Source organism: Gordonia aichiensis, from assembly GCF_039946255.1.
In the GTDB taxonomy this organism is placed as follows: domain Bacteria; phylum Actinomycetota; class Actinomycetes; order Mycobacteriales; family Mycobacteriaceae; genus Gordonia; species Gordonia aichiensis_A.
The window spans coordinates 1-227378 of the sequence record NZ_JBCDWL010000002.1; the positions used below are offsets into that span (position 1 = coordinate 1).

Here is a 227378-nt window from a genome sequence, read left to right on the forward strand (position 1 = left end):
CCCAAGACTGCAGCATGATTTCCATCTCGGCGCGCAAGGCGGGGGTGAGCAGGGCGCGGACCTTGCTCATCAGATCCCGCCCCTGCGGCATCAACGCCACCCCGCGGCGCCGGCGGCGGTCCCGATCGTCGGTGAGCTGCCCGTCCGGGTCCAGATGCGCCAACAGGCGCACGCCGGCCATCCGGACACCGTCCGGGGTCAGGTCGCGGGCCACCGCGGCGAGCTGGGCTTCGGCTCGCCCCCGGGTCTGCGGGTCGACGGCGGCGGGGATCTTGTCCATGACCGCGTCGATCTCGCGAACATGGTCGGCGCCGATCGCGCCGTCGGCGACCGCCGCCGCGGTGGCCGGGCACGCCGGCGCCAGGGTTTGGCCCTGTAGGTTGGTGAACCGGCCGATCGCGGCCACCGAGGTGCGGCGGCGTTTGGCCGCACCATCACCCAGGCGCAGACCGGCGGACAGGTAGGCGTGCAGGGACAGGTAGCCGGCCTTGCGGAACGCGGCACGATCGGAGACCTCGGTGAGCACGGCGGCGTCGACGCCGTCGAGACGACGACGCGCCGCCTCCAGAGTGTCGACCACAGCCAGGAGACCGTCTTCGGTGACCGCCGCCATCGGGGCGGCGGCCAACTTGCCGAACACCGCATCAGCGAGGGCGGCGAGCTCGGCCGGATCATCGGGCAGAGCCTGGAACGGGCTGGTCATGCCGGTCACCTCCCTCCGATGTGTGACTATTCACTGTGTGTTCGTTTGTATGTGTGAAGACTAGCGCGAGGGTCTGACAATTCAGTTGTGAGCAGGCGGTTTGGAGTTTCAGCGGATGTCGCGAGGTTTCGACACCGGCTCCGCTTCGCTCCGCCGGGCTCAACCAACCTAAAAAGGGCGTCACGAGGTTTCGGTACCGACATAAGGGCATCGCAGGGTTTCGACGCCGACCTGGGGCGTCGCGAGGTTTCGACACCGTCTTCGCTCCGCCGGGCTCAACCAGACTGGGGTGTCGCGGGGGTCCATCGGTGGCCGGACTGCGCAGCGAGTTCACCGGATGTTCCTCGGGGTGGACCGATCTCGACATCGGCGCGGCAGCGATCGTCGAACAGCGTTCGCCCGGGCGCCGTCGTACGTTCATCCGAGCCTGATGACATGCGGACATGACTCGGAAAACACGCGGGAAGAAGAACATTCGCCGAACGGGCGCCCTGGCCGCCGCGGCCGTGGGGTTGACCACGCTGCTGAGCGCCTGCGGCTCGGACACCGGCGCCGACGGCGACAAGGCTGCCGGGGTGGACATCTCCCGTGCGGCCGTCGGCGACGTCACCGACAACGGCGGCGCTCGGCGCCTCGACGGGGATCAGACGCAGGCGATCGCAGACTCGATCCAGAAGTCCGGCGCCAAGAACGTCATCCTGATTATCGGCGACGGCACTGCCAATCAGGAACTGACCCTCGCCCGCAACTACCAGTGGGGCGCGGGCGGGCAGATCCCCGGCATCGATCAGCTGCCGCTGAGCGGTGACTACACCACGTACGCGCTCAACAAGGACACCGGCAAGCCCGATTTCACCACGGACTCGGCGGCGTCGGGCACCGCGTGGGCGACCGGAACCAAGACCTACAACGGCGCCGTCGGAGTCGACGTCAAGGGCGCCCCGCAGCGCTCGATTCTGGAGATCGCCCGCGCCAACGGTCTCCGGACCGGCAACGTGACGACCACCGAACTGCAGGACGCGACGCCGTCCGTCCAGGTGGCACATGTGTCGCAGCGCAAGTGTTACGGGCCGGTCGAGACCGCCGAGAAGTGCCCGGAGAACGCCTTGGAGAAGGGCGGCGCCGGCTCGATCACCGAGCAACTGCTCGCCGCGCGCGCCGACGTCACCTTCGGTGGCGGTTGGGAGACGTTCGCGCAGACGGCGCGGGCAGGCGAGTTCGAGGGCAAGACTCTCGAAGCGCAGGCCAAGGAACGCGGCTACCAGATCGTCAGGTCGGCCGACGAGATGAAGAAGGTGACCGAGGCGAGCCAGGACAAGCCCGTCCTCGGCGTCTTCGCCGACGGCAACCTGCCGCGCCTGTGGGACAAGGCCACCGCGGTCAAGGACGGCAACAAGCAGGCGCCGGTCACCTGCGCGCCCAACCCGGCGTTCACTCCGGCCACGCCGAAGCTGGGTGAGATGACCGGCAAGGCCATCGACCTGCTGTCCGGCGACCAGGGCTTCTTTCTCCAGGTCGAGTCGGGCTCGGTCGACAAGGCCAACCACGACGCCGACCCCTGCGGCCAGATCGGTGAGACGGTCCAGCTCTCCGACGCCGTCGACACCGCGCTCGACTTCGCCAAGAAGAACAAGGACACCCTCGTCATCGTCACCGGCGACCACGCGCACACCAGCCAGATCGTCGAGGCCGACCCGGAGAAGTCATTGCCCGGGCTCACCAAGGTCCTGATGGGGCACGACGGCGCCCCGCTGGCAGTCAGCTACGGCACGTCGCTCGAACCGGGGGAGGAGGAGCACACCGGCGGCCAGGTGCGGATCGCCGCGTATGGGCCGGGTGCGGCCAACGTCGTCGGGCTCACCGACCAGACCGACCCGTTCTTCTACATCACCGACCAGCTGGGTCTGGATCGGAACAAGAAGTAGCGGTCGACCTCAACGCAGCTTGCGGCGCAGGATCTTTCCAGTCGCACTGCGGGGCAATGCGGGGACGATATCGACCTCGTGAGGGTACTTGTAGGCGGCCAGGCGATGGCGGCAGAAGTCGATGATCTCATCGGCGCTGATCGTTGCATCTGGTTCGGGCACGACGAAAGCCTTCACGGTCTCGCCGCGGTAGCCGTCGGGCACCCCGATGACAGCGGCCTCGGCGAGACCGGGATGACTCTGCAGGCAGCGTTCGACCTCCGACGGCCACACCTTGTAGCCGGCGGCGTTGATGATGTCCTTCTTCCGATCGATGACGTAGAACCACCCGTCGGAATCCATGAAGCCGACATCGCCGGTCCGAAGTGCGCCGCCGGAGAAGGCGTCGGCGGTGGCGCCTGGGTCGTTCCAGTACCCGGGGATCACCTGCGGTCCCATCGTCAGCAGTTCGCCGATCTCTCCGACCGGCAGATCGTTGCCGTCCTCGTCGACCACACGAACGACGGTGTCGAAGACGGGGACGCCGATCGACACCACGTCGAAATCAGCGCTGATCGGGGCATGCCTGTCGGGTGGGATCGCGTGCGACGGCGACGTGGTCTCGGTCTGACCGTAGATGTTTCGGATGTAGCCGCCGAGACGTCGATTGAGTCGGTCGGCGACATCTGGCGTGATCGGCGCGCCACCGGAGTACCGCAGGCGCAGCGAGGCCAGATCGGAGGGATCGACGTCTGGATCGTCGGCGAGCGCGATATACGCGGTGATGACAGCGACGCAGAAGACCGGCCGCCATCGCCGACAGGCGTCGGCGATGACCGTCGGGTGGATGCGATGGGTCAGCACGAGCGGTGAGCGGTTGATCATTGCGGTCGCGACTGCGCCGACCAGACCGGTCACGTGGAAGATCGGCGCAAGGGCCAGGATCGGCTCGGTGGGCTCGATCCCGGTCCAGTCCCGGTAGACCTGCGCGTTGAATGCGAGGTTCGCGTGGGTGATCTGCGCCCCCTTCGGCGGACCCGTGGTGCCGGAGGTGGAGGCCACGACCGCCACGTCGGAGGGGCCGATCGCCCGCGAACCGTGGAGTATGACGTCGGCCGCTGGCGCATCGGCGATCAACGCGGTGAGGTCGACTGTGTCGCCTGGCCTGCGACGACGTGCTCCGGTGAACAGTCGGGGATCGTTCTGCGACTGACCGTCCAGCGCGGAGACCGTCACCACCACGCGGACGGATGTACCGCCGCGCGCGAGCACCGGCCGGGCCCGGTCGAGGTAGAGGTCGTCGAGGATCAGCAGTGCTGTCGGAGTCACGTCGACGACGCTCTGTTCGAACTCGTCCGAAGTGGACATCGGGCTGATCGGTGCGACGACCCCGCCCGCCCGCCAGGCGGCGATCAACCCGATGTAGAACGCGGGGTTGTTCTGTAGGCACAGTCCAAGACGGTCGCCGGGGGCGAATCCGCGGGCGATGAGGAGGGAGGCGAGCACCGTCGCCGCGTGGTCCGCCTCCGCCCAGGTGATGGAGGAGTCGCAGTAGTGGATGGCGACGGCGTCCGGGCAGGCGGCGACCGCCGCGTCGAACATGTCGAGCGCGGTCGCGAAAGCGCGACGAAGATGCGGGCCCCGGCCGGGCGGGTAGGCGGCGAGCCACGGCCGTTGGTCGTAGCCGGTCATGGGTCGAGTCTAGAGCCGCGAGACCGGTCAGGACGGGGAGCTGTCGCGTTAGAGTGTTCAGTATGGCTGAACTTCGGCTCGGAGTCGGGGAGTCGGTGCGTCTGCTGCGGGTTCGGCGCGGGTTCACGCTGCGAAGGCTCGCGGCTGGGATCGGCGTCAGTGCGGGCACGATGAGCGCCATCGAGAACGGGAAGGTCGCAGTCACGTTGGACCGCCTGGCTGCGATTGCGCAGGCGCTCGATGTCGACACCGCCGAGTTGATGGACGCGCGAATCGGGCTGGTCGCAACGCCGGACCAACGGAACGAGTCCGCGGATCTCGGGTGGCGGGAATTCGAACCGCTCGATCTCGATCCAGTTCTGGAAGCAGCGGTGGAGGTCTTCGGCGAAGTGGGCTACCACGGCGCCGCGATGCGCATGATCGCGGCGTCCGCAGGTCTGAGTGTGGCCGGCATATACCGGCACCATCCCAGCAAGAAGCACCTTCTCGCGACGATCGCCGAGGCATTGGAGGACGACCTCGCGTGGCGAGTCGAGGTGGCCGCCAGGCCCTTCTCGAACGATCCGGCGGCGGCCTTCGCGGCAATGACCGAAGCACTGTCACTGTTCCATCTTCGACGTCTTGAACAGGTACTCGTGGTGGAGACGGAGTTGCGACGGCTCGACGAACCCAGCCGTGAACGGGTGACGGCTCGGCGTCGTGAGCTGATGCGCAGTTTCGAGCGGACAGCTCTCGCCGCGGTCGAGTCCGGACGGTTCGCGAGCGAATCGCCGATCAGCACCGTGCGCGCGATCGTGGCGATGTGTCGGGCGTTGCCCCTGCGATTCGGGAATGGCGCGGCGCTGCCGGGGCCCGCCGTTGCGCAGGAGTACGCAGGCCTCGCTCTTCTGATGGTGAAGGCTGAAGTTCAGCAAGACTGAACACCTTGATTATTCGCCGTTTCCCACAAAGTGCCTGGTAAGACGCGTTTCACGCGATGGTTGACATCTCGTAGAGAGTTTGTGATTCTCATCTCACTCACTCGTTGGGCGTTGCCTCGCCCGACCATTGGGAACCAGCCCCTTTCATGAAAGGCACCTGTGATGACGTCTGTACCCGACCTGACCGAGATCCTCGAGAACGCCCCGTCCAACTGGGGCAAGTGGGGTCCGGACGACGAAGTCGGCAGCCTCAACTACCTCACTGCCGATCAGGTGATGCGCGGGGTCGCGCTGATCGAGCGCGGCGAACTCTTCACCCTGCAGCGGCTGATCGGCGATCCGAACGGTGATCCGGTGTGGCCCGGCAGGAGCCCGGCGACGAAGGAGATGGTCTACGACGAATCCGATTGGGACGAAGGCGGTGAGGGGCCTCAGTTCCCCGGCGGCCTGCACTACGCCGACGACAAGCTCGAGGCGTTCCTGCAGGGGTCCACTCAGTACGACGCGCTCGGTCATGTCTGGTACGACGGCAAGATCTGGAACGGCTACGACGCCCGAACGACGATCGGTGGCCTGGCGAAGGCCAGCGTCGAGCCGATCGCGCAGCGCGGTGTGGCCGGCCGCGCGGTGCTGCTGGACCTGGCGCGCTGGCGCGGCGTCGATGCGTTGGGGGCCAAACAGGCCTTCAGCCACGAGGATCTCCAAGCGTGTGCGGCAGCTCAGGGAGTGGAACTCAAACCTCGAGACATCCTGCTGATTCGGACCAACCACCTCGCGTTGTTCTTCCAGGACGCCGAGGCGTTCTACGCGGACTTCGGCGAACCCGGGCTGGCGTACTCGCCGGAACTGGTGCAGTGGTTCGCCGACATGGAGATTCCGAACCTGGTGACCGACACGATCGCCAACGAGGTCACCTACGATCCGGAGAGCGGCGCGGCGCTGGTGCTGCACAACGCGCTCATGCGCAACCTCGGCATCGCGTTCACCGAGATCTGCGATCTGGAGAAGCTCGCCGACGACTGTGCCGCGGATGGGCGGTACGAGTTCTTCTATGTCGCGGCGCCGCTGAAGATCCACAGCGCCAGTGGGTCTCCGGTGAACCCGGTGGTGATCAAGTGAGGTATGCGGACCGACCCTGGCTGGCGCGCTACCCGGCCGGGGTCCCCGCCGACATCCGCGTCGAGCATGCGTCGGCGCTCGCTGTGTTCGACGCGGCGCTCGGCGCCGCCCCTGACTCCCCCATGCTGCAGTACTTCGGCACCTCGCAGACCTTCGCCGACGTCGACCGTGCCTCTCGAGCGCTCGCGGCGTCGCTGGCTGCGCGAGGCTTCGGGACCGGCGACAGGCTCGCGTTGTACCTGCAGAACAACCCGGCGTTCGTCATCGGACTACTCGCCGCCTGGCGCCTGGGCGCGACAGCCGTCGCGATCAACCCGATGAACAAGGCGCGTGAACTGAGTTATCTCCTGCAGGACTCCGGCGCGACGGCTCTGCTTACACTGGACGATCTGTATGCGGACGTCGCCGAATCCGTGCTCGACTCCGGCCTCACGTCGGTCGCAACGACAATCACCTGCTCGGCGTTGGACATGCAGGATCGCGACGACGCCAGACTCTTCGGCGGGCAGGTTCGAATGCGACCCGATCGCACGATCGATCTCCTCGAGGTGATCGCGGGCGGGGGTGGCGCCGACCTCCCCGACCCGGGGCTCGGACCCGACGACCTCGCGGCGCTGGTCTACACCTCCGGGACCACCGGCGACCCCAAGGGCGCGATGAGTACTCACGGCAACTTCGCGTTCAATGCGCAGGTGTACCGCGAGTGGACCGGGCTCCAACCGGGCGAGCCGGTGCTCGGCATCGCCCCGCTCTTTCACATCACCGGGCTGGTCGGGCACATCATGTTCGCCATGCTCGTACGGTCGCCGCTCGTGTTGTCGCATCGGTTCGAACCGTCGGTGATGCTCGATGCGGTCCGTGAGTACCGGCCGGTGTTCACCATCGGCGCCATCACTGCGCTCGGCGCGCTCGCGGCGGCTCCGGGTGCGACCCCCGCCGACCTGTCGTCGTTGCGGATCCTCTACTCCGGCGGCGCCCCGATCGCGCCTGCGGTCGGTGATCGTCTCGAGCAGGTCTATGGGTCGTACATCCACAACATCTACGGGCTCACCGAGACAAACTCGCCATCGCATGCCGTCCCGTTCGGTGTGCGGGCACCGGTCGATCCAGCGTCTGGGGCGCTGTCGGTCGGCGTACCGGTCTTCAACACGGTGGTGCGGGTGGTCGGATCGGACGGGGAAGACGTTCCGGTCGGCGAGGTGGGCGAGTTCGTGACGTCGGGGCCGCAGGTGGTGCCGGGCTACTGGAACAAGCCGGAAGCCACGGCATCGTCGATTCCGGGCGGTGCGCTGTTCACCGGAGACGTCGGTTTCATGGACGTCGACGGCTGGTTCTACGTCGTCGATCGGAAGAAGGACATGATCAACGCGTCCGGTTACAAGGTGTGGCCGCGCGAGGTCGAAGACGTTCTCTACTCGCATCCGGCGGTGCGGGAGGCCGCGGTGGTCGGTGTGCCAGACGAGTACCGCGGTGAAACGGTCAAAGCCTTCGTGTCGCTCCGCCCGGATGAAGTGGCGACCTCGGCCGAGCTCGTCGACTTCTGCCGGTCGCAGATGGCGGCGTACAAGTATCCGAGGACGATTGAGATCCTGGCCGAACTCCCTAAGACGGTCACCGGAAAGATCCTCCGCCGACAGCTGCGCGACGAATCGCTCGCCGGATCTGCATCTAGGGGCGGCGGCCCGCGAAATCAGTGATGACCTGCCGATAGCGGACCATCGACAGGCCCCTCCGCACCTGACATTCGACCTTGCACTCTCGGGGTGTGAGTGCTAAAACGGAACTTGGCACTCGCGGCGTGTGAGTGCCAGGTCGGAACGGTGAGATCGGTCCAACAGACACCCCGGTCGTCCGTCGCGGGCATCGAGTCCGGCCCGAAGACTTTAGTGTCACCCCCTACCGGAGGATCACTTACCAATGGCAAAGCAGATTGCTTTCGACGAAGAGGCCCGTCGCGGCCTCGAGCGCGGCCTGAACAGCCTCGCCGACACCGTCAAGGTCACCCTTGGACCGAAGGGCCGCAACGTCGTTCTGGAGAAGAAGTGGGGCGCCCCCACCATCACCAACGACGGTGTCTCGATCGCCAAGGAGATCGAACTCGAAGACCCGTATGAGAAGATCGGCGCCGAGCTGGTCAAGGAAGTCGCCAAGAAGACTGATGACATCGCGGGCGACGGCACCACCACCGCCACCGTGCTGGCGCAGGCGCTGGTCCGCGAGGGCCTGCGCAACGTCGCGGCCGGCGCGAACCCGCTGGGCCTCAAGCGCGGCATCGAGAAGGCCGTCGCGGCCGTCACCGAGGCGCTGCTGAAGTCGGCCAAGGAGGTCGAGACCAAGGAGCAGATCGCTGCGACCGCTGGCATCTCGGCCGGCGACCAGTCGATCGGCGACCTGATCGCCGAGGCCATGGACAAGGTCGGCAACGAGGGTGTCATCACCGTCGAGGAGTCGAACACCTTCGGCCTGCAGCTGGAGCTCACCGAGGGCATGCGCTTCGACAAGGGCTACATCTCGGGCTACTTCGTCACCGACGCCGACCGCCAGGAAGCCGTCCTCGAGGATCCGTACATCCTGCTCGTCTCGGGCAAGATCGCGACCATCAAGGACCTGCTGCCGCTGCTGGAGAAGGTCATCCAGTCGGGCAAGCCGCTGGTCATCGTCGCTGAGGACGTCGAGGGCGAGGCTCTCTCGACCCTGATCGTCAACAAGCTCAAGGGCACCTTCAAGTCCGTCGCCGTCAAGGCTCCGGGCTTCGGTGACCGCCGCAAGGCCATGCTGGCCGACATCGCCATCCTCACCGGTGGCGAGGTCATCAGCGAAGAGGTCGGCCTCTCGCTCGAGTCCGCCGGTCTGGAACTGCTGGGCACCGCCCGCAAGGTCGTCGTCACCAAGGACGAGACCACCATCGTCGACGGTGCCGGCGACGCCGACGCCATCGCCGGTCGCGTGGCGCAGATCCGCGGCGAGATCGAGAACAGCGACAGCGACTACGACCGCGAGAAGCTGCAGGAGCGCCTGGCCAAGCTGGCCGGCGGCGTCGCAGTCATCAAGGCCGGCGCTGCCACCGAGGTGGAGCTCAAGGAGCGCAAGCACCGCATCGAGGACGCCGTCCGCAACGCCAAGGCTGCTGTGGAAGAGGGCATCGTCGCCGGCGGCGGCGTGGCCCTGCTGCAGTCCGAGTCGGCCATCGAGGGCCTGACCCTCGAGGGTGACGAGGCCACCGGTGCGAACATCGTTCGCGTCGCGCTGGAGGCTCCGGCCAAGCAGATCGCCGTCAACGCGGGCCTGGAGCCCGGCGTCGTCGCCGACAAGGTCCGCAACTCGCCCGTTGGCACCGGCCTGAACGCCGCCACCAACACCTACGAGGACCTGCTGGCCGCCGGCATCAACGACCCGGTGAAGGTCACCCGCTCGGCGCTGCAGAACGCAGCCTCGATCGCGGCGCTGTTCCTCACCACCGAGGCCGTCGTCGCCGACAAGCCCGAGAAGGCTGCTCCGGCCATGCCGGGCGCCGACGAGATGGGCGGCATGGGCTTCTGATCTGGAAGCACCCATGTCTGCGCACGTCGCAGAACCTCTGAAGGCCGGTCACCCGCGAGGGTGGCCGGCCTTCGGTCTGTCAGCTTCGCGCGAGCAGTCCCAGCATCGCGTACGCGGCGATCTTGGTGCCGTAGCCGATCGCCGACAGGTCGACCAGATAGTTGGGATTGTGCGGGGAGAAGGGGGCCTGCAGGCCGCGTGCGGCAGCGGCGGCGAAGACCTCGGGATCGGCGATGCCGACCAGCAGGTAATTGAACGGCATGTCCGGGTACGGACCCTTGAGGATCTGCACGTCTTCGGAGCCGGTGGTGCGCGGCATGTCGGTGATGACGCGGTCGTCGCCGATCACCGCGGCCAACGACGTCGCCATCTGAGCCGACAGCTCCGGACTGTTGATGAGGGGGCTCGAGCCGCCCTTCATGATGATCTCGGGCAGCTTGTCCTCGGGCATCCCGTAGGTGCGCGCGACGCCGTCGGAGACGGCCTCGATCGCCTCGAGCATCACCGTGCGGACCGCCGGGTCGAACCACCGCAGGTTGGCCTTGACCAGCGCCGTCGCCGGAATCACGTTGTTGGTGGAGCCGGCCGCGATGGCACCGACGGTGAGCACCGCGGTCTGCTGCGGATCGACCATCCGCGAGACGATCGTCTGGTACTCGGTGACCGCCAGGGCGCTCATCAGCACCGGATCCTTGGCCAGATGCGGCATCGACCCGTGCCCGCCGACACCGTGGAACAGGATGTCGAGTTGGTCGGTGCCCGCCATCCGGGTCCCGGGCGAGGAGACCACCGTGCCCACGGGCAGGGGAGTGGTGTGCATGCCGATGAAGACGTCGGGCTTCGGGATGAAGTTGTACAGTCCGTCGTCGACCATCGCCGCGGCCCCGGTGATCGGCTCCTCGGCCGGCTGCCCGATCAGGACCAGGGTGCCCGACCAGCGGTCCTTGAGGTTCAACAGCGCGTGCGCCATGCCGAGCATCCATGTCACGTGCGCGTCGTGGCCGCAGACGTGCGCGACGGGGACCTCGGTGCCGTCCTCGAGCCGCACCCGCTTGTCGCTGGCGTAGTCGACGTCGGTCTCCTCCTGGACCGCCAGCGCGTCCATGTCGGCCCGATACATCACCACGGGACCGTCGCCGTTGCGGTAGATCGCGGCGATGCCGGTGGTGCCGATGCCCTTGGTGATGTCGAAGCCGAGGTTCTGCAGGTTCAACTCGACCAGGCGGGCGGTCTGCACCTCCATGAACCCGAGCTCGGGATTGCGGTGGATGTCCTTGAACAGATCGATCAATCGTTCGGTGTCGGCGTCGACCAGCCGGTCGACGTCGGCGACCAACTCGGCGGGCAGCGGACGCGCGGGGGACTCGGGGAGCGTGCTCACAGCGCTCATGTTAACGAGCATGAGGCCACGCGGCTGCGCATAATGAGTCACATGACCGATGCATCGATCACCACGCCGGGCGCGCCGAGCGCATTCCCCGCCCTCCCCAATCTGCGCGACCTCGGCGGCTGGGCCGGCGTCGACGGTCGGCCGGTCCGTCACCGGTTGCTGTACCGCTCCACCGACTTCCGTGCGCTGCACGACGCCGACGCCGCCGATCGGGTGGCGCGCGAGCTGGGCCTGCGCACCGTCTACGACCTCCGCTCGGCCGCCGAGAGCGGAGCCCTGCCCGACCCCGTCTGGGCCGACGTCACCGGCATCCACCTCGACGTGCTCGCCGACGCCGCCGCGTCCGTCCCGGCCAACCTCGTCGCGGTGCTGACCGACCCGTCCGCGGTGATCGAGATGAACAAGTATCTCGAGGGCGGCGCGGGCATCACCCTGATGAGCGGGACCTACCGCGAGATGATCACCCTCGACAGCGCGCGGCGCAGCTACCGGCGCTTCTACGAGGGCCTCCTGGGTCAGGATCGATCGCCCGCCCTGTTCCACTGCACCACTGGAAAGGATCGCACCGGGTGGGCGGCGGCGTCGTTCCTGTCGCTGATGGGAGTGAGCCGCGACGACGTCTTCACCGACTACCTGCTCACCAACGACCGGCTGCTCCCGGCCCTCGCGCCGATCTTCGACGAGTTCACCGCGGCGGGCGGCGACGCCGACGGGCTGCGCGACGTGCTCGGGGTGCGCGCCGAGTATCTGACGGCCGCCTTCGACGAAGTCGATCGCGTGCACGGCTCGGTGGAGGCCTACTTCCGCGACGGTCTCGGCATCGAGGTCAGTGCGCAGCGGGCGCTGCGGGCCCGCTTCCTCGCCGACTGAGCGGTGCGGGCGTGATCGATCCGAATTCGCCGCGCGCGGCGATGATCCGATGCGCGGCCGACCTGATCGCTCGCAACGGCGTCGCGGGCACCTCGATCGGCGACGTCCTCGCCGGCGCGGGCGCCGCCCGAGGTTCGGTGTACTACCACTTCCCGGGCGGGCGCGCCGAACTCATGCGCGAGGCCGTCTACCACGGGGGAGAGGAGTTGGGGGCCGAGCTCAACAGCGCGCGGCGCCTGCCGCTGCGCACCGCGGTGCCCGCCGTCGCCCAGGTGTGGCGGCGACGACTGCTCGCCTCCGACTTCGCGGCCGGCTGCCCGGTCGGAGCCGGTGCGCAGTGCCGCGACACCGATCCGACGGCCGCCGACGCCGCGACCGAGGTCTTCCTGCAGTGGCGGCACCTGCTGGCGGCCCGCTTGCGCGAGGAGGACTTCGACGACCGCCGCGCCGACGAGCTGGCCGACGCGATCCTCACCGCGATCGAGGGCGCGGTCGTCCTGTGCCGGGCTCGGCGCAGCGTGGCGCCGATCGACACCGCCGTCGGACACCTCCTCGAACTCCTCGAGCGCAGGCGATCGACGGCCGCGGAGGAGGCGGAACGGGCGAAAACGGACGACGATTTCGCGCGCCGACCGGCCGCGACGGACCCGCTGGGGTAGGTTGCTCCCATGGCTGTGTCTGCATCAACCGAATTCGACGTCAAAGCACCGCTCTCGCTGGTGATGGAAGTCCTCCTCGACATCGAATCCCTGCCCGAGTGGTCCGGGCCCCACAAGTCGGCGAAGATCGTCACCGAGGACGAGCAGGGCCGTCCCGCCCGCGTCGAAGCGTCGATGAGCGCGGTCGGCATGACCGACAACCAGGTGCTGGACTACTCGTGGACCGACAACACCTGCTCCTGGACGCTCGTGGAGAGCGACCAGCTCAGCGAGCAGCAGGGCACGTACACGCTCACCGAGAACGGTGACACCACGCATGTCCGGTTCGACCTCTCGGTGGAGCTGAAGATCAAGCTGCCCGGGCTGATCGTTAAGCGGGCGCAGAAGATGGCGGTCGACACCGCGAAGAAGGGCCTGACCGACGAGGTCAAGCGTCGCAGCTGAGCCCGCCGCTCCACCCATCCGTTTCAGCCCCGGCGACATCGCGTCGCCGGGGCTGAGTTCTTGTCGCGTTCTCGCCCTCAGCGGCCCCGGTCTGGAGTTCGGGTCGAGACTCGCCGCGGCATCCGGGGGTCGCCGGCAGGGACTTTCGGCCCGATTGCGGCGCACTGGGATTCAGTCCGATCACGATCGCTCGTGGCGCGCCGATCGGCCGTCGACTCGGGGGTAGTCTGGCGCTGCACCGCACGTTCAGTGGGAGGGCGTGCGAGATGCGTTCAATGCTTTCGAGAGGGATGTTCATGCGGATCGGGTCGTGGTTTTTTCGTGTCTTCTTCGGGTTGGTGGCCATCGCCGCGGCGTTCGGTCTGACCTCGCTGCTGGGTGGGGGCGACGCTTCGGCGTCGACCAGCTGCGCCGCGCGCGACAACCAGCGCGTGGAACGGCAGTCTGGCGACAGCCACTGCATCGCCAATGCGGGCCCCGGATCCACCGCCTCCGCTAAGGACACGACGAACAGCGGTGCGGCACTTGCGGTTTCGACCACCGGCGGGTCGGCGACCGCGGAGAACAACGGTGCGCAGTCCTCGGCGCTGGCCAGCGGCATCTACGGCGGCCACGGCTACTCGTACACGATGGGTCCGTACTCGACGGCCGTCGCGCAGGGGCGCCACGGCGGCACGACCATCGCCGTGTCCGGGGCCGCGGGCGGCGCCTTCGCGACCGGCGACGGGGTCGCGTGCCTGGGCAGCATGGCGGCCACCTACGACTCGAGCACCGGCCGCGGCTGCTTCCGTTGGGGATCGGTCTACCTGCGCTGATCCGCGAGGTCGGCCGTCTGCCCGACCCGGCGTCGCCCATCGTGACGATACGGCGATATCGGGATAATCTGGCGGGGTGGATCAACGCCCAAGCCCCGCCCCCGAGCAGCCGGTCGGACCCGACCTGAGCCTGATCTCCGGCCGCGAAGCGCTCCAGCAGCTCGTCGATCTCCGGGACACCACCGGATTCACGGTCGTCGACGACGATGACGACGATCCGATCCTGCTGACGCTGCCCGAACGGAACGTGGTCGACACCTGGCGCGAGGACTACCCGTACGAGGAGCGGATGAGCCGGCGCGAGTACGAGGTCACCAAACGTCGCCTGCAGATCGAACTGCTCAAGCTGCAGAAGTGGACCAAGCAGACCGGCCAGCGACACCTGTTCGTCTTCGAGGGGCGCGACGCCGCGGGCAAGGGCGGAACCATCAAGCGGTTCAACGAGCATCTCAATCCGCGCGGTGCGCGGACCGTCGCGCTGGAGAAGCCGACCGAGCGTGAAGCCACCGAGTGGTACTTCCAGCGGTACGTGCAGCACCTGCCCGCGGCCGGGGAGATGGTCTTCTTCGACCGCTCCTGGTACAACCGGGCCGGCGTCGAGCGGGTGATGAACTTCTGCACCGATCACCAGTACGAGCAGTTCATGCGCCAGGCGCCCGCGTTCGAGAAGATGCTCGTCGACGACGGCGTCCACCTCGTCAAGTTCTGGTTCTCGGTCACCCCGCTGGAGCAGCGGACGAGGTTTGCGATCCGGCAGATCGATCCGGTGCGCCAGTGGAAGCTCTCCCCGATGGATCTGGCGTCGCTGGATCGGTGGGAGGCGTACACCGATGCCAAGGAGCACATGTTCGCCGACACCGACACCGATTACGCGCCGTGGACCGTCGTCAAGAGCAACGACAAGAAGCGCGCCCGCATCAACGCGATGCGCTACGTGCTGAGCCTGCACGACTACGACGGGAAGGATGTCGCGCTGGTCGGCGAACCCGATCCGCTGATCGTGGGACGTGCGCGCGACGTGGTGGGCGAGTGAGCGCCGGGCCGCCGGTCGCCGTGCGGCCTGCGGCGGCTCGACGGGCTTGGCGGCCGCGCCCGGCGAACCGGTAGCCTCGGGATCGTGCGTAGCGTAGCTTCCGGCCTGTTCACCGTGATCGCGATGGTCGCCATGGTCATCGCGGTGCCGAGCGCGTGGTTGTCGCAGCGCGTGGTCTCCACCGACGGATTCGTCGCCTCGGCGTCCGAGGCCGCCAAGACCACCGAGGTGCAGGACTACTTCGCCCAGAAGGTCGCCGACTCCGTCGCGCAGGCCACCGGCTCGCAGATCGCGAGCAGCCTGGTGCTGCCCGCCGCCCGCAACTACTCGCGCAGTGAGGGCTTCGTCGAGGACTTCTCGCAGGTCGCGCGGCAGCAGCACGACTGGCTGTTCAACCCGCCCGCGCCCGGCGTCGACCTGCACCTGATGGAACTCGACATCACCCCGATGATCAACCGGGTCATCGCGTCGGCGCCGATCCCGGTCCCGGTGCGGATCCAGCAGCCGGTCGTCATCACGATCGATCAGGGGCAGATCACCGCGGGCTCGATGGAGGACACCGGCACCCTCGTCAGCGTCGCGGTCTGGGTCTCCCTCGTCACCGCGGCCGTCGGCTCGATCCTCGCCCTGCTTCTGGCCCGTCGTCGCGGAACGGTTCTGGCGTGGCTGGGGGTGGGCGCCGTCCTCGCCGGTGTCGTCGGTGCGATCCTCGCCGCCTTCACCAAGACGATCATCAGCGATCGGCTCGCGAACACCGACGCGGCCGCCCGCGACACCATCGAGGTCGTGGTCCGGGGCGTGGCCGACAATCTGACCACGGTCTCGACGATCGTCGGCGCGGTCGGTGCCGTCGTCGTGGTGGCGGGGATCATCGCCCGGACGGTCGGCGGGCGACGGGTCGCCTGACCGATCACCGGCGACGGGTCGCCTGACCGATCACCGGCGACGGGTCGCCCGACCGATCACCGGCGACGGGTCGCCTGACTGAACACCGGCGACGGGTCGCCTGACCGATCACCGGCGACGGGTCGCCTGACCGAACACTGGCGGCGGAGCGTCGGGCGCGCCTACCGTGAGACGGTGAGCGCGAAGACGGGCCGGCTGCGGTGGACCGCGGCGGCGATCGGCCGATGGATTCGCAGTGCGCCGATCACCTACTCGTGGTTGGTCGTCCTGCTGGTGACGACCGTCGTGCAGCATCGGGTGTCCCCGCGGCGGCTCGAACGCATCCTCGGTCACCGATCGACCAACATCGAGAACCTGCTCCACGACCCGTTGCGCGCGATCTTCGGCAGCCTGTTCTGGCTCGACGGCGCCTACTGGCTGCCCTACCTGATCGGGTTCACCATCTTCCTCGCCACCGCCGAACGGTGGCTCGGCGCATGGCGATTCGTCGCTGTCGGACTGGCCGGGCACCTGCTGGCAACCCTCATCAGCCAGGGGCTCGTCGGTGCGGCGATCGACCGCGGGCGGGCCAATCCGTCGCTGGCCTACGCGGTCGACGTCGGCGTCAGCTACTTCATGGCGGCGATCATCGGCGTGCTCGCCTACCGGCTGTCGGGACGCTGGCGGTGGGGCTACCTCGCCGGGTGCGCGGTGGTGTTCCTGGCGCCGCTGTTCGTGCCGCCGGTGACCTTCACCGACATCGGCCACGCGAGCGCACTGCTGATCGGTGTCGCGATGCACCCGATCGTGCGCGGGCGGCCGACGCTCGACGTCGACGCCGTGATCCGGTCGGCCCGTCAGCGGTTGCGGTCGTCGTTGCCGACCGTCCGCCACAGGAACTCGTAGGCCAGCGCCGACTTGAAGGCGCCCTGCCGATTGTCGGCGGCGCCGCCGTGCCCGCCCTCGATGTTCTCGTAGTAGTGAACCGGGTGTCCCTGTTCCTGCATCCGGGCCACGAACTTGCGGGCGTGACCCGGGTGCACGCGGTCGTCGCGCGTCGAGGTGGTCATCAGCATCTCCGGGACGGGGACGTCGGCGCGCAGCCGCTGATAGGGCGAGTACTTCGAGATGAACTCCCACTCGGCGGGGTCGTCGGGGTCGCCGTACTCGGCCACCCACGAGGCGCCCGCCAGCAGCAGATGGTAGCGGCGCATGTCGAGCAGCGGGACCTGGCACACCAGGGCCCCGAACAGTTCCGGGTAGCTGGTCGCCATCACTCCCATCAGCAGGCCGCCGTTGGAGCCGCCCTGCGCGCCGAGCCGCTCCGGGGTGGTGAACCCGCGGGTCACGAGGTCGCGGGCCACGGCCGCGAAGTCCTCGTAGACCAGGTGCCGACCGGCCTTCTGCGCCTGCGTGTGCCACGTCGGCCCGTACTCGCCGCCGCCGCGGATGTTGGCGATCACGTAGATTCCGCCCCGGCTGATCCAGCTGCGGCCGGCGATGCCGAGGTAGGTGGGCGTCATCGAGTTCTCGAAGCCGCCGTACCCGTACAGCAGGGTGGGGCCGGCGTCGACATCGTCGCGTTTGACGACGAAGTAGGGGATCGCGGTGCCGTCGTCGGATGTGGCGAAGAACTGTCGAGTCGAGACGCCGGAGGCGTCGTAGAACTCGGGTGAGGACTTGATCACCGAGACCCCGTCGGTGCTGGTGCCGTGCAGCAGGCTCGGCGCCCGCGTGAAACTGCTCGCCGACAGCCAGATCTCGTCGCTGGCGTCGGGGTCGGTGTCGAGGACGCCGACGGTCGCCAGTTCCGGGATGCCCGGCACCGCGGCGGGCGCCCAGGTGCCCAGCTCGCGGAACTCGATCTCGGTGGCGACGTCGCGGAGGGTCACCAGCACCAGATGCGAGCGCGTGAACGTGAACTCCTGCAGGCCGGTGTGGGCGTCGGGGGCGAACAGGACCTCGTGGGTGCGGTCGCCGTCGAGGTAGGCGGGATAGTCGAACACCAGCAGGGTGCCCGCCGGGTACTCGCCGTCGCCGACCGCCCACGGCGAGCGGGTCAGCACCATCAGCCAGTCGTGCCGGACGCCGTAGTGCGCGTCGGTGGGAACGTCGATGCGGACCAGCTCGCCCGAGTCGGGCCGCAGTTCGTAGTCGAGGGCGTTGAAGAAGTCTGTCGACCGCGACACGAAATGCCGGACGTGGCCGGGGGTCTTGTCGCACACGGCGCCGACGGCGACGTCGGCGACCTCGCCGGCGAACACGGTCGGCGCGTCGGCCACGTCGGTGCCGCGCGACCAGCGTCGCACGGTGCGCGGATAGCCGGACGAGGTGAGTGCGGGCAGCCCGTCGGGGGTGGTCGCGAAGTCGCTGCCGACGTAGACGGTGTCGCGGTCGATCCAGTCGATCGACGACTTCGCCTCCGGCAACGCGAAGCCGTCGGTGACCCAGGAGCGGGCGACGACGTCGAACTCCCGGACCACGGCGGCGTCGGCGCCTCCGCGCGACAGGGAGATCAGCGCCCGGTCGTACTCGGGGTAGTTCATGGTCGCCCCGGCCCACACCCAGTTCTCGTCCTCGGCGACGGCGAGCGCGTCGACGTCGATCAGCACGTCCCAGTCGGGGGAGTCGGTCCGGTAGCTCTCCAGCCGGGTGCGGCGCCACAGTCCGCGGGGGTGGGCGGCGTCGCGCCAGAAGTTGTAGAGGAACTCGCCGCGTCGTCGGACGTAGGGGATGCGGTCGTCGGTGTCGAGGACCTCCAGCGCGCCGGCCTCGAGGCCGGCGAAGCGCTCCGAGCCGGTGAACTCGGCGATGGTCGGCGCATTGTGTTCGCGCACCCAGGCCAGGGCGTCGTCGCCGGTCACGTCTTCGAGCCAGAGATACCGATCGCCGTTGGTCACGGCCTCCACGGTACCGACCGGCATGTCGCACCACTTTCGCCCGCGTCGCACCGCTTCTGTTCTCCGCACCCGGTCGCGACCGAGTGCGGAGAACAGAAGCGGTGCGATACGAGCAGAGCGGGGTGTCAGGCGGGTGCCGGGATCTTCACGTCGTCTTCGACGGCGGCCCCCGGGATCTGCGTGCCCGCGATGGAGCAGCCCGCGGTCTCGGTGAGGAAACGCAGCGCGACGGCGCCGATCAGGCAGGCGGCCATCATGTACACGGCCGGGAACAGCGTCCAGCCGGTGCCGCCGACGACGGCGTCGTTGACCAGCGGCGCGGTGCCGCCGAAGGCGGCGGTCGACAGGTTGTACGAGATCGCGAACCCCGCGTACCGCACATGGGTGGGGAACATGGCCGGGAACGTGGCCGAGATGGTCGCGAGCTGCGGAATGTAGAGGACACCCAACACCACGAAGCCGATGATCGCCCAGCCGAAACCCTGCCCCATCAGCCAGTACATCGGCAGGGCCAGGACGAACAGGCCGACCAGGGACACCCGCCACATCGGTTTGCGGCCGGTGCGGTCCGACCACATGCCGAACAGGGGGATCAGCGCCATCATGACGACCTGGCCGATCAGGACGACGACCGATCCGGCGTCCTCGCCGAGTCCGATGGTCCCCTTGAGGTATTCGGGCTGATAGGCCAGCAGGGTGTAGTTGGTGATGTTGAGCGCGACCACCATGCCGAACATGATCACGATCGGCTTCCAGTAGTTCACGATCGTCGTCCGCAGCTGCGCGACGAGGCCGCCCGGGTCGGCGACCGTCTCCTCGACGTCGGTGAACACGGGCGGATCGTCGAGCTGCGACCGCAGATACAGGCCCGCCAGACCCAGCGGCAACGCCAGCAGGAACGGGAGGCGCCAGCCCCAGTCGGACATCTGCGCGTCGGACAGGCCGAGGTTCATCAGCAGCACGAGCGCGGTGCCGGAGGCGAAGCCGGCCATGGTGCCGAACTCCAGGAAGCTGCCGTAGCGGCCGCGCTTGTGGTCTGGGGCGTACTCGGCCATGAACGTCGCCGCGCCGCCGTACTCGCCGCCGGTGGAGAAGCCCTGGACCACGCGGAGGACGATCAGCAGGATCGGCGCCCAGACGCCGATGGCGGCGTGCGTCGGCAGGACGCCGATGAGCGCGGTCGCCAGCGAGATCAGCAGGATGGTCAGGGCGAGCACGTGTTTGCGGCCGAGCCGGTCGCCGATCGGACCCCACACGAATCCGCCGAGCGGTCGGAGCAGGAAGGAGACGGCGAAGCCGAGCATGGTGCCCGCCGTGCCGAGGTGGCCGGGGAAGAAGGCCTGGGTGAGGTAAGTGGTGGTGGCCGCGTAGACGCCGTAGTCGTACCATTCGGTCGCATTGCCGATCGCCGAGGCGGCGATCGCTTTGCGGATGGTCGACGGCGGTACTGCGGCCGGGGTGAGAGTCGATTCAGTCATCGAGACCTCCGAGGGCCGATCGTCGTTCGGGCGAGGGACTGGTCTGTTGCCACAGCGGCGAAGGCGAGACGCCGATGACACTGCGGACTTCGGTACCACTCCCCGGATGCCTGTGAAGGACTATCGACTATCGGGAGTCATTCCCCGAACGGACTACTCCTGCCTATCACTTTCCGTTCGGGGTGGCTAACTGGATCGTCGGGGCAAGCCGCGGATCGGTCGGCGTCGTTGCAGGTCGGGACGCCATTCGACGATCAGAAGATCACGGCCTGCATGCCCAGGCCGACGGCGATGGCGAACGCCGAACACAACAGCATCGGGACCAGGAACGAGCCGTTGATCAGGATCGAGCCCTGCTTGGTGGAGCCGGTCTTGTCGGTGAGGATGCACGCCTGGCCCAGGCCGCTCATCGAGGCGAGCAGGTTGTTGCCGCTGGCCGCGCCGAGCATGCCGGTCATCGGACCGATGCCCAGCCCCGCGGCCGAGGCCGCCGGGATCAGGATCGTCAGCGAGGCGACCTGGCTCTGGATCAGGGAGGCGAGCAGGAACAGGATCACCGCGAAGAGCGTCACCGACACCCCGATCGCGCTGTTGACGAAGGAGGCGACCTCGTCGATGTGGGCGTCGAGAATGGTGCCCGCGAGCACCGGCACCGACAGTAGGAGCAGCGCCGCGATGAGGCCGGTGCCGATGATCGACTGGGAGAGCACCTCGGGGGTCTTCACCCGGCAGACGACCATGATCAGTCCGGCGACGGCGAACATGACGATCGGGATCATGAACGACATCGAGACCGTCGACGACAGCAGCGATCCGTCCTCCTGCGCCACCGAGTAGGTGGGCCGGAGTCCTTCGAAGAAGCCGAGCACACAGCCCACGATCACCCCCGCCAGGAAGATCCCGGCACTCCACGCGGCGCGGGGCCGCAGCGGCGCGACCTCCCCGGCATCGCCCGGCGCGGCGTGCGGCGGATCGATCTCGCCGGCCGCCAGTCGGCGCTGGTACTCGGGATCGTCGTCGAGGTTCTTGCCGTAGCGGGACATGACCAGTGAGGCGAGGATCGTGGCGATCAACGAGGCCGGAACCGTCACCGCAAGCATGGTGGCCAAGGTGGTGCCCTGCTTCTCGGTCAGTGTCAGGAAGACGTACGTCATCGCTGCCACCGGACTGGCCATCAGGGCCAGCTGACACACCGCGACCGAGGTGGCCAGGATCCGCTCGGGCCGGATCTTGGCCGAGTACGACACCTCGTACATGATCGGGATCAGCGCGAAGGTGATGTTCCCGGTGCCGGACATGACGGTGAACAACCAGACGAACAGCGGGCCGATCACCGGGATCTGCTTGGGATGCTTGCGCATCGCCTTGCCCGCCAGCCGGACCAGCCAGTCCATCCCGCCCGCGGCGGTCATCGCGGCGGTCGCGCAGATGACGGCCAGGATGATGAAGATCGCCGACAGCGGCGGCGACGACGGTCGCATCCGCATGAACTCGACGAGGATGAACACCGAGACCCCGGACATGCCGATCAGCGCCATGGGGCCGTATTTGGCGCCGAGCGCGAGCGGTATCAGGAACAGCAGGATCTGAATGACGACTTCGAACGCTTCCACCGGTTCCCGGACTCCTCGCGACTGTGGTCGACGCGGTCGATCGGCACGGCCGTCGACGCGTCGGCGACGACGCGACAGTCGTCTGCGAGGGTCAGTCTGTCGCAGAGCTCGTCGGAACAGCCCGAGAAATCACGGTGTGGCGCAGAACGATTCGCCATGCGGCAGAGATCGGGCCCGCCGCACGGGAGCGATCACGGCGTGGTCAGCGGATCGGGGACCTCGCCGGTGCGGATGGGGCACCGGGTCTGCGAGTAGATCGTCGGCATGCACAGATTGCAGTGCACGCACTTGCTGCGGGCGGCCGGATCGGCCTGCAGCAGGTTCGGCAGGTCGGGCTCGCGCAGCAGGGCCCGACCCATCGCGACGAAGTCGAAGCCGGCGTCCATCGCCGTCTGCATCGACGTGCGGTCGGTGATGCCGCCGAGCAGGATCAGCGGCATCGACACCTCCTTGCGGAGCTCGCTCGCCAGCGGCAGCAGATAGGCGTCGGTGTAGGGGTAGTGCCGCAGGAAGATCGGTCCGGCGGCCTTCATTCCGGTGCGCATGACGCCCTTCATCGCGGCGGCGAACGCGGCGCGCGGCGGGGTGCCGTGGAACAGGTACATCGGGTTGAGCAGCGAACTGCCCGCCGTCGGTTCGATGGCGTCCAGATGGCCGTCGGACTCGAAGAGCTTCGCGAACGTGATCGCGTCGTCGAGGTTGACCCCGCTCCACTTGCGGCCGCCGCGGCCGCGGCCCGGCTTGCCGACGCCGTCGAACATGTTGAGCTTGGCCCAGACGGCGGCCTCGCCGTCGACCTCGGTGCGGACCGCTTCGAGCACCTCGCGGGCGAAGCGCGCCCGGTTGGCCGCGGAGCCGCCGTACTCGTCGCGGCGGTGGTTGAGCAGGGGCGACATGAACGAACTGAGCAGATAGTTGTGGCCGCAGTGGATCTCCAAGCCGTCGAAGCCGCTGTCGACGGCCAGTCGGGCCGCGACCGCGAACTGCTTGACCAGTCCCTTGATGTCGTCGGCGCTGACCCGGCTGGTCAGCGACATGCCCATCGGCGCCGGGATCCGGCCCGGGCCGAGGGCCGGCTGCCGGTTCGACACGGAGTTCGCCACCGGCCCGGCGTGGCCGAGTTGAGCGGCGGCCAGGGCGCCCTCGGCGTGGATCGCCGAGGTGAGACGCGTCAGTCCGGCGACGGCTTCCGGGCGCATCCAGATCTGATGACGGTCGGTGCGACCGCCGGGGGCGACGGCGCAGTAGGCCACCGTCGACATCGCGGCGCCGCCCGCGGCGACCTCCCGATGGAAGTCGATCAGCTCGTCGGTCACCAGCGCGTCGGGTGTCATGCCCTCGAATGTGGCGCATTTGATGATCCGGTTGCGCAGGGTCAGCGGGCCCAGCGTGGCCGGGGAGAACGGATCGGTGGCGGCGGGGGCGGTCATCGGGTGCCTTTCGGGGTGGCGGTGGGTGCGGGGTCGGCGGTGGGAGCCGGGCCGGTCAGGCCGGCGGTGAGGAAGTCGGACAGGGCGGCCAGATTCTCGGGTGAGAGCTGCTCGGCGACGGCGAGCTCGGTCATCAGCACGGTGAACGCGAACCGCCAGCGTCGGCGCGCGGTGTCGGCGTCGAGGCCGGGGACGGTGGCGGCCAGCAGCGTCGCCCACTCCTCGAGCCGGAACCAGCGGCCGGTCCACTCGGTCCGCGGCCGGGCGAGGACGAACTGCGCCAGCACGCGGACGGTCGGTGCGGAGGCGGGGTCGCGTTGCAGGGCGACGAATGGATCGAGGACGACGCCGACGATGTCGGCGACGGTCCGCGGGCGGTCGGCGAGGGCGTCGAGCGCCGTCGCCCAGGTCGGTTCGAACCGCTCTTCCAGGAGCACTGCGACCAGCGACTCCTTGGATCCGAAGTGATAGTGCACCGCGGCCGGATTGGCGCCCGCGGCGGTGCAGACCGCGCGGACCGACAGGTCGTCGTAGGGGACCTCGGTCAGCAGCTCGGCGGCGGCGTCGAGCAGCCGTCGGCGGGTGTCTCGGGCGCTCGTCTCGGCTGTCATCGCTCGATCACATCACATTTCAATCGGTGATTCAATCAGTGATTGAAATGTGATGCGGGACCGAGGCCAACCGGACGGCTGCGTCGGGCACAGGCGGGAAGTACCCTGAACTGCGTGGCTGAACATTTTCAAACAGTTGTCCTGGGAGCCGGACCCGGCGGGTACGTGGCCGCGATCCGGTCCGCCCAGTTGGGCATGAAGACCGCCGTCATCGAAGAGAAGTGGTGGGGAGGCGTCTGCCTCAACGTCGGGTGCATCCCGTCGAAGGCGCTGCTGCGCAACGCCGAACTCGCACACGTCTTCAACCACGAGGCCAAGACCTTCGGCATCAGCGGCGAGGTGAGCTTCGACTTCGGGGCCGCCTTCGACCGCAGCCGCAAGGTCTCCGACGGCATCGTCAAGGGCGTTCACTTCCTGATGAAGAAGAACGGCATCACCGAGATCGACGGGTACGGCGTGTTCCGCGACGCCAAGACCCTCGTCGTCGGCGACCGCGAGATCACCTTCGATAACGTCATCATCGACACCGGCTCCACCGTCAAGCTGCTGCCGGGAGTGGCGCTGAGCGAGAACGTCGTCACCTACGAGACCCAGATCCTCACCCGCGACCTGCCGGGCTCGATCGTCATCGTCGGCGCCGGCGCCATCGGCATGGAGTTCGGGTACGTCCTGGCCAACTACGGCGTCGACGTCACCATCATCGAGTTCATGCCGCGCGTGCTGCCGAACGAGGACGCCGACGTCTCCAAGGAGATCGCCAAGGCCTACAAGAAGCTCGGCGTCAAGATCCTCGCCGGCACCGGCGTGCAGACCGTCGACGACAACGGCGACAGCGTCACCGTCACCTACAAGGACGCCAAGGGCAACGACGGCGCGCTCACCGTCGACAAGGTCCTCATGTCGGTCGGCTTCGCCCCGCGCGTGGAGGGCTTCGGCCTGGAGAACACCGGCGTGGCGCTCACCGACCGCGGCGCCATCGCGATCGACGACAACATGCGCACCAACGTGCCCGGCATCTACGCCATCGGCGACGTGACCGCCAAGCTGCAGCTGGCCCATGTGGCCGAGGCGCAGGGCGTGGTGGCCGCCGAGACGATGGCCGGCGCCGAGACCATGCTGCTGGGCGACTACCGGATGATGCCGCGGGCCACCTTCTGTCAGCCGCAGGTGGCCTCCTTCGGTCTCACCGAGGAGCAGGCGAAGGCCGAGGGCTACGAGATCACGGTCACCAAGTTCCCGTTCACCGCCAACGGCAAGGCGCAGGGCCTGGCCGCGACCGCGGGCTTCGTCAAGCTGATCACGAACTCGGCGACCGAGGAACTGCTCGGCGGGCACCTGGTCGGCGACAACGTCTCCGAGATGCTGCCGGAGCTGACCCTGGCGCAGAAGTGGGACCTGACCGCACGCGAGCTGGCCCGCAACGTCCACACTCATCCGACGATGAGCGAGGCGATGCAGGAGACCTTCCACGGCGCGATCGGACACATGATCAACCTGTGATCGAAGGGGACTGCTGAAAAGCGGGAGCCGCGCCGGAGGGCGCGGCTCCCGCTTTCTGTCTGAACGACTCGCCGACTACCTGGCCAGCAGTCCTTCGGGGACGACGGCGGGCAGCACTCTGCCGCGCAGGAGCTCGTCTTTCAGATAGGGCAGGTGAGTCTGCTCGGCCTCGGTGAGACCGAAGCGGTCGGGGTCCTCGCAGACGTCGGCGAACCTGAGGATCCGGGAGTCGAAGTCGCCGCCGGGCAGTTCGGTGTGATGGAGGTAGATCGGCAGCACCCGGAGATTCGCCAGGTACACGGTGCCGTCGCCGCTGTCGCCGCCGTCGTCGTGGCGGACGAGGTCGAATCGGACGGTCAGGGCCAGCGCCGAGTTCCGGCTCTCCGGGTGATAGCTGACGAAGCCGCCGAGGGCGTACACGATCAATCCGTCCGGGCGTCCCTCCCGGACGACGCGTTCCATGGGCTGAGCGACGTGGGCGTGATTTCCGATGATCGTGTCGACGCCGCAGTCGATCACCGCGTGCGCGGCGTCGACGGTGACCTGGTGCGTATAGGTCTCGAACTCCCAGCCCCAGTGGCAGTAGGCGATGATGTAGTCGGCGCCTGCGGCTCGGGCCGCCTCGACCTGTCGGCGCACCAGCGCCAGATCGAGGGCGGGGTCGACGTCGTTGAACCGGACGACGTCGACCAGATACGGCTTGTCGTCGGGCACGGCGTTGTCGTTCACGCCGAAGGTGAACGCCAGCAGGGCCACCTTGATGCCATCGTGCTCGGAGAGCACGACGCGGTCCTGCTCGCAGGCGGTCGCCGCCGTGCCTGCGTGCGCGAGCCCGGCATCGCGCAGCACGTCGAGGGTGGCGAGGACACCGTGTTCGCCCCAGTCCATTGCGTGATCGGTGGCGGTGGAGACGAAGGTGATCCCGCCGCCCTCGACGAATCGCTCGACCATCTCGGGTGAGGTGTTCATCCGCGCGGCTCGGCCCACGGACTCGTAGCGGCCGATCAGCTGCGTTGAATCGACGACCGACTCCAGGTTGGCGCTGACGATGTCGGCGGTGCTGTAGAAGTCGGCGATGCCGTCGAACAAGTGCGTGGTGCTCTCCGGAACGAGGACGTCGACGGCCAAGAGGTCGCCGGCACAGCTGAGACTCAGACTCGGCAGGTCGGCGACGTCCACGGTCGGGAAGTCCAGTCGCTGATCGGCGAAATACTGTTCGAGCCCGGATCCCGGCTCGGCGACGGTCAGTTGGTTGAACCACATGCGGTACACCGCTTTGGTTCGCTCGAGGATGTCGTCACAGTCCCGGTGGCCGCCGGTTCCGGTGTGCGGGAGACGGAAGTCGTCGTAACACAGATAGCTCAGCAGCAGCACGCCCAGGCGTGCTCGAAGGTGCTCGGGTATCTCACGGGGATTCAGCGCCGACCCCACATCCGACGACGCGACGACCATCGGATCCCAGTCGGCGTCGGCGAGTGGTTCGTCGTCGAACACCGCGCTGCGCCCGCTGTCGTTCGATTCGATGAACGACAGCGGGCCCGCCTCGGCGATCACGCCGAGCATGTTGCGCAAGTAGTCGGCTTCTGCCGCAGTGAGCGAGGGCTCCAGCGGAAGCTCTCCCCGGGCGGCCCGGCGGAGGGTGGCCGCGAAGGCCTCCGCATCTATGAACTGCTGCGGCCGATCGATCGACCGCGGGGTGAGAACGTGGTATCGATGTCCTGACTGGGACACCCGTGATGGTAATGCGCGCGGAACGGCCTCGGACTCTCACCGGGCGAGTCCGAGGCCGATGTGACGCGAGATTCTTCTACTCGGCGTCGATGAACTCGGCGAGCACGCGCTGAACCCGCGCCTCGATGCCCAGGACCTGGTCTTCGGCGGTCTTCAGATCGGCCAGTTCTGCGCCGGCCTTCGTGACCACTTCACCGATGAGCTTGGCCTGTTCGATCGAGACGATGTGAAATCTGTGGTGCTTCTTGAACTGCCGGTGCACCTCGCCGGCGATGCCGCCCTCGATGGCGAGCTTGCTGACCAGATCCAGCTTGGTCTCGCCGGATCCCTCGGTGAAGTCGAGATCCTTCAAGTCCACCCAGACGGTGTTGGGGCGGGTGGTCGACTCGAACGCATACCGCAGATTGGTCAGGTCGATCACCACCTGCCACAGCGTCTGCGAGGCGTCGGGCTTGCCCGGCTCCGGGTTGCGGAAGGGCTGCGCCGCGTTGCGGATGATGCTCAGCATCGCCGCCATCGCCTGCACCTGCGAGGTCGGCTGGGGCTGGACGCCGACGTAGTACAGGGCGCGGGCGAAGCGGTCCTGGGCGGCGCAGGTGCCCGGCAGCGGATCGTCGCCGCCGAGGCCCTTGAACTTCTTGACCAGCTCGAGCTGCTGGTCGTACGTCGGGGAATTGGTCATCACGAGGTAGTCGCGGCTGTGATAGATCTCCAGCTCGCCGTCGACGTACTCGAAGATCGCCGAATCGCCGCTGGCGTCCTCGATCGCGAGGTGGAGTGCCGGCTTGCTGCGCCCGGTCGGGTCGGCCATCGGGATCACGTGGGGCTGATGCTTCTCACTCCATGCGACGGCCTCGCCCACGGTGGCGAAGTTGTCCAGGTAGTACTGCAGCCAGACCGACATCGCCAGCTGCGGACGGTCGTCGTCCGGCGTGCCGTAATCGGATTCGGCCAGCCACAAAAGGTGCGCCGCCAAACCCTTCTCATTGACACCGTCGGTCGACAGGATGTCGTAGACGCCGGCGATCACCGAGCCGTACTTGGCGGTCCACTGCAGCTTGCCCTCGACGCGGTCATTGCGTTTGATGCCGCGCGGGAGCTTCCAGAGATTGGTGTGGAGGTCCTGGTGGAAGTCCATGTTCCGGCCGACGATGACGGAGCCGTTGGCATCTGGCCACATGACACGCGTGCACATGAGGGTCTCGCTTTCGTTGGAGTCGCCGCCTGGGCCGCGACTGTGTCGAATTGTGTAGATGATCCCGTTTCGGGAAGTGTAACGGCTGGATGCCGGCGGAGAGGTGCCGAACATGTGTGTGTTGGCCCGGAAGAGCATCAGCGACCGCGTCGATGTCGGAGGAGGAACACCGGTGTCGGTAGGCGAACCGGAGGCGGCTTTCGTGTGACGAACGGTGCCAGCCCGCTCGCGATCATCATCGACGTCGCCATGCTCAACAGCGACAGGGCGGCACCGGTGCCGAGGCTGCCCAACTGATGGTCGGCGGTGATGGCGCCGCTGATGGCGACGAAACCCATCGAGCCGGGGACCATCAGCCAGAACGCGGGCAGGAACATTGCGAAGACGCTCGGACGTCCCGGCGCGTGAGCGTTGATGACCCAGGCGACCAGCAATGCCACCCCGACGGCGATGCCGCCCGCGAATGCGGGCAGCATGACCTTGCCGAGGAAGTGGTTGAGCCAGAACGTGCCGATGGTCAGGGCCAGAACCCAGAGACACAGTCGCTTGGACATGCAGAAATAGAGCATGGCGCCGATGCCGAACACCGGCCCGGCCAACCAGAGAACCCAGGACGGAGCCAGGGCGGTGGTGACGTCCTGCAGGTCGGCGGCGGAGAGGCCGACGAGGTCGATCGCCACCGCCAGCCCGAAGGCCATCGACAGGAGGATCATCAGGGCGTACGCGAGCCGGGCCGTCCCGGTGATCATGTCTCCCGCACTGAGCTCGATCACGGCGGTCGCCAGGGAGGCTCCGGGGATGAGCGTCACCACCGGAATGACCGCGAGGCGTACCGGGGCCGCGAGGTCGCCGTGCACCGCCCACAGCGTGATCGCGAGCGCGGACAGGAAGGTGAGCAGGACCGGCATCAAGGCGACGAGGGTGGTCTTGGTGCTGCCCCACAGCACGATCGCCGACAGCGGGATCGACACGACGACCGCGGCGATGGTCGCCGGCAGACTCATCTGAAAGAAGGGGGCGAAACCCAATGCCATCAGGGCGTACCCGAGGCTTCGGAGGATCGGGGAGACCGGCGGAGGAGAGGCGGCGACGGCGCGCAGTCCGTCGATGGCCCGGCGGACGGGAATGCGACGGTGGCGCACCTCGTGCACCAGGGCTTCGGCGTCGGCGATCTGATCGAATCGGTCCATCGATCCGGTGTTCTCGATCTGAATCCGGTTGGCGTCCTTGTCGAGGACGATGAGATAGTTCGCGAACACCTGGGTGACGATGTCGCTCCTGTGGGAGGCGCAGATGTGCTGAAGGACCTGGGTGATGCGGGGCACCGGATACGACGACCGGTTGAGGGCGGTTCCGACCTCGGTGACGAGGGCGAGCATCTCGCTCTCGTCGGTGTGACCGGCAGGGGGCATGGTCGGTGTCCGGCATTGCTGCTTTCTCGTGGCTGACGCAGGTTCTCATGCGCTGGGGCGGCGCCGGAGTCCTCCCGCCGGCCCGGCCGCAGGAGGACTCCATGCTCGTCAGAGCGCGTACGCGCCGCGGTTGCTGACCGTCTTGCCCTCCTTGAGGACGAGCAGGATGTTGTCGTTGTCGGCGATCGAGTCGATGTCGGCGAGCGGATCGCCCTTGACGATGACGACGTCGGCGAGCTTTCCCTCCTCCAGCGTGCCGAGCTTGTCGTCGACCTGGCACAGCTCGGCGGAGGTGCGGGTGCCCGCGACGATGGCCTGCATGGGCGTCATGCCGCCGAACTTGACCAGGCATCCCAGCTCGCCGAGGTTGGCGCCGTGGTCGGGGACCAGGCCCGCGTCGGTGCCGACGGCCACCTTGATCCCGGCCTCCACCGACGCCTGAATCGACTCGTGCGCCAGCGCGTGCCACTTGGTGCTCTTGGCGATCGCCTGCGGGGTCGCGGTGTCGGGCTTGAGGGTCTCGATCAGCGTCGGAACCAGGAACTGGCCGCGCTCGACCATCTCCGTGCGCAGCTCGTCGGTCAGCGCGTAGCCGTGCTCGATGCTGTGCGCGCCGCCCTGGATGGCGGCCTGGATGCCGAGGAAGCCGATGGCGTGTGCCGCGACCTTGCGGCCGCCGTAGTTCTCGGCCTCTTCGACGAGCGCGGCCACGATCTCGGTGCGTGCGCCGAGCCAGTCGGGATCGTCGCTGGGAGAGGTCACGCCGCCGCTGGAGGCGACCTTGAGGACGTCGACGCCCTGGCGCAGCAGCTCACGTGCCTCGCGCCGGGCCTCGTCGACGGTGTCGACGATGGTGCCGCCGACCAGCCCGGTGCCGTCCAGACCCGAGGGGATGTGGAAGTCGGCGTGCCCGCCGGTCTGGCTGAACATCTTGTCGGCGACCAGCAGTCGGGGGCCTTCGATGAGCCCGTGCGCCACCGCGTCGCGGACGCCGACGTCGACGCCCATCAGGTCGCGGACGGTGGTCACGCCGGCCCCGACGGTCGCCTTCAGGCGGTTGAGCAACTCGAAGTATCGGTACGACGGAGGCACCATCGCCGCCATGATCGGCGAGCCCTTGGTGCCGGGCAGCGACAGATGCACGTGGCAGTCGAAGAATCCGGGGGTGACGGTGTTCCCGCCGACGTCGACGCGAGTGACTTCGGCCGAGTCGTCGATCTGCGGAGCGCCGGCGGCCGGGCCGGCGTAGCCGATCTTTCCGTCGACGATCACCACCACGGCGTCCGCGACGGGGTCGGTGCCGGTGCCGTCGATGAGGCGGGCGTTGTGCAGGATGGTTGTCGTCATATCTCCCCATCTAACCGATCCGTGTCCGATTCCGGCGCCGCGCACGCGGATTTGGCAGTCACGGGTGCCCCTTTGGCACAAGTCGATGGATGGGGTCGCACTCGCCGAACAACGTTGGCGACATCAAGGCCCTGACAGGGCCTCGATGTCGCCAACGTTTTTGAACGAGCGGTGGGGGAGTCAGCGCAACGGATCGAATCCGGCCAGGGCCGGGATGCGGTCGCCGGTCGTGATCTGCTCGGCCAGGAGCTTGCCGGTGATCGGGCCGAGGGTCATGCCCTCCATCGCGTGCCCGCCCGCGACGAACACGCGCGGTGAGGCAGTGGCGCCGACCAGCGGAAGGCCGTCCTCGGTGCACGGCCGCGACCCCACCCATTCATCGTGTCGGCGGTCCAGGTCGACGCCGCTCAGCAGCGGTCGCACCGAGTCGACGATCGCGCCGATCCGCCGCGGGTCCAGGGGCGCCTCGTGCGGGGCGAACTCCATCATTCCGGCGATGCGCATCCGCTCGCCCAGCGGCGTGCACACCACCGACGAGCCGGGGAAGTACACCGGTCCGCGGGGGAGATCGCGGGTGTCGACGGCGAAGCTGTATCCGCGGCCGGCGCGCACCCGGGTTCGAACGCCGAAGGGGTGGGCGAGCCCGCGGAGTGTGACGCCGCTGGCGATGACCGCCGCGGAGAACTCCCGGCCGATCCCGGCGCCCGCGAGGTGGACGGCCGCACCCAGGTCGTCGATGCCGCTGACCTGCGCGGTGACGAGGGTGCCGCCGCGTCGGACGAACGAGTCCGCGAGTGCTTGGACGAAGGCGGGCGGGTCGATGAACCGCTGGCCGTGGAGTCTGAGCGCTCCGACGATCCGGTCCGAGAGCATCGGGGCTTCGGCTCGGGCCGTGTCCGCGGAGATGATCTCCACGTCGACCTGCTGCCCGAGCGCCGAGAGGCGTCGGCCCTCGGCGACCATCGCCTGCGGACCCGCAGCGTCGGTGTAGCCGAACAGGAACTCGTCGGCATCGCTGATGGGGCCGTCGACGCCGCCCGCCGCGAGGTCGTCGAAGGCCTCCAGGGCCCGGCGATTGACGCCGACGAGCTTGCCGACGCCGGCGCGCCACCGCGCCGGCGTGCTGTTGCGGGCCATCCGGGCGAGGAAGGCGTAGAGCGCCGGGTCGAACGTCAGCGGTACATAGAGCGGGGAGGTCGCCTTGAACAACTGACGCAGACCGTGGGTCACCATCGACGGATCGGTGAGCGGGGTGCTGAGCGTGGGGGTGATCCAGCCCGCGTTGCCCCAGGAGGCGCCTGCGGCCGGACCCGCGGCGTCGACGACGGTGACGTCGACGCCGCGGTCCTGCAGGAACCAGGCGGTGGACAGGCCGACCATGCCCGCGCCGACCACCGCCACTGAGCGGGGCTCGGTCACGGCATGCCGACCGAGGTGCCCGCGACCGCCGCATCGGCGCCGACTCGGGGACGGATGATCCACTGGTAGACCGCGTAGCAGATCGGGACGCACGCCAGGCCCAGGATCAGCGACAGGCGCTGGGTGCCGTCGAAGGCCATGGCGACGAAGACCGCGCCGTTCATCGCGATCACGGCGATCGGGGTGAACGGGAACCACGGCGCCGAGTAGGCGAGCTTCTTGACGTCGCCGCCGGCCGCCACGTACTGGCGGCGGAACTTGTACTGGGACAGTGCGATGGTCATCCAGCAGAGGGCGCCGCCGACGCCGCTGACCGAGATCAGGAAGACGAACAGGGTGTCGGCCGCGACGAAGCTGGTCAGCAGCGACAGCAGACCGAACAGGAGGGTGAAGACCAGGGCTGCCATCGGGATGCCGCGCTTGGTGGTCTGTCCGAAGACGCGCGGGGCCGAACGCTCCTGAGCCAGCGACCACAGGATGCGGGTGCACATGTACAGGCCGGTGTTGCCGACCGACAGGATGGCGATCAGGATGACGAAGTTCATGATGCCGGCGGCGTACGGGATGCCGATCGCCTTGAGGACGGTCACGAACGGGCTTTCGTCCAGACCCAGCTGATCCCACGGGATCAGGGCGATCAGGATGAGGATGGCGCCGATGTAGAGGAAGACCAGGCGGAAGACGATGGTCCGGACTGCGCGGGGGATCGCCTTGCGCGGGTTCTCGGTCTCGCCGGCGGCCACACCCATGACCTCCGAGCCCATGAACGTGTAGACGACGGTCATCATGGCCGCGAACACGGCGCCGAGGCCGACGGGGAAGAAGCCGCCGTGCGAGGTGAAGTTCGACAATCCGGGAGCGGACTGACCGTCCATGTCGATGACGCCGAAGACCGCGAGGCCGCCGAGGATGATGAACAGGCCGACGGCCAGGATCTTGATCGCGGCCAGCACGTACTCGGTCTCGGCGAACGAGCGCACGGTGAAGCAGTTGACGGCGAACAGCACGACGATGAAGATCGTCGACCACACCCACGTCGGGGTGTCCGGGAACCAGAACTTCATCACGATGCCCGCGGACAGGAACTCCAGGCCGATGAACGAGGCCCAGCTGACCCAATACACCCAGCCGATCGTGAAGCCGGTGCCCGGGCCGATGAACTTGGTGGCGTGCGCTTGGAAGGAGCCGCTGACGGGCATCACGGCCGACATCTCGCCGAGGCAGACCATCGTCAGGTACAGCAGGGCGCCGCCGATCAGGTAGGCCACGATCGTGCCGCCGGGGCCGGCCTGGCCGATGACGCTGCCGGTGCCGAGGAAGAGGCCGGTGCCGATCACGCCGGCGAGGGTGATCATGAACAGGTGGCGGCTCTTCATCGCTCGCTTGAGCGAGTTGTGGCCCTGCGGCTGGTCGGACGAGTCGTCGGCGGAGAGTTCTGGGATATCCATGGTGGTGGGATTCAGGGAGGCGGTGGTGTGTGCCGGATCGTCGGATCCGGCGGTCGGAACTACGGACACAGTTGGATGCTCCTCGGGTGCGAGCCGGCAGGTGACGCATTCCCCATATGCGCGAATACCAGCCGGCGTTGCTGACTATGTACTCAGTCAGACGACTTCAAGGATGCGGTGCGCGTCACACGCTTGTCAAGGCTTGGCGGTTATCACTCCCATTTGTCGGATACCGGGGGCAGTAGCATGTCTGGCGTGTCACGGAATTCCAAGGATGCCGCCGGGCGGCGAGATGCGATTCTCAACGCGACCCTCGAGATCATCGAGGAGAGCGGGATCGACAAGGTGCGCGGCGCCGACGTCGCCAAGCGCGTCGGGGTGAGCGTCGGGCTGATCTTCTATCACTTCGACAACCTCGGAACGCTGATCGCGTCGGCGGTCGAGTACGCGGCCAATCGTGACGTGAAGGCGCTCGACGAGGTGCTCGCCGGCGCCGATCCCGACCCGGAGACGCGGCTGCGTGCCGTGCTGCGCGAGTACGGGCCCACCGGTTCGGCTTTCGGCTGGCGGTTGTGGGTCGAGTCGTGGTCGGCGAGTCTGCGTGATGACCAGTTGCGGAAGCTGGTCGCCGCGCTCGACTCCGGATGGCGTGAGGCGATCGTCGGCATCATCGAGGACGGCGTCGCTCGCGGTGCGTTCACCTGCGCCGATCCCGCCGGGACCGCATGGCGGCTGACCGCCATGCTCGATGGTCTCGCCGTTCAGCACGTCGTCTTCGACGGTGCGATCTCGATCGCGCAGATCGACGACTGGGTCGCCCTGACGGCCTCGCGCGAGCTGGGTCTGCCGGTGGAGTGATCTCCGTGGAGTGATGCCGATGAAGGCTTGCATACTCTTGTGATCGGTGCCATACTGACTAAGTACTCAGTCAAGCGTTGATTCACAATGAGCCTCGACCTCTGCAGTCGGGCCCCGATCCCGTGAGGAGCTTCCACATGTCTCTGACCCTTCCCAACGCACTCGATGCCACCGCCGGCAACCGCGATGACGAGGCCTTCTTCGAAGTGACCTGGCGCGACACCGAGACCGACGCCACCGGCTACGTCGTCATCGACCGCCTGGTGCGCGGCGTCTCGTCGGGCGGTCTGCGCATGCGCGCCGGCTGCACGATCGACGAGGTGCGCGGCCTGGCGCGCGGCATGACCCTCAAGGAGGGCGTCCACTACGAGCCGGGTGCCGCGTACGTGCCGCTGGGCGGCGCCAAGGGCGGCATCGACTTCGATCCGTACCACCCCGACGCCGACGGCGTCCTGCGCCGATTCCTGCAGGCCACCGCCCCGATCATCGCCACCCGCTGGACCATGGGCGAGGACTTCGGCGTGCAGCAGACGACCATCGACGCCCTGCTCCCCGAGGTCGGCCTGACCAGCTCGATCCAGGCCGCAGACCAGGTGGTCGACGATCCGGCCGCCGCGCAGGCTCGCATGGCCACCGCCTTCGGCAGCGTCGTCGACGGCGTGCGACTCGACGAACTCGTCGGCGGCTTCGGCGTCGCCAAGGCCGCACTGGCCGCGATGGCCCGCCGCGACATGGCGCCCGCCGAGACCACCGCCGTCATCCAGGGCTTCGGCTCGATGGGCGGCGCCACCGCACGCTACCTCGCGCAGGCGGGCGTCCGCGTCGTCGGCATCGTCGACGTCGAAGGCGTCGTCTACAACGAGAACGGACTCGACGTCGAGGACCTGCTCCTGAGCCGCAGCGCCAAGGGCAACGTCGATCGCAGCCACCTGCGTCCGGAAGATCAGCAGCTCGACGGATCCAAGTGGCTCTCCCTCGACGCCGACGTGCTGGTCCCGGCCGCCGTCTCGTACTGCATCAACGACGGCAACCAGGATCAGATCCGCGCCCGCCTGCTGGTGGAGGCCGCGAACATGCCGGTGACGCCCGAGGCCGAGGCTCTGCTGACGGCCCGCGGCATCGAGGTCTCGCCCGACTTCGTCGCCAACTCGGCCACCAACGCCTGGTGGTGGTGGGTCTTCTTCGGCGACGTCGACGGCACCCCCGAGCAGTCGTTCCGCAAGATCGAGGACCGCATCACCGCGCTCAGCGACGAGATGTTCGACATCTCCGAGGCCGAGGGCACCTCGCTGCGCGACGCTGCTTTCGAGATGGCTTCGCGCCGGCTCGACGTCATCTCGAGCGACCTGCCCGTCTACTGATCCCCAGGATCGATCTCTCCTGCTGTACCGGCGTCACCGCCACCCCTGCGAAGAAAGACCAGAAGAAAATGTCACCTGTACTCACCACCGGCGGCCAGGCCGTCGTCGATGCTCTCGTCGGGCACGGTGTCGACACTGTTTTCGGCATCCCCGGCACTCACAACCTCGCGATCTACGCGGCGCTGGAGTCCTCGCCGATCAAGCACGTCACCCCGCGGCACGAGCAGGGCGCCGGCTACGCCGCCGACGGGTACGCCCGGCTGTCGGGTCGGCCGGGAGTCGTGGTGACCACCACCGGACCGGCGATCCTCAACGCGGCGGCCTCCGCCGCGCAGGCCTACTCCGACTCGGTTCCGGTCCTCTTCATCGCACCCGGCATGCCGTCGAATCACCCGAGCGGCTACAACGGCCTGCTCCATGAGGTTCGCAGCCAGATCGACGCGATGTCGGCCGTGGTGGCGCACACCCAGCGCGTCACCAGCGTCGAGGAGATCCCGCATGCGGTGGCCCAGTGCTTCGCCGCGATGACCACCGGTCGGCCGCGTCCGGCCTACCTGGAGATCCCGCTGGATCTGCTCGAAGCGCAGGCCGAGGTGACCCCGGAGGCGCCCGTGACGGTGCCGACGATCGTTCCCGCCGAGTCGGTCGTCGCGGCGGCCGCCGAGGTCGTCGCCTCGGCGCAGCGCCCGCTGATCGTCGCCGGCGGCGGCGCCAGCCGGGCCACCGCGCAGGTGCTGGCACTGGCCGAGAAGCTCGACGCGCCCGTCGTCACCACCGCCAACGGCAAGGCCGTGATCCGCGAGGATCACCCGCTGGCGCTGGGGGCGGGCGTGCAGTTGGAGGCCACGCTCGACCTGGTCCGCGACTGCGACGTGGTCGTCGCCGTCGGCACCGAGCTGGCACCCGCCGACTGGTGGTGGGGACCGATGCCGCAGACCCGCCTGGTCCGCATCGACATCGATCCGCTCGCCGTGGCGACCAACGCGATTCCGGAGGTCGCCGTCGTCGGTGACGCCGCGACCGTCGTCGCCGACCTGACCGGCCGGATCGACGCCGCTTCGGGTCGTGCGGAGTCGGGCGCCGACCGCGCAGCGACGTGGCGGGTGCGGTTGTCGGACGATGCGCGCAAGATGGGCGCCGCCTACCTCGGGCTGGCCGAGTCGCTCGCCGAGGTCCTCGACGACGACGCCGTCATCGTCGCCGATCAGTCGATGTCCTGCTACTACGGTCTGATGGGCAACCTGCCGCGCTTCGCGCCGCGGTCGTTCATGTACCCGGCCGGCCTGGGCACGCTGGGGTACTCGCTGCCCGCGGGCATCGGCGCGATGCTGTCGGAGCCGGGCCGCCAGGTGGTCGCGGTGCTCGGTGACGGCGGCGTGATGTTCTCTCTGGCCGAGCTGGCGACTGCGGCGCAGGCCGGCGTGGCGCTGCCGGTCATCGTGGTCGACAACGGCGGCTACGGCGAGATCCGCAACGAGATGCTCGACCGCGACGAGACCCCGATCTCGGTCGACCTGCCGACCCCGGACTTCGCATCCGTGGCCCGCGCGCTGGGCTGCGAGGGCGTCGACGCCGCCTCCTACGCCGAGGTGGGACCGGCCGTGCGCAAGGCCTTCTCGGCCGATCGCCCGACCCTGATCTACGTCCGCGAACCCGCAGTCTGACGCTGATCTGAACGCACTGTGGCCCCCGACCGAAAGGTCGGGGGCCACAGTGCGTTCGACAGCAGCTCGGCACGGCGCGGGCAACGCAGTCTCGATGCGCTTGGCTCCTGTGCTTACTCGCGGCTTGCAGGGTGGTCGAGTAGCCCGCGAACGGAGTGAGCGAGTGTATCGAGACCCGGGTGCGGATCGTCTCGATGCGCTCCTGCGTTTACTCGACAACCCTGGGGAGGGGGTTTGCGGGCCCGTCAGGGTGGTCGAGTGTATCGAGGCCCGGTGCGGTGCGGATCGTCTCGATGCGCTTCGTCGCTGCGCTCCTGTGCTTACTCGACAATCCTGGGGGCGCTTACTCGACAATCCTGGGGAGGGGGTTTGCGGGCCCGTCAGGGTGGTCGAGTAGCCCGCGAACGGAGTGAGCGAGCGTATCGAGACCCGGTTCGGATCGTCTCGATGCGCTTCGTCGCTTCGCTCCTGCGCTTACTCGACAATCCTGGGGAGGGGGTTTGCGGGCCCGTCAGGGTGGTCGAGTAGCCCGCGAACGGAGTGAGCGAGTGTATCGAGACCCGGGTGGTGGTGTGGATCGTCTCGATGCGCTTCGTCGCTTCGCTCCTGCGCTTACTCGACAACCCTAGGGGTGCGCTTACTCGACAACTCTAGGGGCGCTTACTCGACAACCCTAAGGGGCGCCTACTCGACAACCCTGGGGACGCTCACTCCATAACCCCGCGGCAGGGTCTCGCAACTCGGGGACTTGATCAGGAGGCGGCGCAGATCGAATCGATGTAGCCGTTGAGGCGGGCGTGCATCGCTTCGAGGGGCATGGCGGGGGAGTTCATCAGGTGCTGGATGCTGACGCCGTCGACCAGGGCGACGATGACGTCGGCGAAGGCGGCGGCGTCACCTGCGACGATGACGTCGCGGTGCTGACCGGCGACGATCAACTCGTGGACCAGGGAGCGCCAGCGACCGTAGAGGCGGGCGTTGATCTCCTGCAGGCTCTCATCGCGCATCCCCTCCGACCACAGCTCGGCCCACACCCGCCAGGCCTGCGTGGAACTGCCGCCAGCGGGCAGATAGCCCGCGGCGAGGGTGCGCAGTGCGGCGACGGGGTCGTCGCCGGCCGCGTCGAGGACGTCCAGTCGGCGCTGCAGCGACTCCTCGAAGTTCAACGCGAAGGCAGCGGTCACGACGTCGCGTTTGGTCTCGAAGTAGTAGTGGATGGTGCCCGACGAGACGCCCGCGCAGGCGGCGACGTCGGCCAGGCGCAGTGCGGCGAGACCGCGGTCGGCGATCACCTCGCACGCGGCGGTCAGGATCTGGTCGCGGCGTTCACGCGCTGCGGCGGCACGGGGCATGGCGGGGTTCTCCTTGCAGGATTCTCATCAGACGACTCACCCCGCAACGCCGACGGCGATGCGGGGTGAGTCGGTTTCAGCGGGATCGAACTGTCACCCGGGCGGGCGTCAGTCGAGGTTGCGCGAGATGACCAGCTTCATGATGTCCGAGGTGCCCTCTTCGATCTCCTCGAGCTTCACATCGCGCATCCACTGCTCGACGGGGAACTCGCGCGAGTAGCCCCAGCCGCCGAGCGTCTGGATGGCCGCGTGGGTGACGAACATGGCGGTCTCGGACGCGTGCAGCTTGCACATCGCGGCCAGTCCGGTGGCGCGCTGACCGCTGTCCAGGACGCGGGCGGCGTGGTGCACCATCAGGCGCGAGGCCTCGATGCGGGTGGCCATCTCGGCCAGGCGGAAGGCGACGGCCTGGTGCTCGATGATCGGCTTGCCGAACTGCTTGCGCTCGCGGGCGTAGTCGAGGGCGAACTCGTACGCGGCACGGGCGGCGCCGACGGCGGCCGCGCCCAGCACGACGCGGGAGATGTCGAAGGTGCCCATCAGGCCGTAGAAGCCCTGGCCCTCGTCGCCCAGACGGTCCTCCTCGGGAATGAAGACATCGTCGAAGAAGATCTCGCGGCAGACGATGGCGCGCTGGCCCATCTTCTTCATCGGCTCACCGAAGGTGACGCCGGGGGTGTCCTTCTTGAACAGGAACGCGGTGACGCCGCCGGACCGCTTGGTCTTGTCGGTCTTGGCGAACACGACGTACTGCTCGGCGGCGCCGGCGTTGGAGATCCACGCCTTCTGGCCGTTGATCTTGTAGCCGCCGTCGACCTTGGTCGCCGAGGTGATGATCGAGGCCGCATCCGAACCCGAGCCCGGCTCGGTGGTCGCCAGCGAGGTCATGACGGCGTCGGGGCCGGTGGTGGGGCGCAGCCAGCGCTGCTTCTGCTCCTCGGTGCCGAGCACCATCAGCGGATCGGAGAAGAAGCCGTTGGAGCAGACGAGGTTGCCGATGCCGGGGTCGCCCCAGCACAGCTCCTCCTGCACCAGGCACTGGGTGAAGATGTCGGTCATGCCGCCGCCGCCGTACTCGGTGGGGATCATGAAGTCGGCGATGCCGACCTGCGCGGCCTTGCGGAAGATGTCGACCGGGGTGACGGTGTCGGCCTCGTCGACCTCGCGGCCGCGGGGACGGATCTCCTTCTCGGCGAAGTCGTGGCAGAGTTCGATGATCTGCTTCTGCTCGTCGGTCAGCGGGAACGCGGGGATGTTGACGTTCGTCATGGGAGTGCCTTTCGGGTCGTGCGTGAAGTAGTGGGGGTGCTCGGGAGGGAGCGGGTTACAACTGGATGCTGGTGATCTCGGTGAACTCTTCGAGGCCGACGGGTCCGAGCTCGCGGCCGAGTCCGGACGACTTCCAGCCGCCGAACGGTGCGCGCGGATTGAACTCGCCGCCGTTGACGTCCACCTGACCGGTGTCGAGACGGGAGGCGACGGCGATCGCCCGGTCGGTGTCGCCCGACCACACGGCGCCTGCCAGCCCGTACTCGCTGTGGTTGGCGAGTGCGACGGCGTCGTCGTCTCCGTCGTGCGGGAGCACCACGATCACCGGACCGAAGATCTCCTCGAGGACGGCCGGGTCGTCGGCCGGCAGATCGGCGAGGATCGTCGGCGCCACGTAGTGGCCGGTCTCCAGGCCCTCGGGGGTCTGCGAACCGCCGCACACGACGCGGGCGCCGCGGGCGACGGCCTCGTCGATCATGGTGACGATCGAGTTCTTCTGGTCGGCCGAGACGACCGGACCGAGGTCGGTGTCCTCGTCGCGGGGATCGCCGAGCTTCAGCGCGGCGACGGCGTCGGCCGCTAGGGTGAGCGCGTCCTCGTAGCGGGCGCGCGGCACCAGCAGCCGCGACCACGCGCTGCACGTCTGACCCGAGTTCAGCAGGCCGGCCGCAACGCTGGCCGGGATCGCCTCGGCCAGGTCGGCGTCGTCGAGGACGACGCTGGCCGACTTGCCGCCCAGCTCCAGGCAGGCGCGCTTGATGTTCTGCGCGGCCACGGTGGCGATCGTCTTACCGACCCCGGTCGACCCGGTGAAGGAGATGACGTCGACGCCCGGGTGCTCGGTCAGCGCCGAGCCGATCACGCGGCCCGGGCCCGGAACCAGGGAGAAGACGCCGGCGGGCAGGCCCGCGGCGACGGTCGCGTCGGCGAACAGGTACGTCGACAGCGGCGTCAGTTCGGCAGGCTTGACGACGATCGGGCAGCCGGCGGCCAGCGCCGCGCCCGCCTTGGCGACCAGCTGATACAGCGGATAGTTCCACGGCGTGATGGCGCCGACGACTCCGGCCGCACGACGCAGCAGCGTCGAGTTCCCGAGCTGGGTGCGCCAGGTGAAGGTGCGGGCCAGTTCGGCGAAGTCGGCCATGATCGTGATCGCCAGGTCGACGTGGACTTCGCGGGCCACCGCGATCGGCGCACCGACCTCGGCGACGATCGCGTCGACCAGCTCGTCGCGACGCTCGCGCAGCTGCTCGACGAGGGCGTCGAGCAGATCGGCGCGCTCGGCTGGGGCGGTCTGACTCCAGCCGGGCAGGGCGGCGCGCGCACCGGCGACGGCGGCGTCGACGTCGGCGGCCGTGGCCGAGCCCGACGTGCCGACCTGCGCGAGAGTCGCCGGGTCGAAGACCGGCGAGGTCTGCGCGCACCGCTGCCAGACGCCCGCGATCAGTGCGGAGTCACGCTGCCACGACGCGCCGGCGTGCGCGGGGGTGGATTCGATGAGGGTCATGTCAGTCCACCGTGTAGATCGACTTGCCGAGCCACTGGCCGCCGTCGGTGACCAGCAGGTCGCCGGTGACGTATGCGGAGCGGTCCGACATCAGGAACGCGGCCGACTCGGCGACCTCGTCGGGGGTGGTGAACCGGCCGGCGGGCACCGACGACATCACGCGGGCGCGCGCCTCGTCGGTGGGCCACAGTGCGGCGCCGGCGCCCTCGGTCTCGGTGGGGCCGGGGACGATGCAGTTGATGCGGACGCCGCGGTCGGCCCATTCGACGGCCAGCGTGCGGGTCATCGCGACGATGCCGCCCTTGGCCGCGGCGCTGTGCACGGTGCCGGGGTGGCCGTGCCAGGCGTAGCTGGCGATGACGTTCAGGATGTTGCCGCGGCCCGCAGGCAGCATGTGCCGCGCGGCGGCGCGGGTGCAGTGGAAGGTGCCGTTGAGGACGATGTCGATGACGGCCTTCCAGCCGTTCGCCGACATGTTCTCGGCCGGTGCGACGAAGTTGCCCGCGGCGTTGTTGACCAGTGCGTCGATGCGACCGAAGCGCTCGGCCACACCGTCGATCGCCTCGTCGACGGCGGCGGAGTCACGGACGTCGCACGAGATGGCGATGGCCTTGCCGCCCGCGGCCTCGGCCCGGGCGACCGTCTCGGCGAGCGGCTCGGGGCGACGGCCCACGACGGCCACGGTGCCTCCGGCCTGCGCCCAGCGGACGGCGATCGACCGACCGATGCCCGAACCACCGCCGGTGACGACGGCGACGCGGTCGGTGAACTCGGTGTTCAGGTCGATAAGGGGAAGCGACATCGGGTTGCCTTTCGGGTTGGTGTCTCGGGGGATCGGGATCGAGGGACGGGGGTGGGACGGGGACGTCACGGTGCGACGTCGGTGACGATCAGCGCATCGAGGGCGATCACGCCGGTCGGCGTCACGCGCACCGGATTGAGTTCGACTTCGGTGATGCGGGGGTCGGCGGCGGCCAGACGCGAGACCGCGGCGACCGTCTCGGCGAGGGCGGCGACGTCGGTGGCCGGCTTGCCGCGCCACCCGGCGAGGAGCTTGTGGGCCTTGAGCCGGGAGAGCATCGCGGTGGCCGTCTCGGCGTCCACCGGCGCGGCCTCCATGACGACGTCGGCGTACACCTCGGTGGCGACGCCGCCGGTGCCGACGGTGATCGTGACGCCCAGGTCGGGGTGACGCTGGCAGCCGATCAGCATCTCGACACCGTCGGGTCGGGTGTCCATCTGCTCGAGGACGTAGTCGCCGTCGCCGAGCCGCGCGTGCATCTCGTCGAATGCGGCGACCGCCGCGTCGGCGTCGGCCAGGCCGACCACGACGCCGCCGTGCTCGCTCTTGTGCTCCAACCAGCCGGCCTTCAGGACCAGCGGTCCGGTCAGCTTCGCGGCGGCGGCGACCACGGCGTCGCGGTCGGTGACGAGCGCGCCGTCGGGGAAGGCGACACCCCCGGCGAGCAGGGCGGCGCGGTCGTTCCAGTAACCGGAGCCGGCGAGCTCGGCGGCGGCGTCGGCGACCGTCAGATCGCGGGTGGTCGCGCTGTTGACCGCGGCACCCGAGAGGGCGCGCAGCAGCGGCTCGACGGTCCCGAAGGTCGGCACGCCGGCGGCCCACAGGGCGTCGGCGACCGGTCCGGTGGCGACCATCGAATGCACGTACAGCGGCTTGCCCGCGTCCTTCGCGGCGGCCGCGAGTGCGGCGGCGAGCGCGAGTTCGGTGTCCATCAGGTCCGGGTTGTCGGCGCCGTAGCAGCCGAAGTAGCCGGTCAGAACGGCCGCGTCGACGCCGGGGTCGGCGATCGCCAGGGCCGCGGCGCGCACGTAGTTCTCCAAGTCGGCCTCGCCGGCGCCGGCCAGGTCGACGGGATTGCTGACGGCGGCACCGGCGGGCAGCAGCGCCTCCAGTGCGGCCGCGGCGGCCTCACCCAGCGCCGGGACGGTGAGTCCGTAGTCGGCGGCGCGGTCGGCGGCGATGCCGCACTGTCCGCCGCTGTCGCCGACGACGACGATGTTGCGGCCGGTCGGGACGGCGCCCGCGGTGAGGGTGCGCGCCACGTCGATGACCTCGGCCGGCGAGTCGGCGCGCAGGATGCCCGCGGCGCGGCAGGCGGCGTCGACGACGTCGGTCGGTGCGGTCAGCGAGCCGGTGTGCGAGCGGGCGAGGCGGCTGCCCGCGGCGCTGGATCCGACGGTCAGCAGGATGGTCGGCTTGCCCGCGGCGCGCAGCGCGCGCACCGCGTCGAAGACCGCGTCGCCGCCGTCGAACGACTCCAGGTACAGGACCACGACTTCGGTGGCCTCGTGGTCGATCAGGTCGGCGAGCAGTTCGGCCGCCGAGACGTCGCTCTGGTTGCCGATCGAGACGAACCGGGAGACGCCGATGCCGTTGATCTCGCCGAGGCGGGCCAGTTCGCTGCCGAGCTGACCGCTCTGCGAGACGATCGCCATGGAACCCGGGGTGAAGGTGCCCCAGCTGAGGTCCAGCTCGCCGACGGCGTCGAAGATGCCGAGGCTGTTGCTGCCGACCAGCCGGGCGCCGGCGGCGCGGATGCGGTCGGCGATCGCGTCCTCGTCCTCGATGCCCGCGGTGATGCCGAGGAAGCCGCGCACGCCCATCGCCAGCGCTTCATCGACGACGGCGCCGACCATCGGGCCGGGCACGCACAGTGCGACGAGCTCGGGGGCCTCGTCGAGGTCGGCGAGGGAGGCGACGCAGGCGTGGCCCAGGATGTCGCCGCCGCGGCCGTTGACCAGGTGGACGTCGCGCCGGTGTGCGCCGTTCAGGGCGCCGGCCGCCAGCCAGTATCCCCACTTGGCGCGGTTGGCGGAAGCGCCGACGACGGCTACCGAGCGGGGGTCGCTGAACACCGAGAGCCCGGACTGGACCGACGGGGTGAGGACGGGACTGTTCATGTGACCACCTTCTTCGCTACTGACTGATTACTCAGTTAAGAACTATGACGGCAGTTGGCGCGTGTGTCAAGTCACAAACCCGAACTGCTGTGATCGGGACTCGCAGCGCCCGTGTCACGCAGGCAGAATGGGGCGGTGACGCAGTCTCGGAGGATCGTTGCGGTGGACCCGCGGTCGTTGCGCGCCACGCTGTCGGTGCACCGGCGCGGCAGTGGTGATCCGGCGTATCGCGTCGCGCCCGACGGCTCCGTGTGGCGCGCGGTCCACACCCCCGACGGCCCGGGGACGATCACCGCGGCTCCGCAGGATCGCGCGGTGGCGGTCCGCGCCTGGGGGCCGGGGGCCACCTGGCTGCTCGACGCGGCGCCGGGGATGCTGGGCGCGCTCGACGAGCCGTCGCGCCTGGCGGCGCACGACGAGGTCGTCGAACGGCTGCTCGCCCGCGTCGGACGCCCGCGGATCGGGCGGACCGGCCGTGTCTGGGAGGCGCTGGTGGCCTCGATCATGGAACAGAAGGTGGTGGGCACCGAGGCCTACCGGGCCTGGCGGTATCTGCTGACCCGCTACGGCGACCGCGCGCCCGGGCCGGTGCCCGCCGACATGCGGGTGCCGCCGCCTCGGGGCCGTTGGCGCGACATCACCGAGGCGGACTGGCATCGCAGCGGGCTGGAGCCGGCGCGGGCGCGCACCATCCGCGCCGCGGCGACGGTCGATGTGGAGAGCGCGGTGGAACGACTGGAGGTCCTGCGCGGCGTCGGGCCGTGGACGGCCGCGCACACTCGGATCCGAGCGGTCGGCGATCCCGATGCGGTCCCGGTCGGCGACTACCACACCCCGTCGGTGGTGGGGTCGGCCCTGATCGGTCGGCGCGTCGACGACGACGGCATGCTGGAGCTGCTCGAACCGTACCGGGGACAGCGCTACCGGGTGGTCCGCCTGTGTGAGCTCGGGGCGGGCATGCCCGAGCGCCGCGGGCCGCGGATGTCGGTCCGCGACTACCGCTCGATGTGAAACGGCCCCGCGGCCTGAACGCCGCGGGGCCGAATCATCGGTGGGGAGAGGTCACCGGGTGGTGACGGGCTCGTCCGCCGTCGGCCGATCGAACTCGGTCAGATCCACCTCGGTCACTGCGGCGGCGTCGACCTCGGCGTCGGTCTGCCGGTCGGTCTCGCCGATCTGGCGGGCCACCTCGGGCTTGCGCGCCTTGAGATAGGCGTAGCCGCCGATGATCGCGATGACCGCGACGAAGAAGATGATCGCGACCCAGAACTTGGCACCCTGCGGGAACGGGTTGAAGGAGTTCCAGTAGATCAAGCCCGAGCCGAAGGCGGCGAGCACGGTGGAGACGGCGATGCCGAAGCCCAGGGTGCGGGTCTTCATGGCGTACCAGCCGGCGGCCAGGACAGTCGCGCCGTACGACGCCACCAGCATGTAGCCGGCGAAGGTGCCGAGCAGCGCGTAGGTGGTCGTGGCGCGGGCCAGCAGGGCGCCGAGCACGGCGACGACCACGTAGAGGGTGCCGATGGCGAGCACGGCGGTGCGGGGCGTCTTGTGGACGGGGTCCACGCCGGACAGCGCCTTGGGCAGCATGCCGTCGCGCGCCATCGTGTACACGGTCCGGCTGGTGCCCGCCATGATGCCGAGGGTGGAGCCGAAGAAGCTGATGGCCACGCCCGGGTCGATCAGGTGCGCCAGCCAGCCGACGCCGTAGCGCTGGGCGAGGACGTCGAGGGGTGCGTTGAGCGCGTCCTCGATCGACAGGTCGCGGAAGCCCAGGACGATGATGTACGTGCCGATCAGGTAGAGCAGGCCGCATGCCGACACCGAGCCGATCACGGCGAGGCTGATCGCGCGCTTGGGGTTGCGGGCCTCACGACCGAGGGTGACCGCATGGTCGAAGCCGGCCATCGAGAAGACCGAGAATCCGGCGACGGCGAGCACCGCGGTCAGCGAGAAGCCGCTGAAGTCGAACTGGCGACCGTCGATCGGGCCGCCCGGGACACGGAAGACGATGACGACCATGAGCGCCACGATCACGATCACGGTGAGGAACTCGATCAGCAGCAGCAGCTTGGCCGAGAGCTTCACCTCGCGCAGCGAGAGCGCGGTCACCGCGACGGCGATCAGCGCCGAGCAGCCGGCGAGGATCCACGGGTTGTACGGCACGCCGAGCTTGCGCAGCCAGGCGTCGAGGTAGATCGCCGCACCGAGCACGCACGCCGGACCCGACACGAGCGAGGACGCCAGGTGGGCGAACATCACGAAGAAGCCGGGCCCGCGGCCGGCGGCGCGGGTGGTCAGCCCGTAGATGCCGCCGGTGGTGGTGAATCGTTTGGCCAGCCACGAGATGCCGCCGGCGAAGCCGAGGACCAGCACCGACGTGACCGCCCAGGTGATCCAGCTCAGGGCGCCGACCTGCGACATGATGACGCCGATCGCCAGGGCCAGGGTCGACGCCGGGGCGAGGATGCCCAGCGCGACGCCGAAGACCGCCCACAGCGGGAGGACGCCCTGCGGCAGAGATTCGTCGGTGGTTGCGGCTGCCTGCGGCGCGCCGGGGGATGAGGACATCAAGACTCCTTGCTTCTTAACTGAGTGATCAGTTAAGAAGCGATAGTGAGTCATGCCACGGGCGATGTCAAGCCGTGCTGCGAATCACGAAGTCAGACAGGCGGACCGGCATAACGGACATGCCTGATGGTCAGAATCGCTCGTCGATCGGACGAATGACGTGGCGAACGTGCTCAGAATGTCGGATGTGCCGGGTATGGTGCCGCACGTGCTGCAAGACCAGGAAGGGGATGTCCCCCATGTGCTGACACATCCCATGCAGGAGCCACGGTTCGTGCAGCCGACCCTCGGTCGGATCGCCGTCGGTGTCTTCCTCGGCAACCTGATGACCGGTGTGGTCGGCGGCATCGTGTGGTTCATCGTCGGTGTGATGAGCTGATAGTGGCGTGATATCCCCGTATCCAGCAAGGACAGCGGCCGCGGCCACGACGGCGATCGCAGCCATCGTACATATCGAGCCCGAGCAGAACCGGGCACACTTTCGGGGTCGAGGAAGATTACTCTCGCCGACCTCCGGACTGGATTCACGAATCTCCGAGGCCGCGCGGTCGCTGTGGCCGGCAAGAAGGTTGTTGACGGCTGGCGGGGGTTGACCTTCGAGTTGGTTGAGGCCTCACAATGTTCGGGTGATGGACCCGGAGTTGATGTCGATCGGTGCGTTCGCCAAACGAGTCGGACTGACCGCGAGTGCGTTGCGGTTCTATGACGATGCGGGTCTGCTTCGTCCCGAACGGATCGACCCGCTGACCAACTACCGGTTCTACAGTGAGTCCCAGGTGACGTGCGCTTCGCAGTTGCGGGGGCTGCGAGAGATCGGGATGCCACTGCCCGCGATCGGCCGCTTCTTCGACGCCGGCCCGGCAGAGGCTGCGGGGCTCATCGACGAGCACGTGGCCAAGGTCGCCGCAGATGCCGACGCGGTTCATCAGAGGGCAGCAACACTCAAGGCGTCACTTACTGAGAACGCCCACCTCATCCTCGGCGTCCTGTCAGGTCCGGTCCTTGCGGCTGCTGTCGACCAGGTCTTGGTCACCACCACTCACGACCCCGAGGTTCCGGTCCTGGCAGGGGTCCGGCTGGAAGCAGAACCCGATGCGATCTCATTGACCGCCACCGATCGCTACCGCCTCGCGACGCGGACATTGGTGCCCACCCAGGCGTCGGCTGCTTCGTGGGCAGGCACGCTGGTCGGAGACGACCTCCTCGCCATGATGTCGCGGCTTCGGAGAAGCCCTTCCGTGACGTTGGAGGCAGCCGAGCATGCCTTGGCCTTCGGTTTGGCTGACGGCACCACGGCCTATTGCCGGCTCCTGACCGAGGTGTTCCCGGACTACAGGCTGCTGATCGTCTCGCTCGCGGCGGTGACCCATCGAGTGACGATCCAGGCGCAGCGGTTCCTCAAGGCGCTAGAGCAAGCACCCGCGAGGATCGGATTGCGGATCTCGGCCGGCCGGCCGAGTCTCGTACTGCCTGAGGCCGTCATGGCTCTCGACGGCACCGCGACGGGAACCGATCTGACGCTGTGGTTCGAGCTGACCACGTTGTATCCCGCGGTGAGCCACGCCCTCGGTGCCGACGTGATGCTCGATCTTCGCGGTCCTGACCAGCCGGCCACCGTCCGCTCAGCCAACGACGGCGACCTGACCACGCTCGTCATGCCCTGTCGAGCCGGTCCGTCCTGACGAAGGAACCCCAACAACCTGAACCGACGCCGCGACGCCGCCTCGACGAGCTCGTTCGCTTACCGAAGATGACAAGGACTGCACCGATCTCATGACCGATACTGCCGCGACACCCGACCCGACAATGGAAGCGATCGGCAACGCCGTGGTACTCGGACGCGAAGGAGACCCCGAGCTGGCTCGGCGCGACCTGCTAGCGCTCTGGCGTCAGATCGGAGTCGCGGGCGACCCGTTCCACCGCTGCGCGCTCGCTCACTACGTGGCTGACCTCTACGAGGAACCGGCAGTGGCTCTCATCTGGGACGTCCGCGCACTCGATGCCGCCGACGCCCTCACCGACGAACGCGCCAAGCAACACCACGCCACACTCCAGGTGGCCGGGTTCTACCCAAGCCTCTACCTCAACATCGCCGACAGCCTCCGCCGGTTGGGCGCGTTCGAAGCCGCCGCCGAACACATCAACAACGCCCAGCAGCACATCTCGGCGTTGTCCGATGACGCCTACGGCATCACGATCCGTACGGCGATCGGCGAGGTTCGCGAGGCCATCGAGAACCGCGACATTGCCCGCCGGGCGTCCGCACCCGGCGCAGCCCGGTGACCCACAAGAACGCACCCCTGACTCCTGAAGGTCGCAAACGGCTCATCCAACGGCGTCGCACCCGTCCGATCGCTCACGTCGCGGCCGAGATGCGGATTTCTCGCGCAACCGCCTCGAAGCGGGTCAACCGCTACCGGCGCTACGGCGACATCGGGCTGCTCGACCGCGCGTCCACGCCCCATCGCCAACTCGCACGCCCGCGTTTGGTTCGCCGCCCACGGGATCACCCACATCGAGCGGATCGTCACCGACAACGGAGCCTGCTGTCGAGCTGAAGCATTCGCCCGAGCCCTGTTCGGGTCCCGGCATCAGCGGATCACGCCGTACACGCCTCGCCACGACGGGAAAGTAGAGCGCTACAACCGGATCATCTCCGAGGAGTTCCTCTATCGCCGATCCGCTCAGTTCCCGTGAACGACGATCAGCGTGACGGCCCCGTCGGTGACCGCCTGCAATGAGTGCGGCACCCGTGCGTCGACGCGGATCGCGGTGCCCGGCTCCAGTCGGACGGTGGTGCCCTCGACGGTGAAGTCGATGTCGCCGAACTGCCCCAGGACGACGATCGGATGGGCCGCGATGTGTTCGGCCATCACCTGGCCCGCGCGGAACGACAGCCGGACTACGGTCTCGCTGTCGCTCTTGTGGATCCGCTTGATCGCCGGCTTGGTGCCGCTGTCGGCGGTGTTCGGGGCGTTCAGCCCGGTCAGGTAGCTGAACGTCGCCGGCGTCAGGTCAAGCTGCGTCATCGGGCTTCCTCGCAATCACTTCAATGGCGGCCATCTCGTCGCTGTACTTGGTGAACACGCTACGCATGGCGAGGATCCGTTTGCGCGCGGCGGCGTTTCGCAGCACGTTCAGCACGATCTTCAGGGTGCCGACCACACCCTCGTCGGCGATGACCCGGCGCGTCTCGAGCAGGGCCATCGGTGCGAAGTCGACCTTCTCGACGATGAAGCCCGACTGCTCCAGGATCGCGCGCCACTCGGCTTCGGTGAGCGGACGTGCGTTCACCTTGATCGAGCGCGCCAGCGCCTTGCGGATCTCGGTCTTAGCGTCGTCCGACAGGGTGTCCGGATGCAGCGACAGCTCGTGGATCGCGTACCGGCCGCCGGGACGCAGGACGCGGAAGGCCTCCTCGATGATGGCGGTCTTGCCGCGGTCGGTCTGCATCGTCAGCATGGCCTCGCCGACGACGGCGTCGGCGCTGGCCGCCTCGAGTCCGGTCGCGTCGGCGTCGCCGTGACGGACCTCGCCGCGGCCGGCGACCGCCTGCTCGGTCAGTGCCACCGCCTGGGGGTCGGCCTCGACGCCGACATAGCTGTTCGGCCCGATCGCCAGAATGTCCTTCGCGGTCTTGCCGAGGCCCGGTGCCAGCTCGACGACGTCTGCGCCCGCCAGCGACGCGTCGGCCAGCAGCTTCTCGGTCAGTTCGAGCCCGCCCGGGCGCAGGACCCGCTTGCCCATTCGCGCCAGCAGCCAGTGGCCGGGCAGGTCCTCGTCTTTACGTCCCTGGAAGGGGAGGGTTCCGGCGGTCGTATCGGGCATGGCTACTCCTAATCAACGAATCATGCTGCATTGATTAGGTTAGCCTTGGGTTGGTTCGGTGCCAAGGGGGCGACGGGCGTGCAGATACTGCCCGATTCCGGTGATCGTCTGCTCGACGTGCTCGAGCCCCAGCGACTCCAGTCTCATCAGCAGTTCGTGTCGGCCGAAGATGCGGAGCCCGGACAACCCGGCCATCGCCTCGGCTCCGGGGAGTGCGGCGATCGACGCTCGGACCGAGGTGAAGACGATCAGTTCGCCGCCGGGCTTGAGCACCCGCGCCATCTCGTCGAGCACCGGCAGCGGATCGGGAATCAGATACAGCGCCGCCAGACACATCACGGTGTCGAACGAGCCGTCCGGAAAGGGCAGCCGGTGCGCGTCGGCCCGCAGGTAGGTGAGTCGGGGGTCGGGGTGTCGGCGTCGAGCCTCGGCCAGCATCGCGGGAGAGAAGTCCAGGCCCACATAGCGTCCGTCGCCGGTCAGCCCGGCCGCGGCGTCGGCGCTGTAGTTGCCCGGCCCGCAGGCGAGGTCGAGCACCATCTGATCGCTCGGTCGGGCCAGGTACGCGCGCAGGGCGCGGTCGTAGTCGGCGGTCGCCGAGCCGCCCAGGCTGAACGCACGGGTGAACACCGGGCGCCACAGCCGCTCGTAGATCTGTGAGAAGGCCGGGTTGCCCATCAGCCGCTGGGCGATCGACGTCATCGCGCGCGGCCGATCAGAACTCGTCGCGCGCGATGCGCAGCGCGGTGATGGTGGTCGCGAGCATGTCGTACTGACCCACCAGCAGGGTGAAGGCGATCGCCTGGCGTTCCGACAGGTGCCTGCGCAGTGCGTCCCAGGCGGCGTCGTCGAGGTCGCGGTCGGCGACGAGCTGGTCGGCGGCGCGCAGCAGCGACCGCTCGCGGTCGCCCCACCCCGCGTCGGGGCCGTCCAGGATGTCGGCGAAGGCCTCCGCGTCGATGCCGACGCGGGCACCGAGCCGACGATGGTGATCGAGCTCGTAGTCGCAGCCGCGCAGGTGGGCGACCCGGATGATGATCATCTCGGTGTCGCGGCGGGACAGCTCGCCCAGCGGCATCAGGCGCGCGGAGAAGTGCAGCCAGCCGCGGAACAGCCCCTTGCTGCGCCCGAGCGTGGCGAAGATGTGCGGGTTGTCGGTGCCGGTCGCCAGCCCCATGGCTCGGACGATCAGCCAGTTGATCGGTCCCAGCTGGGCCGGCCTCCCGGGACTCACGCGCGGTGTGCTCATGCGGTCACGGTAGACCACCTCGCCGCCCCGCGGGGGTCACGACGTGGTGTACGGCGAGACGGTGCTGCGGTGCTCCTCCAGGTGCAGGGTGACCCCGAGCGGCGGAAAGGCGCGCTGGGGGCAGTTCTGCCGATCGCACACGCGGCAGCCCGCGCCGATCGGGGTGGCGCGGGCGTTGGTGCCGAGCTCGAGGCCGTCGGAGTAGATCACGCGGGGGGCGTGCCGCAGCTCGCAGCCCATGCCGATGGCGAAGGTCTTGCCGGGCTGCCCGAAGCGAGCGGCGCGTCGTTCGACGGTGCGCGAGACCCAGAAGTACTCGCGGCCGTCGGGCATCTCGGTGATCTGAGTCGAGATCTTGCCCGGCGAACCGAAGGTCTCGTACACGTTCCACAGCGGGCAGGTGCCGCCGGAGGTGGAGAAGTGGAAGCCGGTCGCGGACTGACGCTTGGACATGTTTCCCGCCCGGTCGACGCGCACGAAGGTCCACGGCACCCCGCGCATGCTGGGCCGCTGCAGGGTGGACAGGCGGTGGCAGATGGTCTCGTAGGAGAGCGCATAGAACGCCGACAGCCGTTCGATGTCGTAGCGGAAGTCCTCCGCCAACCCGTGGAACTGGCTGTACGGCAGCACGGTCGCCGCGGCGAAGTAGTTCGCCAGGCCCAGGCGGGCCAGGGTCACCGCGTCGGGCGTGGTGTAGTTGGCGGCCTCGACGAGCTCGTCGATCAGATCGCCGAACTCGAGGAAGCCGAGCTCGGCGGCGATCTTCATGGAGCGCTGCCCGGGGGAGAGCGACGCGGAGAACTCGATGAGCCGCGCCTCCGGGTCGAAGCGGTGCAGCACGTTGTCGCCGAGGTCGACGCGGCGCACGATGCGCACACCGTGGCGGTCCTCGAGTCGGGAGGTCAGGGCGGCGCGCAGGTCGGCGGCGTGCATGCGCATCCGCGAGGTCAGACTCTCGGCGGCCTCGTCCAACTCGTGGATGTAGTTGCGCCGCTGGTAGAAGAAGTTCCGCACCTCCTCGTGCGGTGCGCTGATGGCGCCGCGCTGCTCGGCGTCGCCGCGGCCGGAGGTCACGGCGGCGAGCTGCTCGGTGGCGATCCGGTAGTGCCGGTGGATGGCGGCCATCGCTTCGGCCAGCGGTCGGTGCGAGGCGACGAAGTCGGCCACCTCGACGCTGTCGCGGGCGGCCTGCGCGATGTCGAGGTCCTCGTCGAGGAGCGCTTCGCGGAGCTCGGCCACCAGGCGCACGTCGTCTTGCGGATCGAAGAAGTCGATGTCCAGGCCGAAGGCCTCGGTGATCTTCGCCAGGACCGATCCGGTCAGCGGACGGTTGTCGTGCTCGATCTGATTCAAGTACGACGCGGAGATCCCCAGCATGCCTGCCAGTGCCTGCTGCGACAGCCCGCGGTCGGCCCGCAGCCCGCGGATCCGGCTGCCGACGAAGATCTTCTTGCCGCCGGATTGCTGGCTGCTCATCGCTGACCTGTCCTCCTGCAGCGGGTACGGTGCCGGTGTGCTCCGCTCCATTGTGTCCCGCGTGCCGATGTTCCGCGTCCGAGTGTCCGGCACAGCGGTGGGGGCGGCGGTCGTCATGCTCGCGGTCGGCTGCGGATCCGGCGAGACGGCCGAACGCCCGCTGACCGATCTGCCGCTGACCGTTGAGCAGCTGCCCGCCGGATTCTCTGCGGCTCCGATGCAGTTGGACGACCTGATCGGGGCCAACCGGCGCGCCCTGGAGGCGTCGCGGACCGTCCGGTTCAGTCCGGCCGTGTGCGCGCCGACCGCCGACGCCGCCTTCAACCCCCGGCTGACCGAGGACAACTCGGTGCTCGTGGTCGGGAGGTCGGACGACGCGACCCTCAGCGAACTGGTCTCGACGGTCCGGCGCGACATCGACGCGGACCGGCGGGCGACGACCGGGCCGTGCGCGGTGGTGACCGCGGTGCCGAGCACCGGGACGCTGGCCGGGGCCAGTGTCGTCACGACGACCACCGAGCTGGCGGCGCCGCGCGACCCGGCGGTCGAGCAGGCCTACGTGACGCGCAGCGAGTCGACGACCACGCTGCCCGACGGCCGGCTGCGGGCCCGGACCGGACTGATGGGCGTGGCTCTCGTCCGCCGTCCGAACGGTGAGACGGTGACCGTGCAGCTGGGGTTGGCGGGGACCGAGCGCGGTGTCTCGGCCCAGGAGCGACAGGCGCCCGCACCCGTCGCCGACGGTGACTTCGTGCGCCTGATGGACGACGCGGTGAGCCGCGCCGCCGGGTGAATCGGCGGCTTCCGGGAGCGACCCGCACACGGCCCGATGTGAAGTGCGACACATTTGGGCCCGGCGGGAGCCTCGCCTGCCGTCGCGGGCCGGTCGTGCGCCCGCCGCGCCGCCGCTCGAGGTTTTCCCAGTACGCGCGTACTTTTTAGCGAGCGGCTAAGCCGTACGCGCGTACTGATATTTGCAAGATTTGCAAAACTTGCGAGTAACCTGGCCTCGATTAACACCGTTCAAGGGCTGGACCTGGGACTTTGGGTTGTGGCAACCTGATGGCAGGCATCGCCTCAAGGTGTCAACCGGTTCGCAATCCGGGTTGATCCTTAAACCCTCAAAGCACTGCGATCGAGCAGTTCTAACGAAAGCGAAGGCTATGAGCAACGTCGGAAAGCCACGTACCGCCGCCGAGATCCAGCAGGACTGGGACACCAATCCCCGCTGGAAGGGCATCAAGCGCGATTACACCGCCGAGCAGGTCGCTGAGCTCCAGGGCAACGTCATCGAGGAGCACACCCTCGCTCGCCGCGGCGCCGAGATCCTGTGGGAAGGCGTCACCAAGGGTGACGACAGCTACATCAACGCCCTCGGTGCACTGACCGGCAACATGGCCGTTCAGCAGGTCCGCGCGGGCCTCAAGGCCATCTACCTGTCCGGCTGGCAGGTCGCCGGTGACGCGAACCTCTCGGGTCACACCTACCCCGACCAGTCGCTGTACCCGGCCAACTCGGTTCCGGCCGTCGTCCGTCGCATCAACAACGCGATGCTGCGCGCCGACGAGATCGCCCGCGTCGAGGGTGACGACTCCGTCGACAACTGGGTCGTGCCGATCGTCGCCGACGGTGAGGCCGGCTTCGGTGGCGCGCTCAACGTCTACGAGCTGCAGAAGGCCATGATCGCCGCGGGTGCCGCCGGTACCCACTGGGAGGATCAGCTGGCTTCGGAGAAGAAGTGCGGCCACCTCGGTGGCAAGGTGCTCATCCCCACCCAGCAGCACATCCGCACCCTGACCTCGGCTCGCCTGGCCGCCGACGTGTCCAACACCCCGACCGTCGTCGTCGCCCGCACCGACGCCGAGGCCGCCACCCTGATCACCTCGGACGTCGACGAGCGCGACCGTCCGTTCATCTCGGGTGAGCGCACCTCGGAGGGCTTCTACCACGTGCAGAACGGCATCGAGCCGTGCATCGCCCGTGCCAAGGCCTACGCACCGTACGCCGACCTGATCTGGATGGAGACCGGCAAGCCCGACCTGGCCCTCGCGAAGCAGTTCGCCGAGGCCGTCAAGGCCGAGTACCCGGACCAGCTGCTGGCCTACAACTGCAGCCCGTCCTTCAACTGGAAGCAGCACCTGGACGACGACACCATCGCCAAGTTCCAGAACGAGCTCGGCGCGATGGGCTTCAAGTTCCAGTTCATCACCCTGGCCGGCTTCCACGCCCTCAACTACTCGATGTTCGACCTGGCCTACGGCTACGCTCGCGAGCAGATGACCGCGTACGTCGACCTGCAGGAGCGCGAGTTCGCTGCTGAGGCCCGCGGCTACACCGCCACCAAGCACCAGCGCGAGGTCGGCGCCGGCTACTTCGACCGGATCGCCACCACGGTCGACCCGAACACCTCGACCGCAGCCCTGAAGGGCTCGACCGAAGAGGGCCAGTTCCACTAGGAACTCGACCCGATCCTCGTTCGACGAGGTCGATCAGCGCATGACGAACCCGGGGCACTCCGGTGGGGTACCTACCCCGAGTGCCCCGGGTTCGTTGCGTTCCACCGAAGTCTCGCCGCACCGTCGGCGCCGCACCGCACAGGAGTCCGGACATGGCAACCGCGAAGACGTCCCGCGTCGGCATCGTCGGCGCCGGTCAGATGGGCTCCGGTATCGCCGAGGTGTCGGCGCGTGCCAACGCCGACGTGCTCGTCTTCGAGAGCAACCGGGAGCTGATCGTCGCGGGCCGGGCCCGGATCCTGCGGTCGCTCGACCAGGGGGTCAGCAGCGGCAAGCTCACCGAGCGCGAACGTGAACAGGCGTCGTGGCGGCTGCGTTTCACCTCCGACCTGCGCGACTTCGCCGATCGCCAGCTGGTGATCGAGGCGGTCGTCGAGGACGAGGCCGTCAAGACGGGGATCTTCCGCGACCTCGATCGCATCGTGACCGACCCGACCGCGGTGCTGGCGTCGAACACCTCGTCGATCTCCATCGCCGACCTCGCCGCCGCGACCGCGCACCCCGAACGGGTCCTCGGCATGCACTTCTTCAACCCGGTCCCGGTCCTGCCGCTGGTCGAACTGGTCGCCGCCCCGTGCACCGCGGCCTCGGCCGTCGAGCGCGCGGAGGCCTTCGCCTACGACGTGCTCGGCAAGCAGGTGGTCCGCTCGGCGGACCGGTCGGGGTTCGTCGTCAACGCACTGCTGGTGCCGTACGTGCTGTCGGCGGTGCGGATGGTCGAGAGCGGTTTCGCGAAGGCCGAGGACATCGATAAGGCGATGGTGCTCGGCTGCGCGCATCCGATGGGGCCGCTCAAACTCGCCGACCTCGTCGGCCTCGACACCGTCAAGGTCATCGCCGAGAAGATGCTCGAGGAGTTCGAGGAGCCGCTGTACGCTCCGCCGCCGCTGCTGCTGAAGATGGTCGCCGCGGGCGACCTGGGCGCCAGAACCGGGCGCGGCTTCTACCGATACGACGAGAGCGCAGCGACCCCGACGCCCTGAGAGCGCCACAAGTGTTTGCTGAAGCAAACCTTCAGGCTCCGCGGCATGGGCACTTTAATCGTTAGATTCAAAGGTTTTGCTAGCAGTGCGCTAAATGCCTTGACCTGGATTGATTCTGGAACCAAATCGGTAACCGCAGGTTAACGACGATTTTGTTGCATTTGAAACTACTTCTTTCCCAGTGACCTCGAACACTATGACGCGTCAAGCGCTAGCTTTTGTTAGCACGGTGTTGCACACTGGTAGTGCAAGTTAAAGCAAGCAAGGAGTTGCAATGAGCACCGCCGAACGTACTTTCCCCACCCCGGTCTACGCAGTCGTCGGCGCCGGCGACGTTGCCGTCCAGGAAGTCAAGGATGTCCTCGCCGAGCTGAAGACCCGCGCGCAGGCGTCTCGTGAGCGCACGCAGACTCGTCTGGACGAGACCCGCAGCCGGTTCACCGAGCTGCCCACCGAGTTCCCGAGCATCGAGGACATCCGCGCCAAGCTGACCGCCGACGAGCTGCGCAAGGTCGCCGAGCCGTACCTCGAGGCCACCACCGGCCTGTACAACTCGCTCGCCGAGCGCGGCGAGAGCGCCGTGGAGCGCCTGCGCCAGACCCCGTACGTCGAGGAGAACCTCGCTCGCGTCGAGAAGGCCTACAACGACGCCGTCGACCTGACCGAGGACGCCCTGGGCGCCGTGTCGTCGCAGACGCGCGCCGTCGGTGAGCGTGCCGCCGCACTGGCCGGCCGTGCCGCCGACCGCGTCGAGGACGCCGCAGTGGCCGCCGATGAGGTCTCGGAGAAGCTGCAGGAGCGCGCTGCCGACATCGAGCAGGCCGGCGCCAAGGCCAAGGCCGACGCCGATGCCGCAGCCGCCAAGGTGAGCGCCACCACCGTGCGCAAGCCGGCCGCCAAGAAGGCCACCCCGGCCAAGAAGGCCGCCCCCGCCGCCAAGAAGGCCACCCCGGAAGCCAAGTAAGCGGCTTCTGACGAACGCGGCCCCGGCACTCGCTCGAGTGTCGGGGCCGCGTTCGTCGTCTCGCAGGTGACGGGGTCCGGGTGGCAGTGTGTCGCCAGTCGGGGTGTCGCCAGTCGAGGTCCGGCCAGTGGGGGCGTCAGTCGGTGGGCGGGAACTGCGGCGGGTCGGCTGCGAACCGATCCGGGTCGCCGCCCGCGGTCACGATCGCCACGACCCCGCCCCACACCATCATCGTCAGCTCGTCGGCCAGGGCCTGCGGAGTCCGATCGGGGACCGCGATCCATTCGTCCACCGCGAGCGTGATCCCACCGACCATCGCCCTGGCCCAGGTGCCCGCACCGCGGGTGTCCGCACCGCGGGCGGCCAGGCGGGCTTCGAGGGTGGACTCGAGAGCGCCCGCGAAGATCTTCTCGGCGTCGGCGACCACCGGGCGGGCGCCCGACGGTCGGGCCATGGTGAACCGATAGACGTTGGGATCGGAGGCGACGGTCTCCACGTACACCGTGATCACCGCGCGGACGAGCCGATAGTCGCCGATGTCGCCGGACAGTTCGGCGATCAGCCGCGGCATGATCGTCGTCTCGACATAGGCGAGCGTCACCGCCGCGGCCAGGTCGTTCTTGTCGGCGAAGTAGCGGTAGAGCACCGTCTTCGAGACGCCGATGTGCCGCGCGATGTCATCCATCCCGGCGTCGGGGCCCAGGGCGCGGACCGCCTCGATGGTCCCGGACGTCAGCTCGCTGCGACGCTGCTGCTTGTGCTTCTCCCATCGCTGCTTGCGGCCGTCGGAGGCGACGGCTCCGACGGCGGGCGTCAGGATCCGCTGCTCCAGTTCGCGAGTCAGGATCGCGGCAGCATTGACCGCCGCGCGTGCGGCGCTGGTGGGAGTCGGCGGGTTCGGCATCACCTGGAAACACTAGTAGTTCGTGCGGAACACTGGACGGGTGTCGTCAACCTTGGACAATCGGGCGAAGCCGCCCGCATCGCCCGCCGTCCCCGCCGGACTGGCCGAAGGCGATGCAAAACGTGCCCGTGACCTGCGCAGGATGAAGACGGTCGCCACCGCGCTGCTGCTCACGGCGGCTGCCATCTACTTCGTCATGCGATGGCTCGAGCATCGTGACGGGGCCGATGTCGCGGCGTGGGTCGGGTACGTCCGGGCCACCGCCGAGGCCGGGATGGTCGGTGCGCTCGCCGACTGGTTCGCCGTCACGGCGCTGTTCCGGCAGCCGATGGGTCTGCCGATCCCGCATACCGCGTTGATTCCGCGGAAGAAGGATCAGATCGGCGATCAGCTCGGCGGGTTCATTCAGGAGAACTTCATGACGCGCGAGGTGGTCGAGACGCGCGTGGAGTCGCTCGACCTCCCGCGCCGGGTGTCGACCTGGCTCGCCGATCCGGCCAACAAGCCCCGGATCAACGACGAGGTCTCGCGCGTGTTCAAGCTCTGGTCGGAGATGCTCCGCGACGAGGACGTCGAACAGTTCATTCAGGCCGTCCTCAAATGGGCGGCCGAGCCGCTGTGGGCGCCGCCGGCCGGACGCATCCTGGAACAGCTGGTGGCCGAGGACCGGCTCGAACCGGTGATCCAGCTGGCGTGCGACCGCGCCCACGACTGGGCGCTCGGCAGCCAGTCGCTGATCGATCGCGTGGTCGATCGCGACGGTCCGGCATGGACTCCGAGATTCGTCAACCAGCTGGTCGGCGACAAGATCTACCGTGAGCTCACCGAGTTCACCTACAAGGTGCGCGACGACCCGCAGCACGAACTGCGCCTGGCGATGGCCCAGTTCGTCGCGGACTTCGCACAGGAGCTGCAGCACGACGACGCCACCATCGCCAAGTTCGAGAACATGAAGATCGAACTGCTCGGCCGCGACGAGGTCACCGGGGCGGCGTCGACCGCCTGGCAGGCGGGCAAGGCGGTCATCGAGCAGATGCTCGACGATCCGTCGTCCACGCTGCGGACCTCGCTCTCGGACGCCGTCGTGCAACTCGCCCAGCGGATCCGCGACGACCAGCCGCTGCAGGCCAAGATGACCGGCTGGGCGGTGCGTGCCGCACGTCACGTGGCCGACAACTACTCCACCGAGATCATCTCGGTGATCACCGAGACGGTGCGAGGCTGGGACGCCGAGGAGACGAGCCGGAAGATAGAACTGCAGGTGGGGCGGGACCTGCAGTTCATCCGCATCAACGGCACCGTCGTCGGTTCACTGGCCGGGCTGACCATCTACACGGTGTCGGTGCTGCTGTTCTCCTGAGACGGCGCTTGCATCTGCTAGCGCGGCTCCCGGATACTGGAATCGGGAGGCACGATTTCGAGATGACACCTGAGCAGAACCAGCCCGACGGCCAGGCCGACACCGGCACCGTCGAAGCAGTGGCGAACGCCGCGCAAGACATCGGCGAGTTCATTCGCAGCCAGCGACTCTCGGCCAAGGTCTCCTTACGTCAGCTCGCCGAACGCGCCGGGGTGAGCAACCCCTACCTGTCACAGATCGAACGTGGCCTGCGCAAGCCCTCGGCCGACGTCCTCTCGCAGATCGCCAAGGGGCTGCGCGTCTCGGCCGAGGTGCTGTACGTGCGCGCGGGCATCCTGGAGGCGCGCCCGGCCAGTCCGGTGCGCGACGCGCTGCTGGCCGACGGCTCCATCAGCGAGCGGCAGAAGCAGATGCTGCTGGAGATCTATGACTCCTTCCGCCGCGAGAACACCGCAGGAGAGGAATCGGCGGCCGACCGTGACGCGGGTGCGCCGCTCGTCGTCGAACTGGCCGAGCCCGCCGGTGATTAAGGTGGAGTCGTGAGCACAGCTGTTTTCATCTGGAATGCCCAGCAGTACATTCTGCTGGCGATCACCATCGTCGCGGGCGTCACGTCGGCGGTCGCGACGGTGCACGCCGCGATCACCCGCCCGGATGCCTTCACCGCGGCCGACGCGCAGTCGAAGACCTTCTGGGTGGCGGTGCTCGCGGTGTCGACCCTGCTGATCTGGGTGGTCCAGGCGACCCTGGGCATGGGGCTGATGTTCTTCCTGGTCGCGGTGACGGCGATGCTCGTCTACGTGGTCGACGTGCGGGTCCGCCTCGACGAGATCCTGGGACGGTCCTGGTTCCGGAAGATCGCGTAGCGCACCGGTGAGCGAATACCGCATCAACGATCTGGCCCAGATCTCCGGCGTCAGCGTCCGGAACATCCGCGTCTACCAGGACCGCGGTCTGCTGCCGCCGCCGACGATCCGCGGTCGCACCGGCTGGTACTCCGACGAACACCTGGTCAGACTCAATCTGATCTCCCGCATGCTCGAACGCGGTTACACGTTCGCGACGATCAGTGAGCTGCTGCACGCCGCGCACTACGGGATGAAGGTGGAGCACGTGCTGCGCGCGGCTCCCAAGGGCGGCAGGCTCCGCAACATCAAGCGCGCCGCGACCATCACCTTCACCGAACTCAAGAAGACTTTGGGCGCCAACGAGCGCACGATCAACCTCAGCCAGAAGCTGGGCTTGCTCACCAAGGACGGTACCCACTACGCCATCCGCAACCCGGAAGTGCTCGAAAGCGCCGAAGCGCTGGTCAAGGGCGGCGTCGATCTGGAGGTGCTGCTCGATCGTTGGGTGCGCGTCGAACAGGACCTGACCGACGTCGCCCGCAGTTTCGTCTCCATCATCACCGACCGGTACTTCGACGAGAACCTGCCGAACCTCAGTGAGGAGACCCTGGCGCAGATGGCCGGGCTGATCCAGACGGTTCGGCCGATGGCCCACGAGATCGTGGAGACGACCTTCAGTCGCGCTCTCGACAACGAGATCTCGCGCGCCATCGGCGAGGCGACCACATTTTTCGATGCGACGCAGAACAATTCTGCGCAGACCGACCGGGAGGCCGGCGGTCGAACAGAAGAGGGCAGACAATGACGGCGAAGAGTAGCTGGGCGATCGCGCGCCGCTGGGCGCTGGTCGGCGCCGGGGGGATCGGCGCATTCGCGGCGGCACAGCTGGCCGCCAACGTGGGTGCGCTCGGGCGTGAGATGCTCGCCTTCCCGGACCCGATCGACGACGGCCCCGACCCGCAGCTGGCGGCCCCCAAGCACGCCATGCGTTCGTCGGTGGTCGGCACCTCCGACGGCACCCTGCTGCACGTGGTGGCCTCCGGCGACGTCGACGACGCCGACGAGATCGTGGTGTTCATCCACGGCTGGACGTGCAACACGGCGTTCTGGAACGCACAGTTCAACCACTTCGGCGGCACCCGCCCGGTGATCGCCTACGACCAGCGCGGTCACGGCTTGTCGGAGCTCGGACGCTCGCGCCCGACCGTGGAGATGCTCGGCCACGACCTGCAGGCCGTGCTCGAAGCCATGATCCCCGAGGGGAAGCGAGCCGTGCTCGTCGGGCACAGCATGGGCGGCATGACCATCATGTCGTGGGCGCAGCAGTTCGGTGCGGGGATGGAGGACAAGGTCTCGGCCATCATCCTGTGCTCCACCGCCGCGCGCGGGGTGGTCCAGCGTCAGAAGCTGGTTCCCGACACGCTTCCCGCGTTCTTCGACCCGGGCCGCAAGATCCTGGCCCGACTGTTCACCTCGACGCCGATGCCGCTGCCGAGCAACGCCAGCACCTCGAAGATCTCGCACTACGTGGCCCTCGGACCCATCGCCCGCAAGGCGCACGTGGACTTCACCGACGAGATGATCTCCGCGTGTTCGCCGACCGCGCGCGGCGCCTGGGGTGCGGCGATGTATCGGCTCGACGTCCTGTCGGGGCTGGAGAAGATCACCGTGCCGACCAGCGTCGTCGTCGGTGACGAGGATCTGCTGACCTCGGTCGAGCACGCCGACGAGATGGCGGCGGCGCTGAGCCGCAGCGGCTTCCTGAACGCCTACCGCACCTACGAGGGCGCCGGACACATGGTGCCCTTGGAGCGGTCCGCGGAGCTCAACGATCTGATCGACGAGGTCCTCGGCGACCTCAGCGCGGCAACCGGCAGCTGACGAAGACCGGCTCGGGGTGCAGTTCGACGCCGAAGGCCTCGCGCACCCCGTCCCGGACTCGGCCGGCCAATGCCAGCAGGTCGGCGGTCGTGGCCGCTCCCCGGTTGGTCAGGGCGAGCGTGTGCTTGGTCGACAGCCGGGCCGGCGCGTCCGGGCCCGGGAAGCCCTTGGTGAACCCGGCCCGCTCGATGAGCCAGCCGGCCGAGAGCTTCACGCCGGTCGGGGCGCCGTAGCGGGGCACCGCGACGTCCTCGCCCAGCCGGGCCGCGATGCGAGCGAGGATCGCCGCCACGTCCGACTCGGCGACGATCGGGTTGGTGAAGAACGAGCCGGCGCTCCAGGTGTCGTGATCGGCGGCGTCGAGCACCATGCCTTTGCCGGCGCGCAACGCCAGGACGTGCTCGCGGACCTTCGCGGCGTCGGCGGCGGCACCCTCGGCGACGTCGAGCGCCCGGGCCAGTTCGCGGTAGGCGATGGGCGCCGAGACGCCGTCGTCGTTGAGCCAGAACGAGACGGTCAGGACCACGTGATCGTCGTGGCCCTTCAGCTTGCTGGTCCGGTAGGCCAGGTCCAGCGATTCCGGTTCGACCCAGCCGGTCTCACCGGTGCGCCGGTCCAACAGTTCGACGCCGCGCAGGACGTCGGACACCTCGACGCCGTAGGCGCCCACGTTCTGCACCGGCGTGGTGCCCGCCGCCCCGGGGATGCCCGAGAGGCACTCCAGCCCGCCGTAACCGGCGGCGACGGTGTCCGCGACCAGGGCGTCCCAGTCGGTGCCCGCCGCCGCGGTGACGAACGGACGGCCACCGTCGCGCCGGTAGTCGATGCCCGACGATCTGATGACCACCGCGGTCCCGTCGAATCCGTCGTCGCCGATGACCAGGTTGGAGCCGCCGCCGATCAGCAGCACCGGCTCCGAGGCCGCGTCGAGCTCACGGACGGTCCGGACCAGCGAGTCGGTGTCGAGGCACTCGACGACTGCGCGGGCCGGGCCGCCGAGCCGAAGGGTGGTGAGCGTCGCCAAGGGGCGGCCGGGGGCGTGCTGGGCACCTGCGGTGCGCTGTGAGTCCGTCACGTCAGTAACGGTAACCTGGCAGCCATGTCGAGCAAGTTCGAGCATTCGGTCAGCTATCCGTTCTCCGTCTCCGCGTTGTGGTCGCTGATCAGCACCGAGCAGTACTGGCGCGAGCTGCTCGAGGCGACGAACGCCGGGCACGGCTCCCTGGAATCGGTCACGGTCGACGGCGACCAGGTCACGGTGGTGACCAAGCAGGGCGTCGGCGCCGAGAACCTGCCGTCGGTGGTGACCGCGGTGCGCCCGGGCGATCTGGAGATCCCGCGGACCAGCGTCTTCCGCAAGGCCGGCGACACGATCACCGGAACGATCGACGCGACCGTCGTCGGTGCGCCCGCCAAGATCCACGGCAACATCGTCATCAGCGGCGATCCGGCCCTCGCGCAGTACTCGGGCGAGGCCAACGTGGGCATTCCGTTCGTCGGCGGCAAGATCGAGAAGGCCATCATCGAGGAGGTCTCCCGGTTGCTCGACGCCGAACGCGACGCGACCGTCGATTTTCAGGAGCGTTAAATCTGACGTTACGCTGTTCCGCATGGCACGACGGCTCAGCTACTCAGCTCGGTACCCGCACTCGCCCGAGATGATCTATCGGGCACTCGAGCAGAAGACCTACTGGGATGCGCTCATGGAGGAGTTCCGTGAGCTCACTCCGATCTCCCATGTCGAAGAGTTCGCGACCGGTGACGACGGCATCCGCGTGGTCCTGCAGCAGACGATCACCCGCGACATGCTGCCGCCGATCGCGCAGACGGTGATGATGAAAGACATGGTCATCACCCGCGAGGAGACCTACGGGGCCTTCGACCCGGTCAAGACCGGCGGCAGCTACACGGCGTCGATTCCGGCCGGGCCGGGCTCGTTGACGGGGCAGCAGGAACTGTTTGCGACCGAGACCGGCTCGACCATCCGCAAGACCACCGAGGTGAAGGTCTACATCCCCTTCGTCAACGCCAAGCTCGAGCAGCTCATGCTCGTCAACCTGGTCGATCTGTTCCGCGGCGAGGCCGAGTTCACGACGAACTGGGTGCGGGACAACCTCGCGTGAGCGGGTCCGGCACCGCAGCCGGACGACCGCAGGGCAGGATCACCAGGGGAACGACCAACATCAATCGGCTGCGTCGCGTCGATCGTGCGATGGCCGCCGATCCTCGCGTGCGCCGTGCGTGCGACGTGCCGCGGCCGCTGGCCGTCGACCTCGGTTACGGCGGTCGCCCCGACACCGCGGTGGAGATGGCCAGGCGGTTGCGCCGAGTGGTTCCCGACCTGGAGCTGGTCGGCCTCGAGATCGATCCCGAGCGGATCGTCGCGCCGCGCGAGGGCGTGCGGTTCGCGCTCGGGGGATTCGAGCTGGCGGGTCTGCGCCCCAATCTGGTCCGCGCCTTCAACGTGCTGCGCCAGTACGACGAGGACGAGGTGCGGGCCGCCTGGTCGCAGATGCAGGCCGCACTGGCGCCGGGCGGGGTGATCGTCGAGGGCACGTGCGACGAGATCGGCAGGCGGTGCTGCTGGATCATGCTCGACGCGCAGCGGCCGCTGCAGCTGACCTTGTCGTGGTCGCCCGCGCACACCCGGCATCCGTCCGAGTTGGCCGCGCGGCTCCCGAAGGCGCTCATCCATCACAACGTCGCCGGCGAGGCGATCCACGATCTGCTGGTGGCCGCCGACCGCTGTTGGGATCGTGCCGCCGGACACGAGACCTTCGGTCCCCGCGACCGGTGGCGGTATGCGCGCGAGATGCTGCGCGACTCGGGGATCGCGGTGGCGATCCCGCGGGGTCGGCGCGTCGACAACCTGCTGACGGTGCCGTGGGACCTGGTGTCGCCCAACTGACCGACCGACCGATTCCGGGTTGTCGTCCGTTCGGATCGACTTGTCCGGCCGTCGGCCGGGGTCGGCTTACGATGACCGCATGTCGACACCAGAGCGGCCGGACGACGTGAGCGCGGAAGCCGCGCAGTACGCGCCGACGGGGCGGTACGTGCCCGAGTACGACCCGACCCAGTACGGCCCGAATCAGTATGGTCTGAATCAGTACAGTCCGACCCAGCACGACCCGATCCAGCACGACCTGAATCAGTACGACCTGAATCAGTACGGCCCGACCCAGTACTCGCCGGCCGGGTACGGGAGCGGGTACCCGCCCTTTCCTCAGCCGCCTCAACCCCCGCGGGGCGGGACCGGCCGCGCGGTGCTGCTGGGCGTCGCGATCGCCTGCATCGTCGTCTTGGCGGCCGCCGCCGTCGTCATCTGGATGAAGGTCGCGGGGCCGGGCGGATCGGACGAGGAGCAAGGGTCACCGCCCGCGGCCGCCGCCGCACCGGTGACCGAGACGGTCACCTCGGTGGTCGTCGATGCGGAGAGCGCGGCCGCCACCGCATTGACCGACCGGGCCGCCGCCGATGCCGCCGACTTCCGGGGGCCGCTGAACAACCGGTGGACGGCGCAGATCAGCGCCAAGCGGCCGGGGCTGGTGGCCGAGGGGCGCACGTGGGACAACCAGGCGATTCTGGCCGAGTTCGACGCCGCCCGCGGCCGCTACCCGCAGGTGCGGCTGCTCGACTCCAGCGACTGGCCGGTGTTCTCCGACAGCGGTTGGTGGGTCACGGTGTCCGCGCAGAGCTTCGCCGGCCCGGAGGCCGCGTTGAGCTGGTGCGTGGTCAACGGACTCGACCGGGACCACTGCTTCGCCAAGCTCGTCAGCAGCACGGGGAGTCCGGACGGATCTACCCTCTATCAGAGGTGACGGTTCACCGACGAGGAGGTTTCATGCGACTGGCGATGGCGCAGATCAGTTCCACCGACGACCCCGACCGCAATCTGGCGGTGGTCGCCGAGCACACGGCGGCGGCCGCCGCCGAGAGGGCGGATCTGATCGTCTTTCCGGAGGCGACGATGTGCCGCTTCGGGGTGCCGCTGCGCGCTGTGGCGCAGCCGCTCGACGGGCCGTGGGCCAGTGCCGTCGTCGCCCTGGCCGAGGAGCACCGGATCGCCGTGGTCGCGGGCATGTTCACCCCGGCCGACGACGGCCGGATCCACAACACGGTGCTGGTGGCACGACCCGGACGCGCGGCGGTCGGCTACCACAAGATCCATCTGTACGACGCCTTCGGCTTCGCCGAGTCGAAGACCGTGGCACCGGGTCACGACCCGCTCGTCGTCGACATCGCCGGGCACGCGGTGGGCGTCGCCACCTGCTACGACATCCGGTTTCCGGCGCTGTTCACCGAGCTCGCGCGGCGCGGAGCCGAGCTCATCGTCGTACCGACGTCGTGGGGCGCGGGACCGGGAAAAGTGGCGCAGTGGGAGGTGCTGACGGCCGCCCGCGCATTGGATTCGACCACTTTCGTGGCGGCGGTCGGGCAGGCGGTTCCCGACGACCCGACGGTCGGCGAATCCACGGCTCCCACCGGGGTGGGGCATAGTCGCCTCTCAGATCCATTCGGTAGCGTGATCGCCGATTATGGTTCCGGGGTGCGAGTCGGTGTGCACGAGATCGACTTGACCCTCACAGACAAGGCGCGAACGGCGTTGGCGGTGCTCGACAACGCCCGCGAGATCGCTCGCCTGGATCGGATGACACGCGATGACTGACCACCGACGGCCGGCGCACGCCGCTGACGACGCGGTGCCCGGAGACCACCCGAGTGTCCCGGACCAGACCCCGCCGGAGCACCCCGCGACGGACTCCGGGGCGGATCATCCTGCGTCGAACCAGATCCTGCCCGACGGGCCTGCAGCGAGCCAGACGGTGCCGAACCAGATCGGGCCGAACCAGTCCGGGCCGAACCAGACTGGACCGGAGACGGCCGCGACCGCTGCCTTCGGCGATCCGGGCGTCGGCTCGGCAGTCGATCCGGGGGAGGCGCCCACCGGCGAGGTGATCACCGGACCGATCCGCCCGGTCCCCGAGACGCCGACCCACGCCTACGCGCCGGAGTCGAGGCCTGCCACCAAGCAGATGGACGCGTTCGACTCGGCGGCCTTCGGTCCGGTTCCCACGGCCTCGTCGCCGTCCTCCCCGCCGCCTCCGCCGGAGAACCCGGTGCGGTCCTCGCCGGCCGGGAAGCGCGGGCGCGGGCGGACCATCGGTCTGATCGTCGCGGCGGTCGTGCTGCTCGTGGTCATCGCGGGTGTCGGCTCGGAGCTGTACATCCGCAACAAGGTCACCGACTGCCTGCAGGCCTCCTTCGACAACCTGACCGGAACCAGCACCGACGTGTCGGTTTCGCGGCGGCCGATGCTCATGTCGATGGTCGACGGCCAGGTGCCTTGGGTACAGGTCGACACCACCTCGGGCGGTGACACCACCATGCGCCTGCACGCGCGGGCCGACGGCATCAGCACCGACGGCGGGACGGTGAAGTCGCTGGTGGGCAACGGCTTCCTTCCGTACGACCGCATCCAGGCGATGAGCTCGGGCACCCAGAACGGAAGCCCCACGATCGAGTCGATCACCGCCAATCAGGCGGCAGGCACGCTCAAGATCGCCACGACCGTCAACTTCGCGATCATCCCGGTTCCGGCGACGGTCACGCTCAAGCCGGTCGTCAAAGACGGGGCGGTGACCTTCGAGGTCAAGGAGGCCACCGCGCTGGTCTTCGGGCTGCCGTCGGATTTCGCGCAGCCGATCGTCGACCAGGTCACCAACGCCATGTTCGGTCCGCTGTTCAAGCAGATCAAGGTCACCAAGCTCGACGTGGGCAGTGCGGGCATCGACTTCGCCTTCGACGGCACCGATGTGAACCTCAAGTCGGCGGCGGAGTCGACCGGCACCACCAGCGCCAGTGGGGGCGGCGGCTGCGCCGTCTGACCGATCGATCCTGCGTCGAGTCGTGGGGTCGCACGCCCCACGACTCGAGGCAACTGTGAAGCCGTTACTCCGGGAAGCCCGCCAGCACGTCGCGCGTGCTCGACAGTCCCAGCCGGTTCGCACCGGCGGCGACGAGTTCGGCGGCGAACTGCGCGGTCCGGATGCCGCCGCTCGCCTTGACTCCGACGCGAGGGTCGACGGCCGCCCGCATCACCTCGACGGCGTGGACGCTCGCGCCGCCTGCCGGGTGGAAGCCCGTGGACGTCTTGACGAAATCGGCGCCCGCTTCGGCGGCCCGGCGGCACACCTGGGTCAGCCCGTCGTCGCCGAGCCGGTCGAGCAGCACCGCCGATTCGACGATCACCTTGAGCACCGGATCGGCGCCGATCGCCTCCCGAACGGTCATCACATCGGCGAAGACCTCGTCGTAGCGTCCGGCGACCGCGGCGCCCACGTCGATGACCATGTCGATCTCGTCGGCGCCGGTCTCGACGGCCAGGCGCGCCTCGGCGGCCTTCACGAGCGAATGGTGCTTGCCGGACGGGAAGCCCGCCACGGCGCACGTCTTGGCCCGACCGGTGTCGATCGGCAGCATCGAGGGCGACAGACAGATCGAGTAGACGCCGAGTTCGAGGCCCTCACCGACGGTCAGTTCGGCGTCGGCGCGGGTGGCCTCGGGCTTCAGGAGCGTGTGGTCGACCATCGCTGCGACGGCCGCTCGGGTCAGGTTGGTGTTGGTCACGTTTTCGAGCTTGGCACACTTGTACGTGTGAGCAACCCGCAGATCTCCTCCGCCGATGACGAGCGTCGCTACGTGCTGACGCTCGGCTGCCCAGACCGCACCGGAATCGTCGCCGCCCTGTCCGGCTTCCTGACCGGCGTCGGCGGTTGGATCACCGAGGCGGCCTATCACTCCGATCCGTCGACGGGATGGTTCTTCACCCGCCAGGCCGTGCGGGCCAGCTCGGTGAACATGCCGGTGGAGCAGTTCCGCAGCCGGGTGGCCGAGGTCGCCGCGATGTTCGGGCCCGAAGCCGAATGGGAGGTCACCGACTCGGGCGCGCCGAAATCGGTGGTCCTGCTGGTCAGCAAGGACTCGCACTGCCTGACCGACCTGCTCTCGCGCGCCGAGCGCGGTGACTTCCCCGCGCAGATCAGCGCGGTGATCGGCAACCACCGCGACCTGGAGGAGATGACGCTCCGCTTCGGGGTGCCCTTCCACCACGTGCCCTTTCCGAAGGAGGGCAAGGCCGAGGCCTTCGCCGAGGTCGAGCGGCTGGTCGCCGGTTACGACCCCGACGCGGTGGTCCTGGCCCGATTCATGCAGATCCTGCCGGCCGAACTGTGCGAGGCGTGGGCGGGGAAGGCGATCAACATCCACCACAGCTTCCTGCCGAGCTTCATCGGCGCCCGCCCGTACCACCAGGCCTTCGACCGCGGGGTCAAGCTGATCGGCGCCACCTGCCACTACGTCACCGCCGACCTCGACGCCGGCCCGATCATCGAGCAGGACGTCAGCCGGATCACCCACGAGCACTCGGCGGCCGACATGGTGCGTCAGGGCCGCGACATCGAGACCCTGGTGCTGGCGCGCGGGGTCCGCTGGCATCTGGAGCACCGCGTCCTGGTCCACGATCGAAAGACCGTCGTCTTCCAGTAGCGCAGACGTCGGCTGCGGAGACGGCCCGGGTCGCTACGGGCCCGGGTCGCTACAGTCCCAGGTCCTTCGCGACGATCGTCTTCATGATCTCAGTGGTTCCGCCGTAGATCGTCTGAATCCGAGCGTCGACGAAGGCGCGCGAGACCGGGTACTCGCGCATGTAGCCGTAGCCGCCGTGCAACTGCAGACAGCGGTCGGCCACCCGGACCTGCAGTTCGGTGGTCCACCACTTCAGCTTCGCGGCACGCGCCGCGGTCAACTCGCCGGGGACGTGTTCGGCCAGGCAGTCGTCGAGGAAGGTGCGCGCCAGGTCGAGTTCGGTGGCGAGCTCGGCCATCACGAACTGAGTGTTCTGGAAGCCGCCGATCGGCGAACCGAAGGCTCGGCGTTGCCTCACGTATTCGCGGGTCGCAGCGAAGACGCCCTCGGCCGCGGCGACGGCACCGACCGACAGCGACAGTCGTTCCTGCGGGAGGTTCCGCACCAACTGGTAGAAGCCCTCGCCTTCGGCGCCGAGCCGATTCGCGACCGGCACCCTCATGTCGGTGAAGCTCAACTCGCTGGTGTCTTGCGCGTGCAGCCCGATCTTGTCGAGGTTGCGGCCCCGTGTGAAGCCGGGCGTGTCGGCGTCGACCACCAGCAACGACAGGCCGCCGTGCCGGTCGGGGCCGGTGCGGACGGCGACGACGAACAGGGTGCCGTTCTGGCCGTTGGAGATGAACGTCTTGGCGCCGTTGACCACGTAGTCGTCGCCGTCGCGCACGGCGGTCGTCGCGATCCCGGCCAGGTCGCTGCCGGTTCCCGGCTCGGTCATCGCGATGCCGAGGATCGTCTCGCCGGTGACCACTCCCGGCAGCCACCGCGCCCGCTGATCGGCGTCGGCGAGGTCGGTCAGGTAGGGCAGGACCACGTCGTTCTGCAGCGAGAAGGCGATCGTGGCCGCCGCCGCACCGGTGCGGGCCACCTCGTCGACGAGGATCGCGTTGTATCGGAAGTCGGCGACACCGGGGCCGCCGAACTCCTCGCCGACGCCGAACCCCAGCAGCCCGTAGGCGCCGGCGTCGGTGAACAGCGAGGCCGGCAGGCTGCCCGCCCGCTCCCAGTCCTCGTGCCGCCCGGAGATCCGGGAGGCGACGAAATCGCGTGCCAGTTCGCGGAACTGGCGGTGTTCGGGGTCGTAGGTCAGGGCGCTCACCGGTGCTCCTCAGTGGTTCGGACCGACTCGAACCGTCCCGCGCCGAGATCGGTGCGGGCCTGCTCGGTGGCCTTGTAGTGCAGCTTCTTCCCGGTGGCCGAGACCGGAAGCTCCTCGACGAACCGATAGGCGCGCGGACGTTTGAACGACGACAGCATCGGGTGCGCCAGGCAGTGCGCGTCCAGGTCGGCGGCCTCGAGCCCCGCCCCGCGCGGCCCGTCCTCGCGGATCACGTAGGCGACGACCAGCTGGCCCCATTGCTCGTCGGGCACGCCGACCACCAGTGAGTCGGCGACGCCGGGACAGGCGTTGAGCGCCTCCTCCACCTGGACCGGGTGCACGTTCTCGCCGCCCGAGAGCAGCATGTCGTCTTTTCGGCCGACGATGGTGATGAACTCGTTCTCGTCCCAGGTGGCCAGGTCGCCGATGTACAGCCAGCCGTCCCGGAACTTGGCGGCGTCCTGGGCCGGGTTGTCGTAGTACTGGCCCGCGCCCTTGGGGGAGCGGACGATCACCTCGCCGACCGACGCGTTGTCGCGCGGAACGAGGTCGGCGGGGTCGGCCAGGCCCGCGTCGCGGACGGCCACCACGGCCACGTCGTCGTCGATGCACGAGCGTCCGGCGGTGCCGGCCATGTCGGGCAGGTCGGCGGGGCGCAGGAAGGTGTTCCAGAATCCCTCGGTGCTGCCGTACCCGTTGAAGATCCGCGGATTGAGCACCTTCTGGTAGTGCAAGGCGGCCTCGCGTTCGAGCGGTGCACCCATGGTGACCAGGCCTTTGAGCGTCGAGAGATCGCGGGGGCGGTCCACCTGGGCTCGGGCCAGCATCGCGAGGTTCGTCGGAGCGCCGATCAGGAAGGTCAGGCCCAGCCGTTCGACGAGGTCGAGGGTCGCCTCGGCGTCGAAGGCCGCCATCGGCACCAGCGAACTGCCGAGGTAGAACGTGGGGTTGGGGCCCGCGCAGTACAGTCCGCCGCGGTGGAACCAGGGCGTCATGTTGAGGGTCTTGTCCTCCGGGGACAGCGGGAACGCCATGATCACGTCGTGGGCGCTGAAGATCTCGATCATCGAGTTCATCGGGACGGCCTTGGGCATCCCGGTGGTGCCGGAGGTGAACAACCGAGTGGTCTCGTCCCAGACGGTGCGCTGCGGCGTCGACGGCGCAGCGCCGGCCTCGGGCAGGTCGCGGTAGCGGATCACCGTGCTGCCGGCCGGCGCGACGACCGGTTCGCCGTCGCCCACCGCCACGATCAACGGCGGGACGTGAGGGGAGGCGGCCAACGCGGCGGCGACCATCGGATCGAGTGCGGTGTCGTACACGAAGACCGAGGGTCGGACCGAACCCAGGATGAACGCGGTCTCGCCGGCGGCGAGACGGAAGTTCATCGGCGCGCCGACCGCCCCCGCGGCCTGGGTGGCCAGGTACAGCTCGGCGAACTCGACGCCGTTGTGGAGCTGGTAGGCCACCACGTCGCCGGCCCCGACTCCGCCGCGTGCCAGGCCCGCGGCGAGTGCGTCGACCCGCCGGCCGAGGTCGGCGTAGGTGATCACCTCACCGGTGTCGGCGAGCGAGATCGCGGGACGATCGGCGAAGCGGTGGACGTTGCGGCGGAAGCCGTTCAGATAGGTGAAGTCGTTCTCGAAGTACTCGCGGTAGGCGCGAGCGTCATAGGGCTGCGACATGATCGGGACTCCTCGGGTGCGGCGCGGGGTCAGCCGGCCATGGTCAGGCCGCCGCTGGCGCTGATCACCTGGCCGGTGATGAACGACGCGGCGTCGGAGGCGAGAAAGACGACGGGGGCCGCGATCTCGTCGGGCCGGGCGAGCCGGCGGAACGGGATGGCGCGGACGAGCGCTTCTTTGAGCTTGTCGGCCTGGGCCTGGAACAGCGGGGTGTCGGTGGGGCCGGGGCACACGCAGTTCACGTTGATGCCGTGACGTGCCATCTCGCGGGCCAGCGACTTGGTCAGCGCGATCACTCCGCCTTTGGCGCCGGCGTAGATGGTCTCGCCCGCGCTGCCCACCCGCCCGGCGTCGCTCGCGACGTTGACGACCTTGCCGTGGCCGGCCTCGACCATGCCCGGCAGGAAGGCGCTGCACATGTGGACCGGACCCAGGTAGTTGATGGCCACCACCTTCTCGGCGAACTCGGGCGTGGCGTTGAGGAACTGGTCGGTGCGATCCCAGCCGGCGGCGTTCACCAGCACGGTCGGTGCGCCGAGGTCGGTGAGCACCCGGTCGCGCAGGGCGTCGACTCGGGCGCGGTCGGCGACGTCGACCGGCATCGGGTGGATGGATCCGGGGGCGGCCTCGGCCGTCGCGGTCGCGGCCGCCAGGTCCAGATCGGCGGCGACGACGGTGTCGCCGCGCGCGGCCAGGGCCAGCGCGATGGCGCGGCCGATGCCCGAGCCGGCGCCGGTCACGACGGCGATGGGCGAGCCCGAGCCAGCGGAGGCTGGGCGGGCGGAGGCTGTGCGGGGGGAGTCTGGGCTGGGTGATTTCGGGGTGCTCATGGCGGTTCTCCGGTGGTTCGGCGCGATCAGGCGGTGGGGGCGGCGGACGGGAATGCGGGTGCGCGCTTCTCGCGGAGTGCGGTGTAGCCCTCCACCACATCGGGGGCCATGAAGCAGAGCATCTCGTAGGCGGCGGACTGGTCGAAGATCGGACCGGCGTTGCGCAGCCAGTTGTTGAGCGCCTTCTTGGTCCAACGGATGGCGTTCTGCGAGCCGGTGGCCAGGACATCAGCGGTCCGCAGCGCCTCGGCGAGGACCTCGTCGCGCGGGAGCGCCTTGGTGACCAGGCCGATGCGTTCGGCTTCGTCGCCGGTGATCATCTCGCCGGTCAGCAGGTAGTATTTGGCCTTGGCCATGCCCGCCAGCAGCGGCCACAGGATCGCCGCGTGATCGCCCGCGGCGACGCCGAGCTTCACGTGACCGTCGCCGAGCTTGGCGTCGCTCGCACAGATCGAGATGTCCGAGAGCAGGGCGACGACGGTGCCCGCACCGACGGCGACCCCGTTGATCGCGGCGATGATCGGCTTGTTGCAGTCGATGATCCCGTAGACGAGTCGGCTCATCTCGTCGAGCATCGCGGCCACCCGTTCGTGATCGCCGGCCATCTTCTCCACCATGGCGAGGTCGCCGCCCGCCGAGAAGGCCTTTCCCGCTCCGGTCACGACGGCCACGCGCGTCTGCGGATCGGCCGAGACCTCACCCCAGACGCGGGCCAGTTCGGCGTGCATCGTCTCGTTGGTGGCGTTGTACACCTCGGGGCGGTTGAGGGTGATCAGCAGGACGCCGTTGTCGCGGCGGTCGAACTGAAGGTGCTGGTAGTCGGCGAAGTTCATGAGAGCCATCCTTGTGTGCGGCAACCGGGACGAGTAAGAATGAACGAAAGTTCATTAGTGATGAACATAGGTTCATTCGGGCCTGCCGTCAAGGGCTTCGAGTGAATCGGTGAATATGGGTTCATCCACCGTCGACGAGGTGGATCGCACGTGAGGAGTGCTTGATGTCCGAGGTCATCGATCCCGATGTCGCCGCGCGGGAGGCGCGCGCGGCGCATCGTTCGCGGCAGCTGCTCGACGCGGCCGCGCGGCTCATGGAGAAGACCGGATCCGAAGCCGTGTCGATGCAGGCGCTCGCCGCCGAGGCCGGCGTCAGCGTCGGGCTGATCTATCGGTACTTCGGCAGCAAGGACGCCGTCCTGCTCGCGGTGATCACCGACGTCCTCGACCAGTTCGAGGTGCAGGTCCCCGAGGCGATCGCCGCCGCCGGCACCGACCCGGTCCGTCGGGTGGCGGCGGCATTCGTGGCGTACTGCCGGGTCATCGACTCGCGCAGGCACGCGGCATTGCTGACCTACCGGGAGAGCAATGCGCTCGACGCGCAGGGGCGTCGGCGCATCAAGGAGCTCGAGGTGGCGACCATGCAGCCGCTTCGCCAGGCGATCGCCGACGGCATCGAGGACGGACGGATCGTCGCCCCGCACCCCGATCTGGTGGCGTACAACCTGCTCCTGCTGGCGCACGCCTGGGCGCTCAAGCACTGGTACTTCGAGCGCACCCTCGACTTCGTCGGCTACACCCGCGCTCAACTGGCGCTGAGTCTGCGTTCGCTGATCGCCCCGCAGTTCGTCGAGGAGTACGCCGACCTGCTCGACGGGTGAGGCGACTACCCGGTCTTGATGTTCCGGCGGGCCGTTGCCTGATCGCGCGGGCGCACGACGATCTGGTCGAGGTTCACGTGCGACGGACGCGAGGCGGTGAAGGAGATGATCTCGGCGATGTCGTCGGCGACCATCGGCTCCAGGCCCTGGTAGACGGAGTCGGCGCGTTCGGCGTCGCCGTCGAAGCGGACGAGCGAGAACTCGGTCTCGACCATGCCCGGGCAGATCTCGGTGAGGCGGATCGGCTTGCCGAGCAACTCGAGGCGGAGGGTGCGATGCAGGACGCCCTGGGCGTGCTTGGCCGACGTGTAGCCCGCCCCGTTGTCGTAGGCCTCCAGCGCCGCGGTGGAGGTGATGGTGATGATCAGCCCGTCACCGGACTCCTCCAGTTTCGGCAGCAGGGCCTTGGTGATCCGCAGGGTGCCGACGACGTTCGTCTCCCACATCCACCGCCAGTCCTCGAGGTTGGCCTCGGACACCGGCGCCAGACCCTTCGCGCCGCCGGCGTTGTTGACCAGCACATCGGCGCGGTCGAGCGTCGCCACGAACCGTTCCACCGAGGCCGCGTCGGTGACGTCCAGGTACATGGCGCGGCCGCCGATCTCCTCGGCGAGCGCCTCGATGCGGTCGACGCGGCGGGCACCGAGCACCACCGAGAAGCCGTCGCGGGCCAGCGCGCGTGCGGTCGCGGCGCCGATACCCGAACTCGCGCCCGTCACGACGGCGACCTTGCCGCTGCCTGAACCGGTCCTGCCTGAATCGCTGGGAGTAGTCATGGCACACACCTTAGTGCCGCGAGCATCGTCGCGATCGGTGTCGGCGGCGGCTGATAAGTTCGACGCATGACCATCAGCGGTGTCGTGGCCGCGCCTCTCCGATTCGGAACCGGCCCGGCCGCAGCGGTTCTGGGCGCGGTGCGCGTCGCTGCGCCGGCCACCCGCGACCAGCTCGTCGCCGACACCGGACTGTCGGCGGCCACGGTCAACCGTCAGGTCAACGCCCTGCTCGAAGCCGGGCTGGTCACGGAGCGGCCCGACCTGCTGGGCCACAGCGGCGTCGGTCGACCCAAGGTTCCGCTCACCCTCGACCGTGACCGGTTCTGTGTGGCGGGCATGCACGTCGGTGCGCGTCGCACGGCCCTGGTGATCGCCGACATCGGCGGGCGCACGCTGTACAGCCACGCCATCCGCACCAAGGAGCTCGCCGCGACCGACGCCTCCGCGGCCGTCGACCGACTGTGCGAGCTCCTGGCCGAACTCGCCGGCCGCTTCTCCGGCCGGCAGGTGCTGTGGGCGGGCGCGGCGCTCGGCGGGGTGGTCGACGACCACACGGGCGTGGTCGACCACCCGATCCTGAACTGGGACCGACAACCGCTCGGGCAGCGCCTGCACGAGGCGCTCGGCGTGCGCGTCTCGGTGTCCGAGCACGTTCAGGCGATGGCCGCCGCCGAACTGCTGATGACCTCGACGATGGAGCGCACCGGGTCGAGCCTGTTCTTCTACGCCCGCGAAACCGTCGGCATGGCGCTGATCATCGACGGCGAGGTGCATCAGCCCGCGCACGGGGCGGGCACCATCGCCGGCCTGCCGGTGCGGCCGGGCGTGCTCGACGAGCAGCCCGTCGCCGGCCTGCAGTCGGTGATCGGAACCGCGGCCACCAAGGCGGCGGCCGCACGGCTCGGCGTGGCCGCCTCGGCGGGCGTGGTGGCCGACGACCGCGCCCGGGTGCTCGGCGAAGCGGTCGCCGCCATGCGCGATGTGCTCAATCCCGATGAGATCGTCGTCGCCGGCGACGCCTTCTCGGCGCACGCGCACGGTCTGGAACCGGTGCAGGCGGCGTTCGACGCCACGACCCTGCTGCCGCAGCCGCTGGAGATCGTGCCGACCTCCTTCGGGGTGCAGGTGCCCGACGCCGCGGCGATCGCCGTCGCCCTGTCGGCGGTGTACGCCGATCCGCTCGGCGTGGTGTGCGGGACCTACCCGCGCAGCTGAGCCAGCAGTTCCAGCACCGCCGCGACCCCGTCGGGGTCGGCCACGCGATACTGTGCGGCCGTGGCGCCGGCACCGACCTTGACGCCGACGTCGCCGTCGCGCAGGTGGGCGAACGCCTTCTCATCGGTGACGTCGTCGCCGATGTAGAACACGGCGTCGGCGCCCGCCGCGGCCCGCAGCCGATCGAGGGCGTGACCCTTGCTCGTCTCGATGACGGCGAGCTCGATGACCATCTTCCCGTTCGTCACGTGCACGCCGTCCCATCGGGCGGGGCCGGCTTCGGCGAGTTCCAGTGCGCCGACGGCGTTCTCGTGCGTCGCCATCCGCGTGTGCAGGGTGACGCTGGCCGGCTTGCGCTCCACCGACGTGCCGGGGAAACGGGCGCTGATCGAGGTGAACTCGGCGACGATCCGGGCCAGGAGCGCCTCCTCGGCCTCGGTGATCGCCGTCTCGAAGCCGTCGGCGAACTCGGCGCCGTGGCTGCCGACCAGGGTGATCGCGGGGCTCGCGCCCGACAACGCCTGCAGGTCCGCTCGTGCCCGGCCCGAGACCAGTGCGGCGGTCGTGTCGCGGGCGACGGCGAGACGTTCCAGGGCGGCCATCGACCGCGGGTTCGGCACCGCGTCTTCGGGCCGGGGGACGATCGGCGACACGCAGCCGTCGTAGTCGGAGGCGACCAGGATCCGCGGGCTGGCCGCCAGCTCGTCGAGCGCGGTCCGCAGTGCGGTGTCGAGGACGGCTTCACTCATACCGGTGCATCCGCGGGCGAGCCGGCCAGGGTGTGCAGGAAACTGTGCGCCCACTGGTCGACGTCGTTGGACATCACCTGCTCGTGCAGCGCCGCCATCCGCTTGCGGCGGACCTCGGCCGGGTCGACGACGGCGGCCTCGATGACGTCGTCGACGTTGCGGTCGTCGTACGGGTTGAGCTGGTAGGCGTCGACGAGTTCGGCTGCCGCGCCGGTGAACTCGCTGAGGACCAGGGCGCCGCCCAGATCATCGCGGGAGGCGATGTACTCCTTGGCGACCAGGTTCATCCCGTCGCGCAGGGGCGTGACCAGCATGACGTCCGCGGCCCGGAAGTAGGCCAGCAGCTCGTCGCGGGCCACCGGCTGCAGGAGATACCGGATCGGCGGGTGGTCGACGGTTCCGTGGGTGCCGTTGATGTGACCGACGGTCTGCTCGATCCGATTCCGGATGTCGATGTAGCTGTCGACGCGTTCCCGGCTGGGGCTGGCGAGCTGCACCAGGACCGTCTTGGCCGGGTCGAGGCGACCGTCGGCGAACAGTCGTTCCAGACCGGCGAGCCGCACGTCGATGCCCTTGGTGTAGTCGAGGCGGTCGACGCCGAGCAGCATCACTTCGGGATCGCCGAGCTCGGCGCGGATCCGCGCGGCTCGATCGGCGGTGGCCGCCGCCTGGGCGGCGACGTCGGCCGAATCGATGGAGATCGGGAACGACCCCACCTGCACGGTGCGGCCGTCGTAGGCGACGGTGCCGAAGTCGGTGCGGATCCCGACCGGCTCGCGAGAGGCGTCCACCCCCAGCACACGGCGTGCCACCGACAGGAAGTTCTCGGCGCCGCCGGGCAGGTGGAAGCCGATCAGGTCGGCGCCGAGCAGACCGGCGACGAGCTCTCGGCGCCACGGGAGCTGGGTGAACAGCTCGCGCGGCGGGAAGGGGATGTGGAGGAAGAAGCCGATGCGCAGGTCGGGGCGGAGCTCGCGGAGCATGGCGGGCACCAGCTGCAGCTGGTAGTCCTGCACCCAGACCATCGCGCCGTCGGCGGCCGCCCGCGACGCCGCCTCGGCGAAGCGTCGGTTGACGCGGACGTAGGTGTCCCACCAGTCGTGGCGGAACACCGGCTTGACCAGCAGGTCGTGGTAGAGCGGCCACAGGGTGGCGTTCGAGAAGCCCTCGTAGTACTCGGCGATCTCGTCCTCGCTGAGCGGTACCGCGTGGATCTCGATCCCGTCGACCGTCGGCGCCTGATGCTCCTCGGCGTCGTCAGCGGTCGACGCGCTGCCCGACCAGCCGACCCACGCGCCCGACCGAGTCGCCAACGTCGGCGTCAACGCCGTGACGAGTCCGCCGGGCGACCGCTTCCACACGACGCTCCCGTCCGGCTGGACACTTCGATCGACGGGAAGCCGATTTGCGACGACAACGAAATCCGCACCCGCCGCAGGGTGCCCACCGGGCGCAGTCATCGATCAGGCGGGCTCGCCCGGAGCGATGCCGAGCATCGACAGAAGCATGCGGCATTCATCGGCGTCGGTGGCGTACGCTGCCACCACGCGGCGTGCCTTGTGGGCGGTCTCGTCGGCTACCGGCTCCAGCTCGTCGTCAGCGATGTCGGTCGTCTTTGCTGCCATGGTGCGAATTCTACCCGAGTCGCTCAGGCGTGCTTACCGGCGTTCGCGACGATCGCATCGTGCACGTACCGGGCCAATCCGGGGGCGATCTCCTCGTAGCTCGCGGTGAAGCGGGGATCGCTGACGTACATCTGCGCGAGGCAGCAGTGGAAGTCGTGGCTGCAGTCGTAGAAGCGCTGGTCGATCTGGGTGCGGGCTCGCTCGGCGGCGTCCGTCGCGGCATCGCTGTCGGCCGCGAGGCCCGCCTGCATGGCGGCGACGAAGGCCGCGTTGATCGCATCGGTCTCGGCCTTGATCCGCGTCCAGTCGTCCTTGGTGTACTTCGTGGTCCGGGCGGCCGACTGCCTCCAGGCGTCGGTGTCGCCCCATCGCTGCTGCGCCTCGTTCTGGTACTCGTCGCTGAAGCCGTCGCCGAAGATCTCGCGCATCTCCGCGTCGGTGGCCGGGCGTTGGTTCATTTCTCTCTCCATTGCTGCATCGATGGCTGCGACGAGTTCGGTCAACTCGCCGAGCCGGGACATGACGGCGGCTCGCTGTCGGGCGAGATGATCGACGGGGTCGTCGTCTCCGTCCAACAGGTCGGCGATCTCCTCGAGGGACATCTCCAGCCGCCGGTAGACGACGATTCGCTGCAACCGCTCCACGTCGGCCGCGGTGTACAGGCGATAGCCCGCCGACGTCCGCTCGGTCGGCGCCAGCAGCCCGATCCGGTCGTAATGGTGCAGGGTGCGCACGGTCACGCCGGTCAGGTCGGCCAGCCGGCCGACGGTCCAGGTCCGGTCCTCGTTCGCCGTCATGGTTACAGCGTGGCCCCTGACGTGGCGTCAGGGTCAAGCGATCACGGTCGGGGCTTGCGTTTGGGCAGCTGAAGCCCGCTCGGACGGTGTTCCTTGAGGGGGCGGATCAGCGAGGCGGGCAGGCTCGGACGCTTGAGGGTGCGGGCGATGAACTCGCCGAGCGTGACGCCCGCCGCGATGGACACGCCGATGGTGATCGCGGTCGCCAGTTCGCGGAATCCCGCGAGGGTCTGTTCGCTCATCACCCCGAACAGGCCGCGATACATGGTCAGACCGGGCAGCAGCGGCGTGATGCCCGCGACCGCGACGACCAGCGGCGGGACGAGTGCCCGACGTGCGGCCAGACCGCCGACGAGGCCGACCAGGACCGCGGCGCACGCGCTCGCGACGATCGGCCCGGCAGCGGTGAACGACAGTCCGGCGACCACCCCGGTGGCGACCATGCCCGCACCCACCGCGACCGAGATCGCGCGTCGCTCGGCGTAACTGGCCGCGGCGAAGGCCCCCGAGGTCAGGGCGCCGCCCACCACGCTCGAGGCGAGTTCGGCAGGCCCGAAGGGCGACGACGTCGTCAACGCCGGGAGCGTCACTCCCAGGGTCTCGACCAGCCGGATCGCCAGGCCGACGCCGGCGAGGATGCCGCCGGTCATCAGGACCACTTCGGAGAAGCGGGCCGTCCCGGTGATGGGCGCCCCGGTGATGGCGTCCTGGACCGAGCCGACCAGCGACAGTCCCGACAGCAGTACGACGATCCCGGCGGCGATGATCTGTGACGGTGCGAAACTCACGTGCAGCGTCTCGCGCCAGTGGTAGAGCCCCGCCGCGGGGAGCACCGCGATGAAGCCGCCGAGGACCTGCTGGAAGAAGATCGGGGTTCCGATCCGTGCCAGCCGCCGATTGCAGCCGACGATGACGATCGTCGTCAGAAAGGCGGTCGCGGCCACCAGCGGGGTGCCGCCGAGCAGGAGCGAGATGCCCAGCGCCATCACGCCCCACGACAGGTTCGCCAGCCAGTACGGGTACGGGTGCGGGGCGCCGGTGATCCCGTCGACGATGCGGTGGGCGGTGCCGGGAGTGATCGCCAGCTGCCTGATCCGTCGGACCAGTCGGTCGACGTGCGCCAGTCGCGTGAAGTCGAGCGATCGGTAGTGGACGGTCCGCACGGTGGTCACCGGAGGCAGGGTCGGACCGCGTCGCGCGCTCACCAGGATCGTGTTGAAGGTGACGTCCACGTCGACGTCGTCGAGGCCGTAGATGCCGGCGACGAACTCGATCTGACTGCGCGTGTCGATGGCGCCGGTTCCGGAGTCGAGCAGCACCGCGCCGATCCGGGCGGCCAGGTCGAGGACCTCGGTGATCGCGGCCTCGTCGTCGAGCGGGATCGGTTTGCGCGGCGCGACGACGATGCTGCCCGGTTCGATCGTGTCGATCGTCGCGGTCGCGTCACCGACGACCTTGTCCAGGCCTCGCCGGAACAATGCCTTCAGTCGCACCCCTGCCTCCTCGCCGTCCGGTCGCCGTGTCGATCCCCGCCGGGATCCCCTGACATTGTGGCCCGCGCGTACCGAACCGCGCGGTGCGGCCGGTGTCCGGTATCAGAGTCGTCGCGCCCGCACCGGGTGTTACAGGTGCGGCAGGCGACGCTATATACTTCCGCGGCAGGCCTCCTTAGCTCAGTGGTAGAGCACTCGCCTTGTAAGCGAGCGGTCGTCGGTTCAATCCCGACAGGGGGCTCTCTCCGGCGGCGGGCGCGGCCCGCCCCGCGTCGCCGCCCCGAGTCGCCCATCCGCGTGGCTCCGCGTGATCCGCGGTGTCTGTCGCGGGTTGCCAACATGGTCGGTGCACCCGCGGATCACGGCGAATCACGTGGAAGCGCCGTGATCCCCGTCGCTCGACCGGTATTTCCGCATCGCGGATTCGTATTATCGAAATCGTGACCACCACGAATGAGCGGCGTCCGATGAGCTGGCATCGTCGCGCGGGAATGCCCGTGCGCGTCTGGATGACGGTGCTGATCCTGGTCGGTCTCGCGCACTGGGCCATTCCGAGCTCCCGATGGCTGATCGTCCACATCTTCACCATCGGCCTGGTCACCAACTCGATCCTGCTGTGGTCCCAGACCCTCGCCGAGCGCTTCCTCGGCTATCACCTGCCGCCCGAGCGCCGAACCCGACAGCTGGCCCGCATCTACACGGTGAACCTCGGTCTGGTCATCACGATCGTCGGCATGATGGGCGTCTGGTGGCCGGTGACGCTGGTCGGCGCCGTTCTCATCGGGCTGGTTCTGGCCTGGCACGCGGTCGCCCTCGCCCGCCTGATCGGCGAGGCGACACGTCATCGGCTGGCCGACGGCGACGGTCGCGCCGCGCACACGATGAGCGTCTGGTTCTTCGTCGCCTCGGCGGCCATGCTGCCCTTCGGGGCGGGCTTCGGCGTCGCGCTGGCCTACGGGTTCGCCGATCCGCGGCAGGCGGGCTTCCTGGTGACCCACCAGGCGCTCAACATCCTCGGCTTCCTCGGCATGGCCGCCGCAGGCGTCCTGATCGTGATGTTCCCGCGCCTGCTCGGCGAGACCCAGGTCAGCGAGCGACGACGCCCGCTGGCCCTGGCGGTGCTGCCGACCGGCATCGCCGTCATCTGCGCCGGTGCTCTCAGCAGTCACCCGGTGATCGCCGCGGTCGGTGTCGGCGTCTACCTGATCGGCTGGTCGATCGTCGCCGTCCCCTTCGTCCCGGTCATCGTCCGACGACCGCCGTCCTCGTACTCCGCCGCCTCGATCACCGCCGCCCTGCTGTGGCTGTTCGGTTCCCTGATGGCCTACGCCGTCGTCCTGGTCACCGGTCCCTTCGACGCCGCCCGCATCACCCTGCTCACGGTGTGGTTCCTCGCCGGATTCGCCGGACAGCTGCTGCTCGGCGTGATGAGTCACCTGCTGCCGACCATGATGGGCGGTGGCCCGGTCACCGCGGCGGGCAAGAAGGTGATGGACACGTGGTGGCTGTGGCGGGTGCTCGTCATCAACGGCGGACTGGTGCTGTGGCTGCTGCCGGTGGGCAGCTGGGTCAAGGTCACGCTGTCGTCGCTGGTGATGCTGGCCTATGTCCTGTTCCTGCCGATCATGATCCGCAGCGCCGTCGCGGCGATGAAGGTCCGACGGTCGCTGCACGCGGTGACCTCGCCGCCGGAGGCGGGCGCCGCCGAACAGGCACCGGTGCCCGCCCCGCCGACGACGCCGGCGCGCCCGCAACTCGGCCTCCAGGCGATCGCCGCGGCCACCGCGCTGGCGCTGGTCGTCTCGGTGGGCGTCGCACTGGGCGGGGGCGGAGGCGCCGCGGTGGAGGACGCGGCAGGCACCGCGGCCCCGACCGGGCAGACCACCACCGTGCAGGTGGACGCGCTGCACATGCGTTTCAGCCCCGAGACCATCACCGTCCCGGCGGGCAACCGGCTGGTGATCGACGTGACCAACAAGGACACGATGGTGCACGACCTGGTGCTCGCGACCGGGCAGAGCACCGGGCGGCTGGCGCCCGGACAGTCCGGCCGCATCGAGGTCGCGGTGGTCGGCCGTTCCATCGAGGGCTGGTGCTCGATCATCGGCCACCGGCAACAGGGCATGGTCTTCCACATCAAGACCACCGGCGGAGACTCGGGCGGCGGGGCCTCGGGTGACGGGGCCTCGGGTGACGGGGGTGGGGCGCACGCCATGCCGGGCGCTGCCGGGCAGAGGCCCGCCGTCGACCTGATGAAGCCGCCCGCACCGGGCTTCCTCGCGCGCGACCCGCGGTTGGCGCCCGTGCCCGACGGCACCGTCCACCGGTACACCTTCGAGGTCGCCGAGGCTCCCGGCGAGATCGCGCCCGGCGTCCGCGCCACTCGCTGGACCTACAACGGCGGGACCATGGGACCGACGCTGCACGGCAGGCTGGGCGACACCTTCGAGATCACCCTGGTCAACAACGGCACCATGTCGCACTCCATCGACTTCCACGCCGGCATGGTCTCGCCCGATGCGAACATGCGCGACATCAACCCCGGCGAACGGCTCGTCTATCGTTTCCGTGCCGAGCACACCGGGATCTGGCTCTATCACTGCGCCACCGCACCGATGCCCGTGCACCTCGCCGCGGGGATGTTCGGGGCCGTCGTCATCGATCCGCCCGACCTGGCGCCGGTGAACGCCGAGTACCTGATGACCCAGTCCGAGTGGTACCTGGGCGCCGCCGGCGGCCCGATCGACGCCGCGAAGGTCGCCGCCGGCGCCGTCCCCGACCTGGTGATGTTCAACGGCTACGCGAACCAGTACGTGCACCGGCCGCTGCGCGCGAAGGCCGGGGACCGGATCCGGATCTGGGTCCTCGACGCCGGCCCCAACGAGCCGCTGTCGTTTCACGTGATCGGCACCCAGTTCGACACCGTGTACAAGGAGGGCGCCTATCTGCTGCGACGCGACGACCCGCTGCGCGGCGGCTCGCAGGCACTGGGACTGCTGCCCGCCGAGGGCGGCTTCGTCGAGATGACCTTCCCGGAGCCGGGTACCTACACCTTCCTGAACCACCGGATGGTCGACGGCGACCGCGGTGCGATGGGGAAGATCATCGTCGAGTAGCGGCGTCGGCGCAGGCATCGGACAGACGCATCAGGCGATCCTGTGCGCCGTGGAGATGCCGGTCGCTTCGCCGATCCGCATCGGTTTGACAGCGACCGGCAGCCGGATCGTTGCTTGCCTCCACGCATCAGGGACGTCGTGGTCGGAGATGACTCCCGTCCTCGCCGGTGAGCCCCGGTGCTAACCGGGAGGGTGGATTCGGCGCCGGCGCATCACGGGCACGTATGCCGTGGCGCGGTGAAGTCGCAGGGCTCGCGGCGAGGAATCAGCAGGTGAGAGACCTCGGAGTGTCAGGAAACCCGGTCGATAAAGTGGGCGCAGCCTGGTGGAGGAGGATACAAGGCGATGATCGGTTTCGTCGATGAGAGCAAGGCGCGTGGCCTGCTGGTTGCCTGCACGGTCGCTGGACCCCACGACGTGGTTGCCGCTCGCCGCGTACTGACTGACTTGCGGATGCGGGGGCAGCGACGATTGCATTTCAAGAGTGAGTCGGATTCGCGGCGACGGTTGATTTGTTCGTCGTTGGTCACGCTTCCGGTCACGGTCAGGATCTATCAGACCGGGGGCAAAGCGGATCGGTCCTCGAGGGGGCGGGCGTTGGATGCTGTGGTGAGAGATCTCGCCGCAGTCGGCGGCACTCGGTTGGTCATCGAGCGTGATGAATCGTTGGTGCAGGCCGACCGTGCGGCGTTGTTCCAGTCGGTTCGCGCTCATGGGGTTCCAGAACTGCGGTATGAGCACCCTCGCGCACACGAGGAGCCGATGCTGTGGGTCTCTGACGCGGTGGCCTGGTGCTATGGAAAGGGCGGAGCGTGGCGGGCACGGGTCGAACCGCTCGTCGAGGGCGTTACGCTGATCTGACCCGGGGAGAGGATACGCGAAACCCGGCTCACCAACCGTCCGGAAGGCTGCCGGGTCACTTCCCGAGGGCTACTGCCCTGGGCGCTGCCTATATTAGCACAGTTCAGAGGCGCTCCCGGTGTCGATGTGGCGGTGTACTCGGTGTGCCGGACGACGAAGATCTGCTCGATCGTCCCACGATCGAGCTACGGTGCCGACGGGCTCAGGCATGGATCCGCACGATCGGGATCGTGCGGTTCACCGCGGCGGCGCGCTCTCGGTAGTCGGCGAAGAGCGGGTAGACGGCGTCGGCGAGCGCCCACAGTCGGGTCTGCTCGACGTCGTCGGAGACGATGCTCGCGGCACGCCACGGTCCGTCGCCGGTCTTGCTGATCTTCACCTGCGGGTGCGCGCGCAGGTTGTGGAACCACGCCGGGTGTCGGTCGCGGCCGTAGCTCGAGGCGATGATGATCACGTCGTCGCCGTCGTGGAAGTACAGGACCGGATTCACCCGCTCGGCACCGCTCTTGGCGCCGATCGTCGTGAGCAGTGCGGTCGGCAGGACCATGCCGCTCGACAGCCGCCCGCCGCTGATCCTGAGCAGCGACGGGTCCACTCGCGGCGCCACGTGGATCGACAGCCAGCGCCCGGGCGGGGTGCGCAGGATCGTCGCATACGCGCGGATCGCGGGACGCAGGCCGCGGGCCGGGTCCACCGTCGGCAGGCCGGGCGTCATTGCAGCACCAGCAGATCGGTCCGCAGGTCGTCGTGGGCGACGACGCTGGGGTCGGTCACGTAGATCTCGATCGCGGCCCGCGGATGTGAGCCGCCCTGCGCGAAGTACGTTCCCATCAGGTGTTCCCATGCCGAGCCGAGGCCGTCGAAGCCGCCCAGGTGCGAGATCACCACGGCCCGCCCGGTCGGGAACATCCGGTTGTCGACGCCGTCGATCTGGACCGGTGCGGCCACCGGGAATCCGATCGTCAGGTCGAACTCGTCGTCGATGTCGCCGACATAGATCGCGAACCCAGGACCCACCGGGCCCGCCTGCGCCAGCACATGGAAGCTCTCGTCGAAGATCTCCGGCAGATCGTCGAGGCGGACCTCGGGGAAGTCCATCGTCACGACGGGCTGCTCGCCCGACAGCGAGACCTCGGTGGCCTCGAAGAACGGTTCTTCGCGCAGAATCAGCGGCAGGGAACTGGTCATGGCTTCATGGTACGGCGGGCATCGGACACATCGGGGCCGTCGAAGCGGCGGGTCGGGGAGTGCTGCGTCGGCGGCGCCGACTCGGCAGAATGGGGACCGTGACCCAGACCGACCATGTCGTCGACACCGTCTACGGCCCGCTTCGGGGCACCGGCACCGCGTCCTGCGATCTGTGGCTCGGCGTCGCGTACGCCGCCCGCCCGACCGGGCCGCGCCGCTGGCGACACGCGCAGCCGCCGCGCGAGCGCACCGAGATCGTCGACGCGCGCAGCTACGGTCCGGTGAGTCCGCAGCCGGTCATGCAGGTCATCGACCTGGGCGCCGACGCCTACGCCAACGAGGACTGCCTGTATCTGAACATCGGCACCCCGCGCGGCGTCGCGGGCACCGACGCGCGGCTGCCGGTGATGGTGTGGGTGCACGGCGGCGCATACCTGTGCGGTTCGGGGTCCCAACCGCTCTACGATCCGGGGTCGCTGGTGCAGTCGTCGGTCGAGCGCGGGACGCCGGTCGTCATCGTCACCGTCAACTACCGGCTCGGGGCCTTCGGCTTCGCCGACCTGCGCCACCTGTCGGCCGGCGACGAGCGGTTCGACGCCAACTGCGGTCTCTCCGACGTCATCGCGGCCCTGAGCTGGATCCGCGACAACGTCGAACGCTTCGGCGGCGACCCCGACAACGTCACCCTGTTCGGCGAGTCCGCCGGCGCCGGCGTGGTCACCACCCTGCTCGCCTCGCCTGCGGCGAAGGGACTGTTCCACCGGGCGATCGCGCAGAGTTCGCCGGCGACCACCGTCTACGACGCCGAACGCGCCCAGCGGTACGCCAACATGCTTCTCGCCGAGGTGCCGCCGGAGTACGTCAGGACATCGGAGCTGCGCCGCACCCCCGCGCTCGACCTGGTCAACGCCTCGTCGGCCGTCTTCAACCTGGTGCCCAACCGGTTCCCGGGGACCATCGCCTTCGCGCCGGTCGTCGACGGCGACCTGGTGCCGCTCGATCCGATGGAGGCCATCGTCACCGGCGAGGCGCACCGCGTGCCGCTGCTGATCGGCACCAACCGGCACGAGACGTCGCTGTTCCGTTGGATGTCGACACCGCTGCTGCCGGTCAAGGACCACGGCGTCGACGCCATGTTCACCCTGATCGGCACCGAACGGCCCGGTCTGTCCATCCCCGAAGCCGATCGACTCGACTCCTCGTACCAGCACGTGCCCGCGGGGGTGCGGAGCATGGCGATCTCGCGCGACATCGGTTTCCGGATGCCCGCGGTGTGGATCGCCGAGTCGCACGCGCAGGTGGCGCCGGTGTACCTGTACCGGTTCGACTGGGCGACGCCGATCCTGCGGCTGCTCGGATACGGCGCGGCGCACGCCACCGAGGTGCCGTACGTGTGGGGGAATCCCGCTTCGAGCAGACGCGATCCGATGTACGCCCTCGGTGGGCGGGCCATCGGTGAACGGGTCCGGCGCCGGATGCAGTTCCGGTGGCTCGGTTTCGCCGCCGACGGCGACCCCAACACCGGCGACGGGGCCGACGCCGAGTGGGAGGCCTATGTCCCGCAGCGGCATTCGTCGCTGCTGATCGGTGGCGAGACGGACACGCCGATGGAGGGCCTCGACGATCACATTCTGCGGGCCTGGGGAGACGAGGTGTTGAGCTTCCGATGACCGCTTCACCAGTTCGCCGATTCGGTTCGGCACACCTGCACGACGGCGGCTTCGCCTACGGCGCCGAGGTCGACGCGAAATCGTTGATCTATACCGCCGGCCTGTCGCCGCTCGACGAGGCGGGCGAGGTCGTCGCGCCCGACGATCCGGTCGCGCAGGTCGCACGGACCATCGCCTGCCTGGACGTGCTGCTCGCCGAGCGCGGTGCGCACCGCGACGGTGTCGCCAAACTGACGGTGTACGTCGTCGCCGCCGACAACGGTGCCCTGGGCCAGGTGTGGCAGGCGGTCGACGCCGCGTTCGGCGGGGCGACCCCGCCCGCCATCGTCGTCGGTGTCACCGCGCTGCCCTACCCGGGGCAGGTCGTCGAGATCGAGGCGGTCGTCGCGGTCGGGTCGCGCTCATGACGGCCCGGCCGCTGATCACCGTCGCGCAACGGCGGGCTCGGCTGCAGCGCAGGCATCTCCTCGACGGCGGCGCCGGGCGTCGGCCCGCCGACGTCGCCGACGCGGTGGTCGCCCTGCACGCCACGGTGCCCTCGACCGTCCACCTGTCGGTGTGGGCGCGCGGCGGCGCCGTCGACCCGGGGGTCGTCGAGACCGCCCTGTACGACGACCGGTCGCTGGTCAAGCAGTTGGTCATGCGCCGCACCCTGTTCGTGATGACCCGCCCGGTTCTCGCCGACGCCGTCGGGGCGGTCGGGCCGCGGGTGGCGGCGTCCGAGCGCACCAACATGTTGCGCGACCTGCGCCGCGAGGACGGCCCGCCGGATCCCGAGGCGTGGCTGGCCGACGCGCGCCGGGCGGTGCTCGCCGAATTCGCAGGCGGCGCGGCCTTCCCCGCACCGGAGCTGCGGACGCGGCTGCCGGAGTTCGATCTCGAGATCATGCGCGATGCCGACAAGTCGTACGGGGGACCGTCGCCGATGCTGCCGCGACTGCTCAACCTGATGGCCGCGAGCGGCGACGTGGTCCGGGGCCCGAACGGTGCCGACTGGCATCGGTCACGGCCGTCGTGGACCGCGATGCAGACCTGGCTGGGGGCGCCGCTGCCGGCCGTCGATCAAGCGGCCGGGCACGCGGCGATGGTGGAGCGATGGCTGCGACGGTACGGCCCGGGCAGCGAGACCGATCTGGTGTGGTGGCTCGGCACCACCAAGACCGCGGTGCGCGCGGCGCTCGCGACGCTCGATGTCACCGAGGTCGACATGGAGGCGGCCGGCACCGGCTATCTGATGTCCGACGATCTCGCCGACCTCGAACCGGTGACGCCGCGGGCACTGCTGCTGCCGAGCCTGGACCCCACGACGATGGGGTGGAAGGACCGCGACTTCTATCTCGGCGGGCACGCCGCCGAACTCTTCGACCGCAACGGCAACGGCGGTCAGACCGCGTGGTGGGACGGGCGCGTCGTCGGCGGGTGGGTCTTGGCCGACGGAGCCGACGGCGGCCGGGCTGTGCGCGTGGTGCCCCTCGAAGACCTGCCGCCCGAGGCGCTGCGGGCGCTGGACCGGCGTGCCGAGGAGCTCTCCGAATGGCTGGGCGAGTCCCGCCCGACGCCGGGCTTCCCGTCGCCGCTGATGACCAGGCACCGGTGACCGTCGGCGACGGTCCCGCGCCGACGTCGTTCCGCATTCCCTCCTGCGGCTGGTCGGGTGCACTGGCCCTCCCAGGCTGGTCGGGTGCGCTGCTGTCGTCGTTCCCCATCCCTACCGCTCGCCTCCTAGGCTGGTCGAGTGCCGCCTGCGAGCGAAGCGAGCACGCGGTGTATCGAGACCCCGGCACCACGGCGGCGCTCCGACGATCACCCCGCGTCCGGGCGCGTCATCATCCCCACCTCCAGGTGATAGCCGTTGTGGCAGTGAAGCATTCAGGCGCCGGGATTGTCGGCGACCAGATCACGTCGACGCTCGAGCGGGGCAGGACGTTGACCGTGTCCTTGCGGGCGCCCGGCACTCCGTCGGGTCGGACGAGGCCGAAGGTGTGACCGTGCAGGTGCATCGGATGCCACATCGACGAGTCGTTCACGAACCGGAGCCGGACGGACTGGCCCCGCGTCACGCGCAGCGGGGTGATGTCCGGGTAGCGTTCGCCGTTGATCGCCCAGTCGTAGCGCATCATCGTTCCGGTCAGTCGGGCGGTGAGCTCCACATCGGGCCGACGCGCGGGCAGCGTCACCGAATCCGCGGCGGCGAGCCGATCGGCGGTGGCGACCGAGCCGGACAGCGCCGGGGCGTGCCGGGCTGCGGCCGGGTCGGCGCTCGGCGAGGTGGACAGGACGGCGAGCGCGCGTCCCCGCTTGCCCTCGGGTTCGGCGACCAGGCCGAAGACCCCGTCGCCGGCCGTGACGATCGCGTCGTATCGCTCGCCCAGCCCGAGCAGGACCGTGTCGGTGCGGACCGGCACGATTGGGAAGCCGTCGGTGTGGGTGAGGGTCATCGGGTGCCCGGTCAGACCGACGCGGAAGGCGGTGTCGGCTCCGGCGTTGATGATTCGGAGCCGGATCGGCTGCCCCGGGCGGGCGCGGAAGACCGACGGATCGGTCGCGACGCGACCGTTGATCAGATGATGCGGATGGTTCACGTCACCGGCGTCGCCGCTGAGCAGGCGACTCGGGTTCATCCCCATCCCGCCGCCCATGTGCCCCCGTCCTGTGACCCCCGCCCATGTGACTCCCGCCCATCCCGCCGCCCATGTGCCCGCCGCCGGTGCCGCCGGTCATGGGGGAGCGGAGACCGGCCAGGATCTCGTCGGGGCTGGGGCCGACGCCGCTGGTCCAGTCGTCGAGCACGATGATCCACTCGGTGTCGTAGGCGCCGGGGTCGCCGGGATCGTCGACGATCACCGGCAGGTACCGGCCGTAGTCGGTGTCGCCGCCGACATGCGGGTGGGCCCAGTAGGTGCCCGGGTGCGGAACCGAGAAGCGGTAGGTGAACTCGCCGCCGGGTGCGATGTCGGGTGTCGCGGCGCCGCACCGTCCATGTCGTTCCGCAGCGCGATCCCGTGCCAGTGCATCGAGGTCGGTCGTGCCAGGGCGTTCGTGACGTGCACGGCGAGGTCGTCGCCGATGCTCGCGCGCAGCGTGGGGCCGGGGACCGACCCGTTGTAGGCGAACGTTCGGGCGTGGACTCCGCCGCCGAGATCGACGGTCGATTCGCCTGCCGTCAGCGACGCCCGCACGGTGCGGCCCGTATGCGGCCGGGCCCGTTCGGCGGCGGCGACGGCGGCGTCGCTGACCTGTGCCGGGGACCAGGTCAAGGTTCGATCAAGAATCGTCCGGTCGCGGCGACGCCGGCTCACAGGAACCTCCCAGGCGAATGCCAGCTGCGGTGTCGAGAGCGGAGGCACAGTGGAGACATGACCTCTGCAGACAAGCCCGCCAAAGTCCTCGTCGTCGACGATGAGGAGAACATCCGGGAGCTGCTGTCGGTGTCGTTGAAGTTCCAGGGATACGAGGTGATGGCGGCCGCCGACGGTCCGCGCGCCCTGGACGTGGTCCGCACCTTCAAGCCCGACGTGCTGGTGCTCGATGTGATGATGCCCGGGATGGATGGTTTCGGCCTGCTCCGACGACTGCGGGCCGACGGCATCGAGGCGCCCGCCCTGTTCCTGTCGGCGCGGGACTCGGTGGCGGACAAGGTCAACGGCCTCACCATCGGCGGCGACGACTACGTCACCAAACCGTTCAGCCTCGAAGAGGTGGTCGCCCGACTCGCGGTGCTGCTGCGTCGCAGCGACTTCGGGGAGACCGAGAAGACCGGGCGGATCGTCTTCGCCGACCTCGAACTCGACGAGGAGACCCACGAGGTCTTCAAGGACGGCGAGCTGGTCTCGTTGTCGCCGACGGAGTTCACCCTGCTGCGCTACTTCATGGTCAACGCGGGCACGGTGCTGTCCAAGCCGCGGATCCTCGACCACGTGTGGAGCTACGACTTCGGCGGCGACGTCAACGTGGTCGAATCCTATGTCTCGTATCTGCGGCGCAAGATCGACACCGGTCCCACGCGGCTGATCCACACCCTCCGCGGGGTGGGCTACGTGATGCGGGAGCCGCGGGGATGAGACCGCGCGTGCGGGGCGTCCCGCTGCGCGTCTCGCTGGTGGTGCTCACCGCGGTGCTCGTCGCCCTGGGACTGGTCGTGTCGGGTCTGGCCGTGACCTCGGCGATGCGCGGCAACCTGATCTCGCGGACCGACTCGGGTCTGCAGGACGCCGTCAACGGCTGGGCGCGGCCGGGCGGACTCGCCGCCGGGCACGGGGCCGGTCCGCCCGGCCCCCGGCGGCCGCCCTCGCAGTACTTCGTGTCCACCCAGCTGCCGAACGGCCTGCTCCTGACGATCAGCGACTTCTCGGCGAGCCCGGACCTGAGTGCGCTGCCCGACGGCGACGCCGGTCCGCTGACCGTGCGATCGGTGGGACGGGGGCCGCAGTGGCGGGTCGTCAAGCGGGTCGACGACTTCGGTGCCAGCGTCGTGGCCACCCCGCTCACCGACGTTCAGGAGACGATGAGCCGGCTGATCTGGTTGCAGGTCGGCATCGGGGCCGTCGTCGTCGCCGTGATCGGCGTGCTGAGCTCACTGCTGGTGCGGTCGAGTCTGCGTCCGCTGCGCCGGGTCGAGGAGACCGCCCATGCCATCGCCGGCGGCGACCTCCACCAGCGCGTGCCCGAGGAGCCGCCGAACACCGAAGTCGGCAGTCTCGGCCGGTCGGTGAACGCGATGATGACCCAGATCCAGGCCGCGTTCGCCGCCACCGCCCGTTCGGAGCAGCAGGCGCGCGGCTCGGAAGAGAAGATGCGACGCTTCGTCGCCGACGCCTCGCACGAGCTGCGGACGCCGCTGACCTCGATCAAGGGCTTCTCCGAACTGCTGTCGATGCGGGCGGTGGACCCCGACGACGCCGTCCGCCGCATCTCGTCGGAAGCCGACCGCATGGGGCTGCTGGTGGAGGATCTGCTGATGCTCGCCCGCCTCGACGCCCAGCGTCCGATCGAGCGCGATGAGGTGGAACTGCTGCCGGTGATCGACGACGCCGTGGAAGCCGCGCGTGCCGCGGCCCCCGGCGCGACCATCGTCTTCGAGGCGCCGCCGACCGTCGGCGATCCGGTGATCAGCGGTGATCCGGCCCGCCTGACCCAGGTGGTCCGCAATCTGATCGGCAACGCCGTCGCGCACGGCGGCGCCGACGCCCGGATCGAGGTGCAGGTGGCGGCGGGCCCCTCCGACGTCGCGGTCACCGTCGCCGACGACGGACCGGGCATGTCGGCACACGACGCCGCACACGTCTTCGAACGCTTCTATCGGGGCGACGACTCCCGGCATCGGGACAGTCCGGGCGCGGGCAGCGGGCTCGGCCTGTCGATCGTCGCGGCCCTGGTGCAGGCGCACCGCGGGCGCGTCGGCGTCGACACCGCGCCGGGGCAGGGGGCGCGCTTCTGGTTCGTCCTGCCCCGGATCGACACCGGCGGCCTCGACGCGCCGGGGCCGACGCCCGCCCTCGGCTGAGCGTGCATCGCAGCTGACGGACCTACACTGAGGGCATGCCTTCGGTTTTCACGCACATCATCAACGGCGATCTGCCGGGCCGCTTCGTCTGGAAGGACGGCACCGCCGTCGCGTTCATGACCATCGCGCCGGTGACCCCCGGCCACGTCCTCGTGGTGCCGCGCAAGGAGATCGACCACTGGGAGCAGATCGACACGCCCACCTTCACCCACATGACCGACGTCTCGCAGAAGATCGGTCGCGCGGTGAAGGACGCCTTCGACGCACCCCGCATGGGCATGTTGATCGCCGGACTCGAGGTTCCGCATCTGCACCTCCACGTCTTCCCGGCGTACTCGCTCGAGTCGTTCGACCTCACCAAGGCCGACCAGAATCCGTCGCCGGAGTCACTCGACGACGCGGCCGAGAAGATCCGGACCAGCCTGCGCGCGCTCGGCTACGGGGAGAACGTGCCCGACGCCTGACCCGATCGACCGGCCCGACCCCGATCCACCGGCGGTTATCGGTGATTCGCGGAGCGGGCATCAGCGATCTTGGCGGGCAACCGCTCGAATCGGTCGGGTGCGCGGCCCCCGGTGTCAGAATCACAGGCATGCTCGTGCAATCCGCCGCGCATGGCGGTCTGCGCCGCCTGCCGCATCTGCGAACGGTGTTGGCCGTGTACCGTGCCGGATCGTTCGGTCGCGCCGCCGTCGTGTTGGGAGTGTCGCAGCCGACGGTCACCAATCACGTGAAGGCCCTCGAAGACTACTTCGGCCTGGTGCTCTTCGAGCGGAACGCGGACGGGGTGACCCCGACGGCGGCCGCGCACTCGATCATCTCCCAGGTCGCCGCGCCCTTCGATCAGCTCGACCGGGTCATGGCAGGCGTCTACGAGCAGGACGGCACGCACCCGGTCCGGCTCGGGGGACCCCGAGAGTTCATGTCGGCCCGGGTGATTCCCGCGCTCGCGGCGCTCGACGGCGCGCGGCCGCGCATCGACGTGACGCTGGGCGAGGCGAGCGCTCTGCTCGATCGGCTCGAATCGGGGTCGCTCGACGTCGTCGTCTCGGGCGTGCGATCGGGCCGGGCCGGCCTGCGGTCGTGGCCGGTGGCCGACGAAGAGCTGATCTTGGTCGCCGCGCCCTGCCTGAGCGTGCCGAAGGGTGTGCCCGCGGCACTCGACGCGGTGCCGGTGATCGAGTGCGATTCCGCCATGACGGCGACGCGGAGGTACTGGAACACGGTGTTCGGCGCCGATCCGCGATGCCGACCGACGCTCACAGTGCCCGACCAGCGTGCGGCGCGGTCGGCGGTGCTGTCGGGGTTGGGGATGGCGGTCCTGCCCGACTATCTGGTCGGCGAGGATCTCGCCGACGGTGCGCTGATCGCCTTGGTCGATCCCACCGAGGCGCCGCTGAACACCCTCTTCATGACGATCGGTGAGGCGGCGATCCAGAATCGTTCCGGCGCAGCCGTGTTGGCCGAGGCCGTCACCGAGCTGATCAAGCGCGGCCCGGCGGTGCCGACCGGCGGTCGCGCTCCGGGACGGTGAGGTCCGGCAGTCAGCCGAGGATCAGGATCAGGGCGGCCAGCACGGTGAGGACGGCGACCGCGGCGGCGACGACGACCGGCCCGGCCTCGTAGGGTCGCGGTGCCTCGGTCCCGACGCCGGTGGTCCCTGTGTCGGTGGTCCCTGTGCCGGTGGTCCCTGTGCCGGTGATCCCAGTGCCGGTGATCCGAGTGCCGGTGATCCCCGTGCCGGCGACGTCCGTGCCGATGATGCCCGCGTCGGTGGTGCCGGGGCGGGCGGCCCGAACCGGTGCGCCGGGGAAGGCCGGGCACGCGGGATCGTCGAGAGTCAGCGGCGGCAGATGCCGATCCACGAGTGTTCCGGAGAGATCGTGCGGGTTCAGGGTGCGGGTCTGCGATGCGTAGGGGCGAGCCGGGGGCGCCGCCGGATGAGGAGGATGGGTCGGGTGCGGCGGCGCCGGACGCGGTGGTCGCGGCGTCGTCTCCGGCACGGTGCGGAGCGCCCCGATCAGATCCGCGGCGAAATCCCCGCAGGTCGCGTACCGGTCGTCGGGTGCTTTGCTCAGGGCGCGGGCCAGCACGCGATCGGTCAGCCAGTGCAGGTCGGCGCGACGCTCGCAGGCCGACGGCGGCGGCGCAGACAGGTGCGCCACCACGATGTCGGTGAGTCTGTCGCGGTAGAACGGCAGCTCCCCGGTCAACAGGTGGTAGGCGGTGCAGGCCAGTGAGTACTGGTCGGTGAACGGGCCGACCTCGCTGTTCGTCAGCCGTTCCGGGGCGGTGTAGTCGATGGAGCCGACGAGGTTGTCGGTGGTCGTGATGCGGGTCGCCTCGATCGCAGGCAACGCGATGCCGAAGTCGGCGAGCATCGCGTACTGCTCCACGGCATCGCGGCGGAGCAGGACGTTCGCCGGCTTCACATCCCGGTGGATCACCCCGTGCCGGTGCGCGTGGTCCAGGGCGGCGGCCAGATCGCCGACGATTCGGGCCACGTCGTCCTTCGCCATGCCGCCCAGTCGACGTACTTCCTGGGCGGCGTCGTGTCCGGCGACGAACTGCATCGCGATCCACCAGCGGCCTCGCTCGTCGCCGCAGTCGTACACGTCGACGATGCCGGGGTGGTCGAGGCGGGCGACGACATCGGCTTCGCGCTTGAACCGGCGGCGGAACTCGTCGTCGCCGAGATGGTCGGCGCGCAGGACCTTCAGTGCGATTCGCCGGGACAGCCGCGGATGCTCAGCCAGGAAGACATCACCCATGCCGCCGCGGCCGAGGCACCGCACGAGGGTGTATCCGGCGAACTCGGCGCCGACGTCGGGTTCGGGACCGACCGTGCCGAACCCGCCGGGATCCTCGGCGGCCTGCTGGTCTGCCTCGTTCGTGGTCGGCGCTGCACGGTGCGTCGGCGCGGTCTCATTCGACATGGCGTCCCTACTCGATTCGGTCGCCGACGCACAGCACGTCGACGATGTGACTGCGGCGGCCGGAGATCCGCTCGGATTTGGCGACGGCCGTCTCTGCGGCGAGCCGCCGGTCGCGGCCGAGGCCGGACTGGTAGGCGGCGGTGCTCTCGCCGCCGATGGGCCGGGCGAAGCCGGCGCACCCGGAGTCGAAGTACGCGATCGACCAGGTCCGGGAGTCGTATCCCCATCGGTCGGTGGCCGCGCGGATCAGCGCCTCGGGATCGGGATACCGACCGAAGGCGTAGGTCTGGCCGTCGGGATCGAGGAGCAGCGCCCACGAGGGACCGGCGGCGGCGTTCGTGCGAACGCTGCCGGACTCGCCCGGCTCAGCCGCCGTCGGCGCATCCACCGATCCGGACCCGCTCGAGCCCGTTCCGGCCTGTCCCGTTGCGGCCCGTCCCGTTGCGGTGGACCCGCCCCCGTCCGTGTCGCCAACGTCTCCGGACTCGCCGCCGTATCCCGACTGGCCGCCGTATCCGGACTCGCCGGACGGGCCCGTCGAGTCGCCGGGCGAGAGGTTCCTGCGGGCCGATCCGGGGTCCGAACTCGACTCCGACCGCACCGGGCTGGAGCCGGCGTGCATCGTCGCGGCGGTCTCACCGCCGAACACGGCCCGGCTGATGCCGACGGTCGCGATCACCAGGACCAGCGCTGCGACGGCGGCGGCGATGCGGCGACGGCGCGCGAACACCCGCTGCGACACCACCTCGCGCCGGGGGCGCGGCGCCGACGGCGGTCGGGGGCGCGGGAGGTCGGCTGTCGGCGGCCGGTTCGGAATCGGCACCGGTGGCTGATCGGGATGGACCGGGTGCTCGTCGGTGTGCCGCGGCCCGGCGGGCGGCGCCGGGCGTGTGATCGGCGGGCGGCGGGAGGTGAGCGCGGCGACGAGGTCGCGGGCGAAGTCGCCGCACGTGCGGTACCGGTCGCGGGGATCCTTGGCCAGCGCCCGCTGAAAGACCCGATCGCACGCCGCCAGTCGGGGGTCGACGGCGGAGATCGCCGGGACGGGCGCCGTGGCGTGGGCGGCGATCAGGGCGGTGAGCGTCTGCTGCGGGTACGGCAGATGCCCGGTGAGCATCTCGAAGGCGGTGCAGGCGAACGAGTACTGATCGGCCGACGGCTCGGTCTCGGCTCCCGCGATCCGCTCGGGCGCCGAGTAGCTGAGCGTTCCGACGAAGGAGTTGACCTCGGTCAGCGCGGTGGTTCCGGGGGCTTTGGCGACCCCGAAGTCCAGGACGGTCGCCGTCGACACGGTGCCGTCGGCGGCGCGTTGGATGTGGATGTTGCTCGGCTTGACGTCGCGGTGGACCACGCCCATCGAGTGCGCGTACTCCAGGGCCCGGCCGACCTGCTCGACGATCCGGACGGCGTCGTCGACGGTGGTCGGAACCTGCGTGGACAGGTCGCCGCCGGGCAGGTACTTCATCGCGTACCAGAAGTGCTGGTCGGTGACGCCGAACTGATAGATCGTCGCGATGTTCGGATGATCCAGCGAGGCGAGCGTGGTGGCCTCGGCGACGAAGCGGGCGGCGGTGGTGCCGGATGCGGAGATCAGCGTGGCTTTGACGGCTTCGAGCCGACTCAGCCGGACGTTGCGGGTCAGCAGGACTTCGCCCATGCCTCCGCTGCCGAGGGGTCGCAGCACCTCTCGGTCGCCGATCATCGAACCGACTGGGATCGTCAAACCCGGGCCCTCCTGTCTGCACGCTGCCGCCGTCACCGCCCGACTCGATGACCCTTCGTCCCGCAGAACATTCTCTCGGAGTCGGTCGGACCGGACGGAAACCGACACACAGGGGTGGGAGCCGCCCCATACGAATTCTGAGGGCCGTTCAAAAAGGGACGGATCACCCGATCGGCCGAAATCGACGGTTTCGGCTAACAACGGATGCCGGCTGTCGGTCAGCTTCTCTGGAGGGACGCCGGACGCAGGGGTCAGGCCGTCCGATGAATCACCAGCGGGAGGACGGCGTCGGCGCCCGCGTCGCGCAGGGCGGCCGCGGCCAGCGTCACCGGCCAGCCCGAGCCGGTCTCGTCGATCACCAGCAGCACAGCGCCCGACACCGCGGGTGTCGGCTCCAGATGATCCCGCCAGTACGCCGCCTCGGTGGCGCCGGTCGCCTCGCGTCCCGGGCGACGGCCGGGCCGCACGTTCAACGGTCCGCCGGGCCGCCGCCCGACCTCGCGCAGCCGCTGCGCCAGGGTTGCTGCGAGTTCGCCACCGGTCAGGTCGAGCGAACAGATCAGGTCCGGGCGGATGCCCGACGACCGTCCCCACTCGGCGACGACGTTCACCGCGGCATCGGCGAGTGCGGCGACGGCGTCGTGGTCACCGCGCTCGACACCGCCGAGGAGCTCGCGCCACTGCGGTGCGTCGGCGAAGGCCAGGATGCGGCCCGGTTCGGCCATCGCCGCCGGTGCGATCCGGCCGCGCGTGCCGAACTCGCCGCCCGGCCACATCTTGCGCGGCTCCAACACGTCGGCGTCACGGCGGAGCGCACCGCCGACCGCGGCGACGACGTCGGGTTCGGGCGACTCGGCCAGGCCCGGGGTGATCTCGCCGCGGCACACCGAGCACTGTCCGCAGTCCGCCGCGCGGGGATCGTCGAGCGATTCGGTCAGCAACCGCATCAGGCATCGTTCGCCGCGGATGAAGGCGCGCATGATGTCGGCTTCGCGGCGGCGGACCGCGAGGACCCCGTCGTAGTGCTCGGCGTCGAACGTCCAGGGGCGCCCCGTCGCCGACCAACCGTCGCTGGTGCGCTCCACGACGCCGTCGACCGCCAGCTGCTTGCACATGAGTTCCACGCGGCCGCGGCGGATGCCGGTGGCCGCTTCCAGTGCGGGGACCGTCATCGGGCCGTCGGCCCGGTGCAGGGCTTCCAGCAGCCGGTCCATCCGGTCGGGGTCGGGAATGGTGGCGGTCGCGAAGTGCTCCCAGATCGCGTCGTCGAGCGTCGAGGCCAGCAGCATGACGACCGCCTCGTCGAGCGCGCGGCCGGCACGACCGACCTGCTGGTAGTACGAGACCGGCGAGGGCGGTGCCCCGACGTGCACCACGAAACCGAGATCGGGCTTGTCGAAGCCCATGCCGAGAGCGGAGGTGGCGATCAGCGCTTTCACCCGGCCGGCGAGCAGCTCGTCCTCGAGCCGGTGGCGTTCGTCGGGCGGCAGTCCGCCAGTGTAGGCGGCCACCGCGAGGTCGTCGCCGTGGACTGCACGGATGGCCTGCACCAACCGGTCGGCGTCGGCGACGGTGAGCACGTACACGATCCCCGAACCGGGCAGCATCGGCAGTTCCTGGGCCACCCAGGCGTAGCGTTCGAGGGGATCGAGGCCATCGATCACGTTGAGGTGCAAGGACTTGCGACCCAGCGGCCCTCGAAGCACCAGGGTGGCGCGGCCGAGCTGATCGGCGACGTCGGCGGTCACGCGGGCATTGGCGGTCGCGGTGGTCGCGAGCACCGACGTCTGCGGGTTGAGGGTCTGCAGGACATCGGACACCCGCCGGTAGTCGGGCCGGAAGTCGTGCCCCCAATCGGAGATCGCGTGCGCTTCGTCGATCACCACCAGGCCCAGCCGGCCGGCGAGCGATTCCAGGACGCGCCGACCGAAGCCCGGGTTGGCGAGCCGTTCGGGCGAGACCAGCAGGACATCGAGAGTGCCGTCGAGCAGATCATGCTCGATCGTCGTCCAGTCGTCGACGTTCGACGAGTTGAGCGTGGCGGCCCGCAGTCCGCCCCGGGTGGCGGCGACCACCTGATCGCGCATCAACGACAGCAGCGGCGAGACGATCAGCGTGGGCCCGCCGCCTGCGGCCCGGATGACCGCGGTGGCCGTCCAATAGACCGCAGACTTGCCCCAACCGGTGGCCTGAACCACCAGCACGCGCGCGCCGGGGGAGGCGAGCGCCGCGACCGCCGTCTCCTGATCCGGGCGGAGCCGAGCGTCCGGGCCGGCGAGTGCGGTGATGACTCGATCGGCGATGGCCCGCTGGTCGGGGGTGAGCTCATGGGGCGGCGTCGGAGTGCTCATGGCGTCAATCTAGCGTCGCCGCGCCGAACCCGGTATCGCGCCGTCCACAGGCAGTTCGCAGGACGACCCCAGCCGTACCGGAGGCGGCGGCGCGAGGCTTCCTTCCATGACCGAAGTTCTGAGTCCGGCACCGACCCCGGACGATGCACCCGAACCAGCGCCTCGCCCCCTGCTCGATGTCGTGGTGCCGGTGTACAACGAAGCTCGCGACCTGGAGAGATCGGTGCGTCGTCTGCACAGCCACCTCGTCGACCAGTTTCCCTACCCGGCGCGCATCACCGTCGCCGACAACGCGAGCACCGACGACACCCTCGCCATCGCGCGCCGGCTGGCCGCGCAGATCCCCGGGGTCCGCGCGGTCCATCTGGACCTGAAGGGCCGCGGCCATGCGCTCAACCACGTCTGGCGCACCGACGACGCGCAGATCGTCGCCTACTGCGACGTGGACCTGTCGACGGACCTCAATGCCCTCATGCCGCTGATCGCGCCGCTGGTCTCGGGGCACTCCGACATCGCGATCGGCACTCGGTTGGTGCGGTCGGCCCGCGTGGTGCGCGGAGCCAGACGCGAATTCGTCTCCCGCTCCTACAATCTGATCCTCCGGACCGTCATGCGGGCGCAGTTCTCCGACGCCCAATGCGGGTTCAAGGCCATGCGCGCCGACGTGGCCCGCGAACTGCTGCCGCATGTCGAGGACACCGGGTGGTTCTTCGACACCGAACTGCTGGTCCTCGCCCAACACGTGGGACTGCGGATCGCCGAGGTCCCCGTCGACTGGGTCGACGATCCTGACAGCTCCGTCGACATCGTGGCGACGGCGATCGCGGATCTGCGCGGCTGCGCGCGTGTGGGGTGGGCGCTGGCGACCGGCCGGATCCCGATCGTCGAGCTGCGCCGGACGCTGGGCCGGCAGCGGCTCCCCGGACCGCCGATCGTCGGCGTTCCGCACGGGATGGTGGGGCAGCTGGCCCGCTTCTGCGCGGTCGGCCTCGCCTCGACCGCAGCCTTCGTGCTGCTGTACCTGCTGCTGCGACCGCTCGGCGCGCAGCTCGCCGACTTCGTGGCGCTGGCCGCGACCGCGGTCCTCAACACCGCCGCCAACCGTCGATTCACCTTCGGCGTGCGCGGGGCCGACGATCGCCTCCGCCACCACCTCTTCGGCTGGGGCGTGTTCCTGTTCGGCTGGGCGGTGACGGCCCTCGCGCTGCTGGCCGTGCACCGCCTGCAACCCGACGCGAGCGGCGCGCTGGAGGCGATCGTGCTCGTGAGCGCCAACCTCGTCGCCACCGCCGCCCGCTTCGTCGGACTCCGCCGGGTGTTCCGGCGGCGCCCGAGCGTGCGGTCCACGACCGCGCAGGCCGTGACCGCACCGACCGAACCGAGTGCGTCATGACCGCCGACGTCCTGCGCCGCACACCGTCGGCCGGCCCGGGACCGGGCGTCGCGGAGCCAACCGCGCGCGAGGCCGGGTACCGCCGACTCTCGGTCGGCGCGCTCCTGGTCGGCACGGCAATCCTCTACCTGTGGAACCTGTCGATCAACGGGTGGGCGAACTCGTTCTACACGGCGGCGATCCAGGCCGGTTCGCAGTCGTGGAAGGCCTGGTTCTTCGGCTCGTCCGACATGGCGAACTCGATCACCGTCGACAAACCGCCCGCATCGCTGTGGCTTCCGGCCCTGTCGGTCCGGGTGTTCGGTCTCAGCTCCTGGTCGGTGCTGGTGCCCGAGGTCCTGCTGGGGGTCGGCTCGGTGGCGCTGCTGTACCTCATCGTCCGACGAGCGGTCGGTCACTGGGCGGGACTCGGCGCGGGCGCGGTGCTGGCGCTCACTCCGGTTGCGGCGCTGATGTTCCGGTTCGACAACCCGGAAGCACTGCTGATCCTGCTGATGATCGCCGCGTGCGGAGCGGTTCTGCGGGCGATGGAGCCCGGCGCCGCGAGCCTGCGGTGGATGATCGCCGCCGGCGTCGCCGTCGGCTTCGGCTTCCTGACCAAACAGCTCGAGGTGATGTTGATCGTGCCCGCGATGGCCGTCACCTACCTGGCCTTCGGTCCCGGCCGGTGGCCGCGCCGGATCGGGCACCTGTTCGCCGCGCTGGGCGCGCTCCTGGTGAGCGCGGGCTGGTGGGTGCTCGCGGTGGAGCGCTGGCCCGCGGCGAGCCGCCCCTACATCGGCGGATCACAGCACAACTCGATCCTCGAACTCACCTTCGGCTACAACGGCCTGGGCCGGCTCGACGGGAACGAGCGGGGCAGCGTCGGCGGTGGCGGCCGGGCGCACCAGATGTCCGGTGCGGTCGCCGAGATGGTGGGGCCCGCCGGCCCGGGCCGGGCCGGCGGGGGCGGGATGTGGGGGTCGACGGGCGTCCTGCGGATGTTCGAACCCGCCCAGGGCGGGCAGATCGCCTGGCTCATCCCGTCGGCCCTGATCCTGGGCGCGGCGGCGCTGGTCCTGATCGGCAGGTCCGCGCGCACCGACACGCGGCGATCACTCCTCGTGCTGTTCGGACTGTGGATGCTCACCATGGTCGGCGTGTTCAGCTTCATGGCCGGCATCTTCCACAGCTACTACACCGCGGCCATCGCCCCCGCACTGGCCGCGGTGATCGCCGCGGGTGCGGCGGTCTGCTGGGGGCGGCGCGACCGGCTGTGGGTCCGGATCGTGCTGGCCGGCGCCACATGGGCGGCCGCCGTCTGGGGTTTCATCCTGCTGCAACGGTCACCGGACTTCGTGCCGTGGCTGCGGCCGAGCGTGCTCGTCGTCGGCGCGATCGCGGGAGCGCTGCTCCTGCCGGCCCGCCGCGGCCCGCTCTCGGCGGTCGCCGCCGCAGCGGCGATCCTCGCGGCCCTCGCCGGCCCCGTCGCATACACGGTCGACACCGTCACCACCGCCAAGCAGGGATCCATCATCAGCGCCGGCCCGCGCGTCGCCGGCGAGTTCGGGCCCGGCGCGGTCGGTCGCCACGGTCGGACGCCGTCGTCCTTCGGCCCCGGCGCACCGACCGGACTCGGTGGGCGGGCCGGACCCGGCGGACTGCTGAGCGGGTCGACTCCCTCCGACGAGATGATCGCGGTGCTGCGGACCGACGCCGGCGCCTACACGTGGGTGGCGGCGGCAGTCGGCTCCAACGAGGCATCGGGGTATCAGATCGCGACCGGATTCTCGGTGATGCCGATCGGCGGTTTCAACGGCACCGACCCGTCACCGACGCTCGCGGCCTTCCAGAAACTGGTGGCGCAGGGTCGGATCCACTACTTCATAGGCGGCAGTCGCGGCGACTTCATCGGCGGCGGACACGGCGACTTCATCGGCGGCGGTCGCGGCGACGTCGGGTCGCCGGGCCTGGGCGGCCCGCCCGGACTAGGCGGTTCGGGTGCGTCGGCGCAGATCCGGACGTGGGTCGAGGCGAACTTCGCGCAGACGACCGTCGACGGGGTCCAGCTCTACGATCTGACCGCTCCGAAGTGACCGGGCTCGTCGGCGATCGGCAGGACCCGGTCGATCGCCGACGAGCCGGGGGATCAGCGAACTTATGATGGGCATCATGCGCCGTGCCCATCTTCGTTCGGCGTCCAGCCGAGATGCCCGGTACCCGGCCGCCGGACGGCTGGACGCGACGCTGATCCGACCGCTGCGGATCGGCCTCGGCGTCGTCGGAGCGCTCTATTCGCTCGCGGTGGTGCTCGAACTGCTCGGCGCAAGACCGATTCCGCCGGGCGAGACGGCATCGGCGGTGCTGTGCTCGGTCGGCGCCGCGGCGACATTGCTGCGCCGTGACATCGGGCGACGCCTCGCGTTGCTGTGCGCCTTCGGCGGGGTGACGCTGTCGGTGGCCTTTCACACCGAGATCGCCGCGCAGGTCTGGGCGCTGCTGCCGGCCCAGGCGCTCGCGGTGTATCTGCGATCGGTGCTGCCCCGGTGGCACGCCCGGACCCTCATCGCCGTTCTGTGCGCGCTGCTGGTCGCGGCGTTGAGCTTGGCGCCGGCGCCCGTGCCCCCGGAGTGGTTGGTGATCTTCCCGCTCGTCGTCATTGGGCTCGCCGAGACGATGGGCACGCTGCAGTCGATGCTGATCCGCATCGCGATGACCGACCCGTTGTCGGGCCTGCGCAACCGCGTGGGGTTGGAGGTCGACGCCTCCCGGCTGCTCGGTGGTCCGCCGCTCGGCGTCCCGGTCGCGGTGGCCGTCATCGACATCGTCGGGATGAAGGAGATCAACGACCGCCGCGGGCACCTGGCCGGCGACTCGGCGCTCGTCGAGGTGGCGAACACGCTCGCTGCGGTCGCGCCGCCGGGCGGGACGACCGCCCGCATCGGCGGCGACGAGTTCCTGATGATCGCCCGCACCGACGCGGTCACGCTCCGCAGCTCCGTCGACGCCGCTCAAGCCGGACTCGCCGTTCAGGTGACCGGCGGTGTCGCGGAAGGTACGACCGGGACCAGCGAACTGCTCGACCTGATCCGTGCGGCCGACGCCGACCTGTACCGCCGCCGCGAGCTGATCGCGGCCCGCCGAGGCGTCGCGCTGCCGTCCACCGGGGCGTGACTTCACGACCTGACGGTCCGGCGGCCGCCCACGGCGCTGCCGAGGACGCAAGGGTGGCTGTGCGACGGCAGAAATGTCAGACCTGCCGCGCGTTGCCCGACCGCCACTCGCCGAACGTCGTCATCGGCTCGGACGAATAGTTCCGAGCCGGATGGACCAGGTCGGGAGGGGTGTGCCAGCCTTGGCGTGGTGATCGTCGATTCCCGGACTCTGTGGCTGGCAGGCGGAGTCAGTGCGCTGGCGACCGGAACGCTGCTGTGCGTGCAGTACCTCGTCGCACCGGACGAACGGGCGATGGTGCTGTGGGGAGCCGGGAAGATGATCACCGGAGTCGGTGCCGTCCTGGTCGGTCTGCGCCAGGCGATCAGCGACACCGCATCCGTGCTCGGCGGCAACGTCCTGATCGTCTTGGGCTGGACGATCATCGTCGCGGGATCCGCGTCGTTCAACGGACGACGGCTCAGGCCGGTCCCGACCCTGGTGTCGGTGTGTGCCCCTGCACTCGCGCTCGCCGTGTTGATCGTGTCGTTGGACATGTCCCCGGGTGTTCGGACCGGCGTCATCGGGCTGGTATTGGGCGTGGTGATCGTCTGGAGCGTCGTGGACTGTCGGCGCGCACAGCGCCGCGACGTCTACTTCTGGCGGTCGATGCAGATCATCGTGATGATCGCGTGGGTCCTGGTCCTCGAACTGCGTGCCGGAGTGGCCACGGTATCGCCGATCTCGGGCGACCCGGCAGCCAACAGCGCATTCCAGGTCGCGACGACGATGGGGCTGATGGTGGCCACCATCGCTGATGGAATCGCCTGCATGATGCTGTCTCGAGAGCGGGTGGATCGGCAGCTCGTTCTGGCGTCGATCCGCGACCCGGAGACCGGCCTGCTCAACCGGGCGGGCCTGATGCAGGAGTACGCGGCGCTCGCCGAGCGCGGTGCCACCGCGACGGTGGTTCTGCTCGACATCGACGGCTTCAAGAACGTCAACGACACCTACAGCCGTCTCGACGGCGATCGCGTGCTCCGCCGTTTCGGAGACGCAGTCCGACAGCACGCGCCGACGGGCGAGATCGCGGCCCGATACGGCGGCGACGAGTTCTGCCTCATCCTCGCTGACTGCCCGCTCGAGGACGCGGTACGGATCACCGAGGCGATCCGCAGCGAGTTCGCATCGATCGACGCCGCCGGCACTGATGCGCTCGGGCTGGACGGCACCGTCGTGACGGTGAGCGCCGGTCTGAGCTCGGTGTCGACGGCGCAGACGACGCTCGACAGCGCGATCATGGGCGCGGACGGTGCGCTGTATCGGGCCAAGCGCGCCGGCCGTGACCGGGTGGCGGTCGCATTCGACCCGTGTTGAGCGCCTGCGGCTCGGCCCGAGCTTGGCGCCGTCGCCGCAGGGGCCTACGTTGATCGGGTGAGCGTGCCCACCATCATTCGCCGCATGACCGGACGCGATCCCGGTGAGGAGGGTCGCGGCGCGAGCGGACTGGAAGTCTTCTACGACCTCGTCTTCGTCGTCGCCTTCTCCATCGCGGGCGTCCAGCTCGCCGAGTATCTGGTGCTGGGGCACTACCGCACCGCGATCGTCGGCTACGCCATCGCGACTTTCGCGGCGGTGTGGGCGTGGATCAACTTCGCGTGGTTCTCCTCGGCCTTCGACACCGACGACTGGATCTACCGTCTCCTGACCCTCGTCCAGATGGTCGGTGTGGCGGTCATCGCGATCGGTCTGCCGCCGGTCTTCGCCTCGATCGACGCCGACGCGCACGTCGACCTCGGGGTGGTCGTCATCGGCTACCTGGTGATGCGGGCGGGGATGATCGTGCAGTGGCTGCGCGCCGCCGTGCAGGCGCCGCGCTACCGGGCCACCTGCCTCACCTACGGTGTGATGACCGCGGTCGCGCAGGTCGGCTGGGTGCTGGTCGCGATCATTCCGATGACCCTGGTCCCGACACTGCTCGCGATCGCCGTGTGCATGGTGGTCGAGCTGCTCGGGCCGGCGATCGCCGAGACCCGCTTCCGGCGGACTCCGTGGAACGCCGACCACATCGTGGAGCGCTACTCCACGCTGGTGGTGATCACCCTCGGCGAGGGGGTCGTCGGCACGGTGGCCGTCCTGCAAGCGGTCATCGCACGCACCGGATGGAGCACCGAGACCGCCGTCCTCGGCCTGGCCGCGATGGGCGTCACCTTCGCGATGTGGTGGTTGTACTTTCAGCTCGACGTCGGCCGCCCGCTGGCCCGGCATCCGGCGAAGTCGTTCGTCTTCGGTTACGGGAGCATGCCGATCGTGATCGGTTGCGCGGCGGTCGGGGCGGGGCTGCACGTGGTGGCGATGTGGCTCGAAGGAGACGCGCGGATCGGGGAGCCGGCGGTGTACGGCGCCCTCGCGATCCCACTGGCGATCTTCTGCTTCGGCACGATCGGCATGTACTACTTCCTGGCGGGCGTCGACGCGCGCCTGCTGCCGCTGCTGGCCGCGGCCGGACTGCCGTTGGTGGCCGGGGCGGTGATGGCCGCCGCGGGAGTCGGCGTGCTGGCCTGCGTCGTGACGGGCGCCCTGGCGCCGGTGCTGTCGGTGGCACTGGTGGAGGCGAATGCGCGCCGTCGTCGATCGAGCTAGTGTCCTGCGCCGGTGACCGGCCCATTCCGCTGAACGCGCAGTCAACCACTACCCTGAAATCGTGCGCGTACTGGTGATCGGCTCGGGCGGCCGCGAACATGCCCTGCTCCTTGGACTGGACCGCGATCCGGCGGTGACGGAACTGCATGCGGCACCGGGTAATGCCGGTACCGCGGCGCTGGCGACCAACCACGCGGTCGACGTGGCATCGGCCGACGCGGTGGTCGCGCTGGCTCGGCAGATCGCCGCCGACCTGGTGGTCATCGGTCCGGAGGTGCCACTGGTGCTCGGGGTGGCCGACGCGCTGCGCGCCGCGGGAATCGACACCTTCGGGCCGAGCGCGCAGGCTGCGCAGATCGAGGGCTCCAAGGCTTTCGCGAAGGACGTCATGGCGGCCGCCGGAGTGCGGACCGCGCGCGCCGAGATCGTCGACAATCCGGCCGAACTCGATGCCGCGCTGGATCGCTTCGGCCCCACCTGGGTGGTCAAGGACGACGGCCTCGCCGCGGGCAAGGGCGTCGTGGTGACCGCCGATCGCGCCGCGGCTCGCGCCCACGCCGCGGACTGCCTGGAGAACGGGCACCCGGTGCTGCTCGAGAGCTTCCTCGACGGACCCGAGGTGTCGCTGTTCTGCCTGGTGGATGGCGAGACGGTGGTGCCCTTGCTTCCCGCCCAGGACCACAAGCGCGTCGGCGACGGCGACAAGGGCCCCAACACCGGCGGAATGGGCGCGTACACGCCGCTGCCGTGGCTGCCGCAGTCGATGGTCGACCGCATCGTCGACGAGGTGTGCAAGCCGGTCGCCGCCGAACTGGTCAAGCGGGGCACGCCCTTCACCGGGCTGCTCTACGCCGGCCTGGCGATCGACGCCGAAGGCCCCGCCGTCGTCGAGTTCAACTGCCGCTTCGGCGATCCCGAGACGCAAGGCGTGCTGGAACTACTGGAATCGCCGCTCGGCGAGGCGTTGGCGGCCACCGCCCGCGGAACTCTCGCCGAACTGCCCCCGCTGCGGTGGCACGACGGTGCGGCCGTCGTCGTGGTCCTGGCCGCTGAGAACTATCCCGGCCGCCCCCGCATCGGCGATCCGATCACCGGGGCCGGCGCCGACGGTGTCCTGCACGCCGGCACCGCGGTCAACGATCGCGGCGAGGTCGTCTCCGCCGGTGGGCGGGTGCTGTCGGTGGTCGGCCGCGGCGCCGACCTGACGGCTGCGCGAGCCCAGGCGTACGAGCGTCTCGCGCAGGTGAAGCTGACCGGCTCCCACTTCCGCACCGACATCGGCAAGGCCGCCGAAGACGGCGCCATCCACCTTTAGTGTCCTAGTGCAGGACACTAGTGTCCCGCACAGACGGCGGCGCACCACCTGCGGAACCGGGGCGCCGCCGTCTCACGTCGTGGTCGGCGTGTCCGATCCGTGGTCCGCGGCGCGGGGTCAGCGCGCCAGGTTGCGGCCGAGGAACTCCACCTGGTCGGGCAGCACGGAACGCCAGAAGCGATTGGTGTGCCCGCCCGGGGTGGTGGAGAAGGCGGCGGGCGGGTGCAGATCGGCCGCCCACTGCCGGGTGTAGGTATAGAACTGGTCGGCCATGCCGATCGAGATCATCAGCGGAATCTTGCTGAACGCGTGTTGTTGACCGAACAGCGAGTTGGTCGCGTAGTCGGCGTACGAGTCGAAGGCACGCGGCGGGAAGTTGTTGGGATCGCCCCACATCGCCGGCGAACTCACCGCGATCGCCGCCACGCGCGGAGCTCCGATCAGCGCTCCCAGGCGCAGCGCGCCGTAGCCGCCCATCGACCAGCCGTAGAGGCCGATGCGGTCGGTCCGCAGGTTCAGCTCCGGACTGGTGTCGAGCATGGGGATGAACTCGTCGATGATCATCGCCGCGCCGTCGGCGCCGTCGGTGCGCGCATGGAAGTAGTTGCGTCCGACGTCGACGCTGGCCACCGCGAACGGCGGATTCCCCGCGTTCACGTATTGCTGGACCACGCCCTGGATGTTGAGCGCCTGGCCGAAGATGCTGCGCTCGTTGGTGTTCAGCGCATGCGCGACGATCAGGACCGGCAGTTCGCCGGTCACTCCGCTCGGGCGGGTGAGCGCCCACCGGGTCTCGCGCCCGGCCATCTTCGCCGACACGAAGCTGCCGCTGATCAGCGGCGGGTCGGTCGGGATCTGCGGGGGAGCGGTCTCGGTCGGCAGTCGGTCGTCGCCGCCGATGTTGGCGGCTTCCTTCGGCGACAGCGCCTCGGCGCCGCCGCACGCGGTGACGCCGCCGAGTGCGGCCAGTCCCGCGAGGCCGCCGAGCATCGCCCGGCGCGACAGCAGTCGCCGCGACGCCACCGGAAGATCGGCGGACGTCGCGGCGAATGGGAGGCGATGACGGTACGAAGACATTTCGGACCGAAGTCTACCGGCTCGATCCGGCCGGGCGCCCCGCAGCGACCGTTCGTGGGACCGTTCGTGGGACGGTCAGTGCGTGGTCAGGCGCGGATCGGGGCAGGTGCACCGCTGCTCGGCCGGCACCGGGCGCATCACGTCCGCGACGTGCTCGCCGCAGCCGTCCCAGGTGACCTTGCCGCACGTGTTGCATGAGACGGGAAAGCACATAGTCGAGATTCCTTCGGTTGGGGATCGGGGGATCGGGGGATCAGGCGTCGGCGGTCAGTGAGGTGACCGCGGCGGTCAGCTTGTCGGTGGCCTCGTCGGCGACGGACTTGAGTTCCGGATTGTCGACGACGTCGACCATCAGTCCCGGGTTCATCGCCTCGACGATGCTGCGCCCGGGATCGTCGGCGTCGCTGCGCACGACGACGTTGCAGGGCAGCAGCAGGCCGATCTGTCGTTCGGCGGTCACCGCGCGGTGCGCCAGCGGGGGATTGCAGGCGCCGAGGATCACGTAGCCCTCCATCTCGGCGCCGATCTTGGTCTTGAGGGTGGCCGCCATGTCGATCTCGGTGAGAACGCCGAAGCCCTGCGCGGCGAGGGCCTCCTTGGTGCGGGCGACGGCTTCGTCGAGCGGCGCGTCGACGGTGGTGGCGATGGCGAGGTTCATGACGGCTCCTGTCTCTTGGATCTTGCTCTCGGGTCGAATCCCGGTGGGCGGAACTGGCGGGTCTCAGGCGAGGGTCAGGAACAGCTTCTCGAGCGTCTCCATGTCGGGCCCGGATTCGCCCGGGTCGGTGAGGCATTCGCGCAGATTGGTGGCGATGATCTTGAACCCGGCGCGGTCGAGGGCACGCGAGACCGCGGCCAGCTGGGTCACGATGTCTTTGCAGTCACGGCCGTCTTCGATCATCGTGATGACGCCGCCGAGTTGCCCCTGCGCGCGGCGCAGGCGGTTCAGCACGGCCGTCGTCGAATCCTTGTCGCCCTGCATCGGGTTCCTCCTCGGGGTTGGCTTACGCATTCACTATACCCCAGGGGGTATCTGTCGTGCATCATCCTTTTCGCTGGAGTCGGCGGTGGGCACTACACTTCACAGGCGTGGGTAAACCGGCTATCAGCAACGTCCTGGCCAATCGCTACGCATCCGCGGATCTGTCGCAGATCTGGTCTCCGAGCAACAAGATCGCCCTGGAGCGCAGGCTCTGGATCGCGGTCCTCAAAGCGCAGAGTGAACTCGGCATCGCGGTGCCCGCCGAGGCGATCGCCGACTACGAGCGCGTGGTCGACGACATCGACCTCGACTCGATCGCCGACCGCGAGCGCGTCACCCGGCACGACGTCAAGGCGCGCATCGAGGAGTTCAACGCCCTCGCCGGTCACGAGCAGATCCACAAGGGCATGACCAGCCGCGATCTCACCGAGAACGTCGAGCAGCTGCAGGTCCTGCAGTCGCTGAATCACGTCCGTGCACACGGCATCGCGACGCTGGCGCGGGTCACCGAGCGCGCCGCCCAGTACGGGTCCGTCGTGATGGCCGGCCGCAGTCACAACGTCGCCGCGCAGGCCACCACCCTCGGCAAGCGGTTCGCCTCGGCCGCAGACGAGCTGATGCTGGCGCTGACCCGCCTCGACGAACTGACCGCGCGCTACCCGCTGCGCGGCATCAAGGGCCCGATGGGCACCAGCCAGGACATGCTCGACCTCCTCGACGGCGACGCCGACAAGCTGGCGACCCTCGAAGACAAGGTCGCCGCCCACCTCGGGTTCGCCAACGCCTTCACCTCGGTGGGCCAGGTGTACCCGCGCTCGCTCGACTTCGACGTCGTCTCCGCCCTGGTGCAGCTGGCTGCGGGACCGTCGTCGTTGGCCACCACGATCCGCCTGATGGCCGGCCACGAACTGGTCACCGAGGGCTTCCAGCCCGGACAGGTCGGCAGCTCGGCCATGCCGCACAAGATGAACACCCGCAGCTGCGAGCGCGTCAACGGTCTCGCGGTGATCCTGCGCGGCTACGCGTCGATGACCGGCGAGCTCGCCGGCGCGCAGTGGAACGAGGGCGACGTCTTCTGCTCGGTGGTGCGCCGCGTCGCTCTGCCGGACGCCTTCTTCGCGATCGACGGACTGATGGAGACCTTCCTGACCGTCCTCGCCGAGTTCGGCGCCTACCCGGCCGTCATCGCCAACGAGCTCGACCGCTACCTGCCCTTCCTGGCGACCACCAAGGTGCTGATGGCGTCGGTGCGCGCCGGCGTCGGCCGCGAGACCGCGCACGAGGCGATCAAGGAGAACGCCGTGGCCGTCGCGCTGGCGATGCGCGAGGAGGGCCGCGAACCGGATCTGCTCGATCGGCTGGCCGCCGACGAGCGCATCCCGCTCGACCGCACGCAGCTCGACGAGTTGATCGCCGACAAGTCGGCCTTCGTCGGTGCCGCGGAGGCGCAGGTGGCGGCGGTGGTCGCCGCCGCGTCGGTCTGGATCGACGCCGACCCCGAGGCCGCGGCCTACACGCCCGCACCGATCCTTTAGGAGACCGCCATGCGACCGACCCTCGCCGACTATCGGCACATCGCGTCCGGCAAGGTGCGCGACATCTACCAGATCGACGACGACACCCTGCTGCTGGTCACCTCCGACCGCATCTCGGCGTACGACTTCATCCTCGACACCGCCATCCCCGACAAGGGGCGGATCCTGACCGCCGCCAGCTTCTTCTGGTTCGAGCAGCTCGGCGTGCCCAACCACCTCGACGGCGGGCCCACCGACGAGCGGATCCCCGCCGACCTCGTCGGCCGGTCGATGGTCGTCAAGAAGCTGCCGATGGTGCAGGTGGAGTGCGTGGCCCGCGGCTACCTGACCGGGTCCGGGCTCGTCGACTACACCGCGACGGGCGCCGTCTGCGGGGTGGCGCTGCCTGCCGGTCTCGGCGAGGCGGACAAGCTGCCCGCACCGATCTTCACTCCGGCCACCAAGGCCGCGATGGGCGATCACGACGAGAATGTGAGCTTCGAGCACGTGGCCGCGACCGTCGGCGAGGAGCTGGCGACGCGCCTGCGGGAGACGACCCTCGACATCTACGGCCGGGCCGCCGATCTCGCCGCCGACCGCGGCATCATCCTGGCCGACACCAAGTTCGAGTTCGGGCAGGCGCCCGACGGCTCGCTCGTCCTTGCCGACGAGGTCCTCACGCCCGACTCGTCCCGTTACTGGGATGCGGCGACCTATGAGCCGGGCCGCGTCCAGCCGAGCTTCGACAAGCAGATCGTCCGCAACTGGCTCACCGGCCCCGACTCGGGTTGGGACCGCAAGAGCGAGCAGCAGCCGCCGGCGCTGCCCGCCGACGTCGTCGACCGCACGCGGGCCCGCTACATCGAGGCGTACGAGCGGATCTCGCGGCGCAGCTTCGCCGACTGGCCCGACCGGCTCAGCGACGATGCGAACGGCCGTCATGGCTGATCGGGTGACGCCCCCGGTTGCGAAGAAGGTTCCGACCCGGCGGATCCACCACGGCGACACCGTCGTCGACGACTACGAGTGGCTGCGCGCGAAGGACGATCCCGAGGTCATCGCGTACCTCGAGGGGCAGAACGCCTTCGTCGAGCAGGAGACCGCGCACCTGGCGCCCTTGCGCGACGAGATCTTCGCCGAGATCAAGTCGCGCGTCCAGGAGACGGACATGAGCGTCCCCACGCGCAGCGGCCGGTACTGGTACTACACCCGCACCACCGAGGGGCTGGCGTACGGTTCGCGGTGCCGCAGCCCGATCGTCGACGCCGACGACTGGACTCCGCCGCACGTGCAGCCCGGAGTGCCGCTGCCGGGCGAGGAGGTCTTCTTCGACGCGAACGCCGAAGCCGAGGGGCACGACTTCTTCAGCCTCGGTGCGATGTCGGTGAGCCACGACGGTGACTGGCTCGCCTACAGCGTCGACGTGGTCGGCGACGAGCGGTACACGCTGCGGATCAAGAACCTGGTGACCGGGGAACTGCTGCCCGACACCATCAGCGGCGTCGCGGCCGGCGCCACCTGGTCGCTCGACGCCCGCTACCTCTTCTACACGACGGTCGACGACGCCTGGCGTCCGGACACCGTCTGGCGCCACGAGGTCGGTTCGACCGACCCCGACGTGCAGGTCTACCACGATCCCGACGAGCGGTACTGGGTCGGCATCGGCACGACGCAGAGCGACGAGTACCTGGTCATCGGCGCCGGCTCGAAGGTGACCTCCGAGGCGCTGGTGCTGCGCGCCGACGATCCGACCGGCGAGTTCGTCAGCGTCGCCGGCCGCACCGAGGGCGTGGAGTACTCGGTCGAGCACGCGCGGATCGACGGCGCGGACTGGTTCGTGGTGGTGCACAACGACGAGGTCGACGGTCGCAAGGCGATCGACTTCGCCGTCGACCTGGTGCCGGTCGGCGACTTCTCCGCACGGCGGCCGTTGATCGCGCACCGACCCGGCAGGCGGGTGGAGGACGTCGACTGCTTCCGCGACTACCTGGTGCTCTCGTACCGGGCGGAGGCCCTGCCGCGGTTGGCGATCGCCGACCTGCGGCGTATCGACGGGCTCCCGGCGGCGGACGACTTCGTCGAGGTGACCTTCGATCAGGAGCTGTACTCGGCCGGGCTCGGCGCCAATGCCGAGTGGGAGACGCCGAAGCTGCGGATCGGATACGCCGGCTACGTCGACCCGACCGAGGTCATCGACCTGGACGTCGCCACCGGGGAACGCACGCTGCTGCGCCGACAGCCGGTGCTCGGCGGCTACGAGCCCGCCGACTACGTGGCGGTCCGCGAGTGGGCGGTGGCCGGCGACGGCACCCGAGTGCCGGTGTCGCTGGTGTTTCGCCGCGATCTGGACCGGTCGGAGCCCGCGCCGATGTTGCTGTACGGGTACGGCTCGTACGAGTCGTGCCTGGATCCGGGCTTCTCGGTCTCGCGGCTGTCGCTGCTCGACCGCGGCGTCGTGATGGCCTTCGCGCACATCCGCGGCGGCGGCGAGATGGGCCGGCTCTGGTACGAGAACGGCAAGACGCTCACCAAGAAGAACACCTTCACCGACTTCGTCGACGTGGCCCGCCACCTGATCGACACCGGTTGGACCTCGCCCGAGCACCTGGTCGCGGAGGGCGGAAGCGCGGGCGGTCTGCTGATGGGCGCGGTGGTGAACCTGGCGCCGGAGCTGTTCAACGGCATCCTCGCCGTCGTCCCGTTCGTCGACGCCCTCAACTCGATCCTGGATCCGTCGCTGCCGCTGACGGTGATCGAGTGGGACGAGTGGGGCGACCCGCTGCACGACCCGGACGTGTACGCGTACATGAAGTCGTACACCCCGTACGAGAACGTGCGGGAGCAGGCGTACCCGGCGATCCTCGCCGAGAACTCCCTGCACGACACCCGGGTCTTGTTCGTCGAGGCGGCGAAATGGGTTGCGCGACTTCAGGAGTGCACCACCTCGGAGAACCCGGTGCTGCTCAAGACCGAGATGTCGGCCGGGCACGGCGGCGTCTCGGGCCGGTACAAGCAGTGGGAGGAGACGGCCTTCGAGCTGTCGTGGATCCTGCAGCAGTCGGGGGCGCTGAGGGTCACCGGCTGATCGTCCCAGGCATCGCATAGCAGAAGCGGACGTCCGCCCAGTTCAGTACTGAACTGGGCGGACGTCCGCATTTTCGGGTCGGTCTGGCGAGGGCGTGTGGAATGCGGCGTTCACGTTGTGGAGCAGAAATGTGTATTGCGAAGCACTCTGCAATATCAACTACGCGATCCTCAGTTTCTAAGGTGTATCACTTGACATTGCGTAGCATGAAGCCCATCATTGAGTGCAGTCGATGTGAGGCCCACCACACATTGAGGCATCTGAAGGGAAACAGTCGAATGACCATTTCGATGGATGACGTCAACCAGCGCTACGAGATCCCCGGCCTCGAACCGCTGACCGCGTCCCTGAACGACGGCGGTGGTCTGCCTGCGCCGTACTATTTCGCGCCCGAGATCTATCGCCTCGAACAGGAGAAGATCTTCGCCAAGTCGTGGAGCTACGCATGCCACGAGTCCGCAGTCGCCAAGCCCGGTGATTACGCGGTCACCCGAGCGGGGAATGTGCCGATCATCGTGACCCACGGTCGCGACGGCGAACTGCGCGCCTTCGTCAACGCCTGCCGCCACCGGCTGCACTCATTGGCCGAGGAGAACGGCAACAAGCCCTTGCTGCAGTGCCCGTATCACGGCTGGACGTATGGCTTGGACGGGCAGCTTCGCACGGCACCGCGATCAGATCGCGAGCGCAACTTCGACTGCTCGACGATCTCGCTGGAACCGGTCGCAGTGGAGCGCTGGGACCAGTGGGTGTTCGTCAATCCGGACCCCGGTGCGGCCCCGCTCGCCGGATACGTCTCGGGAATCGCCGACCGTGCCGCCACGATCAACGAAGACCTGCAAGGCTACGAGTTCCAGGTGCGCTACGAGTACGACATGGACTGCAACTGGAAGCTGTGGGCCGAGAACGCAGTCGAGTGCTACCACTGCCCGACCCTGCACAAGTCGAGTTTCGGCAAGACCTATCAGACCTCGCCGGATGACTACGAGATCGACTCCGACGCCCACACCATCTGGCACAAGGCGCCCATCCGCTGGCTGCCGTCCGAGGTGAGTCCGGACGGGCTCAAGGGGTTCCGCTTCGCCTTCACCTTCCCGTCGTCGTTCTTCGCGCTCGACGACTACGTCGGATTCGTCGGCAGCGTTCAGCCGGTCTCCCCGGAGAAGTGCTGGGCCTTCGTCGACATGTATGCCAAGCCCGGTGCCGACCCCGTGGTGGTGAAGGAATGGCTCGACATGTGGGATCGCACGCTGATCGAGGACAAGCGGGCCACCGACATCCAGCAGATCGGGTACAACTCGGGGAAGATCCCGGCGGGCCGGCTCATGCTCGACAGCGAGAGCCCGCTGCAGAGCTTCACGCAGGGCGTCGTCGACGCGCTGCACGCGTGAGAGCGAGCCGACGATGACTGCGAGAGTCTCCGCCGACCTCACGAAATGCGAGGGGTACGCCAACTGTGTCGTCGCTGAACCGGAGTTCTTCGACCTCGACGACTCCGGCAAGGTACACCTGCTCCGGATCGACGTCGCCGACGATCGTCTGGCCGCGGTGCGCGAGGCGGTCGCCTCATGCCCGGCCGGTGCACTGAGGTTGGAGGAGGGATGACCCGAGGAGTTGTCATCGCCGGGGCCTCGCTGGCCGGCCTGCGCGTCGCGGAAGGGCTGCGCACCAACGGATTCGATGGCCCCATCACCATGATCGGCGATGAGCGCCGCCTGCCGTACGACCGACCTCCACTGTCGAAGGGGGTCCTCACCGGTGCGGTCGAGCCCGCTGCGGCGGCCTTTCGCGATGCGGAGTGGTTCACCGATTCGGGCATCGATCTGCGGCTCGGTGAGACCGCGCTGTCCGTCGAGGTCGATGCGCGACGATTGATCACCGACGGCGGTGACATCGGTTACGCACAGCTGGTGATCGCGACCGGGGGCCGAGCTCGCAATCCTTTTCCCGAACTGTCGGGAGTGCTGACCCTGCGGACGGCAGACGATGCGCTGAACCTGCGAGAGCGACTGAACGACGCTGAGCGCCTCGTCGTCATCGGCGGCGGCTTCATCGGCATGGAAGTCGCCTCGTCGGCACGCAGTCTCGGTGTCGAGGTCACGTTGATCGAAGCAGCGCCGATGCCGTTGTCGCGGAACCTGGGTGATCTCGTCGCCCCGGTCTTCACTGAGATCGCACGCAGCCACGGCGTCGACATCCGCTGCGGATCCGGAGTGCGGCTCCTCGAGGGATCCGACGAAGCGGGAGGCGGCGGCGCGGTCCGTGCAGTCATCCTCAATGACGGCACCCGCATCGATACCGATCTGGTGGTCGTCGGAGTCGGCTCGATCCCCAATGTCGAATGGCTGGCCGAATCCGAGGTGGTGACCAGCGGTCTCGGCGTGCACTGCGACGCGCACGGAGCCGCTGGGCCGGACGTCTGGGCGGTCGGGGACGTCGCGGCCTGGCTCGACGGCACCGGTACGCGACGTCGACACGAGCACTGGACGTCGGCCGTCGATCAGGCGCGGGTCCTCGCCGGCAATCTGCTGTCGCCCGAGCGTCGTTCAGTGACCACTGCAGGGTATGTCTGGTCCGACCAGTTCGGGCGACGGATCAACATCGTCGGCGACACCGCCGGCGCCGGTTCCACACACCTGATCTCCGACGGTCCCGACGACCTTGCCGCGATCTACGCGGTCGACCAAGCCGTCGTCGGCGCGTGCGTCGTCGGTCAGCCGAAACTCATGGTGAACGCCCGTCGATGGGTGGCGTCCAATGCGCCGATCGACGTCGTACACGAGTTCTCCGCCGGCGCAGCCCCACGCGGCTGACCCCGCCGGCCACACAAGAGGCAGTCCCTCACTTCTCGCGACTCCCGCAGCCTGCAACCGTCGCGCCCCCAATCTCAGCAACTCTGGAGGAGTTCATGAGTGCAGCTGAAGTATCCGGATCCGATTCCGCTCCCGGAATCGAGACCGTCCTGGAACCCGACACGATCATTTCGATGCCGCCCGAACCAGGGGAGCGGATCGTCGGCGACGAGCCTCAGATGGTTCGCAGCCTCACCTGGCGCGACGGGATGGTCTTCGCGCTGAACATGCCGATCGGCCTGTTCCTCACCCTCGGCTACACGGTCGGCGCCATCGGCGGATGGACGGCCATCACGATCTGGGCCGTCGCATGCACCTTCGCCCTGCTTCAGAACAACCTGTTCGCCGAATTGGCGGCGATGTTCCCCAATCGCTCGGGCGGCATCTCGGTGTACGCGTACGAGGGTTGGAAACGGCACTTCGCCCCCTTGGGAGCGATCGCCGCATTCGGCTACTGGATGGGTTGGTCGCTGTCGCTGTCGGTGGAGGGCGTCGTCCTCGGCACCTTGATCGAGAACGCCTTCTTCCCCGACAACGACGTGGTCCTGCATCTACCGATCGGCAACGATCTCAAGCTTCCCTACCTGATCGCGATCGGCGCCATCGTCTCGGCGTGGGCGTTGAACTACTTCGGCGTCAAGATCGCCGCCGGCGTTGCACGGATCACCGGCGCCCTGCTCGTGCTCGGACTCGCCGTGCTGGTGATCGGCCCCTTCGTCTCGCCGCACGCCGACTTCGACATGAGCCGCGTCTCGTGGGGCGGAACCACAGAGCATCTGGACTGGAAGGTCATCGTGGTGTGGTTCTACATCACGGCGTGGACCACCTACGGCACCGAAGTGTGCGCGAGCTTCTCGGCCGAGTACAAGAATCCCGCGACCGACGCGCCGCGCGCGCTGCGTCGTTCCGCGGTGATGATCCTGGGGATCTACATCCTGGTTCCCTACGTCGTGTGCGGGGCGCTCGGTGAGACGGTCATCGGCAACAACCCGGTCAACTACATCGGCCTGGCATTCGACAAGATCCTCGGCTCATACTCCTGGCTGGGCGAGATCCCGATCATGGCGGCGTTCGTGATTGCGATGATGACCGCCACCGCGGACGGCGGCCGTTCGCTGTGCGGGATCGCCCGGTCCGGCGGGACGATCAAGCAACTCGGCGAACTGAACCGGTTCGGAGTGCCCGGTCGCGCGTTGACGACCGACATGGTCATCAACGTCCTGGTGCTCATCATCCTCGGTGAGCCGATCGCGATCCTGCTCGCGAGCAACCTGGGGTACCTGAGCGCGGTGACCCTCGCGGTGGGCGCCTTCGTCCTGCTGCGACGGGATCGGCCACGCGCACATCGCCCGGTCCGGTTGGGCGATCACTGGGTGTACATCGCGATGGTGCTGTTCCTGATCAACTGTTTCGCCATCGTCATCGGAATCACCAACCCCGGCCTGACTGGGTACGGCGGACTCACCGAGACCATCACCGGCATCGGGATCCTGCTGTTCGCCTGCGTCCTCTGGTACTACCGCCAGCGAATCCAGGACAAGGCGGACATCGCCTGGCGAATTCGCGACTGACCGCCACCACCGCCACACCATCTCTGCGTCATTCAGATCGGGACGGCCTCGTCCCGGCAAGGAGGAGAAAATGAAAGCAATCCGCGTGCACCAGTACGACGTCAACCCGTCACTCGACGAGGTCGAGCGCCCGTCGGTCGCCGCACCGCACGATGTGATCGTCCGAGTGGAAGGCGCCGGCGTCTGCCGAACCGACCTCCACATCATCGAGGGCCAATGGCAGAACAAGAGTGAGGTCGCGCTGCCATACACGATCGGTCACGAGAATGCCGGGACGGTCGTGGAGGTCGGCTCCGCGGTGTCCAATGTCGAGGTCGGTGACAAGGTCATTCTGCATCCGCTCGCCACATGCGGGCTGTGTGCGGCGTGTCGGCGAGGCGACGATGTGCACTGCACGTGTTCGGAGTTTCCCGGCATCGACGTCGACGGCGGCATGGCCGAGTACCTGCGCACTTCGGCCCGGAGCGTCGTCAAACTCGATCCTTCGCTCGAGCCGGCCGATGTGGCGGCACTCGCCGATGCCGGGCTGACCGCCTATCACGCAGCGCGTAAGGCCGCTGCCACGCTCGGTCCGGGATCCACCGCGGTGATCATCGGTGCCGGCGGCCTCGGCCACATCGGCGTCCAGGTGATGAAGGCGCTCTCGCCCGCTCGGTTGATCGTCGTCGATCGGTCTGAGGCGGCCCTGGACCTGGCCCGAGAGATCGGTGCGGATGTGACCGTCGTGGCCGACGGCACCGAGGCCGCCCGGGTGCTGGAGCTGACCGACGGCGACGGTGCGGAAGCGGTCCTCGACTTCGTCGGCGAGGGCGGCGCGGTGGAGGCTGGTATCGCGATGCTCAAGCGTGCCGGCGACTTCTACGTCATCGGCTACGGCGGTGAACTGCGAGTGCCGACGATCGACGTGATCAGCACGGAGATCAACTTCATCGGGAACCTGGTGGGGACCTACACCGATCTGGTGGAGTTGATGGCCCTCGCTGCGCAGGGCCGTGTTCACCTGCACACCGTGCAGTACCACTTCTCCGACTTCCAGAAGGCGCTGGACGATCTGCATCACGGCCGCGTTCGGGGCCGTGCCGTCCTGGTTCCCGACGAGACGGTGATCGCGCCGGTCTGACCGGCGCGACATGACGGCGTGGCCCTGCGGTGAGCGATTCTGGAACTGCCTATGATGGGCAGGTGCGACGGATGCAGCGGAACGGCCGGGAGGTTCCCGAAGACGCCGACGATGCCGTCGCCCTCGTCCTCGACGACATCGATCGGGGGATCCTCTCGAAGCTGCAGGAGGACGGTCGGGCCCCGTACCGTCAGATCGGCCGGGAACTCGGCACCTCCGAGGGCACCGTCCGGACCCGGGTCGGCCGCATGCAGGAAGCCGGGATCCTCAACATCATCGCGATCGCCGATCCGGTTCGGCTCGGGTACAGCGTCCTCGCGTTCGTCCTGCTGCGACTGGCTCCCGGCGCCCACGACCGCGTGGTGGAGGAGTTGACCACCTGGCAGGAGTGCACGTACGTCTCGTCGTGCATCGGCGGGGCCGACGTGTACGCCCAGATCGTCTGCCGCGACAACGATCATCTCGGCGAACTGCTTCATCGACGGATCCCCGCCGTCGGTGGCATCGAACACGTGGAGACCTTCATCGAGTTGAAGATGCATAAGGTCTCGTACACGTACGAACTCGACTGACGTCGAGCCTCTTTCATCCGACGCCGGTGCGAGCCGGGTCGTGACCTTCTCGACAACACCTGCGCCGTACGACGCCGTCGACGGTGCGGTGAGTTGTCCTCACCTTCATTGATTGGAGCTTCAGATGAGTGGACGCGTAGCAGGCAAGGTGGCATTCGTGACCGGCGCCGCGCGAGGCCAGGGCCGCAGTCACGCGGTGCGTCTCGCGCAGGAGGGAGCCGACATCATCGCAGTGGACGTCTGCGGTCCGGTCGGCGACACCGAGCGCTTCTATCCGCCCGCGACCAGGGAGGATCTTGCTGAGACCGAGCGCCTGGTTCGTGCGGAAGGCGGCGACGTCCACGCCTTCGTCGCCGACGTTCGGGATTTCGACGGACTCGCCGACGGGCTGACCGCCGGCGTGGCTGCCCTCGGCCGCCTCGACATCGTGTGCGCCAACGCAGGCATCTTCCAGTTCGGCTCGGACGTGCAGAACACTGCGGGGTCCGACTGGGACGATGTGCTCGGTGTCAACATCACCGGTGTCTTCAACACGTGCAAGGCTGCGGTACCGCACCTGGTGGCGGGCGGTCGCGGCGGAGCGATGGTGCTCACCGCCTCGGATGCGGGGTCGAAGGGCTTCGCCAACTTCGGTCACTATGTTGCTTCGAAGCATGCGGTGCTCGGTCTGATGAAGACCTTGATGCTCGAACTCGCCCCGCACTCGATCCGGGTCAACGTGGTGTCACCGACCAACTGCAACACCACCATGATCCAGAACGACGCGGTGTACAAGCTGTTCCGACCGGACTTGGAGGCGCCGACCGAGGCGGAGTTCGCCGAGTCCTCGGGAACCCTCCTCGCGCTGCCCGCTCCCTGGGTCGAGCCCGTCGACGTCTCGAACGCGGTCCTGTTCCTCGCCTCCGACGAGGCGCGCTTCGTCACGGGACTGAACCTCACCGTAGACGGCGGATCTGCGGCGATGTGATCGCGTCCGGGCAGTGACCAGGGGTCGTCGGTACGAGCCGACGGCCCCTGTTCGCTCTCCTGTGACGAAATCATTGACAGTCCAGACGGACTGTGAAAACGTGAGGGGCACCACGCGAACAAGGAGCGCGGATGTCTTTCCAGGGAACCGTCGTCGATTACGAAGTGCGCGAACACTGCGCCTACCTCACGCTGAACCGGCCGGAGCGGCTCAACGCGATCACCGCGGAGATGGGCGAGCAACTCGCCGAGGCGGTCGCGGCCGCAAACGCCGACGACACCGTTCGGGTCATCGTTCTGCAGGGGGCCGGGCGTGCCTTCTGCGCCGGCTACGACCTCAAGCTGTACGCCGAAGGCGGCGTCGACCATCAGGGGCAGGTCTGGGATCCCATTCAAGACTTCCGGCTGATGAAGGCGAACACCGAGAACTTCTTCTCCCTCTGGCGCTCGGCGAAGCCGACGATCGCGAAAGTGCACGGCTACGCCGTCGCCGGGGGAAGCGACATCGCCCTCTCCTGCGACCTCGTCGTGATGGCCGAGGACGCCGAGATCGGGTACATGCCCGCCCGCATCTGGGGCTGCCCCACCACCGCCATGTGGGTGTATCGACTCGGGGCGGAGAAGGCCAAGCGCATGCTCCTGACCGGCGACACGATCGACGGCGCGCAGGCCAAGGACTGGGGACTGGTCATCGACGCCGTCCCGGCCGACCGGCTCGACGAAGCCGTCGACGCGCTGGTCCAGCGGATGTCGGGCGTCCCGATCAACCAGCTCGTCATGCAGAAGATGATGATCAACCAGGCCTACGACAACATGGGGCTGCAGAGCACTCAGAACATGGCGGTGCTGTTCGACGGGATCACTCGGCACTCACCGGAGGGGCGGTGGTTCGTCGACTTCGCTCAGGAGCACGGCTTCGGTGCGGCCGTCCAATGGCGCGACACCGGCCGTTTCATCCCGGACGGCGGCGGCGACGTCCCAGCAGACGACGAGATCGAGCAGATGCGGCGCGAGCGCGACGCCAGGGCCGCGGACGGGCGGAAGTGACGACATGGCTCTGACCACTTCCCACTGGCCCGCCGACACTTCGGTCCCGGTGCTGGCCCAGACCGTCGGCGGACTGCTGCGCGAGGCCGCTGCCGAGGAGGGCGACAAACAGGCACTGATCTCGGTGGCTCCCGATCGAGCCGCCCGCACGTGGACCTACCGGGAGCTGCTCTCCGACGCCGAGCACGCGGCCGCATGGCTGCTCGACCGATTCGAACCGGGTGAGGCCGTCGTCGTATGGGCGCCCAACGTACCCGAGTGGGTCGTCCTCCAGTACGGTGCGGCACTGGCCGGACTGGTTCTGGTGACGGCGAATCCCGCTCTCCGCGGCCCCGAGCTGGCTCATGTCCTCAACAGTTCAGGCGCCACCGCGGTGTTCTTCGTCGGTAGTTTCCGCGGCACCGACATGGCGGGACTGGTCGACGCGGTGCTGCCGGGCGCACCGGGGGTCCGGGAGTCGGTCACCCTCGAGGGATGGCTCGACGAGGTCCGGGCCACGGCGAGGCGCTCCGCACTCCCGGACGTCGATCCCGAATCTGCGACTCAGATCCAGTTCACCTCGGGAACCACCGGGCCGGCCAAGCCCGCCGTTCTCAGTCACCTGGCGATGGTGACCAACGCGGCCTACGTCCGGGCGCGATGCGGCGCGCCGTTCGGCGCCACGTACGTGACCGCACTCCCGCTCTTCCACACCGCCGGGTGCGGGCTCGCGGGCCTGGGGTCGGTGCACCAGCGAGCCACCCTCGTCCTGGGCGAACTGTTCGACCCGGCGACGCTGATCGCGGCGATCGCCGAGTACCGCGGCGTGGCGTTCGGCGGGGTGCCTGCGATGCTGCATGCGATGCTCGCGTATCCGGCCTCGGCTGAGACGGATCTGTCCTCGCTCGAAGTGATCATGACCGGCGGCGACGCCGTCCCGCCGGCGCTGATCGACGGCTGGACCAGGCGGTACGGTGTGCGGGCCAGCGCCGTGTACGGGCAGACGGAACTGAGCCCGATCATCTGCCAGACGAGCCCCGACGACGATCGGGCCGACAACCTCGGCACCGCCGGCAGGCCGCTGCCCAATGTCGAGGTCGCCATCGTCGTGCCGGGTACCGCGCAGATCACCCCGGTCGGCGTCGAAGGGGAGATCTGCGCTCGCGGTTACCAGGCGATGCAGGGATATCTCGGTCTGCCGGAGGAGACCGCCCGCACCATCGACGCCGACGGCTGGGTGCACACCGGCGACCTCGGCACCATGGACGCCCGCGGATACGTCACGGTCACCGGGCGACTGAAGAATCTGATCATCCGAGGCGGAGAGAACATTCACCCGCGAGAGGTGGAGGAGGCGCTCATCGAGCATCCGGCGATCGCGAACGCGACGATCGTCGGGCTGCCGGATCCGGCTTGGGGCGAGACGGTTGCGGCCGTGCTGCAGCTCGATCCCGAGCGACCGGCGCCGTCGGCCGACGACCTGCGCACCTTCGTGCGGGAGCGGCTCTCGCCGCAGAAGACGCCGACGTCCTGGTACGTCACCGGTGACCTGCCGGTCAATGCGATGGGCAAACTGCAGCGGTTCCGCCTGCGTGAGCACATCGATGCCGGTCGGTTGAGTCCGCTCACCTAAGGTGACTGGCGTGGCCGGAATGACCAGGAAGCAGCAGCGAGAGCGAACGCACCAGACGCTGCTCGATGCGACGATGCGGTGTCTGGTCGAGTTCGGCTACGCCGGCACCACCACGCAGCGGATCCAGGAGGAGGCCGGCGTCTCGCGCGGCGCTCTGCTCCATCATTTCGGGTCGAAGACCGATCTGTTGGTCGCGGCGATCCACCACATCGCCGACATCCGACTGGCCGACGTCGACGTGATGGTCGCCGAGATGGGCGACGGGCCGCAAGCGCTGGTCGACATGGTCGCGGCCATGCGGGAGGCGATGACCGGCCCGCCCTTCCAGGCGGCCCTGGAACTGTGGACGGCGTCGCGAACCGACGACCAGCTCCGCGTCGCGTTGCTGCCGGCGGAGCGTCGCCTGGGAGAACGGATCCGCACGGTCTTCAACGAGCACTCCGGGATCTCCGATCCGCAGCGCTCGACCATCGCCTTCGAATCACTCATGGCGTTGATCCGCGGATTCGAGCTCACTCGGAACATGCGGTCCGACCAGCGCGCGGCCGATCTCGTGATCGCCGATTGGCTGGAGCGCGCCGCCGCGATGCGTGACTGACGAAACCGGCCGCACTCGACCCCACATCCGAAACGATCCGCGGGGTTCAGCGACGTTCGCGGGCGCTGTACGCCCGCGAACGTCGCCGAACCCCGCGGATCCGTGTGGTCGACGTTCGGTGCAGCCGGTCAGTGCATGGCGACCGGCACGCTCGTCTCGTCCTCCTCTGCGGCCACCACCATCTTCTTGCGCGGCAGGAAGAAGGCGGGGATCAGCGTCAGCGCGACCAGCGCTGTGGCGATGATGAACGTGTCGCCGTAGGTCGACGCGATGTCGGAGATCACCGATTGCCCTGCGCTCGCCACGGCCGCCGGATCCTGGACGTTCACCCCGTTGGCGACCATCGCCTCGCCGGTCTTGGTCGGATCGCCGCCGGCCTGCATGACGGCCCGCGACAGCGGCAGCAGCATGGTGGTGAAGATGACCGTGATGATCGCGGTACCGATCGACGATGAGGTCTGCTGGATCGCGTTCATCAGCGTCGAGCCGTCGGCGATCTCCTTGCCGCGCAGCGTGGCCAGCGAGGCCGACATGATCGGCATCATCGTCATGCCCATGCCCAGACCCTGGACGAACAGGGCGCCGCACAGGAACCAGTACGAGGTGTCGGTGCCGAGCGTGATGAACGCCGAGACGCCGACGGCGATCAGGACCAGGCCGCCGAGGACGAACTTGCCCGGGCCGATCTTGTCGGTCATCTTGCCTGCGATGGGCATGGTCAGCATCGCGCCGATGCCCTGCGGCGCCAGCAGCAGGCCCGCCGCCAGCGTGCTCTCGCCGCGCACCACGATGAAGTACTGCGGGTACAGCAGCGAGGCGCCGAAGAAGGCGATCGCGAACAGCGACATGGTGATGACGGAGATGCGCAGCGTGCTGTTCCGGAACAGGCGGAGGTCGAGCAGCGGATTCGACGAGCGGAGCGCGTGCCGGATGAAGCCGGCGATCAGCACGGCGCCGATGATCATCGGCAGGTAGACGCGCGGAGCGTTGAAGGTCTGCTCCTCGGCGCTCGACGAGACGCCGAACAGGAACAGCGCCAGGCCGGGGGACAGCATGAGCAGGCCGGGGATGTCGATCTTCTTCGCCTCCTCCTCGTCACCGCTCGGCAGTGCGACGAAGGCGTAGACCAGCGCGATGACGCCGATCGGGATGTTGATCAGGAAGACCCAGTGCCAGGACGCGATCTCGATCAGCCAGCCGCCCAGGATCGGGCCCATGATCGGACCCAGCAGCATCGGGATGCCGAGCACGGCCATGACCGAACCGACGCGTTCGGGACCGGCCGCGCGAGTCATGATCATCATGCCGATCGGCATGAGCAGACCGCCGCCGAAGCCCTGAACCACGCGGAAGGCGACGAGCGAACCGATGTTCCACGCCAACGCACACAGTGCCGAGCCGATCAAGAACAGCACGAGCGAGGCGATGTACACGCGCTTGGTGCCGAACCGTGACGCCGCCCAGCTGGCGGTGGGGATCACCGCGGCCAATGCGAGGGTGTAGCCGGTCATCGACCAGGCGGCTCCCGCCGCCGCGGTGTCGAACTCGGTCATGAAGGTGGGTTGGGCGACGGCGACGACGGTGACGTCGAGGATCGACATGATCGCGCCCAGGACGATGACGCCGGCGACGATGAACACATCGCGGCCGAGCTTGTCGCTCGTGACTCCCGGCGGGGAGGTGGTCATGGGGTTCTCTTTTCTGAAGATGTGGTGGAGCCGGGCGGAGTTCGGGGTGCGGTCAGCGTCTCGCGGAAACGCGTTTCGGAGCGAGGGCATCGATCGCGGCGGTCAGGGCCGACTGGAGTTCGCCGCGAACCCGGCCGGGGATCTCGGCGACCAGACCGGACAGATCGTCTTCGTGCATCCGGAATTCGGAGGCGATCAGCTCCTGTCCCTTCTCGGACAGGGACAGTCGCTTCACTCGACGATCGGTCGGGTCCTCGCGTCGGGCGACGAGATCGAGGACGACGAGCCGATCGGCGCCCCGACCAGCGGCCGCAAGCGACAGATTGACGGCGTCGGCGAGCTCATTCACCGACAGGTCATGGGCGCTGCGCGACAGGACCATCAGCATCCGGAGCTGCGAGAGCGTCAGCTCCGTCGCCGCCACGCGGTCGACGGTGCTGCAGGATGCGCGTGCCGCGATCTGGTCGAGGAATGCGACCAGCGAGCGGGTGCAAGACGCGACGGAGGATTCGGAATCGGACACCCAAAAGAACTTACGCATGCGCAACTATTGCTGCAACGCAATTAGTGGTGACTTCCCTCACCTGCACTTAGCATGTGGGACATGAGTCACTCCAGCATCAAAGACATCCCGGTCCACGCTCTCGACGGCGGCGAGTTCAGTCTCGCCGGGCTGCCCGGCCCGCTCCTGGTGGTCAACGTCGCCTCGAAATGCGGGCTCACCCCGCAGTACACCGCGCTCGAGCAGTTGCAGAAGGACTACGGCCCGCGCGGGCTGACCGTCGTCGGAGTCCCCTGCAACCAGTTCATGGGGCAGGAGCCCGGTACGCCCGAGGAGATCGCGACCTTCTGCTCGACGACCTACGGGGTGAGCTTCCCCCTCTTGGAGAAGGTCGACGTGAACGGCCCCGACCGACACCCGCTGTACGCGGCGCTGACCGAAACTCCTGATGCGCAAGGCGAATCCGGCGACATCCAGTGGAACTTCGAGAAGTTCCTGGTGGCCGCCGACGGGACGGTCGCCGGACGGTTCCGGCCCCGCACCGAGCCCGATGCGCCCGAAGTGATCACGGCCATCGAGGCAGCGCTCAGCAACCGGTCTTGAGCCAGGTAGAGTAGTTGCCGTATCCGTCCCGCCCATTCGGGCGAGACACGTCAAGACCATCGGTTTGAGGAGCAGTGCGGCGAATGGCGCGTGTAGTGGTCGATGTGATGCCCAAGGCCGAGATCCTGGACCCGCAGGGCCAGGCCATCGTCGGTGCGCTGGGACGCCTGGGGTTCACCGGCGTCGCAGACGTCCGCCAGGGCAAGCGTTTCGAGCTGGAAGTCGACGACTCGGTCGACGACGCCGCTCTCGAGCGGATCGCGGAGGAACTCCTGACCAACACGGTCATCGAGAACTTCAACGTCACCCGTGTCTCGGAGTAACGGCGCCATGACCGCTCGCATCGGAGTCATCACCTTTCCCGGCACCCTCGACGACGTCGACGCGGCCCGCGCCGTCAACGCCGCGGGCGGCGAAGCCGTCAGCCTCTGGCACGGCGACGCCGACCTCAAGGGTGTCGACGCGGTCATCGTCCCCGGCGGCTTCTCGTACGGCGACTACCTGCGCTGCGGCGCGATCGCCAAGTTCGCCCCGGTGATGGGCGAAGTGGTGGCCGCCGCGGAGCGCGGGATGCCGGTCCTGGGCATCTGCAACGGTTTCCAGATCCTCTGCGAGGCCGGGCTGCTGCCTGGCGCGCTCACGCGCAACGAGGGCCTGCACTTCATCTGCCGTGACCAGTGGTTGCGCGTGGAGTCCAACACCACCGCGTGGACCTCGCGCTACGAGGTCGGCGCCGAGATCCTCATCCCGCTGAAGTCGGGCGAGGGACGCTACGTCGCCTCGGAGCGGACCATCGAGGAGCTCAAGGGGGAGGGCCGGATCGCCTTCACCTACGCCGGCGGCAACCCGAACGGCTCGACCCTCGACATCGCGGGCATCGCCAGCGCCAACGGGCGCGTCGTCGGCCTGATGCCGCATCCGGAGCACGCCACCGAGGCGCTCACCGGACCGAGTGACGACGGCCTGGGCATGTTCTACTCGGCATTGGACGCGGTGCTGGCGAGCGTGTGATCAATCGATGACGGTGATCAGTACGGCTGACGCGGCGGGGCTCGGTGACTTCATCGACGCCTCGCCGTCGCCGTTTCACGTGTGCGCGACCGTGGCGACGGCCCTCGATGAGGCCGGCTACACCCCGCTGGCCGAGACCGACGACTGGACCGGCGCGGCCGACGGCCGCCACTACGTGGTGCGCGGCGGTTCCATCATCGCCTGGGATGCGGCCGCCGTCGCCGACGACCTGCGCTTCCGGATCGTCGGCGGACACACCGACAGTCCCAACCTGCGCGTCAAGCAGAACCCCGACCGCACCGCCGCCGGCCTTGCGACGGTCGCCCTCGAACCCTACGGCGGCGCCTGGCTGAACTCCTGGCTCGACCGCGACCTTGGGTTGTCGGGCCGACTGGCCTACGACGACGACGGCGCGGTCGGCTTCCGGCTCGTCCGCATCGACGAACCCATCCTTCGGGTACCGCAACTGGCGATCCACCTGTCCGACGACCGCAAGGGCGTGCACCTGGATCCGCAGCGGCACGTCGACGCGATCCGCGGCGTCGGTGAGGCGCAACCGCTGCTCGACTTCGTCGCGCAGCGGGCGGGCCTGCGTCCCGAGTCGGTGCTGGGCTGGGAGCTGATGACCCACGACGTCGCACCGTCGCAGGTCATCGGTGCCGCGGGCGATCTGCTCAGCGCACCGCGACTCGACAACCAGGCCACCTGCTACGCCGGGCTGCGTGCCCTGCTCGACGCAGGCGACGCCGTCGCGGCGGGGGCGGTTCGGATGCTCGCACTGTTCGACCACGAAGAGGTCGGCTCCGGATCCGAGCGCGGCGCCTCGTCGGACTTCCTGGTGACGGTCTGCGAACGGATCGTCGCCGCGGACGGCGGCGGTCGCGACGAGTTCCTTCGGGCGATGGCGGCGAGCGTCTGCGTCTCGGGCGACATGGCGCACGCCACCCACCCCAACTACACCGAGCGGCACGAGCCGTCGCACCGGATCGCGGTGGGCGGCGGGCCGGTGCTCAAGGTGAATCAGAACCTGCGGTACGCCTCCGACGCGATCGGTGAAGCCGAGTTCGCGCTGGCCTGCCGTGCCGCCGACGTGCCACTGCAGCGTTACGTGCATCGCGCCGATCTGCCGTGCGGCTCGACGATCGGCCCGCTCACCGCGACGCGGACCGGACTGCTCACCGTCGATGTCGGCGCGCCGCAACTGGCGATGCACAGTTGCCGCGAGCTGATGGGGACCGCCGACGTGCCGATGTACTCGGCCGCATTGGCGGCCTTCCTGCGTCGGTAGCGTCGGCGATCCCCGGGATCGTCAGTCGCTCGTGCTGAGCGCCGCGGCGACGACCTCGGCGAACGGGGTGGCGGGCCGACCGCGGAGGTCGGCGAGGTCGGTCGACGCCGAGTCGAGCGCGCCCGCGGCCGCCCAGGCGTCGGAATCGGCCAGGATCGCGGCGAAGGCCGCCGGGACACCGGCGGCGGTCAGCACCGCGGCGTACTCGGCCTCGGGCAGATCCTGATACGTCACCGGGCGCCCGCTCGCCGCGGCGAAGGCGGCTGCGATGTCCGCGTAGGTCAGGTGCTCGGCGCCGGCCAGTTCGTACACCGCGCCCGCCGGGGCGGACAACAGGGCAGCGGCCGCGGCGTCGGCGTAGTCGGCGCGTGCGGCCGGCGCGACCGTACCGGTGCCCGCGCTGCCCGCGAAGACACCCGTCGCGAGTGCGGGGGCGAGGGACTGGGTGTAGTTCTCCGAGTACCAGCCGTTGCGCAGCAGCACGGTGCCCAGACCGCTGTCGGCGAGCAGCTTCTCGGTGGCGCGATGCTCGGTCGCCAGGGCCAGCGGTGAGACGTCCGCGCGCAGGATGCTGGTGTAGGCGATCAGCGAGACCCCGGCGGCCGACGCGGCTTCGATGACGTTGGTGTGCTGGGGCAGCCGCTTGCCGACCTCCGGGCCCGACACCAGAAGCAGGCGGTCGACCCCGGACAGGGCGGCGCGCAGAGCCGACGGGTCGTCGTAGTCGGCCGTCCGAACCGTGACGCCGGCGGCGGTCAGCGTCGCGGCCTTCGTCTCATCGCGCACAACGGCCACGACGTCGGTCGGATCGACGCCGCGCTCGATCAATGCGGTCACGGCTGCTCCGCCGAGGCCGCCGGTCGCTCCGGTGACTGCATAGGTCGTCATGGTGATCCCTTCGTCGATGCGACGGAGGTTCCGCCGCTCTTTCACATCCATTTCATGATGCACTTACTAAAAGTAATGTGCAATGGTGACAGTCAGCACTGGATGGTGGGGGCGTAAGCTGACGGTATGTCCGACGTACAGCCCGAGGCGATGAATCCGGCGGTCGGCGGCGCCGAACCGCTGGTCGACGATCCGACGCTCGAGGCCGACGTCTTCTCCCGGAACTGCAGCTCGCGGGCGATCCTGCAGAACGTCACCAGCCGCTGGGGGCTGCTGGCGCTGGTCGCGCTGCTGGACGGCGAACTCCGGTTCAACGCGCTGCGCCGCCGCGTCGACGGCGTCAGCGAACGCATGCTGTCGGTGAGTCTGCAGTCACTCGAACGCGACGGCTACGTGCACCGCGAGATGCTCCAAGCGATCCCACCGCGGGTGGAGTACTCGCTCACCGACCGTGGCCGACAGGTCGCCGAGCGTCTGGCCGACCTGATCGACCTCGTCGAAGGGCAGGTCGATCAGGTCGACGAGGCACGTGCCGAGTACGACCGCCGCTGACGGTCAGTCGGGCCGCAACGCAGTGAGCGTGCTGCCCTGCCGCAGCACGATGGTCCCGTCGACCGACTCGGCGCTGCCGAGCAGGGGCTGCGACCACACCTGGCGGCCGGAATCGACGCCGACCGCCGTCAGCTGGTTGGGATTGGCGAACACCGCGACCTCGTCGGAGGCGCCCAGGCAGGTCGCGGAGTCGAGGTTGGCGTCCGGGTCGTCGAGTGCGGGCGGGGGCGACTCGCCGCGTCGAGTGCCGTCGGCGAGGTCGAAGAACACTCGCGAGCGGTCCTTGCGCGCCACCGACAGCACCGGACCGCACGGGCGCGGACTCGCCTTCGACAACTCCGGATCGTCCAGTCGCCATCGGGTCCGGCCGGTGGCCGGGTCGACGATCTCGTAGCGACCGGCCGCGTCCAACGCCGATCCGGTGCCCGCCGGCGCGAGCACGGGCAGCGTCGACGGCCCGCGCACCACGCGCATCCGCGACGCCGTCCCGACCGGCGTCCGCGACACCCCGCCCGCGGTGAACGGGTGGAAGGCGACGGATTCGTGGTCGATGCGGGTGCTGGTGACCGCCAGTCCGCCGGGATAGACGTCGACGGTGCACTGGCTGCACGAGAGGCGGTCGGTGCCGTCGGCCGGATCGATGACGTGATGGGTGTCGTCGGCGGTCGAGACCAGCAGCGCACCGCCGGCGTCGGTCGCGGTGGCCGCGGCGGCGAAGGTCCGGCTCCAGCGAGTCGCGCCGTCCGGGGTCCGCAGACTCACCTGGTAGCCGGTCTGGTTGACGTGCACGAAGCCGTCGCCGAATCCCAACAGCGCGGCGGTGTCGTCGCCGTCCGCGGTGCGGGTGAGCTCGCCGCTGGAACGATCGACCAGGTAGAAGCCGTTCTCGGGGCCTTCGATGCGCAACCGGATCGCGCAGCCGACCTGATGCCGCTCGTTCATCGCGCAGGCGCCGAAACCGGCATCGACGGGGTGATCCCAGCGCGGCGACCCGTTGCGGGCGTCGATGAGCAGGTACTCGCGTCGGATCCCCGCCGGGTAGGCGATCAACCAGTCGTCACCGTCGGTGGCGGCCACGGTGATCGCCCCGCCGCCCCCGACCCCGGGGAGGACCGAGTCGTCGAGCATCCAGGCCTGGGTCGGTGCGACCGCATACGACTGCAGGACTCCGGGTGCCGCGGGAGTCGCCGAGCGCGGCGTTCCCGAGAGGACGACGCCCGCGGTCACCGCCAGGGCGACGGACCCCGCAGCCGCCACCGCCGCCATGCCGCCGCGCAGCCGCGGGAGACGAGGGGGGAACCACCGGCTTCGGAACATGCAGACAGTCAATCACGCTCGAGCAGGGCCGCCGGAGTGATGCCGCGTTGCCGTTCGGTGACCTCGGCGGCGGGGCCCACGGGGTCGTCACCGAGGTCGCGGACCCCCAGGTCCACCCCGTCGGACGCCGCTTCAGCCCGGTCTTGACGTCCGTTCGCTCACGGCGTATCGGGCCGGGAACATTGCCCTTGAGCGCGGCGTTGTCAACCACAGAACCCCGCCGCAGTCCAGGGTCCTCACCCGAGGACGGGTGTAACCGCCGCGCTGCCTCGAACGACCACTACAGTGGAGGCAGGGCTGGCCGCCAAGTTCGTCACACTTTCGTGGCAGCGGCCGGGGCGCAAGCAATAGAGGGAGAACAATGTTCGAACGGTTCACCGACCGCGCACGCCGGGTCGTCGTCCTGGCGCAGGAAGAAGCGCGGATGCTCAACCACAACTACATCGGCACCGAGCACATCCTCTTGGGTCTCATCCACGAGGGCGAGGGCGTTGCGGCGAAGGCACTCGAGTCGCTCGGCATCTCGCTGGAAGCCGTCCGTAGCCAGGTGGAGGAGATCATCGGTCAGGGGCAGCAGGCCCCGTCCGGTCACATCCCGTTCACTCCGCGCGCCAAGAAGGTGCTGGAGCTGAGCCTGCGCGAGGCGCTGCAGCTGGGCCACAACTACATCGGCACCGAGCACATCCTGCTCGGTCTCATCCGCGAGGGCGAGGGCGTGGCAGCCCAGGTCCTGGTGAAGCTGGGCGCCGACCTCAACAAGGTGCGCCAGCAGGTCATCCAGCTCCTGTCGGGCTACCAGGGCAAGGAGCCCGCCGAGGCGGGCACCGGCGCCCGGTCGTCGGAGTCGGGCACCCCGTCGACGTCGCTCGTCCTGGATCAGTTCGGTCGAAATCTCACGACCGCCGCGAGCGAGGGCAAACTCGACCCCGTCATCGGTCGCGAGAAAGAGATCGAGCGGGTCATGCAGGTGCTCAGCCGCCGCACCAAGAACAACCCGGTGCTGATCGGCGAGCCCGGCGTCGGCAAGACCGCCGTCGTCGAGGGTCTGGCCCAGGCCATCGTCAACGGCGATGTCCCGGAGACCCTCAAGGACAAGCAGCTCTACACCCTCGACCTGGGTTCCCTGGTCGCGGGCAGCCGCTACCGCGGCGACTTCGAGGAACGCCTGAAGAAGGTCCTCAAGGAGATCAACACCCGCGGCGACATCATCCTGTTCATCGACGAGCTGCACCAGCTCGTCGGCGCGGGTGCCGCCGAGGGCGCGATCGACGCCGCCAGCATCCTGAAGCCGAAGCTGGCCCGCGGTGAGCTGCAGACGATCGGCGCCACCACTCTCGACGAGTACCGCAAGTACATCGAGAAGGACGCCGCGCTGGAACGACGCTTCCAGCCGGTCCAGGTCGGCGAGCCGTCGGTGGAGCACACCATCGAGATCCTCAAGGGCCTGCGCGACCGCTACGAGCAGCACCACAAGGTGTCCATCACCGACGGCGCCCTCGCGGCGGCGGCGACCCTGGCCGACCGGTACATCAACGACCGCTTCCTGCCCGACAAGGCGATCGACCTGATCGACGAGGCCGGCGCCCGGATGCGGATCCGCCGGATGACCGCTCCGCCAGACCTGCGCGAATTCGACGATCGGATCGCCGACGCGCGCAAGGAGAAGGAGTCGGCGATCGACGCGCAGGACTTCGAGAAGGCCGCGAGCCTGCGCGACAAGGAGAAGCAGCTCGTCGCCGAACGCGCCGAGCGGGAGAAGCAGTGGCGTGCCGGCGACCTCGACGTGGTCGCCGAGGTCGACGACGAGGAGATCGCCGAGGTCCTGGGCAACTGGACCGGTATTCCGGTCTTCAAGCTCACCGAGGAGGAGACCACCCGTCTGCTCCGCATGGAGGACGAGCTGCACAAGCGGATCATCGGTCAGAAGGACGCCGTCTCGGCTGTCTCGCGGGCCATCCGCCGCACGCGCGCCGGACTCAAGGACCCCAAGCGTCCGTCGGGCTCGTTCATCTTCGCCGGCCCCTCGGGCGTCGGTAAGACCGAGCTGTCCAAGGCGCTGGCCAACTTCCTGTTCGGCGAGGACGACGCGCTCATCCAGATCGACATGGGCGAGTTCCACGATCGCTTCACCGCATCGCGGCTCTTCGGTGCCCCTCCCGGCTACGTCGGCTACGACGAGGGCGGGCAGCTCACCGAGAAGGTCCGTCGCAAGCCCTTCTCCGTCGTCCTGTTCGACGAGATCGAGAAGGCCCACCCGGAGATCTACAACACCCTGTTGCAGGTCCTGGAAGACGGTCGACTCACCGACGGTCAGGGTCGCACGGTCGACTTCAAGAACACCGTGCTGATCTTCACCTCGAACCTGGGCACCCGCGACATCTCCAAGGCGGTCGGCGTCGGCTTCAGCAAGGACGACGGCAGCGGCTCGAACTACGAGCGGATGAAGCAGAAGGTCAACGACGAGCTCAAGAAGCACTTCCGGCCCGAGTTCCTCAACCGCATCGACGACATCATCGTCTTCCACCAGCTGACGCAGGACGAGATCATCCAGATGGTCGACCTGATGATCGGCCGCGTGGAGCAGCAGTTGAAGAACAAGGACATGGATCTGGAGCTGACCGAGAAGGCCAAGAACCTGCTCGCCAAGCGCGGCTTCGACCCCGTGCTCGGTGCGCGTCCGCTGCGTCGCACCATTCAGCGCGAGATCGAGGACCAGCTGTCGGAGAAGATCCTCTTCGAGGAGATCAACGCCGGCCAGATCATCCTGATCGACGTCGAGGGCTGGGACGGCGAAGGCGCCGGCGAGGACGCCAAGTTCACCTTCTCCGGCTCGCCGCGCCCGCGCGCGGTGCCGGACGCACCGGTCGAGCTGACCAAGACCGCCGAGGGCGAGGCGGGCTGACCTCGCCGCGTCGAGCGCACGTGACGGCGGCCGTCGTCGGGACCAGTTCCCGACGGCGGCCGCCGTCGTTTCGCCCCTGTCGGCGCCGAGCGTGGGATTGCTTACAGGACACGGTGATCGACCGGCGCGGTTAGGGGATTACACAGGTCGGTGTGTGAGACTTTTCCCATGCGCTCTTCCGTCAACCGCCCTGCGGCCGTCGCTGCAGTCGTTGCCGCGGTGGTCGTGACCGCTCTGGTCGGATTCGCCCTGTCGAGCTCGCGTGGGACCGCGGCGCCGAGCACCGCGTCGGTGGTCAGCGCGTCGGCGCGGAACGCGCCGGAGACCTACGTGGCGATGGGGAGTTCCTTCGCGGCGGGCCCCGGCGAGGGACCGATCGTCGATCGGCGCTGCCTGCGCACCGGTGACAACTATCCGCACCGAGTCGCCGAGAAGCTGGGGCTCGAGCTGGTCGACGTGACCTGCTCCGGGTCGACGGCGGCAGAGCTCGTCACCGGCCCCAAACACGATCGCAAGCATCGCCGACCGCAGGTGGAGGCCGTCGACCAGCGCACGCGACTGGTCACGATCACCACCGGCGGCAACGACATCGACTTCATCGGGCGGGTGATCTCCGAGGCGTGCACCAACATGCGGGCCCTCGGCTTGTCGCACTGCGGTTCCGGTCGGATGCCGCCGCCTGCTCCGGGGCCGGCCGATTACGCGGAACTGGAGGCCTCTCTGGTGTCTGCGGTCGACGCCATCAAGGCGCGGGCGCCGCAGGCTCAGGTGGTGCTCGTCGATTACACGCCGGTGGTCGCGCTCGATGCGCCGCCGTGTCGACTCCTGCCCTTGATGCCGTGGGAGGTGGAGCAGCAGGTGCGGATCACCGAGGAGATGTCAGCGGTCAATCAGCGCGTCGCCGAGCGGACCGGTGCGCAGCACATCTCGACGCAGGCGCTCGCCGGCGAGCATTCGACGTGCGGACCGCAGCCGTGGGTCCGCGGCTTCGGCAGCAAGATGGTCTTCCACCCCAATGCCGTCGGCAAGGAGGGGATCGCCGACCTCATCGTCGGGGCGCTGAGCGTCTGACGATGAGGTCGTCTTCGGGACGCTCTAGCTCTTGACCGGCTTGGCGTCGTGCGCGGCGTTGCTCTGCTTGACGCCGACGATCGCCGCCGACACCAACAGCAGCGCGCTGGTCGCGGCGATCAGGACGCCCAACTGGGTGTTGAAGCCCTCGTACACGGCCAGTCCGATCAGACCGCCGACGACGGCGACCACCGTCGAGCGACCCCACCGCTGGATGCGCCAGTCGATCCGTTCACGGCCGGTGGTGATCAGGCTGATCGGGCTGCGTCGCAGGACTTCGACCAGGTAGACGGTCACCGCGACCGTCACCAGGTACGTCACGATGAGGTTGAGCCACAGGGGCTTGTCGAGGTGCTCCCGGGAAGTCACGAGCACCGACGACAGGACGATCACGTGCGCGAGGTAGATGCCGAACGAACGGTCGGCGGCGGTTCGCATGACGTTGTCGGCGATCGATCCTGCGCGCCGCTTGTCCTGCCACAGGGTGCCCGCGATGTAGAGCAGGACGATGATGCCGACGAACGCGAACGCGTTGTGCACCATGAAGACGTTCGTCGCCCGGAACATCTCCTCGCCCTGGTCGACGTTGATCACGAAGTACACGAGCGTGACGATGATCGTGATCAGCGCGACGAGCACCAGCGGCCGGCGGAAGCGTCGCATGAAGCCGCTGAAGGCGTCGTAGTGGTAGGCCGCCAGACAGCCCGCGAGAATGAAGAACTGATACGGGAACAGGGTCACGCCGAGGTAGCGCCAGACGAGCCCGGGGACCCCGCTGGTGAAGACGTCGTGCGGCGGCCGGACCATGTGGAACAGCAGCCAGATGTGGAAGGCGCCGCTGCCGAGGAGCAGGTAGCGGTGATATCCCCAGGTCCGCTTGATCACCCACAGGACAGCGGGGAAGACCAGGTAGATCTGCATGCTGACCGACAGGAAGTACAGGTGGTAGGCGGCATTGCCGGTGATGAGGTCGTACACCAGGCTCTTGAGCGCCAGCCGTTCGGAGGCGCCGTCGGCGAAGATGCCGGTGACTGCGTCCCACCCGCCGCGCTGGTAGTGCCGGTTGGTCCAGTAGAACAGCGTCCACACCAGGAAGGGCAGACCGATGAGCTTGTATCGGCGGCGCCAGAAGGTGGGGGCGTGCAGTTCGCGGTTGCGGTACTGGTAGGTCAGCACGAAGCCGGTGAGCGCGAAGAAGCAGTAGCGGGTGTATCGCAGCATCAGCCCCACGCCCTGCGCCGCCATCGCGGTGAGCGGTGCCAGACCCAGGATCACGTGATCGAGGATCACTCCGCCGAAGGTGAACAGGCGGACGAAGTCGATCTGGTACAGGTGCCCATCGCGCCGTTTCGGCGTCGGTGTCGTGACCGGCGGCGTCTCCGTGTCGGGGACGCCGTCCCGGGGACGATCGGGAGCGTCGTCGAGTTTCGGTTGGGCGTTTACCACCTGGTACCTCGTCGTAGTCTGTGATTCACCGTCGGTCGTGGCACGACGATGTGCTGGCGCTGAGGCGACGTTACTAGCCAAGCCTGGGAACATTCACATCACCGGGCCGGATATTGCCGGGATAGTGAGGTAAATCCGGTTGTGGAGTGGTGTCGGCAACTTTCCGATTCCAACTTCGGCGCGAATTTCGAGTCGTTGAGCACCGCGGGCTACGATGTGACTGGAGTGACCACTGAGGTAAGAGGGGTTCAAGGTGCGTCGATTCAGTGCGCGAACGATGGCGGTCTCGAGTGTGTGCGCGGTGCTGCTCGCCGGTTCCGGTCTGGTCGGCGCGACCGCGGTCGCCGACCCCGCGACATCGACTGCCGCCGAACCGGCGACCGCGCAGCTGCCTGCACGTCTGGTCTCGCTGACGAAGGTCTCGCCGCAGGAGTCGCTGGCCGAGGTGTACTCGGGTGCGATGGGCAAGTCGATCCTCCTCAACGTGTTGCGGCCGCAGGGCAGTGAGGCGCCGGCCCCCATCCTGTATCTGCTCAACGGCGCGGGCGGCGGCGAGGACAGCGCCACCTGGCGGGCCAAGACCGACTACAAGAAGTTCTTCGCCGACAAGGACGTCAACGTCGTGACGCCGGTCGGCGGCGCCTTCTCGTACTACACGGACTGGCAGCGCGACGATCCGGTGCTCGGGCGCAACAAGTGGCAGACCTTCCTCACCGAGGAGCTTCCGCCGCTGCTCGACAAGGCGCTCGGTGCGACCGGTGCCAACGCCATCGCGGGCATCTCGATGTCGGGGACGTCGGTGTTCAACCTCGCCATAGCCGCACCCAAGCTGTATCGGTCGGTCGCCGCGTACAGCGGCTGCGCACGCACCAGCGACCCGCTCGGCCAGGCGTACGTCCGAACGGTCATCGGCGACCGCGGCCGCGGCGACATCACCAACATGTGGGGTCCGCTCGACGGGCCCGGCTGGCGCGAGAACGATCCGTATCTGCACGCCTCCGCGCTCAAGGGCGTCAACGTGTACATGACCTCGGGCACCGGGCTGCCCGGTCGGTACGACACCCTCGACTCGCGATTGATCAACGGCGATCCTGCGGTCCTCCTCGATCAGGTGGTCATGGGCGGCGTCATCGAGGCCGCCGTCCACAACTGCACCACGCAGATGGAACAGGCTCTGAAGGCGGCGGGCGTCAACACCACGACCATCACGCGACCCGTCGGAACGCACTCGTGGGAGTACTGGGAGAAGGACCTGCACACCACGTGGCCGATGATCGCCAAGGACCTCGGCATCCGCTGACCGTTTGCCCGGGTGCGGGGTCTCGATACGCCGCCTCGCTTCGCTCGGTGGCTACTCGACCAGCCTGGGGGCGGGCCTGCGTTTCGGGCGGCTACTGGGCGAGCGTGCCCTTTTTAGGCTGGTCGAGTAGCCCGGGAACGAAGTGAGCGAGCGTATCGAGACCGCGGCGCTGGTGGTCGTGCTGCTCGAGCACCCTGGGGGTTGTCGAGTATGCGGGGGAGCGTATCGAGGCGATGGTGCCGGGGTCTCGATACGCCGCCTCGCTTCGCTCGGTGGCTACTCGACCAGCCTGGGGGCGGGCCTGCGTTTCGGGCGGCTACTCGAGCACCCTGGGGGTGGGCGTGCGTTTCGGGCGGCTACGAGAGCGTGCCTTTCAGGCTGGTCGAGTAGCCCGGGAACGAAGTGAGCGAGCGTATCGAGACTGCGGCGCTGGTGGCCGTGCTACTCGAGCACCCTGGGGGTTGTCGAGTATGCGGGGAGCGTATCGAGGCGATGGTGCCGGGGTCTCGATACGCCGCCTCGCTTCGCTCGGTGGCTACTCGACCAGCCTGGGGGCGGCCTGCGTTTCGGACGCTTACTCGATCAGCCTGGGGGCGGCCTGCGTTTCGGACTGCTACTCGAGCACCCTGGGGGACGGGCCTGCGTTTCGGACGCTACTCGACCAGCCTGGGGGCGGGCCTGCGTTTCAGACGGCTACTCGAGCACCCTGGGGGACGGGCCTGCGTTTCGGGCGGCTGCAGGGGAGCGTGCCTTTCAGGCTGGTCGAGTAGCCCGGGAACGAAGTGAGCGAGCGTATCGAGACCGCGGCGATCACTGACGCAGGAACGCGAGGACCGTCCGCTCGAAGTCGGCTTTGGCCTCGACCATCGCCCAGTGGCCGCAATTGGGGAAGACGTGCAGTTCGACCTGCGGGATCAGGCGCATCGGAATCAGCGCCATGTCGAGCGGGCTCACGCGGTCGTCGCGTCCCCAGGTGATGAGGGTCTTGGCCGTCACCTTGTGGAACATCGCCCACTGCGGCGGGGCGTCGGAGGCGTGCATGGCCTTCATCATCGCGGCGAAGGCGACGCGTCCGTACATCCGGCGGGCGCTCTCCAGCGCGACCGGGTCGGTCGCCAGCTGCCAGCGCTCCTCGATCAGCTCGTCGGTGACGACGGCCGGGTCGTAGACCATCGAGTGCAGCCACTGGATCAGACCCTCGCGGGTGGGGTTCTCGGTGAAGTCCTGCAGCAGCTTGATGCCTTCGCCGGGGGCCGGGCTGAAGATGTTGCGGCCCACACCACCGATCGTGACGAGCCTGCGGATCCGGCCCGGATGGGCCAGGTCGTAGTTGACGCCGACACCGCCGCCCATCGAGTTGCCGATGACGTCGAACTCGTCGAGCCCGAGGGCGTCGACGAAGGCCTCCATGCCGCCCAGTGCGGTGGTCATCGGATGCCCGCCCCAGTCGTCGCTGACGCCGAACCCCGGGAACTCCAGCACCAGGCAGCGGAAGTGCTGTCCGAAGAAGCTGAGGTTGCCGCGGAAGTTGCGCCAGCCCGAGACCCCCGGACCCGAGCCGTGCAGCATCACCAGCGGCGGGCCGTCCCCGTACTCGTGATAGCGCAGCACGCCCTTGTCGGTCGGCAACTCGCGCAGCGTGGTGTCGTAATCGGGGATGACCGGGACGGTCATGGGGCCTCCTTCGGGCAGGGACGGGTGCCGCCGTCGGATCTCGGGGCGGCCGGGAAGATGATCGGGAGGGCCGACGCGGTCAGTCGAACCGGCCGGGCGTGGGCTCGCGACGCAGCGAATCGGTCGGCACGCGGCCGCGGCGCACCTGGTCGTCGATGCTGGCGCGCAGCGCCTCGCACCCGGGGATGCGGTCGGGATCGCGGCCCTCGGCGATGTGCCGGGCGAACTCGGGGCACGCGGTCCGCGCATCGGTCGTCCACTGGATGCTGGTGTGCACGGGGCTGAACTTCTCCACCAGGACCTGCGTGGCGCAGGTGGCGCAGGTGACTTCGTACATGCTGTCTGTCCTTCCGATCAGCCGGCGATCATGTCGGTCGGCGCCCAGAAGGCGCGCATCGAGGTGATGAGCCCGGAGTCGTCGAAGGTCATCACGTCGATCGGTTCGACGGTGTAGCGCGCCCCGCCGACCTCGGTGACCACTCGGAACGAGAACGCCGCTTCGCGGCCGACGATCCGGGCCACGAGCAACTCGGTGGTGATCTCGCCGCTCAGGCCGCCGTAGAACTCCTCGATGGCCGCCCGGCCGTGGCGGGGCGGCGACCCGACCGGGTCTTCGAGGGTGGCGTCGTCGGCGTACAGCGCGGCCACCCGCGCGGCGTCACCGCCGGCGACGGCTGCCAGATAGGCGTCGACGGCGGCGGCGATGTCGGGTGCGGTCATGGGTCTTCTCCTCAGTCCTGGGCCAGCAGGTCGCGGACGGCGAGGTGGGCGAAGAGCATCGAGGTGCCGATCGGGTTCCCGCCGCCCGGGTACACGGTCCCGCTCGGGGCCGCCATGGTGTTGCCTGCCGCGTACAGGCCGGTGATGGTGGTGCCGTCGGCGCGTAGGACGTTGCCCGCGTTGCCCGTCCGCAGGCCGCCCTTGGTGCCGAGGTCCGACAACCCGAATGCGGCGGCGTGGAACGGACCGCGCTCGACGGCCACCATCGGCGACTGGCCGCCGGAGAAGGCGCGGTCGTAGGCCTCACCGCCGCGATCGAAGTCCGGATCGACGCCGGTCGCCACGTGCTCGTTGTAGCGGGCGACGGTCGCGGTCAGCTTCTCGGCCGGAACGCCGATCTTCGCCGCCAGCTCCTCGAGGGTGTCGGCGGTGTGCCACAGGCCCGCATCGTGATAGTCCTGCGTCGGGAAGAAGGAGACGTTGGGCGCCTTGACCGGCGGCACGCCGTCGTCGGCGTCGTCGTAGATCATCCAGAAGGGCAGCGTCACGGTGCCGTCGTCGATCTGCGCCAGCACCTCGCGGCCCAATCGGTCGTAGGCGGCCGACTCGTTGACGAACCGCTCACCGTCCTGGTTGACGAAGATGCCGCCGGTGAACCACAGGGCGAAGGCCGAGCGGCCGTCGGGGTGGGTGAGCCCGGGCGACCACCAGGCCTGATCCATCAGGTCGGTGTCGGCGCCCGCGGCGATGCCGGCGCGGTGCGCCAGGCCCTGGTTGGTGGGCGGGCCCATGGTGTCGCGGGCGGCGCCGGGCACCCCGAACTCGCCGCGCATCGCGTCGTTGCCCTCGAATCCGCCGCTGGCCAGCACCACGCCGAGACGGGCGCGGATCGCCGTGCGTCGCCCGTCGGTCTCGACGATCGCACCGACGACGACGCCGCGGTCGACGACGAGGTCGACCAGTGGGCTGCGCAGGCGGGTGGTGGCGTTCGGGTACTGGGCGATCGCGGTGAGGAAGCGGGCGATCAGCGCACGGCCGCCGATGAAGTAGTCGTCGGGGGTGTCGGTGCCGTGCCGGTCGACGTCGAGCGGACCGCGGACGAGGTCTTTGAACTCGGGGGCCTTCGACACCCGCAGCGGGCTCGGCATCACGTGGCGCATGCCGTCGAGGCGGGCGCCGGGCGCCTTGCCGAAGTAGTCGGGCCACGGGAGCGTCTGGAACTTGAGGTGCTCGTCGGTCTCGAGATACGCCAGCAGCGGGGCGCCGCCGCGCACGTAGGTCTCCTGCAGGTCGGCCGGGGTGCGGTCGCCGACGACGGCGCGATAGTAGGTGAGCGCGTCCTCGATGGTGTCGTCGACGCCTGCGCGCTGCACCACCGGGTTGCACGGGTACCAGACCCCGCCGCCGCCGGAGTACGAGGTGGTGCCGCCGAACTTGTCGGAGGCCTCGACCATCAGCACCGACAGTCCTTCGCGCGCGGCGGTGTAGGTGCCGCACACTCCGCCCGCCCCGGATCCGACGACGATGACGTCGTACTCTTCACTCCATTCGGGCGTGCTCTCGGGCATCGATGGTGCTCCATCCGGGTCGGGCGCGACGCGGGTCGCGCAGCGTGGGTCGCGTGGCGGACGCCACTCGACCGTAAGGTCGGGGTCGCGGCGACCGCCGCGCGTTTCCCGCTCACCGGGAAACTCCGGTCGGGGCGCGCCGGTTCAGCGCAGGTTCTCGAAGGCGCCGCGGTAGAACAGCAGCGGTCCGGTCGCGGCGGACGCGGACAGCGCGGTGATCCGGCAGACGACGATCGTGTGATCGCCCGCGTCGTGCTCGGCGTCGATCGTCGCTTCGATGTGGGCGAGCGCGTCGGCGATCCGCGGCGAGCCGTTGCCCGCCGGGGTGTGCGCGACTCCGGCGAACTTGTCGGTGCCCGAGGCGGCGAACTGTCGGCACAGCGCGGACTGCTGCTCGGCGAGCACGTTGATGCTGAGCGCGCCGGAACGGCGCAGCCGCGGCCAGCTCGACGAGGTCTTGGCCGGGCAGAACGAGATCAGCGGCGGGTCCAGGGAGACCGAGACGACGGACTGGCAGGTCAGGCCGACCGGCTCGGCGTCGTCGTACCCGGTGATGATCGCGACGCCGGTCGCGAAGTGGCCCATGACCTCGCGCAGCAGGTCGGATTCGAGGGGCGGACGGTCGGTGACGAGGCTGGGCATGAATCCTCCGATCGGTCATCCGGGCGGTCCCGGATCTGCGAGTGGCTGGTCGTCTTCGATGATCGGCCCTCGCGGTGACCGATGGGCTCGGGCTCCCGTTGAGTGGTCAGCAGGCCTCGAAAGCGACGTCAGCCGGCGACCGGCAGGTGCCGCATCGCCATGGCCCGCCGCTGCTGGAGGGTGGGGGTGAGGCGCAGTTCGTCGTCGCCGCCGGCGTTGCGCCACATGCCCATGGCGGCCATCCGCAGCGGAGCGGCGAGCTGGTTGTCGAGCTTGAGCTGATCGACCGGGCCGCAGATCGAGACGGCGGCCACCGCGCTGCCCGGCTCGCCGACCGGCACCGCGATGCAGCCGAAGCGGGGGACGGCCTCCTCGCGTTCGACGGCGAGGCCGCGCTCGCGAACGGTCTGCAGCTCCTTGACCAGGTGCCGGGCCGAGCCGATCGAGTACCGCGTCTTGCGCTCGAGTTCGCCGCTCGCCGGGCCGGCCTGCGCCGGCGAGGTGTCGGCGTGAGCGAGCAGGACCTTGCCGATCGCCGTGCAGTGCGCGGGCTGGCGTCCGCCGACGCGCGTGGGCAGGGCCTTGCCCATGTGCTCGCCGATCTTCTCCAGGTACACCACGTCGCCGTCTTGCAGGACGCCGAGATGGACGACGAAGCCGGTCATCCGCTGGAGCTCGTGCAGGAAGGGCAGGGCCGACCGGTGGAGTCGGTCCTGGTGCACGGCCAGCGACCCGAGTTCGACCAGGCGCATGCCGAGCTCGTACTCGCGGCCCTCCCGGCGCAGCCAGCGCAGGGCGACGAGACGTTCGAGCATCCGGTGGGCCGACGAGCGGGGCAGTCCGGTGCGGCGCACGATCTGGGCCAGGCTCTGTCGGGCGTGGCCGTCGAACGTGTCCAGGACGAGGGTGAGGCGGTCCAGCACGGCGCTCGGGGTCTCAGTCATGGCTTTCCCTTCCGGGTCGATCAAGAGGTAATCGGGTGAGGATCGATGTGCATGGTCCACAACGAAGCTGTGACCTGCGTTTTTCTATTAGATATACCGAGTATAGACCTCACTGAGAGGTTCGTCACCCCTGAGGGGCCGAAGTGCTCTGAAACATGCGAAGACGCCGTGCTCCGCGGAGGCGGAACACGGCGTCTGCGATGCGCGCGGCGAGCGGCTCAGGCCGGGGCTTCGTCCCTGGCGGCGAGGTTGGCGTCGACCTCCGCCTGCCAGTTCTCCACGGCGCGCGTGGTGTCGATCTCGAACTCGAAGCGGCGGGTCATGTCCTCGGTGATCTCACCGACGTCGGTGTAGAACTGCTGGTACCAGCGGCGCAGCTGGTACACCGGACCGTCCTCCTCCGACAGCAGCGGATTGTCGATGGGCGCCTTGTCGCGCCAGATCGCCACGTCCTGCTCGAAGCCGACCTTGACGCCCTTGGCGAACTTGGCGGCCATCCGGTCGGCCGCCTCGTCGGACATCCCCGCCGGCTTGCGGACGCTGGCGCCGTACATCAGGACGAACGAGTTGTTGTCGATCGGGTAGTGGCAGTTGATCAGGTTGGTCTCCACCACGCGGCCGCCGACGTAGTTGCGCAGCACGTCGATCATGTACGAGGGGCCGTAATAGGTGGCCTCGGACTCCAGGCGCGAGTCGGGATCGTCGTAGCTGGTGCCGATGCCGACGTCCTCGCGCGGGGTCGAGTGCATGATCTGCCGGGCCACGTGTCCTTCGAAGATGTTCTTGAAGAACCTCGGGAAGGCGAAGTGGATGTAGAAGAAGTGGGCCATGTCGACCACGTTGTCGACGATCTCCCGGCAGTGCGAGCCCTCGATGACGATGGAACTCCAGTTCCAGTCGGTCCACTCGTCGGTGCCGTAACCCTCGATCTCGGGAATGGTGACCTCGTCGGTGGGCTTGCTGCCCTCGGCGTCGTACCAGACGAACAACTGGCCGTTGCGCTCCAGCGACGGCCACGAGCGGGTCTTGGCGATCGGCGGGACGCGGCGCGCATACGGGATGCCGGTGCACCGACCGTTGCCGCCCCACCGCCAGTCGTGGAACGGGCAGGCGATCGAATCGCCCTTGATCTCACCCTTGGCGAGGTTGCCGCCCATGTGCCTGCAGTAGGCGTCGAGGATGTGGAGCTTGCCGTCGCTCTGCGAGGCGAACACCACCAGTTCGGTGCCGAAGGCCTTGATCTGGTGCGGTTTTCCGTCGCGGAAGTCCTTCAGCAGGCCGAGGCAATGCCAGCCGCGGGCGAATCGAGTGGGTGCTCCGGCCGACTCGATCTCCCGGATCTCCTGATCGTCGATGGTGGTCATGACGCGTGCTCCTCTTCGGGCCGACGCAGTGGTCGGCCGGCGCTCTCGGGCGGGGGATTCCGGGTGAACAATGCCCGGCTGTGCCTGATTGTGAGAGCGATCGGAGCGGCGCGGAGACTTCGGTCCCGCTGACTGGGACACGCCTGCCCGCCGAGGCGCTGCGGGGAGCAGGCTGCGAGGGAACGAACGAGAGAGCGTGAGGTGGAGCCGGTGAGGAGGTCAGTCGCGATCGAGGAGAAGTTTCACGGTCAGTTCCATCCGGTTGGTGACGTCGGTGGCCGATGCACGACGCGTCAGCCACTGCACCAGGTTCGACATCCACACGTCGGAGATCACGCGAGCGATCGCCAGATCCTGCGCCGAGGGCTCGGCTCCCTCGCCGCCGTCGATCATCGCGCCGGCCAGCAGCCGGTCGATGATCCCGGCGACCCGGTTCACCTCGCTGGTGGCCGAGGCGTCGGCGAACATGAAGGCGCGCGTCATGGCCTCGGTCAGCAGCGGATCCTTCTGCATCGCGAGGGTGATCATGTCGAGCACGAAGCGCAGTCGTTCGACCGCGGTCTCGCCCTGGAGCACGCTGCGGTCGGCCCGTGACTCGACCTTCTCGAGTTCGCGTGCCAGAGCGGTGACCAGCAGATGGACCTTCGACGGGAAGTACCGGTACAGCGTGCCGACGGCGACCTCGGCCCGGTCGGCGACCGCACGCATCTGCACCGCGTCGTAGCCGCCCTTGGAGGCCAGCGCGAGGGTCGCATCGAGGATGCGGCGCCGCCGTTCACGCTGGGCCGCGGAGCCGACCTCCGCACCCGACAACTGGGCGGGGGCGGGAGGTGGCGACGGTGCGTCGGTCTTGGTCTTCGTCGTACCCGCGCCGGCCATAGGTATCGGTCTCCTCAGTTTGCGTCACGTTCATCCACCGCCAGTTGGCAGCAGCCTTCCGATGGTGTACACCCAAGTAATATTAGAACAGGTTCTAATTGCCCTCACCAACAAATTCGCGGAGGAGATCTCGGTGACAATCGCCACGTCAGCGGACCAGAAGGTCGCAAGTGACACTATCGCCGCGTGGGCGCAGGCGCGGGACGTTCGCGCGATGGTGCGCAACGATCTCGACGATTCCGGACAATCCTGGCGATCCCTCTGGGCGCAGATCGCCGATCTCGGACTGTTCGCCGCTGCGATTCCGGAAGCCGCGGGCGGCGCCGACGGCACGCTGGACGACGTCGCGGTGATGTTCGCCGCGTGCGGTTCCGCGCTGGTTCCCGGACCGCTCGCCCCGTCCATGGCCGCCGCGTACGTGCTGGCTGCCCAGGGCGATGACCTGGCCGAACAGGCGATGGCGGGGGAGCGTCCGGTCGTGGTGCCCGCCACCGCGGTAGCCGCTGCGGACGGTTTCGCGGTGACCTCCGGGGAGGTGGATCTGGGGCTGGTTCCCGGCTTCGTCGACGACGCGCTCGTCATTGCCCCGCTGAGCTTCGACGGCGCCCCGGCGCGGTGGCACGTCATCGACACCGCCGGGGTGACCGTGCAGACCGCGGCGGTCGACGGACCCCTCGACGGCACGGCCGTGTCGGTTCGGGTCACGATCACCGGCCTGCTTCGCGGCGGCGCCGTCGCGATCGCCGACGACGAGCTGCTGGTCGCGCTGCTGCACCTCGGTCTGGTCGCCTACCAGGCCGGCGTCGCCGCGCACACCCTCGCGGTGGCGGTCGACTACGCGAAGGTGCGCACACAGTTCGGCGCGCCGATCGGATCCTTCCAGGCCGTGAAGCAGATCTGTGCCGACATGCTGTGCCGCAAGGAGCAGCTCGGCGCGGCGGCCTGGGATCTGGCCCGGGCGCTCGACGACGCGCTCGTCGAGCCGACCGACCACGCCCGCGCGCAGGTGGAGTTGAGTCGCCTCGCCGCGGCCGCCCTCGTCGCCGACCTGTCGCCGGAGAACGCCAAGGACGCGATCCAGGTGCTCGGCGGCATCGGCTTCACCTTCGAGCACGACGCACACCTGTACCTGCGGTCGGCGCTGGCGGCGCGGATGCTGCTGGCCGCAGGCGAGCCGCAGCGCGCGGCTCTCGCCGAGCTCGGTCGGTCCGGAGCCCGCCGCGAGTTCTCGATCGACCTCGAGGCCGCCGAGTCGCGGCGACCGGAGATCGCCGCGACCGCCGACGCGATCGCGGCCGTCGCCCCCGAGCAGCGTCGGGCGGAGCTGGCGCGCACCGGCTTCCTGGCCCCGCACTGGCCTGCGCCCTACGGTCTGGCCGCCGACGCCGCGCTGCAGCTGGTGATCGACGCCGAACTCGAACGCGCGGGCGTCGCCCGCCCCGACCTGGTGATCGCCGGCTGGGCCCTGCCGACCATCCTCGAGCACGGCACCGACGCGCAGCGGGAGAAGTTCGTCGCGCCGACCCTGGCCGGCGACATCCGCTGGTGCCAGCTGTTCAGCGAGCCCGAAGCCGGCTCCGACCTCGCCTCGCTGCGCACCCGCGCGGTCCGGACCGAGGGCGGCTGGCTGCTGTCGGGGCAGAAGATCTGGACCTCCGAGGCGCACATGTCGCAGTGGGCGATCTGCCTGGCGCGTACCAACGCGGACGTGCCCAAGCACAAGGGCATCACCTACTTCCTGGTCGACATGTCTGCGCCGGGTCTCGACATCCGGCCGCTGCGCGAGCTGACCGGCCGCGCCATGTTCAACGAGGTCTTCCTCGACAACGTCTTCGTCCCCGACGAGATGGTGGTCGGCGAGGTCGACAACGGTTGGCGTCTGGCACGCACCACCCTCGCCAACGAGCGGGTCGCGATGGGCGGCTCGGGCTTGGGCAAGGAGGTCGACTCCCTGCTTCGCCAGCTCGACGAGTCGGGCGCTCGGCTCACGCAGGCGCAGACCCTGGAGCTCGGGGGCATCATCGCCGACGCGCACATCGGTCGTGTCCTCGATGCGCGGGCGGTGGCTCAGCGGCTCAGCGGCACCGACCCCGGCGCCACCTCCAGCGTCCGCAAGCTGATCGGCGTCGTGCACCGGCAGGCGGTGCCGGAGTTCGCGACCGATCTGCTCGGCTGTGACGGCCTGGCGGCGAGCGCGGCCACCGGCTTCCTGCTGCTCAACCGTTGCCTGTCGATTGCCGGCGGGACCACCCAGATCCTGAAGAACGCGGCCGCGGAACGGATTCTAGGTTTGCCGCGCGGCTGAGCCGATCTGACGAGAGAATGAATCGAAATACCCTGGACATCGCCACTGTGTGACGGGCGTCTCGGGGCTTCTGTTAAACTAGAACAAGTTCTAATAATGCTTGAGGAGGAGCCGGGTGGATTTCGCCCTGGAACCCACCGCTGCAGCGGTCGGTGACGTCGCCGACGAGGTGATGCGCCGACTGCAGCCGGACTGGGAAAGCAAGTTCGTCGAGGGTGTGGGCGGGTTCGACCACGCCGCTTGGGAGGCGCTGGTCGGCGCCGGTGTCACGGTGCTGCCGCTGCCCGAGTCGCTGGGCGGCGACGATCTGCCGATCGATGCGCTGGTTCCGCTGCTGACGCGAGCCGGACACGATGCGGTGGTGGCCCCGCTGATCGGGACCCTGGTGTCCGGTCTGGTGCTGGCGCAGTCCGGCACGGACGTGAGCGCCCGCGCTCGCAGCATCGCCGAGGGCGGCTGGTACGCCGTCGCGATCGGCGAGGCCGGTCGCGCACTCGGCCGTCGCCCCGCACTCACCCTCACCGACACCGCCGACGGCGCACGGCTGGACGGCGTCAAGACCGGAGTGCTGGCCGCCGACGGCGCCGCCGCGATCCTGGTCGTCGCCGACCGCGGTGTCACGGTGGTCCCGACCGACGCCGCGGGCCTGACCATCACGCGGACCCCGTCGTCGTCGGGTCAGGGCGAGTACACCCTCGTCTTCGACGGTGTGGCAGTGGCCGCCGCCGACCTCGTCGCCGACGATCCGCAGCCGGCCGTCGACGCCTACCGTGCGCTGCTGGCCGCCTACGCCGACGGTCTGGTGGCCGGAGCCATCAAGCGCACCGCCGAGCACGTCTCGACCCGGCACCAGTTCGGCAAGCCGATCGCCGCCTTCCAGGCCGTCGGGCAGCAGCTCGCCGACGTCTACGTGGTCTCGCGCACCATGAACCTGGTCGCGACCGCGGCCGCCTGGGCGATCGCCAACGACGCCGACCCGCAGGAGGACCTGGCGACCGCCATGTACTGGGTGTCGGCGGAGCTGCCGGCGACCCTGCGCACCATGACGCACCTGCACGGCGGCGTCGGCGTCGACGTCACCTACCCGCTGCACCGGTACTTCTCGCTGGTCAAGGACGTCGCCCGGCTGGCAGGCGGCGCCCACCACACGCTCGACGTCCTCACCGACGAGACCGTTCCCGCCGTACAGGAGGCGCTGGCATGTTCGTAGCGTTCACCGACGAGCAGATCGCCCTGCGCGACGAACTGCGCGCCTACTTCGCCGGGCTCATCAGTCCCGACGAGGAGCGCACCATGCGCACCGAGCGGCACGGTCCCGCCTACCGCGACGTCATCGCCCGCATGGGCGCCGACGGCTGGCTCGGCGTGGGCTGGCCCACGGAGTTCGGCGGCAAGGGCTTCGGCGAGATCGAGCAGCAGATCTTCACCAACGAGGCGGTCCGCGCCGACGTGCCGCTGCCCTCGGTGACCCTGCAGACCGTCGGACCGACCCTGCAGCGCTACGGCACCGCCGAGCAGAAGGACTTCTTCCTGCCGAAGATCCTGGCCGGCGAGGTCCACTTCGCGATCGGCTACACCGAACCCGATGCGGGCACCGACCTGGCGTCGCTGACCACCCGGGCCGTCCTGGACCCGGCGACCGGCGACTACGTCGTCAACGGCCAGAAGATCTTCACCACCGGCGGCCACGACGCCGACTACATCTGGCTCGCGGTCCGCACCGATCCGGAGGCGCCCAAGCACAAGGGCATCTCGATCCTGATCGTCGACACGAAGGATCCGGGCTTCACCTGGACCCCGATCATCACCGCCGACGGCGCGCACCACGTGAACGCCACCTACTACAACGACGTCCGCGTGCCGGCGAGCATGCGCGTCGGCGAAGAGGGCGACGGCTGGAAGCTGATCACCACCCAGCTCAACCACGAGCGCGTCATGCTCGGCCCGTCCGGCCGCATCGGCAGTCTCGGCGATCACCTGCGGCACTGGGCGCAGACCGCGCAGTTCGACGGCGCCCCCGTCGTCGAGCAGACGGAGGTGCGCAGGCTGATCGCGCAGATCGGCGCGTACGAGCGACTCAACGAACTGCTCAACTGGCAGGTCGCCTCCAGCGGTGAGATCTCGATGGCCGACGCCGCCGCGACCAAGGTGTTCTCCACCGAGCGGCTGCAGACGGTGTACCGCCTGATCGACGACGTCGTCGGCCACTACGGCGACTTCACCGACCAGGTGACCGCCGAGTTCGTCGACTGGCTCGACATGCAGGCCAAGCGCAACGTCGTCATCACCTTCGGCGGCGGCGTCAACGAGGTCATGCGCGACATGATCGGCACGGCGGGCCTCGGCCTGCCGCGGATGAAGCGATAGGGGCGCGCTCATGACACTCACCCCGGAATCGACCCCGGAGCAGATCCTCGCCGCGGCCCTGGCCGTCAAGGAGGGCGGGGCCAGCGCGCCGCGCACCGGCCGCGACCCGATCAACCAGCCGATGATCAACAACTGGGTCGAGGCGATGGGCGATGCCAACCCGATCTACGTCGACGAGGCCGCTGCCCGCGCCGCCGGGCACCCCGGCGTCGTGGCCCCGCCGGCGATGGCGCAGGTCTGGACCATGCGCGGTCTGCACGGCGTCCGCACCGACGACGACCCGCTGGGCCTGGCCACGCAGTTGTTCGACGACGCCGGCTACACCTCGGTGGTCGCCACCAACTGCGACACCGTCTACCACCGCTACACCCGCCCGGGCGAGGAGGTGACGATCTCCTCCGAGCTCACCGACGTGGTGGGCCCCAAGCAGACCGCCCTCGGCGAGGGCTGGTTCTTCACCACCCGCAACACGTGGTCGGTCGGCGAGGAGACGGTCGCGGAGATGGACTTCCGCATCCTGAAGTTCCGGCCGGCCCAGGCTGGTCGAGTAGCCGAGGAGCGAAGTGCCGAGGTTCCACAGGCTGGTCGAGTAGCCGAGGAGCGAAGCGACGAGGCGTATCGAGACCCCGCCGCCTACCCCGACCTGGACCCCACCAAGCTCATCCGTCCCTCGCGGTCGCGTGACACCGCCTTCTTCTGGGAGGGCGTCGAGGCGCACGAGCTGCGGATCCAGCAGCTTCAGGACGGTTCGCTGCGGCATCCGCCGATCCCGGCGACGTGGACCGAGCGCGGCGCCGACGGCGAGTACCCGGGCACCGACTACGTCGTCGCGGCGGGAACCGGCACGGTCTACAGCTACGTGGTCCACCACGCTCCGCGGGTGCCGGGCCGCGAGCTCCCCTTCGTCGTCGCCCTGGTGGAACTTGACGAGGGCGTCCGCATGCTCGGTCAGCTGCGCGGCGTCGATCCGGCCGAGGTCGCCATCGGCATGCCCGTGCAGGTCGAGTTCCTCGACTTCCCGGGAGACGCCGACGACCCGTCCGACCGACCCTGGACCCTGTACGCCTGGCGCGCGAAGGAGGCCAACCAGTGAGCACCACGTCAGTCGACAGCCCGCACGCGGGCGCGATCGAGGTCGGCCAGAGCCTGCCGCCGCTGGTGATCGACGCCCCGCCGACCTTCGTCGTCGCGACGGCCCTGGCCACCCGCGACTTCCAGGACGTGCACCACGATCGGGACCTGGCCCAGCAGAAGGGCTCCAAGGACATCTTCGTCAACATCCTGACCGACACCGGTCTGGTGGAGCGCTTCGTCACCGATTGGGCCGGACCGCGCGCCCGGATCGGCGCCATCAAGCTCAAGCTCGGGGTGCCCTGGTACGCCTACGACACCATCACCTTCACCGGTGAGGTGACCGGCGTGGCGGCCGCGCCCGCCGGGGGCACCGAGGTCACCGTCGCGGTGACCGGCACCAACTCCCTTGGCAAGCATGTGATCTCGACGGTCACCTTCACCCGTGAGGACTCCTGATGAGTGATCGCACCCTGTCGGGGAAGGCGGCGATCGCCGGCATCGGCGCCACCGACTTCTCCAAGAACTCCGGCCGCAGCGAGCTGCGACTGGCCGCCGAGTGCGTGGCGGCCGCGCTCGACGACGCCGGCCTGAGCGCCGCGGACGTCGACGGCCTGGTGACCTTCACGATGGACACCAACATGGAGATCGCCGTCGCCCGCGCGGCGGGGATTCCGGAGCTGAAGTACTTCTCGCGCATCCATTACGGCGGCGGCGCGGCGGCGTCGACGGTGCAGCAGGCTGCGATGGCCGTCGCGACCGGCGTGTGCGACGTGGTGGTGGCCTACCGGGCGTTCAACGAGCGGTCGGGCAACCGGTTCGGCCAGGTCAACGCCGCGGTGGCGAACCAGGAGAACTCCTCGGGCACCGACAACGCCTTCTCCTACCCGCACGGGTTGTCGACGCCTGCGGCGTTCGTCGCGATGGTCGCCCAGCGCTACATGCACGAGTACGGCGCGACCAGCGAGGACTTCGGCCGCATCGCCGTGGTCGACCGCAAGCACGCCGCCACCAACCCTAACGCCTTCTTCTACGGCAAGCCGATCACCCTCGAGGACCATCAGGCCTCGCGGTACATCGCCGAGCCCCTGCACCTGCTGGACTGCTGCCAGGAGTCCGACGGCGGCGTCGCGATCGTGGTGGTCTCGCCCGAGCGCGCCAAGGATCTGAAGCAGAAGCCGGTCACCATCGCCGGCGCGGCGTCGGGCAGCGGCACCGACCAGTTCATCATGACCAGCTACTACCGGGACGCCCTGCCGGAGCTGCAGGAGATGGGTCTGGTGGGACGTCAGCTCTACGCCCAGTCGGGTCTGGGACCCGATGACATCGACATGGCCGTGCTGTACGACCACTTCACCCCGTACACGCTGATCCAGCTGGAGGAGCTCGGGTTCTGCGGGCGCGGTGAGGCGAAGGACTTCGTCTCCCAGCCCGGCGCCCTCGAAGTCGGCGGCGCCCTGCCGCTCAACACCCACGGCGGACAGCTGGGGGAGGCCTACATCCACGGGATGAACGGCATCGCCGAAGGCGTCCGCCAACTGCGCGGAACGTCCGTCAACCAGGTCGACGGCGCGCAGCGCGTCCTCGTCACCGCGGGCACCGGCGTCCCCACTTCCGGCCTGATCCTCACCGCCTGACCACCCCCGTCCGACTCGTCGGCCCTCCCAAGGAGATCTAGAAAGATGAAGTTCAATCTCGCAGACGTCTTCGAAACCGTCGTCGACGCCGTGCCCGAGCGCGTCGCCCTCACCTGGGAGGGCGAAGGCTACACATACGAGGCCCTGGACAAGCTGTCGAACCAGGTGGCCCACCACTTCGCGGCGCACGGCATCGGCAAGGACGACAACGTCGCACTGTTCCTGAAGAACAGCGTCGAGCACGTCACCTCCCTGGTGGGGCTGATCAAGATCCGCGCGGTGCCGGTGAACGTCAACTACCGCTACACGGGCGCCGAGCTGGAGTACATCTTCGAGAACTCGGACTCCAAGGCGATCGTCGTCGAGCTGCCCGAGCATCAGCGCACGCTGGCCGAGCTGATCGCGAAGCTCCCCGAGCTCAAGACGGTCTTCGTCATGGGTGAGATCGTCGACGAGCTGCCGGCCGCGGCCGCCGCCCTCGACGGCCGTACCGTCGAGATCGTCGACTTCAACGGCTACCGGGAGCGGTCCGAGGAGCGCGACTTCGACAAGCGCACGGGCGAAGAGCTCTACCTGATCTACACCGGCGGCACCACCGGCTACCCGAAGGGCGTCATGTGGCACCATGACGACTTCTTCCGCAAGCCGATCTCGGGCGGCAACCCGTACGGCCCGCCGCGCGAGGACCTCGAGGAGCTGGCCCGGGAGGTCAAGAACTTCCCGTCGCTCGCCTTCCTGATCGCCGCGCCGCTGATGCACGGTGCCGCCTCGTACTCGCTGTTCACGTTCATCGCACTCGGCGGTCGCCTCATCCTGGAGCGCGACTTCGACGCCGAGAAGATCGTCCGCAACCTGGGCCGCGACCAGACCCAGATGGTCCTGATCGTCGGCGACGCGATGGGCATGCCGCTGGCCGACGAGATGGAGAAGCAGAAGGACACCGCGGACTTCTCGACCCTGTTCTCGATCGCCTCGGGCGGCGCGCTGTGGAGCCACAGCGTCCGCGACCGGATGCTTGCGATCAAGCCCGAGCTGATCCTGCGCGACAACTTCGGCGCCTCGGAGTCGGGCAACGACGGTGAGATCATGCTCGACGAGAACGGCAACCTGAAGGTGCCGCCGACGCCGCGCATGATGGTGGTCGACGAGCACTTCAAGAAGATCACCACCCCGAACGAGGTCGGGCACATCGCTCGCATCGGCAACATTCCGCTCGGCTACTACAAGGATCCGGAGAAGACGGCCCGCACCTTCCCGACCATGGAGGACGGGACCCGCATCTCGGTGCTCGGCGACATGGGCTACATGACCGAGGACGGCAGCATCGTCTTCCTGGGCCGCGGCAGCCAGTGCATCAACACCGGCGGCGAGAAGGTCTACGCCGAAGAGGTCGAGGGCGCCCTGCACGCGCATCCGGCGATCGCCGACGCCCTCGTCGTCCCGGCGCCGGACCCCAAGTACGGCCAGCGGGTGGCCGCGGTCGCCTCGCTCAACGAGGGCTTCGAGGAGCCGTCATTGGAGGAGATCCAGGAGCACTGCCGCAAGACCCTCGCTCGCTACAAGGTGCCGCGCACGGTCGTCTTCGTCGAAGAGGTCAAGCGCACCCCGGCCGGCAAGGCCGACTACAAGTGGGCCAAGGCCGCCGCAGCTGACGAGAGCGCCACGGTCTAGTGTCCTGCACCTGATCGTCGGGCGCGACCACCGCCGGTCGGATCTGTCTGTTCGGGCAGACCTCACCGGCGAGTGGGCAGGAGCGCCCGCACCCGGCCGTCGGAGGCGGTGACGCTGCCTCCGACGGCTTCGGCGTGTTCGCGCATCGCGGTCAGCCCGGTTCCGGGCAGCCACGTACCGCCGACCCCGTCGTCGATCACCTCGATGGTCAGCGCCCGCCGGTCGTGCGTGACGGTCACCGACACGGCGGATGCGCCCGAGTGCCGGATCGCATTCGTGAGGGCCTCGACGGTGATCCGGTAGGCGACCGACTCGGTGGCCGCCGGGAGCGCATCGTCGGCGCCCGCCGTATCAAAGTGCACGCCGATCGCCAGTCCGCCCGCCGCCGACATGCCTGCGGCCCAGTTCCGTAGCGCGCCTTCGAGGCCGAGCTCATCGAGTGCGGGCGGACGCAACCCGTCGACGACGCGGCGGATCTCGGCGATCGCCGAGCCCGTGTCGGCGCGGAGTCGCTGGAGCAGGGCGTCGGCGCGACCGGGGTCGGCGGCGAGCAGGTTCCGAGCGGCATCGGCGGCGAAGGCGACACCGGTCAGGGTGGGGCCGAGCCCGTCGTGCAGATCACGGCGGATCCGGCGGCGTTCGTCTTCGATGGCGGTCACCTCGGCGGCGCGCGAGGAGGCGAGCTGTTCGGCGAGCAGCTGCAGACGCAGGCTCCTGGCCAGGAGAGCGGCGACCACCGCGAGGACGTTGCGTTCGGCGGGCTCCCACGTCCGGTCGCCTGCGCGGTGGCCCACGGTGAGGCCGGCGGTGCGCCCGTCGCCGAGGTCGAGGCGGAAGACGGTGGCGTACGGGGTCGGTTCGCCGACGGAGGCGAGCACGGCGCCGTCGGCCGCCAAGGCCAGATGGGGCAGGGTCAGCGCGGTGCCGAGCGCCTGGAGCGCCGCGGCGAGATCGTCGCCGAGCGCGTCGGCGACGGCGGCGAGCGCGTGTACCGGGTCGGGGCGCCCGCCGAAGAGCAGATTCTCGACAGTGCCCGACAACCATGAACCCACCGGGGTCACCAACAGCGACAGCACGGCGCATACGGCGATCACCGATGCGGTGTCGAGATCGTCCGCCCCGCCGGCGCCCAGGGCGAAGATCGCCAGGTTGGCGGCCGCGACGAAGCAGGCCAGCACGGTCAGGGTGACGACGATCCGGGTCACCAGCCATCGCACGTCGACGACGTCCGGGCGCATCACGCCGACCGCCGCAGCCGTCGGGACCAGGCAGGCGAGCAGCGTCACCACGGCGGCGGGCACCGCAGCGGCCTCGGTCCGAGCCACTGCGTTGTAACCGAAGGTGAAGAGCAGTGCGGCCATCCCGGCGAATCCGAGGGCGGCACTCAGCCACAGTGCAGCCGTTCGCGCCGACCGGTCGCCGCGATCGATCACCGAACCGAGATGCACCACCGAGCCGGTCGCCACGACGGCTCCGGCGACCGCGTGCGCGACGGGGGTCAGGCAGGACGCGACGCCGGCCGCGACCGCGACGAGGACGACGGTCACGGTGACCGGCACCATGCGGGCGGCGGCGACCGACGGGTAGGTGAGCAGCATGAGGGGTGCGGCGACGAACACGGCGATCCGCAGCGCGATCAGCCCCTCGGCGCCTGCCGCCCCGGTGATCAGCTCGACGGCCAGCAGCAGGGCGACCGTCGCCGTGGCCGCCGCGGTGGTCAGGCCGGCCCCGGCGCGCCACATCGCCCACGCCGCACACCCGGAGACGACGGCCAGGACCGCGACCGGGACGGCGGTCGTCATCTCCGACGCCCCAGGCCGCACTCGCGTGCGGCGATGATCGCCTCGCTGCGCCCGTCGACGCCGAGTTTGGCGAACATCGACGACAGGTGATTGGCGACCGTCTTCTCCGACACGCCCAGTTCGCGGGCGACGGCGCCGTTGCGCAGGCCGGCCGCGACGCGGTCCAGGATCTCGCGCTCGCGGCCGGTGAGCTCGGGAAACGGGACCGCGGGTTCGGGCGCGGCGAGGACCTGGGCGGTGAGCTCGGCGGAGAAGATGGACTGGCCGGCGACGACGGCGCGGATCGCGCTGTCGATCTCGTGCTGTTCGGCGCCTTTGAGCACGTAGCCGCGGGCTCCCGCGCGCATCGCGGCGAGGACGGTGGACGGGTCGTCGACCATGGTCAGCACCAGCACCGGGACGTCGGGTGCAGCGCGGGCGAGTTCGCCGATCGCGCTGACCCCGTCCATGCCGGGCATGCGAAGGTCCATCAGGATCACGTCCGGTCGGCTCAGCACGGCTTCCTTGACCGCTGCGGCACCGTCGGCGACCGCACCCACCACGGTGTAGTCCGGCAGCGTGCTCAGCAGTGCCGACAGTCCGGCCCGCACCACGGGGTGGTCGTCGACGAGGAGCACCCGAATCGCCGCCATGAGGCAAGTCTGCCATCGGCCGCCGTTCTGCGGAACGGGAGAAACCTCCCGGTCGGAGTGTGAAAGGCTCCCGGTCAGAGCGGAATCGCGACGGTTCCGGCGAGCTGTCCGTGCGAGCAGGCTTCAGGGTGTCGGCAACACCGCCGACTCGGCAAGGAGGTCGTCATGACTGTCACCCAACCGTCGACGCTGAGCTGGTCGCTCGGGAACCGGATCGGCTTCACGCTCGCCGCGCTCATCGGTGCGCTCAACATCGCGAGCATCGCGCAGCCCACCCCGGACGGCGAGGTCGGCGCACCCTTCGGCGTGCTGGTCGCCGATGCCGTGATCGGTGCGGCGACGCTCGGTCTCGTCGCCTACGCCTGGCTGCGCCGCAGCCGATTCGCGGCGCGCCTGGTCGCCGCGCTGCTGGTGCTGATGGTCGTCAGCGCCCTGCCGGCCTTCTTCGTCGACGTCCCCGGCTCGGTGAAGGCGATGGTGTCGGTCGCGGTGCTGCTGACGGTCGTGACCTGCGCCCTGGTGCTGTCGCCGGGGCCCGCACGCGAACCGATCAGCTGACCGCGTCGGTCTGTGGCGCCGCCCGCTCACAGCCCGTGCGCGGCCCGTCACCCGGATTCCAGACCGCCGCGGCTCCGTTGGTGGGGTCCCACTCGGGAGCAACTGACCCGAAGAGCTCTTCTTCGGGCCTGGCGGCGGTCTGGCATCGTGCCGCCGCGTACTCACTATTGCGTCCTCGTTGGTTCCGTGGGCGCAATAGTGTCGCCAGGTACGCGACGCGCTATGAAATTCTCAACGAACAAGGAGCAACCCTCAGGCCACCCCATCGATCATGTGTTCTATGATACAGATCACATTCGAATCGGACAAGGGGTGTGCTCGGCCGGTTCTCGTCGCTACGGGAGATCGGTTCGCCGCCGCATCCGACCGTCGCCGACCAGCTCGACCACCGTGTCGAGGCCGAGCCGCTTCAGGAACGGGTGATCGTGGCTGACCACGATCAGCGCGCCCCGGTAGGCGGTCAGGGCTTCGACCAGGTGGTCGACGCTCGCGATGTCGAGGTTGTTGGTCGGCTCGTCGAGCAGGAGCACCTGTGCCGGCGGCTGGGCGAACAGCAGTTTCGCCAGGCACACGCGGAATCGCTCGCCGCCCGAGAGCGTCGCGACCGGTCGGTCCACGGCCGCACCGCGCAGCAGCAGGCGCGCGAGCAGATTCCGAATCGAACCGGGGTCGGCGTCGGGCGCCGCATCTCGCACGTTCTCGAGCGCGCTGGCGTCCTCGTCGAGGCCGTCGAGCCGTTGCGGCAGGTAGCCGAACCGGTCGGTCAGCAGCCGCCCGCCGACGGACTCGGCACCTGCGGTGGTGCCGGTGACGAGTTGCTCCAGCAGCGTCGACTTCCCGGCCCCGTTCGGGCCGACGACGGCCACCCGTTCGGGACCCTGCATCACGACGGTGTCGTGCCGGTCGGCGAATTCGGCGATCCGCCGACTGCGGGGCACATCGGGATCGGGCAGGTCGAGGCTGATGTGCTCATCATCGCGGACGCGGGCCTCGGCCAGATCGGCCGCCGCCTGTGCATCGTGCAAGCGTCGGTCGTGGCCGGCGCGCAGTGAGGCGGCGGACCTCTCGGCGTTGTCGGCACGCAGTCCCTGCGAGATGCGCGGGATGCCGCCGTCACGCGCCGTCTTCTTCGCGGTTCGTTGCCGGCGGGCGAGCTTGGTCTCGGCCTCGATCCGTTGCCGCTTCTCGACCTTGAGAGCCTGCTGCGCGGTGCGTGCGGCCTGTGTCGCCGCCGCCTGTTCCTGCTCGAGCTGCGCAGCCCATTCGCGGTACGGGCCGCCGACGGTCCGCAGTGCGCCGTCGTAGATCTCGGCGGTCGAGTCCATGCGGTCGAGCAACTCGAGATCGTGGCTCACCACGATCAGCGTGCCCGGCCAGTCGTCGATCATCTCGGCCAGCCGCGCGCGAGTGGGCCGGTCGAGATTGTTCGACGGTTCGTCGAGCAGCGTCACCGCGGTCCGGCGCAGGCGCAATCCGGCGACGGCGATGAGGATCGCCTCCCCGCCCGACAACTGGTCGACCCGCCGCGGCAGATCGGTTGCCGCGAACCCGAGTCGGCCGAGTGCGTCGTCGGCCCGAGCCTCGATGTCCCAATCGTCGCCGACGGCGTCGAAATGGCGCGGATCGGGGTCGCCGGCCTCGATGGCGGCGATCGCGGCCAGGACCGGTGCGATGCCGAGGAGGTCGGCGACCGTGGTGCCGGTCGACAGCGTGAGCGTCTGCGGTAGCGAGCCGACGTCGCCGACGACGTCGATCCGGCCGCGGGTGGGCCGCAGCCGGCCCGCGATCAGTTTGAGCAGGGTCGATTTGCCGGAGCCGTTGCGGCCGACCAGACCGGTGCGGCCGGGCGTGAACGATCCGTTGAGGTCGGTGAGGGCGCTGGTGCCGTCGGGCCAGGCGAAGGTGACGTCGTGAAGTACGACGGAATCGGTAGACATGGAGATCTCGTTTCGGGATGCGCCGCGCTCGGCGTCGAGATGCGGCGGGAAGAAGAGGACACACCGGTGCCGTGGCACCCGGGCGTCAGATTCTGTCGACCTCGATCTCCATGTCGGCGACCCTACCGCGGCCGTGCGACGGGCGCATCCGATTTATTCGGGCGTCGCGTCCGGAGGCAGCAGGGCCGGGAACCAGATGTCGGTGAGCACTTCGGCGGCCCGCTCGGGGGCGAATTCGATGGTGCCCTGCACCGTGGAACGCGTGAAGTACCGTTCCAGCTGCGTGACGAGCAGCTCCACCCGGAAGCGAGCCTCGTCGCGCCGGTCCGCGGGCCACCGAGCCAGATAGTCGGGCATGGCGTCGGTGAGCGCGGTGATCGATTCGCGGCCCACCGGTCGGAAGTCGGGTTCGGTCTTAAGCGCCTCGTCCCACGCGGGCAGGATGTCGCGGTTGGTCGAGAACCAGCCGAGGGTCGCCTCGATCCATTCGGTGAACGCCGGTCGCGAGCCGTTCCGAAGCACCTCGTCGAGGTCGCGGTAGACCGCGGCCGCGCGCTTCTCCATGGTTTCGGCGCTGATCCGGGCCAGGACGTCCATCTTGTTGGTGAAGTGCAGGTAGAACGTGGCGCGGCTGCAGCCGACCTCGCGGGTGATGTCGTCGACGGTGACGCTCGCGTAACCGCGGTCGACGAACAGGCGGCGGGCGCCGGCCAGCAGTGCGAGGCGGGTGCGACGCTTCTGCTCCTCGCGCAGATTGGGGCGCGGCGCCGCGGCCGTCGGAGTCTCCTGGTTCATGGGCACCATCATGCGCCGAAGGAACTCACTAGACAAACATGTCACTCACTAGACGCATGTCAATCTAAGTTCTATGGTCGAGTCATGTGATGACCGACACAGGGCCGGTTGCGACAGAAGGGAGAGGTAGATGACGGACAAGCGAGTCGCCATCATCGGCGCGGGGTGTTCGGGGTTCACCACCGCCAAACGGCTCAAGGATGTCGGGATCGACTACGACTGCTTCGAGCTCTCCGACGACATCGGCGGCAACTGGTACTACGACAACCCCAACGGCATGTCGGCGTGCTATCGGTCGCTGCACATCGACACCTCCACCACACGGCTGGAGTTCGAGGACTTCCCGGCACCGGCCGACTACCCGCACTTCCCGCACCACACCCTCATGCACCAGTACTTCCGCGACTACGTCGACCACTTCGGGCTGCGCGAGTCGATCACCTTCGACACCGGCGTACAGCGTGCCGCGCGCCGCCCCGCCGGCGGCTGGGACCTGACGTTGAGCACCGGCGAGCAGCGCTCGTACGAGGCGCTGATCGTCGCCAACGGCCACCACTGGAACTCCTTCCGACCCGAGTACCCGGGCACCTTCGACGGGCAGGTCATTCACAGTCACGACTACCGCAGCCCGTTCGAGCCGGTCGACATGCACGGCAAACGGGTGATGGTGATCGGTATGGGCAACTCGGCCCTGGACATCGCTTCGGAGGTCTCCAGCCGCAGCGTCGCCGAGCACCTGTGGGTCTCGGCGCGCCGCGGGGTCTGGGTGCTGTCCAAGTACCGCGGCGGCAAACCGGCCGACAAGATGATGATGCCGCCCTGGATGCCGAAGAAGCTCGGCCTGGCGATCTCGCGCCGCGCGATCAAGAAGATCCTGGGCAACATGGAGGATTACGGGCTGCCCAAACCCGACCACGAGCCGCTCTCGGCGCATCCCTCGGTCAGCATCGACTTCCTCGCCAAGGCCGGCTCAGGCGACGTGACCTGCGTACCGGCCGTCGAACGCTTCGACGGTGACGGGGTGATCCTGACCGACGGGCAGCGGATCGCCCTCGACGTTATCGTGATGGCCACCGGCTACCGCATGTCGTTCCCGTTCTTCGACGACTCCGCCCTCCTGCCCGACGCCGAGCACCGGTACCCGCTGTTCAAGCGGATCATCCACCCGGAGTTCGACGACCTCTACTACGCGGGTCTCGCGCAGTCGTCGCCGACCATCGTCAACCTCGCCGAACAGCAGAGCAAGCTGATCGCCGAACACCTGGCGGGCACCTACGTGCTGCCCTCGGCCGACCAGATGCGCACCGCGATCGTCGAGGACGAGCACAAGCACCTCGGCCAGTACTATTCGGCGCCGCGGCACACCATCCAGATCGACTTCGCGCGGTACACGAAGGATCTGCTCGCCGAGATCGAGGCCGGCCGCACGCGGGCCGCTCGGCCGGTCGGCGCGGCATGACCGCGTCCTCGGCGACGGCGGTCGTAGGGGAGTGCGACCCGCGGCTGCGACCGGTCCGCGACCTGCTGGCCCGTAGGCTTGCCGTCGGCGACGAGGTGGGCGCCTCCCTGAGCGTGATGTCCGGCGACGACGTCCTGGTCGACCTGTGGGGCGGCGTCGCCGACCCGGCGTCGGGCCGGGCCTGGGAGCGCGACACCCTCGCCAACACCTACTCGCTCACCAAGACGATGACCGCGCTGGCCGTCCTGGTCCTCGTCGACCGCGGGCTGCTCGACCTGGACGCGCCGGTGGCTCGCTACTGGCCGGAGTTCGTCGCGGCGGGCAAGGACGAGGTCCTGGTCCGCCACGTTCTCGGGCACACCAGCGGCGTCTCCGGGTGGGATCGGCGGATGCGGATCGAGGACCTCTACCGGCAGGGGGAGGCGGCGGCGCTGCTCGCGCAGCAGGCGCCGTGGTGGCGGCCCGGCGACGGATCGGGCTATCACGCCCTCACCTTCGGCACCGTGCTCGCCGAGGTCGTCGGTCGCGTCACCGGCCGGACGCTCGGCGAGTTCGTCGCCGCCGAGATCGCCGACCCGCTCGGCGCCGACTACCGCATCGGCGTCACCGGTGTCGATCCCACACGATTCGCCTCGATGATCGCGCCGCCGCCCACCGGCTTCGACTACGGTTCGCTCCCGCCCGACAGCATCCTGCTGCGCACGCTGCTCAACCCGGCGTTCGTGCCGTCGGTGACGGCCGATCGGGACTTCTTGGCCGCCGAACTGGGCGCGGTCAACGGTCAGGGCAATGCGCGGTCGGTGGCGCTGATGCAGTCGATCGTCACCGGCGGCGGCACCGCCCGCGGACGGCGGTTCCTCTCCGCGGACACGGTGGAGCGGATCTTCGACGTCCAGGCCGACGGCGTCGACCGCGTCCTGGGCGCACCGGTGCGGTTCGGTCTGGGCTGGGCGCTGCCCGGCCCGTCGATGCCGGGCGTCCCCGACGGGCGGGTGTGCTGGTGGACCGGATTCGGTGGATCGATCGTGGTCAGCGATCTGGATCGCGGCATCACTATCGGCTACGTGATGAACAAGATGGCGCCGCAGCTCGTCGGTGCGCCGAACCCGAACGACTATGTGACGGCGGTGTACGACTGCCTGGACCGGTAGCCGAGCGGCCCGCGTCGGGCCCGACCACTCGCTCGGCACCCGTCAGTCGTTGGCCGCGACGGCCGCCTGATTCACCTTGATCAGCACCGAGTGGAGTTCTTCGAGCAGGGTCAGGTCGCCGCCGAGGGCGTCGACCACCTGTCCGGGGATCGCCAGGGCCTGCTCGCGCAGGGCGACGCCGGCCTGCGTCAGGTGGATCTCGACGCTCCGCTCGTCGTCGCTGCTGCGGCGCCGTTCGATGAAGCCGTCGGCCTCCAGGCGTTTGAGCATCGGCGACAGGGTCGCCGAATCGAGTTGCAGCAGGTGGCCGATCTCCTTGACGGGCAGGGGCGCGTGCTGCCACAGGGCGAGCATGGTCAGGTACTGCGGGTGCGTCAGCCCCAACGGCTCCAGGATTCGTCGGTACACCCGCAGCACCGACCGGTTGGCGAGCGCGAGCGCGAAGCACACCTGTCGTTCCAGCAGCAGCGGGTTGCCTTCGAGTGTGGCCATGGACTCACTCTACGTCGATTGGATCGCACACGATTGAATCGCTCAGACGGTTGTGCGATATTCAATAGCACGCTATCGAAAATCGGAGGTCTCTCGACATGAGCGCCAGGCCCAACCCGATCCAGTGGATCGCCTACTCGTACGGGGCCACCCTTCCCGAAAGCAAGCACGAGTGGGTTCGCCACGACCTGACCGGTCGGACGGCGACGATTCGGCATCTGATCCGGGCACAGTTCTGCTTCACTCCGCTGTACCTGGCCATGTACTTCATGTTCGACGGCGCCGTCTGGATCCGCCTGCTGATGGTGCTCCTGGCCGTGCTGTTGGCGCTGATCTTCTCGGCCGCGTACATGAATCAGAACCGGGTGCTGCGACTGCAGAAGCACGGTCTCGGCAACTCACCGCTGACCAGGCGTCAGCAGGACAACGCCGACCGCGCCAAGCTCCGGTACGACGAGGTGTACGCCGCCCGGCGTGAGTGAGGTCAGCTGCGCTGCTCGCCCGGATCGGTGAGCGTCCGCTCGTACGCCGCGCGCCGCGACGAGCCGGCGACCGCGGCCACCTGATCGGGTACCGCCAGGCGCAGCGCGCGGTCGCGGACGCGCTGCGGCAGGATGCCGGAGATCGCGACCAGCGGCCCCAGTCGGCCGGGAACCCACACGTGGAAGCGGCCGGTCTCGATCGCCGCGACCACCGCCAGTGCGACGTCGCGCGGCGCCAGCTTCTTCATCGCACCGGGCTCGGTTCCGGCGGCGAGCTCGGTGTCGACGACCGACGGCATCACCGCAGACAGCCTCACCCCGCTGCCGCGCAGTTCCTCGCGTACACCCGTCAGGTAGCCGAGCACGCCGTGCTTCGTCGCCGCGTAGGTCGACTCGCCCGGCGCGGCGATCCGCGACGACACCGAGGCCACGGTCACGATCCGGCCGCGGCCACGGCGGCGCATCACCGGGGCCGCCAAGCGGACCCCGCGGATCACCCCGAGCAGATTGACTGCGATCATCCGTTCGGTCGCCGTCTGCGGCTCGACGTCGAAGGCGCCCACCCACATCACGCCGGCATTGTTGACCAGCACGTCGATCGGCCCGAGGTCGGCGGCGACGGCGTCGAGGAAGCCCTGGAACGAGGCTTCGTCGGTCACGTCGAGCTGATAACCGCCGACCTGTCCGGGCAGGGCGTCGGCGGCCTCGCGCGCCGCGGCGGCGTCGACGTCGCCGATCGCGACGCGGGCTCCGCGCGCCGCCAGTTCCGCGGCGATCGCCAGTCCGATGCCGCGGGCGGCGCCGGTGACGGCGATGGTCGAGCTGGCGATCGGGGAGCCGGTCGGCGACGCGCTGAAGCCGCGGAGGGGAAGTCGCATGACTCCAGTCTGGACCCTGGGGCGGCGTACCGGTCGGCGTTCGGCGCAGTCGCCCGGGCCTCAGCCGACGACGGAGCCGGCGTCGTCGATCACCCGGCGCGGCGCGAACCACCCGAGGAACACCGCTCCGGCCATCAGAATCGACCCCAGCACCAGGCAGGCGGTCTGCAGCGGGGGCAGGAACGCGGCACCGGCGCCCGCCCTGATCTGCTCGGTCAGCGCCTCGGCCTGCGGCGGCAGCCGATCGGCCACCTCGACGGCGCCGGCAAGTGAACTGCGGACGCCGGCGGCGGCCTGTTCGGCGCTCGACGGATCGACGGTGGCGAGCTGATCGTGGACGAGGTCGGCGGTGGCACCGATCCGGCTGTCGTAGCCGGCTGCCAGCAGACTTCCGGCGAGCGCGATGCCGATGGCGGCGCCCAGTTCGCGGGCGGTGTCGTTGACTGCGGAGCCGATCCCCTGATTCTCCAGCGGGGTGTTCGACATGATGGCGGTCGTCGACGGCGCCGTCGCCAGGCCGATGCCGATGGCGCACACACCGAGCATGACCCCGAGCTTCCAGTAGACGTCCGCGTCGACCATTCCGATCGCCAGCACGCCCGCGGCGGCGATCGCGATCCCGACCGCCAGCACGAACCGCAGCGAGTCGAACCGAACGGCCACCCAGTTGCCGAACATGGCGAACACGCCGACCCCGATCACCATCGGGAACAGGGCCACCGCGGACTTGAGCGCGGAGTACCCGAAGACCAACTGCAGCTCCAGCAGCACCAGGTAGAAGACGCCGAAGGAGGCCAGGAACTGCAGAGCCACCGACAGCGAGCCTGCGGCGAACGCACGATTGCGGAAGAGGTTCACGTCCAGCAGCGGCGACGCGCGGCGCCTCTCGATCGCGATGAACACGGCGATCAGCACTGTGCCGCCGATCAGCGCGACCAGGATCAGCGGATCGGTCCATCCGCGGTGGGGCGCCTCCAGCAGACCGAAGACCACACCGGCGATGGCCGTCATCGAGGTCAGTGAGCCGATGACGTCGAACCGACCGGGGTCGTCGTCCTTGGAGCTGCCGATGGTGAAGGTCAGCAGCAGGATCGCGAGGGAGGAGACGGCGAAGGTGATGAAGACCGAATGCCAGTGGAAGAAGTTCAGCAGGACGCCGGTGACGAAGAAGCCGAGGATGGCGCCCGCGCCGGCGACGCCGGCCCAGACGCTGATCGCGATCGCTCGCCTCTCCCGCGGAACCCCCGCGGTGATCAGCGACAGGGTGGCGGGCATGATCATCGCCGCACCGATCCCGGCCACCAGTCGGGTGAGGATGAGCTGGGTCGGGGTCTGCACCCACACCGCGGCGAGGGACCCCGCACCGAAGACGATCAGGCCTGCCATCAGGACCGGTCGGCGGCCGACACGGTCGCCGACCGCACCGGCAGGCAGCAGCAGGGCCGCCAGGATGAGGGTGTAGCCGTCGATGATCCACGTCATCTGGCCCGTGGTGGCTCCGGTGGCCCGGGCGATGTCGGGGAGTGCGGTGTTGAGCGCGGCCATCGCCGCGACCACGACGCTGACCGCCAGACATGCGACCAGGATCAGCCAACCGGTCCGGATCTTCTCGGTTGTCGCCATTGTCCGTAAACGTCCGAAGAATCCGGAGACTTCACCCACCCGACTTCCGACACGCATCGTCAGTTCATCGCCTTCTTTTGTAACTTATGACACATTGGTCACACGAGAAACAGATCACTCTCGAGTGAAAGTTGATCATCATGGCCTCGAACCACCTGACATCGTCCAGCGAGATCCGGCAGGGCCGCATCCACCTCTGGCGCCTGCTCGCAATGGTCGCCGTGCTGGCGGGCGTGCTGACCGTTCTGCTCCTGATAGCAACGAGCGCGGTCTGACCGAGAGGTCAGACCGCGCTCGACCCGCCCATCGCCTATCCGGCGTACTTCTCGACGACACCGCCCACCGGGCCGAGTGCGTCGACGACGTAGCCCTTGGCCTTGCCGCGGATGCTCTTGTACGCCTTGGCCAGCACTGCCGGCGCGCCGTCGGCGTGGCCGTCGGTGACCGCGAGCAGGGCCTCGGCGGCCTGATCGCCGTTGGCGGTCAGATGGTCGCCGAACGACGCTCCGGCCGGCTTGGTGTCCCACAGCGGCGACAGCGCCGTCATGAACTCCGGCAGCATCTTGCTGGTGGCCACCGCGACGATGCCCGGCTTGAACTTCTGAGCGGCGCCGTAGGCGGCCTTGATCGCGGTCCCGGACAGGCCGGACTGCTTCTTCACCTCCGCGTCGATGACTTCGGCGAAGTCCGAAGCCATGGCGTCGCGGTTGGCATCGAGCAGGGGAACGAGAGAGGCGGTCATGCCGGGCCTTTCAGTCAGGATTTGATGAACACGACGTTGCCCAGGGCCGGTGCGTCGTCGCGTTCGACGACGGTGGTGGCCGCGAGCAGTCGGTCGCCATCTTCCCAGGCGCGCACGCGCAGCGTCTCCCCGGGGAAGACAACTCCGGCGAAGCTCACAGCGTAATCGGCGACCGAAGCGACCTCACCGGCGAAAACGCTGTCGACGACGGCCCGGCAGACGCTTCCGTAGGTGCACAGCCCGTGCAGAATCGGGCGCGGGAAGCCTGCGCGTGACGCGAATTCGGGGTCGCTGTGCAACGGGTTGCGGTCACCGCAAAGGCGGTACAGCAGAGCCTGATTCGGGCTCGTCGGCACCAGGATCTCATGATCGGCGGCGCGGTCGGGCAGCGGCGTCTTGGTCGACGAGCCGCGCTCGCCGCCGAACCCGCCCTCACCCTTGGCGAAGATCGACGACCGCGCGGTCCACAGTGGCTCGCCCGCGTCGTCGACGGTCACCGACTCCTGGATGATGACCGCGGCCGAGCCCTTGTCCTGGACCTCGGCGATGCGGGTCCGGGTGGTCGCGGTGCCGGTGGCCGGCAGCGCCCGGTGCACCCGGATCTGCTGTGCGCCGTGCACCACCTTCGACAGGTCGATGTCGACGCCGGGGAAGACCACCTTGGGCGCCTCGGTGGCGTTGAACGTGGCCGCGACCGTCGCGAACGACGGCAGCACCTTCGGTGCGGCGTCGTCGATGTACTGCAGGCCGACGAGGTCCATCGGGTCGTGCGCACCGCCGACGGCCAGATTGTACAGGGCGACCTCGCGCGGGGTCCACGAGAAGGTGGTCTCGCCGAGGTCGGCGCCGACGGCTACTGAGGGATCGATGGGCATGGCTCAGGCTCCTGCGTGAGAGACGTTGGCGTTCTTGGCCTTCTCGACGACGTCGAGGGCGGCCAGATAGCCGAAGACGACGGCCGGTCCGATCGTGGCACCGGGGCCGGCGTAGGTGTGGCCCATCACCGGGGCGCTGGTGTTGCCCGAGGCGTACAGGCCGTCGATGACGCTGCCGTCGGCGCGCAGCGCGCGTCCGGCGACGTCGGTGTCGACCCCGCCCTTGGTGCCGAGGTCGCCGGGGACCATCTTGACCGCGTAGAACGGCGCCTTGTCGACCGGGCCGAGGTTGGGGTTCGGCTTGTTCGTGGGATCGCCGTAGTAGTTGTCATAGCCGCTCACGCCGCGCTGGAAGTCGGCGTCGACGCCGCTGCGTGCGAAACCGTTGAAGCGTTCGGTGGTGGCGACCAGCGTGTCGACCGGAACCCCCATCTTCTCCGCGAGCTCGGTGATGGTGCCGGCCTTCACGACGGCACCCGACGACAGCCAGCTCTTCGGGATCGGCTGGCGGGCGGGCAGGCCGGCGAACAGGTAGCGGTTGCGGCACCGCTGGTCCATCACCAGCCACGCCGGGATGTTGGCGCCCTCGCCCTCGCCCTGGCCGAAGTCGCCGCCGTACATCCGGTGGCCCGCCTCGACGTAGGGGAGGGACTCGTTCATGAAGCGCTCGCCCTGCTGATTGACCATGAAGGTGCCGGGGACGTTGCGCTCGGACAGCGCGAACCACGGGCCCTTGGGCAGCGGGATCGTCGGACCCCACCAGGCGTCGTCCATCAGCGAGACGTCGGCGCCGACCTCCTGGGCGGCGCGGATGCCGTCGCCGGTGTTCGACGGCGCGCCGGTGGTCCACTCGGTGCCGATCGGGGCGCGCTGGTACTCGGCGCGCATGTCGGCGTTGTGCTCGAAGCCGCCGCTGCCCAGGATGACGCCGTAGCGGGCGCGGATCACGCGCTCGTCGCCCTCGCCGCCCGCGCGGACGCCGACGACCTTGCCGTCCTCGGTGACCAGGCTGTTCAGCGGAGTGCTCAGGCGGATGTCGACCCCGGCCTGGCGGCAGCCGATCAGCAGTTCGGCGGCCAGGGCGGCGCCCATCGCGATCATCTTCTTGTTGCGAGCCTTGGACCAGGTGAAGCGGGCGGCGACCTTGGCCATCTTCGCCGCGCCGCGCCAGTGGCGCAGGCCGACGTTCATCCACTTGTAGTCGCTCTGCAGCACCACCATGTTGAGCGGCGCCTTCGTGTACTGCGGATGCAGGGTGGCCAGATCGTCGCCGAGCACGCGGGCGTCGAAGGGCTTCGGCTCCACCGAGCGGCCGCCGACCAGGCCGCCGGGGGCCTCCGGGTAGTAGTCGGAGTAGCCCTTGACCCATTCCAGGGCCAGCGGCGAGTGCTCGATCAGGTAGTCGAGCGCTTCCGGACCGCGGTTGATGTAGGTGTCGATCCGCTCCGCGGGCGCGTGCTCGCCGATGATGGCGTGCGCGTACTTCCGGGCCTGCTCGGGAGTGTCCACGACGCCGTCGCGCCGCAGCACCGAGTTGTTCGGAATCCACACGCCGCCGCCCGAGCGGGAGGTGGAACCGCCCCAGTACGGCGACTTCTCGATCAGGACGGTCTTGAGCCCCTTGCTGGCGGCGGTCAGCGCGGCCGCCAGGCCCGCTCCACCCGCACCGACCACGACGACGTCGACCGTTTCGGTGCCGGCGTCCTGTGCGTCAATGCCTGCCGCGTCCGTACCCTCTGCAGTCATCTGCTTCCCTTCGGTCTTGCCTTCCGCGCCCTCGCGCAAAAATAGAACGTGTTGCAGCCCAGCCTAAACTAGAACACGTTCCTACAGAAAGTATGCGGTGCGAAGCGGCGAACGCGGCCGGTCCGTCCCGCTGGGTGAGACGCGAGCGCATGGTCGGCCGCTCGAGTGCGGAGCTCACGACGACCGGCGGCGGCGGTCACCGCGCCCGTGCCGTGACCATCCAGCAGTAGTTCGGATGGGCGACGACCCCGTCGACCATGCTGCCGCGGATGTCGTCACGGATCCGGCCGAGCAGGTCGGTCCAGCCTGCGGCACCCGAGCGGGCCCGCACCTGCTGCTCCACCTCGGCGCCGGTACTGGTGGCGAGGATGACGGCGAGCCGCTCGTCGACCCCGTCGGTGCGACCGCCGTCGACGGCCGGGGTCGCGTACACGCTGGTGAACTCGAAGGGCTCGATGCCGACGCCCGACCAGCCGGCGTCGGACAGGATGCCGCGCAGCCGGTCGGCGTCGTCGAAGGCGAGCGGCCCCGGATCGCCCGGAGCGGGCCGGGTCGGGGGCGCGGCGAGCGCCGACTCGAGGGTCCGGGTGCCGAGGGTGAACATCGCATTGCGGCGCCCGGACCGCCAGCAGACGAAGGTCATGCCGGCTGCGGGCGCGGCGAATCGGCGCAGGTTCGCGAAGGCGGCGACCGGATCGTCGAAGAACATGACGCCGAACCGGGAGACGAACCGGTCGAAGCCGGGGCCTGCGACATCGGTCAGATCGGCGGTCTGGGCGTCGGCCACCACCGTCGCCGCCTGCGGCACGCGCCGGGCGGCCACCTCGACCATGCCGGGGGAGATGTCGATGCCGGTCGCCGAAGCGCCCGCGGCGACCGGTCGCCTCGAGCAGGGCGCCGGTCCCGCAGCCGACGTCGAGCACGCGACCCCGCACGGCGGCGCGCTCGATGATCGCGTCGGCCGCCGGCGCCAGGATGCGATCGAAGATCTCACCCTGCGAGGCCCAGTCGGCGCCGCGTTCGACCCAGCTCGGGCCCGTGTCGTCAGTCATGGCCCGACCGTAACCTCCGCCCGCGCCGAACGGGCCGGTTCGTCACCTGCCCGGCGGCGGCGTGGCGATGCAGATGGCGGCGCCCAACGGGTCCTTGAACGAGGCGAGGCGTCCGTACGGGGTGTCTTCGCCGGGCATCAGGATCTCGCCGCCGAGTTCGGTGACCTGCGCCAGCGTGGCGTCGACGTCGGCGACGGTGATGTACACCTGCCAGAACGAGGGATGTCCCTCGCCCATCATCCCGGCCGCATCCATGATGCCGGCGGTTCCCTCGCGGTCGGCGCCGGTACCGACCATCACCTGCGAGTAGCGCGCCGGTCCTTCGTCGCCGCCGCCGATCTCGTCGAGCTCCCACGGGAAGACCTCGGGGTAGAAGGCGGTCGACTTCTCGTAGTCCATCGACATCTCGTCGAACCAGTACGGGGTGCCGACCTCGCCGCGTTCGACGAAACCGGGATGGGTGCCCTTCTGCCAGATCCCGAAGACACCGCCCGCCGGGTCCGCGAACACCGCCATCGTGCCCATCTCGCCGACGGCCATCGGCGGTACCAGGACGGCGCCGCCCGCAGCCGTGACGGCGGTGGCGGTGGCGGCGGCGTCTTCGCTGTCGAAGTAGACGGCCCAGACGTTCGTGGGGCCGTCCGCCGATTCGGCCATCGGCATCAGCCCGGCGACGCGGGACCCGCCCGCGACGAAGTTGCGGTAGCCGCCGAACTCGGCGGCGGGCTCTTCGGTTGACCAGCCGAAGACGGCGCCGTAGAACTCAGCGGCGCGGTCGGCGTCGCTGGACATCAGGTCGAACCAGGCGGGGGCGCCCGGGGCTGGAGTGTAGGCGGGCATGACGTTCTCGCTTCCGTGGAGGGCGGATCTTCGGTGTATGGACGTCGTCTTCGATTCTCGATCATCCGGGGCGGCCGTGTCGACCGTTCGTACGGAAAACGTGTCGTCTGGGTCAGCGGTGACGAAAGCGGTCGGTGAGGTCGGGGTCGTCCAGGAACCAGGGACGTTCGGTGACCGGCGATTCGGGACCCGCGGGCGCCGAATCGTGATCGGTCCGATCGGCGGTCCGCTCGTCGTCGGTGCGCCATCGTGAGAAGAGGTACATCAGGAAGGGCAGCCCGACCGCGTCGCCGAGCACCCAGAGGACGCCGGCGCCGATGGTCTGATCGGTCCGCGCCGACGGGCCCCAATCGCGTTGGGTGGCCTGGCGAACCACCTCGCCGAGCACGCCGCCCTGCCACAGGATCACGCCGAGGACGCCGTCCCCGAGGGTTTCGGCGGTGGCGATGAGCAACGACAGACCGGCGTGACGATGCCGCGGTACCGGGTCGACCTGCAGGCGCGCGTAGAAGTAGACGGCGCCGACGAACACCAGCAGGACTCCGGTCAGATCGTCGACGACGGAGTCGGAGACCGTCGCGCGGTACCAGGGCGTCAGGAACAGCAGCCACGGTGTCACCAGCATCAGAGCGGCGGTCGCCGGCGGTGACAGCAGCAGGCGGGCGATGGGTCGTCGGCCCCACCGGACCAGCGGTCGGCGCGCCCACCGCTGGGAGGCCAGAACCGACACCGGCCGACCGGCGGCGAGCAGGAACCCGGTCAGCGGGACCAGGAGAACGAACTGCAGTGCGCGGACCCAGAACAGCACTTCGCCGTAGACCGCGGTGAAGCCGTTCGCGGCGACGAACCAGGTGCCGCACCCGATCAGGAACGAGGTCCGACTGGCTCGGCCGATTGAGGTACGCCGAGCGCCCGCCGCATAGAGGGCGGCGGTGACGCAGACCAGGACCGTCGACGCCGGGGCGAACTGCCAGGACGTCAGCGCCGTCGTGAACGAGAGCTCGGGGATCGGCACGCCACCATCGTTCCAGGTCGCAGATTCCGCGTCGAACGTCACTGACCAGGCAATTCGGTGGAGATGGGCATCGGTGACGCTACCGTCCGGCAGATTCAGCAAGCCCTCAGGTTGCCAGCGGACACTGGGTGCCTGCGCCGTGGACCCGCCATGGGCGAACGGTGAACGAGGTGGTTGAGTGCGGCGGCGACCGGAGACATCAGCGGTGCGGCTCACCGCCGGCGATGTGGTTCGACGGCGGGTCGCCGAGGGGCACTACGTGCCGCAGTGGGAGGTCGAGCCGACGCGGCGCCGCCACGGGCACGACCCGTCCGCGTCCCGTGGTCGGGCCCCGCATGCGCACGATCCGCGCCCGCCGCGTTCGGGCGACCCGCACCCGCCGCGCTCCCATGATCCGCGCCCCGAACGGATGTCGAGGGACCGGGCGGTCGCCGCGTCGCAGTCGGCGGCACCGTCGACCGACCGTCGCGCCGGCGCCCGACGGATCCGGCCGACGACCAGTGCGCTGCGCGCCGCCCGCGCGGGTGTGGTGCTGGCATCGTGTGCGGCGCTCGCGGTGGCGGGACTGACCTGGGCCGAGACGAACCACCTCGTCGACGGTTTCACCATGTCCGGAGCGCTGGGGGCCGACGCCCCCCACTCGACGGGCGGCGCCGAGAACGTCCTGCTGATGGGGCTGGACACCCGCAAGGATCTCGACGGTCAGGCTCTGCCCGAGGACATTCTCAAGCAGCTGCACGCGGGCGACAGCAGCGACGGCGGCTACAACACGAACACGATGATCCTGGTGCACATCCCCGCCGACCGGAAGAACATCGTCGCCTTCTCCATACCGCGCGACGACCTCGTCCGGATGCAGGGACTGGATGTCTCGCAGGCCAAGATCAAGGAGGCGTACGGCCGCAAGAAGGCCCAGACCGAGACCGAGCTGCAGAACGAGGGCGTCACCGACCCGAAGGAGTTGGAGCGTCGCGGCCGAGAGGCCGGTCGGGCGCAGACGATCGCGACGGTCCGCGATCTCACCGGTGTGCCGATCGACCGCTTCGCCGAGGTGAGCCTGTTCGGCTTCTACGATCTCGCCAAGGCCCTGGGCGGGGTGAAGGTCTGTCTCAATCATGCGGTGTCGGACCGCTATTCGGGTGCCCGCTTCAAGGCCGGTGAGCAGACGCTGAATGCCAAGCAGGCATTGGCCTTCGTCCGTCAGCGTCACGGACTCGACAACGGCGATCTCGATCGCACCCACCGGCAGCAGGCGTTCCTGCTGTCGGTGCTCAATCAACTGCGCGATGCCGGGACCTTCACCAGTCTGGACAAGATCAACGGACTGGTCGACGTCGCGCAGCGCAACGTGGTCCTGTCATCGGGGTGGAACCTGGTCGACTGGGCGCAGGAGATGGGCACCGTGTCCGACCAGCGGATCACCTTCAGCACGCTGCCGGTGGTCCGATACGACACCTTCGACGGCCAGGACGTCAACATCATCGATCCGGCGGCGATCCGTGCGCGCGTGCAGCGCGCGTTCGGCATGAAGGCGACGCCTCCGCCGACCAGCACCTCCCCGACGGAGACATCAGCCGGCGGTTCGCCGGTCGATTCCACGTCGATGGCCGTCGAACCGACCGCGCCGGATTCGGGTGCCGCGGTGTCGAACGGCAGCGCCGTCCCCTGCGTCAACTGATCCGGCGCTGCAGACGGAAACGTCCCCGTGAGTCGGCTTGCCGGACGATCTGTCCGGCAGTCGCCGTCACGGGGACGTTTCGGTAAGCAGTCACCAGTAGCCGTCGGGGTCCTCGCCGGGAGACTCGCGGGGGATGAGGCCCTCGGCGACACCGTGATCGATGCTCGCCGACAGGCGCGGGCAGGTGGGCAGCAGCGCGGCATTGCCGCCCGCGTCACGGATCTCGGCGATGCGCGTGCAGGTGGCCAACGCCTCGTCGTTCCACTGGACGCTGGTGTGATGCGGGCTGGTCTTCTTCACCAGCACCCGGGCGTGGCAGCTGCGACACTCGATCTCGGACATCCCGCCGGCCAGGTAGTGCCTGCGGTCGCGGGCGGTCGCCTCGGCGATGGCCGCGGCGCGGGCGGGGTCGTGCGCCCACTGCGGGGCCTTGGCCCAGTCGGACCCCGCCGTGCCGCGTTCATCGGCGCGAGTCATCAGACCGACGCGCCCTTGGCGCCCTCGGCGGCTTCCTTCTCCGCCTTGATCCGCATGTTCTCCTCGACCTCCTTGGTCCAGGACTCCAGTGCCTTGGTGGTGTCGATCTCGTACTCGTACCGGCCCGACATCTCCTCGGTGACGTCGGCGGCGTCGACGTAGAACTGCTCGTACCAGCGGCGCAGCTGGTAGACCGGGCCGTCCTCCTCCACCAGGAGCGGGTTGTCGATGCGGGTCTTCCGCTTCCAGATCGCGACGTCCTGCATGAAGCCGACCTCGACGCCCTTGGTGATGGTCTTGACCATGCCGTCGGCCTGCTCCGGCGAGAGGCCCTCGGGGATCTTCGCCATGACGCCGAACATCAGCACGAACGAGTTCGAGTCGATCGGGTAGTGGCAGTTGGTCAGGATCGTCTCGACCGAGTACTTGCCGTAGTACTGCACCATCGGGTTCAGCATGTACGAGGGACCGTAGTAGGCGGCGATCGACTCCAGCCGGGTGTCGCCGTAGGCGGTCGAGATGCCCACGTCCGGACGGCCGTGGCTGTTCATGTACTGCGCCGCGGTCTCACCCTCGAAGACGTTCTTGAAGTAGTCCGGCAGGGCGTAGTGCACGTAGAAGAAGTGGGCCATGTCGACCACGTTGTCGATGATCTCGCGGCAGTTGGAGCCCTCGATCACGATCTTGTTCCAGGTCCAGCCGGTCCACTCGTCGGTGCCGAATTCGGCGAGCTCGGGGATGACGATGTCCTCGGCCGGCGGGTTGCCCTCGGGGTCGTTGTAGACGAAGACCTGTCCGTTGCGGACCATGGTCGGCCAGGTGCGGGTCTTGGCCAGCTTGGGGTGGCGCTTGGCGTACGGCACGTCGGCGCAGCGGCCCTTGCCGTTCCATTCCCAGCCGTGGAAGGCGCACGCGACGTTGTCGCCCTTCACGGTGCCCATCGACAGGTCGGCGCCCATGTGGCGGCAGTAGGCGTCGAGGGTGTGGATGTCGCCCTTGCGGTCGGCCCACACCACCAGCTTGGTTCCGAAGATCTCCAGCGAATGCGTCTCGCCGTCGTTGTACTCGTCGACCAGTCCGATGCAGTGCCATCCGCGCGCGAACCGCGTCGGGGGCGTACCGGTGTCGATCTCCCGGATTCCGGTGTCAGTCATCGTCTTGACTCCCTCGTCGGTGTCTTGTCGGGCGTGCGCCCGTTCACATCGATATTAGAACACGTTTCAGGCAAAATGAGAACGTGTTCTAGTTTAGAACGAGAACGTGTTCTAGTATTAGTCGAAAGTCGACGACGACACGAACAGGAGTGACCCTCATGGCACCACAGCGGAGCGAAGCAGCGCAGCAGGTTCTCGATAAGATCGACGCCCTGCTGCCCGATCTGGCGCAGCGCGCTCAGTCGACCGAGGATGCCCGCCGCATCCCCGACGACGTCGCCGACCTGGTCGCTGCGACGGGCTTCTTCAAGCTCCTTCAGCCCGAGCAGTGGGGCGGCTACCAGACCGACCCGGTCACCTTCTACGAGGCCGTCCGCCGACTGGCCACCGCCTGCGGTTCCACCGGCTGGGTCGCGGGCATCGTCGGCGTCCACAACTGGCACCTCGCACTGTTCTCGCAGCAGGCGCAGGAAGACGTCTGGGGCGAGGACACCAACGTCCGGATCTCCTCGTCGTACGCTCCGATGGGCATGGGCGAGGTCGTCGAAGGCGGCTACAAGGTCAACGGTTCGTGGGCGTGGTCGTCCGGCTGCGACATCGCCAACTGGGTCGTCGTCGGCGGACCGGTCATCAAGAACGGCAAGCCCGTCGACTTCGTCAGCTTCCTGATCCCGCGCAGCGACTACCACATCAAGGACGTGTGGAACGTGGTCGGCCTGCGCGGCACCGGCTCCAACACCATCGAGGTCAAGGACGTCTTCGTTCCGTCGCACCGGATGCTCAGCTTCCGGACCATGAGCATGGGCGAGGCCCCCGGCCTGGAGCGCAACACCGCACCGGTCTACAAGATGCCGTGGGGAACCATCCACCCGACCACCATCTCGACCCCGATCGTCGGCATGGCCTACGGCGCGTACGACGCGCACGTCGAACACCAGGGCAAGCGCGTGCGCGCCGCCTACGCCGGTGAGAAGGCCAAGGACGATCCGTTCGCCAAGGTCCGCCTCGCCGAGGCCGCCAGCGACATCGACGCCGCCTGGCGTCAGTTGTCGGGCAACCTGCAGGCCGAGTACGACCTGATCGTCGCCGGCGAGCAGGTGCCGATGGAACTGCGTCTGGCCGCCCGCCGCGACCAGGTCCGCGCCACCGCCCGCGCCATCGACTCGATCGACCTGCTCTTCGAGAACTCCGGCGCGCACGCCCTGGAGAACGGCACCCCGATCCAGCGGTTCTGGCGCGACGCCCACGCCGGCCGCGTTCACGCCGCCAACGACGCCGAGCGCGCGTACGTGGCCTTCGGCAACGGCGAGTTCGGCATCCCGATCGGCGACACGATGGTCTAAGGGGCCAGGGGCGACGGCCGCCGGCCGTCGCCCCTGACCTGCCGGTGGGGCGACCGATGTCCCACTGGCTGAGCGGACATGGTGACCGGCACCGTCGACCCGAGCGAATGTAGTGGGCGAAGCCCCGCCCGACCCCGACCTTCTGTATCGAGAACAGCGAAGAGAACGAGGAACAAGCAGATGTCTGAAGCCCTGAGCCCCATCCGGTCTCTCGGTTACATGCGAATCGACGCCACCGACATGGATGCGTGGCGCGAGTACGGACTCAAGGTCCTCGGCATGGTGGAGGGCTCCGGGACCATTCCGGGCGCGCTCTACCTGCGGATGGACGACTTTCCGGCGCGCCTGGTGATCGTCCCGTCCGACCGCGACCACCTCGCCTGCTCCGGCTGGGAGTGCGCGACCGCCGCCGGTCTGCAGGAGGTCCGCGACCGGCTCGCCGCGGCCGGAGTCGAGTACCGCGAAGGCACCGCCGACGAGCTCGCCGATCGTCGCGTCGACGAGCTGATCGTCTTCGCCGACCCCGACGGCAACGTCCTGGAGGCCTTCCACGGCGTGGCGCTGCAGCACCGTCGCGTGGTGAGCCCGTACGGGCACAGCTTCGTCACCGGCGAACAGGGCCTGGGCCACGTCGTCCTGACCACCACCGACGACGCGAAGGCCCTGGCCTTCTACCGCGACGTCCTCGGCTTCCGGCTCCGCGATTCGATGCGGCTGCCTCCGCAGGTCGTCGGACGCCAGGAGGGCGAGGAGCCGGCGTGGCTGCGCTTCTTCGGCTGCAACCCGCGCCACCATTCGCTGGCGTTCCTGCCGATCCCGAACAGTACCGGCATCGTGCACCTGATGGTCGAGGTGGAGAACTCCGACGACGTCGGCCTCGCCCACGACCGTGCGCTGCGCAAGAAGGTGCCGATGTCGGCGACGCTGGGTCGGCACGTCAACGACCTGATGCTGTCGTTCTACATGAAGACCCCGGGCGGCTTCGATGTCGAGTTCGGCTGCGAGGGACGGCAGGTCGACGACAATGAATGGATCGCACGTGAGTCGACCGCAGTGAGTCTGTGGGGTCACGACTTCACGATCGGCATGAAGGGCTGACGAACATGGCACCGCATTCCCCGTACGGGACCGACGACTTCGATTCCCGGCAGTTCCGCACCGCGATGGGTCAGTTCTGTACGGGGGTCACGGTCATCACGACCCTCGACGCGGACGAGAACCCGGTCGGTTTCGCCTGCCAGTCGTTCGCGGCGCTGTCGCTGGATCCGCCGCTGGTCCTGTTCTGCCCGCAGAAGACCTCGCGCACCTGGCCGGTGATCGAGGCCCGCGGTCAGTTCTGCGTCAACGTGCTCTCCAACCGGCAGCAGGACGTCAGCGCCGTCTTCGGCGCCCCCGGCTCGGACAAGTTCAAGTCGGTCCGCTGGGATCCGTCGCCCGCCGGCCTGCCGGTGCTCCGCAACAACCTCACCTGGGTGGAGTGCTCGGTGGATTCGGTCAGCGACGGCGGCGACCACTGGGTGGTGATCGGCCGGGCGCTGACCCTCGGGGAGGTCCTGCAGGACAAGCCGCTGCTGTTCTACCGGGGCGGCTACCTCTCGACCGAGCACCCGCGCGTGACACCCGTGCAGGCCGAGCTCGACAACTTCCTCACCTGGAACGGCGGCGACACATGGCTGTAGCCGGCCGACCCGGCGAGACTCCATCGCAGGCGGATCGATCGCTCACCGATCGGTCCGCCTCCGGTGGCTTCACCGCACCGTTCAGCGAGGCGATCGGGCGGGCCGAGGCGATGGTGGTCGGGGCCGACTTCATCGAGACGGGCGCCGACCTCGCCGAGGGCCTCGACTACCTGTCCGGCAGCATCTCGGCGATCCTGCAGTTGGCGCGCGCCCACGACCGGACGCACCCGTACTTCGTCACCTCCACCGGCCCGTACGCCAAGATGGGCCTGGACAACCCGGACACCCTCTACTATCACGCGACCGTCGACCCGGCCGCCACGTACGTGGTGCGCGGGGTGCGCGGATCCACCGTCGACTTGAGCTTCCAGGTGCTGCGCGGCGACTACACGCCGACCGACGTGCCCGGCGGCGACGGCGCCTTCGACGACCGGCGCATCCGGGTCGCGGCCGACGGCTCCTTCGAGATCACCTTCGGCCCGGAGCTCGCCGAACCGCGCGAGGACTACTTCGTCCTCGGTGAGGGGGCCTCCATGCTGGCCGTCCGCGAGGTGTACAGCGACTGGGCCGCGCAGGCCAAGGGCTCGATCACCATCGAGCGCGTCGACACCGTCGGCACCGCGCCCGCCGAACTCACCGCCGAGCGGATGGCCAAGCGGTATGCGATCGCGGCCAAGATGCTGACCGCCCGCATCAACACGTGGTTCAACTTCCCGAAGTGGTTCTACCTCGACGAGCCGGTCAACACCTTCACCGCGCCGCGCAGCACGCCGGGCGGACTGTCGACGCAGTACTCGTCGGTGGGGCATTTCGATCTGCCCGCGGGCAAGGCGATGGTGGTGACGGTGCCGCGGTCGTCGGCGCCGTATCAGGGCTTCCAACTCGGCAGCATGTGGTACATCTCGCTCGACTACGTGAACCACCAGACCTCACTCAACTCGGCGCAGGCCCAGACCGATCCCGACGGCATGATCCGCATGGTGATCGCCGCGAACGATCCGGGTGTCGCGAACTGGATCGAGACCACCGGGCGCCGTCGCGGCATCCTGCAGTTCCGGTGGCAGCGCATCGACGAGCCGGTGGACCCCGCGCAGGGGCCGACGGCGGTGGTCGTCGACGACGCCGACGTCCCGGCGCATCTGCCGTACTTCACCGACAACCGCATCGACGCCGCGGGTTGGGCCGATCGGATCGCCGTGCGACAGCGGGCCTTCGCGGCCCGGATGCTCGGCTGACTTCAGGACACTCACACATCAGGGAGATCGCCATGACCGGACTGCTCGACGACAAGGTGGTGGTCGTCTCCGGAGTCGGCCCCGCACTCGGCCGCGCCGTGTGCCTGCGGGCCGCGGCGGAGGGGGCGGAGGTGGTGCTCGCCGCGCGCACTCAATCGCGGCTCGACGAGATCGCGGCGCAGATCCGCGACGCCGGCGGGCAGGCGCTGACCGTGGCCACCGACATCACCGACGACGCGGCCGTCGCCGCCCTCGTGGAGCGGACCGTCGCCGAGTTCGGTCGGGCCGACGTGCTGGTGAACAACGCCTTCTCGGTACCTTCCATGAAGCCGCTGGGCCGCACCGACTTCGAGCAGATCAGCTCGAGCCTGGACTTGACCGTGCTCGGCACGCTGCGTGTCATCAAGGCGTTCACGCCGACGCTGAGCGAGGTGCAGGGGGCGATCGTCAACATCAATTCGATGGTGATCCGGCACTCCGAGCCACGCTACGGCAGCTACAAGATCGCCAAGTCGGCGCTGCTGGCGATGTCGCAGACCCTGGCCACCGAACTCGGCGGCGCCGGAATCCGCGTCAACAGCGTCGCTCCCGGCTACATCTGGGACGACCAGCTCAAGTGGTACTTCGGGCAGGTCGCCGAGAAGTACGGGATCACCGCCGAGCAGGTCTACGAGCAGACCGCCGCGCGCAGCGACCTCAAACGCCTTCCCGAGCCGGACGAGATCGCCGACGCGGTCCTGTTCCTGGCCTCCGACATGGCTCGGGCGATCACCGGGCACACCCTCGACGTGAACTGCGGTGAATACCATGACTGAAGCAGGCGATCGGACCTCGGTCGGCGAGGTCGACGAACTGCACGCCTCCGCGGCCCGGACCGTCGGGCTCGACGATTTCGGCGACACCGACTATCTCGACGGTCTGCGCGTGCTGCTCGACTCGTATGCGCGCGAGGCCGAGCTGACGCCTGCGGGCAGCAAGATGTTCCGGTACTTCCTCAAGGGGGCGTTGATCGCCCGGCTGCTCAGCGAGGCCGGCTGGAAGAACAATCCCGGCAGCGCCGACATCGAGATCACGCGTCCGGTGTTCGTGACCGGCCTGCCGCGCACCGGTACCACCGCCCTGCACCGACTGCTGGCCGCCGACCCCGCTCACCAGGGCTTGGAGATGTGGCTGACGGAGTTCCCTCAGCCCCGCCCGCCGCGTGAGGAGTGGGCCGACAATCCGGTGTACCGCCAGATCGACGCCGGGCTGTCCCGGCATCACGTCGAGAACCCGGAGTTCATGGGTCTGCACTACATGAGCGCAGGGGAGGTGGAGGAGTGCTGGCAGCTGCTGCGGCAGTCGCTGATGTCGATCTCGTACGAGTCGCTCGCGCACATCCCCACCTATTCGGAGTGGCTGGCCGAACAGGACTGGACCCCGGCGTATGAGCGGCACCGGCGCAACCTGCAGCTCATCGGCGCGAACGATCCGGGCAAGCGCTGGGTGCTCAAGAACCCGAGCCACCTGTTCGCGCTCGACGCGCTGATGGCGGTGTATCCGGACGCGATCGTGGTGCAGACCCATCGCGCGCCGGAGACCATCATCGCGTCCATGTGCAGCCTCGCCGAACACGCCACCGAGGGCTACTCGACGGCCTTCACCGGCGAGCGGATCGGCCGCACCCAACTCGATCTCTGGTCGCGCGGGCTGCGGGAGTTCTCGCAGGCGCGCAGCAAATACGATCCGGCGCAGTTCGTCGACGTCGACTTCGACGACCTGCGGTCGGACCCGTTCGGGACCGTGCAACGCGTGTACGACGCGATCGGCGCCGACTTCACCGACGGCGCCCGTGCGGCGATGGTCGCCCTCGACGAGCAGTCCCGGTCGGGCGACCGGCGGCCCGTGCACCGGTACGCCCTGGACGATTACGGGCTGACCGTCGAGCAGGTGCGCGCCGCCTTCTCCTGAGCGGGTCTCGATACGCTCGCTCACTTCGTTCGCGGGCTACTCGACCGGCCTGGGGTCGTTCGCGTGCTGCTCGACCGGCCTGGGCTTGTTTGCGTGCTGCCTTGGGGGCGTTCTTTTCTTAGGGTGGTCGAGTAGCGACCGGAGCGAAGCGGAGGCCGCGTATCGAGGCCTCGTGAGACCGGGTCTCGATACGCTCGCTCACTTTGTTCGCGGGCTACTCGACCGGCCTGGGGTTGTTCGCGTGCTGCTCGACCGGCCTGGGCTTGTTTGCGTGCTGCCTTGGGGGCGTTCTTTTCTTAGGGTGGTCGAGTAGCGACCGGAGCGAAGCGGAGGCCGCGTATCGAGACCCCGTGAGCCTTGGGGGCTCAGCCTGGGGCCATTCGACTACAGCGCGTGCCGTTCCAGGAAGGCCTCGATCGCCGCGGCGAAGACCTCGTTGTCGTCGCCGGCGACCATGTGTCCGGCGCCGGAGACGTCGGCGATCTCCGCATGCGGGACCAGCTCTTTCATGTCGGCGATGCCCGCGTCGCTGACGACGTCGGACTTGCCGCCGCGGACCACCAGCGTCGGCACGGTGACCGTGCGCGCGGCGGCCGCCAGCCGCTCCGGATCGGTGTGTCTGCGGGGCTCGTCGCCCTCGCCCGAGGTGATGAACGCCGGATCCCAGTGCCAGTACCAGCGACCGTCCTCGCGCAGGCGGACGTTCTTGCGCAGGCCGTCGAGGTTCTTCGGTCGCCTGCGCTCCGGGTTGTAGGCGGCGACGGCGTCGGCCACGTCGTCGAGGCTGTCGAAGCCGTCGACGTGATCGGTCATGAACGCCTTGATCCGATCGATGCCCTTCTGTTCCACGTTCACCACCACGTCGACCATGACGAGTGCGGCGGCGACCGACGGGTCCTCGCCGACGGTGCACAGTCCGGTGATGCCGCCGAGCGAGGCGCCGATGATCACCGGCCGCGCAGGCAGGGCACCCAGCGTGCAGCGCAGGTCGGCGACGAAGGCCTCGAGCCCGTACTCGCCGTCGGCCGCCCAGTCGGTGTCGCCGTGCCCGCGGGCGTCCAGAGTGTACACGTCGCGGCCGCGGGCGGCGAGGGCGGCCGCCGTGCGATCCCACGAATGCCGGGTCTGCCCGCCGCCGTGCAGCAGCAGCGCGGGAACGGTCGCGGCGCCGGTCGTCGAGGCGGGCCAGTGATCGCCGCGCAGGACCGTGCCGCCCGCGTCGACTGAGAACGGCCGGGCGGTGGAGTCGGTCATGGCGGGGTCCCTTCGGTGATGAAACGTCTCCCTTGTGGGTACTACACATCGAGGGCCGGCGGCACGACAGGTCCACTCAGCGGCATCCGGCGCGATTGATGACTTACCTCATACCCAGTTTCGGTTGACCGAAACTTTGTCTTCTGCCTATCGTTGGTCATGCTTCAAGCGGTGCGAAAATCGGGGTGGGCGCGCGTCGCCGGACTGATGGGTCCGGCATTCGTCGCCGCCATCGCCTACGTCGATCCCGGCAACGTCGCCGCCAACATCACCGCGGGCGCCAAGTACGGATACCTGCTGGTCTGGGTCCTGGTCGTCGCCAACGTGATGGCGGTGATGGTGCAGTACCAATCGGCCAAACTCGGCGCGGTGACCGGCAAGTCACTGCCGCAGACTCTCGGCGAGCGACTCCCGCGCCGGTCTCGACTGCTGTTCTGGGGGCAGGCCGAACTCGTGGCGGGCGCCACCGACATCGCCGAGGTCATCGGCGGCGCCATCGCGTTGAACCTGCTGTTCAGACTGCCGCTGCCGGTCGGCGGCGTCATCGTCGGCGTCGTCTCGATGGCCCTGCTCATGCTCGCCGGGAGGCAACGACAGCGGCAGTTCGAGTTCGTCATCCTCGCCCTGCTGGCGATCATCGTCCTGGGGTTCCTGGCCGGGCTGCTGGTGAACCCGCCCGACGCCGGCGGCATCGTCAACGGCATGGTCCCGCGACTGGCGGGCACCGAGACCGTACTGCTGGCCGCATCGATGCTCGGCGCGACGGTGATGCCGCACGCGATCTACCTGCACTCCTCGCTGATGATCGATCGGCACGGCGCACCGAAGAGCGAACGTCGGACGCGCAAGCTGCTGGCGGTGACGCGGGTCGACGTCGTCGTCGCGCTGGTCGTGGCGGGCACCGTCAACATCGCGCTGCTGGTGCTCGCGGCGTCGAGCCTGTACGGACACGAGGGCACCGACAGCATCGAGGGCGCGCACGCCGCCGTCCGCGAGGCCCTCGGTCCGGTGGTGGCCGCGGTCTTCGCGATCGGGCTGCTCGCCTCGGGCATCGCCTCCACCTCGGTCGGCGCGTACGCAGGCAGTGCGATCATGGGCGGACTGCTCCGCAAGCAGATCCCGCTCCTGGTGCGGCGGTCGGTGACCCTTATCCCGGCGGTCGTCATCCTGGCCGCGGGCGTCGATCCGACGATGTCGCTGGTGATCTCGCAGGTGGTGCTCAGCTTCGGCATCCCGTTCGCGATCATTCCGCTGCGTCGGTACACCGCGAACCGCGCCATGATGGGCGCCTTCGCCGACGGTCCCTGGCTCCGCTGGGGCTCGGCCGTCGCGGCCGTCGCGATCGTCGTGCTGAACGCGGCGCTGATCGTGCTGACCTTCGCATGAGACTGCGGTTCGGTGCCACCAGCAGGTGGCACCGAACTGCAGTCTTATATGGAACGACGGCGCTGCTACAGGCTGATGCGGGCCAGCGCCTGGTGCGGTTGACCGAACAGCTGGGCGTCGGCCTGAGCGCGCTTGAAGTACATCCCGATGTCGTACTCCCAGGTGATCCCGACCCCGCCGTGGAGCTGGATCGCCTCCCCGGTCACCGCCATGTACTGCTCGGAGCAGTACGCGTGGGCGGCGGCGGCCAGCTCGGCGGCGTCGGCGCGCCGGTGGATCAGCGCGTCGATCGCCGCGGCCGACATCGACCGCATGGCCTCCACCGAGACGTACATGTTCGCCATCGCGTGCTTGAGCGCCTGGAACGACGCGAGGGTGCGACCGAACTGCTTGCGGGTGGAGGTGTACTCGACCGTCAGCGCGAGCGCGCGGGCGGCGCCGCCGACCTGCTCGGCCGACAGCATCGCCCAGGCCAGAGCGCGAACGTGCTCGGCGATCGCCGCCGGCGAGGTGATCGTGGTCGAGGAGACCTCGTCGAAATGAACGCGGGCCAGCGCCCGAGTCGGGTCGAGCAGTGGCAGCGGGGTCACGGTGACGCCCTCGGCCCGGGCATCCACCTCGTGCAGGGTCTGCGGGCCGTCCGGGTCGCCGGGGCGGCCGGCGATCACCAGGAAGACATCGGCAGACTCGCCGTCGATCACGTACTCGGCGGTGCCGCTGAGCAGCCCGGCCTCGGCGGTCACCCCGGGGGTGGACCAGCCCGACGGGCCGGCCCAGCACAGGGCGCCGATCCGCTCGCCCGAGGCGAGCCCGGGCAGCAGTCGGGCCGCGGCCTCGGCGTCGCCGGAGGCGAGCACCGCGCCGACCGCGAGGACGGCCGAGGAGAACACCGGGACCGGCGAGAGCGTGGCGCCGACTTCTTCGACGGCCAGCGCCGTCTCGGCCAGGGTCGCACCCGCCCCGTCGTGCTCCTCGGGCACCGCGAGGGCGGCGACGCCGATCTCGCCGCACAGCGTCTCCCACAGGCTGCGGTCGATGCGGCCGGGGGATTCGATCGCCGTTCGGACCGCGGCCGAATCGGATCGGCGCCGCAGCACGTCGCGGATCGACTCGGCCAGCGCCGCCCGGTCTTCGGCGCTGATCGGCTCCGGGGTGGTGTTGTCCGGTGCGGTCACAGCGTCTCCAGAATCCGGGCGCGGTGCACGGCGGGGGTGCCCCACGCCGAGACCAGGGCGCGCGTCTTGGTCAGGTACAGCGACAGGTCGTGTTCGGCGGTGTAACCGATCGCCCCGAGGACCTGCAGGCTGCGACGCGAGGCGAGGTAGGCGGCATCGGCGGCGGCGACCTTGGCAGCCGACACGTCGCGGGCCACGTTCGTCTCCTCGGGGGCCTGCCCGTCGAGCCCGACGGCGGCGCCGTGCACCAGCGGGCGGGCCATCTCGATCGCGATCGCGACGTCGGCCAGGTGGTGCTTCACCGCCTGGTACGAGCCGATCGCCCGATTGAACTGCTTGCGCGACTTGGCGTATTCGGACGCCAGATCGAGCATCGCCGAGCCGAGACCGATCAGCTCCGCGGCGGTGGCGAGCGTGCCGAAGCGTGCGACGGCGGCCTCGTCGGCCGATCCCAGCGCAGTGCCTGCGGCGACCTCGGCGACGGTACGGGTCGGGTCCACCGACTCGTGTTCGGCGGTCACCGAGGCGGCCCTGAGCGTGCCCTCGCGCAGCAGGTAGACGTCGGCGTCAGTTGGGGCCGCGGCACGGAACGCGGTGTCGGCGGCGGCGATCGTCGCCGGTCGCCCGCCGAGCAGTGCCTCGAGGGCGTCGCCGGCACCGGCGGCCGCCAGCGCGGCGGGGACGGCGGCCAGGGTCTCGGCCACCGGTCCGGGCAGTGCGAAGCGCCCGACCTGTTCGGCGGCGACCACCATCTCGGTGGCGCCGGCGCCCGAGCCGCCGAGCGCGTCGTCGACGATCAGGCCGGTGATGCCGGCGTCGGCGAGCTGCCGGTAGACGGCCAGCGCGGGGGCGCGGTCGCCTTCGGACCAGGAGCGGGCGATCGTCGAGCCGCCGGCCTTCTCGCCGATCGCCGCGACGGTCGCGGCCAGGTCGGTGTGGATGTCGTTGAGCAGAAAGTCCATGGCTATCGGTCTCCGCGGGGCAGGCCGAGGAGTCGCTCGGCGATCACATTTCGCTGAATCTCGTTGGTGCCGGCGTAGATCGGGCCCGACAGCGAGAAGAGGTAGCCGTCCATCCAGGAATCGGCGAGTTCGGCGTCGGCGCCCTGCAGGTCCAGGGCGGTCTCGTGGGCGGCGATGTCCCACTGCGACCAGAAGACCTTGTTGATCGACGACTCCATGCCGAGCTGTCCGCCGGCGGCCAGCCGGCTCACCGTCTGGTAGGTCGACAGCTCGTAGGCGCGGGCGCCGATCCAGGCGTCGGCGACACCCTTGTCGGTCGCGGCGGTCGACGGCAGTTCGCCCGCCGACTTCCACAGCTTCACCAGGCGGTCGGTGGCGGCCAGGAAGCGGCCCGGCGAGCGCAGCGACAGTCCGCGCTCGTTGGCCGCGGTGCTCATCGCGACCTTCCAGCCGTTGTTCACCTCGCCGATGACCCCCGAGTTCGCCGGGTCGGCGGGATCGTCGGGCACGAAGACGTCCTCGAGGAACAGCTCGGCGAAACCTGCCTCGCCGTCGAGCTGGGCGATCGGCCGCACGGTGACGCCGGGCGCCTTCAGGTCGAACATGAAGTAGGTGATGCCCTTGTGGCGGGCCTGCTCCGGGTCGGTGCGGAACAGCCCGAAGCCCCAGTCGGCGAAGCTCGACCGCGAGCTCCAGGTCTTCTGCCCGTTGAGCAGCCAGCCGCCCTCGGTGCGGGTGGCGGTCGACCGCAGCGACGCGAGGTCGGAGCCGGCCTCCGGCTCGCTCCACGCCTGACCCCAGATGTCGTCGGCGCGCGCCATGCGCGGCATGATGCGCGCCAGCTGCTCCGGGTTCGCGTGCTCGAACAGGGTCGGCGCCAGCAGGAAGATGCCGTTCTGGCTGACCCGTCCCGGCGCACCGGACCGGTAGTACTCCTCTTCGAAGATCAGCCAGTGCAGCAGCGGCTCGTCGCGGCCGCCGAACTCCTCCGGCCAGCTCACCACCGACATCCGGTCGGCGGCCATCTCCGCCTCCCACTTGCGGTGGGCCTCGAAGCCCTCCGCGGTGTCCATCGAGGGCAGCGGCTCGGTCGGCACGTGCTCGGCCAGCCAGGCCCGGACCTCGGCGCGGAAGGCGCGCGCGGCGTCGTCGAACAACAGATCCATCAGGCCTGACCCTTCTCTGCGGCTTGCTTCATGCTCTTGGCGTCCATCCCGCCGAGCGAGTCGCCGGAGTCGGCGTCATTGGCGGCGTGCGCGTAGTGGTGCCAGCCGAAGACCGAGTCCATGGCGTTGCGCATGCCCATCTGGTCCTCGCAGATGTTGACGGCCTTCTTGCTCAGGAACAGTCCCTGCATCGGCATCGCCGTCATCTGGGCGACGAGCTCGTCGACCTTGGCTTCCAGCTCGTCGCGCGGAACCACGTGGTTGACCATGCCCCAGGCCTCGGCCTGCGCGGCGGTGAACCGTGCTCCGGTGAAGAGGATCTCCTTGGCGCGGCGGGCGCCGAGGACGTAGGCGTGCGCGAAGTACTCGACGCCCGGGATGCCCATGCGGGCCACCGGGTCGGAGAAGAAGGCGTCGTCGGAGGCGACGATGAAGTCGGCCGACCACGCCAGCATCAGCCCGCCCGCGATGCAGGCGCCGTGGACCTGCGCGATCACCGGCTTCGGGATCTCCCGCCAGCGGCGGCACATCCCCATGTAGACCTCGATCTCGCGAGCCAGTCGCTGGTTGCTGTCCAGCGGCTGGCCGTCGCCGCGGGTGTGGTCCCAGTGCAGCGTCGCGACGTTCGGGTAGAAGGTGTCGAAGTCGCGCTCGGGGGTGCCGATGTCGTGGCCGGCCGAGAAGTGCTTGCCGGCCGCACGCAGGACGATCACCTTGACGTCGGCGTCGTCGACGGCCTTGCGGAAGGCGGCGTCGAGCGAGTACGTCATCACCGAGTTCTGCGCATTGCGGAACTCGGGACGGTTCAGGGTGACGTAGGCGACCCCGTCGCCGGTCTCGTACGCGACGGGTGAGGTGTCGGGACCGAGATCGTCGGGCCCCAGCGGGGGAGGGATGACGGCGTTGCTCATGCCTTCAGACTCTAACCTAGCAAGTGCTTGGTTGGTAGCCCGGGTGGTGGGCGGTAGGACGAAATTGCCGACGGGGGTCGTGTTCAGCGGGCGATGTGAGATGCTATTTGACGTAAGAGGTCGATGGCGTCGAATAGGGCAGTGCGGCGGCGATCGTATTCTGTGTCCGCGGCATATGGAGTGACATGCCATACCGAACTTTGAAGTCGATCTTCCATCAGCGAGATTGGGCTGGACTGGACGACGAAGAGCTGGTGCGCCGCACTTCGCCTTCGGCGATCCACTGGGACCTGCGGATCGGTGACAGCTCCGCGTTCATGCTCGTGACCCGAGAGGTCTCCTCGCTGATCGAGCGGATCCTGATGTTCGAGCCGAGGATCAGGCATCACTGGGACAGACTTCCCGGACGCGCGCAATCGGACTATCTGGCTCAGATGATCGTCGATGAGATTCAGGCGACCAACGAGATCGAACAGATTCGGTCCACGCGGAAAGAGATCGGCGACGCGCTGACGGCGCTCCGCGAGGAGGAGCCGACCGGAGGCAAGCGGTTCACGGAGATGGTCCGGCTCTACCTGGACATCGGGAACGCCGATGCTCGGGCGCCGCAGACGCTCGATGACCTCCGCCGCGTGTACGACGCGGTCACGGCGGGTGAGATCGACGAGGATGCGGCCCCGGACGGCATGCGATTTCGAGCGGGGCCGGTGACGATCGAGTCCGGAACGAAAGTCGCGCACCGGGGCATCGTGCCGGAGTCTGCGATCGACGAGGCATTGACGGTGATGATCAGCCAGGCTCGAGATGTTGAGATCCCGCGGTTGCTCCGGGCTGTTGTCGCACACTTCATCTTCGAGTTCGCTCATCCGTTCTACGACGGAAACGGTCGGACGGGTCGTTATCTGCTGGCGTTGGATCTGCGTGACGTCCTGGCTCCGTACTCGAGTTTGGCGTTGTCGGCGACGATCGCTGACAACAAGGATCGCTACTACCGAGCGTTCGCCGATGCCGAGGAGCCTTTGAACCGGGGCGACCTGACGGTCTTCGTGACGTCGCTCCTGGAGATCATTGCGGAAGCGCAACACCGCCTGCTGGCTGATCTGGCAGACCGGGCGCAGCGGATAGAGGCGTTGAACGAGCGTATTCATGCCTTTGTGAGCGACGGCCCGCAGGGGAGCCCGAGGTTCGACTCGGCGAAGGGGAGGCCGTTCGATCTGACCGACATCGGCGATCTGCTCTTCATCCTGGGACAGGCGTGGCTCTTCGACGTCAACCGTGCCGTCAAACTGCAGTCGCTGGTGCACACGACGGGGCGGTCCGTGCAGTTCGTCCGGCCGCGCGTGCAAGCATTGATCGATGCGGGTCTCGTGGAGGTTGTGACACAGAAGCCGCTTCGGTTCCGAGTCACGCACGCCGGCGCAGAGCTTCTCGGGATCGGTCGGGAGGGCAGTCGACCTACTGCCGCGGAGAACGGAGGCACGGCGGTCAGCGCGCCCCCAGCGCCATCCCGATCGGCGCGCTCACGATGAGGATCGCGAGGACGGCGAGGTAGGCGTAGCCGAGAAGGTTCCGCAGGCGGATCAACCCGTGGCCGACCCACCACGTCAGCGCGAGGACCAGCAGCAGGAGGATGGCACCGACGTTGATCGTCGCCGACGACGACAGCAGGGCGCCGACGATCACCACGGCGTTGGCCACCGCCCAGCCGCCCAGCTGCACGATCTGGATCGGCGCGGGAACCGGCGTCGGCAGGTTCTGCTGCGCGATCCCGATGGCGATGAGTGCGACGCCGCCGACCAGGACCAGGTAGGCGGCCAGCCAGCTGCCCTTGGCGAGGTCGAGCGGTCCGGTGACCGCGGCCACCAGTCCGCCCGCGATGACGAGGGCGGCGCCACCCGCGGTGTGGGCGTCGATGCCGACCTGGCGCTTGGTCACCGATGGTCTCCTTCGGTCAACTGGTCTCCTTCGGCCAACGAGGCGAAACAGTGATCGCCTTCGACGAAGGCGTCGAGGCCGACCAATGTCAGATCGGTGCTGTGCGTCGACAGCACTCCCTGCATGATGCCCCGATGCACCGCACACGTGATGCCGGGGTGCTCGCGGGCCAGCTCGAGGAAGGGGCAGCGCTTCAACCTGATGCCGGCGCGGGCGCGCTCGGGCGCGAAGCCGAACTCGTCGAGCACCGTCATCAGATCGTCGGCCGGATCGCCCGCCGCCACGGCCCGCGACCGACCCCACGCCCGGCCGGCCTCGGCGGCCTGCTGCTCCGCGCCCGGAACAGCGGCCAACGCCCGGACCAGCACGTCGGCCAGGAGCTCGTAGTTCCGCGGGCCGGACGGGTCCATCGCCGCGCGCGCCCGGTACAGCAGTCGGGGCCGACCGCGACCGGTCTGTTCGGCGGTCTCCGCCACGACGAGCCCGTCGTCCTCCAGGCCGCGCAGATGGAACCGGACGGTCGTCGCCGGGATGTCGCATGTGGCCGACAACTCGGCGACGGTCATCGCGGAGTCGGAGCGGCGAAGGGTGTCGAGGATCGTCGAACGCATCGGGTCGATTCCGCGCCGGCCGTCAGTCGGCGTTCTGCGGCGGCAGCGTGGCCACCAGAGGTCCGTCGGCCTTGATCGGGCCCATCTTCATCGCGCCGCCCGGCGAGTCCAGCGGACCGTCCTGCCCGGGGAGCGTCTCGGTGAAGAAGTCGGCGTTGTCGGTGATGTACGGCGTCCACTCGTCGGGCACGTCGTCCTCGTAGAAGATGGCCTCCACCGGGCAGACCGGTTCGCAGGCGCCGCAGTCGACGCACTCGTCGGGGTGGATGTACAGGGCCCGGCCGCCCTCGTAGATGCAGTCGACGGGGCACTCCTCCACGCAGGCCCGATCCATCACGTCCACGCAGGGCAGGGCGATCACATAAGCCATGACGTCACTTCCTCGGAGTCAGTGGTTGATCGGTGCGGGGCCGGGCGCTCAGCGGCGCGATGGTGAGAGACGGTTCGCGATGCGAATGCACGGTCAGGTAGCTCAGTCCGTCGGGGCCTGCGGTGAACGACCGCTGCGACAGGCGCGGCAGCCACAGCAGGTCGCCCGCGATGACGGCGACGTCGCCGGTCTCGGTGCCGACGGTTCCCGAGCCCGCGATCACGTGGATCAGCACGTCCACCTCGCCGCCCCGATGGGTGCCGATGGATCCGCCCGCGGACAGTCGGATGAGATTGGAGTCGAGGCCGCGACCGTCGAAGTCGAGCTTCCAGGCGACGTCCGCGGCGTCGACCGGATGCTGCGTCAGTTCCGCGGTGTTGCCGAGCTTGCGGGGTGGCGGCGCCTCGGTCGTCTTGCTGATGCGGATGCGGTAGTCGCGCTTCTCGCGGACCAGGTACTCCCAGCCGTAACCGCCGGGCAGCTTCTCCTCGAACTCGTCGTGCAGATGACGGGGATCGTGGTCGTTGACCAGGATGACGGCTTCGCCGACGGCCAGGGAGTCGAAGAGGCCGAAGATCTTCGGGTGGCGCTGCGGTTTGGGGATCTCGCGGACATCCAGGGTGACGTCGGGCATGAAGCATCCTCTCAATAAAAACAACGAAGACTTGTAAAAAATCTAGCGCGGGCGGCGGCAGTGAGCAACGGTCGGACCCGGCACTGTGCCGGAGCCGACATCCGAGGTAAACCGCCGACGGGATGAACCCGTCGCCTACGGTGTCTACTGAACGCCGACCGTGTCGGCTGAACGATCAACAACCGACATCGTCGGGCCAATCCTCGACAGGCCAAGGGAGCCAGCCCCGGACATGATCACCACACCCGACGGGTCACGCACGGCGACGCACGGCGGCGTCGCGCCCCGCTATGCGATGACCACCCTCGACGAACTCGAAGCCGAATCGATCCACATCTTCCGCGAGGTCGCCGCCACCTTCGAGCGACCGGCGATGCTGTTCTCCGGCGGCAAGGACTCGGTGGTGATGTTCCACCTGGCGCGCAAGGCCTTCTGGCCCGCGCCGGTCCCGTTCCCGCTGATGCACGTGGACACCGGACACAACTTCGACGAGGTCATCGAGTTCCGCGACCGCGTCGTCGAACAGACCGGGGTCAAACTGATCGTCGAGTACGTCCAGGACGACATCGACGCCGGTCGGTCGGTGGAGCAGACCGGCCCCGGCACCTCCCGCAACCGCCTGCAGACGGTCACGCTGCTGCGCGGGATCACCGACAATCGGTTCGACGCGGTCTTCGGCGGCGCCCGGCGCGACGAGGAGAAGGCCCGCGCCAAGGAGCGCTTCTTCTCGTTCCGCGACTCGTTCGGCGCGTGGGATCCGCGCAACCAGCGACCCGAACTGTGGAATCTCTACAACGGGCACTGCGCCCGCGACGAGCACATCCGCGTGTTCCCGCTGAGCAACTGGACCGAACTCGACATCTGGAACTACATCGCCGCCGAGCAGATCGACCTGCCGTCCATCTACTACGCGCACGAGCGGGAGGTGGTCCCGCGCGACGGCATGCTGCTGGCCCAGACCCGTTTCCTGCAGACCTACCCGGGGGAGACCGCGCACACCGAGCGGGTCCGCTTCCGCACGGTCGGCGACGCCACCTGCACCGGATGCGTCGAGAGCGACGCCGACACCCCCGAGAAGGTGATCGCCGAGGTCGCCGCCACCCGCGTCACCGAACGCGGCGCCACCCGCGCCGACGACCGCATCTCCGAGGCCGGCATGGAAGACCGCAAGAAGGAGGGCTACTTCTGATGAGTGTCGATACGGCACCGGGCACCGCCGAACTGCTTCGCATCGCGACCGCCGGCAGCGTCGACGACGGGAAGTCGACCCTGATCGGGCGACTCCTGTACGACTCGAAGTCGATCTTCACCGATCAACTCGAGGCCATCGAACGCACCAGCTCGCAGCGCGGCGACGAGTACGCCGACCTCGCCCTGCTGACCGACGGCCTGCGCGCCGAACGCGAGCAGGGCATCACCATCGACGTCGCCTACCGCTACTTCGCGACCGCCGAACGCAAGTTCATCATCGCCGACTCGCCCGGACACGTGCAGTACACGCGCAACATGGTCACCGGCGCGTCCACCGCCGACCTGGCGATCATCCTGATCGACGCCCGCAAGGGCGTGCTGGAACAGACGCGCCGACACGCCTTCCTGTCGTCGCTGCTGGGCATTCCGCGGCTGACGGTGTGCGTCAACAAGATGGACCTGGTCGACTACTCGCAGGAGCGCTTCGACGAGATCTGCGATGAGATGGTGTCCTTCGCGGCCAAACTCAACGTCGCCGATCTCACGTTCATCCCGATCTCCGCGCTGCGCGGCGACAACGTGGTGGAGCGATCGGCGCAGACCCCCTGGTATGCCGGACGGCCGCTGCTGAGCCACCTGGAGAACGTCTACATCGCCTCCGACCGCAATCTGCGCGACGCCCGCTTCCCGGTCCAGTACGTCATCCGGCCCCAGCGCAGCGACGGCTTCGACCACCGCGCGTTCGCCGGGACCGTCGCCGGCGGCACCTTCGCCGTGGGCGACAAGGTGGTGGCGCTGCCGGGCGGATTCGGCACCACGGTCGCCAAGATCTGGGGGCCGGGCGGCGTCGAACTCGAGGAGGCCTTCGCCTCCCAGGCCGTGTCGATCGCCCTCGACGACGAGATCGACATCGTGCGCGGCGACATGCTGGTGCGGCCGAACAACCGTCCGCACGTGGGCCGGGAACTGGATGCGATGGTGTGCTGGTTCTCCGAGACCACCCAGCTCGCGCCCGGCAGCACCTACCGGATGCTGTGCGGCACCCGCGAGACCCGGGTGCGCGTCGACGGCCTCAACTACCGGCTCGACGTCAACACCCTGCACCGAGACGAGGCCGCGAACTCGTTGGCGCTCAATGAGATCGGCCGGGTGTCGTTGAACACCCAGCAGCCGGTGATGTTCGACGAGTATCGCCGCAACCGCGCCACCGGCAGCTTCATCCTGATCGACGAGGCCACCAACGCCACCGTCGCCGCGGGCATGATCACCGCACCGCTGGCTCACGACACCCAGGTGGTGTGGCAGTCGAGCAAGGTGTCCCGCGAGCAGCGCGCCCATCGCGGCGCGACCCTGTGGCTCACCGGGCTGTCGGCGTCGGGGAAGTCGACGATCGCGATGGAACTGGAGCGCAGGCTCGTCGCGGAGGGGCGGCCCGCGTATCTGCTCGACGGCGACAACCTGCGTCACGGGCTGAACAGCGACCTCGGCTTCGGCGACGACGATCGCCGCGAGAACATCCGCCGAACCGCGGAGGTGGCGTCGCTGTTCGCCGACTCCGGTGCCGTCGCTCTGGTCTCGCTGATCAGCCCGTTCGCCGCTGAGCGACAGCGTGCGCGGGAGATCCACGAAGCCGCCGACCTGCCCTTCTACGAGATCTTCGTCGACACCCCGCTCGACGACTGCGAGGCCCGCGACCCGAAGGGGCTGTACGCCAAGGCGCGGGCAGGGGAGATCACGCAGTTCACCGGCATCGACTCCCCGTACGAGCGGCCGCTGTCGCCGGATCTGGTGGTGCGTCCCGAGGACGGTTCACCGGCGGCGGTCGCCGATGCGATCATGCGGGACCTCGGGCTGTGACGCCGACGCTGCTCGCGGTCTGATCTGCGTCGGGAGTTGTCGCCCAGAGAGACAACTCCCGACGCAGATCTTTCCCCGGCGCAGGCGGTTCACCGCACCCCCGCCTGCTCGACCATCATCATCGCGACGACGAACACGCCGCCCTGCGCCAGCGCGAAGCCGATGGCGGCCGGAAACGCCCGACGCTGCCGGAACAGCAGCGTCGTGCACGCGACCAGGGAGGCGGCCAGGAGGCCGAAGCCGGCGAGGACGGACAGGCCCATCGCGCGGTCGATCCACACGCTGCCGCCGCAGTCCACCGCCGGACCGCACGGGTCGGTCATCATGATCCCGGCTGCGCTCAGCAGGAAGGTGACGGCCGCCGCGACGATCTGCACGACCCAGCACAGCGCGCACGCGAAGAAGTCGACCGCGGTCGTCGACCGGCTGCGGCGGGGGAGCGGTCGGCCGGCGGACCGGTCCGGCGCGCTCATCGGGCCGACCCGGCGGCCAGGACCCGCAGGGCGCGTCGCACGTCCTGCCCGGTGATCGTCATCAGGTCCGCATCGGCGAGGGCGGCGAGGTCGGGCCGCGACGCCAGGCGCACCTCCCGCTCCTCCTCGGCGGCCTCCACGACGTTCCGGACGAAACGTGCATTGCCCGCCACATCGGAGGCGCGCCGGCCGTCGACGGTGTCGGCGTAGCGGTCGGTGAACGCCGACTCCAAGGTGACGGCGGCCTCGCCGGACAGGCGGGCATCACGCTGCTGGGCCATCGTTTCGGCGATGCGGGTCAGTTCGCCGGGCGTGTAGGAGGTGAATCGGATGCGGCGTGCGAACCGGGAGGCCAGACCCTCGTTGGCGGACAGCAAGCGGTCGATCTCGTCGTCGTACCCCGCGATGATGACGACCAGGCGGTCCCGGTCGTTCTCCATCCGGGCCAGCAGCGTGTCGAGGGCTTCGCGGCCGAAGGCGTCGCCGCCGGCCAGCCCGTCCTGGATCAGCGTGTAGGCCTCGTCGATCAGCAGGACGCCGTCGAGCGCCGAGTCGATGACGGCGGAGGTCTTCGGGGCCGTCGACCCCAGATGTCGGCCGACGAGATCCTTGCGGCCGACCTCGACGACGGTGTCGGTGGCGAGCAGCCCGAGCGCGCAGTACAGGCGGGCGACGAGTCGTGCGATCGTGGTCTTACCGGTCCCGGGCGGCCCGGTGAACGCCAGGTGCAGACTGCGCGACTGCGTCCGCAGTCCCTTCTCGGCGCGCACGGAGGCCAGCGCGCACGTGGCGCGCAGCCGTTCCACCTGCGCTTTCGCTTCGGTCAGGCCGACCTGCGCGTCGAGCTCGTCGAGGATCGACCGGATGCGGTCGTCGGTCTCGGTCGCGGGGGCCGCGGCGGCTGGCGATCCGGATTCGCCGTCCGCGACGACCAGCCGGTAGCGCGGGTCGTCGAGGGCCCGCCGTGCCTCCGAGAGCCGCGGGTCCAGGGCGTAGGCCTCCTCGAAGCAGGGACGCGCGGCGCCCTCGTCGCCGCGGGTGCGCCACGCCATCCCGGTCAGGAACGCCGCCTGCGGGTGGGCGTTGACCAGCACCGAGTCCCGGACCGCCGCCAGCCGCCGCAGTCCCTCGTCGAACAGCCCGAGCTGCACGCAGGCGGTCCCGGCCAGGAAGTCGACCGCGGCGCGGAGCACCTCGTCGGGCCATTCGATCTGTCCGATCACGTCGAGGACCTCGCGCCATCGCTGCGACCGCAGGGCCACCAGGGCGCGGCAGAACACGACCGACGGGTCGTCGGCCGGCGAGACCTCCCGCAGCACGGCGGCGGCGCCGTCGGCGTCGCCGCCGTCGAGCAGCGAGGCGGCGTAGGCGGCCGCCGCATCGACCGGCCCGGTGATCGGCAGGTCGATGAACATCCCGGTCGGCAGGTGTCCGGCCAGGGTGCCCGGCGCGATCCCCAGCCGTCGTTGCTCGACGCCGATGGTCGCGCGGGCCCGGTACAGGCCGAGCAGGGCGGGACCGGATCGGTCGCCGGTCGCGACCCGGCCGAGCCAGGCATCGCCCATCTCGGGAGCGAACTCGGTGGCGCGGACGAAGGCCCGACGCGCCCGATCGGGGTCGGGCGGCACGCTGCTCGCCAGAATCCCGGCGGCGCCCAGCCCCGCCAGCAGATATTCGCGCGCCGAGGCCCCGCCGCGCTGCGTGATCAGAGCCGAACGAACTGTCCCATCGATCATGTGGTCCCCCCGAACCTCGTGTGGCACCTGGCAGGGTAATCGGGCGCCGATGCCGGCCGCGGGGGAATCGGTCATCTCGCGTGATCGGACCTCGGAGTCGACCGTGTCCGGAGCGACTTGGAATCTCGCATAGACTGTCTAGCGTGAGCGCCCAGGTCGATACCGTTTCCAACGCCGCCGATACCCCCGAGTTGCCGCAGCCCTATGCGGAGCTCGGCCTCAAGGACGACGAATACGCCCGGATCCGTGAGATTCTCGGCCGTCGTCCCACCGAAGCCGAACTGGCGATGTACTCGGTGATGTGGTCGGAGCACTGCAGCTACAAGTCGTCGAAGGTGCATCTGCGTTACTTCGGCGAGACGACGACCGACGAGATGAAGGCCGGCATGCTGGCCGGCATCGGCGAGAACGCCGGTGTCGTCGACGTCGGCGACGGCTGGGCGGTGACGTTCAAGGCGGAATCGCACAACAGCCCGAGCTACGTGGAGCCGTACCAGGGCGCGGCGACCGGTGTGGGCGGCATCGTCCGCGACATCATGGCGATGGGCGCCCGCCCGATCGCGGTGATGGACCAGCTGCGTTTCGGCGCCATCGACCACCCGGACACCCGTCGCGTGCTCGACGGCGCAGTCCGCGGCATCGGCGGCTACGGCAACTCCCTCGGCCTGCCGAACATCGGCGGCGAGACCGTCTTCGACCCCAGCTACCAGGGCAACCCGCTGGTGAACGCGCTGTGCGCCGGCGTCCTGCGCGTCGAAGACCTGCACCTGGCCTTCGCCTCGGGCAAGGGCAACAAGATCATCCTCTTCGGCGCCCGCACCGGCCTCGACGGGATCGGCGGCGTCTCGGTGCTCGCCTCGGCGAACTTCGACGACGACGCCGACGGCCCCAACCGCAAGAAGCTGCCGAGCGTGCAGGTGGGCGACCCGTTCACCGAGAAGGTGCTCATCGAGTGCTGCCTGGACCTGTACCGGGCCGGGCTCGTCGTCGGCATCCAGGACCTGGGTGGCGCGGGCCTGTCGTGCGCCACCAGCGAGCTGGCCGCGGCCGGTGACGGCGGCATGCACATCGTGCTCGACAAGGTCCCGACCCGCGCGGTCGGAATGACCCCCGCCGAGGTGCTCTCGTCGGAGTCGCAGGAGCGCATGTGCGCGGTGGTGACCCCGGAGAACGTCGACGAGTTCATGGCGGTCTGCCGCAAGTGGGACGTCCTCGCCACGGTCATCGGCGAGGTCACCGACGGTGAGAACCTGGTCATCGACTGGCACGGCGAGACGGTCGTCGACGTTCCGCCGCGCACCGTCGCCGACGAGGGCCCCGTGTACAACCGTCCGGTGGAGCGTCCGGACTGGCAGGACGAGCTCGTGGCCTCGACCACGGCGGGCCTGGCGCGGCCGCAGACCGCCGACGAGCTGCGCGAGACCTTCCTGAAGCTGCTCGCCAGCCCCGCGCTGTGCAGCCGCAAGTTCATCACCGAGCAGTACGACCGCTACGTCCGCGGCAACACCGTCCTCGCGGAGAACGCCGACTCCGGCGTCATCCGGATCGACGAGGAGACCGGTCGCGGCATCGCGATCGCGACCGACGCGTCCGGCCGCTACACCTACCTCGATCCGTACGCGGGTGCGCAGCTGGCGCTGGCCGAGGCCTACCGCAACGTGGTGGTCACCGGTGCGACGCCGCGCGCGGTCACCAACTGCCTCAACTTCGGTTCGCCCGAGGACCCCGCCGTCATGTGGCAGTTCAGCCAGGCCGTCCGCGGTCTGGCCGACGGCTGCGCCCAGCTGGGGATCCCGGTGACCGGTGGCAACGTCAGCTTCTACAACCAGACCGGCTCCACGCCGATCCTGCCGACCCCGGTGGTCGGCGTGCTCGGCGTCATCGACGACGTCCGGCGGCGTACTCCCACCGGCATCGGCACCGAGCCGGGCGAGACGCTGATCCTGCTCGGCGACACCCGCGACGAGTTCGACGGGTCCATCTGGGCCCAGGTGGAGCACGACCACCTCGGCGGCGTGCCGCCGCAGGTCGACCTGGAGCGCGAACGGCTGCTCGGGGAGATCCTGGTCGCCGCCTCGCGTGACGGACTGGTCTCGGCCGCGCACGACCTCTCGGAGGGCGGCCTGATTCAGGCCGTCGCCGAGGCCGCGCTCGCCGGGGAGACCGGCTGCCGCATCATCCTGCCCGCCGACGCCGACCCGTTCGTCACGCTGTTCTCGGAGTCGACCGGCCGCGTGCTGGTCGCGGTTCCGCGCACCGAGGAGTCGCGGTTCTGCTCGATGCTCGACGCCCGCCAGCTGCCGTGGACGCGGATCGGCGTCGTCGACCAGGGCAGCGACGCGCTCGAGGTCCAGGGCCAGTTCGAGGTGAAGCTCGACGAACTGCGCGAGGTTCACGAAGGGACGCTGCCCAAGGTCTTCGGCTAGGTCGTATGTGGAAGAACTGACTGCCGAGTATCGGCATCCGACGCCGGCGGCGCCGCGGAGAAGTCCGCGCGCCGCCGTTCGTCGTTCGTCGATGCGGTTCGGGTCGGAGGTGACCCGGCTGATGCGGGTGCTTCGGATCGACCCGCCCGGGCTGGTGGTCGGCACGATCTTCTACACGTGGTCGCTGACGCCCTCGCTGCTGCCCCGCAACTGGGCCTTTCAGGGACTCATCGGCGGCATCGCGGCGGCCACCGGCTATGCGGTCGGTGCGGTGATCGCACTCGCCGTCGAACGGTTGTTGCTGCCGAAGGCGACGTGGTGGCCGCCTCCGCCGCGGGTGCGTCGGTGGCTGCGGATCGGCGTCCCGGTGCTGTGCCTGGCGGCGTCGCTGGTCGCGCTGTACTACGGCGTCGGCTGGCAGGACGAGCTCGCGTCGCTGATGGGGGCGGCCGAGCCGACCTTCCTGGGCTACCTGCGCGCGATGGCGATGAGCGTCGGCGTGGCGGTCGCGATCGTCGGAGCCTTCCGGCTGCTGCGGGACGTCGGGCGATGGTTGGCGCGAAAGCTCAACCGGCTCTTCAAGATTCCACGGCGGGTGGCCGGGGTGCTGTCGTTGGTGGTGGTGCTCTTCGTGACCTACGCGCTGATCGACGGGGTGGCCGTCCGGGGCGGATACATGGCGCTCAACGCAGCCTTCAGCGCTTCCAACGACACCACGCGCGACGGCGCCGTGCGGCCGACCCTGCCGGAGAAGTCGGGCAGCCCGCAGTCGCTCGCCCGATGGGACACGCTCGGTTTCGAGGGGCGCAACTTCGTCTCCGGTGGCATCCGGGCCGCTGAGCTGGCGCACTTCAACGGCAGGCCCGCGCTGGAGCCGATCCGCGTCTACGCCGGCCTGGAATCGGCCGACGGACCCGATGCGCAGATGCGGCTGATCGTCGACGAGCTCGAACGCACCGGGGCGTTCGAGCGGTCGACCATCGTCGTCATCCCGACCACCGGCACCGGCTGGGTGAATCCCACCGCGGCGCAGACCTTCGAACTGGTCGCGAACGGCGACATCGCCCTCGTCGCCGCCCAGTACTCGTATCTGCCGAGCTGGATGTCGTTCCTGGCTGACCGACGCGAGGCCGCCGACGCCGGACGTCGTCTGGTGAACGCCGTGCACGCCCGCTGGCTCGCCGAACCCGCCGCGCATCGTCCCCGACTGTTCGTCTACGGCGAGAGCCTGGGCACGCAGGCGGGGGAGGGCGCCTTCGACGACCTCAACGACATCCGGTCCACCGTCGACGGGGTGCTGTGGGTGGGGCCGCCGAACTCGAACCGGCTGTGGCACTCCCTGGTCGAGCGACGAGACCCCGGAACCCCGGAAGCGGACCCGACCTACGCGAACGGACTGGTGGTCCGCTTCGCGAACGACGCCGCCGGCATCTGGCGAAATCCCGACGAGTGGTTGTCGCCGCGGGTGCTCTACATTCAACACCGCTCCGATCCGGTGGTCTGGTGGTCGCCGTCGCTGCTGTACCGCAAACCCGACTGGCTCGCCGAACCCGCGAGCGGCGATCGAACGCCGACCATGCGCTGGTATCCGTTCGTGACGTTCTGGCAGGTCACCGCCGATCTCGGCAACGCCGCCGGCGTCCCGGACGGGCACGGCCACAACTACGGGACGGTGATCCTCGACGGCTGGGTCGCGGTGACTCAGCCCGCGGGCTGGACCGCCGCCGACACCGCTCGTGTGCGCGGCGCGCTCGAGGCGCTGCGCGGTCACGACGGCCCGGAGAAGTAGTCGGGTGTCGGTGCACCCGACTACGGGTTCGTAGGATGAGCGCGCACCGAAACGAACAGCCAGGCGGAGCGCTTGGCGTGAAGGACTGCTGATGACATACCCGCCCGGCCCACCGAATCCCGCCGATCCCACCCCGGACCCGTTCGCGCAGACACAGATCGGGCCGACGGCGCAGCCCTTCGGCGACGGGTGGCCGCCCGCGCCCGGATCGGTTCCCGCGGCGAACCCGTACGACGCTCCCCAGTTCGGGAGCGCGCCGTACGGGGAAGGGGCACCGTGGGGAGCGGAAGGGGCGCCGTGGGGAGACTCGCCGTACGCGCCGGGCGGGACGGGTGGCGCCCACCCCGGGCACCCGTCGCCGCCGGGATATCCGGCCCCTGCCGGATGGATGCCGATGGGGTCGGCCGGTTCTCCGCCATCCGCTCCCGGGTACGGGCCGTCTCCCGGGAGCGGGCACGCCCAGATCGCGACCATCGGTCAGCGCTTCCTCGCACGCCTGCTCGACACCGTGCTGTACGCGATCGTCTACGGCATCGGCATCGGACTCGGCATCGGCGCCCTTGCGGAGTCGATGGAATGCCACCGCGACGCCTACGGCTACCAGCGATGCACAGACCCGAGCGGCGCCGGCATCGCGAGCTTCCTGATCCTCGTCGCGGTCGTGCTGGTGATCGGTCTGCTGTACGAATGGCTGATGATCGGCCTGGTCGGCGCCACCCTCGGCAAGATGGCGGTCCGGCTCCGGGTCGTCGACCAGTACACGGGACAGCCGATCGGACTGGGATCGGCGTTCGTGCGCCAGCTGATCCCGTTCCTGGGCGCATTCGTGTGCATCGGGCAACTGGTGGTGTACCTGTCGCCGCTGTTCGACTCCTCCGGCCGGATGCAGGGCTGGCACGACAAGGCGGCGAACGACTTGGTGATCGTCCGGCCGTGAACCCCGGGGCGCAGCCGCTGGGTCGCCGACTCGGGCGTCCGGCGATCATCGGCGGGGTCGGCGCAGCCGTCTGCGCGGCGGTGTGGATCGGTCGCCCCTCCGAGCCGGGCGGCATCCTCCCACCGTGCCCGATCAAGGTGCTGCTGAACATCGACTGTCCCGGCTGCGGGGCCACCCGCGCACTCGATGCACTGATGCACGGGGATCCGGGGGCGGCGATGCACTTCAACGCGTTGGCGGTCGTCGCCTTCCTGGCGCTGGTCGTCGGCTATCTCGGGTACGTGGTCGGCCGATGGCGCGGCCGACCGATCGTCGCCGACTGGACGCGGTGGCGACCGGCGTCGAAGGCGGTGCTGGTCCTGGTCGTCGTCTGGTTCGTCGTTCGCAACGTTCCCGTTGCGCCGTTCACCGGGCTGCAGGTGTGAGCGGCGGCCGGTTCATCCGCAGCTCTGCTTCGGCGAAGGCGGCCTCGGCGTCTGGTCGGTCGGCGCCGTGGCCGACGGCGAGGGTGATCAGTCCGTCGCGCGCCACCAGGTCGTGTGCGCCCGTGAGGTGACCGGCGATGGACAGCATCGACAGTCCGTGCACGGTGCTCCAGACGACGCCCGCGCGGATCAGCAGGGTGGCGTCGTCGATCGTCGCCGCCGAGGCGGCGCGGACGGCGCCGACCATCGTCGAGAACGCTGCGCGGCCGGCGACAGAGTCGGTCGGTGCGCCGTGCTGCAGCAGCGGCATCCGCTGAGCCGACGGCCAATCCGGTGACGTGTACTGGAACATCAACGTGTACAGCCGCGGGTGCGAGGTGGCGAACTGCAGATATCGAAGCCCCTGATGCATGAGGTCGGCGAGCGGATCGTCGGAGGCGCCGCATGCCGACAGTTCGGTGCCGAGTTCTGCGAAACCCCGTTCGCAGACCTCACCGGCGACCGCGCCGAGGCTCCCGAAGCGGGTGTACACCGCCATCGTCGAGGTCCCCGCCTCCTGCGCCAGCCGCCGGACGGTCAGTGCCTCCACTCCGTCCACGGCGATCAGACGGTATGCCGCGTTTGCGAGGTCGTCGCGCACGGAGTCTGTCCGGCCCTCTTCACGTTCGGTCATAACTGCGTTATTCTTCCCCTATAACGTCGTTATGACGAACTTGGAGGTGCCCGATGACCACGAATCGATTCCTCGCCGACGAGTACGCGCCCGTCCGGACCGAGCTCACCGAAGAGCGTCTGGCGGTGACCGGACGGCTCCCGGACTGGCTCGACGGCCGCTACCTGCGCAACGGACCCAACCCCATCGCCGACGTCGACCCCGACACCTACAACTGGTTCACCGGCGACGGCATGGTGCACGGGGTCCGACTGTCGGGCGGAGACGCCCTCTGGTATCGGAATCGCTGGGTCGACTCGGTCTGCACCGGACGCCGTCTCGGCAGGCCCGGACCCGACGAGCGCGGTCGTTCGTTCCTGCACGGCATCGGGGCCAACACCAACGTCATCGGCTTCGGTGGTCGCACCCTGGCGCTGGTGGAGGCCGGGTTGCCCTGCGCGGAACTGTCCGACGAGCTCGACACCCTCGACGTGTGCGACTTCGACGGCACCGTCCTCGGCGGCTTCACCGCCCATCCGCTCGAAGACCCGGCCACCGGTGAGCTGCACGCGGTCAGCTACCACTTCGGCCGCGGCGACAAGGTGAGGTACTCGGTGATCGGCGTCGACGGCCGTGAGCGTCGCCACGTCGACATCACGGTGGGCGGCAGCCCGATGATGCACGCCTTCTCGCTCACGGATTCGACGGTGGTCGTCTACGACCTGCCCGTCACCTTCGACGTGCGCACCGCGACCGCGACCTCGGTCCCGGCACCGCTCCGGCCGCTGGCGCGCCTGGCGATGTCGGCGCTGGTGGGGCGGGTGCCGATGCCGCACGCCATGGCTGAACGCATGCCCGCCGGCGGCCCCGGATCGCTGCCGTACCGCTGGAACCGGAACTATCGTCCGCGGGTCGGCCTGATGCCGCGCGACGGGGACGACGCCGACGTCGTCTGGATCGATGTCGATCCGTGTTACGTCTACCATCCGGTCAACGCGCACGACGTGGACGGCACCGTCGTCGTCGACCTCGTCGTGCACGAGCGGACCTTCGACGCGGATGCGTCCGGGCCCACCGAGGGGCGCGCGCGGCTGGAGCGGTGGACGCTGGATCCGATGCGGCGGACCTGTCGGCGCGCGCCGCTGTGGGACGCCGAGGTCGAGTTCCCGCGGATCGACGATCGGTTCACCGGGCGAGCACATGAGGCGGGCTGGTTGATCGGCGCCGGCGCCGGCGGAGACCTGTTCGGCTCCACGCTCGCCCGGATCCCCGCAGACGGCCGCGAACCCGTGACTCGCCGGTTCGGCGACCACACCCGACTCGGTGAGTTCGTCTTCGTTCCGCGTCGCCCCGATGCCGCCCAGGGCGACGGAGCGGTCCTCGGCTTCGTCACCGATCTCGCCGCCGACACGACGCGACTGGCGGTGCTCGACGCCCAGACGCTCGACGACATCGCCTCCGTCGCGCTCCCGCAGCGCGTCCCGGCGGGCTTCCACGGCAACTGGCTGCCGGCCCGGTCCTGACGAACGTCGACGCTCGGCGCCGCGCGGCGCTAACGTGACGCGCATGACGCTGCGCGTAGTCGAATGGTCCACCGGAACGGTCGGCAGGCATGCGATCGCGGGCGTCGACGCCCACCCCGATCTGGAGCTGGTGGGAGTGTGGGTGTCCGATCCGCAGAAGGTCGGCGTCGACGCCGGGCGCCTGGCCGGCCTCGACCGCGACCTCGGTGTGATCGCCACCGATGACCGCGATGAACTGCTCGCCCTGCGCCCCGACGCCATCGTGCACACCGCGATGACCGACGACCGCGTGGTGGAGGCGATCGGCGACCTGACCGCGTTCCTCGCCGCCGGGATCAACGTCGTCTCCTCCGGCCCGGTGATCCTGCAGTACCCGTACGGCGTCCTGCCCGAGGCGATGATCGGCCCGATCGACGAGGCGGCGCGGGCCGGTGGGGTCAGCCTGCACGTCAACGGCATCGATCCCGGCTTCGCGAACGACGTCCTGCCGCTGGCGATGACCAGCCTGTCGCAGCAGATCGACGAGGTCCGCTGCCAGGAGATCGCCGACTACTCCACCTACTATCAGCCGGTGGTGATGGGCGAGCTGTTCGGCTTCGGGAAGCCGATGGACGCCGAGCCGATGATTCTGGCGCCCGGCGTGCTGTCGCTGGCGTGGGGGAGCGTGGTCCGTCAGCTCGCCGCCGGCCTCGGGGTGACCCTGGACGAGCCGCTGGTGGAACGGCATCGGCGGGTGGCCGCCGACCGCGACTACGAGACGGTCTCGGTACCGATCCCGGCCGGGACGATGGCCGCGCTGCACTTCGAGGTGGCGGGGCAGGTCGGCGGCGTCGACCGCGTGGTGCTGGAGCACTACACGCGAACCCATCCCGACCAGTGCCCGGACTGGCCGCGACCGGCAGACGGCGACGGCTGCTACCGGATCCTGATCTCCGGCGAGCCGACGATGACCGTCGAAGTGGGCCATCACGGGCGAGAAGGCGACCACAACGTGTCGGGAATGATCGTCACCGCGATGCGCCTGGTCAACTCGGTGCCGGCGGTGGTCGCCGCCGAACCGGGCATCGTCACCGCGCTCGACATGCCCTTGGTGACGGGCCGGGGGCTGGTGACCGGCAGCTGACCGCGGACCGACCGGGGCGACATGATCGGGCGGAAGGCGAGCGGGAGACGTTGACCGGCCCGCGAGAACGGGTACGACGTCGCCCGCGGCGATCACGCACCCGCGCACTACGATCGGTGGCATGACGCTCGGGCTGACCGCTGATCTGCACACCCACACCGCGTACTCGGACGGCACCGACAGTCCGGCTCAGCTCCTGGCCGCGGCTGCGGCGGCGGGCCTGACCACCGTCGGACTCACCGACCACGACACGGCGGCCGGCTGGGACGAGACCGCGGCGCACGTCCCCGCGGGCATGCGCGTGCTGCCGGGCGCCGAGTTCTCGACCAAGCACCCGGCGCCCGACGGTGCGCTGGTGTCGGTGCACCTGCTCGGCTATCTCTTCGACCGCCACGATTCGGGGATCGTCGGCGAGTGGGACCGCATCCGCGACGAACGCAGGGGGCGCGGCGCCCGGATCGTGGCGAACCTCGTCGCCGCCGGCTATCCGATCACCCTGGAGCGGGTGCGCGAGATCTCCGGCCCCAGCAGTATCAGCCGCCCGCACATCGCCCGGGCCCTGATGGAGGCCGGGGCCGTCGGCTCGATCGGCGAGGCGTTCGACGACCTCCTGCACGATCACAGTCCCTACTACGCGGCACTGCGGTCCACGTCGTTGCGCGAGGGAATCGGACTCATCGTCGACGCCGGAGGCGTGCCCGTGATCGCTCACCCGCGCGCCCGCGCCGCGGCGCCGGTCCTGACCGCGCAGGTCATCGAGTCGCTGGTGCCGCACGGGCTCGCCGGGCTGGAGGTGCGCCACCCCGACCACGACGCCGCCGCCCGCGCCGAACTGGCCGACATCGCGACGAACCTCGGGCTGCTCCAGACCGGATCCAGCGACTACCACGGCGACAACAAGGAGCTGCGCCTCGGGCAGGAGCGGACACCCGACGACGTCGTCGAGGCGATCATCGACCGCGGTGCCGTGGCGCCGTTCGGCGCGTGAGACGGGAACACTGGAACCGTGGCACCCCGAGACAGAGCCGACCCCGCGCAGACGCGCGCCGCAGTGCTGGCCGTGGCCGACTGGCTGCGCGATGAGACCGCGCCGAAGCCCGGTCGCGCGGCACTGGCCGCCGCGGTCCGGCTCACCGCGCGCACCGTCGCGCAGGATGCGCCCGGCAACGCCGTCGAGCTGCGTGTGCCGCCTTTCGTCGCCGTCCAGTGCATCGAGGGGGTCAGGCACACGCGCGGCACACCGCCGAACGTGATGGAGACGACGCCGCGGGACTGGCTGCTGCTGGCGACGGGGCTGCTGACTTTCGACGACGCCGTCGACGCCCACCGGGTCAGCGTCTCCGGCCATCGGGCCGGTGATGTCGCACACCTGCTGCCAGTGATTCCGCTCGCGTAGAATTCTGCTGGATTTCAAGAAGTCCGAGCCGGGACCGTAGAATGTGGTAACGGTAACGCCCGCCAAGCCCATGAAACCGGAGCGTCTCACGTGACCGACAAGTCGATACACTCTCCGAACCTGCTGACCCAGCCCGGATGCGGCCGATCGTCGCACCCTGTCGAGGCAGACCAGCCCGAGAACGAACCCCGCGAGGAGTGCGGCGTGTTCGGCGTCTGGGCTCCCGGAGAAGACGTCGCAAAGATGACCTACTACGGTCTGTACGCACTGCAGCACCGCGGGCAGGAGGCCGCGGGCATCTCCGTCGGCGACGGCGCGCAGGTGCTCGTGTTCAAGGACCTCGGACTGGTGAGTCAGGTCTTCGACGAGCAGACCCTCGCCTCGATGGTCGGCCACATCGCCGTCGGTCACTGCCGGTACTCGACCACCGGTTCCACCACGTGGGAGAACTCGCAGCCGATCTTCCGCACCACCGCGGCGGGGAGCGGGCTGGCCTTGGGGCACAACGGCAACCTCGTCAACACCGCGGAGCTCGCCGATCGGGCGCGTGCCCTGGGCATCTACGGGACGGGCGCGGGCAACGCCGCGACCTCCGACTCCGACATCCTGGCCGCCCTGCTCGCTCACGGCGCCGCCGACAAGACGCTCGAGCAGTCGGCGATGGAACTGCTGCCGACGGTCGAGGGCGCCTTCTGCCTGACCTTCCAGGACGAGCACACGCTGTACGCGGCACGCGACCCGCACGGGGTGCGCCCGCTGTCGCTGGGTCGCCTCGATCGCGGCTGGGTGGTCGCCTCCGAGACCGCCGCCCTCGACATCGTCGGTGCCTCCTTCGTCCGCGACATCGAGCCGGGCGAACTCCTGGCGATCGACGCCGACGGCGTCCGCAGCCAGCGATTCGCCGAGCCGACCCCGCACGGCTGCGTCTTCGAGTACGTGTACCTGGCGCGCCCGGACAGCGTGATCCACGGTCGGTCGGTGCACTCGACCCGCGTCGAGATTGGTCGCCGGTTGGCCCGCGAACAGCCCGCCGAGGGCGACCTGGTGATCCCGGTTCCCGAATCGGGTACCCCGGCCGCGGTCGGTTACGCGCAGGAGTCGGGCATCCCCTACGGGCAGGGTCTGATGAAGAACGCCTACGTCGGCCGTACCTTCATTCAGCCTTCGCAGACGATCCGCCAGCTCGGCATCCGGTTGAAGCTCAACCCGCTGCGGGAGGTCATCCGCGGTAAGCGGCTGGTGGTCGTCGACGATTCGATCGTCCGCGGCAACACGCAGCGCGCACTGATCCGGATGCTCCGCGAAGCCGGCGCCGCCGAAGTCCACGTCCGGATCGCGTCGTCACCGGTGCGCTGGCCGTGCTTCTACGGCATCGATTTCGCTTCGCCGGCCGAGCTGATCGCGAACGGATCGGACTCGAAAGAGGCGATGGTCGAGAGCGTGCGGCAGGCGATCGACGCCGACTCGCTCGGCTACATCACCATCGACGAGATGATCAACGCCACCGAGCAGCCGCGCGAGAAGCTGTGTGCGGCTTGCTTTGACGGCAAGTACCCGATCAAGCTGCCGGCCGAGACCACCATGGGCAAGGCCGTGCTGGAGAGCATGCTGAAGGGATCGGCCGACGGCGTCGATCCGCTGACCGCGTCGAACGACAATGTCAGCGCCGTGATGCGCCCCTGACTCGGTCTGTTCCCCAGACCGCCCGAATCACTTCCGCACTCAGGTACCGTGAGTGCGTCCCACCGCCCGAACGGCTGTTTTCAGCTGTCGACTTTCAGGAGAATCAAGAATATGACCGACGGGTCTGCCGACAAGCCGACGGCCGGCGCTTCCTACGCCGCAGCCGGCGTGGACATCGACGCCGGTGAGCGTGCGGTCGAGCTGTTCGCGCCGCACGCGAAGCGCGCCACGCGGCCGGAGGTGCTCGGTGGACTGGGCGGCTTCGCCGGTCTGTTCTCGCTGAAGGGTGACTACCGGGAGCCGGTGCTCGCGGCCTCGAGCGACGGTGTCGGCACCAAGCTCGTCATCGCGCAGGCGATGGACAAGCACGACACCGTGGGCCGGGACCTGGTCGCCATGGTCGTCGACGACCTGGTCGTGTGCGGCGCCGAACCGCTGTTCCTGCAGGACTACATCGCCATCGGCAAGGTCATCCCGGAGATGGTCGCCGACATCGTCAAGGGCATCGCCGACGGCTGCGTCGACGCCGGCTGCGCGCTGCTCGGCGGCGAGACGGCCGAGCATCCGGGCGTCATGGAGGACGGCCACTACGACATCTCGGCGACGGGCGTCGGCGTGGTGGAGGCCGACTCGATCCTGGGACCGGACCGCGTGCGGGCGGGCGACGTCGTCATCGCGATGGGCTCGTCGGGCCTGCACTCGAACGGTTACTCGCTGGCCCGCAAGGTGCTGCTCGACTGGGGTCGCATGGATCTGTCGGGGCACGTGGAGGAGTTCGGCCGCAGCCTCGGTGAGGAACTGCTGGAGCCGACTCGCATCTACGCGAAGGACTGCCTGGCGCTGGCGGCCGAGAGCGACGTCCGCACGTTTGCACACGTCACCGGCGGCGGCCTGGCCGACAACCTCGGCCGTGTGCTGCCCGCGGGTCTCACCGCGGAGCTGGAGCGCAACACGTGGACGCCGGCACCGATCTTCTCGCTGATCGCCCAGCGCGGTCGCGTGGAGCGTGCGGAGATGGAGCGGACCTTCAACATGGGCGTCGGTATGGTCGCGATCGTGTCGCCCGAGGACACCGACCGCGCCCAGGCCATCCTGACCGCCCGCCACGTCGACAACTGGGTCCTGGGCACGGTCAAGCGCGGCGAGCCCGGCGCCCCCGGCTCGGCCACCCTGATCGGCGATCACCCCCGCTTCTAGGCGATTGGGCCGTTCTCAAGCTGAGCGAGTGAGCGGCCGGAACGTTCCAGGGTGATCGAGTAAGCGACCGGAGCGCAGCGGAGGTCGCGCATCGTCGGTCTCGATGCGCTCAGTCGCTGCGCTCCTGGGCTTACTCGACAACCCTGGTAAGGGCTTGTGCGGCGGGCCGGCACTCAGGTATGTCGAGTAGCCCGCGAACGGAGCGAGCGAGCGTATCGAGACACCGTGGGCGCGGCGCGATCTGTGTCCGCAGTTGTTCGCTGCGGGTACAGAATCGGACGCAGATCCTCAGGCGATCATCGGGTCTCGATACGTCCTCGGCTAGCGCCTCGGACTACTCGACAACCCTGGGTGAGCGCGTGTGCGCCGGGGCCGGTAGCCAGGGTTGTCGAGTAGCCCGCGAACGGAGTGAGCGAGCGTATCGAGACTTCGGTGTGGTCTCGTGCGACCTGAGAATACGAGAACCCCGTGCCTACCGGGACACGGGGTTCTGCGTATGTACGGCGGTCATCGTCGACGCGTCACGCGCCTATCCCGGCTGTCCGGGTGATGCCCTGTACGAGTGGGTGTGAACGACACCGCGTCAAGCGTGTCGCCACTCCTCTTCACTGTTCCAACTCTGCTCATCCGACCAGGAGTCGTGTGACTTGTCGCTGCCACCAGAGAGCTCTCGCTGGAGGCTGTCGAAGTCAGTATGCGGAGCTGAGTACTTGAGCTGACGAGCAACCTTCGTCTGCTTTGCCTTTGCCCGGCCGCGGCCCATGTGGGACCCCCTCGCACAGTGACGGGGCGGCCATCGGTGTGGCGGCCCCGTTCTTTTCGTTAATAGTTTTCGTACTGACAGTCTAGCGCGCACTTCCGATTAAGTCTCATCGCCGGACGGTCAATTCCCAAAAACGCTGTGAGCAGGGCTTTCGTCTGTGACCCAGGAGTCTTTTCACGCCTGCCTGTCGCAGGTCGTGTGCAAGCGCGGTCAGCGGCGACCGCGGAGTCTGTCCACTGCGGCGCGGCCGGCGGGCACTTCGTCGTCCTGTGTATACAGGTCGGCGTCGATCCGGGCGGTCGCGGAGTCATCGGGCGTCGCCGGATCGCCGACGGTCAGTTCTGCATCGGCGGGTACGTTCCGCTTGACGAGGGCGAGGGCGATGGGGCCGTTCTCGAAGTGGTCGACCACGCTGCCGACCCGGCCCACGGTTCGACCGCCGGCGGTGACGGGGTCGCCGACGCTCGGCCGGTACGCCGAGCTGCCGTCCAGGTGCAGGAGGACCAGGCGACGCGGCGGGCGGCCGAGGTTCGCCACCCGCGCGACCGTCTCCTGGCCGCGATAGCAGCCCTTGTCGAGATGGACGGCGCCGCCCTGCTCGGGGCCGCCGATCCAGTCGACTTCGTGGGGGATGGTGCGCTCGTCGGTGTCCAGGTGCAACCGCGGCCGCATCGCGGCCACGCGCAGTGCCTCGAACGCCCACATGCCTGCGGGATGGGCGCCGGCCTCGGTGAGCAACTGCCACCACTGGCGCAGGTCCGCCTCGGGGACCACCAGGTCGACGACGGGCGTCGAGCCGCGCTCGCCGATCGGTGGCATCACGCGCCAGAAGCCGAGCGGCTCGTCGTCGTGCCGCAGTTCTGGCAGGTCCCCGGCCTGATACTGCACCGCGTCGGCGGGCAGGCCGATCGCTTCGGCGAGGGGGCCGGTCAGCACGTCCGGTCCGAGCAGGGTCAGGACGGCCATGTCGGGGCGCGGGGTGGGCGTCGCCTTGGCCCAGAACACCATCTTGGCCAGGAAGGCCGCGAGCGGCTCGCCGCGCAGCGCCTCGGTGTCGATCCAGGTGGTGCCGTCGATGTCGGTGAGGACGAAGTGGTCTTCGACGCGGCCGTTCCCGTCGAGCGACAGATTCTCGGCGCTGCGGCGGTCGGGCAGCTCGGTCAGGTGCTGGGTGGAGATGGTGTGCAGCCAGCTGAGGCGTTCGTCGCCGCCGAGTTCGATGACGAAGCGGTCCGAGCGGTCGACGATCGCCGCGCGTCGCGTGGCGATGCGTTGTTCGCCGAGCGGGTCTCCGTAATGCCAGGCGACGCCCGGACTCGGGTCGCCCTCGGGGGTGGCGACAGCAGACGGTGCGGACGTGAGGATCACAGACGCGGAGGCCATGTCATCGAGTCTACGAGCATGAGCGGCCGACGCGTTCGGCCCGGGCCGTCGGCCGCGGTGGATCGGCTCGGTTCGGTGCCGAGCCACCCCGGACCGATCCGCCGCAGTCGGGCCTATTCGATGACGGCCGCCGAGTAGACCGGCGGGTCGCCGAGGAACGGGCGGTGCGAGGGCGGCTGGTTGCCCTCCACGTCGGTGACACCGAGTTCGGCGGCGACCTCGGCGCCCACCAGGATCTGGCCGGTGCGGTCGAGGAGGTTCGGGTCGCGGTGCAGAGCGTCGATCACGCGGCCGGGGAACTCCGGCGTCTCGGCGGTGGCGGCCAACCCCTCGTACATGCCGGGGTGCGCGGCGAAGGCCGCCATGGTGCGCTCGGTCTTCAACAGGCCCATCCACAGGGAGATCGCGGTGACGCCGAAGGGTTTGAAGTCGACGGCCATGTCGTGGGCCATCTTGTCGACGGCGGCCTTGCCCGAACCGTATGCCGGTCCGTGCATGTAGGCGGTGCCGCCGAACGAGGACGTGTTGACCACCAGGCTGCCGGGCGTCTCGATGAGCAGCGGAGCCGCGTAGTAGGCGGCGACGTAGGCCGAGCGCATGCCGACGTCGTGCAGGTCGAGCAGCGAGAGCGGCTTGCTCCAGAACGGGCCCTTCGCGGTCAGCTCGGGCGGCAGGGTGATGGCGTTGTTCACCAGGATGTCGAGGCGGCCGTGCTCGGCGCGGATCCGCTCGAACAGGGCGGCCACCTGGGCGTCGTCGGAGTGATCGACGGCGACCGCGACGCCGACGCCGCCGCGGCGGGTGATCTCGGCGGCGGTCGCGCCGATGGTGCCGGGCAGTTCGGCCTGCCCTTCGACGACGGTGCGTCCGGTGACGTAGACGGTGGTCCCGGGCCCGGCGAGGGCCAGGGCGATGCCCTTGCCTGCGCCGCGACTGGCGCCGGTGACGACGACGATGCGTTCAGTGGTCATGCCTCACCGTGCTACCCGGTCGGCGTCGTCGGTGGGGGACTTTCTCCCGATGGACGGAATCTGTGCCGTGCGAAGGGGATCGGCGAAAGGGCCGATCGTGGGCGTTGGATGCGGCCGACGGCGGCTCCATGACATCGTGGAACGATGCCGACCGTCCTGGTTTCCGCCGCGGGCCTCGTCCTCGATCCCGACGCCGCGCTGATCCACGCCGACGATCTGGGTCTGGTCCACGGCGACGGGCTGTTCGAGACGATGCTGGTGCGTGAGGGTCGGGCGTGCGGCGCGGACCGCCACCTGGCTCGTCTGCGCGACAGTGCGTCCGTCGCCGGACTGCCTGCCGTCGACGTCGAGGATTTGATGCGGATGGTCGACGCCGGCGTCGCGCAGTGGCGTCGGGTGGGCAGTGGTGAGGGCATGCTCCGCCTGGTCTGCACCCGTGGTCGGGAAGGTGACCCCGCGGCCGCGCCCACGCTGTTCCTGACCGTCGATCCGGTTCCGGATCGGGTCGCCGTCGCCCGCCGTGACGGGGTGCGGGCGGTGACGCTGCCGACCGCGTACGAGCCCGGCTCGGCGCAGCATGCGCCGTGGCTGCTGGCCGGCGTCAAATCGTTGAGCTATGCGGTCAACGTCGCCGCACTGCGTCACGCGCGCGGTCTCGGCGCCGACGATGCGATCTTCGTCTCCGCCGCGGGCACGGTGCTGGAGGGTCCGCGCGGTTCGGTGGTCGCGGTGATCGACGGCGCCCTGGTGACCCCGCCGCGCGATGACGGGATCCTGCCGGGCACGACGCAGGACGCGCTGTTCGATCTCGCCGCTGCCGAGGGGGTCCCGGCGGTGGAGCGGTCGTTGACGGTCGAGGACCTGTACGCGGCACAGGAGGTGTGGCTGCTGTCGTCGGTGACGCTGGCGGCGCGGGTGCGTGAGCTGAACGGGCGAGCGTGTCGGCGGCAGGACGTGATCGACGTCGCGTGCCTGGTACACAGGTCAGCGGGGTCATAGGACTTCGGTCCGTTGGCTGCATCACGACTGCTTTACAACGCTCAAACCGCTACTACGGTGTGTAGTAACACCCGGCTCTGCGCGTGACGAATATGAGGTCGCAGTGAATGTTGTAGACATCTCCCGGTGGCAGTTCGGTATCACAACCGTCTACCACTTCATCCTGGTGCCGTTGACGATCGGTCTGGCGCCCATGATCGCCGTGATGCAGACCGTCTGGCATCGCACCGGCAACGAACAGTGGCTCCGCGCCACCAAGTTCTTCGGCAAGATCTTCCTCATCAACTTCGCCCTCGGCGTCGCCACCGGCATCGTGCAGGAGTTCCAGTTCGGCATGAACTGGAGCGAGTACAGCCGCTACGTCGCCGACGTCTTCGGAGCGCCGCTCGCCCTGGAGGGCCTGCTGGCCTTCTTCCTCGAGTCGACCTTCATCGGCCTGTGGATGTTCGGCTGGGGACGCCTCCCGCGTCGCATCCACCTGGCCTGCATCTGGATGGTCGCGATCGGCGTCAACCTCTCGGCGTACTTCATCCTCGTCGCGAACTCGTGGATGCAGCATCCGGTCGGCGTCGAGTGGGACGCCGAACGCGGTCGGCCGCGCATGACCAACATCATCGCGCTGATCACCAACAACACGACGCTGGTGGCGTTCCCGCACGTCATCATGGGTGCTCTGCTGACCGCTGCGACGGTGGTGGCGGTGATCGGCCTGTGGTGGATGGCCCGCAACGGCCACCGCGCGGCCAAGATCGAGGAGGCCGCACGGATCGGCGACGAGTCGATCATCCCGGCGACGTCGTCGCCGAGCCAGGTGGGCGCCTCGCCGGCCGACCTGCGCCACGACAACGCCACCCTGTGGCGACCGATCAGCATCTTCGCGCTGTGGGTGGTCATCGGATCGGGGCTTGGCCTGTTCGTCACCGGCGACATGCAGGCGCAGCTCATGTTCAAACAGCAGCCGATGAAGATGGCCGCCGCCGAATCGCTGTGCGAGACCGAGACCGGTGCGCCGTTCTCGGTGCTGAGCATCGGCAGGCAGAACAACTGCGAGAACATCGAGCACGTCATCACCATCCCGCGAATGCTCTCGTTCCTGGCCGACCACCGCTTCGACACCGAGGTCAAGGGCGTCAACGAACTGCAGAAGCAGTACCAGGAAGCGCTGAACATGCCGGGCCAGAACTTCGCGCCCAACCTGTTCGTCACCTACTGGAGCTTCCGCGCGATGATCACCTGGGCTCTCGGGTCGGTGGTGGTCGCCTTCGGCGGCCTGTGGTTCCTGCGGCGCAAGCGGTCCGACGTGCCGCGGTGGTTCGGGCGCCTGTGCCTGTGGATGCTGCCGACGCCCTTCCTGGCCAACGCCTCGGGCTGGATCTTCACCGAGATGGGCCGACAGCCGTGGGTGGTCGTCCCGAACTGGGCCGACGAGGGCGGTGATCCGCTGCGCATCCACATGCTCGTGCAGGACGGCGTCTCCAATCACGCGCCGCCCGCGGTGTGGACCACGCTGATCGGCTTCACTCTGCTGTACGGCGCGCTCGGCGTCGTCTGGTTCTACCTCGAGCGCCGCTATGTCATCGAGGGTCCGGGCGACTCCGACACCAAGGCGCCCGCCGCCGGGTCGGACGACGACGATTCCGCCGAACTCTCGTTCGCGTACTAGGAGGGCAATCCGATGACTCTTGAGAACTTCTGGTTCGTGCTCATCGCGTTCATGTTCGTCATGTACTTCGTGCTGGAGGGCTTCGACTTCGGCGTCGGCATGCTGATGCCGATCCTGGGCCGACACACCGACCCGGACGGCGACAAGCGGCGGCGAGTGCTGCTCAACACGATCGGCCCGGTGTGGGACGGCAACGAGGTGTGGCTGATCACCGGTGGCGCACTGCTGTTCGCAGCGTTCGGCGGCTGGTACGCCACCATGTTCTCGGCGTTCTACCTGGCGCTGTTCCTGATCCTGATCGGACTGATCGTCCGTGTGGTCGCCATCGAGTGGCGCGGCAAGATCAACGACGTCCGGTGGCGCCGCTGGTGCGACGTCGGCATCGGTCTCGGTTCGTGGCTGCCGGCGATCCTGTGGGGCGTCGCATTCGCGAACGTGGTCCGCGGCCTGCCGATCGATGCCGACCACCAGTACACCGGCGGCTTCTTCAACCTGCTGAACCCGTACGCGCTGCTCGGCGGCGCGACGACGCTGCTCGCCTTCCTCACCCACGGCGCGGTGTTCGTCGCCTTGAAGACGTCCGGCGAGATGCGCGAGGCCGCGCAGGACTTCGCCGCGCGGTCGGCGATCCCGACCGCCGTGGTGGCCGCGGCCTTCCTGATCTGGACGCAGCTGGCCTACGGCGACACCTGGACGTGGGCGATCGTGGTGGTCGCGGCGGTCGCCGCGGTCGGCATGGTGCTCGGCGCCGTCACCCGGCGCGAAGGCTGGGCCTTCGCCGCCACCTGCGTGGCGATCGCCGGGACCGTCGCGATGCTGTTCGCGTCGCTGTTCCCCGACGTGATGCCCTCGGCGACCGACCCGGCGTTCAGCCTCACGATCGCGAACACCTCGTCGAGCCACTACACGCTCGTGATCATGACGTGGGCGATCGCGATCGCGGCGCCGGTGGTGATCGGCTATCAGGCCTACAGCTACTGGGTGTTCCGCAAGCGGCTGTCGATCGATCACATCCCGCCGTCCATCGGGCTGCCCCTGCAGCGCGCGGACAAGTGACCGAGCCGACCGCGACCGCGCCGGAGCGGGTCGAACGGCGACGGCCGCCGCTCGACTCGCGGCTGCTGCGCGCGTCCCGGTCGGCGCGGCGGTACGTGGTCGCGGCGGCGGCGTTCGCGGTCGGCAATGTGATCGCCGTGGTCGCCGGCGCCGTGGCACTGGCCGGGCTGCTCGCGGAGATCGTCACCGAACCGTCGTTGCGGAGCTTCGACGCCCAATGGCGTCACCTGGCGGTGGTGGCGATCGCCTTCGCCGCCCGCGCCGCCATGACCTACGCCGGCGATCGGGTGGGCAGACGGGCGGCCCACCAGAGCATCGACGAACTGCGGATCGCCGCGCTCGACACGCTCACCGACCCGGCCCGGACCGGTCCGCGGGAGTTGCTCATCCGGCGCGAGCACGCGCTGACCGTCACCCTGCGCGGACTGGACCGACTGTCGGACTATCTGTCCGGCTACCTGCCCGCGCTGCTGTCCACCGCGATCATCACCCCGCTGGTGGTGGCCGTCGAACTGTGGACCGACTGGATCAGCGGCGTGATCATCGTCGTCACGCTGCCGCTGATCCCGCTCTTCATGGTGCTGATCGGGCTGGTCACCCGGGACCGGACCCGCCGCAAACTCGACGCCATGAGCAGGCAGAACGCCCAGCTCGTCGACCTGATGGCGGGTCTGCCGACCTTGCGGGCGCTGGGACGCGCGCAAGGGCCGGCCGGGCAGGTCGCCGGGCTGGGGGAGCGGCTGCGGCGCAGCACGATGAGTTCGCTGCGCATCGCCTTCCTGTCGGGTGCGGTGCTGGAGCTGCTCGCGACGCTGAGCGTCGCCCTGGTCGCGGTCAGCATCGGCCTGCGCCTGGTCTTCGGTGAGATGAGCCTGTATGCGGGCGTGCTGGCCCTGATCCTGGCGCCCGAGGCCTATCTGCCGCTGCGGCAGATAGGCGCGCAGTTCCACAACGCCGAGGACGGCGTCGAGGCCGCCGACGACGTGCTCGACATCATCGACGCCGGTCGCGCTGATCCACGTGGAACATCGCAGGTCACGGTGTCGGGCGAGCCCGTCGTCATCGATGCGCTCGGCGTCGGCGGACGCGACGGGTGGGCGCCCCGCGGACTCTCCGCCGTCGCCCGGCCCGGTGAGGTGACGGTGCTGACCGGGCCGAACGGGTCCGGTAAGTCGACGGTCTTCGCATGCGTGCTGGCCTTGCAGGAACCGGACGAGGGCGCCGTGCGCCTCGGCGATCACGACGTGCGCGACCTGCGTCCCGACCACTACTACGGCCAGATCGCCTGGCTGCCGCAGCACCCGGCAGTCGTTCCCGGCACCGTCGAGGAGAACCTGGCGTTGTTCGGCCCCCTCGACGAGGCCGCTGTCGGTCCGGCGATGCGTGCGGCGGCCTTCGACGAGGTCGTCACCGATCTTCCCGACGGACTCCGCACCCGGCTCGGCGCGGGCGGCGCGGGTCTGTCGGCCGGACAGCGACAACGACTAGCGCTGACCCGGACGCTCGCCTCGCCCGCACCCCTGCTGCTGCTCGACGAACCCACCGCCCATCTCGACGACGACACCGCCGGCCGGGTCCTCGACGCCCTGCTGGAGCGGGCGCGGGCCGGCGCCACCGTGCTGATGATCTCGCACCGGTCCGCGGTTCTGGCGGCGGCCGACCACGTCGTCGATCTCGCTTCGGAGGTCTCCGATGCCCGCTGATCCCACCTCCCGGCGCCCGGGCGGCCGCCCGCGGGACCCGCTGATCGCCGCGCTGGAGTTCACCGGCGTGCGCGGGCGGGCGCTGACCGTGCCGATCCTGCTCGGGGTCGCCGGTGCGCTGTCAGCTCTCGGACTCGCGGCGCTGTCGGCGTGGCTGATCACTCGGGCCTGGCAGATGCCGCCGGTGCTGTATCTGTCGGTCGCGGTCACCGCCGTCCGCGCGCTCGGCATCTCCCGCGGCGTCTTCCGCTATCTGGAGCGGCTGGCCACCCACGACCTCGCCCTGCGGGCGATGGCCGAGGCCCGAACCCGCCTCTATCGGGCGCTCTCGGGCGGTGCGCCCGGCTACACCGTCGGCCTGCGGTCGTCGGAACTGATGGCGCGCACCGCCGACGACGTCGACGAGATCGGCAACGCGGTCGTCCGCGGCCTGATCCCGATGGCGGTCGGCGCCGTCACCTCGGTGTCGGCCGTCGTCATCATGGCGTGCGTCTCGCTTCCGGCCGCCGCGGTGCTGGCGGTCGCGCTGCTGGTGAGCGGGGTGCTCGCCCCGTGGCTCGCGGCGCGCGGCGCCTCCCGGCGGGTCGCCGACGCCTCGCGTGCGCGCGAGGAGGTCGTCGAGGCGGCGTCGTCGCTGCTGTGGCACGGTCCGGAACTGGCCGTCGCGCGGGCGCGGGGGCGGGTGCTGCGGTCGGTGTCCGACGCCGATCGTCGCACCGAGGACGCCGAGGACGCGGGTATGCGCTGGCAGGCGGCCGCGCAAGCGGTCACCCCGCTGTCGTTGGCCGCGAGTGTGATCGCCGCCGCGGTCATCGCCGTCCAGTTGGCCGCCGACCTGCCCGGATCTCTGGCCGACGTCGCCTCCGGCGAGGGCGTCACGCCGATGGTCTTCGGCATCCTGTTGTTGCTGCCGCTGTCGTCGTTCGAGACCACCGCGCCGCTCACCGAGGCCGGGATGGCGTGGGAGAGCGGGCGACAGGCCGCGAGGCGAGTCCTGGCCCTGGTCGACGGGGCCGGAGTCGCCGAATCCGACCCGGTGATCGATCCGGCGCCGGTCACGCTGACCGCTGCCGGCCTGCGCTGGGGCTGGGACCGTCCGCTGGGCGGACCGATCGATCTCGCCCTCGAACCCGGCGGCAGACTCGCCGTGGTCGGGTCCAGCGGAGTCGGGAAGTCGACGCTGCTGATGACCCTCGCCGGCCTGGTACCGCCGTTGTCGGGCACGGTCGACGTCGGTCACCGATCCCCGCGCGAGTCCGTCGTCTACTTCGCCGATGACGCCCACGTCTTCTCGACGACGGTCGGTGAGAACCTGCGCGTGGCGCGCGGCGACGTCACCGACGAACAGATGCGCGAGGTGCTGGACCGGGTGGGCCTGGGACCGTGGCTGGCGTCGCTGCCCGACGGCTTGGGGGAGAAGTTGACCGGCGGCGGCGCAGCGCTGTCGGGCGGACAGCGCCGCAGGCTGCTCCTGGCCCGTGCCCTGCTGCATCCGGCGCCGGTGGTCCTGCTCGACGAACCCACCGAGCATCTGGCCGCCGACGACGCGCACGAGCTGCTGTCCTTGATCTGCGGCGACCTGTTCGGCGATCGCACCGTGGTCGTGGTGACGCACCAGGACGTGGCCGGCATCGACGTCCCGCTGCTGCCCCTGTCCTCGGTGAGCCGGAGCGGGGTCGTTCTCAGGGGGGTCGAGTAGCCACCGAGCGCAGCGAGGCGGCGTATCGAGACCCGTTGGGGGTGCATCTCGATACGCTCGCTCACTTCGTTCGCGGGCTACTCGATGAGCCTGGGGTGGCGGGCTTGGTTGAGCCGGAATAGGGTCGTTTTCAGGGTGGTCGAGTAGCCACTGAGCGCAGCGAGGCGGCGTATCGAGGCCTGTTGGGGTGCATCTCGATACGCTCGCTCTCTTCGTTCGCGGGCTATTCGATGAGCCTGGGTTGCGGCTGACCGGGGGAGAGCTGGATGGGCCTGGGGGTGGCGGGTTTGGTTGAGCCGGATCGGGGTCGTTGTCAGGGTGGTTCGAGTAGCCACTGAGCGCAGCGAGGCGGCGTATCGAGGCCTGTTGGGGTGCATCTCGATACGCTCGCTCTCTTCGTTCGCGGGCTACTCGATGAGCCTGGGTTGCGGCTGACCGGGGGAGAGCTGGATGGGCCTGGGGGTGGCGGGTTTGGTTGAGCCGGATCGGGGTCGTTTTCAGGGTGGTCGAGTAGCCACTGAGCGCAGCGAGGCGGCGTATCGAGGCCTGTTGGGGTGCATCTCGATACGCTCGCTCTCTTCGTTCGCGGGCTACTCGATGAGCCTGGGTTGCGGCTGACCGGGGGAGAGCTGGATGGGCCTGGGGGTGGCGGGTTTGGTTGAGCCGGATCGGGGTCGTTTTCAGGGTGGTCGAGTAGCCACCGAGCGCAGCGAGGCGGCGTATCGAGACCCGTTGGGGTGCATCTCGATACGCTCGCTCACTTCGTTCGCGGGCTACTCGATGAGCCTGGGGTTGCCGCTGACCGGCGGGCTACTCGCGAGGCTGGGACGCTGCTGACCAGCGGTAACTCGTCGAGCCTGGAGAGTTGCTGACCGGCGGCTACTCGCGAGCCCGGGATGCCGCTGACCAGTGGCTACTCGCGAGCCCGGGATGCCGCTGGCCAGTGGCTCCTCGTCGAGCCTGCGTGTGGTCAGCCGACGACGCGGCGGAGCTTTGCGGACAGCCGCGGCGTGAGATCGCCTGCAGCGTCGACGCGCTCTTCGACGTACGCGAGGTCGCCGTCGGGAACGAGGCCGAAGAGGCGCTTGGCGCCGCCGGTGTGAGCACCGGTCTCGCTTCGAATGGTGACATCGGTGGTGAGGTTCCACGACGTCTGATTGAGGGGGCGCCCGTAGTAGAGCTCGATCGAACCCTCGGCGTGCGTCAGCAGCAGCTCGATCTCGTCATCCTCGCTGATCCGCCAGAAGCCGGACTCACGGAGGTCGGGGCGGACGTAGGCACCCTGCTCGTCGATGACCCAGGACCGGGACTGCCAGACGAGGTAGTTGCCGCCGTCGTGCGAGACGATGATCTGCTGCCCGA

At 69.2% G+C, this 227378-nt stretch carries 206 protein-coding genes, 1 tRNA gene and 2 pseudogenes (1 of these 209 running past the window's edge); 115 read left to right on the forward strand and 94 right to left on the reverse strand.

Going from position 1 to position 227378, the window contains the following annotated elements:
* On the reverse strand, window positions 1-703 hold a 703-nt coding region (locus AAFO60_RS02905), incomplete at its 3' end, for a DUF222 domain-containing protein (protein ID WP_347954669.1).
* A 443-nt stretch (window positions 704-1146) separates the two neighbouring features.
* On the opposite strand from AAFO60_RS02905, the gene phoA reads away from it, so the two are divergent.
* On the forward strand, window positions 1147-2628 hold the full coding sequence (gene phoA / locus AAFO60_RS02910; RefSeq protein ID WP_347954670.1) for an alkaline phosphatase: 1482 nt from the start codon (window positions 1147-1149) through the stop codon (window positions 2626-2628).
* 9 nt (window positions 2629-2637) lie between these two features.
* On the opposite strand, the gene AAFO60_RS02915 is transcribed toward phoA, so the two are convergent.
* A complete protein-coding gene (locus tag AAFO60_RS02915) occupies window positions 2638-4299 on the reverse strand; it encodes a class I adenylate-forming enzyme family protein (protein WP_347954671.1) in 1662 nt (553 codons plus the stop codon).
* A 62-nt stretch (window positions 4300-4361) separates the two neighbouring features.
* Here AAFO60_RS02915 and AAFO60_RS02920 point away from each other — a divergent pair, with 62 nt between their 5' ends.
* The 4 genes from AAFO60_RS02920 to groL all read left to right on the forward strand — a co-directional run bounded on the left by AAFO60_RS02920 (window position 4362) and on the right by groL (window position 9878).
* On the forward strand, window positions 4362-5219 hold the full coding sequence (locus tag AAFO60_RS02920) for a TetR family transcriptional regulator (protein WP_347954672.1): 858 nt from the start codon (window positions 4362-4364) through the stop codon (window positions 5217-5219).
* A 162-nt stretch (window positions 5220-5381) separates the two neighbouring features.
* The gene (locus AAFO60_RS02925) at window positions 5382-6338 is read left to right on the forward strand and encodes a cyclase family protein (RefSeq protein ID WP_347954673.1); all 957 of its coding nucleotides are present in this window, start codon (window positions 5382-5384) and stop codon (window positions 6336-6338) included.
* Window positions 6335-8035, forward strand: coding sequence for an AMP-binding protein (locus AAFO60_RS02930; RefSeq protein WP_347954674.1), 1701 nt, complete (start codon window positions 6335-6337; stop codon window positions 8033-8035). The genes AAFO60_RS02925 and AAFO60_RS02930 overlap by 4 nt, the downstream gene beginning before the upstream one ends.
* Before the next feature lie 220 nt (window positions 8036-8255).
* A complete protein-coding gene (gene groL, locus AAFO60_RS02935; protein ID WP_347954675.1) occupies window positions 8256-9878 on the forward strand; it encodes a chaperonin GroEL in 1623 nt (540 codons plus the stop codon).
* Window positions 9879-9957: 79 nt separating this feature from the next.
* On the opposite strand, the gene AAFO60_RS02940 is transcribed toward groL, so the two are convergent.
* The gene (locus AAFO60_RS02940) at window positions 9958-11268 is read right to left on the reverse strand and encodes an amidohydrolase (protein WP_347954676.1); all 1311 of its coding nucleotides are present in this window, start codon (window positions 11266-11268) and stop codon (window positions 9958-9960) included.
* Window positions 11269-11310: 42 nt separating this feature from the next.
* On the opposite strand from AAFO60_RS02940, the gene AAFO60_RS02945 reads away from it, so the two are divergent.
* From AAFO60_RS02945 to AAFO60_RS02975, 7 genes are all read left to right on the forward strand, one after another.
* Entirely contained in the window at window positions 11311-12138 is an 828-nt protein-coding gene (locus AAFO60_RS02945; protein WP_347954677.1) for a tyrosine-protein phosphatase, read from the forward strand.
* An 11-nt stretch (window positions 12139-12149) separates the two neighbouring features.
* Window positions 12150-12797 carry a TetR/AcrR family transcriptional regulator gene (locus AAFO60_RS02950; protein WP_347954678.1) on the forward strand — a complete coding sequence of 216 codons (648 nt, stop codon included), beginning with the start codon at window positions 12150-12152 and terminating at the stop codon, window positions 12795-12797.
* A gap of 9 nt (window positions 12798-12806) precedes the next feature.
* Complete coding sequence (locus tag AAFO60_RS02955; RefSeq protein WP_347954679.1) at window positions 12807-13241, forward strand: SRPBCC family protein; 435 nt, start codon at window positions 12807-12809, stop codon at window positions 13239-13241.
* A gap of 296 nt (window positions 13242-13537) precedes the next feature.
* On the forward strand, window positions 13538-14056 hold the full coding sequence (locus AAFO60_RS02960) for a DUF6764 family protein (RefSeq protein ID WP_347954680.1): 519 nt from the start codon (window positions 13538-13540) through the stop codon (window positions 14054-14056).
* A 76-nt stretch (window positions 14057-14132) separates the two neighbouring features.
* The gene (gene ppk2 / locus AAFO60_RS02965; RefSeq protein ID WP_347954681.1) at window positions 14133-15089 is read left to right on the forward strand and encodes a polyphosphate kinase 2; all 957 of its coding nucleotides are present in this window, start codon (window positions 14133-14135) and stop codon (window positions 15087-15089) included.
* Window positions 15090-15173: 84 nt separating this feature from the next.
* Window positions 15174-15995: a hypothetical protein gene (locus tag AAFO60_RS02970; RefSeq protein ID WP_347954682.1), complete on the forward strand. Its 822-nt coding sequence runs from the start codon at window positions 15174-15176 to the stop codon at window positions 15993-15995.
* Window positions 15996-16169: 174 nt separating this feature from the next.
* Window positions 16170-16880, forward strand: coding sequence for a rhomboid-like protein (locus tag AAFO60_RS02975; protein WP_347954683.1), 711 nt, complete (start codon window positions 16170-16172; stop codon window positions 16878-16880).
* On the opposite strand, the gene AAFO60_RS02980 is transcribed toward AAFO60_RS02975, so the two are convergent.
* From AAFO60_RS02980 to AAFO60_RS03000, 5 genes are all read right to left on the reverse strand, one after another.
* Window positions 16832-18898 (reverse strand): prolyl oligopeptidase family serine peptidase, encoded by a 2067-nt coding sequence (locus AAFO60_RS02980; RefSeq protein ID WP_347954684.1) that lies wholly within the window; start codon window positions 18896-18898, stop codon window positions 16832-16834. The two genes, AAFO60_RS02975 and AAFO60_RS02980, sit on opposite strands and share 49 nt — an antisense overlap.
* Before the next feature lie 101 nt (window positions 18899-18999).
* Complete coding sequence (locus AAFO60_RS02985) at window positions 19000-20352, reverse strand: MFS transporter (protein ID WP_347954685.1); 1353 nt, start codon at window positions 20350-20352, stop codon at window positions 19000-19002.
* 254 nt (window positions 20353-20606) lie between these two features.
* Window positions 20607-21965 carry an anaerobic C4-dicarboxylate transporter family protein gene (locus AAFO60_RS02990; protein WP_347954686.1) on the reverse strand — a complete coding sequence of 453 codons (1359 nt, stop codon included), beginning with the start codon at window positions 21963-21965 and terminating at the stop codon, window positions 20607-20609.
* 191 nt (window positions 21966-22156) lie between these two features.
* Window positions 22157-23395 carry an NADH:flavin oxidoreductase gene (locus AAFO60_RS02995; RefSeq protein ID WP_347954687.1) on the reverse strand — a complete coding sequence of 413 codons (1239 nt, stop codon included), beginning with the start codon at window positions 23393-23395 and terminating at the stop codon, window positions 22157-22159.
* Entirely contained in the window at window positions 23392-24006 is a 615-nt protein-coding gene (locus tag AAFO60_RS03000; protein ID WP_347954688.1) for a TetR/AcrR family transcriptional regulator, read from the reverse strand. The genes AAFO60_RS02995 and AAFO60_RS03000 overlap by 4 nt, the downstream gene beginning before the upstream one ends.
* Window positions 24007-24120: 114 nt before the next feature.
* Between AAFO60_RS03000 and lpdA the strand changes: the two genes are divergently transcribed.
* On the forward strand, window positions 24121-25506 hold the full coding sequence (gene lpdA / locus AAFO60_RS03005) for a dihydrolipoyl dehydrogenase (protein WP_347954689.1): 1386 nt from the start codon (window positions 24121-24123) through the stop codon (window positions 25504-25506).
* A gap of 75 nt (window positions 25507-25581) precedes the next feature.
* On the opposite strand, the gene AAFO60_RS03010 is transcribed toward lpdA, so the two are convergent.
* From AAFO60_RS03010 to AAFO60_RS03035, 6 genes are all read right to left on the reverse strand, one after another.
* Window positions 25582-27237 (reverse strand): CapA family protein, encoded by a 1656-nt coding sequence (locus AAFO60_RS03010; protein ID WP_347954690.1) that lies wholly within the window; start codon window positions 27235-27237, stop codon window positions 25582-25584.
* 76 nt (window positions 27238-27313) lie between these two features.
* Entirely contained in the window at window positions 27314-28432 is a 1119-nt protein-coding gene (locus AAFO60_RS03015; protein WP_347954691.1) for a linear amide C-N hydrolase, read from the reverse strand.
* Window positions 28433-28569: 137 nt separating this feature from the next.
* Window positions 28570-29844, reverse strand: coding sequence for a threonine/serine ThrE exporter family protein (locus tag AAFO60_RS03020; protein ID WP_347954692.1), 1275 nt, complete (start codon window positions 29842-29844; stop codon window positions 28570-28572).
* 108 nt (window positions 29845-29952) lie between these two features.
* A complete protein-coding gene (locus AAFO60_RS03025; protein ID WP_347954693.1) occupies window positions 29953-31191 on the reverse strand; it encodes a metal-dependent hydrolase family protein in 1239 nt (412 codons plus the stop codon).
* 180 nt (window positions 31192-31371) lie between these two features.
* Window positions 31372-32571, reverse strand: coding sequence for an NAD(P)/FAD-dependent oxidoreductase (locus AAFO60_RS03030; RefSeq protein WP_424310384.1), 1200 nt, complete (start codon window positions 32569-32571; stop codon window positions 31372-31374).
* A gap of 35 nt (window positions 32572-32606) precedes the next feature.
* Window positions 32607-34127, reverse strand: coding sequence for an amino acid permease (locus AAFO60_RS03035; protein ID WP_347954695.1), 1521 nt, complete (start codon window positions 34125-34127; stop codon window positions 32607-32609).
* A 177-nt stretch (window positions 34128-34304) separates the two neighbouring features.
* Between AAFO60_RS03035 and AAFO60_RS03040 the strand changes: the two genes are divergently transcribed.
* The 3 genes from AAFO60_RS03040 to AAFO60_RS03050 all read left to right on the forward strand — a co-directional run bounded on the left by AAFO60_RS03040 (window position 34305) and on the right by AAFO60_RS03050 (window position 37941).
* On the forward strand, window positions 34305-34916 hold the full coding sequence (locus AAFO60_RS03040; protein ID WP_347954696.1) for a TetR/AcrR family transcriptional regulator: 612 nt from the start codon (window positions 34305-34307) through the stop codon (window positions 34914-34916).
* A 137-nt stretch (window positions 34917-35053) separates the two neighbouring features.
* On the forward strand, window positions 35054-36277 hold the full coding sequence (locus AAFO60_RS03045; protein ID WP_347954697.1) for a Glu/Leu/Phe/Val dehydrogenase dimerization domain-containing protein: 1224 nt from the start codon (window positions 35054-35056) through the stop codon (window positions 36275-36277).
* A 68-nt stretch (window positions 36278-36345) separates the two neighbouring features.
* Window positions 36346-37941 carry a thiamine pyrophosphate-binding protein gene (locus AAFO60_RS03050; RefSeq protein WP_347954698.1) on the forward strand — a complete coding sequence of 532 codons (1596 nt, stop codon included), beginning with the start codon at window positions 36346-36348 and terminating at the stop codon, window positions 37939-37941.
* Between the two features lie 752 nt (window positions 37942-38693).
* On the opposite strand, the gene AAFO60_RS03055 is transcribed toward AAFO60_RS03050, so the two are convergent.
* The 5 genes from AAFO60_RS03055 to AAFO60_RS03075 form a co-directional block, all read right to left on the reverse strand.
* Window positions 38694-39293 (reverse strand): TetR/AcrR family transcriptional regulator, encoded by a 600-nt coding sequence (locus AAFO60_RS03055; protein WP_347954699.1) that lies wholly within the window; start codon window positions 39291-39293, stop codon window positions 38694-38696.
* Between the two features lie 108 nt (window positions 39294-39401).
* Window positions 39402-40562 (reverse strand): acyl-CoA dehydrogenase family protein, encoded by a 1161-nt coding sequence (locus tag AAFO60_RS03060; protein ID WP_347954700.1) that lies wholly within the window; start codon window positions 40560-40562, stop codon window positions 39402-39404.
* 55 nt (window positions 40563-40617) lie between these two features.
* Complete coding sequence (locus AAFO60_RS03065) at window positions 40618-42069, reverse strand: aldehyde dehydrogenase family protein (RefSeq protein ID WP_347954701.1); 1452 nt, start codon at window positions 42067-42069, stop codon at window positions 40618-40620.
* Window position 42070: 1 nt separating this feature from the next.
* Window positions 42071-42871 (reverse strand): SDR family oxidoreductase, encoded by an 801-nt coding sequence (locus AAFO60_RS03070; protein WP_347954702.1) that lies wholly within the window; start codon window positions 42869-42871, stop codon window positions 42071-42073.
* Between the two features lie 65 nt (window positions 42872-42936).
* The gene (locus AAFO60_RS03075; RefSeq protein WP_347954703.1) at window positions 42937-44991 is read right to left on the reverse strand and encodes an acetate--CoA ligase family protein; all 2055 of its coding nucleotides are present in this window, start codon (window positions 44989-44991) and stop codon (window positions 42937-42939) included.
* Between the two features lie 135 nt (window positions 44992-45126).
* Between AAFO60_RS03075 and AAFO60_RS03080 the strand changes: the two genes are divergently transcribed.
* Entirely contained in the window at window positions 45127-46002 is an 876-nt protein-coding gene (locus AAFO60_RS03080; RefSeq protein ID WP_347954704.1) for a DNA-3-methyladenine glycosylase family protein, read from the forward strand.
* 51 nt (window positions 46003-46053) lie between these two features.
* Here AAFO60_RS03080 and AAFO60_RS03085 read toward each other — a convergent pair whose 3' ends face one another.
* The gene (locus tag AAFO60_RS03085; RefSeq protein ID WP_347954705.1) at window positions 46054-47562 is read right to left on the reverse strand and encodes an APC family permease; all 1509 of its coding nucleotides are present in this window, start codon (window positions 47560-47562) and stop codon (window positions 46054-46056) included.
* Between the two features lie 160 nt (window positions 47563-47722).
* On the opposite strand from AAFO60_RS03085, the gene AAFO60_RS03090 reads away from it, so the two are divergent.
* From AAFO60_RS03090 to AAFO60_RS03110, 5 genes and pseudogenes are all read left to right on the forward strand, one after another.
* A complete protein-coding gene (locus AAFO60_RS03090; RefSeq protein ID WP_347954706.1) occupies window positions 47723-47941 on the forward strand; it encodes a hypothetical protein in 219 nt (72 codons plus the stop codon).
* Window positions 47942-48188: 247 nt separating this feature from the next.
* Entirely contained in the window at window positions 48189-49244 is a 1056-nt protein-coding gene (locus tag AAFO60_RS03095; RefSeq protein WP_432211685.1) for a MerR family transcriptional regulator, read from the forward strand.
* A gap of 124 nt (window positions 49245-49368) precedes the next feature.
* A complete protein-coding gene (locus tag AAFO60_RS03100) occupies window positions 49369-49845 on the forward strand; it encodes a hypothetical protein (protein ID WP_432211686.1) in 477 nt (158 codons plus the stop codon).
* 89 nt (window positions 49846-49934) lie between these two features.
* Window positions 49935-50120, forward strand: a complete 186-nt coding sequence (locus AAFO60_RS03105) for a hypothetical protein (RefSeq protein ID WP_424310386.1) — start codon at window positions 49935-49937, stop codon at window positions 50118-50120.
* Window positions 50035-50241, forward strand: a pseudogene (locus AAFO60_RS03110) (IS481 family transposase); the annotation flags it as partial. The gene AAFO60_RS03105 and the pseudogene AAFO60_RS03110, both read left to right, overlap by 86 nt.
* Window positions 50242-50246: 5 nt before the next feature.
* On the opposite strand, the gene AAFO60_RS03115 reads toward AAFO60_RS03110, so the two are convergent.
* The 5 genes from AAFO60_RS03115 to ramB are packed head-to-tail and all read right to left on the reverse strand — an operon-like array spanning window position 50247 to window position 54115.
* Window positions 50247-50591, reverse strand: a complete 345-nt coding sequence (locus tag AAFO60_RS03115) for a cupin domain-containing protein (RefSeq protein ID WP_347954709.1) — start codon at window positions 50589-50591, stop codon at window positions 50247-50249.
* Window positions 50578-51390 carry a class I SAM-dependent methyltransferase gene (locus tag AAFO60_RS03120; RefSeq protein WP_347954710.1) on the reverse strand — a complete coding sequence of 271 codons (813 nt, stop codon included), beginning with the start codon at window positions 51388-51390 and terminating at the stop codon, window positions 50578-50580. Before AAFO60_RS03120 ends, AAFO60_RS03115 begins: the two co-directional genes overlap by 14 nt.
* 39 nt (window positions 51391-51429) lie before the next feature.
* On the reverse strand, window positions 51430-52092 hold the full coding sequence (locus tag AAFO60_RS03125) for a class I SAM-dependent methyltransferase (RefSeq protein ID WP_347954711.1): 663 nt from the start codon (window positions 52090-52092) through the stop codon (window positions 51430-51432).
* Between the two features lie 13 nt (window positions 52093-52105).
* Window positions 52106-52639, reverse strand: coding sequence for a carboxymuconolactone decarboxylase family protein (locus AAFO60_RS03130; RefSeq protein ID WP_347954712.1), 534 nt, complete (start codon window positions 52637-52639; stop codon window positions 52106-52108).
* A gap of 36 nt (window positions 52640-52675) precedes the next feature.
* A complete protein-coding gene (gene ramB / locus AAFO60_RS03135) occupies window positions 52676-54115 on the reverse strand; it encodes an acetate metabolism transcriptional regulator RamB (protein ID WP_347954713.1) in 1440 nt (479 codons plus the stop codon).
* Between the two features lie 37 nt (window positions 54116-54152).
* On the opposite strand from ramB, the gene AAFO60_RS03140 reads away from it, so the two are divergent.
* From AAFO60_RS03140 to AAFO60_RS03155, 4 genes are all read left to right on the forward strand, one after another.
* The gene (locus AAFO60_RS03140; RefSeq protein ID WP_347954714.1) at window positions 54153-54908 is read left to right on the forward strand and encodes a hypothetical protein; all 756 of its coding nucleotides are present in this window, start codon (window positions 54153-54155) and stop codon (window positions 54906-54908) included.
* Window positions 54909-55278: 370 nt separating this feature from the next.
* Window positions 55279-56571, forward strand: coding sequence for an isocitrate lyase (aceA, locus tag AAFO60_RS03145; protein WP_347954715.1), 1293 nt, complete (start codon window positions 55279-55281; stop codon window positions 56569-56571).
* 152 nt (window positions 56572-56723) lie between these two features.
* Window positions 56724-57614: a 3-hydroxybutyryl-CoA dehydrogenase gene (locus tag AAFO60_RS03150; RefSeq protein ID WP_347954716.1), complete on the forward strand. Its 891-nt coding sequence runs from the start codon at window positions 56724-56726 to the stop codon at window positions 57612-57614.
* Between the two features lie 274 nt (window positions 57615-57888).
* The gene (locus AAFO60_RS03155; protein ID WP_347954717.1) at window positions 57889-58578 is read left to right on the forward strand and encodes a heparin-binding hemagglutinin; all 690 of its coding nucleotides are present in this window, start codon (window positions 57889-57891) and stop codon (window positions 58576-58578) included.
* Between the two features lie 136 nt (window positions 58579-58714).
* On the opposite strand, the gene AAFO60_RS03160 is transcribed toward AAFO60_RS03155, so the two are convergent.
* A complete protein-coding gene (locus tag AAFO60_RS03160) occupies window positions 58715-59482 on the reverse strand; it encodes a TetR/AcrR family transcriptional regulator (protein WP_347955064.1) in 768 nt (255 codons plus the stop codon).
* A 142-nt stretch (window positions 59483-59624) separates the two neighbouring features.
* Between AAFO60_RS03160 and AAFO60_RS03165 the strand changes: the two genes are divergently transcribed.
* The 5 genes from AAFO60_RS03165 (at window position 59625) to AAFO60_RS03185 (ending at window position 63571) form a co-directional block, all read left to right on the forward strand.
* The gene (locus AAFO60_RS03165; RefSeq protein ID WP_347955065.1) at window positions 59625-60842 is read left to right on the forward strand and encodes a DUF445 domain-containing protein; all 1218 of its coding nucleotides are present in this window, start codon (window positions 59625-59627) and stop codon (window positions 60840-60842) included.
* Window positions 60843-60904: 62 nt separating this feature from the next.
* The gene (locus tag AAFO60_RS03170) at window positions 60905-61372 is read left to right on the forward strand and encodes a helix-turn-helix domain-containing protein (protein WP_347954718.1); all 468 of its coding nucleotides are present in this window, start codon (window positions 60905-60907) and stop codon (window positions 61370-61372) included.
* A 9-nt stretch (window positions 61373-61381) separates the two neighbouring features.
* Window positions 61382-61708: a DUF2516 family protein gene (locus tag AAFO60_RS03175; protein ID WP_347954719.1), complete on the forward strand. Its 327-nt coding sequence runs from the start codon at window positions 61382-61384 to the stop codon at window positions 61706-61708.
* Window positions 61709-61715: 7 nt separating this feature from the next.
* Window positions 61716-62495: a MerR family transcriptional regulator gene (locus AAFO60_RS03180; RefSeq protein ID WP_347954720.1), complete on the forward strand. Its 780-nt coding sequence runs from the start codon at window positions 61716-61718 to the stop codon at window positions 62493-62495.
* Window positions 62492-63571: an alpha/beta fold hydrolase gene (locus AAFO60_RS03185; protein WP_347954721.1), complete on the forward strand. Its 1080-nt coding sequence runs from the start codon at window positions 62492-62494 to the stop codon at window positions 63569-63571. Before AAFO60_RS03180 ends, AAFO60_RS03185 begins: the two co-directional genes overlap by 4 nt.
* On the opposite strand, the gene AAFO60_RS03190 is transcribed toward AAFO60_RS03185, so the two are convergent.
* Window positions 63549-64646: a UDP-N-acetylmuramate dehydrogenase gene (locus tag AAFO60_RS03190; protein ID WP_347954722.1), complete on the reverse strand. Its 1098-nt coding sequence runs from the start codon at window positions 64644-64646 to the stop codon at window positions 63549-63551. The two genes, AAFO60_RS03185 and AAFO60_RS03190, sit on opposite strands and share 23 nt — an antisense overlap.
* Before the next feature lie 24 nt (window positions 64647-64670).
* Between AAFO60_RS03190 and AAFO60_RS03195 the strand changes: the two genes are divergently transcribed.
* From AAFO60_RS03195 to AAFO60_RS03220, 6 genes are all read left to right on the forward strand, one after another.
* Entirely contained in the window at window positions 64671-65159 is a 489-nt protein-coding gene (locus AAFO60_RS03195) for a DUF2505 domain-containing protein (RefSeq protein WP_347954723.1), read from the forward strand.
* Between the two features lie 22 nt (window positions 65160-65181).
* On the forward strand, window positions 65182-65694 hold the full coding sequence (locus tag AAFO60_RS03200; RefSeq protein WP_347954724.1) for a DUF2505 domain-containing protein: 513 nt from the start codon (window positions 65182-65184) through the stop codon (window positions 65692-65694).
* On the forward strand, window positions 65691-66479 hold the full coding sequence (locus AAFO60_RS03205; protein WP_347954725.1) for a class I SAM-dependent methyltransferase: 789 nt from the start codon (window positions 65691-65693) through the stop codon (window positions 66477-66479). Before AAFO60_RS03200 ends, AAFO60_RS03205 begins: the two co-directional genes overlap by 4 nt.
* Window positions 66480-66558: 79 nt before the next feature.
* Window positions 66559-67392, forward strand: coding sequence for a hypothetical protein (locus AAFO60_RS03210; protein ID WP_347954726.1), 834 nt, complete (start codon window positions 66559-66561; stop codon window positions 67390-67392).
* Between the two features lie 23 nt (window positions 67393-67415).
* A complete protein-coding gene (locus AAFO60_RS03215) occupies window positions 67416-68240 on the forward strand; it encodes a carbon-nitrogen hydrolase family protein (RefSeq protein ID WP_347954727.1) in 825 nt (274 codons plus the stop codon).
* On the forward strand, window positions 68233-69459 hold the full coding sequence (locus AAFO60_RS03220; protein ID WP_347954728.1) for an LmeA family phospholipid-binding protein: 1227 nt from the start codon (window positions 68233-68235) through the stop codon (window positions 69457-69459). The genes AAFO60_RS03215 and AAFO60_RS03220 overlap by 8 nt, the downstream gene beginning before the upstream one ends.
* A gap of 64 nt (window positions 69460-69523) precedes the next feature.
* On the opposite strand, the gene deoC is transcribed toward AAFO60_RS03220, so the two are convergent.
* Window positions 69524-70201 carry a deoxyribose-phosphate aldolase gene (gene deoC, locus AAFO60_RS03225; RefSeq protein WP_347954729.1) on the reverse strand — a complete coding sequence of 226 codons (678 nt, stop codon included), beginning with the start codon at window positions 70199-70201 and terminating at the stop codon, window positions 69524-69526.
* A gap of 27 nt (window positions 70202-70228) precedes the next feature.
* Between deoC and purU the strand changes: the two genes are divergently transcribed.
* On the forward strand, window positions 70229-71119 hold the full coding sequence (gene purU / locus AAFO60_RS03230) for a formyltetrahydrofolate deformylase (protein ID WP_347954730.1): 891 nt from the start codon (window positions 70229-70231) through the stop codon (window positions 71117-71119).
* Window positions 71120-71168: 49 nt separating this feature from the next.
* Here the strand turns inward: purU and AAFO60_RS03235 are convergent, their stop codons facing one another.
* From AAFO60_RS03235 to AAFO60_RS03250, 4 genes are all read right to left on the reverse strand, one after another.
* Complete coding sequence (locus AAFO60_RS03235; RefSeq protein WP_347954731.1) at window positions 71169-72314, reverse strand: acyl-CoA dehydrogenase family protein; 1146 nt, start codon at window positions 72312-72314, stop codon at window positions 71169-71171.
* On the reverse strand, window positions 72311-73996 hold the full coding sequence (locus tag AAFO60_RS03240) for a class I adenylate-forming enzyme family protein (RefSeq protein WP_347954732.1): 1686 nt from the start codon (window positions 73994-73996) through the stop codon (window positions 72311-72313). Before AAFO60_RS03240 ends, AAFO60_RS03235 begins: the two co-directional genes overlap by 4 nt.
* A gap of 29 nt (window positions 73997-74025) precedes the next feature.
* Window positions 74026-74745 (reverse strand): SDR family NAD(P)-dependent oxidoreductase, encoded by a 720-nt coding sequence (locus AAFO60_RS03245; protein WP_347955066.1) that lies wholly within the window; start codon window positions 74743-74745, stop codon window positions 74026-74028.
* 107 nt (window positions 74746-74852) lie between these two features.
* Window positions 74853-75659 carry an enoyl-CoA hydratase/isomerase family protein gene (locus tag AAFO60_RS03250; protein ID WP_347954733.1) on the reverse strand — a complete coding sequence of 269 codons (807 nt, stop codon included), beginning with the start codon at window positions 75657-75659 and terminating at the stop codon, window positions 74853-74855.
* A 164-nt stretch (window positions 75660-75823) separates the two neighbouring features.
* On the opposite strand from AAFO60_RS03250, the gene AAFO60_RS03255 reads away from it, so the two are divergent.
* Window positions 75824-76480, forward strand: a complete 657-nt coding sequence (locus tag AAFO60_RS03255; protein ID WP_347954734.1) for a TetR/AcrR family transcriptional regulator — start codon at window positions 75824-75826, stop codon at window positions 76478-76480.
* 5 nt (window positions 76481-76485) lie between these two features.
* On the opposite strand, the gene AAFO60_RS03260 is transcribed toward AAFO60_RS03255, so the two are convergent.
* Complete coding sequence (locus AAFO60_RS03260) at window positions 76486-77256, reverse strand: SDR family oxidoreductase (RefSeq protein WP_347954735.1); 771 nt, start codon at window positions 77254-77256, stop codon at window positions 76486-76488.
* 66 nt (window positions 77257-77322) lie between these two features.
* On the opposite strand from AAFO60_RS03260, the gene AAFO60_RS03265 reads away from it, so the two are divergent.
* Entirely contained in the window at window positions 77323-78471 is a 1149-nt protein-coding gene (locus AAFO60_RS03265; RefSeq protein WP_347954736.1) for an ROK family transcriptional regulator, read from the forward strand.
* On the opposite strand, the gene otsB is transcribed toward AAFO60_RS03265, so the two are convergent.
* Genes otsB through AAFO60_RS03290 form a run of 5 tightly spaced genes read right to left on the reverse strand, consistent with a single transcriptional unit; the run spans window position 78456 to window position 83129 of the window.
* Entirely contained in the window at window positions 78456-79220 is a 765-nt protein-coding gene (otsB, locus tag AAFO60_RS03270; RefSeq protein ID WP_347954737.1) for a trehalose-phosphatase, read from the reverse strand. The two genes, AAFO60_RS03265 and otsB, sit on opposite strands and share 16 nt — an antisense overlap.
* Entirely contained in the window at window positions 79217-80680 is a 1464-nt protein-coding gene (locus AAFO60_RS03275) for an alpha,alpha-trehalose-phosphate synthase (UDP-forming) (RefSeq protein WP_347954738.1), read from the reverse strand. Before AAFO60_RS03275 ends, otsB begins: the two co-directional genes overlap by 4 nt.
* Before the next feature lie 3 nt (window positions 80681-80683).
* Window positions 80684-80845: a hypothetical protein gene (locus AAFO60_RS03280; protein ID WP_347954739.1), complete on the reverse strand. Its 162-nt coding sequence runs from the start codon at window positions 80843-80845 to the stop codon at window positions 80684-80686.
* 23 nt (window positions 80846-80868) lie between these two features.
* Window positions 80869-81642 (reverse strand): MerR family transcriptional regulator, encoded by a 774-nt coding sequence (locus AAFO60_RS03285; RefSeq protein WP_347954740.1) that lies wholly within the window; start codon window positions 81640-81642, stop codon window positions 80869-80871.
* 41 nt (window positions 81643-81683) lie between these two features.
* Entirely contained in the window at window positions 81684-83129 is a 1446-nt protein-coding gene (locus AAFO60_RS03290; protein WP_347955067.1) for a threonine/serine ThrE exporter family protein, read from the reverse strand.
* 175 nt (window positions 83130-83304) lie between these two features.
* Between AAFO60_RS03290 and AAFO60_RS03295 the strand changes: the two genes are divergently transcribed.
* From AAFO60_RS03295 to AAFO60_RS03305, 3 genes are all read left to right on the forward strand, one after another.
* Window positions 83305-83376, forward strand: a tRNA-Thr gene (locus AAFO60_RS03295).
* A gap of 199 nt (window positions 83377-83575) precedes the next feature.
* Window positions 83576-86251, forward strand: coding sequence for a multicopper oxidase domain-containing protein (locus tag AAFO60_RS03300; protein ID WP_347954741.1), 2676 nt, complete (start codon window positions 83576-83578; stop codon window positions 86249-86251).
* 345 nt (window positions 86252-86596) lie between these two features.
* A complete protein-coding gene (locus tag AAFO60_RS03305) occupies window positions 86597-87112 on the forward strand; it encodes a hypothetical protein (RefSeq protein ID WP_347954742.1) in 516 nt (171 codons plus the stop codon).
* A gap of 202 nt (window positions 87113-87314) precedes the next feature.
* Here AAFO60_RS03305 and AAFO60_RS03310 read toward each other — a convergent pair whose 3' ends face one another.
* Both AAFO60_RS03310 and AAFO60_RS03315 read right to left on the reverse strand, forming a co-directional pair.
* Window positions 87315-87827: a nitroreductase/quinone reductase family protein gene (locus AAFO60_RS03310; protein WP_347954743.1), complete on the reverse strand. Its 513-nt coding sequence runs from the start codon at window positions 87825-87827 to the stop codon at window positions 87315-87317.
* Window positions 87824-88300 carry a GyrI-like domain-containing protein gene (locus AAFO60_RS03315; RefSeq protein ID WP_347954744.1) on the reverse strand — a complete coding sequence of 159 codons (477 nt, stop codon included), beginning with the start codon at window positions 88298-88300 and terminating at the stop codon, window positions 87824-87826. The genes AAFO60_RS03310 and AAFO60_RS03315 overlap by 4 nt, the downstream gene beginning before the upstream one ends.
* Window positions 88301-88389: 89 nt before the next feature.
* Between AAFO60_RS03315 and AAFO60_RS03320 the strand changes: the two genes are divergently transcribed.
* From AAFO60_RS03320 to AAFO60_RS03330, 3 genes are read left to right on the forward strand one after another with little or no spacing between them, the layout of a single operon-like run.
* A complete protein-coding gene (locus AAFO60_RS03320) occupies window positions 88390-89970 on the forward strand; it encodes a carboxylesterase/lipase family protein (protein ID WP_347954745.1) in 1581 nt (526 codons plus the stop codon).
* A complete protein-coding gene (locus AAFO60_RS03325; protein WP_347954746.1) occupies window positions 89967-90377 on the forward strand; it encodes a RidA family protein in 411 nt (136 codons plus the stop codon). Before AAFO60_RS03320 ends, AAFO60_RS03325 begins: the two co-directional genes overlap by 4 nt.
* Complete coding sequence (locus AAFO60_RS03330; RefSeq protein ID WP_347954747.1) at window positions 90374-91567, forward strand: winged helix DNA-binding domain-containing protein; 1194 nt, start codon at window positions 90374-90376, stop codon at window positions 91565-91567. The genes AAFO60_RS03325 and AAFO60_RS03330 overlap by 4 nt, the downstream gene beginning before the upstream one ends.
* A gap of 229 nt (window positions 91568-91796) precedes the next feature.
* On the opposite strand, the gene AAFO60_RS03335 is transcribed toward AAFO60_RS03330, so the two are convergent.
* The 3 genes and pseudogenes from AAFO60_RS03335 to AAFO60_RS03345 all read right to left on the reverse strand — a co-directional run.
* A complete protein-coding gene (locus tag AAFO60_RS03335; RefSeq protein WP_347954748.1) occupies window positions 91797-92591 on the reverse strand; it encodes a multicopper oxidase domain-containing protein in 795 nt (264 codons plus the stop codon).
* Entirely contained in the window at window positions 92554-92814 is a 261-nt protein-coding gene (locus tag AAFO60_RS03340) for a hypothetical protein (protein WP_424308591.1), read from the reverse strand. The genes AAFO60_RS03335 and AAFO60_RS03340 overlap by 38 nt, the downstream gene beginning before the upstream one ends.
* A 42-nt stretch (window positions 92815-92856) precedes the next feature.
* Window positions 92857-93317 (reverse strand): annotated as a pseudogene (locus AAFO60_RS03345) (multicopper oxidase domain-containing protein); the annotation flags it as partial.
* 9 nt (window positions 93318-93326) lie between these two features.
* On the opposite strand from AAFO60_RS03345, the gene AAFO60_RS03350 reads away from it, so the two are divergent.
* The 4 genes from AAFO60_RS03350 (at window position 93327) to AAFO60_RS03365 (ending at window position 97007) form a co-directional block, all read left to right on the forward strand.
* On the forward strand, window positions 93327-94031 hold the full coding sequence (locus tag AAFO60_RS03350; protein WP_347954750.1) for a response regulator transcription factor: 705 nt from the start codon (window positions 93327-93329) through the stop codon (window positions 94029-94031).
* Window positions 94028-95473, forward strand: a complete 1446-nt coding sequence (locus AAFO60_RS03355; RefSeq protein ID WP_347954751.1) for a sensor histidine kinase — start codon at window positions 94028-94030, stop codon at window positions 95471-95473. The genes AAFO60_RS03350 and AAFO60_RS03355 overlap by 4 nt, the downstream gene beginning before the upstream one ends.
* Window positions 95474-95508: 35 nt before the next feature.
* A complete protein-coding gene (locus AAFO60_RS03360) occupies window positions 95509-95937 on the forward strand; it encodes an HIT family protein (protein ID WP_347954752.1) in 429 nt (142 codons plus the stop codon).
* A 128-nt stretch (window positions 95938-96065) separates the two neighbouring features.
* Entirely contained in the window at window positions 96066-97007 is a 942-nt protein-coding gene (locus AAFO60_RS03365) for a LysR family transcriptional regulator (RefSeq protein WP_347954753.1), read from the forward strand.
* A gap of 10 nt (window positions 97008-97017) precedes the next feature.
* On the opposite strand, the gene AAFO60_RS03370 is transcribed toward AAFO60_RS03365, so the two are convergent.
* The 3 genes from AAFO60_RS03370 to AAFO60_RS03380 form a co-directional block, all read right to left on the reverse strand.
* Window positions 97018-98409: a serine/threonine-protein kinase gene (locus tag AAFO60_RS03370; RefSeq protein WP_347954754.1), complete on the reverse strand. Its 1392-nt coding sequence runs from the start codon at window positions 98407-98409 to the stop codon at window positions 97018-97020.
* A 7-nt stretch (window positions 98410-98416) separates the two neighbouring features.
* Window positions 98417-100132 (reverse strand): serine/threonine-protein kinase, encoded by a 1716-nt coding sequence (locus AAFO60_RS03375; protein WP_347954755.1) that lies wholly within the window; start codon window positions 100130-100132, stop codon window positions 98417-98419.
* Between the two features lie 251 nt (window positions 100133-100383).
* Window positions 100384-102483 carry a RecQ family ATP-dependent DNA helicase gene (locus AAFO60_RS03380; protein WP_347954756.1) on the reverse strand — a complete coding sequence of 700 codons (2100 nt, stop codon included), beginning with the start codon at window positions 102481-102483 and terminating at the stop codon, window positions 100384-100386.
* 106 nt (window positions 102484-102589) lie between these two features.
* Here AAFO60_RS03380 and AAFO60_RS03385 point away from each other — a divergent pair, with 106 nt between their 5' ends.
* The 6 genes from AAFO60_RS03385 (at window position 102590) to purD (ending at window position 110966) form a co-directional block, all read left to right on the forward strand.
* On the forward strand, window positions 102590-103876 hold the full coding sequence (locus tag AAFO60_RS03385) for a glycosyltransferase (protein WP_347954757.1): 1287 nt from the start codon (window positions 102590-102592) through the stop codon (window positions 103874-103876).
* Window positions 103873-105951, forward strand: a complete 2079-nt coding sequence (locus AAFO60_RS03390; RefSeq protein ID WP_347954758.1) for an ArnT family glycosyltransferase — start codon at window positions 103873-103875, stop codon at window positions 105949-105951. The genes AAFO60_RS03385 and AAFO60_RS03390 overlap by 4 nt, the downstream gene beginning before the upstream one ends.
* 76 nt (window positions 105952-106027) lie before the next feature.
* Window positions 106028-107029 (forward strand): GGDEF domain-containing protein, encoded by a 1002-nt coding sequence (locus AAFO60_RS03395; protein WP_347954759.1) that lies wholly within the window; start codon window positions 106028-106030, stop codon window positions 107027-107029.
* A 189-nt stretch (window positions 107030-107218) separates the two neighbouring features.
* Window positions 107219-108385, forward strand: a complete 1167-nt coding sequence (locus AAFO60_RS03400) for a GGDEF domain-containing protein (RefSeq protein ID WP_347954760.1) — start codon at window positions 107219-107221, stop codon at window positions 108383-108385.
* 84 nt (window positions 108386-108469) lie between these two features.
* Window positions 108470-109651, forward strand: a complete 1182-nt coding sequence (locus tag AAFO60_RS03405; RefSeq protein ID WP_347954761.1) for a low temperature requirement protein A — start codon at window positions 108470-108472, stop codon at window positions 109649-109651.
* A gap of 61 nt (window positions 109652-109712) precedes the next feature.
* Window positions 109713-110966, forward strand: a complete 1254-nt coding sequence (gene purD / locus AAFO60_RS03410; RefSeq protein ID WP_347954762.1) for a phosphoribosylamine--glycine ligase — start codon at window positions 109713-109715, stop codon at window positions 110964-110966.
* Between the two features lie 117 nt (window positions 110967-111083).
* Here purD and AAFO60_RS03415 read toward each other — a convergent pair whose 3' ends face one another.
* The 4 genes from AAFO60_RS03415 to AAFO60_RS03430 all read right to left on the reverse strand — a co-directional run bounded on the left by AAFO60_RS03415 (window position 111084) and on the right by AAFO60_RS03430 (window position 113025).
* Window positions 111084-112043 carry an alpha/beta hydrolase-fold protein gene (locus AAFO60_RS03415; protein ID WP_424326619.1) on the reverse strand — a complete coding sequence of 320 codons (960 nt, stop codon included), beginning with the start codon at window positions 112041-112043 and terminating at the stop codon, window positions 111084-111086.
* A gap of 75 nt (window positions 112044-112118) precedes the next feature.
* A complete protein-coding gene (locus tag AAFO60_RS03420; protein WP_347954763.1) occupies window positions 112119-112256 on the reverse strand; it encodes a hypothetical protein in 138 nt (45 codons plus the stop codon).
* Between the two features lie 40 nt (window positions 112257-112296).
* The gene (locus tag AAFO60_RS03425) at window positions 112297-112701 is read right to left on the reverse strand and encodes a DUF302 domain-containing protein (protein WP_347954764.1); all 405 of its coding nucleotides are present in this window, start codon (window positions 112699-112701) and stop codon (window positions 112297-112299) included.
* 63 nt (window positions 112702-112764) lie between these two features.
* Window positions 112765-113025 (reverse strand): metal-sensitive transcriptional regulator, encoded by a 261-nt coding sequence (locus AAFO60_RS03430; protein WP_347954765.1) that lies wholly within the window; start codon window positions 113023-113025, stop codon window positions 112765-112767.
* 107 nt (window positions 113026-113132) lie between these two features.
* Between AAFO60_RS03430 and purB the strand changes: the two genes are divergently transcribed.
* The 13 genes from purB to AAFO60_RS03495 all read left to right on the forward strand — a co-directional run bounded on the left by purB (window position 113133) and on the right by AAFO60_RS03495 (window position 127962).
* Window positions 113133-114560, forward strand: a complete 1428-nt coding sequence (gene purB, locus AAFO60_RS03435) for an adenylosuccinate lyase (RefSeq protein ID WP_347954766.1) — start codon at window positions 113133-113135, stop codon at window positions 114558-114560.
* A gap of 9 nt (window positions 114561-114569) precedes the next feature.
* Window positions 114570-115487 carry a phosphoribosylaminoimidazolesuccinocarboxamide synthase gene (locus tag AAFO60_RS03440; protein ID WP_347954767.1) on the forward strand — a complete coding sequence of 306 codons (918 nt, stop codon included), beginning with the start codon at window positions 114570-114572 and terminating at the stop codon, window positions 115485-115487.
* The gene (locus AAFO60_RS03445) at window positions 115480-117624 is read left to right on the forward strand and encodes a S9 family peptidase (protein ID WP_347954768.1); all 2145 of its coding nucleotides are present in this window, start codon (window positions 115480-115482) and stop codon (window positions 117622-117624) included. Before AAFO60_RS03440 ends, AAFO60_RS03445 begins: the two co-directional genes overlap by 8 nt.
* Before the next feature lie 278 nt (window positions 117625-117902).
* Window positions 117903-119015 (forward strand): aromatic ring-hydroxylating oxygenase subunit alpha, encoded by a 1113-nt coding sequence (locus AAFO60_RS03450; RefSeq protein ID WP_347954769.1) that lies wholly within the window; start codon window positions 117903-117905, stop codon window positions 119013-119015.
* Window positions 119016-119028: 13 nt separating this feature from the next.
* A complete protein-coding gene (locus tag AAFO60_RS03455) occupies window positions 119029-119229 on the forward strand; it encodes a ferredoxin (protein ID WP_347954770.1) in 201 nt (66 codons plus the stop codon).
* Window positions 119226-120437, forward strand: a complete 1212-nt coding sequence (locus AAFO60_RS03460; protein ID WP_347954771.1) for an NAD(P)/FAD-dependent oxidoreductase — start codon at window positions 119226-119228, stop codon at window positions 120435-120437. The genes AAFO60_RS03455 and AAFO60_RS03460 overlap by 4 nt, the downstream gene beginning before the upstream one ends.
* Window positions 120438-120532: 95 nt before the next feature.
* Entirely contained in the window at window positions 120533-122047 is a 1515-nt protein-coding gene (locus AAFO60_RS03465; protein ID WP_347954772.1) for an APC family permease, read from the forward strand.
* A 70-nt stretch (window positions 122048-122117) separates the two neighbouring features.
* Entirely contained in the window at window positions 122118-123167 is a 1050-nt protein-coding gene (locus tag AAFO60_RS03470) for an NAD(P)-dependent alcohol dehydrogenase (RefSeq protein WP_347954773.1), read from the forward strand.
* A 71-nt stretch (window positions 123168-123238) separates the two neighbouring features.
* Window positions 123239-123739 (forward strand): Lrp/AsnC family transcriptional regulator, encoded by a 501-nt coding sequence (locus tag AAFO60_RS03475; RefSeq protein ID WP_347955070.1) that lies wholly within the window; start codon window positions 123239-123241, stop codon window positions 123737-123739.
* A 124-nt stretch (window positions 123740-123863) separates the two neighbouring features.
* Entirely contained in the window at window positions 123864-124706 is an 843-nt protein-coding gene (locus tag AAFO60_RS03480; RefSeq protein ID WP_347954774.1) for a mycofactocin-coupled SDR family oxidoreductase, read from the forward strand.
* 131 nt (window positions 124707-124837) lie between these two features.
* The gene (locus AAFO60_RS03485; RefSeq protein ID WP_347954775.1) at window positions 124838-125752 is read left to right on the forward strand and encodes a crotonase/enoyl-CoA hydratase family protein; all 915 of its coding nucleotides are present in this window, start codon (window positions 124838-124840) and stop codon (window positions 125750-125752) included.
* A gap of 4 nt (window positions 125753-125756) precedes the next feature.
* Window positions 125757-127364, forward strand: a complete 1608-nt coding sequence (locus AAFO60_RS03490; protein WP_347954776.1) for a class I adenylate-forming enzyme family protein — start codon at window positions 125757-125759, stop codon at window positions 127362-127364.
* A 19-nt stretch (window positions 127365-127383) separates the two neighbouring features.
* The gene (locus AAFO60_RS03495) at window positions 127384-127962 is read left to right on the forward strand and encodes a TetR/AcrR family transcriptional regulator (protein ID WP_347955071.1); all 579 of its coding nucleotides are present in this window, start codon (window positions 127384-127386) and stop codon (window positions 127960-127962) included.
* Window positions 127963-128090: 128 nt separating this feature from the next.
* Here the strand turns inward: AAFO60_RS03495 and AAFO60_RS03500 are convergent, their stop codons facing one another.
* Entirely contained in the window at window positions 128091-129650 is a 1560-nt protein-coding gene (locus tag AAFO60_RS03500) for a DHA2 family efflux MFS transporter permease subunit (RefSeq protein ID WP_347954777.1), read from the reverse strand.
* A gap of 52 nt (window positions 129651-129702) precedes the next feature.
* Entirely contained in the window at window positions 129703-130173 is a 471-nt protein-coding gene (locus AAFO60_RS03505; protein ID WP_347954778.1) for a MarR family winged helix-turn-helix transcriptional regulator, read from the reverse strand.
* Window positions 130174-130245: 72 nt separating this feature from the next.
* On the opposite strand from AAFO60_RS03505, the gene AAFO60_RS03510 reads away from it, so the two are divergent.
* The 4 genes from AAFO60_RS03510 to AAFO60_RS03525 all read left to right on the forward strand — a co-directional run bounded on the left by AAFO60_RS03510 (window position 130246) and on the right by AAFO60_RS03525 (window position 133054).
* Window positions 130246-130755: a glutathione peroxidase gene (locus AAFO60_RS03510; RefSeq protein ID WP_347954779.1), complete on the forward strand. Its 510-nt coding sequence runs from the start codon at window positions 130246-130248 to the stop codon at window positions 130753-130755.
* Between the two features lie 83 nt (window positions 130756-130838).
* Window positions 130839-131078 carry a phosphoribosylformylglycinamidine synthase subunit PurS gene (gene purS, locus AAFO60_RS03515; RefSeq protein ID WP_347954780.1) on the forward strand — a complete coding sequence of 80 codons (240 nt, stop codon included), beginning with the start codon at window positions 130839-130841 and terminating at the stop codon, window positions 131076-131078.
* Window positions 131079-131085: 7 nt separating this feature from the next.
* The gene (gene purQ / locus AAFO60_RS03520; RefSeq protein WP_347954781.1) at window positions 131086-131766 is read left to right on the forward strand and encodes a phosphoribosylformylglycinamidine synthase subunit PurQ; all 681 of its coding nucleotides are present in this window, start codon (window positions 131086-131088) and stop codon (window positions 131764-131766) included.
* Between the two features lie 7 nt (window positions 131767-131773).
* The gene (locus tag AAFO60_RS03525) at window positions 131774-133054 is read left to right on the forward strand and encodes a M18 family aminopeptidase (protein WP_347954782.1); all 1281 of its coding nucleotides are present in this window, start codon (window positions 131774-131776) and stop codon (window positions 133052-133054) included.
* Between the two features lie 21 nt (window positions 133055-133075).
* On the opposite strand, the gene AAFO60_RS03530 is transcribed toward AAFO60_RS03525, so the two are convergent.
* Window positions 133076-133942, reverse strand: a complete 867-nt coding sequence (locus AAFO60_RS03530) for an NmrA family NAD(P)-binding protein (protein WP_347954783.1) — start codon at window positions 133940-133942, stop codon at window positions 133076-133078.
* A 150-nt stretch (window positions 133943-134092) separates the two neighbouring features.
* Here AAFO60_RS03530 and AAFO60_RS03535 point away from each other — a divergent pair, with 150 nt between their 5' ends.
* The gene (locus tag AAFO60_RS03535) at window positions 134093-134494 is read left to right on the forward strand and encodes a winged helix-turn-helix transcriptional regulator (protein WP_347955072.1); all 402 of its coding nucleotides are present in this window, start codon (window positions 134093-134095) and stop codon (window positions 134492-134494) included.
* A gap of 3 nt (window positions 134495-134497) precedes the next feature.
* Here AAFO60_RS03535 and AAFO60_RS03540 read toward each other — a convergent pair whose 3' ends face one another.
* Complete coding sequence (locus tag AAFO60_RS03540) at window positions 134498-135811, reverse strand: PQQ-binding-like beta-propeller repeat protein (protein WP_347954784.1); 1314 nt, start codon at window positions 135809-135811, stop codon at window positions 134498-134500.
* A 361-nt stretch (window positions 135812-136172) separates the two neighbouring features.
* Here AAFO60_RS03540 and AAFO60_RS03545 point away from each other — a divergent pair, with 361 nt between their 5' ends.
* Together AAFO60_RS03545 and AAFO60_RS03550 are read left to right on the forward strand one after the other, a co-directional pair.
* A complete protein-coding gene (locus AAFO60_RS03545; protein WP_347954785.1) occupies window positions 136173-138713 on the forward strand; it encodes an ATP-dependent Clp protease ATP-binding subunit in 2541 nt (846 codons plus the stop codon).
* 168 nt (window positions 138714-138881) lie between these two features.
* On the forward strand, window positions 138882-139784 hold the full coding sequence (locus tag AAFO60_RS03550) for an SGNH/GDSL hydrolase family protein (protein WP_347954786.1): 903 nt from the start codon (window positions 138882-138884) through the stop codon (window positions 139782-139784).
* A gap of 24 nt (window positions 139785-139808) precedes the next feature.
* Here the strand turns inward: AAFO60_RS03550 and AAFO60_RS03555 are convergent, their stop codons facing one another.
* Window positions 139809-141230, reverse strand: coding sequence for an acyltransferase (locus tag AAFO60_RS03555; RefSeq protein ID WP_347954787.1), 1422 nt, complete (start codon window positions 141228-141230; stop codon window positions 139809-139811).
* 277 nt (window positions 141231-141507) lie between these two features.
* On the opposite strand from AAFO60_RS03555, the gene AAFO60_RS03560 reads away from it, so the two are divergent.
* Entirely contained in the window at window positions 141508-142530 is a 1023-nt protein-coding gene (locus AAFO60_RS03560) for an alpha/beta hydrolase (protein ID WP_347954788.1), read from the forward strand.
* An 810-nt stretch (window positions 142531-143340) separates the two neighbouring features.
* Here AAFO60_RS03560 and AAFO60_RS03565 read toward each other — a convergent pair.
* The 8 genes from AAFO60_RS03565 to kstR form a co-directional block, all read right to left on the reverse strand.
* Window positions 143341-144204, reverse strand: coding sequence for an alpha/beta fold hydrolase (locus AAFO60_RS03565; RefSeq protein ID WP_347954789.1), 864 nt, complete (start codon window positions 144202-144204; stop codon window positions 143341-143343).
* A 79-nt stretch (window positions 144205-144283) separates the two neighbouring features.
* Window positions 144284-144541, reverse strand: coding sequence for a hypothetical protein (locus AAFO60_RS03570; protein ID WP_347954790.1), 258 nt, complete (start codon window positions 144539-144541; stop codon window positions 144284-144286).
* A 17-nt stretch (window positions 144542-144558) separates the two neighbouring features.
* On the reverse strand, window positions 144559-144924 hold the full coding sequence (locus AAFO60_RS03575) for a nuclear transport factor 2 family protein (protein WP_347954791.1): 366 nt from the start codon (window positions 144922-144924) through the stop codon (window positions 144559-144561).
* A gap of 11 nt (window positions 144925-144935) precedes the next feature.
* Window positions 144936-146492, reverse strand: a complete 1557-nt coding sequence (locus tag AAFO60_RS03580) for an FAD-binding protein (RefSeq protein ID WP_347954792.1) — start codon at window positions 146490-146492, stop codon at window positions 144936-144938.
* Window positions 146493-146636: 144 nt separating this feature from the next.
* Window positions 146637-147134, reverse strand: a complete 498-nt coding sequence (locus tag AAFO60_RS03585) for a flavin reductase family protein (RefSeq protein ID WP_347954793.1) — start codon at window positions 147132-147134, stop codon at window positions 146637-146639.
* Window positions 147135-147262: 128 nt separating this feature from the next.
* Window positions 147263-148078, reverse strand: a complete 816-nt coding sequence (locus tag AAFO60_RS03590; protein ID WP_347954794.1) for an IclR family transcriptional regulator — start codon at window positions 148076-148078, stop codon at window positions 147263-147265.
* A gap of 218 nt (window positions 148079-148296) precedes the next feature.
* The gene (locus AAFO60_RS03595; protein WP_347954795.1) at window positions 148297-149442 is read right to left on the reverse strand and encodes a Rieske 2Fe-2S domain-containing protein; all 1146 of its coding nucleotides are present in this window, start codon (window positions 149440-149442) and stop codon (window positions 148297-148299) included.
* A 219-nt stretch (window positions 149443-149661) separates the two neighbouring features.
* Window positions 149662-150321 carry a cholesterol catabolism transcriptional regulator KstR gene (kstR, locus tag AAFO60_RS03600; protein ID WP_347954796.1) on the reverse strand — a complete coding sequence of 220 codons (660 nt, stop codon included), beginning with the start codon at window positions 150319-150321 and terminating at the stop codon, window positions 149662-149664.
* A 133-nt stretch (window positions 150322-150454) separates the two neighbouring features.
* Between kstR and AAFO60_RS03605 the strand changes: the two genes are divergently transcribed.
* The 7 genes from AAFO60_RS03605 to AAFO60_RS03635 all read left to right on the forward strand — a co-directional run bounded on the left by AAFO60_RS03605 (window position 150455) and on the right by AAFO60_RS03635 (window position 159372).
* Window positions 150455-152626, forward strand: a complete 2172-nt coding sequence (locus AAFO60_RS03605; protein ID WP_347954797.1) for an acyl-CoA dehydrogenase — start codon at window positions 150455-150457, stop codon at window positions 152624-152626.
* A gap of 115 nt (window positions 152627-152741) precedes the next feature.
* The gene (locus AAFO60_RS03610; protein ID WP_347954798.1) at window positions 152742-153836 is read left to right on the forward strand and encodes an acyl-CoA dehydrogenase family protein; all 1095 of its coding nucleotides are present in this window, start codon (window positions 152742-152744) and stop codon (window positions 153834-153836) included.
* Window positions 153827-154993, forward strand: coding sequence for an acyl-CoA dehydrogenase family protein (locus AAFO60_RS03615; RefSeq protein ID WP_347954799.1), 1167 nt, complete (start codon window positions 153827-153829; stop codon window positions 154991-154993). Before AAFO60_RS03610 ends, AAFO60_RS03615 begins: the two co-directional genes overlap by 10 nt.
* Before the next feature lie 10 nt (window positions 154994-155003).
* The gene (locus AAFO60_RS03620; RefSeq protein WP_347954800.1) at window positions 155004-156086 is read left to right on the forward strand and encodes a bifunctional MaoC family dehydratase N-terminal/OB-fold nucleic acid binding domain-containing protein; all 1083 of its coding nucleotides are present in this window, start codon (window positions 155004-155006) and stop codon (window positions 156084-156086) included.
* Window positions 156083-156523, forward strand: coding sequence for a MaoC family dehydratase (locus AAFO60_RS03625; RefSeq protein ID WP_347954801.1), 441 nt, complete (start codon window positions 156083-156085; stop codon window positions 156521-156523). Before AAFO60_RS03620 ends, AAFO60_RS03625 begins: the two co-directional genes overlap by 4 nt.
* Entirely contained in the window at window positions 156523-157701 is a 1179-nt protein-coding gene (locus AAFO60_RS03630; RefSeq protein WP_347954802.1) for a lipid-transfer protein, read from the forward strand. Before AAFO60_RS03625 ends, AAFO60_RS03630 begins: the two co-directional genes overlap by 1 nt.
* 45 nt (window positions 157702-157746) lie before the next feature.
* Window positions 157747-159372: an AMP-binding protein gene (locus AAFO60_RS03635; protein WP_347954803.1), complete on the forward strand. Its 1626-nt coding sequence runs from the start codon at window positions 157747-157749 to the stop codon at window positions 159370-159372.
* A 62-nt stretch (window positions 159373-159434) separates the two neighbouring features.
* Here the strand turns inward: AAFO60_RS03635 and AAFO60_RS03640 are convergent, their stop codons facing one another.
* Together AAFO60_RS03640 and AAFO60_RS03645 are read right to left on the reverse strand one after the other, a co-directional pair.
* Window positions 159435-161174: a sensor histidine kinase gene (locus AAFO60_RS03640; RefSeq protein ID WP_347954804.1), complete on the reverse strand. Its 1740-nt coding sequence runs from the start codon at window positions 161172-161174 to the stop codon at window positions 159435-159437.
* Window positions 161171-161806, reverse strand: a complete 636-nt coding sequence (locus AAFO60_RS03645) for a response regulator transcription factor (protein ID WP_347954805.1) — start codon at window positions 161804-161806, stop codon at window positions 161171-161173. The genes AAFO60_RS03640 and AAFO60_RS03645 overlap by 4 nt, the downstream gene beginning before the upstream one ends.
* Window positions 161807-161971: 165 nt before the next feature.
* Between AAFO60_RS03645 and AAFO60_RS03650 the strand changes: the two genes are divergently transcribed.
* Window positions 161972-162364, forward strand: coding sequence for a hypothetical protein (locus AAFO60_RS03650; RefSeq protein ID WP_347954806.1), 393 nt, complete (start codon window positions 161972-161974; stop codon window positions 162362-162364).
* A gap of 335 nt (window positions 162365-162699) precedes the next feature.
* Here the strand turns inward: AAFO60_RS03650 and AAFO60_RS03655 are convergent, their stop codons facing one another.
* Together AAFO60_RS03655 and AAFO60_RS03660 are read right to left on the reverse strand one after the other, a co-directional pair.
* Window positions 162700-164301 carry an ABC-F family ATP-binding cassette domain-containing protein gene (locus tag AAFO60_RS03655; protein WP_347954807.1) on the reverse strand — a complete coding sequence of 534 codons (1602 nt, stop codon included), beginning with the start codon at window positions 164299-164301 and terminating at the stop codon, window positions 162700-162702.
* 153 nt (window positions 164302-164454) lie between these two features.
* A complete protein-coding gene (locus tag AAFO60_RS03660; protein WP_432211687.1) occupies window positions 164455-165096 on the reverse strand; it encodes a TetR/AcrR family transcriptional regulator in 642 nt (213 codons plus the stop codon).
* Window positions 165097-165226: 130 nt separating this feature from the next.
* Here AAFO60_RS03660 and AAFO60_RS03665 point away from each other — a divergent pair, with 130 nt between their 5' ends.
* Together AAFO60_RS03665 and AAFO60_RS03670 are read left to right on the forward strand one after the other, a co-directional pair.
* Entirely contained in the window at window positions 165227-166555 is a 1329-nt protein-coding gene (locus AAFO60_RS03665; RefSeq protein ID WP_347954808.1) for a flavin-containing monooxygenase, read from the forward strand.
* Window positions 166552-167706 (forward strand): serine hydrolase domain-containing protein, encoded by a 1155-nt coding sequence (locus AAFO60_RS03670; RefSeq protein WP_347954809.1) that lies wholly within the window; start codon window positions 166552-166554, stop codon window positions 167704-167706. The genes AAFO60_RS03665 and AAFO60_RS03670 overlap by 4 nt, the downstream gene beginning before the upstream one ends.
* 42 nt (window positions 167707-167748) lie before the next feature.
* Here AAFO60_RS03670 and AAFO60_RS03675 read toward each other — a convergent pair whose 3' ends face one another.
* A complete protein-coding gene (locus AAFO60_RS03675) occupies window positions 167749-168198 on the reverse strand; it encodes a MarR family winged helix-turn-helix transcriptional regulator (protein WP_347954810.1) in 450 nt (149 codons plus the stop codon).
* A gap of 98 nt (window positions 168199-168296) precedes the next feature.
* On the opposite strand from AAFO60_RS03675, the gene AAFO60_RS03680 reads away from it, so the two are divergent.
* A complete protein-coding gene (locus AAFO60_RS03680) occupies window positions 168297-168680 on the forward strand; it encodes a DUF5313 family protein (RefSeq protein WP_347954811.1) in 384 nt (127 codons plus the stop codon).
* A 2-nt stretch (window positions 168681-168682) separates the two neighbouring features.
* On the opposite strand, the gene AAFO60_RS03685 is transcribed toward AAFO60_RS03680, so the two are convergent.
* Both AAFO60_RS03685 and AAFO60_RS03690 read right to left on the reverse strand, forming a co-directional pair.
* The gene (locus AAFO60_RS03685) at window positions 168683-169558 is read right to left on the reverse strand and encodes an SDR family oxidoreductase (protein WP_347954812.1); all 876 of its coding nucleotides are present in this window, start codon (window positions 169556-169558) and stop codon (window positions 168683-168685) included.
* A 60-nt stretch (window positions 169559-169618) separates the two neighbouring features.
* Complete coding sequence (locus AAFO60_RS03690) at window positions 169619-171181, reverse strand: MFS transporter (RefSeq protein WP_347954813.1); 1563 nt, start codon at window positions 171179-171181, stop codon at window positions 169619-169621.
* A 140-nt stretch (window positions 171182-171321) separates the two neighbouring features.
* On the opposite strand from AAFO60_RS03690, the gene AAFO60_RS03695 reads away from it, so the two are divergent.
* Window positions 171322-171456 (forward strand): hypothetical protein, encoded by a 135-nt coding sequence (locus tag AAFO60_RS03695; protein ID WP_347954814.1) that lies wholly within the window; start codon window positions 171322-171324, stop codon window positions 171454-171456.
* 35 nt (window positions 171457-171491) lie between these two features.
* Here AAFO60_RS03695 and AAFO60_RS03700 read toward each other — a convergent pair whose 3' ends face one another.
* The 6 genes from AAFO60_RS03700 to AAFO60_RS03725 all read right to left on the reverse strand — a co-directional run bounded on the left by AAFO60_RS03700 (window position 171492) and on the right by AAFO60_RS03725 (window position 177451).
* Window positions 171492-171923 (reverse strand): DUF6918 family protein, encoded by a 432-nt coding sequence (locus AAFO60_RS03700; protein WP_347954815.1) that lies wholly within the window; start codon window positions 171921-171923, stop codon window positions 171492-171494.
* 14 nt (window positions 171924-171937) lie between these two features.
* Window positions 171938-172798, reverse strand: coding sequence for a MaoC/PaaZ C-terminal domain-containing protein (locus AAFO60_RS03705; protein ID WP_347954816.1), 861 nt, complete (start codon window positions 172796-172798; stop codon window positions 171938-171940).
* A 3-nt stretch (window positions 172799-172801) separates the two neighbouring features.
* The gene (gene kstD / locus AAFO60_RS03710) at window positions 172802-174544 is read right to left on the reverse strand and encodes a 3-oxosteroid 1-dehydrogenase (RefSeq protein ID WP_347954817.1); all 1743 of its coding nucleotides are present in this window, start codon (window positions 174542-174544) and stop codon (window positions 172802-172804) included.
* Window positions 174545-174740: 196 nt separating this feature from the next.
* Entirely contained in the window at window positions 174741-175376 is a 636-nt protein-coding gene (locus tag AAFO60_RS03715) for a methyltransferase type 11 (protein WP_347954818.1), read from the reverse strand.
* 262 nt (window positions 175377-175638) lie between these two features.
* Entirely contained in the window at window positions 175639-176436 is a 798-nt protein-coding gene (locus AAFO60_RS03720) for a VOC family protein (RefSeq protein WP_347954819.1), read from the reverse strand.
* Between the two features lie 112 nt (window positions 176437-176548).
* Complete coding sequence (locus AAFO60_RS03725; protein WP_347954820.1) at window positions 176549-177451, reverse strand: cytochrome c oxidase assembly protein; 903 nt, start codon at window positions 177449-177451, stop codon at window positions 176549-176551.
* Window positions 177452-177629: 178 nt separating this feature from the next.
* Here AAFO60_RS03725 and AAFO60_RS03730 point away from each other — a divergent pair, with 178 nt between their 5' ends.
* Window positions 177630-179129: an LCP family protein gene (locus AAFO60_RS03730; protein ID WP_347954821.1), complete on the forward strand. Its 1500-nt coding sequence runs from the start codon at window positions 177630-177632 to the stop codon at window positions 179127-179129.
* Between the two features lie 90 nt (window positions 179130-179219).
* On the opposite strand, the gene AAFO60_RS03735 is transcribed toward AAFO60_RS03730, so the two are convergent.
* Together AAFO60_RS03735 and AAFO60_RS03740 are read right to left on the reverse strand one after the other, a co-directional pair.
* Entirely contained in the window at window positions 179220-179606 is a 387-nt protein-coding gene (locus AAFO60_RS03735; RefSeq protein WP_347954822.1) for a hypothetical protein, read from the reverse strand.
* Entirely contained in the window at window positions 179606-180760 is a 1155-nt protein-coding gene (locus AAFO60_RS03740; RefSeq protein ID WP_347954823.1) for a Rieske 2Fe-2S domain-containing protein, read from the reverse strand. The genes AAFO60_RS03735 and AAFO60_RS03740 overlap by 1 nt, the downstream gene beginning before the upstream one ends.
* Window positions 180761-180918: 158 nt before the next feature.
* Here AAFO60_RS03740 and hsaA point away from each other — a divergent pair, with 158 nt between their 5' ends.
* The 6 genes from hsaA to AAFO60_RS03770 all read left to right on the forward strand — a co-directional run bounded on the left by hsaA (window position 180919) and on the right by AAFO60_RS03770 (window position 186967).
* Window positions 180919-182103: a 3-hydroxy-9,10-secoandrosta-1,3,5(10)-triene-9,17-dione monooxygenase oxygenase subunit gene (gene hsaA / locus AAFO60_RS03745; protein ID WP_347954824.1), complete on the forward strand. Its 1185-nt coding sequence runs from the start codon at window positions 180919-180921 to the stop codon at window positions 182101-182103.
* A gap of 180 nt (window positions 182104-182283) precedes the next feature.
* Complete coding sequence (gene hsaC / locus AAFO60_RS03750; protein WP_347954825.1) at window positions 182284-183201, forward strand: iron-dependent extradiol dioxygenase HsaC; 918 nt, start codon at window positions 182284-182286, stop codon at window positions 183199-183201.
* A gap of 5 nt (window positions 183202-183206) precedes the next feature.
* Entirely contained in the window at window positions 183207-183782 is a 576-nt protein-coding gene (hsaB, locus tag AAFO60_RS03755) for a 3-hydroxy-9,10-secoandrosta-1,3,5(10)-triene-9,17-dione monooxygenase reductase subunit (protein WP_347954826.1), read from the forward strand.
* A complete protein-coding gene (locus AAFO60_RS03760; protein ID WP_347954827.1) occupies window positions 183773-185017 on the forward strand; it encodes a hypothetical protein in 1245 nt (414 codons plus the stop codon). The genes hsaB and AAFO60_RS03760 overlap by 10 nt, the downstream gene beginning before the upstream one ends.
* A 32-nt stretch (window positions 185018-185049) precedes the next feature.
* The gene (locus AAFO60_RS03765) at window positions 185050-185832 is read left to right on the forward strand and encodes an SDR family oxidoreductase (RefSeq protein ID WP_347954828.1); all 783 of its coding nucleotides are present in this window, start codon (window positions 185050-185052) and stop codon (window positions 185830-185832) included.
* Window positions 185825-186967, forward strand: a complete 1143-nt coding sequence (locus AAFO60_RS03770) for a sulfotransferase family protein (RefSeq protein WP_347954829.1) — start codon at window positions 185825-185827, stop codon at window positions 186965-186967. The genes AAFO60_RS03765 and AAFO60_RS03770 overlap by 8 nt, the downstream gene beginning before the upstream one ends.
* A gap of 384 nt (window positions 186968-187351) precedes the next feature.
* On the opposite strand, the gene AAFO60_RS03775 is transcribed toward AAFO60_RS03770, so the two are convergent.
* Window positions 187352-188221, reverse strand: coding sequence for an alpha/beta fold hydrolase (locus tag AAFO60_RS03775; RefSeq protein WP_347954830.1), 870 nt, complete (start codon window positions 188219-188221; stop codon window positions 187352-187354).
* 159 nt (window positions 188222-188380) lie between these two features.
* Here AAFO60_RS03775 and AAFO60_RS03780 point away from each other — a divergent pair, with 159 nt between their 5' ends.
* Window positions 188381-189607, forward strand: a complete 1227-nt coding sequence (locus tag AAFO60_RS03780; RefSeq protein WP_432211688.1) for an Nramp family divalent metal transporter — start codon at window positions 188381-188383, stop codon at window positions 189605-189607.
* A 65-nt stretch (window positions 189608-189672) separates the two neighbouring features.
* Here the strand turns inward: AAFO60_RS03780 and AAFO60_RS03785 are convergent, their stop codons facing one another.
* Genes AAFO60_RS03785 through AAFO60_RS03800 form a run of 4 tightly spaced genes read right to left on the reverse strand, consistent with a single transcriptional unit; the run spans window position 189673 to window position 193821 of the window.
* The gene (locus AAFO60_RS03785) at window positions 189673-190782 is read right to left on the reverse strand and encodes an acyl-CoA dehydrogenase family protein (protein WP_347954832.1); all 1110 of its coding nucleotides are present in this window, start codon (window positions 190780-190782) and stop codon (window positions 189673-189675) included.
* Window positions 190779-191744 carry an acyl-CoA dehydrogenase family protein gene (locus AAFO60_RS03790; RefSeq protein WP_347954833.1) on the reverse strand — a complete coding sequence of 322 codons (966 nt, stop codon included), beginning with the start codon at window positions 191742-191744 and terminating at the stop codon, window positions 190779-190781. Before AAFO60_RS03790 ends, AAFO60_RS03785 begins: the two co-directional genes overlap by 4 nt.
* Window positions 191745-191746: 2 nt before the next feature.
* A complete protein-coding gene (locus AAFO60_RS03795) occupies window positions 191747-192910 on the reverse strand; it encodes an acyl-CoA dehydrogenase family protein (RefSeq protein WP_347954834.1) in 1164 nt (387 codons plus the stop codon).
* A complete protein-coding gene (locus AAFO60_RS03800; protein WP_347954835.1) occupies window positions 192910-193821 on the reverse strand; it encodes an enoyl-CoA hydratase in 912 nt (303 codons plus the stop codon). The genes AAFO60_RS03795 and AAFO60_RS03800 overlap by 1 nt, the downstream gene beginning before the upstream one ends.
* Before the next feature lie 200 nt (window positions 193822-194021).
* Here AAFO60_RS03800 and AAFO60_RS03805 point away from each other — a divergent pair, with 200 nt between their 5' ends.
* Window positions 194022-195350 (forward strand): Fic family protein, encoded by a 1329-nt coding sequence (locus AAFO60_RS03805; protein WP_347954836.1) that lies wholly within the window; start codon window positions 194022-194024, stop codon window positions 195348-195350.
* Here the strand turns inward: AAFO60_RS03805 and AAFO60_RS03810 are convergent.
* Genes AAFO60_RS03810 through AAFO60_RS03825 form a run of 4 tightly spaced genes read right to left on the reverse strand, consistent with a single transcriptional unit; the run spans window position 195307 to window position 197371 of the window.
* Entirely contained in the window at window positions 195307-195756 is a 450-nt protein-coding gene (locus AAFO60_RS03810) for a hypothetical protein (protein WP_347954837.1), read from the reverse strand. The two genes, AAFO60_RS03805 and AAFO60_RS03810, sit on opposite strands and share 44 nt — an antisense overlap.
* Window positions 195753-196367 carry a helix-turn-helix transcriptional regulator gene (locus AAFO60_RS03815; protein ID WP_347954838.1) on the reverse strand — a complete coding sequence of 205 codons (615 nt, stop codon included), beginning with the start codon at window positions 196365-196367 and terminating at the stop codon, window positions 195753-195755. Before AAFO60_RS03815 ends, AAFO60_RS03810 begins: the two co-directional genes overlap by 4 nt.
* 22 nt (window positions 196368-196389) lie before the next feature.
* Window positions 196390-196737, reverse strand: a complete 348-nt coding sequence (gene fdxA / locus AAFO60_RS03820) for a ferredoxin (RefSeq protein WP_347954839.1) — start codon at window positions 196735-196737, stop codon at window positions 196390-196392.
* A 4-nt stretch (window positions 196738-196741) separates the two neighbouring features.
* Complete coding sequence (locus AAFO60_RS03825; protein ID WP_347954840.1) at window positions 196742-197371, reverse strand: DUF2249 domain-containing protein; 630 nt, start codon at window positions 197369-197371, stop codon at window positions 196742-196744.
* A gap of 232 nt (window positions 197372-197603) precedes the next feature.
* On the opposite strand from AAFO60_RS03825, the gene cysD reads away from it, so the two are divergent.
* Together cysD and cysC are read left to right on the forward strand one after the other, a co-directional pair.
* Window positions 197604-198560: a sulfate adenylyltransferase subunit CysD gene (gene cysD, locus AAFO60_RS03830; RefSeq protein ID WP_347954841.1), complete on the forward strand. Its 957-nt coding sequence runs from the start codon at window positions 197604-197606 to the stop codon at window positions 198558-198560.
* On the forward strand, window positions 198560-200419 hold the full coding sequence (gene cysC, locus AAFO60_RS03835; protein WP_347954842.1) for an adenylyl-sulfate kinase: 1860 nt from the start codon (window positions 198560-198562) through the stop codon (window positions 200417-200419). The genes cysD and cysC overlap by 1 nt, the downstream gene beginning before the upstream one ends.
* A gap of 89 nt (window positions 200420-200508) precedes the next feature.
* Here the strand turns inward: cysC and AAFO60_RS03840 are convergent, their stop codons facing one another.
* Together AAFO60_RS03840 and eccA are read right to left on the reverse strand one after the other, a co-directional pair.
* Window positions 200509-200892 (reverse strand): hypothetical protein, encoded by a 384-nt coding sequence (locus AAFO60_RS03840; RefSeq protein WP_347954843.1) that lies wholly within the window; start codon window positions 200890-200892, stop codon window positions 200509-200511.
* A complete protein-coding gene (gene eccA / locus AAFO60_RS03845; protein ID WP_347954844.1) occupies window positions 200889-202628 on the reverse strand; it encodes a type VII secretion AAA-ATPase EccA in 1740 nt (579 codons plus the stop codon). Before eccA ends, AAFO60_RS03840 begins: the two co-directional genes overlap by 4 nt.
* A 143-nt stretch (window positions 202629-202771) precedes the next feature.
* Here eccA and purL point away from each other — a divergent pair, with 143 nt between their 5' ends.
* The 4 genes from purL (at window position 202772) to AAFO60_RS03865 (ending at window position 208205) form a co-directional block, all read left to right on the forward strand.
* Window positions 202772-205054 carry a phosphoribosylformylglycinamidine synthase subunit PurL gene (purL, locus tag AAFO60_RS03850; protein WP_347954845.1) on the forward strand — a complete coding sequence of 761 codons (2283 nt, stop codon included), beginning with the start codon at window positions 202772-202774 and terminating at the stop codon, window positions 205052-205054.
* 91 nt (window positions 205055-205145) lie between these two features.
* The gene (locus tag AAFO60_RS03855; RefSeq protein ID WP_347955074.1) at window positions 205146-206843 is read left to right on the forward strand and encodes an alpha/beta hydrolase; all 1698 of its coding nucleotides are present in this window, start codon (window positions 205146-205148) and stop codon (window positions 206841-206843) included.
* A 91-nt stretch (window positions 206844-206934) separates the two neighbouring features.
* Window positions 206935-207780, forward strand: a complete 846-nt coding sequence (locus AAFO60_RS03860; RefSeq protein ID WP_347954846.1) for an RDD family protein — start codon at window positions 206935-206937, stop codon at window positions 207778-207780.
* Window positions 207777-208205: a DUF2752 domain-containing protein gene (locus AAFO60_RS03865; RefSeq protein WP_347954847.1), complete on the forward strand. Its 429-nt coding sequence runs from the start codon at window positions 207777-207779 to the stop codon at window positions 208203-208205. The genes AAFO60_RS03860 and AAFO60_RS03865 overlap by 4 nt, the downstream gene beginning before the upstream one ends.
* On the opposite strand, the gene AAFO60_RS03870 is transcribed toward AAFO60_RS03865, so the two are convergent.
* Window positions 208186-208878 carry a TetR/AcrR family transcriptional regulator gene (locus tag AAFO60_RS03870; protein WP_347954848.1) on the reverse strand — a complete coding sequence of 231 codons (693 nt, stop codon included), beginning with the start codon at window positions 208876-208878 and terminating at the stop codon, window positions 208186-208188. The two genes, AAFO60_RS03865 and AAFO60_RS03870, sit on opposite strands and share 20 nt — an antisense overlap.
* A gap of 53 nt (window positions 208879-208931) precedes the next feature.
* Between AAFO60_RS03870 and AAFO60_RS03875 the strand changes: the two genes are divergently transcribed.
* The 6 genes from AAFO60_RS03875 (at window position 208932) to purM (ending at window position 215779) form a co-directional block, all read left to right on the forward strand.
* Window positions 208932-210380, forward strand: coding sequence for a carotenoid oxygenase family protein (locus AAFO60_RS03875; protein ID WP_347954849.1), 1449 nt, complete (start codon window positions 208932-208934; stop codon window positions 210378-210380).
* A 43-nt stretch (window positions 210381-210423) separates the two neighbouring features.
* Window positions 210424-211503, forward strand: coding sequence for an NAD(P)H-dependent amine dehydrogenase family protein (locus AAFO60_RS03880; protein WP_347954850.1), 1080 nt, complete (start codon window positions 210424-210426; stop codon window positions 211501-211503).
* 121 nt (window positions 211504-211624) lie between these two features.
* Window positions 211625-212491 carry a PHP domain-containing protein gene (locus AAFO60_RS03885; RefSeq protein WP_347954851.1) on the forward strand — a complete coding sequence of 289 codons (867 nt, stop codon included), beginning with the start codon at window positions 211625-211627 and terminating at the stop codon, window positions 212489-212491.
* Between the two features lie 18 nt (window positions 212492-212509).
* Complete coding sequence (locus AAFO60_RS03890; protein ID WP_347954852.1) at window positions 212510-212899, forward strand: sterol carrier family protein; 390 nt, start codon at window positions 212510-212512, stop codon at window positions 212897-212899.
* Window positions 212900-212989: 90 nt separating this feature from the next.
* Entirely contained in the window at window positions 212990-214582 is a 1593-nt protein-coding gene (gene purF, locus AAFO60_RS03895) for an amidophosphoribosyltransferase (RefSeq protein ID WP_424308311.1), read from the forward strand.
* A 111-nt stretch (window positions 214583-214693) separates the two neighbouring features.
* Window positions 214694-215779, forward strand: coding sequence for a phosphoribosylformylglycinamidine cyclo-ligase (purM, locus tag AAFO60_RS03900; RefSeq protein ID WP_347954853.1), 1086 nt, complete (start codon window positions 214694-214696; stop codon window positions 215777-215779).
* A gap of 583 nt (window positions 215780-216362) precedes the next feature.
* On the opposite strand, the gene AAFO60_RS03905 is transcribed toward purM, so the two are convergent.
* The 3 genes from AAFO60_RS03905 to AAFO60_RS03915 all read right to left on the reverse strand — a co-directional run bounded on the left by AAFO60_RS03905 (window position 216363) and on the right by AAFO60_RS03915 (window position 218896).
* Window positions 216363-216542: a DUF3073 domain-containing protein gene (locus tag AAFO60_RS03905; RefSeq protein WP_347954854.1), complete on the reverse strand. Its 180-nt coding sequence runs from the start codon at window positions 216540-216542 to the stop codon at window positions 216363-216365.
* Between the two features lie 210 nt (window positions 216543-216752).
* Window positions 216753-217925 (reverse strand): YgfZ/GcvT domain-containing protein, encoded by a 1173-nt coding sequence (locus AAFO60_RS03910; RefSeq protein ID WP_347954855.1) that lies wholly within the window; start codon window positions 217923-217925, stop codon window positions 216753-216755.
* Between the two features lie 113 nt (window positions 217926-218038).
* On the reverse strand, window positions 218039-218896 hold the full coding sequence (locus AAFO60_RS03915; RefSeq protein WP_347954856.1) for an SDR family NAD(P)-dependent oxidoreductase: 858 nt from the start codon (window positions 218894-218896) through the stop codon (window positions 218039-218041).
* A gap of 144 nt (window positions 218897-219040) precedes the next feature.
* Between AAFO60_RS03915 and AAFO60_RS03920 the strand changes: the two genes are divergently transcribed.
* The 5 genes from AAFO60_RS03920 to cydC all read left to right on the forward strand — a co-directional run bounded on the left by AAFO60_RS03920 (window position 219041) and on the right by cydC (window position 226016).
* The gene (locus tag AAFO60_RS03920) at window positions 219041-219895 is read left to right on the forward strand and encodes an aminodeoxychorismate lyase (RefSeq protein WP_347954857.1); all 855 of its coding nucleotides are present in this window, start codon (window positions 219041-219043) and stop codon (window positions 219893-219895) included.
* Window positions 219896-219998: 103 nt separating this feature from the next.
* Entirely contained in the window at window positions 219999-221558 is a 1560-nt protein-coding gene (locus tag AAFO60_RS03925) for a cytochrome ubiquinol oxidase subunit I (RefSeq protein WP_347954858.1), read from the forward strand.
* Window positions 221559-221570: 12 nt separating this feature from the next.
* Window positions 221571-222614 carry a cytochrome d ubiquinol oxidase subunit II gene (gene cydB / locus AAFO60_RS03930; protein WP_347954859.1) on the forward strand — a complete coding sequence of 348 codons (1044 nt, stop codon included), beginning with the start codon at window positions 221571-221573 and terminating at the stop codon, window positions 222612-222614.
* Window positions 222611-224317 (forward strand): thiol reductant ABC exporter subunit CydD, encoded by a 1707-nt coding sequence (cydD, locus tag AAFO60_RS03935; RefSeq protein WP_347954860.1) that lies wholly within the window; start codon window positions 222611-222613, stop codon window positions 224315-224317. The genes cydB and cydD overlap by 4 nt, the downstream gene beginning before the upstream one ends.
* Window positions 224307-226016 (forward strand): thiol reductant ABC exporter subunit CydC, encoded by a 1710-nt coding sequence (gene cydC, locus AAFO60_RS03940; RefSeq protein ID WP_347954861.1) that lies wholly within the window; start codon window positions 224307-224309, stop codon window positions 226014-226016. Before cydD ends, cydC begins: the two co-directional genes overlap by 11 nt.
* A 970-nt stretch (window positions 226017-226986) precedes the next feature.
* On the opposite strand, the gene AAFO60_RS03945 is transcribed toward cydC, so the two are convergent.
* On the reverse strand, window positions 226987-227378 hold the 3' portion of the coding sequence (locus AAFO60_RS03945; RefSeq protein ID WP_347954862.1) for an FABP family protein. Its footprint extends 226 nt past the window's final position; only the last 392 of its 618 coding nucleotides appear in the window; its start codon lies beyond the right edge, outside the window; it ends in the stop codon at window positions 226987-226989.

Excerpts from the sequence above, each read along its gene's own strand:
- AAFO60_RS03275 (WP_347954738.1), bottom strand. The coding sequence starts at position 80,680 with ATGACTGCGCCCGGTGGGCACCCTGCGGCGGGTGCGGATTTCGTTGTC.
- AAFO60_RS03120 (WP_347954710.1), bottom strand. The coding sequence starts at position 51,390 with ATGCCCGATACGACCGCCGGAACCCTCCCCTTCCAGGGACGTAAAGAC.
- AAFO60_RS03240 (WP_347954732.1), bottom strand. The coding sequence starts at position 73,996 with ATGTCGCAGCCCTATGACGCTCGCGCCTACCGCGAGTACTTCGAGAAC.
- AAFO60_RS03315 (WP_347954744.1), bottom strand. The coding sequence starts at position 88,300 with ATGACCAGTTCCCTGCCGCTGATTCTGCGCGAAGAACCGTTCTTCGAG.
- AAFO60_RS03215 (WP_347954727.1), top strand. The coding sequence starts at position 67,416 with ATGCGACTGGCGATGGCGCAGATCAGTTCCACCGACGACCCCGACCGC.
- AAFO60_RS03370 (WP_347954754.1), bottom strand. The coding sequence starts at position 98,409 with ATGTCGAATGAGACCGCGCCGACGCACCGTGCAGCGCCGACCACGAAC.
- AAFO60_RS03495 (WP_347955071.1), top strand. The coding sequence starts at position 127,384 with ATGACCAGGAAGCAGCAGCGAGAGCGAACGCACCAGACGCTGCTCGAT.
- AAFO60_RS03360 (WP_347954752.1), top strand. The coding sequence starts at position 95,509 with ATGCCTTCGGTTTTCACGCACATCATCAACGGCGATCTGCCGGGCCGC.
- AAFO60_RS02920 (WP_347954672.1), top strand. The coding sequence starts at position 4,362 with ATGGCTGAACTTCGGCTCGGAGTCGGGGAGTCGGTGCGTCTGCTGCGG.
- AAFO60_RS03915 (WP_347954856.1), bottom strand. The coding sequence starts at position 218,896 with ATGACCACTGAACGCATCGTCGTCGTCACCGGCGCCAGTCGCGGCGCA.
- AAFO60_RS03510 (WP_347954779.1), top strand. The coding sequence starts at position 130,246 with ATGTGGGACATGAGTCACTCCAGCATCAAAGACATCCCGGTCCACGCT.
- AAFO60_RS03615 (WP_347954799.1), top strand. The coding sequence starts at position 153,827 with ATGTTCGTAGCGTTCACCGACGAGCAGATCGCCCTGCGCGACGAACTG.
- AAFO60_RS03160 (WP_347955064.1), bottom strand. The coding sequence starts at position 59,482 with ATGCCGAACCCGCCGACTCCCACCAGCGCCGCACGCGCGGCGGTCAAT.
- AAFO60_RS03310 (WP_347954743.1), bottom strand. The coding sequence starts at position 87,827 with ATGACGCCCGGCCTGCCGACGGTGGACCCGGCCCGCGGCCTGCGTCCC.
- AAFO60_RS03905 (WP_347954854.1), bottom strand. The coding sequence starts at position 216,542 with ATGGGCCGCGGCCGGGCAAAGGCAAAGCAGACGAAGGTTGCTCGTCAG.
- AAFO60_RS03060 (WP_347954700.1), bottom strand. The coding sequence starts at position 40,562 with ATGACGAACGTCAACATCCCCGCGTTCCCGCTGACCGACGAGCAGAAG.
- AAFO60_RS03115 (WP_347954709.1), bottom strand. The coding sequence starts at position 50,591 with ATGACGCAGCTTGACCTGACGCCGGCGACGTTCAGCTACCTGACCGGG.
- AAFO60_RS03065 (WP_347954701.1), bottom strand. The coding sequence starts at position 42,069 with ATGACCCTCATCGAATCCACCCCCGCGCACGCCGGCGCGTCGTGGCAG.
- AAFO60_RS03425 (WP_347954764.1), bottom strand. The coding sequence starts at position 112,701 with ATGAACCTCGCCATCGCCACCACCGTCGACGCGCCGCTCGACGAAGCC.
- AAFO60_RS03665 (WP_347954808.1), top strand. The coding sequence starts at position 165,227 with ATGACGGACAAGCGAGTCGCCATCATCGGCGCGGGGTGTTCGGGGTTC.
- AAFO60_RS03380 (WP_347954756.1), bottom strand. The coding sequence starts at position 102,483 with ATGAGCACTCCGACGCCGCCCCATGAGCTCACCCCCGACCAGCGGGCC.
- eccA (WP_347954844.1), bottom strand. The coding sequence starts at position 202,628 with ATGATCGATGGGACAGTTCGTTCGGCTCTGATCACGCAGCGCGGCGGG.
- AAFO60_RS03020 (WP_347954692.1), bottom strand. The coding sequence starts at position 29,844 with ATGCCCCCTGCCGGTCACACCGACGAGAGCGAGATGCTCGCCCTCGTC.
- AAFO60_RS03185 (WP_347954721.1), top strand. The coding sequence starts at position 62,492 with ATGACGGCGAAGAGTAGCTGGGCGATCGCGCGCCGCTGGGCGCTGGTC.
- AAFO60_RS03695 (WP_347954814.1), top strand. The coding sequence starts at position 171,322 with ATGGCCTCGAACCACCTGACATCGTCCAGCGAGATCCGGCAGGGCCGC.
- AAFO60_RS03855 (WP_347955074.1), top strand. The coding sequence starts at position 205,146 with ATGCGGTTCGGGTCGGAGGTGACCCGGCTGATGCGGGTGCTTCGGATC.
- AAFO60_RS03680 (WP_347954811.1), top strand. The coding sequence starts at position 168,297 with ATGAGCGCCAGGCCCAACCCGATCCAGTGGATCGCCTACTCGTACGGG.
- AAFO60_RS03870 (WP_347954848.1), bottom strand. The coding sequence starts at position 208,878 with ATGACCGAACGTGAAGAGGGCCGGACAGACTCCGTGCGCGACGACCTC.
- hsaA (WP_347954824.1), top strand. The coding sequence starts at position 180,919 with ATGGCACCACAGCGGAGCGAAGCAGCGCAGCAGGTTCTCGATAAGATC.
- AAFO60_RS03130 (WP_347954712.1), bottom strand. The coding sequence starts at position 52,639 with ATGAGCACACCGCGCGTGAGTCCCGGGAGGCCGGCCCAGCTGGGACCG.
- AAFO60_RS03450 (WP_347954769.1), top strand. The coding sequence starts at position 117,903 with ATGACCATTTCGATGGATGACGTCAACCAGCGCTACGAGATCCCCGGC.
- AAFO60_RS03670 (WP_347954809.1), top strand. The coding sequence starts at position 166,552 with ATGACCGCGTCCTCGGCGACGGCGGTCGTAGGGGAGTGCGACCCGCGG.
- AAFO60_RS03660 (WP_432211687.1), bottom strand. The coding sequence starts at position 165,096 with ATGAACCAGGAGACTCCGACGGCCGCGGCGCCGCGCCCCAATCTGCGC.
- AAFO60_RS03595 (WP_347954795.1), bottom strand. The coding sequence starts at position 149,442 with ATGACCACCATCGACGATCAGGAGATCCGGGAGATCGAGTCGGCCGGA.
- cysC (WP_347954842.1), top strand. The coding sequence starts at position 198,560 with ATGAGTGTCGATACGGCACCGGGCACCGCCGAACTGCTTCGCATCGCG.
- kstD (WP_347954817.1), bottom strand. The coding sequence starts at position 174,544 with ATGACTGCAGAGGGTACGGACGCGGCAGGCATTGACGCACAGGACGCC.
- AAFO60_RS03880 (WP_347954850.1), top strand. The coding sequence starts at position 210,424 with ATGACGCTGCGCGTAGTCGAATGGTCCACCGGAACGGTCGGCAGGCAT.
- purM (WP_347954853.1), top strand. The coding sequence starts at position 214,694 with ATGACCGACGGGTCTGCCGACAAGCCGACGGCCGGCGCTTCCTACGCC.
- AAFO60_RS02960 (WP_347954680.1), top strand. The coding sequence starts at position 13,538 with ATGCGGATCGGGTCGTGGTTTTTTCGTGTCTTCTTCGGGTTGGTGGCC.
- AAFO60_RS03500 (WP_347954777.1), bottom strand. The coding sequence starts at position 129,650 with ATGACCACCTCCCCGCCGGGAGTCACGAGCGACAAGCTCGGCCGCGAT.
- AAFO60_RS03155 (WP_347954717.1), top strand. The coding sequence starts at position 57,889 with ATGAGCACCGCCGAACGTACTTTCCCCACCCCGGTCTACGCAGTCGTC.
- groL (WP_347954675.1), top strand. The coding sequence starts at position 8,256 with ATGGCAAAGCAGATTGCTTTCGACGAAGAGGCCCGTCGCGGCCTCGAG.
- AAFO60_RS03700 (WP_347954815.1), bottom strand. The coding sequence starts at position 171,923 with ATGACCGCCTCTCTCGTTCCCCTGCTCGATGCCAACCGCGACGCCATG.
- AAFO60_RS02945 (WP_347954677.1), top strand. The coding sequence starts at position 11,311 with ATGACCGATGCATCGATCACCACGCCGGGCGCGCCGAGCGCATTCCCC.
- AAFO60_RS03305 (WP_347954742.1), top strand. The coding sequence starts at position 86,597 with ATGATCGGTTTCGTCGATGAGAGCAAGGCGCGTGGCCTGCTGGTTGCC.
- phoA (WP_347954670.1), top strand. The coding sequence starts at position 1,147 with ATGACTCGGAAAACACGCGGGAAGAAGAACATTCGCCGAACGGGCGCC.
- fdxA (WP_347954839.1), bottom strand. The coding sequence starts at position 196,737 with ATGGCTTATGTGATCGCCCTGCCCTGCGTGGACGTGATGGATCGGGCC.
- aceA (WP_347954715.1), top strand. The coding sequence starts at position 55,279 with ATGAGCAACGTCGGAAAGCCACGTACCGCCGCCGAGATCCAGCAGGAC.
- AAFO60_RS03455 (WP_347954770.1), top strand. The coding sequence starts at position 119,029 with ATGACTGCGAGAGTCTCCGCCGACCTCACGAAATGCGAGGGGTACGCC.
- AAFO60_RS03195 (WP_347954723.1), top strand. The coding sequence starts at position 64,671 with ATGTCGAGCAAGTTCGAGCATTCGGTCAGCTATCCGTTCTCCGTCTCC.
- ramB (WP_347954713.1), bottom strand. The coding sequence starts at position 54,115 with ATGAGCAGCCAGCAATCCGGCGGCAAGAAGATCTTCGTCGGCAGCCGG.
- AAFO60_RS03760 (WP_347954827.1), top strand. The coding sequence starts at position 183,773 with ATGGCTGTAGCCGGCCGACCCGGCGAGACTCCATCGCAGGCGGATCGA.
- AAFO60_RS03800 (WP_347954835.1), bottom strand. The coding sequence starts at position 193,821 with ATGAGCAACGCCGTCATCCCTCCCCCGCTGGGGCCCGACGATCTCGGT.
- AAFO60_RS03015 (WP_347954691.1), bottom strand. The coding sequence starts at position 28,432 with ATGTGCACGCGTGTCATGTGGCCAGATGCCAACGGCTCCGTCATCGTC.
- AAFO60_RS03645 (WP_347954805.1), bottom strand. The coding sequence starts at position 161,806 with ATGGCGGCGATTCGGGTGCTCCTCGTCGACGACCACCCCGTGGTGCGG.
- hsaC (WP_347954825.1), top strand. The coding sequence starts at position 182,284 with ATGTCTGAAGCCCTGAGCCCCATCCGGTCTCTCGGTTACATGCGAATC.
- AAFO60_RS03815 (WP_347954838.1), bottom strand. The coding sequence starts at position 196,367 with ATGCGTTCGACGATCCTCGACACCCTTCGCCGCTCCGACTCCGCGATG.
- AAFO60_RS03875 (WP_347954849.1), top strand. The coding sequence starts at position 208,932 with ATGACCACGAATCGATTCCTCGCCGACGAGTACGCGCCCGTCCGGACC.
- AAFO60_RS02940 (WP_347954676.1), bottom strand. The coding sequence starts at position 11,268 with ATGAGCGCTGTGAGCACGCTCCCCGAGTCCCCCGCGCGTCCGCTGCCC.
- AAFO60_RS03550 (WP_347954786.1), top strand. The coding sequence starts at position 138,882 with ATGCGCTCTTCCGTCAACCGCCCTGCGGCCGTCGCTGCAGTCGTTGCC.
- AAFO60_RS03560 (WP_347954788.1), top strand. The coding sequence starts at position 141,508 with ATGGCGGTCTCGAGTGTGTGCGCGGTGCTGCTCGCCGGTTCCGGTCTG.
- AAFO60_RS03030 (WP_424310384.1), bottom strand. The coding sequence starts at position 32,571 with ATGGTCGGCCTGTCCACCGCCTGGTTCCTGCAGGACCGCGGCGTCGAC.
- AAFO60_RS03200 (WP_347954724.1), top strand. The coding sequence starts at position 65,182 with ATGGCACGACGGCTCAGCTACTCAGCTCGGTACCCGCACTCGCCCGAG.
- AAFO60_RS03085 (WP_347954705.1), bottom strand. The coding sequence starts at position 47,562 with ATGTCCTCATCCCCCGGCGCGCCGCAGGCAGCCGCAACCACCGACGAA.
- AAFO60_RS03050 (WP_347954698.1), top strand. The coding sequence starts at position 36,346 with ATGTCACCTGTACTCACCACCGGCGGCCAGGCCGTCGTCGATGCTCTC.
- AAFO60_RS03790 (WP_347954833.1), bottom strand. The coding sequence starts at position 191,744 with ATGGACTTTCTGCTCAACGACATCCACACCGACCTGGCCGCGACCGTC.
- cydC (WP_347954861.1), top strand. The coding sequence starts at position 224,307 with ATGCCCGCTGATCCCACCTCCCGGCGCCCGGGCGGCCGCCCGCGGGAC.
- AAFO60_RS03040 (WP_347954696.1), top strand. The coding sequence starts at position 34,305 with ATGTCTGGCGTGTCACGGAATTCCAAGGATGCCGCCGGGCGGCGAGAT.
- AAFO60_RS03920 (WP_347954857.1), top strand. The coding sequence starts at position 219,041 with ATGCCGACCGTCCTGGTTTCCGCCGCGGGCCTCGTCCTCGATCCCGAC.
- AAFO60_RS03255 (WP_347954734.1), top strand. The coding sequence starts at position 75,824 with ATGTCCGAGGTCATCGATCCCGATGTCGCCGCGCGGGAGGCGCGCGCG.
- AAFO60_RS03490 (WP_347954776.1), top strand. The coding sequence starts at position 125,757 with ATGGCTCTGACCACTTCCCACTGGCCCGCCGACACTTCGGTCCCGGTG.
- AAFO60_RS03365 (WP_347954753.1), top strand. The coding sequence starts at position 96,066 with ATGCTCGTGCAATCCGCCGCGCATGGCGGTCTGCGCCGCCTGCCGCAT.
- AAFO60_RS03585 (WP_347954793.1), bottom strand. The coding sequence starts at position 147,134 with ATGCCCAGCCTCGTCACCGACCGTCCGCCCCTCGAATCCGACCTGCTG.
- AAFO60_RS03330 (WP_347954747.1), top strand. The coding sequence starts at position 90,374 with ATGACGGCCCGGCCGCTGATCACCGTCGCGCAACGGCGGGCTCGGCTG.
- otsB (WP_347954737.1), bottom strand. The coding sequence starts at position 79,220 with ATGAGTGAAGCCGTCCTCGACACCGCACTGCGGACCGCGCTCGACGAG.
- AAFO60_RS03825 (WP_347954840.1), bottom strand. The coding sequence starts at position 197,371 with ATGCCCGACGTCACCCTGGATGTCCGCGAGATCCCCAAACCGCAGCGC.
- AAFO60_RS03465 (WP_347954772.1), top strand. The coding sequence starts at position 120,533 with ATGAGTGCAGCTGAAGTATCCGGATCCGATTCCGCTCCCGGAATCGAG.
- purQ (WP_347954781.1), top strand. The coding sequence starts at position 131,086 with ATGACCGCTCGCATCGGAGTCATCACCTTTCCCGGCACCCTCGACGAC.
- AAFO60_RS03385 (WP_347954757.1), top strand. The coding sequence starts at position 102,590 with ATGACCGAAGTTCTGAGTCCGGCACCGACCCCGGACGATGCACCCGAA.
- AAFO60_RS03335 (WP_347954748.1), bottom strand. The coding sequence starts at position 92,591 with ATGAACCCGAGTCGCCTGCTCAGCGGCGACGCCGGTGACGTGAACCAT.
- AAFO60_RS03565 (WP_347954789.1), bottom strand. The coding sequence starts at position 144,204 with ATGACCGTCCCGGTCATCCCCGATTACGACACCACGCTGCGCGAGTTG.
- AAFO60_RS03475 (WP_347955070.1), top strand. The coding sequence starts at position 123,239 with ATGCAGCGGAACGGCCGGGAGGTTCCCGAAGACGCCGACGATGCCGTC.
- AAFO60_RS03655 (WP_347954807.1), bottom strand. The coding sequence starts at position 164,301 with ATGTCTACCGATTCCGTCGTACTTCACGACGTCACCTTCGCCTGGCCC.
- AAFO60_RS03840 (WP_347954843.1), bottom strand. The coding sequence starts at position 200,892 with ATGAGCGCGCCGGACCGGTCCGCCGGCCGACCGCTCCCCCGCCGCAGC.
- AAFO60_RS03765 (WP_347954828.1), top strand. The coding sequence starts at position 185,050 with ATGACCGGACTGCTCGACGACAAGGTGGTGGTCGTCTCCGGAGTCGGC.
- AAFO60_RS03780 (WP_432211688.1), top strand. The coding sequence starts at position 188,381 with ATGCTTCAAGCGGTGCGAAAATCGGGGTGGGCGCGCGTCGCCGGACTG.
- AAFO60_RS03460 (WP_347954771.1), top strand. The coding sequence starts at position 119,226 with ATGACCCGAGGAGTTGTCATCGCCGGGGCCTCGCTGGCCGGCCTGCGC.
- AAFO60_RS03220 (WP_347954728.1), top strand. The coding sequence starts at position 68,233 with ATGACTGACCACCGACGGCCGGCGCACGCCGCTGACGACGCGGTGCCC.
- AAFO60_RS03640 (WP_347954804.1), bottom strand. The coding sequence starts at position 161,174 with ATGACGACCGCCGTCCCGGTCGCGGTCCTGGCCGTCGTCTCCGGGTGT.
- AAFO60_RS03675 (WP_347954810.1), bottom strand. The coding sequence starts at position 168,198 with ATGGCCACACTCGAAGGCAACCCGCTGCTGCTGGAACGACAGGTGTGC.
- AAFO60_RS03105 (WP_424310386.1), top strand. The coding sequence starts at position 49,935 with ATGCGGATTTCTCGCGCAACCGCCTCGAAGCGGGTCAACCGCTACCGG.
- AAFO60_RS03480 (WP_347954774.1), top strand. The coding sequence starts at position 123,864 with ATGAGTGGACGCGTAGCAGGCAAGGTGGCATTCGTGACCGGCGCCGCG.
- AAFO60_RS03885 (WP_347954851.1), top strand. The coding sequence starts at position 211,625 with ATGACGCTCGGGCTGACCGCTGATCTGCACACCCACACCGCGTACTCG.
- AAFO60_RS03165 (WP_347955065.1), top strand. The coding sequence starts at position 59,625 with ATGAAGACGGTCGCCACCGCGCTGCTGCTCACGGCGGCTGCCATCTAC.
- AAFO60_RS03125 (WP_347954711.1), bottom strand. The coding sequence starts at position 52,092 with ATGACGTCGATCGCCCAGCGGCTGATGGGCAACCCGGCCTTCTCACAG.
- AAFO60_RS03580 (WP_347954792.1), bottom strand. The coding sequence starts at position 146,492 with ATGCCCGAGAGCACGCCCGAATGGAGTGAAGAGTACGACGTCATCGTC.
- AAFO60_RS03445 (WP_347954768.1), top strand. The coding sequence starts at position 115,480 with ATGGCTGATCGGGTGACGCCCCCGGTTGCGAAGAAGGTTCCGACCCGG.
- AAFO60_RS03740 (WP_347954823.1), bottom strand. The coding sequence starts at position 180,760 with ATGACTGACACCGGAATCCGGGAGATCGACACCGGTACGCCCCCGACG.
- AAFO60_RS02995 (WP_347954687.1), bottom strand. The coding sequence starts at position 23,395 with ATGACCGCCCCCGCCGCCACCGATCCGTTCTCCCCGGCCACGCTGGGC.
- AAFO60_RS03280 (WP_347954739.1), bottom strand. The coding sequence starts at position 80,845 with ATGGCAGCAAAGACGACCGACATCGCTGACGACGAGCTGGAGCCGGTA.
- AAFO60_RS03570 (WP_347954790.1), bottom strand. The coding sequence starts at position 144,541 with ATGTACGAAGTCACCTGCGCCACCTGCGCCACGCAGGTCCTGGTGGAG.
- AAFO60_RS03210 (WP_347954726.1), top strand. The coding sequence starts at position 66,559 with ATGTCGACACCAGAGCGGCCGGACGACGTGAGCGCGGAAGCCGCGCAG.
- AAFO60_RS03705 (WP_347954816.1), bottom strand. The coding sequence starts at position 172,798 with ATGCCCATCGATCCCTCAGTAGCCGTCGGCGCCGACCTCGGCGAGACC.
- AAFO60_RS03045 (WP_347954697.1), top strand. The coding sequence starts at position 35,054 with ATGTCTCTGACCCTTCCCAACGCACTCGATGCCACCGCCGGCAACCGC.
- AAFO60_RS03395 (WP_347954759.1), top strand. The coding sequence starts at position 106,028 with ATGCGCCGTGCCCATCTTCGTTCGGCGTCCAGCCGAGATGCCCGGTAC.
- AAFO60_RS03025 (WP_347954693.1), bottom strand. The coding sequence starts at position 31,191 with ATGACGACAACCATCCTGCACAACGCCCGCCTCATCGACGGCACCGGC.
- AAFO60_RS03470 (WP_347954773.1), top strand. The coding sequence starts at position 122,118 with ATGAAAGCAATCCGCGTGCACCAGTACGACGTCAACCCGTCACTCGAC.
- AAFO60_RS03320 (WP_347954745.1), top strand. The coding sequence starts at position 88,390 with ATGGGGACCGTGACCCAGACCGACCATGTCGTCGACACCGTCTACGGC.
- AAFO60_RS03265 (WP_347954736.1), top strand. The coding sequence starts at position 77,323 with ATGACCATCAGCGGTGTCGTGGCCGCGCCTCTCCGATTCGGAACCGGC.
- AAFO60_RS03590 (WP_347954794.1), bottom strand. The coding sequence starts at position 148,078 with ATGACTGAGACCCCGAGCGCCGTGCTGGACCGCCTCACCCTCGTCCTG.
- AAFO60_RS03540 (WP_347954784.1), bottom strand. The coding sequence starts at position 135,811 with ATGTTCCGAAGCCGGTGGTTCCCCCCTCGTCTCCCGCGGCTGCGCGGC.
- AAFO60_RS03620 (WP_347954800.1), top strand. The coding sequence starts at position 155,004 with ATGACACTCACCCCGGAATCGACCCCGGAGCAGATCCTCGCCGCGGCC.
- AAFO60_RS03355 (WP_347954751.1), top strand. The coding sequence starts at position 94,028 with ATGAGACCGCGCGTGCGGGGCGTCCCGCTGCGCGTCTCGCTGGTGGTG.
- AAFO60_RS03735 (WP_347954822.1), bottom strand. The coding sequence starts at position 179,606 with ATGACTCGCGCCGATGAACGCGGCACGGCGGGGTCCGACTGGGCCAAG.
- AAFO60_RS03390 (WP_347954758.1), top strand. The coding sequence starts at position 103,873 with ATGACCGCCGACGTCCTGCGCCGCACACCGTCGGCCGGCCCGGGACCG.
- AAFO60_RS03795 (WP_347954834.1), bottom strand. The coding sequence starts at position 192,910 with ATGGATCTGTTGTTCGACGACGCCGCGCGCGCCTTCCGCGCCGAGGTC.
- AAFO60_RS03720 (WP_347954819.1), bottom strand. The coding sequence starts at position 176,436 with ATGCCCGCCTACACTCCAGCCCCGGGCGCCCCCGCCTGGTTCGACCTG.
- AAFO60_RS02955 (WP_347954679.1), top strand. The coding sequence starts at position 12,807 with ATGGCTGTGTCTGCATCAACCGAATTCGACGTCAAAGCACCGCTCTCG.
- AAFO60_RS03420 (WP_347954763.1), bottom strand. The coding sequence starts at position 112,256 with ATGTGCTTTCCCGTCTCATGCAACACGTGCGGCAAGGTCACCTGGGAC.
- AAFO60_RS03770 (WP_347954829.1), top strand. The coding sequence starts at position 185,825 with ATGACTGAAGCAGGCGATCGGACCTCGGTCGGCGAGGTCGACGAACTG.
- AAFO60_RS03575 (WP_347954791.1), bottom strand. The coding sequence starts at position 144,924 with ATGACCGCACCCGACATCGCCGCCGCCGTCGACGCCTATCTGGCAGCC.
- AAFO60_RS03535 (WP_347955072.1), top strand. The coding sequence starts at position 134,093 with ATGAATCCGGCGGTCGGCGGCGCCGAACCGCTGGTCGACGATCCGACG.
- AAFO60_RS03690 (WP_347954813.1), bottom strand. The coding sequence starts at position 171,181 with ATGGCGACAACCGAGAAGATCCGGACCGGTTGGCTGATCCTGGTCGCA.
- AAFO60_RS03055 (WP_347954699.1), bottom strand. The coding sequence starts at position 39,293 with ATGCCCCGTGCCGCCGCAGCGCGTGAACGCCGCGACCAGATCCTGACC.
- AAFO60_RS03150 (WP_347954716.1), top strand. The coding sequence starts at position 56,724 with ATGGCAACCGCGAAGACGTCCCGCGTCGGCATCGTCGGCGCCGGTCAG.
- cydB (WP_347954859.1), top strand. The coding sequence starts at position 221,571 with ATGACTCTTGAGAACTTCTGGTTCGTGCTCATCGCGTTCATGTTCGTC.
- AAFO60_RS03775 (WP_347954830.1), bottom strand. The coding sequence starts at position 188,221 with ATGACCGACTCCACCGCCCGGCCGTTCTCAGTCGACGCGGGCGGCACG.
- AAFO60_RS03250 (WP_347954733.1), bottom strand. The coding sequence starts at position 75,659 with ATGAACTTCGCCGACTACCAGCACCTTCAGTTCGACCGCCGCGACAAC.
- AAFO60_RS03530 (WP_347954783.1), bottom strand. The coding sequence starts at position 133,942 with ATGACGACCTATGCAGTCACCGGAGCGACCGGCGGCCTCGGCGGAGCA.
- AAFO60_RS02985 (WP_347954685.1), bottom strand. The coding sequence starts at position 20,352 with ATGACTGAATCGACTCTCACCCCGGCCGCAGTACCGCCGTCGACCATC.
- purS (WP_347954780.1), top strand. The coding sequence starts at position 130,839 with ATGGCGCGTGTAGTGGTCGATGTGATGCCCAAGGCCGAGATCCTGGAC.
- AAFO60_RS03000 (WP_347954688.1), bottom strand. The coding sequence starts at position 24,006 with ATGACAGCCGAGACGAGCGCCCGAGACACCCGCCGACGGCTGCTCGAC.
- AAFO60_RS03100 (WP_432211686.1), top strand. The coding sequence starts at position 49,369 with ATGGAAGCGATCGGCAACGCCGTGGTACTCGGACGCGAAGGAGACCCC.
- hsaB (WP_347954826.1), top strand. The coding sequence starts at position 183,207 with ATGGCACCGCATTCCCCGTACGGGACCGACGACTTCGATTCCCGGCAG.
- AAFO60_RS03910 (WP_347954855.1), bottom strand. The coding sequence starts at position 217,925 with ATGGCCTCCGCGTCTGTGATCCTCACGTCCGCACCGTCTGCTGTCGCC.
- AAFO60_RS03350 (WP_347954750.1), top strand. The coding sequence starts at position 93,327 with ATGACCTCTGCAGACAAGCCCGCCAAAGTCCTCGTCGTCGACGATGAG.
- AAFO60_RS03685 (WP_347954812.1), bottom strand. The coding sequence starts at position 169,558 with ATGCGACTTCCCCTCCGCGGCTTCAGCGCGTCGCCGACCGGCTCCCCG.
- AAFO60_RS03715 (WP_347954818.1), bottom strand. The coding sequence starts at position 175,376 with ATGGTCGAGGTGGCCGCCCGGCGCGTGCCGCAGGCGGCGACGGTGGTG.
- AAFO60_RS02980 (WP_347954684.1), bottom strand. The coding sequence starts at position 18,898 with ATGCCGGTCGGTACCGTGGAGGCCGTGACCAACGGCGATCGGTATCTC.
- AAFO60_RS03405 (WP_347954761.1), top strand. The coding sequence starts at position 108,470 with ATGACCGGACGCGATCCCGGTGAGGAGGGTCGCGGCGCGAGCGGACTG.
- AAFO60_RS03635 (WP_347954803.1), top strand. The coding sequence starts at position 157,747 with ATGAAGTTCAATCTCGCAGACGTCTTCGAAACCGTCGTCGACGCCGTG.
- cysD (WP_347954841.1), top strand. The coding sequence starts at position 197,604 with ATGATCACCACACCCGACGGGTCACGCACGGCGACGCACGGCGGCGTC.
- AAFO60_RS03170 (WP_347954718.1), top strand. The coding sequence starts at position 60,905 with ATGACACCTGAGCAGAACCAGCCCGACGGCCAGGCCGACACCGGCACC.
- AAFO60_RS02925 (WP_347954673.1), top strand. The coding sequence starts at position 5,382 with ATGACGTCTGTACCCGACCTGACCGAGATCCTCGAGAACGCCCCGTCC.
- AAFO60_RS03440 (WP_347954767.1), top strand. The coding sequence starts at position 114,570 with ATGCGACCGACCCTCGCCGACTATCGGCACATCGCGTCCGGCAAGGTG.
- AAFO60_RS03415 (WP_424326619.1), bottom strand. The coding sequence starts at position 112,043 with ATGTCTTCGTACCGTCATCGCCTCCCATTCGCCGCGACGTCCGCCGAT.
- AAFO60_RS03545 (WP_347954785.1), top strand. The coding sequence starts at position 136,173 with ATGTTCGAACGGTTCACCGACCGCGCACGCCGGGTCGTCGTCCTGGCG.
- AAFO60_RS03860 (WP_347954846.1), top strand. The coding sequence starts at position 206,935 with ATGACATACCCGCCCGGCCCACCGAATCCCGCCGATCCCACCCCGGAC.
- AAFO60_RS03430 (WP_347954765.1), bottom strand. The coding sequence starts at position 113,025 with ATGCAGGGCGACAAGGATTCGACGACGGCCGTGCTGAACCGCCTGCGC.
- AAFO60_RS03650 (WP_347954806.1), top strand. The coding sequence starts at position 161,972 with ATGACTGTCACCCAACCGTCGACGCTGAGCTGGTCGCTCGGGAACCGG.
- AAFO60_RS03285 (WP_347954740.1), bottom strand. The coding sequence starts at position 81,642 with ATGACGGCGAACGAGGACCGGACCTGGACCGTCGGCCGGCTGGCCGAC.
- kstR (WP_347954796.1), bottom strand. The coding sequence starts at position 150,321 with ATGGCCGGCGCGGGTACGACGAAGACCAAGACCGACGCACCGTCGCCA.
- AAFO60_RS03070 (WP_347954702.1), bottom strand. The coding sequence starts at position 42,871 with ATGTCGCTTCCCCTTATCGACCTGAACACCGAGTTCACCGACCGCGTC.
- AAFO60_RS03630 (WP_347954802.1), top strand. The coding sequence starts at position 156,523 with ATGAGTGATCGCACCCTGTCGGGGAAGGCGGCGATCGCCGGCATCGGC.
- AAFO60_RS03260 (WP_347954735.1), bottom strand. The coding sequence starts at position 77,256 with ATGACTACTCCCAGCGATTCAGGCAGGACCGGTTCAGGCAGCGGCAAG.
- AAFO60_RS03485 (WP_347954775.1), top strand. The coding sequence starts at position 124,838 with ATGTCTTTCCAGGGAACCGTCGTCGATTACGAAGTGCGCGAACACTGC.
- AAFO60_RS03075 (WP_347954703.1), bottom strand. The coding sequence starts at position 44,991 with ATGAACAGTCCCGTCCTCACCCCGTCGGTCCAGTCCGGGCTCTCGGTG.
- AAFO60_RS02915 (WP_347954671.1), bottom strand. The coding sequence starts at position 4,299 with ATGACCGGCTACGACCAACGGCCGTGGCTCGCCGCCTACCCGCCCGGC.
- AAFO60_RS03525 (WP_347954782.1), top strand. The coding sequence starts at position 131,774 with ATGACGGTGATCAGTACGGCTGACGCGGCGGGGCTCGGTGACTTCATC.
- AAFO60_RS03325 (WP_347954746.1), top strand. The coding sequence starts at position 89,967 with ATGACCGCTTCACCAGTTCGCCGATTCGGTTCGGCACACCTGCACGAC.